The following is a 230,686-nucleotide window of genomic DNA, read 5'->3' as shown; positions in this document are numbered from 1 at the left end:
AACCCCGATTTCAGTTATTCGGGACAATATAGGGTCAAATAGAGCTGCCACAAAATTTAATGCGAAATTTTACAAGAATGGCGGCGCACCGTTTGGCGTTGTAAAAGCGCCGACCCTTTTAGACCGAAAAAGTAAACAAATTCTTAGGGAAGACTGGGAGCGGGTGAATGCGGGGCAGTCTATTGCAGTTTTAGACGCAGGGCTCGATTATTCACAAGTAACAATGCCTATGAAGGATGCCCAATTTATAGAGTCGATGAAATGGAACCGCCAGCAGATTGCATCGATTTATAAGGTGCCGCCTCATAAAATAGGTGAGCTTGATCGGGCGACATTTTCAAATATTGAGCAACAATCCTTAGATTATGTCAAAACCACTTTACAGCCAATCGTCACAAATATTGAACAAGAATTAAACGATAAGGTTTTGACAGAGAAGCAGCGGGGAGCAGGCTATTACTTTAAATTTAACCTGGAATCAGAGCTTCGCGGGGATAGTAAATCACGTGCTGAATTTTATAAAACGATGCAAAGCGTAGGCGCCTTTAGCGTCAATACTATTCTTCAAAAAGAGGACATGACAGGTATCGGGGAGATCGGCGATGAGCATTATGGAAACTTAAACCTTGTTCCCCTTTCAATTATGAAAGAGTATCAACTTAGCAAGGTCAAACGGTCTTCAAATCGCCTGAAAGGGGGTGATGGCAACGGAACAGAAGAAGAAAAACAAGTATTGGAACATGAAGGTTCTGAATGATTCGACTGCTGAAATCACGCTTTACGGTTCTATTACTGGCGAAGGATGGTTTAGCGAGAGCTCGTCCAAGGCCTTTCAGGCTGAGTTGAAAAGTTTAGGTGACGTGAGCTCTATTGATTTGTACATTAATTCGCCCGGTGGGGATGTTTTCGAGGGGCAGGCTATTCATTCGATGCTTCAGCGTCACAAGGCAAAAATCAATGTCTATGTGGATGCACTGGCTGGAAGTATTGCTTCTGTCATTGCAATGGCGGGGGACATCATCACGATGCCAAGTAACGCCATGATGATGATTCACAACCCATACATGGGGATGGTCGGGAATGCAGCGGAATTCCGGAAGGCTGCCGATGATCTGGACAAAATTACTGAAAGTATCGTTTCCACATATCTTGCGAAAGCAGGAGACAAACTGGACGACGGGACTTTACGCCAGCTTCTGGATGAGGAAACCTGGCTCACCGCCGATGAAGCTTTAAATTATGGCTTGATCGATATGGTTTCAGAATCAAAGGATGTAGCAGCCTGCATTGATCATCAGGTACTGGCACATTTTAAACATGTTCCGGGCAAAATTGTTGCTCAATCCGCTGCTGGAAGTCCGGCTGAAGAAACTAAGCCGGATGAAGTATTAAAACAAAAGATCACTATGAAACTTGAACTCTTAAATCTTTAAGGGTTCTTTTTTTATGCCATTTTTAAGGAGGACAAGCATTTGAAAAAGCTATCGAAACAAAAAAGCCTATTGAAGCAGAAAAAACCTTTGAAACTCGATATTCAATTTTTCGCCGGTGGCGGAATGTCTAAAAAAGAACGGGAGTTGCGCCAAGCCTTGGCGGAAAAACGTACAGACATTGAAGCATTGACCGATGAGGGCAAACTTGATGAAGCCAAAAAACTACTTGCAGAGGCTCAACAAATTAAAGATCAAATTCAAACATATGAGGATTTACGAAACATGCAGGTTTCATATGCACAAGAAGAGCCGCAGCATGATCCAGAGGCAAAGAACCCGCAACAGCCAACGGATGATATCGCCAAAACAGATGCGAAAAATCATGTTCAGCTTTTTGCATCTGCCCTTAGAACAGGCAAAGTACCACAGCCTCTTGCCGCGATGAAAGAAGGTGTGGATGAGGACGGCGGGCTTATTGTACCGCAGGATATCTCCACGAAAATAAATGAAAAACGACGTCAATTTGATACGTTGGCAAATCTAGTCGATGTCATTCCGGTATCAACAAACAAAGGGTCAAGGGTTCTTGAAAAACTAGCGGATATCACCCCGTTAGTAAATCTTGAGGAATTAGCAGATATTGAAGAATTAGAGAACCCTAAATTTGAAAACATAAAGTATAGCATTAAAGACTATGCAGGGATTTTGGTCCTCTCAAATGATTTACTTGCGGATACTCAAGAGGCGCTTTTGGAGTATCTCTCCAATTGGCTCGCTAAAAAATCGGCTGTAACCCGCAATACATTGATTCTTGAACAATTGGGTTCACTTGCGAAAACGACAATATCGAAACAGGACGACATTAAAGACATTCTCAATGTCAAACTTGATCCGGCTATTAATGCCACGACTAAGGTTGTCACGAACCAATCGGGATTTAACGTGTTAGATAAACTGAAAGACGCTTTCGGCCGTTACTTGCTTCAGCCGAACCCTACTGATCCAACTAAAAAATTATTGTTCGGTAAGCCGGTATCCGTCATTTCTGATAAGTATTTGCCAAACGGCGGTACAAAAACGACTCCAAAATATCCATTAATCATTGGAGATCTTAAAGAAGCTGTCAAACTCTTTGATCGTCAGCAATATTCCATTTTAACGACAAATGTCGGTGGTAAAGCATTCTATCGTAACTCTACAGATATGCGAATCATTGAACGTGAGGACGTCGTTCTTTGGGATACTGATGCGGTGGTCTATGCAGAATTTTCATCTATTAAAGATGCCGTTCCTGACAATGAAACTCCAAGTACCAATAACACAGAAGATAAATCAGTTGACGTTGGAAAATAAAAAAATTGAAAAGGATGATGAGATATGGCAGATCAATTTTTAAACCAAAGTAACGGAGTCTATACTTCTGCAGAGGACGACGGTACAGGAAAGCCGGTAACACCGGTTTATTTGAAAGGAAACAGCGAGGATAATCCTTTGTACATTAAGGGAATGCAGGGGGAACCTGGGCCGCAGGGACCTCAAGGGCCAAAAGGGGACAAAGGAGATACCGGCCCGCAAGGTCCACAGGGAGAGCCAGGACCCCAAGGTCCGAAAGGTGATAAAGGTGATCCGGCTGACATTGGGGAGAAAAGTATCCTACATGAAATGCTTGCGGACAAGTCTGTTAGAAGCAACAACCTCGGAACCGGCAGCGTCATGTTGGACAACTTAAACAGCGAAGTAAAGGCTGTTTTAGATGGTTTACAAAAGCAAATTGATGAATTAAAGGTGGCGGAACATCTAGCTAACGAAGGATAGGTGATGCCCTATGACTGAAATGGAACAAAAAGAGCTTGAAGAGGCGAAAAAATTCCTCCGGGTCGATGGTGATCTGGAGGATGATTTAATTCTTGGGTTTATCGCTTCTGCAAAAGAATACATTACAGCTGCAACCGGGTTGGAGTTTCCTAATAATTCAGCGCGGGCTGATATGTGTGTAAAGGCTTTTGTTACGCATTGGTATGAAAACCGGGAAGTGGCCGGCACGACTTCAAATCTTGATGGAGTTCTGACAACGTTGATCAATCAATTAAAATATACGGTTCCGGAGACTGATTCCAATGCTGAATGACATGAGGTACCGGATAAAGTTTCAAAAGAAAAAAGAAGGCGGCCGTCTTCCTGTGGAAGGTGACTATGAAACGGTCGTTGAATGCTGGGCAAAAGCCGAAGGGCTAAAAGGTCGGGAATATTACGCGGCGGCCGCGGTGCAGAAGGAGAAGACAATAAAATTTACGATCCGACACCGCGAGGATATCGACGAACATATGCGGATTCTTTTTCAGAATCAATTGTATGAAATTGAATCTATCATACCGAACTATTCCCGGAAAAATTTCACCATGATTAGGGCAAAGGCGGTGGAATAATGAAGATCGAAATGGAAATGCAGGGCTTTAAAGAATTAGATTCATATTTAAGCTCTCTTGCAAGGGAAAATGAATCGATAAATAAAGCCACTGTAAAAGCTGGTGGCGCGATTCTTGCGAAGGAAATTAAAAAGAATGCTCCCCGTTCTAATATTGGGGGGAGCCATCCCCACATTGATGAAGATATTATCGTTGGTAATCGTACGAGAAAGGATCCCGATGGTGAGATATATGCAGTGGTTGGTCCTACAAAAGATACGAAGTTCCGTGTCCACTTGCCTGAATTCGGAACCATTCATCAGCCGGCTAACCCGTCTATTCAGCGGAGTATGCTAAGTGCCAATGAGAGGATGCTTCAGGCGATGGCAAGCGTTATAAAAAGAGGGTACAAGCTATGAATGTAGCGGAAAGAGCTTTGCAATTAAAAAATAAAGTATTTGAAGCGCTGGAAACTGATCCGGCGCTTTTATTATTGGCTGATCCTGCAAACATTTTTGAACTTGCGGTGCCGATTGGCATCAAAAGCAAACCAGCTTATATCGTCGTACAGGAATTGGACTACAGAACTACCAAGTGGGCTGATGGAAAGCCGATCAAGGACAGCGCTGTCTATCAAATTGATGTATACAACGATTCATCCTGCGATCAGATTTTGGCTGCCGTTATAGGGGTCATGAATCGAATGGATTTTCAAACAGGAATTTTAATCAATGACTTTTTAAAAGATGAGGGTCTTATTCGGAAGGGACGCCGATTTGAGGCCAATATTTTAATATAATTGGAGGTTTTAGAATGCCTGAATACAGTTCAGTTACCGGATTGGAAGGCGTTAAATTTGCGCCTTTAAAAAAGGAAAATGGCTTTTATGTGGCTACAAAAATTATTGATTACCCTTACGCAATTAACGCGAAGGTCAATACGGAAACATCAACAGAAAAGCAGTATGCAGACAACAAACTGGTGGATATGGCTGTCACGACTGGTTCCACAAAATTGGAGCTTGAAATGCGGGATCTGCCAATGGAAATTTTGGAGGAATTGTTTGGGATAGAAGAAACAGACGGGATCTATATGTTCAAAAAGAATGTTATCGCGCCATGGGTTGCTATGTCTTTCTATGGGCCAAAAGCCAACGGCAAGAATCGCCATGTAGGCTTAGTGAAAGGGCGTTTTTCTCTTCCGGATGATGAATGGAAAACAAAAGAAGAAAAGACTGATTTTCAGACGGTCAAACTTTCTGCTGAATTTATGGAGCGCGAACAAGACAACGCCTATAAAGTATTGGCTGATGAGGACGCACCGAATTTCAATTTGGACAAGTTTTATGAAAAAGTGTTTGGCAATGCTTATAAAAATCCGGACTCAGGCCCTGATAATAAATCCAGCGTAGACATTGGAAAGACAGTATAAAGGGAAGCTCTATGCTTCTTTTTAAATCTAACAAAATAAAGGAGGAGTCAACATGGCTCAAAAACATATTTCTATTAAATTATGGTTTGAAGAAGAAGGAAAATATAAAACGTTTATTGCTCCCCGTACAAACACAAAGACGTTGTTTGAAGCCTTAAAGTTAGATGAGACAGCTTCTAAAGCAAAAAATCTTAAAGAAGTACTCAAAAGCCTTGAGGATCGTATGAAATTCATTGTACGGGTATTTCACAATCAATTTACTTTAGAGGATTTTCAAGAAGGATTACAGTCCTTTGAAGTTTCCGATGAAGTAAGGCGAATTATGGGAGAAATCATGGGCTATGAAGAACCAGATGAGGAAGAAGATTTTTTGCCAGCAGCGGAAACGGAGGACTTACAGTTGAAAACGGAATAGAACAGCTCAATGATATATATGCGACCCTTTTAAAACAGGGATGGACCATGACTGAAATTGACGAGATGGATATTTACCATTACTTAGAAGTCCTGGCTCATGAAAATAAACCAAAAGTTGTTCCAATTGATCAAGTATTTTTCTAAGACTGGCTTTATCGCCGGTCTTTTTTCGTTGAGTTTATGCCAGGGAAGCGGGGTGGATACATATGGCGCAACCTATCGGAAATATGATTGTTAAAGTAGGCCTTGATGATACTGGCTTTAATCGTGGAATCGAAGGTTTAAAGCGGCAAATGCGTTTAGCGAATTCGGAAATGAAAGCATCTGGTGCAGTTTATAAAGCTGCGGGCAATCAGTCTAAGTTTCTTCAATCGCAAATAGAAGGACTCAATAATAAATACCGCATACAAGGCCGTTTAGTTGATGAGCATCGGGCAAAATACAATAAGCTGGTCAGAGAAAAAGGGCTGGATAATCGAGAAACACAGATACAAGGCCGTCGGCTGAATGATGCAATTGCCGTTCATCAAAGCCTTGGGAATGAACTGCAACGAGTAACAAAACAATTTGAAAATACCACAAACAGCACCCGGCGAGCAGCGGGTGTTTTTTCTGTGTTTAAGCGCAATTCAGGAGAAGTATCTAAAGAGTTAAACGCAGTATATCAATCAGCCTCAACCGCTGGAAAGGCTCTTTCTGCTCTCGGTGCAGCGGGATCGTTTGGAATTGGAATGACTGTTAAAGCTGCCGCTGATTTTGAAAAAGCGATGAGTCGTGTCGGTGCTTTAGCAAATGCGACAAACGACCAGATGGCTGATCTTACAAAAACAGCTCGTCATTTAGGGGCGACAACTCAATATACTGATGGCCAAGTTGCAGAAGGTATGCAGTATCTTGCGATGGCCGGATATAAAACAAATCAAATTATTGGGGCTATGCCTGGTCTTCTTGCGACTGCTGCAGCCGGTCAAACAGACCTTGGAGTTACGGCCGATATCGTTTCTGACATTTTGACTGAATTTCATATCAAGGCTGAAGATACAAACCGTGTTGCGGATGCCATGGCGTATACTTTCACCAACTCAAACGCCACCCTGCAAGAGATCGGCCAAACGATGAAATATGCGGCTCCGGCAGCAAAAACGGCAGGACTCAGCATGGAAGAATTAGCAGCAGCGACAGGCATTATGGCAAATAGCGGGATCAAGGCTGATATGGCAGGAACAGCTTTGCGAGCTACACTGACCCGTTTATCATCTCCACCAAAACAAGCCGGAAATGCGATCGATGAATTAGGTTTGAAGGTAACCGATTCGACAGGGAAACTGCGACCACTTGCGGATATTATCGGCCAGATCAATGAGAAAACAAAAGATTATACCGAAACTGAAAAAATTCGAATTGCAAAACAGTTGGCTGGGCAGCATGCTCTTTCTGGATTTATTACTTTAATGCACGCGGGAAAAGATAAGATTCAAGAATTCACAAAGGAAATCGAAGGAAGCGGCGGCACAGCTGAAAGAGTAGCCAAAAAGCAAATGGACAACCTGGCTGGCTCTATTGAGTATCTGAAATCTGCTACAAACAATGCTGTTATCACTTTTGGAAATCAGTTCTTGCCTGTTATCCGGGCTACAGCTGACGGACTAACAAAGCTTGTAACCTGGTTTGATTCATTGCCCCCTTCTGTGGCGAGTACCATTGCGATTACTGGCGGTGCAGTCACTGTATTTTCCCTCTTAGGCGGCGCGTTCTTACTGTTGCTTGGCTCTTTGCCAAAAGTAGCAGCAGGCTGGAATATGCTTCGGACCGCGGGCGGCTATTTAACGCGGAATGTAAATCAAGCATCGGGCAGCCTTGGCGTTTATTCTACGGAAGCCATTGCAGCGGGCGCAGCTTCCAGGACAGCGGCTGCAGGAATGACAACAACATCTGCGGCAGCGGCAGCAGCATCCACACGAATGGGGCGTTTTCATCAGTCAGCCAATCTGGCAACAACCAGAGTCGGGAGGCTTGAACAATCATCCAGCAGAAGTGCTAAAGCCATGCGAGGCCTAGGCGGTGCTTCACGTGTTGCCGGCGTTGGCCTTGGATTGTTTGGCGGGCCAGTTGGTTCAATTGCCGGGCTAATACTTTCATTTGCTCCTGAGCTCTTAAAATTCGGTGGGAATATTTTAAAGGTTGGAGCCAATGCAATTAAAGGCGCTGGCGGCTTTATGAAATTAGCAAAAAGCGGTTTTGGCCTATTCAACATTCTCAAAAAAGGAGCAGGAGTTGTCGGCCTTTTACGTGGCGGATTGAGCTTGTTAGGCGGTCCAGTTGGTCTTGCTATTACAGGTGTAACCCTTCTTACGGAAGCAGGTATGAACTATTATGACAACCTGAAGAAAAGGGTTCTTCCATCGACTATTGACTTTGGTAAAGGGGTTTCGAAGGCTACTGCAAAAGCTGTGAATGCTTATGAAGATATGAATACAAAAGTCACGGCTAAGCTTGAATATCTCCGTATAACCAATGCAAAAATCACCAAGAAAATAGCGGACGATGTCGCAACACAGTTTACAACGATGGGAGAGACTTTGAAAAAAGGATTCCAAACAAGCGCTGATTCAGCCACCAAGGTATTAAAGGAATTTTATGCTTCCAATGATAAAACCTCAGATAAGGAAGCAGCTAAGATTCTAAATAAAATTGAAGTTGGAAACCAAAAAAAACAAAAGAAAATACAAGGATACGTAGATCGTATTAGTAAGATTTATCGAAACGCCGCAAAAGAACATCGTAAGCTTACGGATAAAGAATATGAAGAAGTTACAAACATTCAAGGGAAAATGCTTGCCGAAATGGAGACGGCTCTTACTCGAAGCAAGGACGAGCAAATTAAAATTTCAAGGAAGCTGAAGGAAGAATCCTCTAACTTATCTGCTAAACAGGCTGCTGCTGTTGTGAAAAATAGTAATAAAGCAAAAGAAAAAACAATAAAAGCAGCCGAAAAGCAGCGCGATTCCGTTATTGCTGCTGCTGATGATCAGTATTATGTAAAAGGCACAATTTCAAAGAAAGAACACGATGACACTGTTGAAAAAGCAAGAAGCCAAGCCAAAAAAACAATTAAGGAAGCAGAAAAGACGCATAAAGGTGTAGTCAAGGAGGCAAAGCTTCAAGCTTATGGACATATTGGTCAGGTTGATTGGGAGACAGGTGAAATTCTTGAGGAATGGAATATTCATCTAAATGATTTAGCTGGGGTAATGAATAAGATCACTGGCTATATTAATAACGTTTTTGAATTTCTTCATATTCCTATTAAGATTCCGGAATGGAAGCCAAAGGGTTATCAAGATACTTCTAAAATGCAAATTGCGCCTGGTGCAAATTATGCGAAAGGTACAGATTTTCACCCTGGAGGAAAAGCGCTTGTCGGTGAAGAAGGATGGGAGTTAGCCCATACACCAGGCATCGGAACGTATGTAGTCGGTATGGGCGGCCCGCAAATCTGGGATCTCCCGCGTGGAACATCTGTACTTCCTCATGATGAGTCAAAAAAACTTGCTGCTTCGGGGATTCCTGGATATGCAGGCGGAGTCGGGAACTTTTTTAAAAAAGCTGCTGAAAGCTCTAAGAAAATGGTCAAAGGAGCTATTTCTTTCGGAAAAAGTGTTGTGGATAAAGTCGGGGATGTTAGTTCAAGTGCTATGGATTTTATAATTAACGGACCAAAAAAATTAATTAAAAAACTATTTAGTGGTCTGATCCCCTACAAAACAGGAAAAGGTATCGATATGTTAGGAACCGGTATACTTAAGACATTAAAAGATGGGACAGCTAAATTCCTGAAAGGAGTCATGCCAGAGTCGTCCACTTTTAAAGGAACTGGTGGAACGAAAGCCGTAAACAAGTGGGTTACAGAGGCTGTTGGTATAGCAGGGGTGCCACTTTCATGGATTCCAGGGCTTGTGACCATCGCCATGAAGGAAAGCGGCGGAAATCCGAACGCCATCAACTTATGGGATTCTAACGCCAAAGCCGGACATCCAAGTCAGGGCTTGATGCAAACGATTCCGTCCACTTTCAATGCCTATAAGTTTCCGGGTCATAATAACATCTTAAATCCTGTAGACAACATTCTTGCAGCCATTAACTATATCAAGGCACGCTATGGAGATATATCAAATCATCCGGGTTTGAAATCAATGGCCCGGGGTGGCGGCTATGTTGGTTATGCAAAAGGAGGTATCTCACCTGGTCGTGGCGGCGCTAAATGGGCCATTTTAAATGAACGGGGGTATGATGAAACAACAATCACGGAAGACCCTTCATACAGGGAGCGTAATATTGGGCTATGGGCTCGGATTGGTAGCAAACTTGGCGTACTTCCGGATTTACAGGATGGGATGATTTCAAAAGCACTTCTCCTGCTTCAAAAAGTTTCGGAAAAGCCCAAACAGCAGCTACCACCGCCTAATGATTTTTCTGTAGACATCAGCCGTGTTGTAAAGAATCAAGAAAAACAAATCAGTATGATGGCAAAGCAAATTGATTTTCTAAATAAAAATGTACAGCTTTTGCAGGAGATTTTATTAAAGGACAGCAACACATATCTTGATGGCAGAAAAATTGACCAATCAGCCGGGGATCGGTTTACTCGAACTTCATTTATAAACGGGGTGAGATAGTGAAATTATTCCTTGATTACGATAATGGCCTTGGGGAGCAGAGCTTAAAAAGCCTGCTTCCTTTTTTTGAACCTTTAAGCTTCACACCTGAAGCACCGGGGATTGAACGCGAGACAGTTAGCATCCCGAGAATAAACGGAGTTGTCCTTCCACAGCATCCAAGGGATGTCACATATAAAGAAAGAAAAATAACCGTTGAATTTTATTTAAATTCAATCATCGCTGAAAACTTTTATCAATTTAGACGGGAGCTTTACGCGCTTTTAGTTAAGCCGTTTCCCTATTATATCTCGACCGATTTATTGCCGAATCTCCGTTTTCGGGTAACTTGTGATGGAAATTTTAGTATCCCAAAAGAAAAGGAGAAAAACTTTGTAACGTTCACAGTTGAATTTAACAACATCACGGGACTGGAAGAATCGAAATTCACTTCTCTGACAAAGCAAAATTTTGACGTTGAGCATTGGAGCCCAGGCATGAACATTCAAATGCGTGACGATCTGGAATACAGGTTCAAAAATCGAAAGAGGTTTCAGGTTTATAACACTGGTGATGCCTATATCAATCCTTTGGAACATGACTACAATGTGACCTTATGGGCGGCCGGAAAAAATGTGACGATCATCAACCATACAAATGGTGAAAAGCTGAAAATTGAACAGGAATTAAAAAAATCACAGCATGTTTCTTTTATTAAGCAATACACAGTGATCAATAAAACACCTATCAAAACATCCGGCAGACTCCCGGGACTCGATATAGGAATGAATAAGTTTGAAATCTTGAATACCAATGATTTTGAAATCATATTTGATACCCGTTTCTACTACGCGTAAGGAGCATGCAATATGGCAAACACAGATTTTATAAAGGAAATTGCACCAGACGCCCAAAGAGTCTATAAAAAGTATGATATTCTCGCGTCTCTCATTATTGCTCAAGCCTGTTTAGAGAGCGGATGGGGTACAAGCGAGCTGGCGCAGAAAGGGAAAAACTTATTCGGCATCAAGGGGACTTATAACGGTCAATATGTTCTTATGTGGACGACTGAATATGATAAGAGCGGAAATGCAACCAAAGTACAAGCTCGCTTTCGAAAATATCCATCTTGGTATGAATCGATTCAGGATTTAGCCAAGTTGTATGTGAACGGAACGAGCTGGGATCCGAATCACTATAAAGCTGTAGTCGGCGAAAAAGATTACAAGAAGGCGAGTGCTGCACTTGTAAAATCTGGTTATGCGACTGACCCCAATTATGCGACAAAGTTGAATAATCTCATTCAAACCTACAAGCTAACACAATATGACACTGTGGGTGGGGTGCCAGAAGGACCTGACGAACCGGAAACACCGATACCTGATCCAGAAATACCAAGCAAGGAATATGACGGGAAAGACATTACACTCAATCAGAATCTGCCGTCAGATACCGATTTCCCACAGCTTCATGTGTCAACAAAAGACGGAAAAAAGGTTGTGGAAATAACGGGTGTGTCAGTTGATCTGACAGACGATACGACAGGTAAGAAGAGTTTTACCTTTACGATCACAAAAACGCAGGAGAACGGCACAGAATTTGATTTATTGGTGGACGATAACATACTTTATCTGGATGAGAAAAAATTTAAACATCAAAAATATTACATTACGGGTGTCGAACTTCATCAAGAGAAAAATGTTATTAGTAAAACCGTTACAGCAAGCCACATATTCACTGTGCTGCTTATTAACAACAGGATTCATGAAACTGTATCAAAGAAATTAAGATTGAGAGATGCGCTTGATTTTGCGCTGAAGAATACAGACTTCAAATATATTTTTAAGACGCCTGAGAGTGAATTTGAATCAGCAGATCAAGAAAATTTCGGTGATAAAAACTCGACAGAGCTAATGGATGAAATCATTGAGGATTATGGGATTGAAATAGACGTGGATAATTACAAAATTTATATCTACAAAAAGATGGGGAAACGGATTAATTTCACCCTAGATTCGCGCTATAATATGCCCGGCATTTCAATTACAACAAACTCGCAAAACAGTACAACACGTGCCTGGGGATACGGGGCCTTAAAAAAGGGGAGCAGTACTGATGACAAAAACCCTCAGTACGAGTTTGAGCCTATTTTATACATTCATCCAGACGAAAAGAAATTCTTGATTGAAGGGAAGCCACGCTGGGCTGAACCGATCAGGGATGAGCGCTATAAAAAAGCCAGCAGTATGATTTCTGCATTAAAAAGGCATGTGAATCCATATCCGGAAATGACGGTAGAAGCTGATTTCCAAAAAATCTATGAGCCGAAGCTTTTAGAGATCGAGCAAGATTTCTGGAAAGGCGACACCATCCATGTCTTGGCTGATACGGCGGATGGTATCACATTTGAAGATAATGTGAGACTTGTGTCCATCCAGTACAACCCTCTGAACCCATACAGCAGTCCGAAATTGACGTTTGCGAACTTCCGCAAAGATATCCAAAGCATAAATGTGGATCAAGCGAAAAGGCTTAGAGATCAAAAACGATATATTGACCAGCTTTTCAAAACGCTCAGGTAGGCGTTTTTTATTTTGCCAAAAAAGGAGTGAAAGAGATGCAGCGGCTGATAAAAGACTATGATCAAACCCGGAATTCCCGTTATCAAGCACAACTAAGAGCAGATATGCAAAGCATAGAAAACAGCTTGAATGAGCAAGAAAGACAGATTCAATCGCATCAAACATCAAAAAAAGCTCATACGTCTGATCAGATTGCTCACAGCAGCGGGCTTACAGTATCCCAAGAAATCGAAACTGCCAAAGCAAGGGCCAGAAATTTAGTGCTCAATGCCGATGGGACGAACATAAAAGAAGTTGTTGACGCGCGTGTTGATCGTAAGGGAACAATTTACCCGACTTTATGGGACCGTCTGGCTGCAGATGGGCAGTATATTGAAACGAGATTTAACTTTAAAAATGCGCTTAACTATGGTGCGGACCCGACCGGAAAAAGCCCATCTGCCTGGGCCATACAAAAGGCGCTGGATGAAATTCATCGAGAGGGTGGAGGCCAGCTTGTTATACCAGAAGGCATTTATTTAATTGAGAAGAGAATTTATATCTATGGGAACACCCGATTTACAATGTCTCCAAGCTGTGTATTACTTAGAGGTTGGGCGGGCGGATTTTTTGCCAATGGAACGCCGAATGATAAATTCACAGGCTATTCCGGAAGAGGCAACATCATTATTGAAGGCGGTATTTTAGACGGTAACTATGCCAATATAGACAAATACCCGACTACTGCGATGGACTCAATCATTTTAGGCCATGCAAATAATATTTGGATTGACCGCGTAACTTTCAAAGACACGATTACCGCCCATGCCATTGATGCCAATGGGATCAACAATCTCCAGATCACAAGGAGCAATTTTTTTGGATTCATAGACTTGAGCGGAAAACGCCCTTTCTCAGAAGCCATACAGCTTGGGGAATTTGTTGAAATGGGCGTCAATCAATTCGGAGCGTTTGACGGCACCCCTAATCAAAACGTTTATATCGCCCATAATCATTTTGGTAAATCTGAGTTGTTGGGCGGCTGGGGTTCTGCAATAGGAAATCACTATGCTGTTTATGATATTTTCCAAAAAAACATCACAATCTTTGACAATACGATTGAAGACTGTGGATTTGCAGGGGTAAGAACGTTTAAATGGGGCGAAGTTAAGATTTTAAACAATCGATTTAAGCGCAATAATGAATGTATTCGAATTTCCCAAGCAGCTGGAGGAATTGAAAGTTCTAAAAATGCTGCAGGAGTCCAAATGAATCGCCCCCAAAATGCACAAAACGTCTTGATTCAGGGAAATGATTTTTATGATTACAAGTCATACGGAATCTTATCGTTTGGGCAAATATATAACAACGAAGTCGCCTGGAGCGATGGCATTCGTATTTTTGGGAACTACTTTAAATTAAAAGCAAAAGAGATTGGTGAATATGACTATGAGCAAGCCATCAAATTAGTCTTTGCAAGAAATGCTTTCATCTCTGATAACCGGATTTTTGGGGGAAGAAGAGGGATGTGGATAGAAGGCTGTTACAACACCTTTATTGATCGAAATTATGTTTCCTGTGTTGATACAGAAGCAATCTACGTCGAAAAAAGCAGAGATAAAACTTCTACCGTGCCGAAATCATATCACTTTTCTATTGATCGAAACGAAATTAACACCACTGGCCGCAACGGTATTTTCATTCAAAACTGCGATCACTTTGATGTGAGAGATAATAATGTGATGAATACCAATAAAGAGCAAAGCAGTACGAGAGGGCGCGGCGGCATTTATGTGGAAAATGGATACGACGGACGGATTGAAAATAGCCGGATACGAGGCGTCGAGAAGGCGTTTGCCATTTTAGTAAAAGACGCTGCAACAGAGGTGAATGTCACCAACACAAAAGGAACTGGCCGCGTCATCGTTCAGGGAGATTCCAATTTTAACGGGTATTACGGGACAACAAAAGATGACTATATTAGAAAAATCAATACAAAAAGCAGCAGCTAATTGAAAGGGGAGGTGAACCAATGATTTATAAAAATACGGCTGTGCACTTTGATGTCAATGCACAAGTGAAGCGAAGTGTATCAGCAAATATTCAATTTAGTACGCAAGATATCGGGACCGCAAAATTGTCGTTTAATCTGACAAAGGACGGTGTACCTTTGCCGATAAGTAAGGCAACCCATGCCAAGTTATTCATGAGGTTTACTGACGGCAGCCAGGTCTACGTCAATACAGAAGTCGAAGACGCGCTGAAGGGCGCTATTTTTTATGTCTTAACGCCGGAACAAGTTAAGCATTATGGCACGGTGCAGGCTGAGCTTTACGTCAATTACGACAACGGCCAAAAGATGAGTGTGCATAAATTTTCGTTTGTGATCGATAGGGCGCTTGTTGATCAAAGCATTGCGCCGATTGTTGAATACTATATCGAAGATTTCGAGACGCTTAAAGCCGTTATTCAGGAAATGGCGGCGGATGCCGAACAGCTTCTTGCCAAATTGGAGAAGAAGTTCGAGACGCTCAATAATATCGAAACGAAGGACGGTGCCCAGCAGAAAGCGGATGCCGCACAGAAGAATGCGAAAGCCTACACCGACGAACACGCGGCTAAAACTGATAATCCGCATAAGGTAACGAAGTCTCAGGTTGGATTGGCAAACGTCGATAACGTCAAGCAGGCGGCAAAAACGGATTTTGATGCACATACTGCGGATAATGTGCGCCATATTACCGCTGATGAGCGGACTAAGTGGAATAAGGGGCAACTGTATAAATTGACACAAGATAATGGTGTGCGAATCCTTATTCCTGATGGTACTGATTTATTAACTTTACCGCCTGGTTTTTATTACGGTATCAATAATAGACTGCTTAATAACCCCGATCCTAATGATGCTGGATGGTTCAATTATGACATTATGGATGGAAACTCTGGAAGAAAAACAATTATAGCCACAGCAAGTTACAACAATAAGATGTGGTTCGCGACCATCCATACAAATGGTGACTTTAGGGGTTGGAAAAGATTTATTACGGATGCCGACACAGTAGTTGCCTGGCAAACCCCGACTCTGCTAAATGGGTGGCGGCAATATGACACAGAGCAAAAGGTTCGATTCAGCAAAAACGCTCTCGGAGAAGTAGAAATCATAGGGGCTATAAAAGGAGGAACCGTTGGTTTTGACGTTTCGGCGTTTCAGCTTCCGGAGGGATTCCGGCCATTGCAGCCGTCACATTTCATAGGCGTAGCTTCGAGCGCAGGGATGGGGTCTGCGCCACAATTTCACAGAACCTTGGTAGATACAGACGGAAAGGTTTGCGTTCAATATTGTTCAAACACGGTTAATCCTAATGAGTTTATCACTTTTGGGTTTAAATTTAAGGCGGCTTAGGAGGGATGACAGTGAAATGGCTTTATAAATATGATGAGAAATTCAATTACATGCCGGGAGAAGAAATCCAAGTTGAGGACAACGCGGAGCTGCCGGAGTTTTATTGTGAAATAAAGCCGCCTGACGGTATGTACTTAGCAAAATTTGATCCTGCGAAAGGGGAATGGTTTGAATCGGCCACCAAAGAATATATTGAAAGCTTGCAGCCTCCGGAGCCGGACCCAGACCCTACCGAGCTGTTGAAAAAACAAAGTGCATTACTCTCATTACAAATTGCACGCCTTCAGTCCGAGGTTGAAGCGTTAAAAGGGGGCGGGGCATCATGAAGTATCCCACTCTTGCCGATATAAAACAATTCTATGATTGGGGGTGTTACACAGATGAAGAAATGCGGGAGTACGTAAAAATTAAGTGGATCACCCCGGCCGAATATGAAGACATAACAGGCCGGAGCTATGATAAGCCTGACACTAGTGTGGATTTAGGAATGCCAAGCGCCCAATAAGGGTGTTTTTATTTTGCCTCGAGGGAGGTGAAAACGATGTGAGAACAGGAGGATTTCAGGACATGCATCAAACAAATGAATGGGACGTCTTCAAGCAGGAGATTACCGAATTGAAGGCCGATCACAAAACGCTTGAACAGCGTGTCATCACACTGGAAAGGGCGTCTGATCGACACGATCAACAGATTATGTCCATCAATGACAAGCTCAACAAGATTGAAGAGAACACAACATGGATTAAGCGCAGCATTACGGGCGCCATCATCACAGCGGTTTGTACACTGGTGATCTCCGGGATTGCGGCGCTTTTCATTAATTTTATTCAAAAATAAGGAGGAAGACACAATATGACAACATTCGACAAAGGCACGGTCGTCCGGACGGTGCTTCTTTTTATTGCATTGGTAAACCAGACATTGATCATGTTCGGAAAAGCAGCTTTGCCTATCAGCGAGGACCAGGTGAATACGTTGGCCGACGCTTTGTATTTGGCCGGTTCCACGGCATTCACCATCATTACGTCTGTGGTCGCTTGGTTCAAAAATAACTATGTCACTGGCAAAGGAAAGCAGCAAAAAGAAGTTCTAAAACAAAAAGGGTTAACGAAATGAGGTTGCCGGCTGGCAGCCTTTTAATAATTTAAAGGAGGATTTTAATAATGGGAATCAAAGGAATCGACGTATCACACTGGCAAGGTAATATCAATTGGAAGAAAGTTGCGGGGGACGGTATTAAATTCGCTTTTATCAAAGCAACAGAAGGGACAACATTACAGGACAATAAATTTGTAACGAATATTTCAGGTGCTAACGCTGTGGGGATTAAAACGGGAGCCTACCACTTTGCAAGATTCGGTTCCAAGTCAGAAGCATTGGCAGAGGCCAGGTTCTTTTTGTCAGTTGCAAATAAGGTCCATCTCACGTATCCGCTTGTGCTTGATCTTGAAGTTAATCAGCGGAATGTCAGTAAATCAGTTTTGACAGATGCAGCAGTGGCCTTTTTACGGGAAGTTGAAAAAGCTGGTTACTTCGCCATGATATACAGCGGTAAGTCTTTCCTTGAGAATTGCCTTGACGAATCCAAGCTGAAGCCATTTGCATTATGGGTTGCTCGTTATAACAACACACTTGGCCGTCATGCAGATATCTGGCAGTATTCTGATTGTGGAAGGGTCGCCGGTATTTCTGGGAATGTTGATATGAATATTTGTTATCGTGACGGGTTACGGGCTCAGGTAGCCGTGACAACTGAAAAAGCTGCTACTGTAAAACCTGTTTCAAACAAAAAGCCAGTTAAAACGGAGACAGTTTACACAGTCAAAAAAGGGGACACGCTTTCGGAAATCGCACAGAAAAACAACACGACCGTTAAAGCTCTCCAAAATTTGAATAACATTAAAGATGCGAATAAGATTTACGTTGGCCAGAAATTAAAGATTAGCGGCAGTCCTTCAACAGCATCGAATAAAAAGCAATATTACACCATTAAATCCGGTGACACTTTGTCTGGGATCTCGAAAAGGTTTAATACATCCATTAAGACGCTGCAAGCTTGGAATGGTATCAAGAATGCCAACAAGATTTACGCTGGTCAGAAAATTCGTGTTAGATAACGAAATGGGATTACAACATAAAACTAAAGCAGGCATTCGGCCTGCTTTTTTGATTAATTTTATTTCTGAAAAGATCTGTTTTCTGTATCAACTTATTGGAGTTATGCCAAGCATACTATTTCAATTGCCATGACCGTATTCTTCTTCTGAAGCTAATGCATCTCCTTTAGTAACATGAACAGTACCAAATGGATGGTTAGGAGGAGCATATATGGAGTATAGTTTTAGCGGGATTCTACCTGTATTGGTTAGATTGTGCCATGTTCCAGCGGGTATTATGATTGCAGAATCATCATAGACATTTCTTTTGAAATTTAAATGGTCTTTATTCTTGCCCATTTGAACGATTCCCTGACCTTGTTCAACACGTAAGAATTGATCAACGTTAGGGTGCATTTCCAAACCAATATCTTCTCCAACATTGAGACTCATTAAGGTGACTTGCAAATGAGTTCCTGTCCATAAAGCGGTACGGTACGTATTATTTTGCTTCGTAGCTTCATTGATATTAACCACAAACGCTTCTGGTCCATAATCCTTTAACAAAATGCTGTTACTACCTTTGGATGAGCGAACAGAACTTAATTTGTTTGCATGCTCTACTTCACTAGGAACAGTCCGGTGAACTGACTGTCTTCTACAGTTGTACATTGGCACATTAACATAATAAGGATAAGAATATTGATATGGATACATATGAGGAACATAATACATTTTTTTCTCAATCCCTTCAAAGCTTTATATGAATTAATCCTATGCATTATGCTCAGGGAATGTACTTAGATACCAATTTTTGTTCAAAGTCAATGGTGTTTGCCTATGCACTTTTAAAATTGATATGTTCTTTTTGCAAGATCAATTCATAAAGTTTAATTTCTCTCAAGACCTCTTCGGAAAGCCTCTAAATGATTTAGTGATGCGTTGCGTAATTGAGTAAAAACTGTTCTTGCATCTGCTGGAAGATCAAAAGTTAGAAACTTGTTATACATGGCGATATTATCAATTTCTCCTTGTACCCCAGAAGCATATGCATCCTTAAGGGTTACTGATGTAGTGACATATAATTGAGAGGTGTCTTTAGGTATCTGTACTTGGTATCGTTCAAAAAGAGAAAGTAATGCATTGATATGCCGTAATTCGGCTTCTTTAATTTGGACAAAGGTTCGAATATCCCCGAAGTTTCTTAGAATTTCATTGTATCTTGCTTGAGCTAAGTACTCATCCTGAATGGCAAAGGTAAGCATTTGAGGTAAGGTGAGCCTACCGGAATTTAACGCTCCTTTTGCCCCATAATTAACTTGACGTGTTTGTTGTGTAGACGATGTATTTAAAAAAAATAAGAACCATACAGCATGATTTTGTTCATCAGCTGCTGCACGCTGAAAAACCTTTTTAATTGACTGATTTTGTATTCGGTCTGCTAAATCTAAATAAAAATCGACTGTCTCCTGCTCATCTTTAAAAGCAGACTCTAGACTTGTTCTATACTTTTTAGGGCATTCTTCTATGATTATGGGGATTGGCTTTTTGCCTGTCAGGTTAGTGAAAATTCTGCTAAACTCTTCAAAATGTCGTTGCTCATCTTGTCTAATTTCAAGTATTTGTTTTCTTATATCTTCTGTGGGGGCATTTTCGGCTATTTGCTTATAGCAGAGAATGGCGCTATGCTCTCCGTTAATTGCCTTGTGAATGTCATTAATTAGTTTTCTGTCGGGAGGCATACGAAAATCATCACTATTCCTTATATAAGGATTATAAACAGGATAAGGGTACACCAATTTCACCGTCCTATTTGCGGTATTTAGTAATGTAGCATATGCCTAATACAACAATGAGTGCATGTATATGTGTCTAACCATTATTTCAGTATATATAAGATCTCTTTTGTCTATAATGTTTTTAGACGATACAATAAGTTGGTGAAATCTATGAGTGAACATATTGAAGTAATCCTTCGATCGATTCTTGCCTTTGGTATTTTATTGGTAGGATCAAGATTGTTGGGAAAACAAACAATTTCACAAATGAATATCTTTGATTTTATTGCATCAATTACATTAGGCGCTATTACTGCAAATCTGGCTTTTAATACCTCTCTTAAAATTCATCACATGGTACTGGCTTTTTTTATATTTGTTTTTGTGATCTTAGCCACTGCGTATATATCCCTTTGGAGTCAAAAAGGCCGCAAATTTTTTGCCGGTGATCCAACTGTTGTGATTCAAAATGGAAAAGTTCTTGAACACAACATGCGAAAAATGCGTTATACAATTGATTATTTGAATCAACAACTTAGAGAAAAGAATGTATTCAAAATCGAAGAAGTACTCTATGCCATTGTTGAAACAAATGGGACCTTAACAGTATTAAAAAAACCACAATTCCGAAATGTGACAAAAAAGGATTTGTGGGTTGCCACTACGCCAGAAGGAAAACTCCCGATTGAATTAATCATGGATGGGAAAATGAAGAATGAAAACTTGAAAGATAATCAACTCACTCAGGCATGGTTACAATCTGAGATGAAAAAGCGTGGTCTATCCACAGATGAAGTTTTTTATGCAGTATTATCACCTGATGGAAATATCTATATAGATACATATGAAGATCATATACATTCTTCTTTTGATAAAGAATAAATGATTTCAGCATTCTGTAAATACATTTTGAATGTATTAGTGACTACATGTTTTAGTGGAAAACTGTTGGCGGATTGTTGTCTAACCCTGCCAACAATCATCATTTTCATTCAGAAGTCATCAGATGTACCATTCAATAGCGCTTTTTTGACCACATATTTAAGCGTGATCACCAAAATCCCCACAAATTTTTCAAAACACGTTAAAAAAGTATGAAAATAAGAAGAGATGACGTTAATAAAAAATCTTATGTGGTTTAAAAATTGAAAGGAAACGAATGTCCACGAAATGCTATTTTAAACGGGTGATGTAGGCAAGAATCATTAATCATGGTTTGTGAATCGTGAGACATTCTTTGTCTCGGGCTTTTTTCTTCTTATCTCTAGGCTTATGCTTTGCTGAAAATCTTATGGCCGTTTCATTTCTATTCCAACAACATCTTCAAATTTAATGGAATTAATGTCTCCTTTTGAATCCACAACATGGAACAGCTAGCGAAGTTGATTTATGTAATGGATATGGCCCTCTATTTGAACGATCTCCCCGGTTTCGGGTCCGTTAAGCATTGGCAGCGGCTTAAATACAGAAAACTGAACTGGATGATTAAACTCCATTGCTTCACTTATGATCATTTCCATATCTTCGATCTGAGAAAGGTCAAGAACCGGTCTTTTCACTTTGTTTTGTCTGCTTTCTAATTCGCGAAGAAGGCCGACATGCTCCGGCAGCATCATGGCCGTCCATTTGATTGATCCCCGATCTTTCAAGTTGTCATCTTTCATGGTGTTCATCTCCTTGAGATGATTATAAGGGAACATTTGTTCTGTTCTCAACAAGAAAAATAACCCATCCAAAGTAAAGCCCTCTTTAAAAAGAAGGCTTTTTATTTTGGTGGGCGAATTTCAATCAAAATAGAATTTTTATTAAGCTGGATTTTAAGTGTAAGTTTACAAATTTTATTGGAGGTTGTGTAATTTGGATTAGCCTCCTTGAGAGCAGCCTCTAAAGTCTCTTCTTCAAAATTTAAAGTATCCAGTAATCTATACACTGCGAGAGTCCCCGTACTTGACCAATTCATAACTTTGTCTTTATCAACAGTGGTGTATACGCGAAGGTCAATACCTGCAAGCTCTTTATCTTTATTATGTATGCTTGATAAGATATAACCTTTATGCTTTTCATCATTATCAGCTTCTTTGGCTAAAATGTGAACATAGCTCCCACCATCAATCTTGAAAAAGTCCTCATCTTTTTGAAGGTGGGAAGGGATTTTTTCCTTACCGTCATAGATACCATTATCAATGTGTTTATTATATTCATCAATAAATTCATTTAGAGTAAAACCAAAATCACTCTTTGCTTCGGTGGTTTCTGTCTTCTCTTCAGCTGCAGCTGTCTGGTCGTCAGTTTTATTTTGTGGTGCACTGCTGCATCCTGCTAACACCAAAAATAAAACCAGTAATATCTTTTTCATTATGATCCCCCTCTTGTTTAAAACGAACATTTACATTTTAAAACAAATGAGGGGGATTTTCTACATAGTTTTACTTGAACAGCTTGCCCAATATTTTGCCGGCTGTTTTTCCTGCAGCTCGGCGGGCCATTCGTTTCCCTAGCGTTCCATTTTTCGCCGCGTTAACATCTCCTAAAATTTTAGCTGACTTATACAGTGCTGATCTGATTTTGTTGATACTCATTTTCCCTCGTCCTTTTTTCTTTTTATTAAAAGTGGATGACCTCATGGTCTGTTAGGTCATCCTCTTATCACTACTTTTTCGTGGCAAGAAAATGGCAAGATCGCATTATAATTTTATACTTATCCAAGGAAAACTGATAAACATAAAACCCTTGATACAAAGCCTTTTCGCTTATTACTAAACCGATGTAAAACTTATCTATCCGACTCCCACCGTCTCCACCATACATATGATGGTGGTTTTTTTGTTTTTTGGGGAGTTTTTGTTGTTTGTGCAAGAGCGGGGAATCGCTTAATGAACATATGAATGATACTGCGGAATATGTCGGGTCATCGGTCCTCATATCATGAGAAAAACGTTTGGTTACTGGCATAATAATTCAAGGACGTTCCCATATTGCAAGCTCTTGCAGCGGAATAGAAAAAGCCTTCTTCAAGCGGCAAAAAATCATCCTGCACGCTGCGGTCTGGCATCTATAAGGTAAAAAGCCCACTGATGAAAGGGACGGCCGTCCGGCAGATTCAGGAGGCTTTAGCTGCCCTCTATTTCTATCCAGACAAAGGGGCGAAGAATAACGGCATAGGTGGCTATTACGGGCCGAAAACGGCGAACGCGGTCAAACGGTTCCAGCTTATGCACAGGCTTTCTGCCGACGGTATTTACGGACCGAAAACGAAAGCAAAACTCGAATCCTTACTGAAGTAATAAAAAAAGGCCTCTAAAAAGGGGCCTTCTTATCTCCATCTCCAATTTATTTCATTATCATTTTCGTAAATCCCTGGAAGGGATATACCTACCTTTTTTTGCTTTTCATCAATAATAAACCAATTTTCATCATCTAACCATTCTTCACTATACTGTTCAATGGCAAAAGGGTCATCCTCGTTTACTACAGCCTTAAAGAAATCTTTGAACTTTTCCATGTTTTCATTAGGAATGATTGTTCCATACATCCAGACACCTTCAACAGTAGCGCCTTTTATTTCACCCAAGCATTCATTTTTATAATATAGAAGCATATCTATCACTCCTTCGGATGTAGTTTGATAAATTGTTTTGGAACCTCACCTTTTACAAAGTATTCAGTGTCCCTTTGAGTCCATTTTAAAGCTTTGTTTTTCCAGTGTTCAGACTGGCGAGTATCATTTTTGATTAACCTTTCGATTTGTTTAGGAGATAAAATTACAATATCCTTCACTTCACCAGACCTGATGGCTTTACGGAGAGCAGATATGTCGAGTTCTATTGTATTTTTACCGTAGCCCTTTGCAACCTTTTGATTTATTGTAAAACTTGTATATGGGCTGTTGGATTTCCCGCCTTTTCTATATCCTCCAAGGACGTGCTCTGTTACAGTAACCTGACGACCTTGGTACATACCAGTTTTGTTGGCAGGTACAAGATTACCACCGGTTTCTTTTAAATGCTTGTTGAAAAATCCAAAACGTACCGGTTCACGATATCCGCGCTTCGTTCGCCGTCGATGTCGCCCGTCATGCCGAGCTGCTTCAAAAGTTTTGAATAAAGCTGCAAGTCCGCCAACACGCCAATACTCACAAATCCGGCTGCCGCCGCAAGCTTTCCCGGCATTTTTTGCTGAAACAGCATGACAAAAGACAGGAGTGTCAACACTTCGAAAGTTCTCATGAGTTTCTCCCTTATGTAAGATATTGGTCTTATACATAAACGAATGTGTGGTTTGATTGGTTGCAAAAATTCCTTGGCTGCATTTAGTGTAAATAAAAAAACCGCTGGAATACCCAGCGGCTGCAGCTTATGACTTTGTGGGTCGAAATAAGCTAGTTCTCCTTTATCTGTTTTATGTGAGCAACAATTCGGTCTCTCTCCGTTTCTTCCAACGTGTAAATCCGCGGGGAGAGGGGGACATCAAATCCGGCGTGAGAGTGATAAAAGTCAAAGAGCAGCGTCCCGGCCGGCTGTTTTTGCTGATCGGAGATGACAACCCAAAACACACGTGAGCGGCAGTTGTCAGCTCCCCATTTTTCCATGGACTGTCTAAAGTTCAAGCCCTTTCCGATAAAAAAATCGCCTTTTCCCGCATTTTGAATCGTTGTAAAGCCGGACTGTTCGAGACTTTCAAATACAGGAGGCAGCAGGTGGTCCAGGTAGACCCCGTAAGTCGCGTCTTCCAATTCGGGAAACACCTTTAAAAGAGCTTCGCGATGATCGTCAAGCGTTTGTTTCCAATTTGCGGCGATATAGCCTTGCAACTGTTCGCCAATTTCTTTGATCGACATGCCGGGTCTGAAAAGAACCTTATTCATGAACAAAACCTCCTTTTAATCACTGCAAATCCAGTATATAACATTGTTGCAAATCATTGAGTCCTGCAATGAAAAAATTCGGTTTAAAATGGATCGTCAATATAAGAGCGAACCGGACCTCTGCCGCGGATAAAGGATTTTATCAATTGTAAAAAACGAAACGGCAATCATGATTTCCGCCGAGGTTGTCAGCAGAACGTCGTCCAGCAATTCGTCCGCGGTATAAATGGCGGCCCATAAACATCCGATCGTGATCATTTCAGCGGCAAAAACCGTGATCCGCCGATTGATGCCCAGCAGTTTCATACTGTGGATGAGCACCTTTTCAGCCGGTTCCAGGACAAAGGTCAGTCCGGTATAACAAAGCGTAAACAGCAGCAATGATCCGACTGTTTGGTAAAACGCGCCCGACAGATGAAACAGTATCGAAATGCCGAGAAAGTGGGCGAAAAAAACGAATATAACCGATATGCAGCAAATAATGAAATGTTTCATGACACAACTCCTTTAAAATATGTACACAAGCGCCAAAGGCCTGCAGGATATGTCTCCTGCAAGCCTGGCTGGTTATTTCTTATCAAATTTGACGACAGGATGCTTTTCTTTAGAGAGCATTTTTGTAAATTCGCTGCCGACGTCAAGGTGCTGGCGGACAAGCTCTTCCGGAACAAGCGCGAGCCATTGGTTTAACGAAACGTCAGCATAGTGGTCGTCTTTGAAAATTTCGAGGAACCGAAGCGGCTCATCTCCTGTATTTTGGACGTAGTGTCCCATTGCGAACGGCACATAGCCGACATCTCCGGCCTGGTAATTAAATGTTCTGGCATGCCCGTCGGCAGCGAAAACCGTCATTTTCGCTTGTCCGGAAATGTAATACTGCCATTCGTCTGTATTCGGATGCCAGTGCAGCTCCCGGATGCCTCCAGGTTCGACTTCCACTAACGCAGAAGCGATCGTTTTCGATGCTTTGAAGTTCGTGGAATCGGCAATCCATACTTTCCCTCCGCTGGATACAATCGGTTCCTGTTCAAGCAAATTGTAGCTGAAAGATAGAGGTACCGTTCCGTTCGGGCTTTCAACTTTGTCTTTCTCAAGACAGCCAGGGATCGCTTCTTGGAAAATATACTTTTCTTCAACTGGAAGAGAGGCGACGACGTCTTTTGAAATGCCGAAGTTTGCGGCAATCACCTCATCAGGCGTATGGGCCAGCCAATCTGTCACCTGGAAGGTGCTGTTTTCAGAGAAGGAGCCGTCATCGAAGACAAGCAGGAATTCGCATCCGTCTTCAAGTGCTTGAATTGAATGCGGCAGACCTGACGGGAAGTACCAGAGATCTCCTTCTTTCACATCTTCAATAAAGTTTCTGCCGTCTTGGTCAACAGACGTAATCCGTGCTTTTCCGTACAGCATATACGCCCATTCGGCTTCCTTATGCCAGTGCAGCTCCCTGATGGCCCCAGGTTTCAGCCTCATGTTGACAGAAGCAAGCTTGTCTGAAATCGGCAGCTCGCGAACTGTGACTTCCCGTGCATATCCGCCTTTTTCAAGACGGTTGTGGACATCGGAAAATGAAAATTTCATGTTTGGCACCGTTCCGTGGTCGGTTTCAGGCGGTACGAGCATGTCCGGGTTTTGGCGGTCGCGCTCAACGTTGTGCGGAATTTTCGTTTCCGCTCCTTTTTCTCCTCTGATCGGCTGTGGAATTTGTTTGTTTTTTTCCATGTGATATCCCCTCTTTCTAAAAATGTAAAGGAGAGCTGAAAGGCCTTTCGTTTTCCCCTTCTGTCATGTTAAGTGAAAAAAGTGAGGCCGATGTCAATCATCGGTTTCATTTTTTTCTTTGATCAGCTCGATCAGTTCATCGATTTTCTTTTCAAAACGAGTGAGCAAGTAAATTGCCAATACAGCTGGAAAGCCGACATTGCCGATTTGTTTCGCTGCTTCCTCAATGAATGCGCTGTCCATTCTTACCACCTCCTATGTTAAGAAGTGACGAAAGTTTGAAAAATGTAAGCAAAGAACTATTTTCTCTGAATGGGAACTTATGTTTGCATGTTAATAGAAGAGATGTGTTTACTTTTTTTTCATTTCTTTCATCTAAATAAATAGGAGGCGGTTTTTATGATTGATCAAACGTTACTGCGTGCGAAAATCAAGGAGATCACAAGGCATCCGCTTGTGAAGCATTTTTTGAGCAACCCAAGGTATGAGCGGCTTTTCAACCACGTGTTGGAACATCCGGATTCTGAAGAGGCAGAGTGTCTCGATCGTGAATTTAAGCGATTTTACAAAAACATCCGCATGATTAAATACATCAACTCGATGATCCGGATTTTCTCCGTCGACTTTGATAAAAGAGTCCGGAAAAACCGAGAGCGTTTTCCATTGATGATCGACGAAAGTCCGAATCTGCCCGAGCCGCCCCGAGGGGATCTGTTAGACGATGTCTTGGAACAGGAAGAGGAATTAAGCGAACACCTGCAAGACCCGATGCTTTATGAAGCGTTTTTGCAATTGACGGACAAGCAGAAAAAAGTGCTTGCACAAATTTATATTCATGGGGTATCCATGCAGGAAATTGCTGACTCTTTGGGAGAATCAAGGCAAAATATTTCAAAAATTCATAAAAGGGCACTCGAAAAGATAAGAGAGCTGCTGAATTCTAAAGCAGAGGGGAATGATAACAGTGAGTCTGCACGATGAAAAAGAGATTGAGAAATTGCTGGAAAATTTCACACCGATGATCAAAAGCAAATTAAACAACACATCCTATCAAGAGAGGGAGGATCTTGAACAGGAGCTGAAGATGAAGATTTGCGAAAAAGCGGAGATGCTTTTATGCCAAGAGGTGCCTGGTTTTTGGGAGTTTATAACAGAATTACTGAAAGTCCTTTAATCTAAGCTGTTTTGCTTGCGTAAAGCCGCCGGAAGTGTTAAAATTTCTAACATTTGATTAATGGAATGTTCAAGCTGCTTCATTGAAATCATGGTGATGGTTTGTTTTAATATGAATGATGGTTTGATTATGTAAATGGACGGATATTCCATTTTCATCTTATAAAAACATGCATCAGATAGGTGGTAAAGTATCATGAAGAATCAATACCGAGTATTGTTGTATTATAAATATGTTCATATCGATAACCCTGAGCAATTTGCCGAAGATCACCTCAAGTTCTGCAAAGATTTGGGGCTGAAGGGGCGCATCCTTGTGGCGGGTGAAGGAATAAACGGAACCGTGTCAGGAACCATAGAGCAGACAGACCGCTATATGAGTGAAATGAAAAGCGATCCCCGCTTTGAAGATATGGTATTTAAAATCGATGAATCAGAAGGGCACGCTTTCAAAAAAATGCATGTCCGCCATCGCGATGAGCTGGTGACGCTCCGCCTGGAAGATGATATCGATCCGAACGAATTAACAGGAAAATACCTGGAGCCAAAAGAATTTTATGAGGCGATGCAGCAGGAAGATACGATTGTCGTCGACGCACGGAACGACTATGAGTACGATTTGGGGCACTTCCGCGGCGCGATCAGACCGGACATTAAAGCGTTCCGCGAATTACCTGAGTGGATCCGCGATAACAAAGAAAAGCTCGAAGGCAAGAAAATATTGACTTACTGCACGGGCGGAATCCGCTGCGAAAAATTTTCAGGATGGCTGAAAAAAGAAGGATTTGAAGACGTGTCCCAGCTTCACGGCGGTATTGTAACGTACGGAAAAGACCCTGAAGTTCAAGGTGAACTGTGGGACGGGAAATGCTATGTTTTCGATGAAAGAATCAGCGTTCCGGTCAATCAGAAAGAGCACGTCATTGTCGGAAAAGATTATTTCACCGGCGAGCCTTGCGAGCGCTATGTCAACTGCGCAAACCCGGAATGCAACAAGCAGATCATCTGCTCTGAAGAAAATGAGCACCGCTATTTGCGGGGCTGCACGCACGAGTGCCGGGTTCATCCGCGCAACCTGTATGTCAAAGAGCACGGCCTTTCAGAAGAAGAGGTGCAAGAGAGACTCGAAAAGCTGAAAGAAGAGGAACATGCAGCGCAGTCATAAAAGCTGTAAACAAAAGTAACATATAAAAATCGAAGTTGCATTTGCTCCTGCAAGGGAGTCGGCTTTCGGATTGAATGGAGGAACGCCTTGACCTGAAAAATCGGGGCGTTCCTTTTTTATTCTGAAATGAAAGCAGAGTGAAAATATAGCAGGTGATCATGATGCCGAACAAAAGCCTTATCGGACATCAGATTAAAAAGCATCTGCACTTTATGCGAAAGCTCCGGCTTTTCCAGAATATTTGCCTGAAAACGTCCCATACTAAGCAATATCAATACAAAAAGGCAGGTAGCAAAAGAAATGACAAAAACCCTTTACATTACCGCTCACCCGCATGACGAAAGGGCATCCTACAGCATGGCGGCAGGAAAAGCGTTTATCGAATCTTACAAAGAAGCTCATCCGGATGACGAAGTCATACACCTTGATCTTTATCGGGAAAACATTCCGCAGATTGATGCGGATGTTTTCAGCGGCTGGGGAAAATTGCAGTCGGGGTCGGGCTTTGAACAGCTTTCTGAACACGAAAAAGCTAAAGTCGGCCGTTTGAATGAGCTGAGCGAGCAATTTATCGCGGGAGACAAATACGTGTTTGTCACGCCGCTTTGGAATTTCTCTTTTCCGCCGGTGATGAAAGCGTACTTCGATGCGGTCGCTGTAGCGGGAAAGACGTTTAAATATACCGAACAGGGACCGATCGGGCTGTTAACCGATAAAAAAGCGCTGCACATCCAGGCGAGAGGCGGCTACTATTCAGAAGGGCAGGCTGCGGAACTTGAGATGGGGCACCGCTATATCAGCATCATGATGCAGTTTTTCGGGGTTCCGGAATTTGAAGGCTTATTTATAGAAGGGCATAATGCTGAGCCTGATAAAGCTGAAGAAATAAAACAAAATGCGATTGTCCGAGCCAAAGAATTGGGCAGGACTTTTTGAAAAAACCGCGGATCATATCCGCGGTTTTGTTTTATTTGTTTAAGAACACCGTTTGATTCGTTTCGCTGCTTTTTTGCGCAGCTTCGATGATTCGGATGACGTCGCGTCCTTCTTCCGCCGTGACAGGCAAGCTGCCGCCTTCTAGAATACTTGAAGCAAGCTGCTTGTAATAAGTTAAGTATGAACCCGGGAGCGTTTCCACGGTTTCCTTCCTGATCTCGTCGCCTTCGACTGTGGCCAGTTCCCCGTAATATTCGGGTTGATCGGCTCCCCACTCATCGCCTGCAGGTTTATGACCCGCTCTGAGTGCATCCTCCTGGCCGTCGATTCCGTATTTAATAAAGCTTCCTTTTGAGCCGTGGATTTGGTAGCGGGGGCCGTTGGCCGGAACAATCGAGCCCGAGTGGAGAATCACTTGGCGCTGATCATAGTGAAGGATGACATGGAAGTAATCGTCTGTTTCCGCATTGGCTCTCTGAGCGGTCACTTGAGCGGTGACGCCGTTCGGCATGCCGAATAAATGAAGCGCCTGATCGATCAAGTGTGAACCTAAATCGTACAGTGCACCTGACCCCGGTCCTTTCTGTTCTCTCCAGCGCTGTCTGACATTCGGCCGGAACCGGTCGTAGGAGGCGTGGAATGTGTTGACCTCTCCAAGGCGCCCCTCTTTGATGAGCTGTTTGATCGTCAAAAAGTCGTTATCCCATCTTCGGTTGTGATACACGCTGAGAAGCACGCCTTTTTCTTTCGCGGCATTAATGAGCTCTTCCGCTTCTTCCGCTGTTGCTGTCATCGGCTTTTCAAGAACGACATGCTTTCCGGCGCGGATGCACTCTTTCGCCATTTCGTAATGAAGGCCGCTCGGCGTGGTCACGATGACGAGATCAATGTCCGGATCTTTTGTGATGTCTTCGATCGTACTGACCGCTTCTGCTTCGGGGAGGTCCTGTTTGACTTGTTCTTTCCTTGAAGTCATAACCTTTCGAATCTCATAATCTTCTAACACTGATAATAAAGGCGCATGAAACACCGAACCGGACAAACCGTATCCTAATATCCCTGTGCGAACCTTGTCCACCATTTCATTCTCCTCTCCCATGTTTGTTTTTAATATGTAATCAACACCCCTTTATTTTACCCTGTTTGCCTACAGGAACAAACCTAAAGGCCTTTTTAAATTAGGGAACGGAAGATTTTGTCACAACTTTGTTCATTTTGAAGAGGCGTCCGGTTATCGTTAGAAGCAAAAGTTGATAGAGGGATTTTGAAAATGGAGCATGATTGGAGCGCTTTTATAAACCGGGATCTGACGGTCGATCCGCCATCGGCTGAAGGAAGCTTGAAAAAACTTTCGTTTGCGGTAAAGGATGTGTTTGCTGTAGAGGGCCATGCTAATGCGGCGGGAAACCCTGATTGGCTGAGGACGCACGAACCTGCCGAAAAAAACGCGGAAGCCGTTGACTTGCTGCTGCGGGAAGGTGCAAGGCTTAAGGGTGCTGCGCACACAGATGAGCTGATGTACAGCCTCGACGGAGAAAATGTCCATTATGGTACACCCGTCAATCCTTGTGCCATGGACAAAATTCCGGGAGGGTCTTCAAGCGGATCGGCTGTGGCGGCAGCCTCTGGGATGACCGATTTCGCTCTCGGGACAGACACCGGGGGATCTGTCAGAATCCCTTCTTCATACTGCGGAATTTTCGGGTTTCGGCCGACGCACGGCGAGGTGTCGGTTGATGGTGTCATACCGCTGGCAAAGAGTTTTGACACCGTCGGATGGATGTCAAAAGATATTGGAGTCCTTCATGCGGCGGGCCGCGTCCTGCTTAGCGGGCAGGAGGAGGCAGGGGCATGTTTCAACCGGGTTTATTTTGAAAAAGAGGCGTGGAGCCTGCTTGAAGAAAGCGACCGGACACAAGTATACGCTTATGCATTAGGCCTGATTGACGGCGAATTCGACTGGTGCGTTGCCGCTGACGGCGGCCTCGCGGAATGGGCGGAGACGTTCAGGGTGCTGCAGGGACTGGAGATTTGGGAGGAGCACGGAGCTTGGATCGAGCGCACAAATCCGGTGTTCGGCCCTGGAATCGCAGAAAGGTTTGAATGGGCGTCAAGCCTTGTGATAAGCGATCATGTGCAAGCGTTTATGAAAAGAGAGGCGGCGAGAAAAAGACTGTCGGAATGGCTCGGAGAAGACGGCTTGCTCGTTATTCCGACTGCCCCCGGCCCGCCGCCGCTCCGTGGTCTGCCGGAAAACGAATTAAATGAGAGAAGGGCGCGCACGATGAAACTGACGTGTATTGCCGGGCTCGGCGGGCTTCCGCAGATCACCGTCCCGTTGCCGGCAAAAAACGGCGAGCCTTTGGGGCTTTCATTTATCGCCGGCTGCAAACAGGATCTGAAGCTTCTGGCTTGGACTGAAAAGCACGTGCTATCTCCTCAAGTATGAGGGCAAGCATATGCTGCGGATCTTTCTGCATCATATGCTTTTTTTTGCTTGCTTTAATTATTGTTAACTGGTAAACTATTTAATAGTTAACCGGTTAATGATTGTGAAAAGGAATGATGACAGTGGAAAACAAGACGTATGAGCAGGCATTTCAAGCCGTTCAGGATTTTATTCTCAAAAGAGAAAAGCGGGCTCAGCATGAACAGCAGGCGTTCGCAGAGGAAGCCTTTCAAGAAGAAGAAAGCATGCGTAAGCATTGGACCCTGACCCAGCTTCACATTATCTCGCTTATCAGCGAAAGCGAAGCAGACGTCAACAACGCTTTCCTGGCAGCAAAACTCCAAATTTCAAAAGCGGCAGTGACAAAAGCGGTCAATGTGCTCACAAAGCACGGAATGATCGAATCGCACAAAAAACCGAACAACAACAAAGAATTGTATTACACATTAACCGATGAGGGGAAAAAACTGGCCGACATTCATGACAGGATGCATGAAATTGCAAAACAGCGCTACATCGAGCTGTTTGATCGGTTTTCCGAATCCGAGCTGCAAACCGTCATCCGCTTTTTAAACGAATGGTCAAAACACATTTAATCAAGAGGAGCAGCGAATGAATAAAAGTGAAGCCCAACAGTTTTTAAGCAACATGTATCAGGACATCGTGTCGGAAATGAATACTGAAAAAATTGCCGATTATTTCAGCGAGGATTATGTTCAAGTCACGGACGGCAGTCACATTGACCTTGTGCAGTTTAAAGATCACATACGGACGCTGAAAAACGTTGCACGCACCATAACGGTGTCGCCCTTTCATGAATTTTTGTTTGACGAGCGCCTCGAAAGCGCAGCAGTCAGATATACGGTCAAGGTTGTCAAAAAGAATGGAGACCGGGGGAGAATTGATATCATCGCGATTTTTAAAATGAACGGTTTTAAAATCGTTCAATGTCACGAGCTTTCACACGCGAGCGAAGGTACGAAGGGTATTGAAGAGCTGGCGAAGATCAGTGAGGCAGCAATTGAAAAAGCCTCCTCCCGGGAGGAGAAGGCTTTTTCACAAGATTAATGTTTGGCATCAAACCGGATGTTGAGCGAGACGGGTCCGCGTGTGTAAAGCCCTGTCTCGCGGTAAATGAAGTCTTCCTCCAGCCGGATATTTTTCAGCTGATCAAGGACGATATTTGCGACAAGCTCGATTTCGGTCTTCGCAAACCCCGCTCCTACACAGTTGTGGACGCCTGAACCGAATGCGAGATGCCTGGCTGCGCCGCTGAATGCGCTTTTGACTTCCAGGTCGCTGCGGTGAATGTTGAACTTGTCGGGATCCTCGAACGCTTCAGGATCGCGATTTGCCGCGCCTATCATGCAAAATACAGTCGTCCCTTCTTTTAGCTCGACTCCGCCAATCTCCGCGTCTTGTGAAAGCTGGCGCGGGATGAGCTGCACCGGCGGCTTGTAGCGCAGCGTCTCTGCGATTGCCTGAGGGAGAAGCGTGCGGTCTTCCAGCACATCATTCATCTGATCGGGATGATGAAGCAAATGATAAATCATTAATGCGAGCGTCTTGTCCGCCGGTTCTGTGGCGGCAAGCAATATATTGAGAATCAGCGCGCGTATGTCCCGGTCAGACATCGCCACTCCCTCGTATTCGGAAGTGCAAAGGATGGATATTAAATCATGTCCGGGATTTTTGCGCCTTTCCTCGATAATCGGATTCAAATACTCAGCGAGCTGTTCACTGCATTTGAGGGAATGCTCCCGGTCCTCAGGCGCCTGATTCAAACTGGTAATGAAATCGGCGACGCCGCTGTGCCAGTTTCTCACCGTTTGGTGGTCGTTCTTGTCCAAACCTAAAATGTCCATCGTCACGCAAACGGCGAATGTTTTGCCGAAATCATTGACAAGGTCGATCCGCCCTTTCTCCACGTGCGGGGCCAAAAGCCTTTGTGCATTTTCTTTGATGAGCGGTGTGAGGTGATCAAGGGATTCCCCGATAAAGCGGCGCAGAACGATTCTCCTTTTTGCCGTGTGCTCTTTGCCTTTCATTTGGGCGAGCACAGGTCCGCGCATGACGGGCTCGGCCCGTTTGGCAAGCGATTTCGTTGTAAAGACGTCCTGATTCTGGAGCACGCGGCGCACATCCTGGTAGCGGCTGATAAAATAGCTGTCCAGCGATTCTTCATAATGGACGGGATCAGATTCCCGAAGGTATGAGAAATACTGATACGGATTTTCGTGATATTGTTCTGACAACACGCTGAATGTTTTTAGCGATTGATTCATACTCGTTCCTCCTGCATGCTTTTAGATTCCACCCTTTCGTCCGCTTCGGAAACCATGAGATATCCTTGATTCGGCCGCATTTTGACGGCAAATTCATTACGGGAGATCTGTTCGCCGAGCTTCCATGGCCGGTGATAAGCAAGAAGCGTCTCTTCGACGCCTAAAATATCAGGGGCGGCGATGAAAAACGGAAGTTCAGCGATGACGTATTCAACAGCCAGCTCCAGCATGTCTGCGCTGACTTCCACGACATCCATCCGAGTGCCCCGGGCCCGTCCGAGGATAGCCGCATACGACATCTCCAGGCAGGCATTGCGAAAATGCGTCTGGTCGAAAAAGGCAGCTTCGACTTCCATCCGCAAATTCCGGTATGCGGTCTGGTTCGCGAAATCGGAAAAGGTATGGATGTCCTCGGGATTTCCGCCATGCGCTTCCAACGCCTTTTCAGCGAATCTCCGGTTCCGCGAGACTTCTTTCCTGACTTTCCGTTCGGCCTTCCCATGTGGGGTGCCGAGCGCTTCGAGAAGGTTGGCAGCTTCCTTTCCCGCCAAAAGCACGGATACACTCTGAAACTCACGGACGGCCCAGGCGATAAGCCGATGAATATAATCTTCGGAAAATCGGCTGTTAAACGGGCTGATGCCGACGAGAACATGGCGTCTGCGTTTTAATATTTCATTGCAGTTTTGGGTAAGAGTTTCGGTTTTGAATAGCTGGTGTTTGCTCTCCATTATAAGCTCTGTCATTGATTTCCTCCTTAACGGACATAGAGTGACTTCATTTGCAATCAATGATGGATACGTGCGGCTTATCGAGCTGGGAATAGGCTGGTCTCACTTCGTGATGAATCGAGAAGAATACAGCGATGATGCGGGTCATGATGAAGGGGTGTGGCATTTGTTCAATTGTTAAAGCAGGGCAAGGGTTTGTACTCAAAATCAGGCAAGTTACAGCATAAAAGTTTACTAGTAAACAATAGTCATTTTATCCCTATCTTTTCCAACTGTCAACACAATTCAAATTCAAAATATGAAAATATTCGTAACTTTTTTTGTGAATCTGAGGAATTGTAATCAGAATGAAAAGGATAAAAACCTTTATTTAAGGCGTTTTTTGAGTCAAGGAACTCGATAAGTAAAAAATATGTAAAAAACTTCAAATCTCAATAAGAAATGTTCGTTGACAATTGATAAAGGGGTCATCTACAATTAATATTGTTAACCAGTAAACGATATTAGATAAATTGTTAACGAATAAACAAAAACAAGGCAGGCGGTTTGAAATGAGACCAATGAAATCAAATGCTTCTTTCATTATGTATTTTGTGTGTATCAGCGCTTTTTTCGCATCGTTGAATCAAAATATTTATTCACCTATCATTCCTTTAATCAGAGACTCGTTTCACGTTTCTGTTTCGATGGTAAACCTGTCCGTCTCGCTGTTCATCTTCATTACAGCTGCGATGCAGATCATTGTCGGCTCGATTGTTGATTTTAAAGGAGCGAGATTTGTAATGATGGCGAGCATGATCGTAACGGTCATCGCCACAATCGGCTGCGCAGCCTCCCGGGACTTTGGCCTGTTTCTTTTTTTCAGGGTGCTGCAGGCTTTGGGGACTGCTGCGCTTCCATTAATTGCGGCAACCACAATCGGATCTCTGTTTAAGGGAACGAAGCGGGGCAGTGCGATGGGAACTTATCAAATGCTGCTTTCCCTTGCACCGGCAGCGGCGCCTATTCTCGGCGGTTTTATCGGGGAGCGCTATAATTATCCGGGTATTTTTTGGTTTTTGACAGTATTGTCTGTTCTTTTGCTTTTCGGCAATTTGTTTTGCTTTCCGCGCAGCCATTCGGAGAAAAAGACCAATCTCAGCGCGGGCAGCCTGCTGTCGCATTATAAGGACATATTCAAAAACAGGGCGGGCAATGCCGTTTTAATATTAAGCTACCTTATTTTCTTTATTTATTTTTCAATGATCGTGTATTTGCCGATTTTGCTGACCGATCACTATCACCTTGATCTGCAGATCGTCGGCTTGCTGTATTTGCCGATAGCGGTCAGCACGATTGCCGGCAGCGTGCTGTTTAAGTGGATACAAAAGAGATTATCGCTCAGACGCCTGTTTTTGATCGGCAATCTGACCGCCGCAGGGAGCGTCGTCTGTTTTGCCTTTTCCCATTTGTTTTCGCTTTTCGCCATGTCGGCGGCTCTGGTTCTTTTCGGCGTTACGATGGGGCTGATTCCGCCGCTCTTCTCTACGATGATGGCGAATGAATTTGAGGAGAACCGCGGCAGTGCGATGGGCATGTTTAATTTTATCAGGTATACGGGAATGGCCTGCGGTCCTGTTATATCAGGCATGTTATTGGGGATGTCATCTTCAGTTTTCGTTTTCGGCTGTTTCGGTATCGTTTATGCCGCAGCCGCCCTTTTGATGACCGCGGTCATGCGGAAAGCAGCTCACACAAAGACGCTGCAAGAACCAAACAAAAAAGCTGCCAGGTCTTAAGCCGGGCAGCTTTTTGATTAGAGGTCCGTTCCCCACATGTCTTCTTTCACTTGTCTTTTCTCAGACATATAGGCGAACATCGTAAGCGTCAGCCCGCACATGGTCATAAGCGCACCGCCTGTGGCAAGGTATGTGTAGGACTCTGATGCATTAAGAATGAGTCCGCCGATCCAAGCCCCGAGCGCGTTGGCCAAGTTAAATGCAGCGATGCTGACGGAGGTGGCGATCGTTGTTCCGTGTTCAGACGCAGCCACGACCTTTGTTTGCAAAAGGGGCACCGTTCCGAACGCGCCGGCTCCGAATAAAAACGTCACGATGATGGCGCCGGCAGGATGTCCGCTGACAAAAGGAAAGGCCGCAAGGATCGCCATGAGCGCGATCATCACCCCGATCATGGAGCGGGTTAACAGGTGAAACGGCACCTTTCCGGCGTAGAAATTGCCGACGACCCCGCCAAACCCGTAGGCGAAAAGGGCGGCTGTAATGCCGAGACTGCCCAAACCGGCAGAATGCCGCAGCATCGGTTCAATAAACGTGTAGGCGATGAATACGCCCGAATAGCCAAAGATCGTGATAGCAAAAGAAAAAAGGACTTGTTTATTTTTAAACACATCCCATTCATGGATCAATTTAGGGACAACTTTCGGTTTTCTGTGCGGCACCGTCAGCCAAATGCCGGCGAGGCCGATCAATCCGAGGCATGCGATCATCAGAAAAACGATCCGCCAGTTGAAAAGATCGCCTAAATAAGAACCAAACGGGACGCCGAGCATCAGGGCGATGGTCAAGCCGCCGTTCATTGAAGCGGCAGCGGCGGCCCGTTTTTCGGGCGGTGCCATTTCGCTGACGAACACCATTGTCGTTGCAAAAAATGCACCATGAATGGATGCGGATAGGATTCTTGAGACCAACAAAACGGTGAAGTTCGGCGCCAGGAAACTGAGCGCATTCGACAGTACAAACACACTCATCAAGCCGATCAATACCGGTTTGCGCGGCATTTTTACCGAAAATATGGTGACGATCGGCCCCGTCAGACAGACGCTTCCCGCATATGCCGTTACCAATAGGCCGGTAGACGAAATCGGAACAGAGAGATCCTTTGAAATGGAAGTCAATATACCCATAACGACGTACTCTGTAAAGCCGATGGAAAATGTACAAATCATAAAAATTGCGATGATCAGTTTGACTGGAGCGTGCAGTGTTTTTTTCATCCTGACCCCTCCTTTTAAAAAACATGAGTTTATATATTAAAAGATCAAAAGACGAATTTCAACCGTTTTTTGCGCATCAATATGTTCCCCCAAACGGTATGTCAGCGGCACAAAAAGCGCCGGCAACAAGATGCCAGCGCTTTCTTAAAACCTGACATTTTATTTTAAAATCAAAGATTAAACATTCCTACATTCTTAACCCCGACGGCCGCCTGCTGTTGGCGTTTTTTATTTATCGACTGATTGAAGAGATTCTGTCCTAAAATGGTTTCGGAAAAAAGCGCTTACAAAGAAAATCAAAATATGTTACTCTTAAAACAAACATATTCAAAAATAAACAAACAAAAACGGAGTGATACGCATGGTGAAATATTTATGGTCAGAGTCTGAGGCTGCATCGCTGCGTCCGGGTCTTGCCGAGCTCGTCTACCGTTCCAATCTGATCGGCGCTGACCGTTCGGTCTGCAACTGGGGCGGGGGAAACACATCGATGAAAACGACAGAAAAGGATTTCAGAGGCAGGGACATCGAGGTGATGTGGGTGAAAGGCAGCGGCTCGGACTTGGCGACGATGTCAGCGGGCCAATTTACCGGACTGAGGCTGGATGATATTCGTCCGCTGATGGAACGGAGCAGCATGACCGATGAAGAAATGACGGCATATTTGTCCCATTGCATGATGGACGGAAAGCATCCGCGGCCGTCGATCGAAACGCTTCTTCATGCTTTTTTGCCGTTTCCGCATGTCGATCACACCCACCCCGATGCAATCATCAGCATCTGCTGCTGCGATAATGGAAAAGAGATCGCAGAGGAGATATACGGCAGCCGATTTGTATGGGTGCCTTATGTCAGACCGGGCTTTGCTTTATCGAAGATGATAGCAGAAGGTGTGAAAAACAACCCGAATGCAGAGCTTGTTTTAATGGAGAAGCACGGGCTCGTCACTTGGGGGGAAACGTCGAAAGAAAGCTATGATCAGACGATTGCCGTGATTCGCGAAGCGGAAGCATATATTAAAAGCCGTTCGGAAGATCATCAGCCGTTTGGCGGACAGATGGTCGAGCCGCTTGCACCGGAGGAGCGGAAACGGATTTTAGCCGATATCTTGCCGGTCATCCGCGGCGCTGTCAGCGGGGAAAAACGCATGCTCGTCACCTGGTGCGATGCTGACGATGTGCTCGAATTCGCGAACAGCAGGCGCGCACCGTCGCTTTCACAGGTCGGCGCCGCTTGTCCGGATCACCTCGTTCATACAAAGCGGGTGCCTGCCTATATTCCGTGGAATCCCGCTGAACAGGACACAGAAGCGCTGGTCGACCGGATCAAAACCGAGATTGCTGGATTTAAAGAGTCGTATGCCGCCTATTTTCAACGAAACCGGCACGAAGGAGACGAGATGTTTGAACCGGCGCCTCGCGTGATGCTGATCCCGGGAATCGGCATGGTGACAGCAGGGAAAAGCCTGGCGATGGCGAAGGTCAGCCGAGATTTATACCGCCGGGCGATTGCCGTCATGAAGGGAACGGAAGTCCTTGGAAACTTTGTATCTCTCAATGAGGAAGAATCCTACAATGTTGAATATTGGCCGCTTGAGCTTTATAAATTAACGCTTGCTCCGCCGGAAGCCGAATTTTCGCGCAAGATCGCATTTGTGACGGGGGGAGCGGGCGGAATCGGCAGCGAGGCCTGCCGCCGCCTTGCTCTAGAAGGCGCGCATGTTGTGGTCGCTGACATTAATATTGAAGGCGCAGAAAAAACAGCGGCCGAGATTAATGATCAATACGGTGCAGAACGAGCTTACGCCGTCCGCATGGATGTGACGAAAGAAGAGGAGGTTCAGACGGCCTTCGAGGAAATCGCCCTCAAATACGGCGGGATTGACATCCTTGTCAACAATGCGGGCCTTGCGACATCAAGCCCGCTTGATGAAACGACGCTCGAAGAATGGAACCTGAATATGAATGTACTCGGAACAGGATATTTCCTCGTGGCCAGAGAAGCTTTTAAGCAAATGAAAAAACAAGGTTCAGGCGGCAGCATGGTGTTTGTCGGTTCGAAAAATTCCGTTTATGCAGGCAAAAACGCATCAGCATACAGCTCTGCAAAAGCGCTTGAGGTTCATTTGGCGAGATGCATCGCGGCTGAAGGCGGACCGTACGGAATCCGTGCGAATTCAGTTCTTCCGGATGCGGTGCTTCAAGGGTCGGCCATCTGGGACTCCAAATGGCGCGAAGAAAGAGCCGCCGCCTACGGGATTGAACCCGACCGGCTTGAAGAGCATTACCGCAAACGTACGGCTCTTTCCGTCAACATTTATCCCGCCGACATTGCCGAGGCGATCGCTTATTTCGCTTCAGAAAAAACGGCAAAAACGACGGGATGCATGCTGACGGTTGACGGGGGAGTGCCAGCCGCATTTTCAAGGTAATTGATAAGGAGCGGCTTCGGCCGCCCTTTCAGAATACAAAGGGGGAAAAGGGAGATGAAGGGCGAGACCCATTGGATCATACCGGACGGTTTTATTCCTCCGGAAAGTTCCGGAAGCTTGACGAGCCATGAAGCCATTTGTGTTTTAAATTGCCATGAAGAAAACGCAAACCTTGCGATCACCGTATACTTCGAAGACCGTCCGCCGCTCGAAGGCATTTCCGAGACGGTTCATGGCAAGAGAACGAAGCATATCCGCACAAGTTCTTTGCACCGATCAGGAGAACGCATTCCTGAAAATGTTCCTTATGCGATCGAGATCGCAAGCGATGTACCTGTGATCGTCCAGTACAGCCGGCTGGACACGACCCAGCCGGAACTTGCGTTAATGTCAACCATGGCATATCCGTTAAAAACAAGGGGGATGGGCGTACATGATGAATGACCGGGCCTACGCTTTATTTGAAGAACAGCAGAAAGACAGGGGAATCAGCCTTTCTGAAGCAAAGGAAAAATTGAAAGCGCTTAAAATCGAGACGCCTTCATGGGGATACGGGGACTCGGGCACGCGCTTCAAAGTGTTTCAGCAAGAGGGTGTGCCAAGAGATCCGTTTGAAAAAATGGAAGATGCATCAGTCGTTCACAAATTAACCGGAATTTGTCCTTCCGTCGCCATCCATATTCCTTGGGATCGAGTTGATGATTACGGAAAGCTGAAAGCGCACGCCGAGCAGCTTGGCCTTGCTATCGGCGCCGTGAATCCGAACTTGTTCCAGGACGATGACTACAAATTCGGCAGCGTCACAAACGTGAAAGCGGCCATTCGCCAAAAAGCGACTGAGCAATTGCTCGAATGCGTCGATATTGCAAAACAAACAGGCTCCAAGGAAATCAGCCTCTGGCTTGCCGACGGAACCAACTATCCCGGTCAGGGCGACATCAGAAAACGGAAAAACTGGATGTATGAGTGTCTGGCTGAAGTTTACGAAGCTCTTGACGATGATATGCGGCTCTTGATTGAATACAAATTTTTTGAGCCGGCTTTTTATCATACCGATCTGGCGGATTGGGGCATGGCTTACAATTTGGCGCAAAAGCTCGGCCCGAAGGCTGAGGTGCTCGTCGACACCGGCCACCATGCCCAGGGGACGAACATCGAGCACATTGTCGCTTATTTGCTTGACGAAAAACGTCTCGGAGGCTTTCATTTCAACAGCCGCAAATACGCTGATGACGATTTGATCGCGGGCGCTCACAACCCGTACGAACTGTTTCTCATTTTTTCTCAAATTTTGGACGCCTGCCGTGATTCTGACCCGAACGTCCGGAAGACGGCCGAACATATTTCGTATATGCTTGATCAATGCCATAATCTTGAACCGAAAATACCCGCTGTGCTGCGCTCGGTCATGAATGTGCAGACTCAATTTGCAAAAGCGCTTTTGATCAACTTCGATGAAGTGAAGAAAGCGCAGGAAGATCATGACGTGCTTGCCGCAGAGGCTGCGATCCGCGAGGCATTTGAAATCGACGTCAAGCCGCTCCTCTGCGCCGTGCGGGAGGAAATGAACGTTCCGCCTGATCCGCTCAAGGCTTATGCGGAAAGCGGATATGCGGAAAAAATCCTGGCACGCGGGAAAGGCGGTGCAAGCTGGTGACGATTCTCGCCTTTGATCTTGGTGCGTCGAGCGGCAGAGCTTATGCAGGTCATGTGGACGGCGGTCTGATCAAAGCGGAGGAAATTCACCGTTTTCCAAATCAGCCCGTTCAGGCGGGAAAACACCTTTATTGGGACATTCTCAGGCTTTATCATGAAATTAAACAGGGCATTTTAAAGGCGAAAAACGGCTGTGGACGAATCAGCTGCATCGGAATCGATTCATGGGCGGTTGACGTCGGTTTTCTCGATCGGAACGGAGAGCTGATGGGGAACCCTTATCATTACCGCGATCCTTACACGGACGGAATAATGACGGAGGTGTTGAATGAAATCGGAAAAGAAGAGCTGTTTTCCAGAACCGGTATTCAGCTTTTGCCGTTCAACACCATCTTTCAGCTCCGGGCGCTGAAAAAAGCGAATTCTCCGCTGTTGGATTACGCGGACACACTATTAATGATTCCTGATTTGCTGCGCTATTTTTTAACGGGCGAGAAAAAAAGCGAATTTACAAATGCGACGACAACCCAGCTGTTCAACCCGAAAACGTCTGACTGGGATTGGGAGCTCATCAGCCTTCTGGGGATCCCGGCCAAGATTTTTCCAAAAGATATAGCAAAGCCCGGAAGCGAAGCGGGGAGGCTGTCGCAATCAGTGTGCGGCGAATTGTCTGTGCCCGCCGTACCGGTGATTGCCGTCGGCGAACATGACACGGCTTCTGCAGTTGTCGGCATCCCCGCTGAAACGGATGACTTTGCATATTTGATTTGCGGCACCTGGTCGCTGATCGGAACCGAACTTGACGCTCCGCTGATGACAAAACAGGCGCTCGATTGGAATTTTACAAATGAGGGTGGTGCCGGCGGCACATTCCGTTTTTTAAAAAACATTATGGGATTGTGGCTGTTCCAGCGCTGTCAGGCGGATTGGGAAAAAGATGGGATCAGCTATTCGAGCGCCGAGCTTGTCAAACTTGCCGGACAGTCAGAAGCATTCAGGTCGGCGGTTGACCCGGATGACCCGGTGTTTCTCAATCCCGTCCATATGCCTGAGGCGATCAGAGAGTACTGCCGTGCAGCAGGGCAGCACGTGCCGGAAACGCCCGGACAGATCATCCGCTGCGTGCTGGAAAGCCTTGCGTTTAAATACCGGTTCACCTTTGAACGGATTGAAACCTTGACAGGAAAAGAATATGACGGACTTCACATGGCGGGCGGAGGGATTCGAAATGAACTGCTCTGCCAATACACGGCGAATGTACTGTCCAGAAATGTATGGGCTGGACCGTCAGAGGCAAGCGCCATCGGCAACATTGCCGTACAGGCCGTCGCGCTCGACATGTTTTGGGATATTCAGAGCGCCCGGAAAGCGATCAAGGCTTCCTTTCCTCAAAAAACGTATGTACCGGAAGATACAGAAGCGTGGGAGCGGGCATACCGCCGCTATACAAGTCAGATTCTCGGCGCCGCTTCCCGCTGAAAACCTTTCCTGTATCGGAGCCGATGCGCTATCATGAATGTAACAGTGACTTTTACCAAAAAAGGAAGGAAGTAAACGGATGCTTGTAGCTGAAAGACACCAAAAAATCGTCGAGCTTGTCAATCTGCGCTCGAGCGTACGCGTCACAGAACTGAGCGAGCTTTTTTCCGTCACGGAAGAAACGATCAGGCGCGATTTGGAAAAGCTTGAGAAGGAAAATAAGCTGAAAAGAAGCCATGGCGGCGCAGTCAGCGTGCAGACTGAAGAAAGAGAGGTGCATTTTCGCGAGCGCGAAATTACAAACGTAAACGAAAAAAAGATGATTGCATTTGAAGCCGTCAAGCATGTGAAAAGCGGGGAACGGATTATTCTTGATGCAAGCACGACGGCATGGTACATGGCAAAAGCGCTTGAAAACATCCCGCTGACCGTCATTACGAATTCAGTCAGAGTCGCGATTGAACTCAGCAAAAAAGAAAAGGTGACGGTCATTTCAACCGGCGGGATGCTGCTGCCGCAATCGATGTCATATGTCGGCCCTTTGGCTGAGCGCTCCCTTGACATGTATCACGTCAACAAAACATTTCTGTCTTGCAAAGGCGTCGACCCTGCGAGCGGCTTGAGCGATTCAAACGAAATGCAGGCGCTGTTGAAAAAACGAATGATCGAAATTGCGGACGAAACGATTTTGATGGCGGACAGCAGCAAATTCGGAACCCGTGCTTTCTCGCAAATCGACCGCCTTCATGACCGATACAGGGTCATCACAGATTCAGGAATTGACAAAGCAAATCTTGCCCGCTTGAAAGACATAACAGAGAACATCACGATCGTCGGCTGAAACAAAACTTCTCAAGCACTTGATTTTAAAAACAGGCGCAAATGGGATAAAATAGAAGAGTAAAAAAGGAAAGGAGATGTTTTTGATGGCGAAAAAGATTTTAATCGTAACGGGCGATGCAGTTGAAGCGCTGGAAGTGTATTACCCTTATTACCGCTGTCTTGAAGAGGGCTATGAAACGACGATTGCCGCACCGAAAAAGAAAAAGATTCATACGGTTGTTCATGACTTCCTGGATTGGGATACATACACCGAAAAGCCGGGCTATTTAATTGACGCGCATGCTTCATTTGATGAGATTGACCCGTCCGAATACGACGGCATCATCATTCCTGGCGGACGCGCACCGGAATTTATCCGGATGTACGATTCCCTGCTGAAAATCGTTGCTCATTTCTTTGAGGAAAATAAACCGGTCGGCGCGATTTGTCATGCGAGCCTGATTTTCACAAGCCTGAGAGAACATCTGAAAGGCCGGGAGCTGACGGCTTACATCGCCTGCAAACCGGAAGTCGAAGCCGCGGGCGCGACTTATGTCGAGGAGAAGCTTCATGTGGACGCCAACCTGGTCTCAGGTCATGACTGGTCCAATCTGCCGGAGTTTATGAGAGAATTTTTTAAAGCGTTAAACAAATAATATGCAGGGATGACCCCGCAGCAGTTCGGGGTTGTCTCTTTTTTTAGACATGTTCCGCTTCGCATTTTATAATGGTACCAATGGGGATCTTGGACAAAATATAAAGGAAAGAGAGGTGTTCCGATGGCAGATCATCATGAACACGCGTTAAATCCCAAAAGCTCTAAAGGAAAAGAACAAATCACAAACCGCTTAAAGCGGATTGAAGGACAGGTCAGAGGCATTCAAAAGATGATTGAAAATGACCGCTACTGCGTCGATATTCTCGTTCAAATCTCAGCTGTGCAAGCCGCGATGCAAAAGGTTGCTTTCAGCCTGCTTGAGGATCATACCCACCATTGCGTCGCAAACGCGATTAAAAGCGGTGAGGGAGAAGAAGCCATCGAGGAACTGCTTGATGTGTTTAAACGGTTTTCAAAATCATGAACGAAAAAAGAGAAAATCGTTTTCTTGAAATACCCTACAGGGGTATGGTAATATAAAACCGATCAATATCATCAAACCACAGGAGGTTTTCAATATGGAACAAAAAACACTGAAAGTCGAAGGCATGTCTTGCAACCACTGTGTTCAGGCAGTAGAAGGAAACGTCGGAAAGCTTGGCGGAGTGGAGTCTGTCAAAGTGAATTTAAACGAGGGCAAAGTCGAAGTATCGTTTGATTCAGGCAAAGTCTCGCTGAAGGAGATCATCGATACGATCGAAGACCAGGGGTATGATGTTGCAGGCTGATGTATACCTACAAGGGGTATATAAGGAGTGAAGGATATGGACGGACAAAAAGAAGCCACCCTCCAAATCTCTGGCATGACCTGCGCCGCCTGTGCGGCGCGGATCGAGAAAGGGTTGAAAAGGCTTGACGGCGTTCAGGACGCAAATGTGAACTTGGCGCTGGAAAAATCAAAAATCGTTTATGATCCGGGGCAAATCGAAGTCGGACAGCTGGCTGAGAAAGTCGAATCGCTCGGCTATCAAGTTCCTGCGGAAAAAGCCGAATTTGCGGTTTCCGGCATGACGTGTGCGGCTTGCGCCAACCGGGTTGAAAAGCGCCTCAACAAGCTGTCTGGCGTCAAAAGCGCCGCCGTCAACTTTGCCATTGAGACTGCGACAGTCGACTATCATGCTGGCGCGGTTTCGCCGGAGGAGATGATCGAAGCCGTTGAAAAGCTCGGCTACAAGCTCGAGCTGAAAAAAGACCGAACTGCGGACGGTCGGGCGGAACAAAGAGAAAAAGATATTCAGCGTCAAACCGGCAAATTTATTTTTTCAGCCATTTTGTCTTTTCCGCTGCTCTGGGCAATGGTCAGCCATTTCAAATTCACGTCATTTATATGGCTGCCGGGGATGTTCATGGATCCCTGGGTTCAGTTCGCGTTGGCCACACCGGTTCAGTTTATCGTCGGGAAGCAGTTTTACACTGGGGCTTATAAAGCGCTGCGGAACAAAAGTGCCAACATGGATGTGCTGGTCGCTCTCGGCACGTCTGCCGCCTATTTCTACAGCTTGTATTTAAGCATTGAAAGCCTCGGTACAAACCGGCATCCGGACGGCCTTTACTATGAAACAAGCGCCATCCTCTTAACTTTGATCATTTTAGGAAAGCTGTTTGAAGCGAAAGCGAAAGGGCGTTCATCCGAAGCGATCAAAAAGCTGATGGGGCTGCAGGCAAAGACAGCGACCGTCGTCAGGAACGGCGAAGAGATGACCGTGCCGATTGAAAACGTTTTGGCAGGCGACATCATGTATGTGAAGCCCGGTGAAAAAGTACCGGCAGACGGGGAGATTGTCGAAGGTCGTTCAGCGCTGGATGAATCGATGATCACCGGTGAAAGCATCCCTGTTGACAAAACGGTTGGAGATCCGGTTATCGGCGCTACAATCAATAAAAATGGATTTTTAAAAGTCAGAGCAGAAAAAGTAGGCAAAGATACTGCGCTGGCGCAGATTATAAAAGTTGTGGAAGAGGCGCAAGGTTCAAAGGCGCCGATTCAACGGCTCGCAGACCGGATTTCCGGGGTTTTTGTGCCGATTGTCGTGGCGATCGCGGCCATCACATTTTTCATCTGGTATTTGGCGGTCAGCCCCGGCGAATTCGGCACGGCGCTGGAGAAGCTGATTGCGGTGCTTGTGATCGCATGTCCGTGTGCGCTCGGCTTGGCAACGCCGACATCGATCATGGCCGGATCTGGCCGCGCGGCTGAATTCGGAATCTTATTCAAAGGCGGCGAACATTTGGAGACGGCTCACCGCTTGGAGACGATCGTGCTTGACAAGACGGGGACGGTCACAAATGGGAAGCCTCAGCTGACAGATGTGCGCCCTGAACCATGGATCGATGAAACATCGTTTCTCAAGCTTATCGGTGCTGCAGAAAAAAGCTCTGAACACCCGCTTGCTGAAGCCATTGTCGAAGGCATCAAAGAGAAAGGGATAGAACCCGCCTCAGCAGACAGCTTTGAAGCGATACCCGGCTATGGTATCGAAGCCGCAGTCAATGAAAAGCGGATTTTGATCGGTACAAGACGTCTGATGGAAAACCGTGATATTGACATTCAAGATGCGAACGGCGAAATGGAAGAGCTCGAAACACAAGGAAAGACGGCGATGCTTGCCGCCGTCGACGGTCGGTTTGCCGGGCTGATCGCCGTCGCCGATACGATTAAAGACACGTCGAAGGCAGCGGTGAAAAGGCTGCATGATATGGGGCTGGAAGTCGTCATGATCACCGGGGACAATCGGCGGACGGCAGAAGCGATTGCTGCTGAAGCCGGCATTCACCACGTCATCGCCGAAGTTCTGCCGGAAGGAAAAGCGGATGAGGTGAAGAAAATCCAGGCAAAAGGCAAAAAAGTCGCGATGGTCGGCGACGGCATCAACGATGCGCCGGCATTGGCGGCGGCCGATACAGGTATGGCGATCGGAACAGGGACTGACGTCGCCATGGAAGCCGCCGACGTCACCTTGATCCGCGGCGATTTAAACAGCATCGCCGATGCGATCCTCATGAGCAGATTGACCATCAAAAACATTAAACAAAATCTTTTCTGGGCGTTTGCCTACAACAGCATCGGCATTCCGTTCGCGGCTGTCGGGCTTTTGGCTCCGTGGATCGCAGGTGCCGCGATGGCGTTCAGTTCGGTCTCAGTCGTTCTGAATGCACTCAGGCTGCAAAAGGTGAAGCTTGATTGGAGGAATCCGTCTTGAAGGATAAGACAGTGCTCGTTTGGACGGTTTCAGCGGTTGTTTATGTAGGAATTGTCATGCTTGTATACAGCATATTGGCCGGTCGGGAACCGATACCCGATGAAAAGCCCCATGACGGTCATGCTTTAGAAGAGCATGTCAAATGAATTGCTGAGAAAGCCGGATGTTAAAGAACATCCGGCTTTTTGTATTAGTATCTGTCATTGCTCATGCACATCAAAATCTTTTCTTGGACGATTTTTTTCATGGCTTCTTTGGCGGGGGCCATATATTTTCTTGGATCGCTTGCATCGGCGTGTTCATGCAAATATCGGCGCAGTTTATCTGAAAAAGGAATTTTTAATTCAGTCGCGATATTTACTTTTGCACAGCCTAGCTTGATGCACTTTCTAACATCTTGCTCTGAAATTCCTGAGGCGCCGTGCAGGACGAGCGGGACTGAAACCCGTTTTTGAATCGCGGCCAGCCTCTCAAAATCGATATTGGGCTCTTTTGAGTAAAGACCGTGGGCTGTACCGATTGCCACCGCCAGCGAATCGATTCCGGTTTTCTCGACGAACTCTTTTGCTGCATCCGGATCGGTATAATAAGCGTCGGCTTCATCCACGATCAAATCGTCTTCCTGTCCGCCGAGCCTTCCAAGCTCGGCTTCTACAGTGGCATCTTTTTGCCGGGCATATTGAACGACACTCGCCGTAATTGCGGTATTCTCGGCAAATGGATGGTGCGAAGCATCAATCATGACAGATTTCGTCCCCAATGATAAAGACTCGCGAATATCATCAATTTCTTCATGATGATCTAGATGGAGGGCGACCGGGATCGAGCAGCGCGCCGCGGCCGTTTCTGCAATGGCTTGAATATAGTCGCGCCCTGCATAGCTGAAGGTTCCTGGAGTAGCCGCAAGAATCACGGGGGACCTTAAGGCTTCAGCCGCTTCTGTCACGGCCTGCACGGTTTCAAGGTTATGAATGTTAAAGGCCGGCACCGCATAGCCGTTTGCCTGTGCGTCCAGCAGCATTTTTTTCGTATTTGTCAGCATATCGATTCCTTCTTTCTGATCAAAGTTAAGATAAATAGCTTGAGAAGGTGCTCAGAATGTCGTCAGGACTCGAGGCTTCAAGCAGCTGCTGCCTCGCATCTTCGTGAACAAGCATGCGAGACACCGATGATAATAGATTGAGATGTGTGCTGCCTGCCTCGGCATCGGGTATCAATAATGCAATGATGAACGTGACAGGCGTCTGATCAAGCGCGTTCCATTCGATTCCTGCCTTGTTTTGAATGATGATGACAGTTGCTTCTGTGATGTCCTTCAGTTTTGCATGGGGAATGGCGAAGCCGTCGATAAAGCCGGTCGTGCTTTCAGCCTCTCTTTGCGCCAATCCGTCAATGACCGCTTGTTTTGTTTTGGCTGCTCCTGATTCATATGCGATCTGAGCCAGCCGGTCAAAAGCTTCCGCTTGGGAAGATAGCGTTTCTTGTAGATAGATGTGCTCTTTTTTGATTAAAGCTGCTGTTTTCATGTTTGATCAGCCTTTCTCTTTTTCATATGTCCGTTTTTGGTAAAAGCCGTATAAGAAGGCACCGATAAGCGATCCGATGATAATCGACAGCACCCATTGAAAGGCTCCTGTTACAACGGGAAGTACAAGGAATCCGCCGTGCGGGGCAGGTACTTGAACTGCGAATGAATATGTTAATATTGCCGAAACCGAAGAGCCGATCATCAAAATCGGAATGACAGGGATTGGTTTCTTTGCGGCGAACGGGATAGCGCCTTCAGTAATATGAGTGGCGCCGAGAATAAAATTGACAAGTCCTGCATTTCGGTCCTGCTGGCTGAAATATTTGCGGAAAAGCAATGTGGCAAACGCAATAACGAGCGGCGGTGTGATGCACGCGGCGGAGACGCCTGCCATGAAATATTGGTTCCCTTCAGCGAGAAGAGCAGTACCGGTGACATAAGCGGCTTTATTGACCGGGCCGCCCATGTCAAATGCGCTCATACAGCCGATGATCAAGCCGAGAATGATTGGGTTCGCCCCTTGAAAGTCGGCTAAAAAGCCCTTCATCCCCTCATTAATGGCCGTCATCGGTTCGACGAGGAAAAACATGACCGCACCGATCAGAAAAATGCCGATAACCGGATAAAGAAAAATTGCTTTTAGTCCTTCAAGTGACTGAGGCATTTTTTTAAGTGCATGCGAGAGGCCGTAAATGATCAGTCCCGCCAAAAAACCGGATACGATGCCGCCCAGAAAACCCGCTCCGCCCGTGCTGGCGATCATGCCGCCGATAAAACCGACAATCAGGCCGGGGCGTTTTGCCATTGAATCGGCGATATAGGCGGATAAAATCGGAACCATCAGCTGGAATCCGAATGCGCCCGTTTTATTCAGCAATTCGGCAAAAGCGTTGTAGCTTGGATGTTCAGGATCCGCTGAATGGATGCCGAATAAAAAGGAAAGTGCAATCAAAACCCCTCCGCCGACGACAAATGGGAGCATGTGGGAAACCCCGTTCATCAAATGTTTATATATTTTACGGCCGATGGAAGCGGATTCGCCTGTTTTTGGTTCATCCTCTGTTTTTGCCGCAGTTTGTCCGCGGTAAATCGGCGCTTCGCCGTTCATCAGCGTCCGAATTAAAGATTCCGCATCCCGGATGCCCCGCGCAACCGGGACGTCAAGGACACGTTTGCCTGCAAAACGCTCTGCGCCTACATCTTTGTCTGCCGCGACAATGACCCCGTCGGCTTGTTTAATGTCCTCTGGCGATAGTTCGTTTTGAACGCCGATTTGCCCGTGTGTTTCGACTTTGATTTCCACACCCAGTTTGGCGGCAGCCTGTTTTAAGGCCTCTTCAGCCATAAATGTATGGGCAATCCCTGTTGGACAGCCGGTTGCCGCGATGATTTTGAACTTTTTCATAAGAAAACCCCCTTTATAAATGAGTGATTTGAATTTGTGAAGCTGTTTGATCGAGTTTGGACACATCACCGAGTCCTTTCGAGAATGCCGTCAAGGAACCGGCGGCAGAGGCGTGCCTGAGTGCTTCAGGAACGGAACAGCCGAGCTCCTGTTTTCCGACGAATACGGCAAGCATGGCATCGCCGGCACATGCTGTATTGACAACTTTGCCTTTAGCGGCGGTCGCTTTTAATGTTCTTTGGCGGTCCAAATAAAGGGCTCCGTCTTTGCCGCGGGAGATGAGAACCCTTTCAGCGCCGCGGTCGAGAAGTTCCTTTCCGTAATGGATGATTTCTTCTTCGGACAGCGCTTTCTTCCGGCTGAAAAATGCGGCAAGCTCCTGTTCATTCGGCTTAATCAGGTAAGGATGGTATGAAAGACAATCTAATAGGACGGGAGAACTGATATCCAAGATCAATTTCAGTTTGTTTTCGGCGGCAATCTCGGAAAGCGAAAGGTACATGTCATCAGGGACTCCTCTCGGAAGACTGCCTGAAATAAATAAGAAACGGCCCGGCGGGATTTGACGGATTTTGTTGATCAGCTCCTGTTTTCGGGCTTCAGATATGAGCGGTCCTTTGTTTACAATCTTGAATTCCCGGGTTGAATTGATAAAAATATTGATCCGTGAGATGCCTTCCACTTCGACAAAGTCTGTGACGATTTTTTCATTCAGCAGTTCATTTTCAATAAAACGCCCGGTGAATCCGCCTGTAAAGCCAAGCGCGGTATTGTCAAGACCAAGGCGCTTGAGCATAAATGAAATATTGACGCCTTTTCCGTTTGGCTGATAATCTTCATCTTTAGTACGGTTGACAACATCGGGAAGCAGCTCGTCGGTTTCAACGAATAAGTCGACTGCGGTGTTCATCGTGCATGTATAGATCATGCTGTATCCCCCCTTTATCTGTGGCTTCACAGACATTATGTCACAGATGAAAGGGGGGATGTTTACAGGTTGTGTAAAGGTTTTCAGCTATGAGCGGTGCGGATGACATATGAGTCCAGCATGATGCGGGAGAGGACTTGCAGAGGGAGGCGAGAGCGGACTTCATAATCGGGAAAAAATGATTGTTCCCCTTTAAACCCGACCAGTACGATCTCTGATAATTTCGCAAGACGCGAATCGATCCTTGTCGTTAATGTAATGGTGGAAATGGCTTGCAATTTGAAGTTTTGAGCGGCTTCAACAAGCTCTTCTGTCTCGCCGTTCAAGGAAACAAAAAGGCCGAGGTCTTTTTTGGCCAGTGTTTTTGACTTTCCTCTGATAATATTCGGGTCGCTGTGCATCTCGCAGTTTTTGCCGAGCAGCTGAAGCTTGATCGTCATCTCGGTTCCAATCATTTCAGACAATCCTCTTGCGAAGATGTAAACTTTTTCGGCATTGCTGATTTTTTGAATGGCATCTTCGATCAACCCGATATCAAGCATCTTAATCGTATCCAGAACTTCTCTTTCATTCTTTAGCACGGCCTGTTTAATTTGGCTGTCGATATCATCCATCAGCGGAGCGTGTCCGAGGTGGTGTTTTTCTTTTAATGCATACTTAAAAGAAGTGTAGCCGTCATATCCGAGTTTTTTCATTAACCTGACAATCGTGGCTGTTGAAACATTTGCATCCTCGCTTAATTTTACAATCGATAAAGTGGCGATGACGTCTAAGTGCTGATAAATGTACTCGAGCAAATGCCGTTCTGAATCGCTGAGAGATTGATATGTGTCAGAAGTCATTTGAAACACGCTGTCTTTCATGATAAAACCCCCTTTTATAGTCATATTGTATCAGTTTAGAAAGGGGGAAGGAGAAAAAATAAACATTTCCTACATAAGAATATCCGGCTCGAGGGCCGGATGTTTCAAGTTAAGAAGCCATTTTTCTGCACGCTTCCGCGCATGCAAAGCAGCTTTCAGCGCAAAATTGGCAGTGGTCATGCTTGTGCTGGCTGCATTCATTGCCGCAAGCTTCGCAAACCTTTGCGCAAAGCTGGCAAATATCTTCGGCATACGGGCTGTTGCGCGTCATGGCTTGAATTGCGTAACCGCACATCTCCGCGCATTCCCGGTCAAGACGGATGCATTCGGCCATCATCCCAGCCTCTTCTTCCATCAGACATTTGTCAAAGCAGTGGTTGCAGGCTTCAAGACATTCTCGGCAGGCTTTGATGCATTCCTCATATCCAGATTTCACGAAACACACTCCTTTTTCCTCGTTTTCCCTTCGTTGTACCCTGCTTTAAAATCGGAAAAACATAAGAAAAAAACTGCTGTACATCCTGTACAGCAGTTCATTGGTTATTCGGCGAGGCCTTGATGGATCCGGTCAAGGTTTTCTTTCATCATCTTATAATAGGAATCTCCCGCTTCACCGGGCTTTCCGATCGAATCGGTGAAGACTTTTGCTTTAATCGGCACGCCCGTTTCGGCTGAAAGGCTTTCCATGCTCCGCGGGTCAACGCTTGTCTCCACGAATAAGGCCGGGACGTCCTTTTTCTTCACTGTGTCGACGATTTTTTTCATCTGACCGGGAGTTCCTTCATTTTCGGTGTTGATTTCCCAAATATACTGCGCGTCGACGCCGTAGGCCGAAGCGAAATATTTAAAAGCCCCTTCGCTTGTCACAAGGACGCGGCGCTCTTTCGGTATATCTTTAAAGCGGTTCACCGCTTCATCATGAAGCTTTTGCAGCTTGCCGATATAGGCTTCCGCGTTTTTCTCGTAGTCTTCTTTATGGTCGGGATCGTTTTTGATCAGCGCGTCTCTTGCGTTCTTTGCATATTGAATCCCGTTTTCAATGTCGAGCCATGCATGGGGATCTTCTTCCGTTTCTTTTCCCTTAGCGGTGAGATGCTTTGGCTTGACCCCTTTGCTCAGCTTGTAGACAGGGGCGTCATCACCGTCTTTTTCAGCTGTTTCCAGCAGCTTGTTAAACCAGCCGTTCCCTGTCTCCAAATTCAATCCGTTGTAAAAGACGACATCGGCGTCCGTCGTTTTTTGCACGTCTTTAGGAAGCGGATCGTATTCATGCGGGTCTGTTCCGACAGGTACAATGCTGTATAAATCGATGTGATCCCCTCCGACTTGTTTGACGATGTCATAAAGAATGGAGTAGGTGGTGACGACCTTCAGCTTTCCGTTTTCTTCGCTGCTGCTTTTCGAGGAGCAGCCGGCGGCGAGAATCAGAATCAATGCCGCCGCAATTGCTAATGTTTGCTTCCATTTCATGTTTTGTTTTCCCCCTTTATTTTGCGGTTATTGTTGAAGCGCTGCCCGTTTTCTTCTTGATTTCACAGCTCTCCAAAGCACGCCTTGTTTCGGTGAAAACGTAAAGGAAAGTCCGAACAAAATCGTAGCCACGAGCACGATTGCCGCTCCTGAGGAGAGGTTGTACGTATAGCTTAATCCAAGGCCGATGACCGCTGACAAAGCGCCGAGGAAAGCGGACAAATAGATCATCACCCACAGCCGGTCCGTCAATAGATAAGCGGTTGCGGCAGGCGTGATCAGCATCGCGACGACGAGGATGATGCCGACGGTCTGAAGCGATGCGACCGTGACCATTGTTAAAAGCGTCATTAAAAAGTAGTGGATCAGCCGGTTCGGCAAGCCGTAGACAGCCGCCATCGTCGGGTCGAAAGAGGTGATGAGCAGCTCTTTGTAAAATAAAAAGACAGCGGTAAGAATAATGACTCCGATGACGAGCGTGATCCACATGTCTGATGAACGAACGGCCAGCACATTTCCGAATAAGATATGGTACAGATCGCTTGAGCTTTTGACAAGCGTGATCAATATGATTCCGACGGCGAAAAAGGCCGTAAATACGATGCCGATGGCCGAATCGTTTTTAATCCGGCTGTTTTGGCTGACATAGCCGATTCCGAGAGCCGTCAGGATGCCCGTAAAGACGGCGCCGAAGAAAAAATTGACGCCGAGCATATAAGAGATGGCGACGCCGGGAAGAACCGCGTGTGAAATCGCATCTCCCATCAGCGCCATTCCCCTGAGAATGATAAAGCAGCCGATGACGCCGCAAATGATGCCCACCATAATCGAGGTGAACAGCGATTTTTGCAGAAACGAATATTCCATCAAACCATGGATAAACTCCATCAGATCGCACCTCTTTTCGATTGCAGGAACGGAAGCTGAGATTCGTAGGCTTTCATCATCACGTCGGGATTGAGGATGTCGGAGACAGGGCCTTTTTGAATCAGCTCTTTGTTCAGCAAAATTAATTCATTGAAGTAGCTGTCCGCTTTGCTCAAATCGTGATGGACGACAAGAACGGTCTTTCCTTCATCACGAAGTTCTTTTAAGATGCTGACGATCATTTCTTCACTTGTCACATCAATACCGACGAACGGTTCGTCAAGACAGAACAGCTCTGCTTTTTGGGCGAGCGCCCTGGCGAGAAAAACGCGCTGCTGCTGTCCGCCTGACAGTTCGCCGATCTGACGCTTGGCATATGCAGCCATCCCGACTTTCTCAAGACAGTGATACGCCCAGTCTTTATCGCGTTTTTTCGGACGTCTGAAAAGGCCGAGTTCAGGATACGTGCCGAGGATGACGGTGTCGAGGACATTGATCGGGAACGTCCAATCCATATCATTTCGCTGCGGAACATAGGCGATTTGCTTGCGTACATCTTTGAGCGGTTTTCCCAGCAGACGGACGTCGCCTTTATCTTTTGGAATCAATTGGAGCATGGATTTTAACAGCGTTGATTTTCCTGCGCCGTTCGGTCCGATAATGCCCGCCATCATTCCTTGATCGAGTGAGAAATTAATATTGCGGAGCGCTTCTGCGCCGTGATAAGAAACATATAAATCTTTTACGGTAATTGCGGGTTTCATAGCGTTCATTAACCCCTTTCTATGTCTATATGAAAGTTAACCTGCATACAATATTTTTGTTTCGGCAATTTTTTATTGCCTAAAGACATTTTTTTTACCTAATGCAACTTTTGATTGAATTCTAATATATCATTCCTAAATTGTAAAGCGCTAAAATTGCTGAAAAACGGTAAAAGCCATGCAGATCAAGCTGCATGGCTTTAAAAAATTTCTTGTTTGCCGGTTTATCTTTCAAATTGAAACGAATCGATTGCAACTTTCCCTTTGAAGACAAAAAAGACGCGGTGGGTGCCTGTCGATTTTCGGACGGAAGCTTTTACCGTTTTCCAGTTTTGCAATCCGGATGTGTCAGGCACTTTTAACGAACCGATTTGCTTTCCTTTTTGAGGATGGTCGAGGAAGATGCCGATTTCGCCGGCGCCGCTGCTTGCAACCTTTGCTTCTATCCTTTTTTCGCCTTTGAAGCGGACATCATGGTAGGCGATCCACGCGTTTGTTGTACTGCTTTTTACCGCATCGCCGCCGTATTTGGATTCTTCGGTGATGAGCACGCCTTTGTAGTCGTCGTAGTCTTCAGCGTTTGTCTTTCGGCGCAAGTTCCGTTCCCGAATTGTTTCGCCTTGGACGAAGATCCGCTTTGTCTTGCGGATGTCCGCCGCCGAGCTGCCGACGGATATTCTGTAAGGGCCTCTTTCAACGGCAAATGTTTCTCTCGTCACATCCCAAAAGGCAAGGTCTGTCTGTTTCAGCTTGAATGTCACGGTTTTCGTTTCTTTCGGTGCCAGTTCAACCCGCTGAAAATCTTTCAGGTCCAGGTTCGGCTGTTTAACCCGTGTTTTAAACAGGGGAGAGGTATAGAGCTGAACGACTTCATCTCCTTTTCTTCCGCCTGTATTGGTGACGTTGACGCGAATCGTGACAGATCCGTCTTTTTTGATGCTGTCAGAGGAAAGGCTTAAATCGCTGTAGCGAAACGCTGTATAGGATAACCCGTGGCCGAACGGAAACAGCGGCTTGCCTACGAAATATTTATAGGTTCTTTTCCCTTTGATGATATCGTAATTCATCATATCCGGCAGTTCTTTGACTGAGGTGTGCCAAGTTTGCGTCAGCCGTCCGCCCGGATTTACATCTCCATAGAGAATGTCCGCCAATGCGCTTCCCGCCTCCTGGCCTCCGTGAGCGGAATATATGATCGCAGGAATGTGCGCTTTTGCCCAGTTGAGAGCAAACGGATAGCTGCTCGTTACGACAAGCACCGTATTGGTATTGGCTTTAGAAACAGCTTTCAGCAGATTTTCCTGGGCCGGAGGGAGTGTAATATCTTTCCGGTCTTCGGTTTCCCGGCCGTTGATGTAAGGATTGTTGCCGACAAACACGATGGCTTTGTCCGCGGATTTTGCCAGCTGAACCGCTTCATCCGTACCGCTCTTGATGATCGTCTTTGAAAACTTTTCCGCTGCTGTTGCCGGCTTTTCGGCGGCGGCTGTTAATGTGCCGTCTTTACCGGCAGTGAGATATTTGCCGTTTGCCGTATTTTTGATGGCAAATGTCCCGTCAGACTGCTGTTCGAACTGAAATGTTTCTTTAACGGTCCGGCCGTTCGGCTGTTTCTGATCAGCGATCAGCCGGCCGTCATCCTGAAGCGAGACATAGAGGCCGTTCGCTTGGGCGCGGAGGGTGAAGATGCTTTCTCCCCAATCCGCCGCATCGAATGCCGTGCTTTTCTCAAGCTTATCAGCCGCTGCTGTGAGCGGTTGTTTGCCGTCCCGGCCTGCAGTTACAAACTTTCCGGTCGGCGCGGATTTGAAGCCGCTTTGTTCCAGACCTTCAGCAAAGGAGACGCGGTCTTTGCCGATTTTGTCCGCGATTTCGTCAAGCGGGGTTTTCCGATACGGCATCGTTCCGCTGTACCAATCTTCGTAAAGCGCATTTCCGAACGGGCCGATGACTGCAATGCTTTCATTCTTCCGGGCATTGAAAGGAAGCAGATCCTGGTCGTTTTTCAGTAAAACAATGGCTTTTTCAGCCGCTTTTTTCGCCAGCAGCTGATGCTTTGGACTGTTGATGACGTCATCTGTCAGGCGGCTGTACGGATTGAGTTCGTCCGGATCAAATTCGCCCGTGCGAAAACGGATGCTGAACGTATTGGCCAAGGCTTGATCGAGGTCTTTTTCAGAAATAAGGCCTTGCTTTAAGGCACCGGTTAAGGCGTTTCTCGTCAGCTCGGGATTTTCCCCCTGATCCGTAAAGTTGTCAATGCCGGCTTTTACGGCGTGGGCATGGGCTTTTTCGTGGCTGTCATAATACTTGTGGTCATTGACGATTCCGGAAGGATCAAAGGCATCGCTGACGATGAAGAAATCGTCTCCGGCCCATCTACGTTTGACTGTACTGTCGAGCAGCGGGCTCAAAATGGCCGGTTTATCGTTGACAGAATTGTAGGCCGGCATCAGTCCATACGCAGCTTTTTTGGAAATTGCTGTTTCGAAGGGCTTCAAATAATACTCGTGCATGTTCCTGGGATCGATGCTTGAGGAGCTGAATCCCCGGTCTGTTTCGTTGTTATAGGCAAGAAAATGCTTTAAGGTTGGAACTGTTTTCAAATAGAAGGGATGATCGCCCCTTAACCCGGAGGCATAGGCGGTTGCTATTTCCCCGGTTAAAAAGGGGTCTTCGGAATAGCCTTCTTCATTTCTTCCCCACCTTGGATCACGCAGCAGATCGACGACCGGCGCCCAGACGTTGACTCCGTTTGCCGCGGGATCAAGGTGGTGGAAGCCGCGGACTTCATCACCGACCGCCGAGCCGATTTGTTTGATTAAATAGCGGTCCCATGTGTGCGCGAGCCCGAAAGCCTGCGGGAAAACGGTTGCTTCCCCGAGCCAGGCGACGCCGTGAAGCGCTTCTGTGCCCGTTTTAAAAGCGGGAATGCCCAGCCGGGGAACGGCGGGCTGATATTGATGCATCAGTGACACTTTTTCCTCAAGGGTCAGCCGTGAAAGCAAGTCGCTGACTCTTTTTTGTACAGGGAGACTGGGATCTTGAAAGGGATACTCATATTCATCAGCCTGGCTTTTAGCGGCTGCGGGCTGCGGCGGATCGAAACCGGCGGCGGAAAGGATCGTGCACATTGCGCCCAATATGATGATGCGGACCGTTTTCAGCATCCTGATCACTCCTTTTTAGAAATAAATGAAGACATCCCGTTCTTTTTCTTTTGGCTGAACCGCTGTTCCCTCCTGAAGCGCTTCCGCAGCTCCGTTAATAACAGAGGTGACAGAAAGACCGCGGAGGAGCAGCTTCCAGTTCTTTTGGACGCCCGTTGTTTTCACGGCAATCGTATTTTGATGCCGTGAAGCTCTGAGTGTCATTGCTTCGCCCTTTTCATTGTAAATCGTCTGTTCGGCTGTACAGCCGTCTTTTAAATGATAGAGGCAGAACGTCACATCGTCGAGATAATCATAATCAGGTCGCCCGGATTCCTGCCCCAGCGGCAGCAGTGTGTTTTCCCTGACGAACAGGGGAAGCCCCATATAGCCGTACCGTTCTTCTTTCCATTCTCCGCCTTCCGTCTCTTTTCCCGTCAAAAGGTGTGTCCACGTGCCTTTTGGCAAATAATAACGGACAGCGCCGTCTTCCTGAAAAACGGGAGCGACGAGCAGCCTTCCGCCGAGCATGTACTGTCTGTCAAGCCAGTGGCAGGTGTTGTCTCCGGGAAATTCGAGGAGCATCGCCCGCATCATCGGAATGCCTTCAGCGTGCGCTTCATGTGCAGCGGCGTACAAATAAGGCATCAGCCTGTGCTTCAGTTTGACAAAATACCGCATGACATCGGCCGCTTCTTCGTCAAACAGCCACGGAACGCGGTATGACTCGCTCCCGTGCAGGCGGCTGTGCGTCGACAAGAGGCCGAATGCGGTCCAGCGCTTATACAAATCGGCTGTTGCCGTGCTTTCAAATCCGCCGATATCATGGCTCCAGAAGCCGAAGCCTGAAAGAGAAAGCGACAGGCCGCCGCGCAGGCTTTCAGCCATTGAATCATAGCTGGCAAAACAATCCCCGCCCCAGTGTACGGGAAATTGCTGGCCGCCGGCCGTCGCAGACCTTGCAAACACGACCGCTTCCCGTTCGCCGCGCTTTTGCCTCAACAAGTCAAATACGGTCTTGTTGTATAAATAAGAATAATAATTGTGCATTCTTTCGGGATCTGATCCGTCAAAGTAAACAGCGTCACTCGGAATCCGTTCTCCGAAATCGGTCTTAAAGCAGTCGACCCCCATGTCGAGCAGGCTTTCAAGCTTTGAACAATACCAGTCACGCGCTTTTTCATTTGTGAAGTCGACGATGGCCATTCCGGCCTGCCACCGGTCCCACTGCCATACATCCCCCCGGCTGTTTTTCAAGAAGTAGCCGTTTTCCTTTCCTTCCTGAAAAAGCTTTGATTTTTGCGCGATGTAAGGGTTGATCCAGACGCATATTTTCAGGCCCTTTTCTTTCAGGCGGCTGAGCATGGCTTCAGGCTGCTTAAAATATCGTTCATCCCATTCGAAATTGCACCATTCAAATTCTTTCATCCAGAAGCAGTCAAAATGAAACACGCTGAGCGGGATGCCGCGTTCGGTCATCCCGTCGATGAAGCGGGTCACGGTCTCCTCGGAATAGTCGGTTGTGAACGATGTTGACAACCAGAGGCCGAAAGACCAGGCCGGGGGAAGCGCCGGTTTTCCCGTTAACGCGGCATAGCGTTTCAAAACATCCTTTGGTTCGGCGCCGCTGATGACAAAATAGTCGAGCGATTCTCCTTCGACCGAAAACTGCGCTTTGGATACGACTTCAGAACCGATTTCATACGAGACGAGCTCGGGATGATTGACAAAAACACCGTACCCTTTGTTTGACAAATAGAACGGCACATTTTTATATGCCTGCTCTGTGCTTGTTCCGCCGTCCTGATTCCAGATGTCGACGGTTTGGCCGTTTTTCACGAATGCCGTAAAACGCTCGCCAAGGCCGTAGAGCAATTCGCCGACGCCGATGTTGAGCTGTTCCCTCATAAAGGTGCGCCCGTCATCGCTTGTGATATAGGCGAGGCTGTTCGATTCGCTTGCGGTCAGGCTCTGTCCATCACGTGAAAATTGGTAGCCCCAACCGTTTTTGCTCACTTCGACGCACAGGCTGCCGCTTTGGAAGGTCAACGCATCATCGTGTTCGGTGATGACCGGTTCAACATCTGCCGTATGCAGTTGAAAGTCGGGTTTCCGAGGCGTTTCCCCTTGAAAATGGAACACTTGCACACGGATCATGTCTTCAAGGGGACTCGAAAATCTGACGGTGAGCATGCGGGTGTCGAGCGTGTCCCCGCGCTTTTGAACCGCTTTGACAGGCCCGTACACGGTCAATGATTGCTGATCAATCATTCGGTCGTAGGCTTCTTTCGGCGTGTTGATGTGATATCCTTCGCGCGTCAGCCAGTAGCCGTCTGAAAATTTCATGATCGAAAACACCCTTTCTTTTTACTTGATAGATCCATTGATAAGTCCTTTAACAAGCTGCTTTTGAAGCAGCATAAAAATGATGATGACAGGCAGAACCGATAAAACGGCAAATGCCATCAGATCATTCCACTGGATTCCGTATTGGCTGATCACATTGTAAATGCCGGCCGTCAGCGGCCACAGCTCCTGATTTCGGTTGAATGTCATGCTGTAAATCAAATCTCCCCATGTGAAAAAGAAAGAAACCGCTCCGCTGACGGCAATCCCGGGTACGCTGATAGGCAAAATGATGCGGATGAACGCGGTAAAACGGCTGCAGCCGTCGATTTTGGCCGCATCCTCAAGGTCCTTGGGAATCCCAAGAAAAAAGGTTCTGAGCATTAAAACAGAAAAAGGAACGCCGAGCGTTGCCCCCGTCAAAATCGGTCCGATATACGTATTTAATATGTTCAGTTGATTAAAGGCGATAAACAGCGGAGTCAAAACAACGGTGGCAGGCAGCATTTGCGTGATGAGAAACAGTAAAATGAACATTTTTTTGCCCTTGATCCGAAAGCGCGCCAAGCCGTAGGCGGAAGGAACGGCCAATATGAGAACGATGACGGCAGCCGCCCCGGAAATCAGGAGGCTGTTCAAAAAGTATCCGGCGACGCCAGAAGTGAACACAGCTTCAAAGCCGGCCGTGCGGAATGTCTCGGGCCACAATAAAGGCGGTGTTTTAAACAATTCGGCATCGCTTTTGAAAGCCGTAGCAATCATCCAGTAAACGGGGAATAAAAAGCCGGCTGTAACGAGGACGCCAATAATGTTAAAGAGCCATTCCTTTTGGTTCGTTTTCACGACATCACCTCATCTTTTTTGATCAGCCGCAAATAGACGAGACTGACCAAAAGAAGAATAAGAAACAGGACATTGGCGCTTGCCGCGCCCATGCTGAATTGAAATTCGTCAAAGGAGTAGCGGTAGCTGACGGTTGACAGGACTTCAGTTGCGTCCACGGGACCGCCTCCAGTCATCACAAACACAAGATCGAACACTTTGAACGTATAAATGAAGCCGAGCATCATGACGACAGTGATCACCGGCCGCAATAAAGGCAGTGTCAGATGGATGAATTTCTGAAAAGCATTGGCGCCGTCAAGGCTTGCGCTTTCATAGACGTCTTCCGGAAGGGAGCTGAGTCCAGCGGATATGAGCAGCATATTAAAAGGAATGCCGACCCAGATGTTGGCGATGATAACGGACCAGATGGCCATATTCGGGTCTGACAGCCAGGGGATCGGGGTGTCGATCATTCCCCATGATAGGAGCAGCTGATTGAACACTCCTTCGTTTGAAGCCATCATAAACTTGAATAAAAGCGCCGTAACCGTCAGCGGGATGAGCCAGCTCACCATCATCAATCCCCTGAGAAACGGGGCAAGCCTGAACTTCATGCTGAAAAACAAAGCGAGCAAAAAGCCGATTGCAAACTGAAATACAACGCTTCCGGCCGTGTAAAGCAGCGTGTTTTTTAAAGATGCCCAAAATACTTTATCCTGGGCAAGCCGCTGATAATTTTCGATTCCGATAAAGCTGATATCGTGTGAGGCTATATTTGCAAGCGATACGTTTTGAAAGCTGAGAATCATGTTGTAGATGAGAGGATAACCGATAAGAGCAAGCATAAAAAGAACTGCCGGAAACAAATAAAAGTACCCTTCCCATTTACGGACAATGGCTCTGATCATGACAAAACTCCTTCGTGCGCTTAAAGCTAGTTTAAGGCGCTGATTTTTTGCGCGGCCTCATCCAGCGCTTCTTTCGGCGTTTTGCTTTCGCTCAATGCTTCCTGCAGGGCAGTCTGCAAAGCTTCCGAAATCTTCGGCCAGTCTTTCGAAGGGCCGCGGGCTGATGCGATCTCTATGATTGGAATGAAGGCTTTTAAATTATCATCTGTTTTCCAATGGCTCGATGATTCGAGCAAATCTTTGCGCGGCGGAAACACGCCTGTTTCTGCTGTCAGCGTTTCGAGCCGCTCCGGATCGATCAGCCAACTGATAAAATCCCAGGCGCCGGCGGTGTTTTTTCCTTTAACGACGGCAATATTTTCGCCGCCGAGGGCAGAAGCGAATGTTTGATCTTTCGGGATATAGGTAATCCCGTAATTTAAGTCTTCGGCTTCTTCCAGCCGTTCAATATTCCAGGAGCCGTTGATCATCATGGCGAGCTGACCTGCTGCAAACTGTCTGGCCAGATCATCCTGGGTGGCGTTTAACACTTCCTTGCTCATTGCGCCTTTCTTGATCAGATCTGTTAAAAACTGAAGAGAAGAGGCTGCTTCTTTTGAATTCAGCTGTTTTAGATCTGCTCCGGAAGACAAAAGAAACGGATAAAATTGAAAAGCGCTTTCCTCTGATTTTACGGCTGACAGGGCAAATCCTTTCGTTTGGCCTTTGCTCGTTTTTTCCGCCGCTTTTTTCAGATCGCTCCACGTTTCAGGCGGTTTGGAGATCCCTGCATTCTTCAAGAGGTCTTTGTTGTAAAACAAGGCAAGCGCATTGCTTGCGAAAGGGATGCCGTAGTACTTCTCTTCATATCCGGCTGATGATAGAGGCCCCTCATAAAACTGGTCAGCCTGCCCCCATTGTTCGATTTTCTCCGTCAAATCTTCGAGCACGCCCATAGCGGCGAATGAAGCATTGTCGACATTGTCAAGGAATACGGCGTCAGGCATGGCATTGCCGGCTGTACCGACAGACAGCTGCTTTTTCACTTCATTAAAAGGAATGTACTCCGTTACGACCTTGTACCGGTCCTGGGACCGATTGTACTGTTCGACAAGCTCATGATAAAGATCCTGCTGCTTGCCGGTAAAGTAATCCCAGACTTTTATTTCTTCCGTATGCTTTGTGCCGGTGCTGCTTTTGCAGCCTGCGGAAAAAGCAAGAAGAAAGGCGAGGCAGACGATCATCAGACACGATTTTTTCAAAAGCGCTCACTCCTTATGAAAAAAGCTTGTTAGTTTAATAGCTAAACTAAGTATATTTGGGCATTGCTTCCAATATGCCAGCAGAGTTTTCGCAGACGCGGATCAGGGTAAACACGGAAACAGCCGGTGCGTATGATAACAAAGATCGATTGACACATTTTTCGGATGAAGCATATAATAAGGGTAGATAATATATGCGTATATGCTCATATATAAAATAAAGCCCGGCGCTGAAAAAGAAAGGTGAGAGAGATGGAAAAGGTGAAACAGGAGTACACGCTAAACGGCCTTGACTGCAGCAATTGCGCACAAAAAATTGAGCATGAGATAGCCGGTATGAAGGGGATTGAAGCGTGTTCGGTCAATTTTGCAACAAGCACGCTGACTGTCCAAGTCGACCAAAACAGCGGCGAAGACATTTCTTTAATAATAAAGAAAAAAGTAACCGAGATCGAACCGCACGTCAACGCGACGCTGAAGGAAGGGACAAAACAGGCCCCACCAGAAAGCGACGGACGGTTTAAAAAAACGGTTGCAAGGCTTGCTGCAGGAACCGTTCTCGGTGCGGCGGGCTTTCTGCTTCCCGGCGGCACCGCAGCCGAGTGGCTTCTTTTTTTCCTAGCTTACCTCATCATCGGCGGCGATGTCGTATTAAGGGCCGTCAAAAACATCTTTCGCGGCCGGGTTTTTGATGAGCACTTTTTAATGACGATCGCCACTCTGGGGGCATTTATTATTCAGCAGTATCCCGAGGGTGTGGCGGTTATGCTGTTCTATCAAATAGGCGAGCTGTTCCAGGGAGCCGCGGTCACCCGCTCCCGGAAGTCGATCAGCGATTTGATGGACATCCGTCCCGACTATGCCAATCTTCAAACCGAAGGCGGAACGGTCAAAGTGTCTCCCGATGAGGTCAAAGCCGGCGATATCATCATCGTCAAGCCGGGAGAGAAAGTGCCGCTTGACGGCAAAGTGCGGGCAGGCAAATCGCTTGTCGATACGTCCGCATTAACCGGAGAATCCGTTCCGAGAGAAGCCGCTCCCGGAACAGAGGTGCTGAGCGGATTTGTCAACAAAAACGGCGTGCTTGAAGTGGAAGTGGACAAAGAATACAGTGAATCAACCGTTTCAAAGATTCTTGACCTCGTTCAGAATGCCAGCAGCAGAAAAGCGAAAACAGAGAATTTTATCACCAAATTCGCCAAGTATTACACGCCTTTCGTTGTGATAATCGCGCTTCTTCTCGCTTTTGTCCCGCCGCTGATTATTTCAGGCGCCCTGCTGTCAGATTGGGTGTACCGCGCCCTTGTCTTTTTGGTCATTTCTTGTCCGTGCGCGCTCGTCGTTTCCATTCCGCTCGGCTTTTTCGGCGGCATCGGAGCGGCGTCAAAAGCAGGTATACTCGTGAAAGGCGGCAATTATTTAGAAGCGCTGAATGATGTCAAATACGCCGTTTTTGACAAAACAGGCACTTTAACAAAAGGGGAATTTGCCGTTGTCAAGCTGTCGCCTGCAAGCCATGTCAAAGAAGATGAACTGCTTGAATATGCGGCGCTTGCCGAACATTTCTCCGGCCATCCGATCGCCGAGTCGATCCGTGAAGCATACGGGAAGGAAGTACAAGCGGACCGCATCAAAGATTACAGCGAGACGGCCGGCTTCGGCGTCAGAGCGGTTGTAGACGGAGCCGTCATTTTAGCCGGGAATGCCAAGCTTATGAAGAAAGCCGGCATACAGTATCAAAAGGAAAGTGAAATCGGAACTGTTGTTTATGTAGCCGCCGGCGATACGTTTATCGGCTCGATTGTCATCGCTGACGAAATCAAAGAGGATGCCAAGCGTGCGATCTCCGCTTTGAAAAAAGCGGGTATTAAAAAAACGGTGATGCTGACGGGCGACGCGAAAGACACCGGTGAGGCGGTCGGCGAACAGCTGTCCATTGATGAAGTGCATGCGGAGCTACTTCCGCAGCACAAGGTGGACCGTATTGAAACATTAGATAAGCAAAAACTTCCAAAAGAAAAGCTGCTTTTTGCAGGAGACGGCATCAACGATACGCCGGTCTTGGCGAGAGCGGATATCGGGGTTGCCATGGGAGGCCTCGGTTCTGATGCGGCAGTCGAAGCGGCTGATATTGTGATCATGACGGATCAGCCTTCAAAAATTGCGGAAGCCATCAGCATTGCCAAGCGGACGAGGACGATTGTCTGGCAGAATATTATTTTTGCACTCGGCGTTAAAGGAGTTTTTCTCATCCTGGGTGCTTTTGGCATCGCGACGATGTGGGAAGCCGTCTTTTCAGACGTCGGTGTTACCCTTCTGGCTGTTTTAAATGCGATGAGGGTATTAAAAGTGAAAGAAATGTAACTTTTTTACCACCTAATGAACTGGAAATTCCTTTTTTAGCATCTTCACGAATGCGGCTTGTCTTGTTAAAATGAAAGAGGTTATCAAACTGGCATACTAAAAAATAAGAATAATGAGGTGTCTAAGTGAAGAAGAAACAGCAGTCACCGATGAAATTTGCAGTGATTATGACAGTCGTGGTCGTTTTTCTGATCGGCGCACTTGTCGTAATCAACAATCAAACCCAAAATGCTTCGCAAACCTTTGATGACAAGCCTTCAACTGAAGGACAGCCGCTTCTAGGCAACAAAGATGCGGCTGTAACGATCACGGAATTCGGAGATTACAAATGTCCCAGCTGCAAACAGTGGACTGAGACCGTCTTTCCGGATTTGAAAAAGGATTACATCGATAAAGATCAAGTTAATTTTTCATATATTAACTTCGTCAATGAACAGCACGGCAGAGGCTCTGAATTGAGCGCCCTCGCTTCCGAGCAGGTATGGAAGGAAGATCCGGATTCATTCTGGAAGTTCCATGAGGCGTTGTACAAGGCGCAGCCTGACAATGACACGATGGAAAACGAGTGGGCGACGCCGGCAAAATTGGCGGACATCACGGAAGCCAATACGAAAATCAAACGCGATAAGCTTGTCAGCAGCTTAAATGACAAAACGTTCGCTGAGCAATTAAAAACGGACAATTCGCTCATCAACAAATACGGTGTAGACTCGACGCCGACGATCTTTGTCAACGGCGTAAAAATCGACAAACCGTTTGATTATGACAAAATCAAAGAAACGATCGAGAAAGAGCTGAAAGGCCAGTCTGATGAAAAATAAACTGCTTTTTCTGTACGGCGCCTGGATCGTCTCATTAACGGCGACGCTAGGCAGCTTGTACTTCAGCGAAATCCGCAAATTTATTCCTTGCGAACTGTGCTGGTATCAGCGGATTATGATGTATCCGCTCGTGCTGATTCTCGGAATTGCGACATTTCAGGGCGATGCCCGCGTGAAAAAATACGTGCTGCCGATGGCGGTGATCGGCGCAGGCATTTCCCTGATGCACTACATGGAACAAAAAATTCCCGGATTCAACGGCATTAAACCGTGTGTCACAGGAGTGCCTTGCTCAGGGCAGTATATCAATTGGTTCGGTTTCATCACGATTCCGTTTCTCGCCCTTATTGCATTTATTTTGATTATCATTTTTATGTGCTTTCTCAAGGGGAAAGACGAGTAAAAAGAGCATTGTCTGACAATGCTCTTTTTTTATTTCTTATACATGTTCAATAGAAAGGATGTTATAATATTTGGAAATTATCAAATAGATGTGAAGGATGATGAGGATGGAGTGTAAGATTCGCAAAATGAAAAAGAAAGACATCCCTCAAGTACAGCAGATTGCCAAAACAAGCTGGAATCATACGTATGAAGGGATCATTCCTTTCGATATTCAAGAGAAGTTCTTGCAGAAAGCGTACAATGACGAAAGAATGCAGCAGCGTTTGGAACACTCGTTAATGCTCGTTTCGGAAGCGGACGGAAAAATCGTCGGCTTTGCCAACTACTCCTTTGTCAGAGAAGGAGGGGTAGCCTATCTCGCAGCCGTTTATTTAGCTCCGGAATACCAGGGAAAAGGCATCGGAACCGCATTATTGGAAGAGGGGATGAACCATTTAAAGGGAGTGAAAAAGATCTTTGTAGAGGTTGAAAAAGAAAACCGCACCGGAAAAAACTTTTACAAGGCGAAGGGTTTTGAGGATGTCGCCGAATATGATGAAGATTTCGAAGGGCATATCCTCAAAACAGTCAGAATGGCCTTGCACGTATAATCCCGCTTTCACTTCGTAACTTGGACATAGTAGTACAACAAAACCGCCATAATGAAGGCGATGGCTATAGTAAGCAGTTTATGTTTTGTCTTTTTCAGCATGCCGTGCCGCTCCTTTCCGAATGTTTTGCTTTTTCAATCACGGCTGTGATGAACCGATTCTTTTCCTTTTGTATAGGAGTCCGGTAATATGGAAAACGCCGCGCCAAGTTTTTTTCAATGTTTCATAGGCTTGCCGCTCGACTGAATGCTTTCTTAAATAATTTCGGAATCTCAGCTGATTTTTCCATTCTTCGCTTTGAAAAATGTATACGTGCAGATGGCGTGTGCCCGCCCTCCGCTTTCCCTTTCGAAAAAAACGCCTGGCTGGGAAGGCTTCGTGAAATACGTGCTCATAGCCGAGCTCCTGAAGCGGTTCGATCCAACTGAAGCTTCGCTGAGACTGCTCACGCCGGCCATCAAATCGAGTACCGGTTTTGCTGCAAGGCCGGGAACAGAGGTACTGCCGATTTGTTCGATAGCGAGAACTTTTTTTCCGAGGACATCTGCGAGCTGTTGTTTTTCAGCTTCAAATTCGTGCGCCCACTCGGCTTTCGCTTTTTCGATGATGACCTCCTGTCCCATGTTTCCACCCCTTTAAAAACATCTTTCTATATTATAAGATATTTTGATTCAGAGAGGGTTGATTTAAAGGTTGGAGAAGTTATAAAATCAAAAAGATTGAAGTTTAGTATGGAGGACATCTTAGATGGCTTGGGAAGTGTTGAGCATCATCGGAACCGTCGCTTTTGCGATCAGCGGAGCGATCGTTGCAATGGAAGAAGAGTATGATATTTTAGGAGTTTATATATTGGGGATTGTGACAGCGTTCGGCGGAGGGGCGATCAGAAACCTGCTCATCGGAGTTCCAGTGTCCGCCTTGTGGGAGCAGGGGAGTCTGTTTCTAATCGCTCTTGTCTCGATCACGATCGTTTTTTTGTTTCCGAAGCTCCTGTTAAAGCACTGGAGCATCTGGGGCAGCTTTTCAGACGCGATCGGTCTTGCCGCATTTGCGATACAAGGAGCCCTTTATGCCGTTCACATGAACCATCCGGTCAGCGCAGTGATCGTTGCGGCGGTCTTAACAGGAAGCGGCGGCGGAATGATCCGGGACCTTCTGGCCGGAAGAAAGCCGCTTGTGCTGAAAACGGAGATTTACGCCGTTTGGGCCGCTTTGGGCGGATTCATTATCGGCATGGGCTGGGCGGAGAAGCCGCTCACGTTGTATATCCTGTTTGCTTTGCTGGTCGCGTGCCGTGTATGTTCGTACATGTTCAACTGGAAGCTGCCGAACCGTTCGCTGCGGTCCCACAGCTGAATAGAAAAAAGCCGATTTTTCGTTGATTGAAAAATCGGCTTTTTATATTGATTTGACCAAAGGTTATATGATAAGATGAAGTGTATTTTAACATAAAATTTCAATAATTATAATTTTATCCATTTTTATTTTATCATGAATCTTTTTCGATGTCAAATCTTTTTAGGGAGTGGTCAGCGTGCAGGAAAACGGTCAGGAATGGCTGGAAGAGGAAAAACGAATCCGGCTTGTTTTAAAGGAATTGGATCAAAAGCTTCATTCTCTAAAGGGAAAAACCGGCGGATTGAAGGAGGATATCATCGATTTACGGAAACATTTTTGGAGCGATGTCACCGTAAACATAGCCGATGAAAATGAAGCGGTTGAAACATTTTTTAGCATTAAACAGCAGGCTGAGGTTTTGGCTGAGAGGGAAAGGAGCCATAAGCAGTTTTACAGCCAGCTGAAAAACCTGTTAAAAGTGAAAGAATCGCCTTATTTCGGCCGCGTAGATTTTTTGGAGGACGGCGAAGAAAACGCTGAGTCCGTCTACATCGGACTCGCCTCTTTAATGTATGAAAAAGAAGAGCGGTTTTTGATCTATGATTGGAGAGCGCCGATTTCCAGTCTGTTCTATAACTATGGACCCGGCGCGGCTCAATACGAAGTTCCGGACGAGACGGTCAGGGGAACGATTGAGCTGAAAAGGCAATTTCTCTTCAAAAACGGACAGCTGAAAGCGATGTTTAATACGGATATGGCGATTGGGGATGAAGTCCTTCAGGAAGTGCTGGGGCAGCAGGCCGATATCCAGATGAAAAGCATCGTCGCGACGATTCAAAAAGAACAGAATCAGATCATTCGGAACGAAAAGAGCCGCTTTTTAATTGTTCGGGGAGCGGCTGGCAGCGGAAAAACGTCGGCGGCATTGCAGCGGGCCGCATATTTGCTGTACCGCGGCCGCGGGCAGATCGAGTCGAGCCAGATGCTGCTATTCTCTCCAAACCTGCTTTTTAACAGCTATGTCGCCAATGTTCTGCCTGAGCTCGGAGAGGAAAACATCCAGCAGACGACGTTCCAGGAATTTGTAGCGCGCCGCCTTGGAAAGCAGGTACCATGCGAGACTCCGTTCGATCAGCTTGAATATTGTTTAACCGCTTCAGACGGTGAGGAGCAGCGCATCCGGATGAAATCGATTGAATTGAAATCCAGTCTGGCTTTCAAAGGCATCATCGATGATTACGTCAAATATTTGGCAAAAGGGCACCTGGTGTTTAAACATATCACCTTTCGCGGAAAAAGGATCATCACAAGCGGTCAGATGCGGAAATTTTTCGCGGCCCTTGATCATTCAGACACGCTGTCCAACCGGATTGAACAAACGGGAAAATGGCTGTTGCAGCTCCTGAATAAATATGAACGCCAGGAAAGAAAAAAAGACTGGGTCATCGAAGAAAGCGAGCTGCTGGATAAAGAGGAATACTTAAAGGCTTATAAACGTCTTCAGGAGGAACAGCGCTTTACGGAGAATACGTTTGACGATTATGAAAGGGAGCGAAACCTCCTTGCCTCCATCGTTGCCGAAAGGGAGTTCAAGCCGCTCAAGCAAGTGGTAAAAGCGTTCGGCTTTATTGATTTTAAAGGAACATACCTTCAGCTTTTTTCCGGACGCTATACCCCGCAAACGCGCCCTGATGACTGGCAGAGCATTTGCACATTCACTCAGAAAAGCTTTCGTTTTGAGAAGCTGCTTTATGAAGATGCCGTCCCTTTTTTATATATGAAAAACAAGCTGAAAGGCGGGGGGAAAAACACGGCAATCCGCCATTTATTCATTGATGAAGCCCAGGATTACACGCCTTTTCAACTTGCTTTTTTGGAGAGCTTGTTTCCCGCGTGCAGCATCACGATGCTGGGAGACTTAAACCAGGCGATTCTTGCCCATGCCTATCACGATAAGACGCTTCTGTCGGGAGGCGTGTTTGAAGGCGAAAAAACGGAGATCATCACCTTGAAGCGCAGCTACAGGTCGACGAAAGAAATTGTTGAATTGACAAAGCGCATCATCGAAGGGGGCGAAGAGATCGAAGCTTTTAATAGGAACGGCAAAAAACCGACTTTGACAATATCAGCCGATCCTCATGCACACCATAAAGAGATGGCTTCCCTTATGACCGCCCTTCAAAAAGAAGGACTTGAGACGATTGCAGTCATCTGTAAAACAGTCCGGGAATGCAGGGATGCGTTCCAGCATCTTCAGCAGCATGCAGAGCTTAAACTGATCGATAAAGAAACGAGAACGTTTCAAAAAGGCGTGGTCGTCATTCCCGTCTATTTGGCGAAAGGGATCGAATTTGATGCCGTCATCATTTATGACGCTTCTGAAAAGCAATACAAAAAGGAAAGAGAGCGGACTTTATTTTATACGGCGTGCACGAGGGCGATGCATGAGCTGCACCTCTTTTCCATTGGAAAAGAAACGCATTTTTTAAACGGCGTCCCAAATGATATGTACACGAGAAGAGAGTGACGCCGTCACTCTCTTCTTCCATCATATATATCAGTTCTGACGTCCAGCACATTGTTGTTGATGGACACATGGTATTTGTCCTGCCATTCGATTTTGGCATGTTCTTCTTCGTATCCCCAATAGATATTCTTTCGTTCACCGGTGGCAACCGTTGTCAATTCCCCTCTGACGGAAGGGGAGTTCGTTCCCCCGCCTTTGTTCACTCTATACAAATTCAGGTTGTATGCTTGATTCGGCGAACCGGAAGACTGAAACCAATTTCCTTTCGGCAGATGATTCATCGAATAAAAATGCGTATACACGATATATCCGATGGTAATCCCGGACCCTAGCAAAACAGCCAAAATGGCAAACAAAACTTTTCGGTGCGGCAGCTTCCTATGCTCTTCTAATTCACCTTCGATATAAAGCTCCATTTTGTCTCATTCCTTGATGAAAATTGTTTTTTATAGTTTAAGGAAAAAATCGCATTCTGTCCATTTTAAAGCCGGGGGCTTAGCCTACGATTGCCGCGATCTCATCCATCACAAATCCGATTTCCTCCTTTGTATTGTAAAAATGCGGGGCTATTCTTATGACGTTGTTTCGCTTTGAGACGATGATATGCTTTTCACGCAAGAGGGATTCAACACGGGCGGCTTCTTCGGCATACACCGAGATCAGGCTTGTTCTGTTATGTACGGTGTTGGGTCCTGTGATCTTCAGGCCTTTTTCCGCACCGTATTGCAAAGAGAATGCCGCAAGCTGCCGCAGATAGGGCTTGATCCTGTCGGACTCCGCTTCAAGCAGCAGCTTCAATGCCGCGTCTGCCGCATATATGCTGATAAATGACGGTGTCCCCGACTCGAAGCGTTTCGCACCTTCCGCAAAGCCTGAATCTAAGGCAAATGGCGCGCTCCTTCCGAACCAGCCGGCCGTTTTTGGCTCAAATTGTTCGCAAAGTTCGCGTTTCATATATAAAAAAGCTGTTCCGGGAATGCCGAGCATGTATTTGCGCGTCCCCGCCGCAAGGATGTCGATATCCATGTCTTTGACATGAATCGGAATGTGGCCGGCAGTCTGATAGGCGTCGACGAATAAAAGCGACCCTTTCTGATGAACAATCTCGGCAATCTGCTTTATGTCTTGCTTAAACCCGTTCCGATAGCCGGCATGGGGCACACACGTCAAGAGCGTCTGATCGGTAACGTCTTTTTCGTATTGTTCCAAGTCAATCATCCCATCTTCGCTTTGAATGATGATGAGGTGATCTTTGAAGCGGTCTTGCGCAAGCCAAATTTGGCCGACAGCAGGAAAATCGATATCCGTGAAGGCGATCTGCCTTCGACGGGGTGGCTGCGGCATTGCGGCGGCCACAGCGGCCACTGCGTCAGATACTGACGGCAAAACGGCTATCTCTTCTTTTTCAGCACCGATCAGCCGGGCGAATTTTTCCTTGGTCTCATCCATCTTGTCGAGATGTGCTTTCCAGTCTGCACCGGCTGTTAAAAGGCCGTTCTGATACTCATCGACCGCTTTGGCAACAGGCAGAGCCAATGCGCTTCCGGAACATGCGGCAAGATGAACATGATCAGACAATTTCGGGAATAAAGAACGGAAATTGTCGAATGGATGCTTCATGATATCCCTCCTTATTAAAGCTTCGAGCGGGGCTTGAAAAAATCCTCTTTTTCACGGTTACGATCAAGCGGTCAGAAGCCTATTTAAGCGAAAAAGCGAACGCGGCAGTTGTTTAAAAAACTGCCACATTTTCGGGAAGCTTTCTTCCGTCAGCATCAAAAGCTCCCATGCTCTGGTGAACCATTGTTCAGTGCGATTGCTTTCTTTCATCGTCTGATTTATGATTCAATTAGAGCAATTCAAACAGATGAAAAGGAGCCGAGAGGATGAAACATTACGGTGCAATAGAAGCAGGAGGCACAAAGTTTGTTTGTGCAGTCGGAACAGAAAAGGGAGAAATCATAGACAGGCTGACGATCCCGACGGAGACGCCTGAAGAGACCATTGGAAAGCTGACCGATTTCTTCAGCAAGTATCAGCTCACATCAATGGGAGTGGGCTCTTTTGGACCTATATCCGTTGCAAAAAATAAAGAGGATTACGGATACATAACCAATACCCCGAAATTAGCCTGGAAGGGGTACCCGTTTATTCCCGAATTGGAAAAAAGGCTTGGCATTCCGGTTTCGTTTACGACTGATGTAAACGCTGCCGCGCTTGGAGAGCTGACGAAAGGAGAGGCGCAAGGCCTGGAGAGCTGCTTGTATATCACAGTCGGCACAGGAATCGGAGCAGGAGCGATTGTCGGCGGCCGGCTCGTACAGAGCACGCTCCATCCTGAAATGGGTCACCTACTCATTAGACGGCATCCGCAGGATACGTTTGAAGGAATCTGTCCGTATCACAAGGACTGCCTTGAAGGGATGGCATCGGGCCCGGCGCTTGAAAAGCGATGGGGGAAAAAGGGCAAGGATTTGGCTGAAAACGAGGAAGTTTGGGAGCTTGAAGCCGACTATTTAGCACAGGCCCTCATGCAATATATCTTGATTCTGTGCCCTGAAAAAATCATCATGGGCGGCGGTGTCATGAAGCAGCAGCAGCTGTTCCCGCTGATTCGCAAAAAGCTGGCCGAATATTTGAACGGATATGTCGACCTGCCTGATCTTGAAGAATACATCGTGCCGCCGGGCCTTGGCGACGATCAGGGAATCACCGGAGCGCTTGCTTTGGCTCATTCCATCGGTTGAGCAAGTTGTTTTGTAAAATCCACCCAGTGTGAGATAATAAAAGCGGTGCGTTTAAAAGCATCTGAAAAAAAGAAAGGTGGTCGTTCAAAATGGTAAGCAGTTTAAAGGACACTGTGACATTACATAACGGTGTGAAAATGCCATGGTTTGGACTTGGAGTTTTCAAAGTGGAAGAAGGCAGCCAAGTCGTTGAATCTGTAAAAGCAGCCATTAAAAACGGATACCGGAGCATTGACACAGCCGCTATCTATCAAAATGAAGAAGGCGTCGGCAAAGGGATTAAGGAATCAGGCGTTCCCCGCGAAGAGCTTTTCATCACGTCAAAGGTTTGGAACAGTGACCAGGGATATGAAAAAACATTGGCGGCTTTTGATGAAAGCCTTCGAAAACTCGGCCTTGACTACCTTGATTTATATTTGATTCATTGGCCAGGAAAAGACAAATATAAAGATACGTGGCGCGCACTTGAAAAGCTGTACAAAGACGGCAGAGTGAAAGCGATCGGAGTCAGCAATTTCAATGTCCACCATTTGGAAAGCTTATTGGAAGATGCGGAAATTAAACCGATGGTCAATCAGGTTGAATTCCATCCGCGCCTCACTCAGACTGAGCTTAGGGACTACTGCAAGAAGCAAGGCATTCAGGTGGAAGCATGGTCTCCGCTCATGCAGGGAAAACTCCTCGATGATCAGGTGCTGACTGACATCGCTAAAAAATACAACAAATCCGTTGCTCAAGTCATCCTGCGCTGGGATTTGCAAAATGAAGTCGTCACCATTCCGAAGTCCATCAAAGAACACCGCATTATTGAAAATGCCGACATTTTTGATTTTGAATTATCGGCGGAAGATGTCGAAAAAATCAACGCTCTTAATAAAGATGAGCGCGTCGGTCCGGATCCGGACACAATGGTTAACGGATTCGAATAATCATAAAAAAATCCCGGGTTTTTATAAACCCGGGATTTTTCATTTCTCATGAATGGCCAAGCGGCCTTTCGCTTGTTTTCTTTTGCTGCCGTCGAGCCGTCCGCGGCGGTGCTGCTTAATAAAGAATGAGAGAACCAATCCGATTCCCGACAATGCAGCAGCGGTCATAAATGCCAGATTGACGCCGTGAATCATCGCTGTATCCGAAGACGGACCGGCAGGGTCAAGAAGCGCACGCTGTGTCATGATGGTGATGAGAACAGCCGTCCCGATCGATCCTGACATCTGTCTCATTGTATTGTTCATGGCCGTTCCGTGAGGAATCAAATGGCGCGGGAGCTGGTTCAAGCCGGCTGTCGTAACAGGCATGAGCACCATCCCCATGCCGACCATCCGAATCGCATAGACGATAGACAAATATGCAAAAGGCGTCGTCTTTGTCAGATGGGTCAAGAGCAATGTGGTCACGAAGATCGCCGTCAAACCGGTGATGCTCAAAATCCGCGCGCCGATTTTGTCAAAAATTCTTCCGGTAATCGGAGACATCAGCCCCATCACAACAGCTCCCGGAAACAGCATCATTCCCGACTCCATCGCCGTGAAATGGCGCATATCCTGCATATACATCGGCACGATCGTCGCAGCTCCGATCATCGACATAAAGACAACCATCCCGATAATCGTCGCCAAGGTAAACATCGGATATTTAAATACCCTGAACTCCAAAATCGGCTCTTCCAAATGGAGCTGCCTCCAAATGAACCAAAACAGCGCAACGCTGCCGACCGCGAAGCCGGCCAGCACGTCCGCACCCGTCCAGCCGGCAACACCGGCGCTGCTGAAGCCGTACAAAATGCCGCCGAAGCCAAGCGAAGACAGTATGATTGAAGTAACATCCATCTTAGGCGATGTCTGTTCGGTGACATTTTTTAAAATAAAGTGCGCGGCAATCATGTCGATCACGGCGAACGGAAGCAGCAGGTAAAACAATACTTCCCAAGGATAGCGATCGACGATCCAGCCTGACAGGGTCGGTCCGACAGCGGGAGCAAAGGCAATCACAAGCCCGACCATTCCCATTGCTGATCCGCGTTTTTCCTTTGGGAAAATCAATAAAAGCACCGTCTGCATCAATGGCATCATAATGCCGGCGCCAGCCGCCTGCACGACGCGCCCCGCAATCAGCGCCGGAAAGCTGAATGACAAGGCGCAGATCAGCGTGCCGGCCGTAAATAAAGACATTGCCGCCATGAACAGCTTTCTCGTTGTGAATTTTTCAATTAAAAAAGCCGTAACTGGAATCATGATCCCATTCACGAGCATAAAAACGGTCGTCAGCCATTGGGCAAGCCCCGGCGTAATGTTTAAGTCCCTCATAATCGGAGGCAGAGCCGTCGTCAAAAGCGTCTGATTCAAAATGGCGATAAATGTCCCCATAATCAAGACGGCAACAATCGGCAATTGATTTGTCTTGTGCTGTGTTTCACTCATATTAAAACCTTCTTATTTATCATTTTTTATAACACTTTATGAAATAATCGGCACTCGAAATAACTTCTCTTTTCATTTAGGGTAACGAAGGAACTGCAAAACCGCAAGTTCATTTTTAACATTCGGTATATAATACCCAGCTGTCCCTCAATTTAAACAGCCCCTTTAAGCCGGCGAGAATGCCGGTTTAAAGGGGACGGATTATTTTTTGTAAAATCTCAGCAAATCACCGTTAATAATCTTATCGGAAAGGGAAAGTTCTTCATTCGCCTTCTCGATGAGAGGGCCGCATTTGTCCTCTCCATCGTTGATCATGTCCCCGGTTTTTTTGCTGTAGCACGTATTTTTCGTGTAGATATAATCATCTGTAATAAAGCTGCCGTTTCTCAACACAGCGAAAGGCATTCTTTCTTTCGAAAACAGGTCATTGCCGAATTGAATCATGCCTTTTGCATCAATTCCGAGCAAATGGAGCAATGTCGGTTTGACATCAATTTGGCCGCCTGTTTCGGATATCGTTTTCGGGTCTTGATCCGTTACCCCCGGAATGTGGATAATCAGCGGCACCCGCTGCAGCTGAACGGTATCGTAAGGGGTGATTTCGTCTTTGCCCAAAAATTGAGCCAGCGCATCGTTGTGCGCTTCTGATATGCCGTAGTGATCTCCCATGAACACGATCACAGAATTGTCGTAAAGGCCGTTTTTCTTCAGTTTTGCGATGAAATGCTTCAATGCTTCGTCTTCATAGCGTACAGTCGTGACATACCGGTTTAAAATGTCACTCTCTGAATCGTACTCATCGATCAGCTTATCCTCGTCATCAATTTGAAATGGAAAATGATTCGTCAATGTGATCAGGTTGCTGTAAAAGGGCTGCGGCAAGTCTTTCATCAAGTCGGCCGATTGCGTTAAAAACTCCTTATCCTTCAGCCCCCAGCCCGTTGAATTTTCAGGTGTCACATGAAAATGGGAGACGTCATAAAAGCTGTCGATGCCGAGGGCTTTGTACATGACGTCCCTGTTCCAGAATTTTTTATGGTTGGCGTGGAAAACCGATGTTCTGTAATTGTGGTTCGCCAGTGTTTTATACATCGAATTGTACGCATTCTCGCTCTTCGTAAAAAACACCGAACCGCTCAGAGACGGATAGAGCGAATTAGCGACAATGAATTCCGAATCGGACGTTTTCCCCTGTTCGGTCTGCTGATAAAAATGGTCGAAATAATAGCTTTTTTGAATGAACTTGTTCATGAACGGCGTGATTTCCTGGCCGTTCACCTTTTCATTGATGACAAATGTCTGGGTGGATTCAAGCGTTACAAAGATGACGTTTCGTCCTTTGGCAATTCCGAACATATCTTGGTTCGGTTTGCTGTAGTCGGCATTTGTGTAGTTTTCGATCGTTGCCAGGCTGTTTTCATCAGCGACCGCTTTTTGTGTCAAATTAAAGGTCTGTGAAATGCCGTCCAACAGATGAAACTGATACAAGCCGATATTTTTTACAAGCACTTCCCTGTCGTAAGAGTAGCTTAAAAACTTCGGCTGATCCAGCTCCGACAGGGCGAGATTAAACAGCACCGTTCCGGCGGCTGCCGCATAGTAGATCTTAACGGCTTTAGCGGAAAGCTTTTTGCCGGTTCTTTCGCGCGTTTTTGCCAGCCAGACCATGAGAGCCAGGTCCAGGAAAAGCGCGATGAAAACCGGATTGAACAGCTCCTGAAAACTGCTTCCAAGCCCCCCGAGGTTTTTTGCCTGGAACAGGACGGGAATGGTGATGAAATCGATGTAGAAACCATAAAAAATGCTGTTTGCAATCAAGATGCCCGTCAGGACGACATTAGCCCCGATTAAATAGATGCGCTGCGATTTTTCGCGAAAAAAGAGGCTGATGCCGAGTACAGGGATGAGAAAGCTAAGCGGGTTGATAAACAGGATCAGTTCCTGAAGTGCGTTGTCGATTTGTAAATTAAAGCCCAGCTTGTAGATGAAGTACGTCTTCATCCATATGAAAAATATGGATAGGCATAAAAACCACTGCTTTTTAAAAAATTGTTCTTTCATATAAATAGCTCCTCACATATAATCCCCGCAGGTAAAGAACACCAAGATAAAATGACTAAAAAAAGCATCATATAGCAATCGGTCAAACCGTCCCTTTCGTCAGGCGATCAAGTTCGCAATAAAATAGCACGAAACAACGGTGAGCACAGCAAGAACGACTTGTTCCGCCTTCCCGCCGGTTTTAATGTAAAGGGGCAGACGAACCTTAATGGCGGACGGAAAGAAAAGTTTGATGCCGTTTACAGTCCCGGCATCGAGGAGCAGATGGCTTGCCATTCCGGCCATCAATCCGACAAGTATGCTCTGATCTGCAAAATATAAATGTGCCGCGAATGCCGTGATGAGCAAAAAGAGCAGGCTGTGTGTAAACGTCCTGTGCCCGAAGACAGAACTGACCACTGCTGATAAAATCGGAAGCCTTCTGCCTATCTTGCTTTTTGTATGGCATATATCCGGAATCAATGCTCCGATAACGCCCGAGGCTGTCATGAACACCGGATCATATCCGTAAAAATAAGCAGCAGCCGTACAAGAAGCGACCCCTCCCATGATGTGTGTTTTTCCTGTCATATCGCTTCTCCTTTAAGACCTATAACAATTTCCTAATGAAAACTATATCAAGAGTTCTGACGGCCTTCAAGACAGATGGTAACAACTTGTCAGCTGAAAAAAACAATTTCCTAAACAATCGGCGCGTTTACATCTAAAATATGGCGTTTTCAGATAAAAAACACATTCCAAGGTTCTGCATAATTTAAATTTGATAAGCCAAATTAAAATTGTACCACATTTTTAAAGAGGTGATTCATTTGGGTATTTTCTTCAATAAAGATAGAGGAAATAAGGAAAAGGACCAAAACGCCGTTCGGGGGGCGCTTGAAGACGCAGGACAAGCGCTGAAAGGAGACCCTCTGCAAGAGGCGGTCAACAAAAAGAAAAATAACCGATAAATGACAGATGGAGAGAGCCCGTCTTCCATTCTTCAGAAGGCTGCCAAAAAAGGCGGCCTTTTGGCGCGGCTGTCCGTTTTTTCCATCACTTCCCTTTGACAGATCAAAATTTCTCTGGTAACCTCTTTTCAGAATATGTGATAAATCCTCACTCTTAACTCTTAGTGAGGTAGAGGTTGCGCGGATGATGAGTCGCATGTGTGAGGCTGATGGGGCCGATGATCATATGCAAAAGGCATCAGCGCCGAAGCATAAGGAAGCCATTCATTCTTTATGCTGGGTCTGCATTGAATAAGTGCAGGACTGCCGCGGGTATTCCCGCGGAGGGCTATCCGGAGATCAAGAGTGTATGTTTAACCAAAGCATGGACTTTTGTTCATGCTTTTTTTATTTTGAATGATCTCACGGTCTGGTCCGGCATATTTTTTATAAAATGCTCGGAGGTTATATCTTATGGAACAGACAAAAAAATGGGGCTTCTGGCTTCTTACGGCTTTTGTTGTCGGCAATATGGTCGGCTCAGGGATTTTTATGCTCCCCAGCACACTCGCCCAGACGGCTAGCCCGCTCGGCGTAACGGCGGCATGGCTGGTGACGGGTGCGGGGGTGCTGATGATCGCCCTTGTATTCGGCCATTTATCCATTCGCCGCCCGGATCTCAAAGCAGGTCCGCAAAGCTATGCAAGAGCTTTATTCTCAGACCCTAAAAAAGGGAATGCGGCAGGTTTTACAATGGTATGGGGGTATTGGGTGGCTAGCTGGATCAGCAACGTGGCCATCATTACAAGCCTTGCAGGCTATTTGACGACTTTCTTGCCGATCTTAACCGACGGACGCGAGCTGGTTGAATTCGGCGGACACCCCGTTACACTTGGCCAGCTCTTGACATTCATCGTGTGTACGATTTTGTTATGGGGGACGCATTTTATCCTAGTCTCCAGCATAAATGGAGCGGGCAAGCTGAACTTTTTGGCGACTTTTTCCAAAGTGCTTGGGTTTGTCCTGTTTATTGTTGCAGGTTTGTTCGTTTTTCAAACGGCATTATTCGAATCATTTTATTTTCCAATCGAATCAGAAGGCAAAAGCATAGGGCTGGGCGGACAGGTTCACAATGCGGCGATTTCAACGCTGTGGGCGTTTGTCGGCATCGAGTCTGCGGTAATCTTATCAGGGCGCGCATCATCCCAGCGTGATGTCAAACGCGCGACCATTACCGGCCTGTTAATTGCGCTCGGCATTTATATGATCATCACTTTAATTACGATGGGCGTCATCCCGCACGATCAGCTCCAGGCATCAGATAAACCGTTCGTTGATGTGCTGCACGTGATTATCGGCAGCTTCGGCAGCGTGATTATGGCGGTCTTGGCAATCGTTTCTTTGTTCGGATCGATGCTCGGCTGGATTTTAATCGGCGCAGAGGTTCCGTATCAGGCGGCAAAAGCCGGTGATTTTCCTGCTTTCTTTGCGAAAACGAATAAAAAGGGAAGTCCGGTCAATTCATTGATCGTCACAAACGTGATGTCGCAGATCTTTATTTTCTCAACGATTTCGGGAACGATCAGCGAAGCCTTTACGTTTTTAACAACGTCGGCGACGCTCGCTTACCTTGTCCCTTATCTCATAGCGGCTCTTTTCAGCTTGAAGCTCATCCTCAAAGGGGAGACATACGGCGAGCTGAAAGGTTCAAGAACAGGAGACGGCATCATTGCCTTGGCCGCTCTTGCGTACTCTTTATGGGTCATCGTTTCAGGCACGTCTGACTTGACCACCTTTATCTTGGGAATCGGGCTGTTTTTCGTCGGTCTTGCGATCTACCCGTTCGTCTACAAAAAGTTCAAAAATAATCAAGTGTGATAAAGCTCTTTGCCAGCCGGGTCTTTTAGCGGAAGATCGGCTGGCTTTTTGATTCCTGCCGAAAATTTTGATTAAAATTTTTGCTTAGGCCTGTTATACTAAACATGAAAATGATAATCGTTATCGGTTAAAAAGATCGAAAGGAATGGCATCGAGTGAGCTCTTACAAAAACATACATCATATCAACGGCGCGGATGGCACTGATGAAGAACAGAGACCGATCAGCCGTCCGCTCGGAGCTGTATTTGTCCTGGCCGGCGGAATCATGCTGCTGCTTTTTGGCGCCGCATTATCGATTGCGCTCGGTGCGGCTGATATAAAGCTTGGAACGGTTTGGGACGCCATTTTTCATTTTGACGCGAAAAATACGGCCCATCAAATTATTCAGGAACTCAGACTGCCAAGGACGGTAAGTGCGGCTCTTGTGGGCGCCTGCCTGGCGGTTTCCGGAGCCGTGATGCAGGGGATGACGCGAAATCCTCTTGCGTCGCCGGAAATTATGAGCGTCACGCACGGGTCAGCTTTCGCAATTGCTGTTGCGTTTGCTTTTTTTCCAGGAACCTCATCGATCGGGCTGATGATCTGGTCATTTGCCGGTGCCGCTCTTGGAGCGGGGCTTGTTTTTGGAATCGGAATGTTTTCAAAAGGCGGTCTTACGCCTGTAAAGCTGGCTTTGGCCGGTACGGCTGTCGGCACGTTCCTGAGCGCTCTTTCTACGAGCATCGCGATCCACTTTGATGTGGCGCGCGACGTCAGTTTTTGGTATGCCGGAGGTGTCGCCGGCACGAAATGGCTCAGCATTCAGTTGTTGATTCCGGCGGCAGCGCTCGGTTTGGCGGTCGTTTTTGTCATCGCCCGTTCCATCACGGTTCTAAGCCTGGGTGAGGAGCTGGCGAAAGGGCTCGGTCAATATACGAAGACGGTAAAAGCGATCGGCATCGTGTCCGTTGTTCTGCTGACGGGTGCCACTGTATCCGTTGCCGGTGCGATCGGTTTTATCGGATTGATCATTCCGCATATTACCCGCTTTCTGGTCGGGGTTGATTACCGCTGGATCATTCCATGCTCAGCTGTGCTTGGCGCTGTTCTTCTGATCTATGCGGATATTGCGGCAAGGCTGGTCAACCCGCCGTTTGAAACACCTGTCGGAGCAGTAACTGCGCTTGTCGGCGTACCATTCTTTCTCTATCTGGCCCGCAGGGAAAGGAGTGGACTGTAATGCTCAAGAAAAACAACAGACGGGCGGGTGCGGTGATGCTCGTCATGGCCGTGCTGACGGCCGCCGTGTTTTTATTAAGCATGAACATGGGAGAAATCCGCATCGACCCGCTTGCTACATTGAGAACACTGTTCGGCTTTGGAACGCCGCAGGATGAACTTGTATTATTTGAATTCCGTCTGCCGCGCATGATCCTCGCCATGCTGATCGGTGCAGGGGTTGCTGTCTCCGGAGCCGTCTGGCAGGGGATATCCCGGAATGACCTGGCCGATCCGGGGATATTGGGCATCAATACGGGAGCGGGTTTTGCCGTTGTGCTGTTCATCTTCTATTTTCAGGGAGACGTTGGCAACCTGCAAAAAGGATTCGTTTTTTCCCTGCCGATATTCGCATTTTTGGGAGCCTGCTTTGCAGTCGTTTCCATCTATTTGCTGGCGTGGAAAAAAGGCTTGAATCCCATTCGCCTCGTTTTGGTCGGCATCGGAGTGAATGCGGCGTTTTCGGCGGCCATCTTAATGCTGCAGCTTAAAATGGACCCAAATGACTTTATGCAGGCGGCTGTTTGGCTGTCAGGGAATATATGGAGTTCGAACTGGAGCTTTGTCTCGGCCGTGCTGCCCTGGATTGTCGTGCTGATTCCTTTTATCCTCTATAAAGCGCGCTATTTAAACGTGCTGAATCTCTGTGATCAGCTCGCAACAGGGCTCGGAACGGCAGTTGAAAAAGAGCGGCGCACACTGCTTCTGTCGGCAGCCGCGCTGAGCGGCGCGTGTGTAGCGGCTGGAGGAAACATTACGTTTCTCGGTCTCGTGGCTCCGCATATTGCCAGAAGACTTGTCGGGCCGAAGCATCAGCTTTTAATCCCGGCTTCCGCGTTGACCGGAGCATTGCTCTTTTTGCTGGCGGACTTAATTGGAAGAATGATACTGGCGCCTTCGGAAATTCCCGTAGGGCTTGTCATTGCCGCTTTAGGCGCACCGTATTTTATCTATTTGCTTATGAAAACAAATTAAAGAAGGGAAGGGTGCAACGTGTCTCTTTCAACAAACAACCTGGGGATCGGCTACGGCGAACAGATGATTGTCGAAAACTTAAACCTCCACATACCAAAAGGAAAAGTGACGACCATGATCGGTCCGAACGGGTGCGGCAAATCAACCATATTAAAAACGATGGCGCGCATACAGCGTTCGCGAACGGGCGCCGTTTATTTAAACGGCAAAGCGATCCACCAAATGTCGACGAAGGATGTAGCCAAACAGATGGCGATTCTTCCGCAGACGCCTGAGGCGCCAGGCGGTTTGACCGTATATGAGCTCGTTTCTTACGGCCGTTTTCCTCATCAAAAGGGAATGGGCAGGCTTTCGGCCGATGACCGCCGCATGGTTGAATGGTCTCTCCAAGTGACAGGAATGCTGCCTTTTTATGACCGGCCGATCGAAGCCCTTTCTGGAGGACAGCGCCAGCGCGTCTGGATTGCGATGGCCCTTGCCCAAGAAACGGAGCTCTTGCTCCTTGACGAACCGACAACCTATTTGGACTTGGCGCACCAGCTTGAAATTCTGCAACTGCTGGAAAAGCTCAATCAAGAAGAAGGCCGAACGATTTTGATGGTCATTCACGACCTCAACCATGCCGCCCGCTTCGCTCATCATATGGTGGCGCTGAACCGGGGTGCGATTGTCAAAGAGGGCGCCCCTCATGAAGTCATGACATCAGAAGTATTAAAAAAGGTGTTTCAGATTGATGCTGAAATTATATTAGACCCGCGCACAGGAAAACCGGTGTGCCTGACTTACGATCTATTGAAAAAAGAAGAGGATCAGAGGCTGGCAACCGGATGACAAAATCCCAATAACAAAAGACCTTTTTGGGATTTTGTCAACAATCTGGACAGACATCGGACAGATGTCTGTTTTTTTTATTCCATGATTTCGTAAAGTAAAAAATCATTTCTAAAAAAGTTTATTTTTACTTTAAAATCAGAAAATGTGTGCCGATATAGATATAATAGATGGTAAGATGAGGATATAAAATACATGATATAGACAGAAAGGAAAGAAGGATTTTGGAAAATGCGACAATTTTGATTGTGGACGACGAAGACGCCATTGTTCAAATGGTCAAGCGCGTCCTCACGAAGGAAGGATTTTCAGAAGTTCTGACCGCAAGCAGCGCAGAAGAAGCGCTCGACATCGTGAAAAAGGACACCGTGCACTTAATACTTCTCGATGTCATGATGCCGGGACAGACAGGATTTGATGTATCTCCTGAAATCAGGCGGCACACCAACGCTCCGATCTTCTTCTTGACGGCGAAAACATCCGATCTCGATAAACTGTCGGGTTTTGCCTACGGGGCTGATGATTATATTACAAAACCTTTTAATCCTCTGGAATTAATCGCCAGGATTAAAGCCCATTTAAAAAGAACGTATATACATAAAGAAGTTGCAGCTGCTTCAGTATCTTCAGCCTACGAATATGAACGCTTTATATTTCATCCCGACTTTGCGGAGCTGATCGTGGACGGCGAAACGGTCAGCTGCTCGGCGCAGCTGCTCCAGCTCCTGCAATATTTTTGCGATCATCCGAACAGGGTGCTTTCCAAGGATCAAATTTATGAAAAAGTGTGGGGCGTTCCATCTTATGGAGACAGCAACACCGTCATGGTACATATCAGAAAGCTGAGGGAGAAAATCGAAAAAGACCCGAGCAGCCCCGAATATATCGTCACGATTCGCGGCCTTGGATATAAGTTCGTTCCCAATCCTGCACGAAAAGAGAGCGAAGGATGAAGCTCAGAGGAAAGCTCGTTCTCCACTTTGTCAGTCAGATTTTTTTGATTCTCGGTCTTGTTCTCGCGACCTTGCTGTTATCCTTCATTTTTTTCGCTCTCCGATTAAGCGAGAGCGAAGCGGATACAGGCTTGGCAAAAGCCACTTCAGACACGTTTGAAAGCTGGGTCAGCGTGGATGACAATAACAATTGGCAGATCGAAGATATCTTGAAATCGGCTATCGACAAACAGGGAGGCTGGCTTCAAATATTAGACGGCAAGGAGAAAACCGTTTATTCCTACCGTCTTCCTGCGGAAATTCAGAGGCAGTACCACAGGGAAGACCTGGTATCCGTTTTTGATAAAAAAAGAATTAAAAAATATCAAGTCAACTTCTGGTCTGCCAATTTCAATGGTGAAGACTACGTGATTTTATTCGGATGGGAGTCGAAAAGCGATACGATCCTGTCCTATTTGGAAAAAGAAGAGAAGGATATGGCAGACCTTTCTTCCTATAAAAAAAGCACGCTTGATTTCATTAAGAAAAACAAAGGGTCCGTCTATTTGTTCAGCGAAAAAGGGAAAATGCTGGACTCGATCTACCAGGACATAGATTACAGCCAGGGAATCAATGAGCTGGAGCTTTTAAAATACGGATCAAAGCCATGGAACTACGAGCACGAGTTTTCATACAGGCGATTAAGCGCGACAGAATGGCTGATCGCCGCTACGCCGAACCCGATTTTTAATCCGGATCATGAGTTCAACAGGACGATGATCGGGCTCGCTTTAAAAATCGTTCTCATCGTGATCGGCGTTCTGATCTTATTGATGTCTTCTATGACCATTTGGTATTCTTTCAGATTCGGCATGCCGATCATCCATACGATTAAATGGATCGTCAACCTTTCAAAAGGGCGATTTGAAGAACCGAGAAACCGGAAAGGCCGCCCGCGAAGCCGGAACAAAAAAGGGAAGCGAAAACAGCCGTACCGGCTGTTCACAGAAGTGTTTGAATCGATGGAGCAGCTGACGGAAACGCTGAAAAAAGACGAGCAAAACCGCAAGAAAATCCAAACGACCCGGGAGGAATGGATCGCAGGGCTCTCCCATGACTTAAAAACGCCGCTCAGCACGATTTACGGCTACAGCATGATGCTGGAGTCTCCAAACTATGAGTGGTCAAAAGAGGAAATCCGCGAAATCGGCCAGGCGATGAAAGAAAAGTCGGACTACATGTCACAGCTAATCGAAGACTTGAACTTGACGTACAGGCTGAAAAACGACGCTTTGCCGATTAAACGCCAGACAGTGAGGCTCGTGCCGTTTTTAAAGAGCTTCGTTGAGGAGTTTAAGCGCCATTCATTTTCAGAAGGGTACAACGTGTCTTTTGAATACAAGCAAGTAGATACCGAGTTTGCGATAGACAGGGGCTGGTTCCGAAGAGTCTTGGAAAACCTCCTCGCCAACGCCGTCAAGCATAACAAAAAAGGCACTGACATCAAGGTGATCCTTGAAGAATCCAAGCAATATATTATTCTTAAAATTCAAGACAACGGAAGAGGCATGGACTCTGAAACCGTCTCAAATTTATTCAACCGCTACTACAGGGGAACGCATACAAAAGATGCGACAGAAGGAAGCGGTCTCGGCCTTGCTATTTCTTTGGAACTTGTCCACCTGCACGACGGCTGCATCGCAGTTGACAGCCGGACAGGCCGAGGGACGGAAATTACGATGGAATTTAAGAAAAACCCTAAAGCCGCCAAATAAGCGGTATGAAAAAGAAGAAGCCAAAGGTTATTGCCTTTAGGCTTCTTTTATGTTGAGAAAATAATGGAAAAGAAGGCGCGGTTAGTATAAAATAAGATTAAATGTTAACGTTCACATTATGCTGCAGATGGTTTTGTTAACGTTAACATTTATAAATAAAGAAAGGTGGAGATTCTGTGAAGCCGTTTTTGAATGACGATTTTCTTTTAACGAATGAAACGTCGAAAGTGTTGTACCATCAGTATGCAAAAGGAATGCCGATCATCGACTACCACTGCCACTTGAGCCCGAAGGAGATTTACGAAAACAAAACGTTTAAAAACCTGACCGAAGTATGGCTCTACGGTGATCACTACAAGTGGAGAGCAATGAGGGCCAATGGAATATCCGAAGAGTTTATTACAGGAGATGCGTCAGACGAGGAGAAATTCAGCGCCTGGGCAAGAACGGTTCCGATGACGATTGGAAACCCGCTCTATCATTGGACCCATTTGGAGCTGAGGAGGTTTTTCGGCATCGATGACCGGCTTGATGAAAAGAGCGCGCCGCATATTTGGGAGCGGGTTAACGAACAGCTGGCCGGAGGAGGGTTCGGCGCCAGAGACTTGATTGAAAAATCAAACGTTGAAACGGTTGTCACGACAGATGACCCCACAGACAGTCTTGAATATCATGTAAAGCTGAAAGATGAAGACTTTAATGTAAGCGTTTTACCTGGATTTAGGCCAGACAAGGCGATGGAAATCAATCAAGAGGGTTTTGCCGCCTGGGTGAGAAAGCTTGAAACAGCTAGCGGTATGAAGATAGCGAATTATGACGATTTTTTGAAAGCGCTTAAAAACAGAATTGACTTTTTCCATGAAGCAGGCGGACGGATATCGGATCATGCCATCAATCAAATGATGTACACGGAAACAGATGAGAGCGAAGTGCGCCCGATTTTTGCAAAGGTGATGAACGGGGAAAGCGCCTCGCCTGAGGAAGAGTGCAAATTCAAATCCTTGACCTTGCACTTTTTGGGAACATGCTATGCGGAGAAGGGCTGGGCGATGCAGCTCCACATTAACGCCCTCCGCAACAACAGCAGCAAAATGTACCGGAAGCTCGGGCCTGATACGGGATATGATGCGATTAATGATCAGGATATCGCAAAGCCTTTGTGCAGCTTTCTCGATTCTCTTGATCGAAAAGATGCGCTGCCAAAAACGATCTTGTATTCTTTAAACCCGCGGGACAATGTCGTGATTTCAAGCCTTTGCGGAAGCTTCCAGGACGGCCGGATACCGGGGAAAATCCAGCACGGTACCGCCTGGTGGTTCAACGATACGAAAGACGGCATGCTCGAACAAATGAAATCGCTTGCCAACATCGGTCTATTGAGCCGTTTTATCGGTATGCTGACTGATTCGCGCAGCTTTCTTTCCTACACAAGACACGAATATTTCAGGCGCCTGCTCTGCGATGTTATCGGCACATGGGTTGAGAACGGCGAAGCGCCGGATGATATCGAACTGCTGGGCCGGATCGTAAAAGGGATCTGCTACGAAAATGCAAAACACTATTTCCAGTTTGAAGTGAAAGATCGTTTGAAAGCTTAGATTCACAAATTGGCTAGCAGAGGAGCTGCTTTTTCATGGAAATATCGACGAACAAACAAACCGAAACAGTCGCCGTCACTCAAGAGAAATTAAGTTTAAAAGAAAAGGTTTCTTACGGTTTTGGAGATTTTGGGAACGGATTTATGTTTGACCTTTGACAGCTCTATCTTCTGAAGTTTTTTACGGATGTTGCCGGCATTCCGGCGGCGGCAGCCGGAGGCATTTTTCTTGTGAGCAAACTTTTCGCCGCTTTTGTCGATCCGATTGTGGGAACATCGATCGACTACAGGAAGAATATCGGCCCGAAAGGCAAATTCAGGCCGTATCTGCTATACGGAAGCTTTGTGCTTGCGATTTTGACGATATTGACCTTCATCTCGCCGAATCTGTCACCGACGGGCAAACTCATCTACGCTTATGCCTCATACATGCTTTGGGGTCTCGGCTATTCCTTTGTCAACATCCCTTACGGCTCGCTCGGGGCTGCCATGACGCAAAACTCGGTGGAACGGACTTCGCTTGCTTCCTTTCGCCAAGCCGGCTCGCTGGGCGCCCTGTTTGTGACGAGCATTGTTGTCATCCCGATGATTGTCAGGTTTGACAACCCTGCGGTTGCCTATCCGGTCGTCATGGGGCTGATGTCTTTTCTGGGTGTGTTGTTTTTCTACATTTGCTACAGGAACTGTCAGGAACGGATCGTCGTAAAAGATGAGAAGTACAAACAGGAAAAAGTGACATTCAAAGCGATTTCAAAGACGTTTTTTACGAACAAGCCGCTCCTTACGCTAATATTCATGACAATTTTTACGATTTCAGCCTATAACCTTAAATCCGCGATGCTGATTTATTTCGCGCAGTATAACCTCGGGAACGCCGAACTGATGGCCTACATGAATTTCATCATCATCGGCTCATCCTTTATCGGCGTCATCATGCTGCCGAAGCTCGTGAAGCTTTTTGGGAAAAAGCATACCGCCATTTTGGGGCTCGCGGTTTCTGTCTGTGCCGATCTGATCAATTTTTTCGCACCGGGCAATGTCTTTGTTTTTACGATTCTCGCAAGCATCGCCTTCATCGGCATCAGCATTCCGAACGGAATCACCTGGGCATTCGTATCAGATGCGATCGATTACGGCGAGTGGAGAACAGGGGAACGGAAAGAAGGAACGGTATACTCGCTGTTTAATTTTTCGAGAAAGCTGGCTCAGTCGCTCTCCGGCTTCCTGTCAGGGATCGGTCTCAGCATCATCGGCTATGTGCCGAATGCGGCCCAAAAAGCGGGGACGCTGCTCGGCATTAAAGCGATTCTCCTTTTGTATCCGGCAGCAGCGCTGACGGCGGCCATTCTCGTTCTCGGCTACCTGTACCGTTTGACGGATCAGAAGCACGCCGAAATGGTCGCGGAAATCAAAGCGAGAACATAGCGGAATTTCACTTTCTAAAAAGCGCTTTTGATATGGTAAACTGATGGTAACAACAGCAAGAAAAGGCGGGTAAAAAACAATGTCAGTAACGATTAAAGATATCGCCAGGCTGGCGAATGTATCGCACACCACAGTATCCAGAGCGCTGAACAACAGTCCGCTGATAAAAGAGAACACGAAAAAGAAAATACTCGACATCGCAGCCGAAATGAATTATAAACCGAATTTTAATGCGAAAAGCCTTGTCACGCAAAAGTCTTTTACGATCGGCCTGTTTTTAACAAGCCTGACAGACGGGACGTCTTCAAGTTTCTTTGCAGACATCCTGCGCGGCGTCAACAAGGTGATCGATGAAAACTATAATATGGTTGTCAGGGGAATCGACGATTATCATGATTTGTCATCCATTCACCGCAACCGCTATGACGGCATGATTTTAATCAGCCAAAGCGAACAGGATCAGGCTTTTATTGAGCATGTCCTCAAACAGAATATTCCGGTCGTCGTGCTGAACAGAAAAATCGAAGGGCACTCCGTTGTCAATATACTGGCGAATGAACACGAGGGCGCTTTCCTCGCTGCTTCATACTTGATCAAAAACGGCCACAAACAGATCGCCATGGTGCAGGGGAAAGAAGGCTTTAAATCGTCTCAAGAAAGGAAAGGAGGCTTTCTTCGCGCGCTTCGCGACTCAAACCTTGATATGCCCGGCGAATACCTCGTTCAAGGCGATTATACGATGCAAAGCGGCTTTCGCGCGGCTGAAACGCTGCTAAAGCTGAAGAATCCTCCGACAGCCCTGTTTTGCGCCAATGATGATATGGCGATCGGCGCGATGAACGCCCTCTATGCAAACGGGAAACGCTGTCCTGACAATATGTCGATTATCGGCTTTGACGATAGCGGATTTTCGGCGTATACGACACCGTCATTGACGACGGTAAAAAAACCGACTGAAAAAATCAGCATGCTTGGTGCGGAAAGCCTGCTGTCATTGATCGAAAACCCGCAGGCAGAAGGCGGGCAGACGCTCATCAGCACGGAGCTGATCATTCGCAATTCAGTTAAGCATCTATAGCATCATTTTTTTGATGCGCTGTAAAATGTGAACGTGTGCAGAAATGAGGAGGGGATTGAAATGGAGAGGCTGTCCAAACGGATAAGGTCTAAGCCGAGCCGCCCCGAACGGATTTTGCAAATCGGGGAAGGTAACTTTATGAGGGGGTTTATTGACTGGCAGATTCATAGATTGAATGAAGAAACCGATTTTAACGGCAGTGCCGTCGTCGTGCCTCCGCGCCGCGGTTCAGTAACGGCCTTTCAAGAACAGGATGGGCTTTACACGCTTTATCTTGAAGGTTTCCGGGAAGGACGGGAGGTTCGCGATTCTGCTGTCATTACATCAATCAGCAGAGTCGTCAGCAGCTATGAGCATTATGATGAATTTATGGAGCTGGCCGATCTGCCGGATTTGCGGTTTGTATTTTCAAATACGACAGAGGCCGGCATCATTTATATCGAGGAAGACCGTCTGTCCGACCGTCCGCAGAAAAGCTATCCAGGGAAGCTGACTGCACTTTTATACAGACGATACATGACTTTTCAGGGAAGCAGGGAAAAAGGTCTGGTGATCCTCCCGTGTGAGCTGCTTGAGGATAACGGGAAAATACTGAAAGACATTGTGCTGCGCTATACAAACGCGTGGGCGCTTGAACAAGGGTTCATCGATTGGCTTGAAGAGGCAAACGTGTTCTGCAATACGCTTGTGGACAGGATCGTACCGGGATTCCCGAAAGAAAATGCACACCGGCTTGAAGAGGCGGCCGGCTATCACGATTCCTTGATGGTGAAGGCGGAGCCGTATCATTTGTTCGTGATTGAAGGGCCGAAATGGCTTCGAGACGAGCTTCCGCTTCATGAGGCCGGTCTGAATGTCGAGTTTGTCCAGGATGTGACGCCGTACAGGATAAGAAAAGTGAGAATTTTAAACGGCGCCCATACCGCGATGACGCCGGTCGCTTATTTGGCAGGCCTTGAGACGGTTCGCGAAGCGGCTGAAGACGAGCTTATCGGCTCATTTGTGAAAGAGCTGATCCAGCGGGAGGTGCTCGAGACGATCGATATGCCCGATAGCGAGCTTGACAACTACGTGGAAGAGATTCTCGACCGCTTTAAAAACCCGTTTATCCGTCACAAGCTGATCGATATTTCCTTAAATTCCTTTGCAAAATTCAAAGTCAGAAATTTGCCCGTCTTAATGGAATATGCGGAACGAACAGGCAAACTTCCGGCTCGAACCGTATTTGCTTTAAGCGCCTTAATTTATTTTTACCGAGGCCAACGGGATGGGGATGATGGGGCCATTCCGCTGTCTGACGACGATGAGGTGCTGGCTTTCCTCAAACGGCTCTGGACGGAAGAGACAGACGTTTCGAACATCGCATTCCATGTTCTTGGGTTTGAAAAAGTGTGGGGGCAAAATCTGAACGACATGCCCGGATTGACGGACAAGACGGCTGAATATTTAAGGGACATGAAACAAACGGGAATGAGGAAGGCGCTGGAAAAAATGATGAAAAGCCAAATGGCTGAGCTGGGGGACATGTAATGAAAGACTGCTTGATGATCAATCCTCAAGATAATGTCGGCATTGCGTTAAGAGAATTGCAGACCGGTGAAACGGTCACTGTCGGAGAACGAACCATCGTGATCAAGGAACCGATTTTGAAAGGCCATAAGTTTGCTTTAAAAGACATCGCTGAAAATGAAAACGTCATCAAATACGGCTTTCCGATCGGGCACGCCACTGAAATGATTCAGACGGGAGAGTGGGTGCACACGAAAAATGTGAAAACGAATTTGGGCGGTGTCGAAGAATACAGCTACAAGCCGAAGTTTACGGAAAACCGCTATCAAAAAGAACCGCTTACATTTAAAGGCTTTAAACGAAAAGACGGAAAAACCGGGATCAGAAACGAGCTATGGATCGTCCCGACTGTCGGCTGTGTAAATGGCATTGCAGAGCTGATCATCAAAGAATTTAAGGCTGAGGTCGGCTCCATCGCCCCTTTTGAAAGCGTTCACGTATTAAAGCATCAGTACGGCTGTTCACAGCTTGGCGACGATCATATCAACACGAGAACGATTTTGGCGAATGCCGTCAACCACCCGAATGCAGGCGGTGTCCTTGTGCTGGGGCTCGGCTGTGAAAACAACAGCATTCACGAATTCCGCGAAGCGCTCGGCGATTACGATCACAGCCGGGTCAAGTTTCTGCTTTCCCAAGAGGTATCAAACGAAGTCACGGAAGGCGTCAAACTGTTAAAGGAAATTTATAAGCATGCAAAAGGTGACCACCGCGAAGATGTTCCGCTTTCTGAACTGAAAATCGGTTTGAAGTGCGGCGGATCTGATGGATTTTCCGGCATTACCGCGAACCCGCTGCTCGGCCGGCTCTCCGATTTTCTGATCGCCCAAGGGGGAACGGCGGTGTTGACAGAAGTGCCTGAAATGTTTGGGGCAGAAACGCTATTGATGGAGCGGGCTGAAAATGAGGAAGTGTTTCATAAAATTGTCCGCTTAATCAACGATTTTAAACAGTACTTTATCGATCACAGGCAGCCCGTCTATGAAAACCCGTCTCCGGGAAACAAAGCGGGCGGCATTACGACATTGGAAGATAAATCGCTCGGCTGTACGCAAAAAGCCGGCACTTCAAAGGTGGCGGATGTCCTTGAATACGGGGACGTTTTGAAAAAGAAAGGGCTGAACCTGCTGAGTGCTCCGGGAAATGACCTTGTTGCTTCATCCGCACTGGCCGCTGCAGGGTGTCAAATCGTTTTATTTACGACAGGACGGGGAACTCCTTTTGGCACCTTTGTGCCGACGATGAAAATTTCGACAAATACGGCGATTTATGAGGCAAAGCGCCATTGGATCGATTTTAATGCGGGAAAGGTGCTCGAAGACCGATCAGAAGATGACGTTTTGAAGGAGCTGACAGCGTATTTGATCGAAGTCGCAAGCGGCAGGCAGCTGAACAATGAGATAAACGATTTCAGGGAGCTTGCGATATATAAAACAGGCGTCACATTATAAAGGGGGCGGTAACGTGAGTCTGCAGAAAATAAAAGAAGAGATTGTAAAGAAGCTGAAGGTTCCGGTATTTCCGAATCGCTCATTTGATGTCACATCGTTTGGGGCTGACGAAAACGGAAAAAACGATTCGACCGAAGCGATACAGAAGGCGATTGATCAAGCCCACCAAGCCGGCGGCGGAAGAGTAACGGTTCCTGAAGGCGTGTTTCTTTCCGGTGCGCTCAGATTGAAAAGCAATGTGGATCTTCATATTGCAAAGGGAGCGGTGATCAAATTCAGTCAGAACCCTGAAGATTATCTCCCTGTTGTGCTGACGAGGTTTGAAGGAGTCGAGCTCTATAATTATTCACCGCTCATCTACGCTTACGAAGCCGATAATATTGCGATAACCGGAAAGGGCACGCTTGACGGTCAAGGAGATGACGAGCATTGGTGGCCGTGGAAAAGAGGAACGAACGGCCAGCCTTCACAGGAAAAAGATCGGAACGCTTTGTTTGAAATGGCTGAGCGCGGTATCCCGGTCACTGAGCGGCAGTTTGGAAAAGGGCATTATTTGCGGCCGAATTTCATTCAGCCGTATCGCTGCAAACATATATTGATTCAAGGCGTCACTGTGCTGAATTCGCCGATGTGGCAAGTTCATCCCGTGCTTTGCGAGAATGTGACAGTGGACGGCATCAAAGTCATCGGACACGGCCCCAATACCGACGGAGTCAACCCGGAATCGTGTAAAAACGTGGTGATCAAGGGCTGCCATTTTGATAATGGAGACGACTGCATCGCCGTCAAATCGGGAAGAAATGCGGACGGCCGAAGGATCAACATTCCGTCGGAAAACATCGTCATTGAACATAACGAAATGAAAGACGGGCATGGAGGGGTCACGATCGGAAGCGAAATTTCCGGCGGCGTGAAGAACGTCATCGCAGAGGGCAATCTTATGGACAGCCCGAACTTGGACAGAGCCCTCCGCATTAAAACGAATTCGGTGCGTGGCGGCGTTCTTGAAAACATCTACTTTCACAAAAATACGGTCAAAAGCTTGAAGCGCGAAGTGATCGCCATCGATATGGAATATGAAGAAGGAGATGCCGGAGATTTCAAACCTGTCGTCCGCACGGTTGATGTTAAGCAGCTGAAAAGCATGGGCGGACAATACGGGATCAGGGTGCTGGCATACGACCACTCTCCGGTCACCGGGCTGAAAGTGGCTGATTCCGAGATCGACGGCGTCGATGTTCCGATGGAACTGAAACATGTGAAAGACCCCGTTTTTTCGAATCTGTATATTAACGGAAAACGCTATGACTCACACAAAGCCTAAACATAAATCCTCTGCAGACATGCAGAGGATTTTTCTTTTAACGCGGCGGCGCATCAGCGGTTTCGCTTTTGACCGAGGAAATCAGCAGTTTCATAAACACCCGGCTTGCAGCGCACATATGCTTGTTTTTACGGTAAACGATGCTGATCTCCGTCGTCAAATCCGGCTTTTGTATCGGAATCGTCTGAATGGATTTATTTCCAATAGCATCAAGATAGCCTTTCGGCAAAATGGTGGCGCCGATGCCTTTACCGACCATGTTCATGATCGATTCCATCGTTGTCATTTCGATGACCGGCCGGGGCTCGAATCCAAGCGTGCGGCACTTTTCGTTGATCAGCTGCCGCAAAAAATACGTCTCAGGCAGCAAAATGGATGGAATCTCCCTTAACACGTAAAGCGTGACAAACTGCCGCTTTGCAACCGGATTGTCAACAGGCGCCGCGAGGGCGAGATGCTGGGTAAGGAATGGGACGGCTTCTAAGTCACGATGTTCCACCCGCTGGGCTACAATGCCCAAGTCGAGCTCATTTTGCAGCAGCCGGTCGTAAATATCCCCGGTTCTCAGCCCTAAAACAGACAATTCAATATTGGGGTAGCTGCGGTGAAATTCGACCACGGTCCGGGGAAGCAAATAATTAACCACGGTCAAAAGCGCCCCGATTTTAAGCGTTCCCCGTTTTAAACCTTGAAGCTCGCTGATCGCGTCTCGCGCCTGTGACAGTTCATGAAAGATATTGTAACAGTGCTGGAGCAGAATATTTCCCGCTTCCGTCATCACGGTGCGTTTGCCTGAACGGTTAAACAAAGGCATTCCGATTTCGTGTTCAAGCAAACGGATTTGCTGGCTCAGCGAGGGCTGAGCGATATTCAGTTTTTCGGCGGCGCGGGTAAAATGAAGCTCCCGGCACAATGCCATAAAGTATTCCAATTGCTTTAGCTCCAATGCTCTTTCCTCCTCTCCATCTGAAAAACAGCCGAATTCCAATGATAGGTTTAACCTATTGTTTTTATAATAACGATTGAATAGTTTTATGGTAAGAGGTCGATTATACTTAAATCTCAAAAGGGGTTTGCAGGACATTTGAATGTAAGAGGTGATATGAATGGAATATGCCGATATCCTTTCGATCAATGTAGGGAAGCCAGAGGAAATTCAGTTTCAAAATAAAGCTGTGTCTACCGGAATATACAAGAAGCCGGCAAGCGGCCCCATCTTCCTGTCATCTACTAATTTCACGGGGGACGGACAGGGGGATCTCATTCATCACGGCGGCGCGGAAAAAGCAGTGTGCGTCTATCCGTATGAACATTATCTCTTTTGGGAAAAGGAACTGCAAAGAAAGCTGGAATACGGAGCATTTGGCGAAAATTTAACGATCAAGGGTCTGCTGGAGGATGACGTTCATATCGGCGACATCTTTCAGCTGGGTGCAGCTGTTGTACAGGTGAGCCAGCCGAGGCAGCCCTGCTATAAACTAACCGTAAGGTACGGTATGCCGGACATGATACTGAAGGTACAAGATACCGGATTTACGGGTTTTTACTTTCGCGTGCTGAAAGAAGGGTTCGTCTGTAAGGAGCATGGTCTGAAACGAATCTCACGCCACCCTAAAGGCATTACGATTTCATACGCAAATCGCATCAAGCATCATGAAAAGAACGATATTGAGGGCATCAAAAAACTTCTCGAGGTGGAGGAACTGTCGGCAAATTGGCGTGCATCATGTTTAAAACGGCTGAACGGCTTTGAGCCGGATGACCGCGAAAGGCTGACGGGAGGTCTGAAGCAGGGTTCTTAACCAAAAGGAAAAAATCCTCTGCCGACCGGCAGAGGATTTCGGTTAAATCGAGCGGATGATTCCGCCCTCCACTCTTTGAGCTGAACCGTTGATAGCCGCAGCTTTTTCGGAAGCGAGGTAGACGATCGTACTCGCCACTTCTTCCGGTTTTGCATAGCGCTGAATCAAAGAAGTCGGCTCATTCACTTTGAAATAATCTTTGACAAAGGTGTCTAAATCGGTTTTCTCCTGAGCGGCGGCACCTTCCATATAATTGGCGACGCCTTCCGTCCAGGTAGGTCCCGGAAGAACAGAGTTGACGGTCACATTTGTCCCTTTTGTCATTTCGGCCAAACCTCTTGACAAACTGATCAAAGCGGTTTTTGTCATGGAATAAGGGATCATCTGCGGAAGCGGTTTAATGCCGGCCTCGCTTGCCAAATTGAGAACCCTTCCCTTATTCCGCTTCAGCATGGCCGGCAAAAACGCGCGGCAAAGCCTAACGGCGCTTAAAACATTTACTTCAAAATATTTGAGCCACTCTTCGTCTGTCACGTCTGTAAAATCCTTCACTTCAAAGAAGCCCATATTATTGACGAGGACATCAAGCTCCCCGATTTCAGCGGTTTTTTCGACCAGTGCCCTGCTTTCTTCAGGATCGGATAAATCAGCGGCAATTCCGTGAACATTTCCGTGCCGGGAAAGCTCATCAACGACCGACTGGACCTTTTCTTCTGTCCGTCCGTTTACGATGACCTCGGCGCCTTCCGCCAAAAAGGCTTCCGCCGTTGCTTTTCCAATACCAGCAGTAGAACCCGTTACGAGCACGAGTTTGTTTTTCAGCTTTAAATCCATATGCCATCAATCCTTGTTTCAGAGTTAAGATGAAAGAAAACATCTAATAAACAGTATATCGCAGCTGGATACCGCGGTCGAAAATCGTGCTTGGCGCTTTATTGTTCCCTGCCTTTTAAAACTTTATGAATATCTTCCATCGGACGGAGCCAATTCCTTTTCATCACTTCAGCCGCCAATTTCGGATCGTTTTTTTCAAAAGCGGCGATGATTTTCCAATGCTCGACGGCGGACTGCATTTTCGGAGCAGCAGGCCGATTGAAAAACACATACTTCATCCGTCTGACATGAAGCTGCAGAACGGCAGAAAACTGAAGAACATACGGGTTTTTAGCCGCTTCTGTAATCAAATGGTGGAACTGTTCGTCCAGTTCAGCTGCATCGTGGTTCCTTTCCTCTTTAAACGCGGTTTCGTATTGAGCAGCGAGTTTTTTGAGCTCGGCGATCTCTTCTTCCGTTAAAAGCGGCGCAGCCAGTTCTGCCGCCAAAGCCTGGAGATGTGCGAGCGGAGGATAGACGGCCAGCGCATCATCGGGATGAATGAGCGTGATCTTTGTTTCTTTTCCCGGCTTCATTTCCACAAACCCTTGGGATTCAAGGAGCTGAAGCGCTTCTCTGACCGGTGTGCGGCTGACGCCGAGCGCTTCGGCCAGATCGACATCCGTGACTTTTTCGCCGGGTTCAAGGGTTCCGTCTACAATCCAGCGCTGCAATTGGTGAAACGCTTTTTCCTTTGCTGAAAGTCTGACCTGAGGCGTATAGTTTTTCGGTATCGGCATAAAATCACCCTTTCTCTATATGCAATATATCGTAATTGTTTTAGCAAAAACAACGTTTTTCAGCTGAAAATCTCCTTTTCAGAATCTCATATACAGACCTGTGTCGATTATAGTATAATAATTCCGAAATTAGGATACGAATGAGTCAGAAAGGCGCTGCTGATCGGCAGCTTAAGAGGGGAAGCCGGCGAGAGCTCCGCTTAGTAGTTCGGACAGGCCGGGAGCGATGAACCAATAGCCGGAATAACCGCCTGGATGATGACCGCGTAATCTGCGAGGACAGATGCGTATAAGTGATGTGCACTTATTTGTACGTTCTTGGTTTGCTGCATCTTTACTGAGTAGAGATGTTTTTATTTTATCCCGAGGAGGAAGCAGGATGAAGAAGTTTGGGCTTTTATTGCTGTCGCTGCTGTTGGCTGCCGGCGTCCTTAGCGGCTGCGGCCAAGCGCAAAAACCGGCAGACGAGCAAAAACAGGAGAAGGCGGCTGAAGCGTTTCCGGTCACCATAAAAGATGCCTCAGGACAAGAGGTCAAAATTGAAAAAGAACCGAAGAAAATCGTCTCTCTGATGCCGAGCAATACCGAAATTACATACGCCCTCGGCCTGGGGAAAAAAGTCGTCGGCGTGACGGATTTTGATACATATCCAAAAGAAGTGAAAAACGTTGAAAAAATCGGGGGCATGGAATTTAATACGGAAAAAATCATTTCGTTAAACCCCGACTTGGTCCTGGCCCACGCTTCCAGCATGCAGAGTGCCGAAGAAGGGCTGAAGCAGCTGAAAGATGCAGGAATTACGGTGGTGACTGTAAATGATGCGGCCTCTTTTGAAGAGACGTACCGGTCGATCGAAATGATCGGAAAGGCTGCAGGCGCAGAGGATCAAGCAGCGAGCCTGGTCAAGAGCATGAAATCTGACCTGGCTGGCATAAAAGAAAAAGCGGCAGCCATATCTAAAGCAGATCAAAAGAAAGTATTTGTCGAAGTGTCTCCGGCTCCGGACATTTATACGACCGGAAAAGGCACCTTTATGAATGAAATGCTTGAAGCGATCCATGCGGAAAATGCTGCTTCCGCGCAGAAAGGCTGGGCCAAGATAACGGAAGAAGCGATCGTCAAGCTGAATCCCGATGCGATCGTGACGACAAACGGCGAATCCGCTGTCAGCGAAATTAAAAAACGGAGCGGCTGGAGCGGTGTCAAAGCCGTCAAAAATAATGAAGTATACGACGTGGACCCTGACCTCGTGACCCGTCCGGGGCCGCGATTGATCAAAGGGGTCGAAGAGCTTGCTGAACATATTTACCCTGACGTTTTTAAGAAATAACCGTTTTGCGGCATATGCCTTCAGCCTGCTGTTTTTGTCGGCATCCGTTCTTATGGGAATCTCTATCGGATCTTTGGAGATTCCCATTCCTTCTATTATGAAGGTTTTTTTGGAAGAATGGTTTGGCATTCAAGGGTTAAATCCCGATCCGACAGAGGCGAACATCATCATGAAAATCAGGCTCCCGAGGGTGGTTTTGGCCGCTCTTGTCGGCGCGGGTCTGGCTGCCGCGGGAGCCGGGTTTCAGGGGCTCTTGAAAAACCCGCTCGCGGATCCATATACGCTTGGCATTTCGTCTGGCGCGGCCGTCGGTGCCGTGGTCACGCTGTTTTTTGGGATTCAGCTGCCGGTGATCGGAAGTTTTACACTGCCGTTTTTAAGCGTTGCTGCGGCTGTTATCGTGATTTTTTTGGTTTTGTTTTTTGCGCGGCTCGTACACCCTTTGTTGACCCTGTCCGCTTTGATTTTAACAGGGATCATCTTCAGTTCGTTTTTGGGTGCGCTTATTTCTCTCATGATCGCTTTGACCGGCGATGATTTAAAACCGATCGTCCACTGGCTGCTCGGGAGCGTATCGATGAGGGGCTGGGGCTATGTCGCGTTGTTTCTGCCCTTTTTTGCTGCGGGCGCTGCCGCGCTTTTGATCAGCGGGAGGGAACTGAATGTGATGACTTATGGCGAGGAAAAAGCGAGGCTGCTCGGCGTGAATGTGAAGCGGAGTAAATATATCGTTCTGTTGGCGGGAGCTATTTTAACCGGCAGTGCGGTTGCTGTGTCTGGAACCATTGGTTTTGTCGGCCTCGTCATTCCGCATTTTATCCGGCTTCTGTCGATTACGGATCACCGTCATCTTCTGCCGCTCTCGATGCTGAACGGCGCTTCGTTCCTCGTGCTGTCAGATCTTTTGTCGAGAACCATTATCGAGCCGTCCGAGCTGCCGATCGGCATTATTACCGCATTGATAGGGGCACCTGTTTTCGGCTTTATATTAATTCGGCGCTACCGGGGAGGGCGAGTTCATGATTGATGTCATCCGGGTGTCCGGCGGATATGGAAAAACGGATGTCTTACAGGATATCAGTTTTGCTGTAAAGCCGGGTGAATTTTTAGGAATTCTTGGTCCGAACGGCAGCGGAAAAACCACTTTGCTGAAAATGTTGTCGGGAACAATTGCCCCCCGAAGCGGCGAGGTGCTGCTTGAATGCCGTTCAGTCGGGGAGTACAAAACGAAGGAGCTCGCTCGCAAAATGGCGGTCCTTCCTCAAAAAACGGAGCAGGCCTTTTCCTTTACGGTGGAGGAAACGGTACAGTTTGGCCGCTACGCGTATCAAGCAGGCCTTTTTCGGCAGCTGACGGCGGAAGACCATGATATCGTGAAGAGGGTGATGAAGCAGACAGACACGCTTCGCTTCGCCCAAAAATCCATCCATGAGCTGAGCGGCGGAGAGCAGCAGCGGGTGTATTTAGCGCAGGCACTTGCCCAGGAACCCGAATATTTGCTGCTTGATGAACCGACGAGTTTTCTCGATTTGTCATTTCAAAAGAGTCTGCTTGATTTAATGAAACAAGAAACGGCTGCATCCAAACTCGCAGTGGTCGGGGTGTTTCATGATGTGAATATTGCGAGTTTATACTGTGACCGTCTGCTGCTATTAAAAGATGGAAAAGCAGAAGTTCTTGACCGCCCGGAAGCAGCTCTTTCTGCTGGGCGCATCGGACGAGTGTATGATACGGACATCACTGGACTGGACCATCCCCAGCGTTCAAATCCGCAGTTTACAATTATGGCGAAAAACATCCCGCGGAAAACCGAGCCCCTCTTTTTAAAAGAGCGAATTGAACAATATTTGCCGCACGGCATCGCATTTTTGGCAGACCGCCCGCTGCGGCTTCTGTCCTCAGAAAGGGGCTTTGCTTGGAGACGAAAACTTATTTTCGACAGCGGAAATAACTCTGGATGGCCGCATGGCTCGTCAGCTTTTGAACAGGAAACGCTGTTTATCCAACATGATGCTGAATTGGCTGACTGCCATATTGTGTCGGAAAGCGGTGATCTTTGCATCGTCGGTATGAAAGACACGATGGGGCGTTTGATCATGTGGGTGTTAGTTGACGGCTGTTTGCAGGATGGTCAATTTGTGAAGGCGATAAGCGCTGCGGCATTTGCCGCAGCCCAGCATCATGTTCCGTGTAGTGATGTCCTTGTAGCGGCCACTCAATCCGGCCGGTCAGCGGATCAAACCGCTTTTTTGACACAAATTCAAAATAAAACAGCCGCTTGTGTGAAAGCTTTAAAAGATTAAATTGACCTGTCTTTTGACAGGTTTTTTTCTTGTTTTAAAACGCATCAGCTGAAGGTGAGATTTTACTCTTTTGTTCCGAACCTAAAAAATGTTGCTTAATTAATCAAAACACCTTTATAATGAAATTTGAGAAAGCGTTTTACTATTTGATTGTTTAAAAATGCAACAGAAGGGAGCGAAGTCACTTGAAAGTAGAGGGAATTATCCCTGCCATACTGACACCGCTTACAAAAGAACAGGCCTTTCATCCGGGCGCAGCCGAAAAGCTGGTGAATCGTCTAATTGATTCAGGCGTCCATGGCATTTTTGCTTTAGGGACAAATGGCGAATTTCATTTATTCTCGCAAGAGGAAAAGCTTCAAATTGCCGAAACAGTTGTAAAAGCGGTTAATAAACGAGTGCCTGTTTTCATCGGAGCAGGTGAAAACAGTACTGAGGCGACCATTTCTTTATCCAATCAAATGGCGGATCTTGGAGCGGATGTTCTTTCGATTATTACGCCATACTTTGTTGCACCTTCGCAGGAGGAATTGTATCAGCATTTCCGCACGATTTCCGAAAATGTCGCGCTTCCTGTCCTGCTCTACAACATTCCGTCGAGAACAGGCGTATCATTGGAGCCCGAAACAGTTGAAAGGCTGGCGGCATTGACGAACATCATCGGCATTAAGGACAGCAGCGGCAGCTTCGCCAATATTAAGGCGTATCTTGAGCGTACAAAAGAACAGTCCTTTTCCGTTCTGGCAGGAACTGATTCGCTGATCTTAGACACATTGAAGGCGGGAGGGACAGGAGCTGTGGCTGCCACAGCCAATGTGTTTCCGCACACCGTTGTTTCAATCTATGAATCTTTTAAACAAGGAAACATTGAAGAGAGCGAGCACTATCAACAGCAGCTGCAGCCGCTCCGTGATACGTTTTCACTCGGTTCACTGCCGGCGCCGCTAAAAAAAGCAGCGGAGCTTGCCGGCATCGACGTCGGACCGCCTAAACGTCCGATTGCAGAACTGTCGGGAGAGCCGCTGCTAAAAGTGAAAAAGATGCTGGAAGGCTACGGAATTGAAGCAAAACTGGCAAAGGAGCAGTAAGATTATGAAAACGCTTTATCATTTTCAAACGGCCGCCCGAATTGAGGCTGGTCCACATTCACTCAATTTGCTCGGCGATTACTTAGATCAAATTGGATTGAATCAGATTCGTTCGGTGTTTATTTTAACTCAGCCGTCGATCGTCTCTCTCGGCTATGCAGACCAAATTAAAGAAGGGCTTGCAAAGAAAGGCATCTCAAGTGAAGTCAACACGGATATACAGCCTGAGCCGACGGAGCAAAATATCGAACAGGTTTTTCAGCTTTTTTCTGAAGGAGGCCATGACGCGATTTTGGGAATTGGCGGAGGCAGTGTGCTTGATGCGGCTAAAATCCTCTCTGTTCTGAAAACAAATGAAAAACCGATTTCTGCTTTGATTGGCACGAATCTCGTTGAAAAGCCCGGCTTTCCGCTTGTGCTGATTCCGACAACATCCGGAACAGGGTCAGAAGTGACGCCGAATGCGATTGTAACGTTCACTGAGAAAGAATTAAAGATTGGTATAGTCAGTCCCTATCTGCTGCCGTCGCTTGTGATTTTAGATCCAGTTTTGACGACCGGACTTCCAAAGGCAATCACAGCTGCAACCGGAATGGATGCATTTACACACGCACTCGAATCCTATATTTCCAACAAAGCAAATCCATTCAGCGACATGTTTGCGCTTGAATCTATGAGACTGATTTCCTCCAGCATTCAGCAGGCCTACCATCATGGAGATAACCTGGAGGCGAGAGAAAAAATGCTCATTGGCGCCATGTATGGCGGAATGGCCTTGACAAGCGCAGGAACAGCGGCGGTTCATGCGATGGCTTACCCTCTAGGGGGAAAATACAAGATTTCGCACGGTGTGGCCAATTCAATGCTGCTTCCGCATGTAACGGCCTTCAACGCGGATCATGTAACTGACCGCCTTTCGGACGTGGCCGGCGTAATTGGAATCGAGCCAAAAGGTTCGAAGTCCAGCCAAGCAGAGCGGGTTATACGAAAAATTGAAGAGTGGACCGCCGATTTAAATATTCCGCAAAATTTAAAGACATTCGGGGTATCAAAAGAGGATGTGCCATCGCTTGCTGAGGCGGCTGCCGACGTCAAAAGGCTCATGGATAACAATCCAAAGCCGATGTCTGTTGCGGAGATTGAAGCTGTCTATTTGAAATTGCTGGATATGTAGGCTGCCCGGATCTGTACATGTTTTTCACCATGAGCCTGTAAGAGGCTCACAAACAAAGGGGGAGTTTGGGTGGATGTCTTAAGCGGTTCGATCATAACGTTTATTTTGGCAGTGATTGACTATGTACGTGTTCCGGAAACGTGGGCCGCTGCCGGTCAAGAATAAAGCCGTTTGAACGAGCGCGCGCGGCACTTGATGAAATGAATGGTATCCCTATATTGCATCATTTATGATTTAAGTTGGAGGGGCTGTCCCAATCGTTTGAACGGACTCTCTCGTAATGCGAAACGGGTGTAACGACAATTCAATTGGCGCATGACACGCTCATTCGCGAAGGCATTCCGCAGCCTAAAATCGCCGTGTGCATGAACCCTCACGCCGGTGAGATGGACATGGAGAAGAGGAAGAGAAAATTGTCCTTGCCGTTGAACGCGCACAAAGTGAAGGTATACAGGCATTCGGTCCGCTGCCCGCTGACACGCTTTTCTTCAGAGCAGTGAGAGGCGACTTTGATATAGTGGTGGCTATGTATCATGACCAAGGACACGGCCCGATTAAGGTGCTTGGCCTTGAAGCCGGTGTGAACATTGCAGTCGGCCTGCCGATTATCCGTACGAGTGTTGACCACGGAACAGCCTTTGATATTGCGGGAACCGGCAAAGCCGATCCTGCGAGTATAGAAGAAGCGGTGAGACAGGCGATCATGCTGTCCGGTACGCGTGAGCGGCATGCATAAAAAAAGAAGAGCCTTCCGATTAAGGAGGCTCTTCTTTTTAGTTCATATAGGTGCCGCCGTTAATATTAATGGTTTCGCCTGTCATAAAGTCAGATTTGTCAGAGGCAAGAAAGGCGACAACGTTTGCGACATGCTCTGGTGAGCCGAGCATTTTCAGCGGAATCCGTTCGACGACTGCTGCGCGGTACTCCTCGCTCCACTGCTTGCTCATATCCGTTTCAATCGGTCCCGGGCAGACGCCGTTGACATGAATGCGGTGTTCAGCAAGCTCCTTTGCCAAATGCATCGTTAAATAGTTGATGCCTGCTTTCGATGCACCGTAAGCAGGAGAGGCATTGTGATGCGGTGTTTTGCTCGTCGTAGAGCTCATGTTCACGATTTTTCCGCCGCCCTGCGTGATCATTTCCGGGATGACAGCCTGACACATGAGAAAGGTGCCGGTTAAATTCAAATCTATCACTCTTTTCCATTCTTCAAGCGACGTATCAACGGTCGTTTTGCGCAAATTAACGCCGGCATTGTTGACCAAAATATCGATCCGCCCAAACCGCTGTTTTGCCTCAGCGATGAGAAGCGAGGCTGTTTCTGGCAAACTTGCATCACCGGCAACATAAGAAGCGCACTTTCTCTCAGTATTCAATTGTGTACACAGGGACTTGAGCAATTCTTCGTTTGTCCCATTGATAACGACATTTGCCCCTTTATCCGCAAGCAACTCCGCAATGGCTCTGCCGATGCCGCGGCTTGCACCTGTGATAATGGCCGTTTGCTGATTAAATTCCATCCTCATCCCACCTGTCTTTGAATAAAACCGTTTACAATTCTATTATAAAAGCGAGTGTTTCTTTATTCAACGATACTTTGTTTCAATGATTGTTCCGGAAATTTGTGTTTCATAATGAAACGATCTATGCAGCCGTTATAAACAGGGTATACTATAGAGACAAGTGGTAAAGAGAGGAGTATGAAATGAAACTCTATACAAAAACAGGCGATCGGGGAAAAACGAGTTTAATTGGCGGAAGGGCCGATAAAGATCATCTTAGAGTGGAAGCGTACGGCACACTGGATGAAGCAAACAGTTTCATCGGGCTGGCTCAGTCTTATTTAAAAGCAGAAGAGGCGCTCTTTCATGATATTTTGTCAGAGTTGACCGCCATCCAGCATGAGCTGTTCGACTGCGGCAGTGATTTGGCGCATGTCAATGTTCAGGAAGAAGGCAAGCTCAAGGCTGAATCAATCACCATGCTTGAAGAACGAATTGATGCCTATGTCGAGGAAGCGCCGCAGCTGACCAAGTTTATTCTTCCGGGCGGAACAGAAGCGGCATCATTTTTGCATGCGGCGAGAACGGTCATCAGAAGAGCTGAACGAAAGATTGTCGCTTTGGCCAAAGAAGAAGACATTCCGCCGCTTGCGCTGCCATACGTCAACCGGCTGTCCGATTATTTATTTGCGGCGGCGCGCATTGTCAATCACCGTCTCGGGGAAGTGGATGTCGAATATGAACGAAGCGCTGATGTATTCCGGACAAAGAAAAAATCATGAATGAGCCATCCGCCAATCGTTATCTAACAGAAACGGGCCGATTGATCAAATCAAGCCGTTTTCCGGCAGGGGAAAACGGCTTTTTGTCGTAAACTTTAAGTAAGCGTTTTCAAAGAGAGGGAGTGTTCAAGTGGTTAATCGGGAGGCAGCTGCTATACGGCTGACGGTTTCGAAGGATGGAGACGGCGAATTTCAAACCGTTCAAGAGGCGATCGATGCTTTGCCTGAGTACAGTCGGGAACAGAAAGTGATATTCATTAAAAAAGGAGTTTACAAAGAAGTCGTTCATATTCCGGCTACAAAGCCGTTTGTGAAGCTGATCGGCGAAAATCGTTACGAGACTGTGATTACGTATGACAACTATGCCGGAAAAGAAAAGGAAGGAGGAGGGAAATACGGCACGACCGGAAGTTCAAGCGTGTTTATTTATGCGGATCATGTTGAAGCCGAAAATTTGACGTTTGAAAACTCGTTCGACCGCACGAAAGTCGACACGACCGATACGCAAGCGGTGGCGGTTTATGCGAAAGGAAACAGGATGACGTTCAAATATGTCAGGTTTATAGGCAGACAAGATACACTGTTTGTCAATGACGGTACACAATATTTTTATCAATGCTATATAGAAGGCGATGTCGATTTCATTTTCGGAGGAGCAAGAGCTGTGTTTGAAGAGTGCCAGATCCATAGCGCTGACCGCGGGTCCGCTACAAACAACGGTTATGTGACAGCTGCGAGCACGCATATCGCAAAGCCGTTCGGTTTATTGATAACAAACTGCAGAGTGACAAGCGATGCCGCAGATGGAACGGTATACCTCGGGCGCCCATGGCATCCGGGAGGAGACCCCGACGCCATCGCCAGTGTGCTATATCACCGCTGCGATTTAGGCGCACACATCAAGCCTGAAGGATGGACGGATATGTCGGGCTTTTCTGCGGCCGATGCCAGATTGTACGAATACGGGAATACGGGTCCGGGTGCGATTTCGCATGAGGCCCGAAGGCAGCTTGCCGATCATGAGGCTGAGAAATGGACAATTGAAAACGTATTGGACGGCTGGAATCCTAAAGTTGAATCATAGCAAGGCAACCTGCAGAAAGACCGCTCTCTCGCTGAGATGAGCGGTCTTTTTATGCGAGCGGGTCCGATGTGCCATACGACCCTGGTCGTACGGCAAAATCAATCTGTGACTCGTTTTGTCGAAGCCTGAAATTGACTATAGTAAAGACATGAACGAGAAAGGAGGAGCAAATATGAATATAAATGGGAAGTCCATCATCGGCTTTTTTCTAATCCTTTTTGGCGTCTCCCTGTTCTTCGGCGGAGGCCATTTCGGCGGATTGGTTACAGGTGCTATTGGAGCATTGCTTCTATTCTATTCCGTGAAAAAATGGAAGGAAGGACGCCAGTTTGCCGCGGTACTGGCCGCGATCTTCGGCATCATGTTTTTGGGAGGGTCATTGCCGTTTCTGATCGGCATCGCGGTTGCTGCAGCGATGGTTTATTTCGGATGGAAAATGATGAAGCAAGATGACAAACAGGATGACATCCTTTATTCAGAGAAAACGGAGCCTTCCGCAGCTTCATATGACACAGGCTTTGATGCAGAGTGGGAAGACTTTTTGAAAAAGAATAAATAATATTTTAGGAGGACGAGATCATGGCTTTAAAAAGAATCAGAGACATGTTTGTCGCATCAGTAAATGAAGGATTGGATAAACTGGAGAACCCACGGGTGATGCTGAATCAATACGTACGCGACATGGAAAGCGATATCGCCAAGGCGAAGCATTCCATCGTCAAGCAGCAGACAATTGAACATAGTTTTAAAGGAAAAGTGGAAGAAGCCGAAAAGCTTGCTGTCAAGCGAAGAAACCAGGCTCAGCTCGCTTTTGATGCGGGTGAAGAAGAACTTGCTAAAAAGGCGCTCTCAGAAATGAAGTATTTTGAAGAAAAAGCTGCTGAATACAAGGACGCTCACCAGCACGCGAAAAAGCAGCTTGCTGAATTAAAGGAACAGCTGGAGACACTTGAGGTTAAACTGCGCGATATCAAAGACCGAAAGCATGCGCTGATCGCCAGGGCAAACGCGGTGAAAGCGAAAGAACATATGAATGCATCATTTAATAAAATCGACAGCGAAAGCGCCTACCGGGAATTTATGAGAATGGAAAACCGGATTGAAGAGATGGAAACAAGGGTGAACAGCTATGCTGAATTATCAGCTTCATCAAGCAGCCCATTCGGCCGCCTTGAATATGCAAAAGAAGTGGAAGAAGAGCTGGAAAAAATGAGGGCTAAAAAGACAGGCTTGGAAAAGCAGACACCTGCGGGAAATGCATAAACGAATAGGGGCTCTCACAGCCCCTTATGCAATTTTTGATTTCTTTCAAAGACCATTTTCCTTATAATAAGGAGCATACACTTACTAGCCGAAAGGGTTTTCTAAATGAAAAAAACGGTTGGAAAACTGCTGATCATCGCCGGCATTCTCATCCTTGCAGGCATGATGTTTAATGGGCGTGAAGGCTTTTCTTTCTTCGGCTTCGATGAAGAGTCAGCCCGCACATATCATGCACAGGCGGAAGACATCGATAAAATTGACATTGATGCAAAGAGTATAACAGTCAACATTCAAGCTGAAAACCGCGATGATATAAAAGCCGAGATTTCAGGAAAAAACGTCCGGCTTGATTCGTCCGAACAGGGGCGTACTCTTCAGCTTTCCGCTCATTCGAAAGGCTTTTGGCCGTTTTTCTGGAAGAAAAATGAGCTGATTGTCAAGATCCCTTCTGAATATAAAGATGATCTGTCGATTTCTTCTGGAAGCGGAAATGTCAAACTGTCCGGCGGCGGTCTGCATTTGCGAAATGTAGCCTTAAAGTCGGGAAGCGGCAGCCTCAAGGCCGATGACCTTCAGGCGGAAGACCTTTCTGTAAAAGGGACGTCAGGATCGGTCAGGCTGGAAAACGTTCAAACGGCAGCTGCTGATATCCGCTCCACATCCGGTAATACAAAACTTGAAAATGTCACCGGCAAACTCAGCATCAAACAGACTTCGGGCAATTTGCGCGCTTCCTTTACAGAGATCAACGATTCTCTGAGCATCAAACAGACATCCGGAAACACCAAGCTCAGCCTGCCCGATGATGCCGACATCAGTCTTGAAGCCGAGTCGACAAGCGGAAACATCAGTCATTCCTATTCATTTGACCAAGTCGCCAATGAGAAGCGGACGCTGACTGGAAAAAAAGGAAATGGAAAAAATAAAATCGACATCTCAATTACGAGCGGGAATGTCTCAATTGAGTAATCGACAAGAAGAAAGGGGGCTCGAGTCAGCATGCGTCTTACAAAAAACCAGCTGATCGGACTGATCATCGTACTCTTCGGAATCAGCATATTTTTGCAAAACAGCGGGCTTGGAGACGCGTTATTCTGGCCGCTCGCTTTTCTTTTTGCCGGGTATTTTCTCCACAAATATTCCCGCCGCTGGCTCGGGTCTGTCATGTATATTTTTGCAGGCTTTCTGCTGCTGAAAGACATCTTCAGCATTACATTCAGCCTGTTCGGCTTTTTCTTTGCCGCTTTCTTAATTTATGCGGGGTACCGGCTGGTGACAAATCAGCCGGTATTTGACCGCCATAAGCCGAAAGACAGGGGAAAGGAAAAGGCGGATTTCAAGCCGCTTCAGGAGAAGAACAGCCCTGGCCAGCGCAGCTTCTTTTTCGGTGATGTAAAATTGATGAAAACACCTTTTGACTTAAATGACTTGAATATCTCCGGGTTTATCGGTGACGTGAAAATCGATTTGTCAAAGGCGATTATTTCAGAGGGCGAAAACACCATCGTCATTACGGGGTTGATCGGAGATGTCGATATTTACATTCCGTCCGATCTTGAGGTGTCCATCAGCTCTTCTGCATTCGTTGGAGACATTGACGTCATCGGCGGCCGAAAAAGCGGCATCGGCAATCAAATCTATTCCGAGACAGAGAATTACGAGCAGTCGGCACGACGGGTCAAAATTTCGATTTCGCTGTTTATCGGCGATGTGGATGTGCGGTTCATATGAGAACGAACAGACTTGCAAACATTCAATGGCGCGCCGTCCGCTTATCCCTTGGTGTCAGCTTTACGATTTTTCTTGCTGTATTGGGCTTTATGCTGTTTTATTACCAGCTGGATCCGAGGGTGCTCATCGTTTCCAGGTGGTTCGGGATTCCGTTTATCGCGCTTCTCGCATTGATCAGCACAGCTGTCGGGTTCGGCTCAGGCTATATGTTCGGCAATCAGCTGAAAAAACGGCTTGAAAAGCTGATCGAGTCTATTCTAAAGTACGAAAACGGCAACTTTGCCTACCGGATTCCATCGCTTGGAGACGATGAGATCGGGCTGGCCGCCGACCAGCTCAATGAGATGGCCGAACGGATCGAAAGACAGGTTGCCTCTTTGCAAAAGCTGTCCAATGAGAGAGCGGAATGGCAGGATCAAATGAAAAAATCGGTGATCTCCGAAGAGCGGCAGCGTCTCGCGCGCGAATTGCATGATGCGGTGAGCCAGCAGCTGTTTGCGATTTCCATGATGACTTCAGCTGTTTTGGAGGGAATCGATGCTGCGGCTGATGAAAAGCTCGCTCAAAGGCTGAAAATGGTCGAAAAAATGGCGGCCGATGCCCAGAATGAAATGAGGGCGCTCCTTTTGCATTTGCGACCTGTTACGCTTGAAGGGAAAGGTCTACAAGAAGGGCTTGCAGACCTTTTGAAAGAATTTAAAGCGAAACAGTCGATCGACATCGATTGGGAGATTGAGGATGCGGGCAAACTTCCGAAAGGTGTGGAAGACCACCTGTTCAGGATCGTTCAAGAAGCGCTCTCAAACGTGTTCCGGCATTCAAAAGCGACAAAAGTCACCGTCAGACTGCTGCTCAGGAACAAACAGCTCCAGTTGAAAGTCATTGACAATGGCGAAGGATTTAAGATGGATGCCGTCAAAACATCTTCGTACGGGCTGAACTCGATCAAGGAAAGAGCCAGCGAAGTCGGCGGAGTGGCAGAAATCATTTCATTTACGGGAAAAGGAACACAGGTTGATGTAAAGGTTCCGATTTTTGAACAACAAAAAGGAGAGGCTTAAAAGGTGATTCGAGTATTGTTAATTGATGATCATGAAATGGTGAGAATGGGGCTGGCCGCTTTCCTGGAATCCCAGCCTGATATTGAAGTGATTGGGGAGGCATCAGACGGAAAGCGCGGCGTTGAATTGGCGCTTGAAACCAAACCCGACGTGATTTTGATGGATCTTGTGATGGAAGGGATGGACGGAATTGAGGCCACGAAACAAATATGCCGGCAGCTTGCCGATCCGAAAATCATCGTTCTGACGAGCTTCGTTGATGATGACAAGGTCTATCCGGTCATCGAAGCCGGAGCGCTCAGCTATTTGCTGAAAACGTCGAAAGCGAGTGAAATCGCCGATGCGATCAGGGCTGCGAGCGTCGGAGAACCAAAGCTTGAAGCCAAAGTCGCAGGAAAAGTGTTGTCCAAGCTGAGACATTCAGCCGGCGAACAGCCCCTTCATCAATCGCTGACGGCAAGAGAATTGGAAATCCTCAAACTTGTAGCAGAGGGCAAGACAAACAAAGGTATTGCCGAAGAATTATATATCACCATTAAAACAGTTAAAACGCATGTGACGAACATCCTTTCCAAGCTTGAAGTCGACGACCGGACACAAGCCGCAATCTACGCCCACCGAAACAAACTTGTCGACTGATCAAACAAAAAACAGCTTTCTCAAGAAAGCCGTTTTTCAGCCGTTCCAATATTTTCGATCCTCGGCTGCAGGAAGAGTGAATGAATCTGTTTCAACCGTGCGGGCGGTAAGTTGGGCGGCCTCGTTTTCTTCGCGTGCATGTTCGCCCGCTGTACCGTTTTGGCAAATGATGTCGAGCCGCTCGGCCACTATGGCATTGTGTTTCTCCTGCAAGTCGATCAACTTGCCGATGCCTAGCAAAATGAATCCGCCGATGAAGCAAAAAAACGGAGTGGTGAGGTATGTGCCGATCGTGAAGAAAAGCATCGACTGCGAATCCTCCATAAACGGATCATAGGCGACATCACTGATAATGAATCCGGACAGAATGACTGCCGCTGCAATCAAAAAAATGCCTGTCATGTGCAATATCCGCTTCAAGCTCATCACCCTTTCAAACACATTCTATCAGAAAAACGGGGCGCTATCTGCTTTTTGTCGCACCTTTTGTTCCAAAGTCCTGAATCGTCGCTTTAATATGATAGTCGATATAGGCTTCGCTGAAGTGTTTGTCCCAATTGAATCTGTCTTTTTCCCACTCCTTCGGAAAATTGATCCGCGCATTGTCGGAAAAATCGGTGACGTCCGTTTTGATATCGTGCTGCAGGACATGGATCAGCTGCTCAACCCGCTTTTTGATGTCTTTTTGAACCGATTTCTCTATGTTTTTTATATATTGGTCATTAAAAGAATCCTCTCCAAGATACCAGTCCTCTGACAGCCTTCCTTTAATATTGGCATTTACGACGAATTTGTACTTTCCGTTCTGCCTCATCGCCCGCACGCGGTGGGTCATCGAAAACACTTCATACGAGAACAAATGTCCATCATGCCTTGAGTCGATCACTCCGCCGATGACATTGCCAGTTAATAAATTCAGCGCTTCGATCTGAGACGGCGAAAGGTTTGCATGGTATTTGTTGTTTTTGATCACGGCGCCGCCTTCAAGCTGAAGCTGTCCTTTTTCGATCACAACCTTCGGCATGATATAAGATAAATCAGACTGCATTTTAATCGAAATATCGTTCAATGTGACGGGCTTGAGCAGCTTGATCGTCGAAGCTCTGTTTTCAGAGATGCTGTGGATCACGTCGGACGCAGGGTCACTTGCACCATCAACCTTCAGTATGCTGTCGGCAGCTCCGGGCGTCATATAGACCTCGCTGCTCCTTCTGATGCTGTTGTCCCTAATAAATTGATTGATCAATGCTTCCAGAGAAATATCGGATACAAGCTCCTCTGAGAAAATCAGGACTTGCAGATGCTGCGAGAATACCGGGAAATTTTTCAAAGCGGTGGAACGGATGGTTTGATGGACCGTGTTTCCGGAGGTGGACACCACTTTAGACGGATCCTGAGCGCTGCCGTCTTGTCCGATCTTTTTAGGAACAAGAAACTGATACGTCAATTTCACGTTTTTATCGTCCTCGCCTTTATCGAGGGCAAGGCCGATGGCGATGCTAAGCTTTTCGATCTGCCTGCTGTCCCAGCAGCCTGTTAAAAGGAGAAGCAGAGAAAGGGCTGCTAACATTCCCTTTTTTTTCATGAAGAAGTAAACCTCCTTTTGATGGACACGAGCAAAAAGATCATAAGCGGAAGTGCACAGAAGACAACGATAAAGATATATCCAAGGTAGTCGCTGAAGGCGCTGACCTGGTTGGCGTCCCGCGGGACAAGGGATGCTAGATAGATGACAACGCCGATGAAGAGGACGTTTTTTTTCACAGGCCATCCGAATACGTTTTCAAGTCCTGAAGCGGCAAAGTACGTATAGACGACAAACGTTGTGAAAAACTGGATCGTCCAAATGACGAGCAAAAACGATTCGAACCTTTCGATGAAAATCCCTCTTATCTCAAAAGACTGAAACAACGAGATCGTCGGCCATGTCAACGTCATGACCTCAGTCGCGGTCAGCGCCCCGACAACGACCGCAAAGGTGAGGATATATAAGAAGAGCGGTATCCCAAATCCAATCGCCGATGCCTTAAAAAGCTTTTCTTTGTTTTTGACGTATTTCGGCAGAAACATCATCAGCTCCACCCCTAAAAATGAAATGGAAACGACCGTCAAAGCTCTGCTGACCGGCTCCAAACCAAGGCCGAGAACCGGCCGCAAATGGTTCAGCTGAAACATATTCAGGCTCAGTCCGCAGACGATCAGAAGAATGACAATGGTAACGGACAGGAAGAACGGGAATATCTTTGACATATCGCTGATACCCCCGACAACCAAATAAATTGCACAGACGATAAAAGCGAAAATCGTCACGCTCATCGGCGTGAACTGAAGAAGGAAAAACTTTGCCATTTCAGCCATCGCCCTGGCTTCAAAGCTGGCCACGCCCATGAAGTATAAAACGATTAACAGGTTGAGAATATTCCCGATTATAAAGCCGCAGCCTTCTCTTGTGTAATCAAAAAAAGACAGGACGTTGTGTTTTTTAACGATTTTTGCATTGATGTAGATAATGAGAAAAAAGACAAGCCCCTCAAAGATTAATACGATCCATCCGTCCGGCGACAGCGTTTTTTGCGTCAGCGCCCTGGGCAGCGTCAGCAGGCCTGCGCCGAGCATTGTGCTGGTTATGATCGAAGCGGCTTCATACGTGCTAATCCGATCGTGCTGATTTTTTGGATCCATTTTTACGGTTCACCTCCCGAGCTTTTGTTGGCAGACGAATAATGGCTTCATCCGTATGTTTTAAGCTGAAAAAATGGTTCGGGTTAAAATACGGGATGCCGAAGCTTCTTTGCCTAGCCAAATGGGTGAAGATGGCGAGCATGCACAATATGATCCCGTAAAGCCCGAACACGGCTGCAGCCACCATGGAAATAAAACGAAGCACGCGAAACGACAGGCCCATGCCGTACTGCGGCACAGTAAATGAAGCAAGGGCGATAATGCTGACGATGATCACCATCACAGAGCTGACGATATTTGCTTCGACCGCCGCCTGGCCGATGACGACGCCTCCCACGAGGCCGATCGTCTGGCCTAGCGGATTGGGAAGCCGCAGTCCCGCTTCCCGTAAGAGCTCGACCGTCACTTCCATAATCAGCGCTTCAAGGAGCGGCGGAAACGGCACATTTTCGCGCGTGCTCGCAATCGTAACAGCGAGAGCCGTCGGCAGCATGCCTTGATGAAAAGATACAAGCGAAATATAAAACGCCGATAGGAACAGGGTGATGAAAATCGAACTGAACCGAAGAAATCTGATCAAGGTCGTGGCGATCCATCTTTCGTAAAAATCGTCCGGGGACTGCATCACCATTCCGAAAGAAGCCGGCACGATCAGGGCAAATGGCGAGTAATCAACAAAAATTGCGATCCGTCCATTAAACAGCGCTGAAGAAACCTTGTCAGGTCTTTCGGTATTCTGGATCTGCGGAAACGGCGAGTACTTATTATCTTCGATTAATTCTTCAAGAACGCCGGTATCTTGAATATCATCCAGCTGAACTTTTTTCAGGCGCTTTTTAAGATCTTTGATGATCGAATCGTCCGCTTTGCCCTGGATATAGAGAATGGTCGCGTCTTTAAACTTGCTCTTGCCGAGCGGGATTTTTTCCACGGTCAGTTCTTTATCCGGGACACGCTGCCTGACTAGAGCCACATTTGTATCGACATCCTCGATAAAACCGACTTTCGGGCCTCTGACGACGTTTTCTGTATTCACTTCTCCAAGGCTTCTTTTCTTTTTCTCAGCTGTCGGCAGTGCAAATACAGTATTCAAACCGTTGATCAACAGCAGACATTTTCCTTTGAAGATTGCGTTAATCGCGTCCTTTTTTGCTGTAACGGGTTCCGCATTCAGCTTGTTTAAGCGGAGCCGGACATCCTCCAATGAATAGGAGCTGTCATCGGAGACAAGCAATTTCGCAGCCTTCTGGATTTTCTTGTCATCATTCAAATCTTTAAAGTACAAAAAGTAAAAAATGATTCCGTTTTTCAGCATTTTTTTATTTTGAATCAGATCATCGTTATGCTCGAGATGGGGAAGGAGCATTGCGAGATTTTCATGGATGTGTTCCTTGAATTCCGATTGAGTCATGATCGTCACCTGCCCTGGTGTTTCTGGAGTTGTATAGGTTATCTTTTCCTGTTAAAAAAACAATATACTGTGTTACAGTAGTGTTTGGCGAAATTTTCATTGAACAGAGACGGAGTGAGAAAGTTGGCGCAAATCAGGCTTACGGGGAAACCGGAGGAGATTGAACGCATTATTCAATCTTTTTCTAAGCATTATGAGGTTTCATATGTATCGAAAGAATACGGTAAAACAAATCCGAAATATAAATATGCAAAAGATACCCGGGTTTATATTGAGCTAAAATTAAAATAAAGATAAAATTTAAATGGAAGGGTTTTATCGATTTTTATCGAAATATAGAATATTGCAGAATTAGAGAAGGAAGGGATAAGAAAGTGGACTACAGAATTGAAAAAGATACGATGGGTGAAGTCAAGGTTCCCGCGGATAAGTTTTGGGGAGCCCAAACCCAAAGAAGCAAGGAGAACTTTAAAATCGGTTCCGAGAAAATGCCGCAGGAAATTGTGTATGCGTTTGCAATCTTGAAAAGAAGCGCTGCGATTGCCAATGAAAAGCTTGGAAATCTTGAGGCGGAAAAAAAGGAAGCGATTGTTTCCGTATGCGATGATATTTTAGAAGGAAAGTATGACAGCCATTTTCCGCTGGTCGTCTGGCAGACCGGCAGCGGAACACAGAGCAACATGAATATGAATGAAGTTGTGGCAAACAGGGGAACGGCTTATTTGCAGGAAAAAGGATCAAGCCTGAAAATCCACCCGAATGATGATGTCAACCGCAGCCAAAGCTCTAACGACACATTCCCGACAGCTATGCACGTGGCAGCTGTCCTCGCGATTCACGATAAACTGATTCCGGCGATTGACCGGTTGAGAAGCACGCTGCATGAAAAAGCTGAAGCTTTCAAAGACATTGTCAAAATCGGCCGCACTCATTTGCAGGATGCGACACCGCTGACATTGGGACAGGAAATCAGCGGCTGGGTATACATGCTGGACCGCTCTAAAGAGATGATTCTTGAAGCTGCTGAAAAAATCCGCGATCTTGCCATCGGCGGAACTGCCGTCGGAACAGGCATTAATGCCCACCCTGAATTCGGCAGCACCGTTGCCGAAGAGATCAGCGCTCTGACCGGGCAGACATTCAAAAGCTCGCCTAATAAGTTTCATGCGCTGACAAGCCATGATGAACTGACACACGTGCATGGGGCGCTTAAAGCGCTTGCGGCAGATCTCATGAAAATCGCCAATGATGTCAGATGGCTTGCGAGCGGACCTCGCTGCGGAATCGGCGAGCTGCTTATCCCGGAAAATGAGCCGGGAAGCTCGATCATGCCTGGAAAAGTAAACCCTACGCAAAGCGAAGCGCTGACAATGGTCGCATCCCAGATCATGGGGAATGACGCAACGATCGGCTTTGCCGCGAGCCAGGGGAACTTTGAACTGAACGTCTTTAAACCTGTGATTATTTACAACTTCCTCCAATCCGTTCAGCTTCTTGCCGACGGCATGAATTCATTCCATGACAAGTGTGCTGTAGGAATCGAACCTAATCGGGAAACAATTGAGAAGAACCTGACCAACTCTCTCATGCTGGTTACGGCTCTAAACCCGCATATCGGATACGAAAATGCTGCGAAAATCGCGAAGCTGGCTCATAAAGAGGGGCTGACGCTGAAAGAAGCGGCTCTCAAGCTGAACCTTTTGACAGAGGAGCAGTTCGACGAAGTTGTTAAACCTGAAGAAATGGTGAAACCGAAAGCATAATCAACAAACCGGCTGCATGCATTGCAGCCGGTTTTGTTTTGCGGATCATCCGTGCGGATGGTGCATGTCTTTTTTGAGCAATTCGGCGAGTTTGTCCGTTTCTTTTCGAATCGCGGGATATTCCTTCAAGTTGGCTATCATGCCTTTGATAATGGCGTTTTTGCGTTTTTCTTTTCTCAGCTCTTTCTCCAGAATATCCAGGCTTTCGGCAAGGTCTGCAGGAGGAGCGCCGTTGTACTGCTTGTTCGCTTTGACGCGCATTTCATTGAGCAGGGCGTCCTTCAGCGGATCAAATGTGTAAAATGGGCCGAACCACTCGTCTGCTTTTTCGAATGGGATCAGCGGCTGGTCATTGCGCTTGATCATCCCCTTCGCCAAATCGTCGAGGCGGTTCAGCATGTGGTCGGCGAGAGACTGCAGGTCGAACGAATGGTGCAGCAAAATCATCAGCTCAAGGTAGACATCGCTCATTCCGTTGATCATAAAGCACAGTTCGGCGCTGTACGGTTCAATGTCTTTGCCGTAAATGTTCTGGATGTTTTCGATGTGCAGCCTGAGCGTGGTTCTCCGCATTTTTTTCGCAAACGCCTCAATTTCTTCATTGATCGGCATCGACCGCTCATTAAACTGCATCGTGATAAACTCTTTATGCTCCAAAATGTTTTCGAAAAAAACGACGAGCTGCATCCGGTACACATCGCGCGGATTGTCATGCTCCGTTTTGATTTTCTGGATTCGGGTAAAGATTCTTTCATAGTAGTAGTGAAGGACTGAAAGGAGGAGCGCTTCTTTTGATTTAAAATAAATGTAGAAAGCGCCTTTTGACATTTGGCACTCTTTTGCAATCTCTTGAACTGAAGTAGAACTGTATCCTTTTTTAGCGAAAAGTTTGATGGCTGTTTCAATAATGACTTTCTCTTTTTGTTTCATAGCTTTCACCTTCCTGAAAGATCGAACCCAAAAGCGGCTTTCGGCGGACCGGGGTGACTGGCGGGTCACTTTTTTTGCTCCGTTATATTTTTAACTAGATTGTAACTTGTTTTTTTGTTTGATATTATTTATATTATAAAGTAAGGTGACCGAGTGGTCAAAATTTGCGGAGAAAGGGTGAAGGTTGATGAAAGAAATCGATGACATGATCAGGCGCCTGCGCAGCAGGGGAATTAAGGTGGACAAAGTTAAATATCCAAAGCACGTCCTGTGCGAAAAGAAATGGATGAAAAAGCCAAAAAACACAGTGAAGCCGAGCTACCGGGATTTCAACGGCTATTCGTTTATATGAAAAAAGACTGCAGCGTCTACAGTCTAATTTCTCGGAACGGATATTGAGTAGCACACACCGGTTTGATCATTCCGAATGGTCATGTCAGCATGGTGGAGCGTTAAGATTCGTTTAACGATGCTGAGTCCAATGCCGAATTCGCCTTTCTTCCCTTTATTAAAAGGCTCATACAGGCTGGAAAGCATCTCTTCTTCAATGTGCGGTCCGTCATTTTTAATGGTGATCAACGTATGTTCTTTCGTCGACCTGACGCTGATGTCAATGAATGTCTCCGCATAGCGGATCTGGTTTTCAAGAACGTTTTCCAACAGCTTGCTCCATTGTTCTTGATCGCCCGTCAACATTGTTTCCTCTTCAAGATCAATCTTCCAGTTCAATTCTTTTTTGGACCATCTCAAGCGTTCAACAACTTCTTTAATGACCTCTTGTATATCAAAAGTTCCGTACTGTCTTTCTTGTCTCAGCAAATAATCAAGCTTTGTCAGATAAAGAAGATCCTTGATTTTCTTTTCAAGTTTTTCAGCTTCGCCTTCAATGACTTCAATCGTGTTTTCCAAATCTCCTTTAGGGTAGATGCCGTCTTTGATCGACTGGGTATACCCGCGGATGACCATGACCGGCGTTTTCAGGTCGTGGGAGATGTTTTGCAGGAGCGTGCGTTCTGTCTCATCTTTCTGGATGAGCTTTTGCCGCATGTCTTCAATGGTGTGCCCCAGCTTGCCGATTTCGTCTTCCCTGTCGACAATCACGGGATCATCCCAATCCTGTTTAGAGATTTGTTTGACGTGCTTTTCAAGCGTGACGAGCGGTCTTGATAAATATTTCGCCAGCCAAATAGAAGGAATCCAGCTCAGCAAAATGACGACGATCAAAATAAACAGCAGCTGCTTAAACAGCGTATGAGACAAATCGTCCCTGTATGAATCAAGCGCATAGGATAACAACAGAAACGTCTGGTCCTGGGTCTGGATTTTTTTGAGCACAAAGAAAACGTGCTCTCCGTTGACATTCTCCGAATACCTTTTCGATGACTCGTCCTGCCTTTTCCCGAGCTTCTGCACCTTCTCGATAAATGAATCGGGGAGAATCTGCGGGCTCTGATAGACGGTTCCTTTCTCAGGCAGCAGGACGTGCTGAACGTGGCGGTTTGTGCTTCGCGAGCCGCTGCTTCCGCCGAAGCCTCTTTCCGGTGAATCGGAAAATCCGTATTCCGTCAGAACATGCTGCTCATTTTCAATGTTTGTATAAATTTCATCAGTGAAAAAGTTCTGCAGTGTCGTCGAGAATAGAAACGTCAGCAAAATCGAGACCGTTAACAGGATGCCGCAAATGACACTCCAAATTTGAAAGGCGAGCGACCTGTTCTTCATGATTTCAACATCCTGTAGCCAAACCCGTAGATGGTTTCCACTTTCAGTTCGGGCATTTTCTTGCGCAGCCTTCTGACAAGATCGTCGACGACGCGGTCGGTTCCGAAGTAATCGACTCCCCAGACGCTGGTGAGAATATCCTCCCTTGAAAAGGCGCGGCCCTGGTTGTTTATAAATAGAAGCAGAAGATCAAATTCCTTTGACGTCAAATTGATCATGCTGCCATTTTCATAGACTTCTCTCAAGTCTTCATAGACTTCATAGCAGGAAACCGGCGTTCCTTTTTTCTTCTCAGGCGGTTCTTCTTTATAAATCAGCTTGAGCAGCTTTTGCACGCGGATGATCAGCTCCCTGGGGAGAAACGGCTTAGATATATAGTCGCTGCTGCCCAGTTCAAGCCCCAGCACTCTGTCAATGTCGGCATCGCGCGCAGAAATAAAAATGACGGGGACTTCCGGATCTTGATTTTTTATTTCTTTTATTAGCGTATACCCGTCGATATCTGGTAACATGATATCGAGAATCCATAAATGAGGTGACTGGCCTATTTTTTGCCTGGCGCTTTCACCGTTTAGAAAAGAAGTGACGTGCCAGCCTTCACTCTCTAAGTATTTTGTCAGCAATTCATTTAAATTCTCTTCATCTTCAACTAGATAAATGGAGTATGACAAGGGCGGTTCACATCCTTTCTACGTCATTATACTAGTTTTAACATAAGTCTGGTCAATTTTCATAATTTCACATATTCTTTTCATTTTTATCCCACAATGTTTTCGTAACATATTCATCAGGGAAGAAAGGGAATGAAAACAGAGTGAACGATGGCCGGGTCTCTTTTTTTGTGGATGTTAAAGCTTTAATGCCATTTGCGATAGTTGAAGACAAGAAAAATAAAGGAAGTGTACGCTTATGGATTTTAGACGCGATGACGAACAAAAACATGCAAATGAAGAGCAGTTTCACGAAGAAGCGCAGACGCCGCAAACGGCAGGTTCTGAGGAGCAGCAGTCAGAACAGCCGGCAAAGGAGCCCGAGCTGATTTTAAAGAAGGATACAGACGATCAGTCAGATCTTACGAATAAAGAAACCGCTGCAGCCCTGGAAGATGCCAGGGAAACGAGAGCGGCAAAAGAAAAGCGGCGCAAGGCTTCGTGGCTGAGCCCGATTTTGGGCGGGATCATCGGAGGCGGCTTGGTGCTTGGAATCTCCCCGTATCTGCCGGGCGATCATCCGAGCGAAACTGCCGGAACCGGACAGACAGAGCCAAAGCAGTCGCAGAATTTCACCACAAAACCTGTCACGAACGCAGATAACGTACCTGATATGGTGGAAGATTTGGAGCCTGCGATCGTCGGAGTTTCAAATATTCAAACGAGCTTCGGCTTCTCTGAAGACGACGTGGAGGAGAGCGGCACGGGATCAGGCGTCATCTTTAAGAAAGACGGCGGCAAGGCCTACATTATCACAAACAACCATGTCGTTGAAGGCGCCTCGAAGGTGACCATCTCCTTATACAACGGAAAGACCGCGGATGCCAAGATTATCGGCAGCGACGCTTTGACTGATCTGGCTGTTTTAGAGATCAGCAGCAAAGGCGTTGATAAGGTTGCAAGTTTCGGAGACTCCGCAAAACTGCGCGCCGGCGAAAAAGTAATTGCGATCGGGAACCCTCTCGGCCTTCAATTTTCAAGAACGGTTACAGAAGGCATCATCAGCGGTGTCAACCGGACGATTGAAGTCTCAACATCTGAAGGGAATTGGGATATGAACGTCCTTCAGACAGATGCGGCGATCAACCCTGGAAACAGCGGCGGGCCTCTGATTAACAGCAGCGGGCAGGTCATCGGCATCAACAGCCTGAAGATTAGCCAAAGCGGTGTTGAATCGCTTGGCTTCGCGATTCCGAGCAACGATGTTCAGCCGATCGTTGACGAGCTTTTGGAAAAAGGGAAAGTGGAACGGCCTTTCCTCGGCGTGCAAATGATCGATATGCAGCAGGTGCCTGAACAGTACCAGCAAAATACGCTCGGCCTATTCGGAGACCAGCTTAATAAAGGCGTGTACATCGATAAAGTATCGCCGAAATCGCCTGCGGCAGACGCGGGTATGAAAGCCGGCGACGTCATCACCAAAATGAACGGCAAAAACGTCGAAACCACCTCAGACCTCAGAAAAATTCTTTATACAGAAGCAAAAGCAGGAGATACTGTCACATTTGAGGTGCTGAGAAACGGAAAGCAAACAACAATGAAAGCAAAACTTGCGAAAAGCAAATCATAAATAAAAGCCATGGCAAACGCCATGGCTTTTTCATATTACTTGTCCAAAAATGAAGAAAGCATCCAAATCTGCTTATCAATTTCCTCTGTCAGGGCGATATAAAGGTCAGCGGTAGAATGATCTGATTTATCTTCCGCAAGTTCGATGGTATGCTGAATTTCATCGCGGATTTGACGGTAATCGCTTACCAGTGCGGAAACCATTTCTTCGGCCGTTTTTTCGGCTCCGTTTTCCTCAATTGTGCCGTGGTCAATGTATTCTTTCATTGTGGCGAGCGGCTGTCCGCCGATGGCCAGCAAGCGTTCCGCGATCACATCTGCTGTTTCTGACGCATGGTTGTATAGCTCTTCAAATTTTTCATGTAGGGTAAAGAACTGCGGCCCTTTTACGTACCAGTGAAAACGGTGAAGCTTCGTGTAAAGGATGAACCAGTTTGACAAATTCGTATTCATTGAGTTTTCAAGTACAGGATTTTGCTGTTTTAATTGTTGAGAGATCATATGATATTTCCTCCTCGTGTTTTTCATTTGTTAATTATATTATAACAAATACAAAATTAAAATCAATACTAAATTATAATTATTTTAAATTACCTCATTTAAGCAATTTTTTTATGACCGCACGTTCCCAAATCCGCCATGGCAGGATTTGGTGGAGAAGGATCGAGAGACGGACGCCCCTGCCGATCGGATAGCGCAGCCTGTTCAGCCGCTTTTTTGCAGCGAGTCGGCAGATCAATTCAGCCACATCATCCGGGTTTCCGTAATGTTTGCGGCTCGCTGCAATGTAGGCGGAGATCCGCTCGAAATATGTTTTGTACTGTGATTCGGCATCAGGTGCAGTGACTTGGGCGGCAAACGATGTCTCCCAAATCGCCGTCTGGTACGATCCCGGCTGGACGACGGCCACATTGATGCCGAATGGACGGAGTTCGAGGCGGAGGCTTTCTGAAAAGCCTTCAACTGCATGCTTTGATGAAGCATATGCCGAGAAAGCGGGGAAAGCGATCCGCCCGCTGATGCTGCTCAGATTGATGATTTTGGCGCCGCTGTGTTTCTTCATATAAGGAAGGACCGCTTTTGTGACTGCCACCAGGCCGAAAACATTGGTGTCATACTGTTTTCTGTAGTCGCCAAGAGAAAGCTCTTCAGCGAATCCGCCGTATGCCGTTCCTGCATTATTGATGAGAACGTCTATCTGTCCGTACTGCTTCAGCTCTTCGGAAAATGAGGAAATCGATTGTTCGTTTGTGACATCAAGTTCAGCGACGGCAATCGATGACTCGATCGACAGCTCCGCTATACGGTTCCGCAGAGCTTCCGCTTTTTCTGGATGGCGCGCCGTTGCGATTACGAAATGAGTGCTTGCGAGTTTTAAAGCGGTCAATAAACCAAATCCGCTCGTCGCGCCCGTTACAATTGCGATTTTATTGTTCAATGAGTTTCCTCCATTCAAAATTTTGGCTTGTTGACAAGAAAAGGCTTGTCAGCGACAGTTCATCATTGGTAAAATTTAAAAAGTGCTAAAAGACCTATTTTTATAAAAATTGCAAAAGAGAAAGAAGGCAGGGTGACACGATGAATGTTAAACGATCCCTCCTGTTCATTATTGTACTATGTCTGACGCTGTTTTTTCATAGCTCGGCTCAAGCAGGAGAAAAAAACAAACCGGAAATCAAAAGCGTTTCCGCTATATTGATCGATGGGAAATCGGGCCAGGTCCTCTATGAAAAAAACAGCCGCAAAAAAATGTATCCAGCCAGCATAACCAAAATTGCCACGGCGATTTATGCAATAGAAAACGGAAATTTGGAAGATCGTGTGAAAGTCAGCAAAAATGCCGCTCAAACGGAAGGATCAAGCGTATATCTGGAAGAGGGGGAGTCGGTTCCATTAAAACGGCTGCTCCAAGGGCTGCTGATGAATTCGGGAAATGACGCCGGTACGGCGATCGCCGAACATCTCAGCGGAAGCGTGAAACAGTTTGCGGATGATTTGAACGCGTTTATTGCCGAACATGCCGGAGTGCATGACACTCATTTTATGAATCCTCACGGGCTGTTTGACAAAAATCATTATACGACGTCTGCCGACATGGCGAGAATTACTGAGTACGCAATGAAAAACAAAACGTTCCGAGCGCTTTTTTCGGAAAAGCAAACGGATTGGCACGGACAGACATGGGACACGACGCTTAAAAACCATCATCGAATGCTGACGGGTGAGATTCCTTACAAAGGTATAACCGGCGGCAAAACAGGATTTGTGGATGAATCAAAGCATACCCTTGTCACGACGGCAACGCGGGGCAGCCTTGATTTAATTGCGGTCGTCATGAAGGCAGATAGCAAGAAAATGATGTACAGCGATACAAAAGCTCTTCTGGATGAGGGATTTCACAATTTCGAAACACAAGAACTCAAAAAGGGAGAAGCGTTTACGGACCAGAACGGGACGAGCCATGAACTGAAGGACCCTTTATACGTTACGAAAAAGAAAGGCGAAGTTCTGAGTGAAAATGTAGACACGGACGGAATCCTTAACATTAAAGGGGAGGATGGCAGGCTGCTTCAAGCCCTGCAAATCGCAGAACCATTCAGCGCGGAAATGACAAACGGTACAGATGCTATTCAGGGTCAACCGCAAAGTAAAGGCGGATTGTTTTTATTTGTGTTCGGCCTAATCGGTTTATTGACGGCCAGCTATGCGGTCAAGCGGATGAGGCAGCTGTAATATGATAAGGGAAGAGGCGAGCCGGCTCACAAGCCGGCCGTTTTTTTATTTGCCCTGAAAAGGCAAATTTATCTTATAATGGAAACAAGCCAATGAAAGGGGACGGGAACAATGACATTTCATCAACTTAAGGATACGTGGGATCTCGAGGTTTTCTTTAAAGGCGGGAGCGGCTCCGCCGAATTCCGCCAATATTTAAATGAGATTAAAACACTGCTTTCAACTTTTAAACGTTCGGCCGAGGCTCTTACCGTCTCAAAAAGCGGCCTTGATGAATTGAAAGAAACGCTGGCGCTTTTTGAAACAATTGATGTTAAAATCCGCGAAGCAGACGCTTTTGTCGGATGTCTCCAAGCCCAGGACACCGCGGATTTAAAGGCGAATGCCCTTAATTTTGAGGTCACCCGGCTCGCTGCCGATGCGCAGAAGGCGCTGGTCGTGCTTGACAGCAAATTTGCCGTTGTCCCAAATGTAGAATGGGAAGCGATCCTTCAAGATGAAAGCATTTCCGATATCGCTTATATTTTGAATGAGAGAAGAGAGCGGGTAACGGAAAAGCTTAGTTCCGAACAGGAAACATTGATTCAAGGCTTGTCTGTTGACGGATATCATGCCTGGGGCGATATGTACGACAGCATCGTCGACCAAATTCAAATTCCGTATGAAGAAGATGGCGAGACGAAAATTCTGTCTGTCGGACAGGCGCAGAACCTGACATCTAAACCTGACAGAAAGATCCGCCGCTCCGTATCGGAAAATTTGGACCACGGCTGGGAACAGCACGCTGATTTGCTCAGCAGCACGCTGAATCACCTCGCCGGTTTCAGACTGAACGTCTATGAGGCGAGAGGCTGGGACAATGTATTGAAAGAACCGCTGGACATCAACCGCATGAAGCAGGAAACCCTTGATGTCATGTGGCAGGTCATTATTGATCATAAAAAGCCGTTTGCAGACTATCTTTCCCGGAAGGCGTCTTTGCTCGGACTGGATAAACTGAGCTGGTATGACGTCGAAGCGCCGATCGGTTCAGCAGCAAAGGAATATTCGTATCAAGAGGCAGCCGCTTTTATTACCGGGCAGTTTAAAACGTTTGGAAAAAAGCTCTCCTCCTTTGCTGAAAAGGCGCTCAGAGACAGATGGGTTGAAGCTGAAGACAGGGGAGGAAAACGTCCGGGCGGCTTTTGCGCCAATTTTCCTGACAGCGGGGAATCAAGAATATTTATGACATTTGCAGGAAGCCAGTCAAACGTTTCCACCTTGGCGCATGAGCTTGGCCATGCCTTTCATCAGGAATCCATGCTGGACGTCAGGCCGCTGAACAGGGCGTATGCGATGAATGTGGCGGAAACGGCGTCCACCTTTGCAGAAATGATCGTGGCCGATGCGGCGTTAAAACAAGCCGGTTCAGACGAAGAAAAAATCGTCCTTCTGGAAGATAAGGTTCAGCGGAGCGTCGCCTTTTTTATGAACATTCACGCAAGGTTCCTATTTGAAACCCGCTTCTACGATGAACGAAAAAACGGCGTCGTATCCGCCGGAAGGCTGAACGAACTGATGGAAGAAGCTCAGAAAGAAGCGTTTTGCGGTGCGCTTGGCGAGTATCATCCGTATTTTTGGGCATCAAAGCTTCATTTTTATATTACGTCTGTTCCGTTTTACAATTTTCCTTATACGTTCGGCTACTTGTTTTCGCTTGGCATTTACGCGCAAGCGCTGAAAGAGGGTGCGGCATTTGAAGAAAAATATATTGCTCTCTTAAAAGATACAGCCTCCATGTCTGTTGAGGAACTGGCCATGAAGCATCTCGGCGCCGATCTGACGAAGCGGGATTTCTGGGAAGCGGCCATTCAGCCGGCTGTCCGAGATGCAGAAGCATTTTTAGCGATGACATAAATGCTTCCGCTTAGATTGAATGAGTTTCCGCAAAGTGGACATAGCTAAGGATAATGTGCATAGAGGAGATGAACGGGATGAATCAATTTCGGATGGCCGTTATCGCTCTCGTCCTGATCCTGATGACCGGCTGCGGCTCCATAGCGGAAGAACATGCGGAAGGCAAGGAGGCCGTTCCCGATAACGCCCCTGTTTCAGATGTGAAAAGCGTGCCTTACGCTGCATTTGCATTGGAAGTGAACTATGGCCATGGAAAGCACAATACGTTTGAAGCCGTATACGACAAACAGGAGCGGGAAGAAGCATCGATTAAAGACTATCTGAACGGAGCGGACCGCGAAGGGGAGGAAGCTTTAAACGAAATGAAAATGGTTTTAAGCGAGCTTTCGATCGCCAAATCCGATTCAGAGCAGGACGTGATCAGCAATGTGCTCGAGGCCTTCAATCTTGACGAACAATATGACCGGTTTCAGCTGCGGGTGAAATGGCCTGATGGCACGTCCAGAATCTATAACGGAAAATAAACAAAAGAGCATTTCCAAACTGGAAATGCTCTTTTTTGCTTAAGATTTTAAAAAGTATTTTTCGATGTCATCAAGGAACAGATACGCTGCTTTTACGCCGCCGGCCGTCGTCCAGATCGCATCGTCGACTTCATGGGCGTTTCCGGTTTTTACAGCGTTCAATTTTTTCCACAGCGGATCGCTTGTCCAATCGTTTTGCCATGTTTCAGCTTCTTTTTTGCTTTCGGCAGGTTTATATGTGAAATAGAACAGGACATCTCCGTCCATATCAGGGATCGATTCTTTATTTTCCGTCATAAAAACAAATTTGTCGTCTTGTTTCTCAAACAGTTTTTCCTGTTTTTCCGGATACTTGAATCCGAGCTGATCCAGGATAATTCCCGGGAAAGAATCTTTATAGTAAATCCTTGATTGGCCGGCCATAAATCTGATTACCGACACCCGTTTCTTTTTCTGGTCGCCGAGCTTGTCGCTTAATTCGCTGACTTTTTTATCGAAATCTTCTAAAATTTCTTTGCCCTTTTTCTCTTTATTCACCGCTTTCGCGTAGAGAGAGAAGTTGTCTTTCCATTCTCCGCGCAGCGTCTCAGAGAAGACAGTCGGAGCAATTTGTTTAAGCTTGTCGTAGATTTTTTCATGCCTCATTTTATTTCCGATGATTAAATCAGGCTTCAGCTCGGCAATCGCTTCGATATTCGGTTCGCCTTCTAGCCCGACTTGCTTAACGCCTTTCATATCGGCTTGAATATGCTGATACCAAGGATCGCCTGTCCAGGATTTGACTGCACCCACAGGTTTGATTCCGAGTTCCAAAAGCGCTTCGGTTCCTTCATTTGTCAGGACGACGACTCTTTTCGGGTCTGCAGGCACTCGGTCTTCCGTACCCATTGCATGTTTAACGGTGATCGTATCTTTATTCTCTCCGCCCTTTGCAGAGTCATCTTTGCCTCCGCCGCAGGCTGCAAGAATTGAAATCGCTAACAAAGCGATAAATCCAACAATTGACCATCTCTTCATGTGTGTCCTCCTTAGGTATGTAAGTCATTCATCCTGATCATAATTTTTGATCAGAATTTTGTCAATTGTTAATTGAAAATGATTTTCAAGATCAGTGTTATCTGATACAATAACCAGTAGATGTTTCAGTCAAACTAGGAGAATTTTAATTTATGCTCTTAAGAACGAATAAATATAGAACAATCGCACTACTGTCGTTTATTTTGGTGCTGGCTGCCGCCGTTTGCGCCAGTATCGTATACGGTTATACGAATACGTCATGGTCGATGGCCTACAAGGCTTTTACGGACTTCAGCGGCTCTAATGAACATCTGGTCATCAAAAACGTGCGTTTGCCGCGCGCGCTGATCGCTGCAACTGTCGGCGCTTCCCTCGGGGTAGCCGGCGCTTTAATGCAGGCGATGACAAAAAATCCGCTTGCTTCTCCGGGAATTTTCGGTGTGAATGCGGGCGCCGGCTTCTTTGTTGTTGGAGCGCTGTTTTTCTTTCATGTCAGTTCGCTTCAGGCGATTGCATGGATCTCATTTTTCGGCGCAGCCTTTGCCGCGCTTGTCGTCTATTTTGTCGGCTCTCTCGGAAGGGAAGGTCTGACGCCGGTCAAGCTGACGCTTGCAGGGGCGGCGATGTCAGCGCTGTTCTCATCACTGACGCAAGGAATGCTTTCCGTTAATGAAGCAGCTCTTGAGCAGGCGCTGTTTTGGCTTGCGGGCTCTGTCCAGGGGCGCGACCTCAGCCTCTTGGTCTCCGTTCTTCCATATATCGTGCCCGCATTCATCATCAGCTTTTTGCTAGGATCCAAAATCAATGTCTTAACAATGGGGGAGGAAGTGGCAAAAAGCCTCGGCCAAAAAACGTGGCTGATTAAAGCGCTGATGGCGGTTTCGATTGTCCTGCTAGCCGGGGGATCTGTCGCCGTGGCCGGGCCGATCGGCTTTATCGGCATTGTCATCCCGCATTTTGCTAAATTTATCGTCGGGCACGACCATCGCTGGGTTCTTCCGTACTGCGCCGTGCTTGGAGCCATCCTGCTCGTTACCGCAGACATTGGCGCAAGGTACCTGATCATGCCTGAAGAAGTACCTGTCGGCGTCATGACAGCCATCATTGGGACACCCATTTTTGTCTATATCGCGAGAAGGGGGTTCCAAAAATGAAAAATTACCGCACGCTGAGAATCGGAAAAGGCGGCATTTCACTGTTGATCGGCAAAAAAGCGCTGTTTTCGTTCATGATCCTATTGGTGTTGACGGCTTGTGCCGTCGTCCTCAGCGCCGGCATCGGCGAACGTTTTATTTCGCCGGGAGCCGTCGCGAAAACGTTTTTGGGCATGGGTGATCCGGGCGATGACCTGATTATCATGTCCTTCAGGATGCCGCGGATTTTGGTCGCTCTGTTTGCCGGAATCTGTCTGGCGGCTGCCGGATCGATCCTCCAGGGTCTGATCCGCAATCCGCTCGCTTCGCCGGATATCATCGGTGTGACCGGCGGGGCTTCAGTCGCCGTTGTCTTGTTTTTAATGCTGTTTTCCAATAAAAATAATGCGCTTACGGTCAGCATCAGCTGGCTCCCGGTTGCCGCATTTGTCGGCGCTGCCCTCGCCGGAATGCTCGTTTATTTTCTTTCATATAAAAACGGCTCTTCGACTTTCAGGCTCGTTTTGATCGGAATCGGATTTTCGATGCTTGCCCAGTCGCTGACGACATTGTTTATGATAAAAGGACCGATATACAGAATGTCCCAGGCGAACGTCTGGATTACCGGATCAGTATATGGCTCCAACTGGCAGGATGTGAACGTTTTATTGCCGGCTGCGCTTGTCCTTTTGCTGATATCGGCAGCCGCCGCCAGAAACGTCAATATCCAGACGCTCGGCGAAGAACTGGCGACAGGAGCGGGCAGCTCGGTTCAGCGAAACCGCTTTTTGCTCCTGCTTCTGAGCACTGCTTTTGCCGGAATCGCCGTTGCTTTTGCCGGAACTGTCGGTTTTGTCGGTTTGATGGCCCCGCATATCGCAAGAAGGCTTGTCGGATCGTCATTCGGCGCCCTCTTGCCGGTTGCCGCGCTGATCGGAGGATTGCTCGTGCTGATTGCCGACATCATCGGCCGCACGCTTTTTTCTCCCGTTGAAGTGCCTGCCGGTGTGTTTACCGCCGCGATCGGCGCCCCTTACTTTATCTACTTGCTGTATAAAAGCAGAAACCAATAAAAGGAGAGATTTCATTTATGAGTGCCATTTCAACAGAAACGTTAAGCTTAGGTTATGGAGAAACAATCATTATTGATGAGTTAAACTTAACGATCCCAAAAGGTGAAATCACCGTATTTATCGGCAGCAACGGCTGCGGTAAGTCGACTCTCCTTCGGTCTCTCGCACGTTTGATGAAGCCAAAGGGCGGTTCGGTGCTCCTCGAAGGCAGCTCCATCGCCAAGCTTCCGACGAAAGAAGTGGCAAAGGAGCTGGCCATTCTTCCTCAAGGCCCTTCGGCTCCGGAAGGCTTGACCGTTCTCCAGCTCGTTAGGCAGGGGCGGTATCCTTACCAAAACTGGCTGAAGCAATGGTCAGCAGAAGATGAAGAGGCCGTGCAAAGGGCTTTGAAAGCGACAAGAATGGAAGAACTGGCTGAGCGTACAGTCGATTCCTTGTCAGGAGGCCAGCGGCAGCGCGCTTGGATCGCGATGACGCTCGCCCAGGAAACGGATATCATTTTACTGGATGAACCGACGACATACTTGGATATGACGCATCAAATCGAAATTCTGGACCTATTGTTTGAATTAAATGAACACGAAAAGCGCACGATCGTGATGGTGCTGCACGATTTGAACCTCGCCTGCCGCTACGCCCACCACCTCGTCGCGATTAAAGATAAAAAGATATATGCCGAAGGCCGGCCTGAATCCATTATCAACTGCAAGCTTGTACAGGACGTTTTTGAAATGGACTGCGAAGTGACGAAAGATCCGCTTTTCGGCACGCCGCACTGCATTCCGTACGGAAAAGGAAGATGCATCGTCCAGCAGGTGGTTCAGTCCCATGCTTAATTTAACAAAAGAGGAGCTTGAGTCATTGCTTCGTTTCCGCCTTGGAACGAAGCAGACCGGCTCCTTATTCTCTGTTAAAGGAAACATGCTCCTTGATGAGGATTTTTTAGGCCGTTATGCAGAAGCTATAAAAGACAGGCTGAACGCTCCGAATCAAAAAGTTGCGGCTTCAATGCTCGTTAAGCGCGGCGGCATGCTTGCTGCGCTGCATTTCTATCTGTTTACGGTTTGCGGAAAACGGCTCCCAGCCGACCCGGCTTCCGTATCGTGGGAGATAGAAGCGGATGATCAAGGATGGACGCCGTCGTTTTATTTTCACAAAGGTGCTGAGCTTATCGAAGGGGACCGCACCGAAGAACTGAAAAAATTGACCGAAGATATCTTCAGGCGCCATTTGGGCGGCATGATCGAGGCCTGTCGACAGACATTCTCGATTTCAAAGCACATTCTTTGGGAAAATATTGCGGTTTATCTGTATTGGATGTACGACATGCTTCAGGAAGATCCGAAGCTCAAGGCACGGGCGGCGCGAGATTTCCGTTTTCTTCTTTACGAAGCAGAGCCAGGCCTTTTTGATGAAGGTGAGGACGAAAACCCTCTCAAAAGGTTTTATCCCGGACAGCATGCGGAGGATCGGACACGCACGACTTGCTGTCTGTATTATGCAACAGACGAAAACGGCGTCAAATGCAGAACATGCCCGAGAAATAAACATAAAGAAAGGGTGTCGTGAGTGGAAAAACTCAGGGAGCAGCTGGACGGACTGGTCGAGAAATATACGGAACTGCTTTTGGGCGAAACGGACGAAGAACTGAAAGAACAGGTGAAGATGTGGATCATCTACAGCCATATCGCCAAAAGCATGCCGCCCCTCGCCAAGCATTGGAACGGAGCTTATCCGGATGCGAAGCAGGGGATAAAAGAAGTAATCCGCCAGATTAAAGAACGTAATGAAGCGCACCGGGCGGCTAATCAGAAAAAATAAGCAGAGAGATTCCTCTGCTTATTTTTTGTTTATTGATTTTGCTGATAAGGCGACTGGTCTTGCAGTGTAGAATGGAACTGCTGATAGGACTGCTGGATTTTTTGGGCATCTTCTGCCTCCACCTTGTACCATCCGTTTTGAAACATTACCTGGTACAATCTGCGCTGAGCGTTTTGCGCCTCGTTAAACAGCGGCTGTACGGCCTGGTAAAGCGATTCATGGCTTAGTTCATTAAGCGCCGTCGAGTATGCTGACGTCATATATTTTTCGGTTGTCAGCAGTTCGTTGACAAAATCCCTGTCGTTCATCGCGCTCGTCTTTGGGACAGGGGTTTCCTGATTGCCGATTTTCTGTTGGTTTTGCTGATTCATCATTGACCTCCTATTGCATGTATGCTGACGGGTTTTGCGTTTGATTTTGACGAAGCTGCTCCAATATCATATTGTAATGGTGATGGTGCATTTGGCCGACCCTGTCGAGTTCTGTTTTAAGAGACTGATCCTGGCATTGATCCGCCATAAAATGCGCTTTTTTCATCGCGAGCAGGTTCCAGTTCAGCATATCCTGCAAATACAGATGGTCCTTCGTTGAAATGACCGGCGGCGGTGTTGTCATTCCTTGCTGCTGCATGCGTCTGCCTCCTTTTAGCGTTTATTTTTAGATTTCCTAACACAGCGGAAATTTATACCGGATGCTTAAAGGGGCTTAGTGATCTTCAGGAACATCCATATTATGCTTTTTATATTGCTGGTTTTGGCTTGTCCGTTTACCGCCCGCATCCGTCTTTTTATAATCCGGACCTGCATTGCCTTTTATGCTTGCGGCGCTGACTGCGGCAGAAGATGGATTTTTTCTTTCACGTACCAAGGCCTTCACCTCCTCTCTATTGGTTTGTCCCAAAAGCGGGGAAACATGTAAACACGGCAAGATCATACCCGATGAAAAAAATTCAGAAATTTTGCACCAAGTTATTGAACTCGCTTCCAAAATCTTTTAAGATGAAAGAAGACAGGAGAGTTTATTTTTTTGGAGTAAAAATGAATGAGTATTCATTCAAAGGTGGGGGAGGATCTTTCATGGTCAAGCATATTCGAAAAGCCGCCGTTATCGGTTCCGGTGTTATGGGTTCCGGCATCGCGGCTCACTTAGCCAATATCGGGATTCCTGTATTACTGCTCGATATGGTGCCGCATGAATTAACAGATGAGGAAAGGAAAAAAGGCCGCACCCTTGAAGACCCGGATGTGCGCAATCGGCTGGCACGGACAGCCGTACAAAAGCTGCTAAAGCAAAAACCGGCTCCGCTGACTTCAAAGAAGAATATCAGCCGTATCAGCACAGGGAACATGGAAGACGATTTTGAAAAGATTAAAGATGCCGACTGGATTATTGAAGTTGTTGTCGAAAACCTGGAGATCAAAAAGCAAGTGTTTTCAAAGGTCGATCAATACAGAAAACAAGGAAGCATCGTCAGCAGCAACACATCAGGCATCTCCGTCAGGCAGATGGCTGAGGGAAGGTCCGCTGATTTTAAAAAGCACTTTTTAGGAACGCACTTCTTCAATCCGGCCCGCTATTTAAAGCTCCTTGAGGTGATTCCGATTGACGAAACGGAGCCCGAAGTGCTGTCCTTTATGAAGAAATTCGGCGAAGACGTTCTTGGCAAAGGGGTTGTTGAAGCGAAAGACACGCCAAACTTTATCGCCAACCGCATCGGAACCTACGGCTTGCTTGTGACGGTTCAGGAAATGCTGAAAGGCGGCTACACGATAGGCGAAGTCGATTCGATTACAGGTCCGCTGATCGGACGCCCGAAAAGCGCGACCTTCAGAACGCTCGATGTCGTCGGCCTTGATACATTTTCACACGTTGCCAAAAATGTCTATAACCAAGTCACGGGCGAAGAAAAAAACGTTTTCCGGCTCCCTGAATTTATTGAACAAATGCTCGAAAAAGGCTGGATCGGGAGCAAAGCGAAACAAGGTTTTTACAAAAAAGAAGGAAAAGACATCCTTGAGCTCGATCCGATGACGATGACCTACAGCGCGCGTCAAACATTAAAAACATCGGGACTGGAAGCGGCCAAGCAAATGAAAGGCGCAGGAGCGAGATTGAAAGCGCTTGTTTATTCCGATGACAGGGCGGGAAGCCTCCTTTGGAAGATTACAGCTCCGACGCTTGTATATTCGGCGGAGCTGACAGGGGAAATCGCCGACAGCATAACGGCGGTTGATCAGGCGATGAAATGGGGATTCGGCTGGTCGGAAGGGCCGTTTGAAATGTGGGACAGCATCGGTGTGAAAAGCTCGGTGCAAAAGCTTGAAGCAGAGGGCTGGAAGGTCGCGGACTGGGTGAAGGAAATGCTCGCAAAAGGACATGAAACCTTCTACCTTAAGGAAAACGGAAAGACGTTCTACTACTGTTTTGAAAGCGGCGAATACAGGGCGCTTCAAGAAAACAAGAAAACGATCCATTTGTCGTCACTCAAAGAAACAAAAGGCGTCATCAAGAAAAACAGCGGGGCAAGTTTGGTCGATTTAGGCGATGATGTCGCACTGCTCGAATTTCACTCGAAAAGCAACGCAATCGGCCTGGACATCATTCAAATGCTGAAATTTGCTCTCGAGGAAGTAGACGCCAACTATAAAGGGCTTGTGATCGGCAACCAGGGCAAAAATTTCTGCGTCGGAGCCAATCTCGCGATGATGCTGATGGAAGCTCAAGACGACAACTATATGGAAATTGACATGATCATCCGTCAGTTCCAAGAGACGATGATGAAAGTGAAATACAGTTCCAAGCCGGTCGTCGCTGCTCCGTTCGGCATGACGCTTGGCGGGGGGACTGAGCTATGCCTGCCTGCTGCCCGTGTTCAAGCCTCAAGCGAATCATACATGGGCCTCGTTGAAACAGGCGTCGGTCTGATTCCGGGCGGCGGAGGCAATAAAGAGCTTTATTTAAATTACTTGAAAGGGCTGCCTGAAGGCGTTAAACCGGATATCCAGGAGGCCGCCATCAAGACGTTTGAGACAATTGCCCTTGCAAAAACGTCGACTTCGGCTCAAGAAGCGAAAGAACTGAACATCTTAACCGCAGAGGATCAAATCAGCATCAATCAGGATCACTTGTTATACGATGCCAAAAAACTCGTCCTGACACTTTCCGAAAGCGGCTACCGTCCGCCGGTGAAAGAGAAAGTTCCGGTGACGGGCGAAACCGGCTATGCGGCGCTCCTGCTCGGTGCTGAATCGTTAAAACTTTCCGGCGCCATCTCTGAACACGACATGAAGATTGCGAAAAAACTGGCGTTTGTCATCGCGGGCGGCCGAGTTCCATTCGGCGCCGAAGTAACGGAAGAATACTTGCTCAATTTGGAAAGAGAAGCGTTTCTGAGCCTTGTGAGCGAACCGAAATCGCAGGCGAGAATGCAGCATATGCTTGTGAAAGGCAAACCTTTGCGTAATTAGGAGGGAAAATAATGAAAGAGGCAGTTATTGTATCGGGGGCGAGAACCCCGATCGGAAAAGCAAAAAAAGGCTCATTGAGGACTGTCCGTCCCGATGATTTAGGCGCATATGCGGTGAGAGAGACGCTGAAAAGAGCGGGCGGTTATGAAGGGAATATCGATGATTTGATCATCGGCTGCGCTACGCCGGAAGCCGAACAAGGCTTGAATATGGCGCGCAATATCGGCGCGCTTGCCGGTCTGCCGCACACAGTTCCGGCCGTTACGATCAACAGATATTGTTCATCAGGACTTCAATCAATCGCTTACGGGGCCGAAAAAATCATGCTTGGAGCTGCTGACACGATCATTGCAGGCGGCGCCGAATCGATGAGCATCGTGCCGATGATGGGTCATATCGTCAGACCGAACGCGGCTCTGGCGGAAACGGCTCCTGAATATTATATGGGAATGGGCCATACGGCTGAACAGGTTGCCGTCAAATACGGCGTTTCCAGGGAGGACCAAGATGCATTTGCCGTCAACAGCCATCAAAAAGCAGCCAAGGCGATCGCGGAAGGAAAGTTCGAAGATGAAATCGTCCCGGTGGACGTCACCGTCAGAGAAGTGGATGAACATCATAACCTGAAGGAGCGGACGTTTACTTTCTCTGCCGATGAAGGTGTACGCCCGGGGACAACCAAAGACGTTCTGTCAACGTTGAAACCGGCGTTTTCGGCAAACGGCTCGGTTACGGCAGGGAATTCCTCGCAGACGAGCGACGGGGCTGCCGCAGTGATGATCATGGACAGAGAAAAAGCGGACGCACTCGGGTTAAAGCCCCTCGCAAAATTTCGTTCGTTCGCAGTCGGCGGCGTTCCGCCGGAAGTGATGGGCATCGGCCCTGTGGAAGCAGTCCCAAGGGCGCTGAAGATGGCGGGACTTGAGCTGTCGGATATCGGTTTATTCGAATTAAATGAGGCGTTTGCATCGCAAGCGATCCAGGTCATCAGGTCGCTTGGCATTGATGAAGAAAAAGTCAATGTCAACGGCGGAGCGATTGCGCTCGGACATCCGCTCGGCTGCACGGGTACAAAGCTGACGCTGACATTGATCCACGAAATGCGCCGGAGAAGCGAGCAATTCGGCATTGTGACGATGTGTATCGGCGGAGGCATGGGAGCAGCAGGGGTATTCGAATTAGTTTAATCACAAGGGGGATGGAACAATGGAACAAACAAAAGATCATATGAAAAAAGGCGGCGCCTTTCTGATCGAAGAGGTAACGGCTGATCAGATGTTCACACCGGAAGATTTCACAGATGAACATAAAATGATCGCCAAAACGACTGAGGATTATATTCTCGGAGATGTGCTACCGTACATCGACGAAATTGAAGAGCACAATTTCGATCATTCTGTCAGGCTTCTGAAAAAAGCCGGCGAACTCGGGCTTCTCGGAGCTGACGTTCCTGAGGAGTATGGCGGACTCGGACTTGATAAAATCAGCTCGGCGTTAATCACCGAAAAATTTTCAAGAGCGGGGAGCTTTTCGTTATCGTACGGGGCGCACGTAGGGATCGGCACGCTTCCGATCGTATTTTTCGGAACCGAGGAGCAAAAGAAAAAGTATCTGCCGTCCCTTGCAACGGGGGAAAAGTTTGCAGCCTATGCTTTAACAGAGCCGGGCTCCGGGTCTGATGCATTAGGGGCAAAAACAACGGCCGTTTTGAATGAGGCGGGAACCCACTATATATTAAACGGCGAAAAGCAATGGATTACAAACTCAGCCTTTGCTGATATTTTCATCGTCTATGCGAAAATAGACGGCGAACATTTCTCGGCCTTCATTGTGGAAAAAGACTACTCAGGCGTCTCCACAGGGCCTGAAGAGAAAAAAATGGGCATCAAAGGCTCTTCGACCCGCACGCTCATCTTAGACCAGGTTCAAGTTCCAAAAGAAAACCTATTAGGTGAACCGGGAAAAGGGCATGTCATCGCCTTCAATATTTTAAATATCGGACGCTATAAGCTCGCTGTCGGGACAATCGGCGCTTCGAAACGGGTCATCGAGCTGTCCGCTTCATACGCCAATCAGCGCCAGCAGTTTAAGACACCGATTTCAAAGTTCAGCTTAATTGGGGAAAAAATCGCCAACATGTCAGTCAAACTTTATGCGATGGAAAGCTCTGTTTATCGTACGGTCGGGCTGTTTGAAGACAAAATGGGCACCTTGAGCGAAGAAGAGCAAAAAGACGGGCGCCAGGTTGCGAAATCGATCGCAGAATATGCAATCGAATGCTCCCTTAACAAAGTATTCGGATCTGAAACGCTTGATTATATCGTTGATGAAGGCGTTCAAATCCACGGCGGTTACGGATTCATGCAGGAATACGAAGTGGAGCGGGCTTACCGCGATTCACGGATTAACCGGATTTTTGAAGGCACAAACGAAATCAACCGGCTCATCGTCCCGGGCACCTACATGAAAAAAGCGATGAAAGGCGAGCTTCCTCTGTTTGAGAAAGCAAAGGCTCTTCAGGAAGAACTGATGATGCTCATGCCTGAAGAACCAGGTGACGGCGTTCTCGAACAGGAAAAGTATCTGCTGAGAAACGCCAAAAAGACCGCGCTCATGATCGCGGGACTCGCCGCGCAAAAATACGGAAAAGCGCTCGACCAGGAGCAGGAAATCCTCGTCAACATCGCCGACATTGTCAGCCAGATCTACGCAATGGAAGCAGCTATTTTACGTACTGAAAAAGCCATCCGGGCAACCGGCGAAGACAAAAACGCACAGAAAATTCTTTATACGCAAATTTTTGCGCAGGAAGCCTTTCAGGAAATTGAAAGCCATGCCAAAGAATCGCTCATTGCGATGGAATCAGGCGATTCGCTGCGCATGATGCTGTCCGCGCTGCGCAAATTGACGCGCTTTACGCCTGTCAACGTGATTGAGAAAAAGCGCCAGGCAGCCAAGGGAGTCTTTGAAGCTGAGAAATATATCGTTTAAACGAGAAGCCCTGCTTTAATGCAGGGCTTTCTGAGCTGTTAATAGAACCCGAGCACTGTTTTAGGTTTTTCATTCGATCTATGTTAAAATTACCTCGATTAAATGAGAGGGGTGTATGTATGGCTTTGGATTTTTACTGGTATCCGAAATGCGGGACATGCCGCAAAGCGAAAAAATGGCTCGAAGACCACGGAAAAGAAATCAATGGGATACATATCGCAGAACAGCCGCCGAGCAAGGAAAAACTGAAAGAGCTCTACGAGAAAAGCGGGCTTGAATTGAAGAAGTTTTTCAACACGAGCGGCCAAAAATACCGCGAACTCGGCCTGAAAGACAAGCTGCAAAGCATGTCTGAAGATGAGCAGCTGGAACTGCTTGCATCAGACGGTATGCTGATCAAACGCCCAATTACGACAGACGGCAGTAAAGTAACGGTCGGTTTTAAAGAAGATCAGTTTAAGACATACTGGTTATAACACATCAAAATATGATATCTTCAATGTAGGATCGATTAAAACACTTTATGGAGGGGTTAGCATGAGCACACCGAAAGAGTTGCGTTATTCAGAAGAACACGAATGGGTGAAAACCGAAGGAGATAAAGTCAGAATCGGCATTACAGACTTTGCACAATCTGAGCTTGGAGACATCGTATTTGTCGAGCTTCCTGAAGTGGGAGACGAAATCAAAGCGGACGAGCCTTTTGGCAGCGTTGAATCCGTAAAGACCGTTTCTGAGCTGTATGCCCCGATCAACGGAAAAGTGGTCGAAGTGAACGAAGATCTGGAAGACAGCCCTGAATTCGTCAACGAGTCTCCGTATGAAAAGGCTTGGATGATTGTCGTCGAGCCGTCAGACGCTTCTGAAATCGAAAACCTGATGACAGCCGGGCAATATGAGGACATGATAAAAGAAGACTAAACAGGATAGACATTCGTCGTTTGGATACTCTATATCAGGAGGGGGTGTCCAAATTGACGCTGAAAAAAGAACGTATTGATATTACAGAACATGTGGAAAGCCGATTAAAAAACGGCGGAACGCAGCTGTATCATGAAAATGAGCTGATCGGCCGAATGACCGGCAAGGATCAATACGAGTTGAAATCTGGATATTCATTCCAAGATGAAAAGTTTTACAAAATGGCGGATACCGTAAGCGGACCGGATGCTAAATATGTAGACTGTGATGACCACCAAGGCTGGTGTTAATCAAGTCAGGCGGTGAATATTCACTGCCTTTTTTTACAAGTAAATCTTTAAAGGTGATCCATATGCCGGAAAATGAAAAAGTCATGATCGTCGAAGGGAAATCAGATAAGCAAAAAGTGAAGCATGTCATCGAAGAGCCCGTGGACATCATATGCACAAACGGAACGATCAGCCAGGCAAAACTCGATGAATTCGCTGAGACGCTGTTCGATAAAGACGTTTATATCCTGGTGGATGCCGATGAATCAGGCGAAAAGCTCCGCCGGCAGCTGAAGAGGGAGCTTCCCCAAGCTTCGCATCTATACATTGATAGAGTATACAAAGAAGTCGCTTCCGCCCCGAGTCAGCATGTTGCAGAAGTATTATTTCGTTCAAACATCCGGGTACATACAAAATATCTATTATAAAACGTATTGAGGTGCGGTTCAACAGATGCAAGAACTTCAAGAAAAAGAGCTAAAACGGCTAGAGCATGAAACTTGTCTTCTATATGTATACACGCCGTTCTGCGGAACGTGTCAGCTGGCCGGAAGAATGCTGGAGGTCGTTGATGAAATGATGAAGGACATTCCTTTTTATAAAAACAATCTCAATTACTCCCCGTCATTTGCCAAACAGCAGGAAATTGAAAGCGTCCCGTGTTTTATCCTTTACAAAAAAGGGCGAGTCGTCAAAAAAGAATACGCTTTTCACTCCGTTTCCTACTTATATGATACGATTAAACAAAATCTTGTGGATTAAGGGCGGTTTTGACATATTTCTCGGGAAATAACCAGCAAAAACTTGTCGAGCAATTCCTAAAGGAACTCCTGCAGCAGACAGAGAATCTGTAAGTATGACCAATTTACAGGAGGTTATACAGTTGGAGAAAATGGGATTGATAGAAAGAGAGGGCAAGGCTCTTTTTTTAAAACCTCTATTATCTACAACGGCTTTGCTGATTACGTTTCAAGGAGAGAAAGAAGCTTTTACGTTAGCAATCAACGAAAAAGGGGAAATGGAAAAATATTCTCCTGTAGAAAAAGCTCATTTGACCTTTTTTGGAGAGCAAAGCGAGATTATTGACCTTCTTCATGGCGACATTTCATTGCAGCATCTCGTACAGCGCGGCACTGTTAAAGTAAAAGGCTCTTTTAGAGCTTTATTGAAGCTTGAAGCGATTTTATGGCTGACGGACGGCTTCTTTAAAAACAGCGATCTTTATTCATAGACTTTTTAAAAATTCAAAAAATCGGCACATTCCGTGTATTAGTCAGACAGGGACGGGCGTTTACGCTCGTCTCTTTTCGCCGTAGGACGATTGTCTTACGAAAAATAGTTGACAACTATTTTTTCGCATGATATCCTACTTTAAGAATTCCGATCATAATAATCAAAAAATAAATATATGTTTCTCTTATCCAGAGAGGTGGAGGGAAGTGCCCTATGAAACCCGGCAACCATCAACACGTGTTGAAATGGTGCCAATTCACGCGAAGCGTTATGCTTTGAAAGATGAGAGAAAGGCCCAGACTTTTCCAAAGCCTTTCTGCTCATGTGTGCAGAAAGGCTTTTTTCGTTGATTGATCAGGAATTTAGACAACTATGAGAATTGAGCAAGAAAGCAGGTGATGGCTTTTGATAAATCTTCAAAATGTTTCAAAGATTTATCGGTCAAAGCATGGAGATGTCAATGCTGTCCAAGATGTCACCCTTACGATTAAAAAAGGTGAAATCTTCGGAATTATTGGATATAGCGGAGCCGGAAAAAGCTCCTTGATCCGTCTCTTGAACGGACTTGAACAGCCGACTTCAGGCACGGTTGAAGTAGCCGGCAGAAAAATCAGCGAGATCAAAGGGAAGAAGCTGAGGAAAGCAAGGCAGGAAATCAGCATGATTTTCCAGCATTTCAACCTGTTATGGTCGAGAACGGTGCGCGACAATATTGCGTTTCCGCTGGAGATCGCCGGTGTCAGCAAAGCAAAACGTCTGGAAAGAGTCGCTGAACTGATTAAGCTTGTCGGTCTTGAAGGCAAGGAAAACGCCTACCCTTCACAGCTGAGCGGAGGCCAAAAGCAGCGCGTCGGCATCGCACGGGCGCTCGCAAACAATCCGAAAGTTCTGTTATGCGATGAAGCGACATCAGCGCTTGATCCGCAGACGACTGATTCGATTCTGGGTCTTCTGTCCGATATCAATGAAAGGCTCGGACTGACCATTGTCCTGATCACTCATGAAATGCATGTCATCAGGAAAATCTGCCACAGAGTGGCCGTCATGGAAAACGGAAAGGTCGTAGAAGAAGGCGATGTACTGAACGTCTTCATCAAGCCGAAGGAAGAAATGACAAAGCGCTTTGTTCAGCAGGTAACAGAACCGGTGGAAACAAAGGAAACGCTGAAGCATTTCCTCGAAGAAACGACATCCGGGCGGACGATCAAGCTCACTTTCGTCGGCGAAGCGGCCGAATCGCCGCTGATCACGCAGATCATTCGGAAGTTCGATGTTGAAGTCAACATCCTTCAAGGCAAAATCTCGCAGACTCAGGACGGTGCATACGGTTCATTGTTCATACATGTCGACGGACGTGAAAACGAGGTCAATGACGTGGTCGATTTCATCAAGAGCCGCCAGGTAGAAGCAGAGGTGATCACGAATGTTTGAAAAACTGTTTCCAAACGTAGATATGGAGCAGCTGTGGGAAGCAACGTATGAAACGATATATATGACAGGAATTTCCCTATTGTTTGCTTTTATCATCGGAGTGATTCTCGGCATGCTGCTCTATTTGACTTCAAAAGGCAACATTTGGCAGAACCGAGTCGTTAACGGTGTAATCTCGGCAATCGTCAATGTGTTCAGGTCTATTCCTTTTATCATATTGATTATTTTGCTGCTCGGTTTCACAAAGTTTTTAATGAATACGATTCTGGGGCCGAATGCCGCTCTTCCGGCTTTGATTATCGCATCCGCTCCGTTCTATGCCCGCCTGGTTGAAATTGCTTTGCGCGAGGTCGACAAAGGCGTGATTGAAGCAGCGAAATCGATGGGGGCAAAAACATCGACGATCATATTTAAAGTGCTCCTGCCCGAATCGATGCCGGCGCTGATCTCAGGCATTACGGTTACAGCCATTGCACTGATCGGTTCGACAGCGATGGCCGGAGCAATCGGTTCAGGCGGACTCGGGAACCTTGCCTATGTAAACGGCTTTCAGATGAACAATCCCGATATTATACTGATCGCCACTATTTTCATCTTAGCTATTGTGTTCATCATCCAATTTATCGGGGATTTTATAACAAATAAATTAGACAAACGTTAGGGAGGACACCAACATGAAAAAAGGTTTATTAACAGCTTTATTCATCATTTTTGCAGGCGTTTTGGCCGCTTGCGGATCTTCCAGCAGCGAAGGAGATAAAGACAGCAAAGTCATTACAGTCGGAGCGACGCCGACGCCTCACGCCGAAATCCTTGAAGAAGCAAAACCGCTTTTGAAAGAAAAAGGCTATGAGCTTAAAATCAAAAATTTCACGGACTACAAACTGATCAACAAAGCGCTCGCTACAAAAGATCTTGATGCGAACTACTTCCAGCACGTCCCTTACCTTGAACAGGAAATGAAAGAAAACAAAGATTACGATCTAGTCAACGTCGGTGCGGTACACCTTGAGCCATTCGGCATTTACTCTAAAAAGTATAAATCTTTAAAAGACCTTCCTGACGGTGCAAAAATTATTATGAGCAACAATGCCGCTGAACAGGGCCGCATGCTTGCAATGCTTGAAAATGCGGGACTGATCAAGCTGAAATCAGGCATTGAAAAAGTAGATGCGACAGTAAAAGATATTACAGAAAACAAGAAAAACCTGAAAATCAAAAATGATGTGGCGCCTGAAATGACGGCAAAAGCATACGAAGCTAATGAAGCAGACGCAGTGTTCATCAATGTGAACTATGCGATCCAAAACAAGCTGAATCCGAAAACTGATTCAATCGAACTTGAGTCTCCAAAAGACAATCCTTACGCTAACATCATCGCCGTCCGCAAAGGCGACGAAGATTCTGACAAAGTAAAAGCTCTGATGGAAGTATTGCGCTCTGACGACATCAAAAAGTTCATCGACAAAAAATATAAAGGCTCTGTCATTTCTGTATCTGAGTAAATGAAAGAACACCCCGGTTTCGGAGAAAACCGGGGTTTTTTCGCGTATTTTTTGAAAAGAGGCTCATAATAAAAAAGACTACCTACTGAAAATGGAGGAACAAAACGTGAATCAGCATGAATCAGAAGGCATTATCGAATCCGCACTGCACGAATATAAGGCGGGGATCGGCATCTTTTCCGAAAAAATGCCCGGAATTGCCGCCAAATACAACGAATTTACCGAAGAGTGCTTTAAAAAAGGCGTGCTCAGCGAAAAGGATAAGCAGCTGATCGCACTGGGCATCAGTGTCAATACGCAGGATGAATATTGCATTATTTATCACATCAAGGGCTGCCTGGATTGCGGAGCATCGGAGGAAGAAATTCTTGAGGCAGTCGGTGTAACTGCTGCATTTGGCGGAGGCGCAGCCATGAGCCAAGCCGTCACGCTCGTTTTGCAGGCGATGGAAGAATTCCAGCAGATGAAGCATTGATTTTTCGACCGTGAAAGCATATTGAAAGCACACACATCTTTGCAGAGTTTGTATATAACTGGTACTATGTAAGAAAATCTCTGAAAGGATGATTCATTATTTGTTCAAGCCAAGATCAGCTTGACCTTGAATTCACGGCCGAAATGGAAAAAGCGATGCACAAGTCGCATGGAATGGGGTACGAGGAGTACAGCAGAAGCCATGTGAATCGGCTTGAAGTTGAGAAAAGACGAGAAAAGCAGTATCAAAAAAGCAAGCAGATCGTATCAGACTTGCCCATAATCGGATAAAACGCGAGGGGGACGGATGCCGATCCGTCCTTCTCCATGTTCTTAGAAGCCGCTTGACCTTAATTAAAGGAAAAGGTAAAATTTAAATATGAATACATGATCATATATCAATTTAAGAGGGGGATTTAAAATGGCTCATTCTCACGGACATACAGGACACAGCCACCATGGCAGCCGATCAGCAAATCAAAAAGCGCTGTTCATCAGCTTCGGTTTAATTTTTACTTTTATGATGATTGAAGTGATAGGCGGAATATTGACGAACAGCCTCGCTTTGCTGTCAGATGCGGGACATATGCTCAGCGACGCTGCGGCGCTTGGCTTCAGCCTCTTGGCGTTTAAAATTGGGGAAAAGGCCGCAAGCGCGAGCAAAACATTCGGCTACAGGCGCTTTGAGATTTTGGCTGCGTTTATCAATGGCATCACCCTGCTTTTGATTTCACTTTATATTTTTTGGGAAGCATACAATCGCTTTTTCAGCCCGCCGGAAGTCGCGGGAAGGGGTATGCTTGCGATTGCGACGGTTGGTCTGTTCGTCAACATTGCTGCGGCCTGGGTAATAATGAAAGGCGACACAAGCGGGAATTTAAATATGCGGAGCGCTTTTTTGCACATCATCGGCGATATGCTGGGCTCTTTCGGGGCGATCATCGCGGGCCTCCTTATGCTTTTCTTCAATTGGAACATCGCCGATCCAATCGCCAGCGCCGTCGTCGCTGCTTTGGTTCTCGTCAGCGGCTGGCGGGTGACGAAAGACTCGGTGCATATATTAATGGAAGGAAAACCGAAAGACATTGATGCGGAGGCGCTTAAAAACGGCCTGCTTTCCATCCCGTCGGTCAGGGAGGTTCACGACCTCCACATTTGGTCGATCTCATCCGATATGCCGTCATTAAGCTGCCATATCGTAGCGGATGAAAACAGTGACAGGGATAGAATTTTAAAACAAGTATCAAAATATCTAAGGAAAGAATGCAACGTGGAGCATGTGACGGTTCAAATAGAAGGGGAGCGCTGTTCCCCTCATGAATCGTGCAGCCTGGGAGCAAACCATCCCCGCTCTTAATGACGGATGTACCGATTGTTTTCGACAGCTTGGTAATAAATTCCGCTTTTCTGCCCCGGGAAGTTTTCTTGTCCCAATCTCTTTAAGAACAAATCGTTTTTTGTTAAACTTGAGAACATGTACACGAAAAGATAGGAAGACTATTGTTGTATTCAATTTTCATTTGTTATAAAATTAGAATGAGAATAAATTGAGAATGATGATTATCTATAATTGGAGGTATATTTCATGGCTGCTTCGACATTAACAATCAAAGATCTTCACGTTGAGATTGAAGGGAAAGAGATTTTAAAAGGTGTAAACCTTGAAATAAAAGGCGGGGAATTCCACGCTGTAATGGGACCGAACGGAACGGGTAAATCAACTTTATCCGCGGCGATCATGGGACACCCTAAATACGAAGTGACGAAAGGAAGCATCACGCTGGACGGCAAGGACGTTCTGGAAATGGAAGTGGACGAGCGCGCTCAAGCCGGTCTGTTTTTGGCTATGCAGTATCCGAGTGAAATCAGCGGTGTTACAAATGCCGATTTTCTCCGTTCAGCGATCAACGCGCGCAGAGAAGAAGGCGACGAGATTTCTTTAATGAAATTCATCCGCAAAATGGACGAAAACATGGAATTTCTTGAAATGGACCCTGATATGGCGCAGCGCTACCTGAACGAAGGTTTTTCAGGCGGTGAGAAAAAGCGCAACGAGATCCTTCAGCTGATGATGATCGAACCGAAAATCGCGATTCTTGACGAAATCGATTCAGGTTTGGATATCGACGCCCTTAAAGTCGTTTCAAAAGGAATCAACAAAATGCGCGGCGAGAACTTTGGCTGCCTGATCATCACGCACTATCAGCGCCTCTTGAACTACATTACGCCTGACCATGTGCACGTCATGATGCAGGGCCGCGTCGTGAAATCCGGCGGACCTGAACTTGCACAGCGCCTTGAGGCTGAAGGATATGACTGGATTAAGCATGAGCTTGGAATCGAAGACGAAACTGTCGGTCAAGAAGCGTAAGCGTTAGGGGGATAAACATGACATTGGAAACAAAACTATCTGTAGATCGGGAATATGTCAAAAGCTTCTCTGAGAAGCACCAGGAACCGGCATGGCTGCAAGATCTACGCTTAGAAGCGCTTGAAAAAGCAGAAGATCTGCCGCTGCCGAAACCTGATAAAACAAAAATTACAAATTGGAATTTTACACGGTTTGATAAGCATACTGTAGAAAATAAACCGCTTGATTCTTTGGATGATCTTTCAGATGAGGTCAAATCGCTGATCGATCTTGGAAATGAAGACAAAACGCTTTATGTCCAGAGAGACCAGACGCCGGCTTACCTTTCTCTTTCAAAAGAGCTGCAGGATAAAGGCGTCATCTTTACAGATATTCATACTGCGTTCCGCGAACACGGCGAGCTTGTCAAAAAGTACTTTATGAAAGACGGCGTAAAAGCCGATGAGCATAAATTAACTGCATTGCATGCAGCCCTCCTGAACGGCGGAGCCTTCCTTTACGTACCGAAAAACGTCGAGCTGGAAGCTCCGGTGCAGGCTGTTTATGTCCATGAAAGCAACGATACAACGCTTTTCAACCATGTACTTGTCGTTGCAGATGACAACAGTGCCGTCACATATGTAGAAAACTACATCAGCACGGTGAATCCTAAGGAAGCGGTCTTTAACATCGTGTCAGAAGTGATCACAGGCGCGAATGCCCGCGTGCAATACGGAGCCGTCGACAACCTTTCCGCAGGGGTAACGGCTTATGTCAGCCGCCGCGGAACTGCACTCGGACGCGACAGCAAAATTGAATGGGCGCTCGGTTTGATGAATGACGGAGACACCATTTCTGAAAACACGACGAATCTGCATGGAGACGGCACATTCGGCGATACGAAAACGGTTGTCGTCGGCAGAGGAGAACAGACTCAAAACTTTACAACGCAAATCATTCACCACGGAAAGCATTCAGAAGGCTATATTTTAAAACACGGCGTTATGAAAGATTCCGCGTCTTCGATCTTCAACGGTATCGGAAAGATCGAGCACGGCGCGTCAAAATCAAATGCAGAGCAGGAGTCACGCGTTCTTATGCTGAGTGAAAAAGCGCGCGGCGACGCAAACCCGATCCTATTAATCGATGAAGACGATGTAACGGCAGGACACGCTGCATCTGTCGGCCGCGTCGATCCGGTTCAGCTCTACTATTTGATGAGCCGCGGAATTCCTAAAGAAGAAGCAGAGCGCCTCGTCATTTACGGCTTCCTCGCACCGGTTGTCAATGAACTTCCGATTGAAGGCGTGAAGAAGCAGCTGGTCTCTGTGATTGAAAGGAAAGTAAAATAATGAATGCTAAAGATATTCGCGAACAGTTTCCGATTCTCAGCCAACAGGTCAACGGACACGATCTCGTTTATTTGGACAGCGCGGCCACCTCGCAAAAGCCGCGCGTCGTCATTGAGACGCTTGATGAGTATTACAACTCTTACAATTCCAATGTCCATCGCGGCGTCCATACATTAGGAACAAAAGCAACGGATGGATATGAAGGAGCACGTGAGAAGGTCAGGAAGTTTATAAACGCGAAATCGATGCAGGAAATTATTTTCACAAGGGGTACGACAACGGCCCTGAACACGGTTGCGCTCAGCTATGCCCGCGCAAACCTTAAGCCCGGTGATGAAATCGTCATTACACCGATGGAGCACCATGCGAATATTATTCCGTGGCAGCAGGCTGTCAAAGCAACCGGCGCCACGCTGAAGTACATTCCGCTTCAGGAAGACGGCACCATTTCCTTGGACGATGTCAGGGAAACGGTGACGGAAAATACAAAAATCGTCTCTGCAGCGCATGTTTCAAACGTTCTCGGTACGATCAACCCGATTAAGGAAATGGCCAAAATCGCCCACGAACACGGCGCGGTCATGGTCGTAGACGGTGCGCAAAGCACGCCGCACATGAAAATTGACGTCCAGGATTTGGACTGCGATTTCTATACGTTTTCAGCCCACAAAATGTGTGGTCCGACCGGAATCGGGGTATTGTATGGAAAAAAAGCATTGCTTGAAAACATGGAACCTGCAGAATTCGGCGGAGAAATGATCGATTTTGTCGGTCTTTACGAATCGACTTGGAAGGAGCTGCCTTGGAAATTCGAAGCCGGCACACCGATCATTGCCGGCGCGATCGGATTGGGAGCGGCGATTGACTTCCTTGAAGACATCGGACTTGATGAAATATTAGCGCATGAACACCGTTTGGCGGCATACGCGCTGGAGCGCTTTAAAGAGCTTGAAGGCGCTGTTGTCTATGGTCCGGCCGAACGTGCAGGACTCGTGACGTTCAACCTTGAAGACGTTCATCCGCACGATGTGGCAACCGTGCTGGATGCAGAAGGGGTCGCCGTCAGAGCCGGCCATCACTGCGCGCAGCCTTTAATGAAATGGCTGAACGTCTCCGCCACTGCAAGAGCGAGCTTTTATCTGTATAATACGGAAGAAGACATCGACAAACTGATTGAAGCTCTTCAGAAGACAAAGGAGTATTTCACAAATGTCTTTTAATGTGAACTTGGATACACTGTATCGCCAGGTGATTATGGATCACTATAAAAACCCGAGAAATAAAGGGGTTTTGAATGACAGCATCGTCGTTGACATGAACAACCCGACATGCGGTGACCGGATCAGGCTGACGATGAAGATAACGGACGGTAAAGTAGAAGATGCAAAATTTGAAGGCGAAGGATGCTCAATCTCAATGGCTTCTGCGTCTATGATGACACAGGCGATCAAAGGGAAAGACGTGGAGACCGCCCTTCAAATGTCACGGATCTTTTCAGATATGATGCAGGGCAAAGACTACGACGATTCGATTGATTTAGGAGATATTGAAGCTCTGCAAGGCGTTTCAAAATTTCCGGCCCGAATTAAATGCGCAACATTGTCATGGAAAGCCCTCGAAAAAGGCGTTTCCAAAGAAAACAGCGATAACGAATAAAGATTGGAGTGAAAATGGATGGCTAAGAAAATGCCGGATATCGGCGAATATAAATACGGTTTTGCCGACAAAGACGTTTCCATTTTCCGTTCAGAGCGGGGATTGACAAAAGAAATCGTTGAAGAAATTTCACGCATGAAAGAAGAGCCACAGTGGATGCTCGACTTTCGCTTGAAATCTCTTGAACACTTCTACAATATGCCAATGCCGCAATGGGGCGGAGATTTAAACTCATTAAACTTTGATGAAATCACATACTATGTAAAGCCTTCTGAGCGTTCAGAAAGATCATGGGACGAAGTGCCTGAGGAAATCAAACAGACATTTGACAAGCTCGGAATCCCAGAAGCTGAGCAAAAATATTTGGCCGGTGTATCCGCGCAATATGAGTCAGAAGTCGTTTACCATAACATGAAAGAAGACCTTGAGTCTCAAGGGATCGTCTTCAAAGACACAGACAGCGCCCTCAAAGAAAATGAAGACATTTTCCGCGAGCATTGGGCAAAAGTCATCCCGCCGACTGACAACAAGTTTGCGGCCTTGAACTCAGCGGTATGGTCAGGCGGATCATTCATCTACGTGCCAAAAGGCGTAAAAGTGGATACTCCGCTGCAAGCATACTTCCGCATCAACTCAGAAAACATGGGACAGTTCGAACGGACGCTGATCATCGTAGACGAAGGCGCTCACGTCCACTATGTAGAGGGATGTACAGCACCTGTTTATACGACGAACTCCCTTCACAGCGCGGTTGTTGAGATCATCGTTAAAAAAGGCGGCTACTGCCGTTATACAACGATTCAAAACTGGGCGAACAACGTCTTCAACCTTGTGACAAAGCGTGCGGTTTGTGAAGAAAACGCGACGATGGAATGGATCGACGGAAACATCGGCTCCAAGCTGACAATGAAATATCCTGCCGTTATCCTGAAAGGCGAAGGCGCGCGCGGCATGACGCTTTCTATCGCCCTGGCAGGAAAAGGACAGCATCAGGATGCCGGTGCGAAAATGATTCACCTTGCACCGAATACGTCATCCACAATCGTTTCAAAATCAATCTCAAAACAAGGCGGAAAAGTCACATACCGCGGAATCGTACACTTCGGACGCAAAGCCGAAGGCGCCCGCTCAAACATCGAGTGCGACACGCTTATCATGGACAACAAATCAACTTCTGATACAATCCCATACAATGAAATTTTGAACGACAACATTTCATTGGAGCACGAAGCGAAAGTATCAAAAGTATCTGAAGAGCAGCTCTTCTACTTGATGAGCCGCGGTATTTCTGAAGAAGAAGCAACAGAAATGATCGTCATGGGCTTCATCGAGCCGTTCACGAAAGAACTGCCGATGGAATACGCAGTCGAAATGAACCGTCTTATCAAGTTCGAGATGGAAGGGTCTATTGGTTAACCCTTGATACTAAAGGGGGTGATCAGACTTCGATTTGATTGCACCCGAATAAACTTTATGTTTGTGTACCGCAGATATAATCTATTGCCTATCGATTTTCTAAAAGGCGTAGAAATGTATCTGCGGTTTTTTCTTTAGCTTTTTATTTCATAAAAGAGGTTTGAATTTTGCTTCCTAACGATTAGTTATGCCAAATTACATATCAACAGGAAAATATAATCCTTCATCTGTTCTGCCTTCCTTCCTATACTTCTAAAATTCACCCAAACACGGAAAACGAATCATATTGATTAGGCCAAAAAACCTCTAACTTATAAAGATTTCTGAGAATGTTGTTGTGAAAAATTATTACTTTTATGTAAAATGATGACTATGAATAAAAAGGGAATTGCTATTTTGGGTTTTTAGAAAAATTATAATCTTGCGAGAAAGGAAGAGGATATGTGAGCGTGATACCATATGATTTGGTTGCGACGAAAATGAATTTTTGGTATACAGCCTTAAAAAACAATTGGACAGGCAAGGCTGAGGATACTAAGAAAGAAGTTGAACGAGAATTAGAACAAATGGAACAAAATCAGGATGTGATTGTCTATTACAACTTACTGCTCTTCCGGCATAATCTTCAACTTGATTATATGTATTCTAAACCCGGTGTAAATTTAAATAGTCGTTTTGATGAGTTCAAAAAGATTCGCGATCAGAATAATCTGGAAGGAATGTTGGATTATTATTATCATTTTTTCGCTGGAATGTATCATTTCAGACAAAAAGAATTAATCCTTGCGCTGAATTTTTATAGGGATGCCGAGAAAAAACTCGATTCTTTTGATTGTGATGAACTGGAAAAGGCTGAATTTTATTTCAAGGCATCTGAAGTGTATTACCATATGAAACAAACCATCTTTTCGATGAATTATGCAAGTCGTGCGTATAACTTATTCAAAAAGTATGATACTTACGGTGAGCGTCGAGTACAAAGTCAGTTTATTATTGCAGGTAACTGGCTAGATCATATGTATCCCGAAAAAGCTCTACATAATTTAAATAAAGAGCTTAAAGAGTCAGAGACACAAGGAATTCTTCATCTTATGGGTTCATCACATTTAAATATCGGAATATGCTACAATAAATTGGAAGATGTCGATAAAGCAACCTACAATTTTCAAAGAGCTCTGAACCTTTATAAAGAGGAGAAGCATAGTTTTTTGCCAAAAACATTATTCAACCTCGCACATGTCAGGGCAAAGCAAGGGAAGTTGTCAATAACTGATGACCTATACTATGAAGGCAAAGAGTTGGCTGAAAAGAACAAGAATTTAGATATTCTTGCAAAGTTTGATTTAATAAAAGGGCTTTATCTTTCATTTGATCTGGATATGGTTCGCGAATCGTTCAAGTTTTTCGAAAGTAAAGGCAAGTATGCAGACATGGAGGAATACGGTCTTATAGCGGCTGAACTATTAGAGAAAAAAGAAAAAATTCGAGATGCAGTGGAATTCTACCGGATAACAGTTAATGCGAGAAGACAAATTCAAAGGAGTGCTTTTCTACATGTAAACTAAATCGTTCTAGGGGTAGTTAAAGCAGCAGGATTTCTTACTATAAAAAAGAATTTCCCCCAGCATTATTAAAACCTCAAATTTTGATTACTTGATTATTATTTTAAGTAATCGCAGAAAGAAAGGTCGGTCTATGGCAAGCTATTTAAAATCCAGAATCGTATCTTATCTGTTTATTCTTTTGGAAGTGGGGACCGGATTCGCAATTTGCGAGGTGTCAATGGAAAATCCGAATTACTCCTCAGCTTGCGCGGTCTTTATCATAGGTTTTACGATTGGGGAATGCTTCATGATTAGAAAATGGTAAATTTTGATCATGACGGGATACTCTTTACCCTCTTCTATAAAAGTGGGACAGACAGTTGAAAAGCCGGTAAATTCATAGCCTTGTATTTCAACAGTAACTTCTTCTATATGCGGGTTTCATTTTTTCATCTTTGCTTAATACATTAAATCACCTCCTTTATACAGTATTTGTCCATTAAAGAAGAACAGGATCTTCTTGTCAAATATCTTTATTAGATCATATTGTCATGTATAATGAAGGGTATAGCATGTGACATTCATACTGTATAAGAAAGGATATGACCAGTGAAAATGTTGAAAAAGGCTGTGTTGATAGCCGCTGTTTTCTTGCTGGCCGCATTTGCCGGGAGTACAGAAGCCTTTGCTATGCCTTCCAAAGGCGCGGTGAAATTCAGGACGGATGCCAATACATATACGAAATCAGCCACTTCGATCGTTGTCACTGGAAAAAGCCCTGTTACGGGAACGATGATTGCCGTCAGGCTGATCAATAAAAAAGGGACTGTCCTGATCTATCGAGATGTTCATTTAACGCGCGGAAAGCCTCATTTTCGGGTGAGCTTTCCGACGAAAAAGCTGAAACCGGGCAAGTATGACGTCTGGGTGGATGCCGTCAAAGGAAAGAAGTGGCACGGGGAATTGAAGCGCTACATTGTCATCAAGCATTGATCTCTTTTATGATGGACGGAGGGCTGTGTAATGACTGTCGTGGGTTTTTGCGTATTATTATGTTCTGCATTTATCCATGCATCGTGGAACTATCTTTCTAAAAAAGCCGATGGAGGCGTTCCGTTTATCTGGCTGTTCACAGCGATTGCAGCCGTCATCTACACGCCGTTGGCCATAGGTGTCGTCATATATGAAAAGCCTGAGATCGGCATCTGGCAGCTTGTCATCATCATGGCGAGCATCCTTGCTCACTTGGGCTTTTTTCTTGTTCTTCAAAAAGGATACAAAAAGGGCGATCTCTCCCTTGTCTATCCGATCGCGAGGGGGACAGGCCCGCTGCTCACCTGCATGCTGGCGGTCGCCTTTTTTGGCGAGACGTTGACGCTGCCCGCTATTATAGGGATTCTATTGATTGTGATCAGCATTCTTTTTTTTACAGGGGGAGTGAAGCGGTTAAAAGAATCAGGCTCGTTCACACCGGTTCTTTACGGGCTGGCGGTCGGCGGCATTATTGCCGCATATACTCTCCTTGATAAAGCAGCGGTCAGCCGGTTTCTCATTCCGCCATTGCTGCTGGATTATTGCAATACGCTCGGCCGCCTGGTCATATTGACTCCTTATGCCGCGAAAAGCTGGAGTGAAGTCCGGTTTGAGTGGAAGCATCACCGGATGGAAGCTGTCGGGGTCGGGGTTTTTAATTCTTTGGCTTATATTTTGGCGCTGAGTGTCATGGTATTTGCCCCGGTCAGCTATGTGGCGCCTGTTCGGGAAATCAGCATTTTAATCGGAACCGTGATGGGGGCGGTTCTTTTGTCCGAAGGTTTCGGACGACTGAGGATCATCGCGGCTGCCTTAATGGTGCTTGGCGTGATATCGGTAGCCGCTGGTTAGGTTGTGCTCCATCGGTGTGATCCGTTATATTTGTAGAATAAACAGAAATGAAAAAGGTGTTAGTCATGAAATCTTTTATTGTAGTCGGAGCGGGCATCCTCGGCGCTTCAGCCGCTTATCATATTGCAAAAAAGGGCGCGGATGTGACATTGATTGACCGCGGAGAGCGGGGAAGGGCTACAGATGCCGCGGCTGGAATCGTCTGCCCCTGGCTTTCGCAGCGCAGGAACCAGGCATGGTACAAGCTTGCAAAAGGCGGTGCGGCGTACTATGCCGATTTAATCAAGCAGCTTGAAGCTGACGGAGAATCGGATACGGGGTATAAACGGACAGGCGCTATCAGCTTGCATACAGACGAGCGAAAGCTGGAGAAAATGGAAGAACGGGCGCATCTAAGGCGCAAGGATGCGCCCGAAATCGGCGAGATCACCCGGTTATCCCATGAGGAAACGAAGCGTTTATTTCCGCCTTTGGCAGAGGGGTACAGCTCGGTTCATATCAGCGGAGCCGCGCGCGTGAATGGAAAATTGCTGCGCCGCTCACTTGTGAATGCCGCAAAAAAATACGGAGCTTCTGTTGTTTCAGGAAACGCTTCATTGCTCTATGAAGGAAACCGGGTAACAGGGATCTCCACAGGGGGCAAGAAAATATACGCTGATCAGGTGCTTGTCACAGCGGGAGCTTGGGCGGACGAGCTCTTGAAGCCGCTCGGCGTTCGTTTTTCAGTCAGCTACCAAAAAGCGCAGATCGTCCACCTTTGTCTTCCTGATGCCGATACCGGCAGCTGGCCTGTTGTGATGCCTCCGAATGACCAATACATACTGGCATTTGAAGACGGCCGGATCGTTGCCGGCGCTACTCACGAAAATGAAGCGGAACTGGACGATCTTCGGGTAACGGCCGGCGGCCTTCACGAAATTTTCTCAAAGGCGCTCGCCGTTGCGCCGGGGTTGGAATTGAGCGAGCTGCTTGAGGCGCGCGTAGGCTTCAGGCCGTTTACACCGGGCTTTCTCCCCGTGATCGGCTCATTGCCGAACATTTGCGGGCTCCTCGTTGCCAACGGTCTCGGCGCTTCAGGGCTTACGTCAGGTCCGTACCTTGGCGCTGAATTGGCAAGGCTCGCTTTGGGAGAAGAGCCTGAGCTTGATATCGCTTTATATGATCCGGCCGGCGCGCTTGAAAGTTGAATCAACGTGCAGAAAAAAGTTCACTCTAGCTTCGAGTGAACTTTTTTCTTGTTTACAGTTTTAAAATAGAATATTGTTCAATATAAATTCATGGAGTAAAATTTTGGGTGAATGAGCTGGCTTTATTTGAAGTGCATGCCGGTTTTTTGAATCGGCTGCCTCTGATTCCAAACAAATTTGGAAAATGAAGGAGGACCGCCATGATCCAGTTTGACTTTGAGTATTACAGCCCCCAATCTGCGCAGGAAGCGGTAAAGCTCTTTCAAAGCCTGGAGCGGGAGGGGAAAAAGCCGGCGTATTGTTCCGGCGGAACAGAACAGTTGATGCTCGGACGGATGAATGTGATCCATACAAATGCCGTCATCGATATTAAAGATATACCTGAGTGCAGGACTTTGCAATTTGAACGGCATCACCTTGCTTTAGGCTCGGCGCTAACACTGACGGAGATCACGGAAAACGGCGGCTTTCCGCTGTTGAGCAAAGCGGCGAGAGAGGTGGCCGACCATACGGCGCGCAATAAGATTACGCTTGGCGGCAATATTTGCGGGCAGATCTTTTACCGCGAAGCGGTGCTGCCTTTTTTATTAACCGACAGCAAAGTGGTGACAGTTGGAGACAAGGGGAAAAAGCGCTATCTGATTCACGACGTATTTGATCAGCAGCTGAAGCTGAGCAAGGGAGAAATCCTCATTTCGCTTTTGATTGAAGAACGCTATCTTCATCAGCCTTTTGCAAGCATAAAAGTGAGGCAGCGATGGGATACGGGATATCCTTTGGCAACGATTTCGGCTCTCGAAATAGACGGACGCGTCCGCTGTGCATTCAGCGGTGTCTGCTCTTATCCGTTTCGCTCCGCTGAAGTGGAATCTGCGTTGAATGACGAGGCACTCCCTGTTGGTCAAAGGGTGGAAGAGGCGATCAACCGCCTGCCCGGTCCTGTATTGGACGATGCGCAAGGTTCCGCAGAGTACCGCACGTTTGTCATCAAACATACTCTGTTTGACATTCTCGGCATGCTGAAAAAGGAAACCTTATGACAAAGCGCTAAAAGGATGGAAGTAACCCTTGAGATGAACGGAGAAAAAAGGCCGGCTTCCATCAAGCCGGCCGACACGCTTTTAGATGTGCGTGGAGGAAGGCTCGGATTGAGCTCGGCTGTTTGAACGGAGACTGCGGGATCTGGGCTGTCAGTGTAGATAATCGGCCCATGAAGCCGTGCCTCGCGGCTGCTGCACAGCAGATTTCTTTCGTTTTATGGATAAAAAATCGGTGCTGAACAAAAAAACAGAGGTTTGAAAAAAGAGCGCTGAGCAGGCGCTTTTTTTGTTCAATTCAAAACGCCCGAGCCCCAAATATCCTCCGCCCATTCAGGGTGATCAATGAACGGATTGCGGTTATGCTGGTATTGCTGATAGATGATATCGTTCCGCTTTCTTTCGAGGGCATCGACAGGGTCTTCATGATGCCATTTCAATAAAACCGACATTTTTCCGTGGTACGGTTTAGACCCGTTGTTCGTTGTATTGTTCATTTCAAGATCCGGATGACCGTCGTCCCCTTCATAGCGGACCGCCATATAGAAAATCATTCTGGCGACATCGCCTTTGATGCTTTTGTCAGGTTCCCAGGAATCGCCGTCATAGTAGTTTCCGGGAGCTCCGGGATAGGGGCTGCCGCCTTCGTCAAAATCAAGGTTTCCGCGGGCGGCGTTAACTTGCACATCGCTGGGCCTGAGGTGATGCAAATCTGTCCCGGGTCCTTTGCTTGTCCCGAAATCACCGTGCGATTTTGCCCATACGTGCTCGCGGTTCCAATCGCCCGTTTGCCCCCCGTTCGCCTGTTTAGAGCGCGACTCTCTGGAATATAACAGTATCACGTTGTTTCGATTGGCCGGATCTTCATCCGTTGCTTTCAGCGCTTCCCATACCTCGCTGTAAGACAGCTCTCGATGATCGTCGATTGTGTCGTGAAGCGCTCGTTTTAAAGCTTCACCTGTTTTGCCCTGCGCCTGTTCGTAGTAATCTGCCGGAGCCGAGGATTGTACGGGTAAGGAAAACAGCTGGAAGGCCTCTGCGTTTTGGGCGGGCGCGCACATCGCCGACAACATCAAAATAAACGGAATGACACACTTTCGGTTCATCTATCGATCCCCTCCTTTTCATTTCTTTCATTATCCAATCTTTTCATGAAAAGGAAATATCATTTTGATTACGGTTTTCTTACGGTCTTGTAAATGAAGCTTTCCACCTTTCAAGAGCTTCCAGACCGGCTTTTTCTTTCAGCTGTTTTTCCGCCGCTTGGACACCTTCTTCAATGGCCGCGCAGTATCCGAACAAATAATAGCGCAATGCGGCATTCATGATGACTTGTTTTCTTTCGTATTCCGTATCGGCCGATTCATCTCCGGCGAGAACGGCTGTTATTTTTTCCGCCTGCTCTTCAGCAGACAGCGGTTTGTTGAGCTTTGCTTCCTCTGCGTAAAGTCCGTATTCTTCAGGTTTTAATATAAAAGAATCGATCTCGCCGTTTTTTATTGTAAACACAAAGCTGCCTCTGTGGACCGGCACATCTTCCGAGCCCTCCGCCCCTGGACAATGAACACTTCTTTGTACGTCAAGCGCTGAAATACGGGATGCATTTTCTGTATGGCCGTCCGGTGAAATGCGCCCATCATAAGCTTGTCGGCATCAGAGAAGTTGACCAGTTTTTCTGCTGTATTCAACACGGTGCGGACGCCGATTTCCTCGCGGATTTTCCTCATGCGAACAAACGGTTTGCAAAATGTTTCGGCGGCGGCGAATCCGATTAAAGCCTTTTCGAGTGAGCGTGCCGTTTGCGCTGGGGCAGTCTCAGAGGGGATTCCGAGTTTGTCCAGGACATCTTTTACGCTCGTTCCATATTTGGGCGGCAATGCATCGCTGCCGTGGAGAAACGCAGGAACGCCGTTTCCTGCGAGAAGGAGGGAGACGGGAATGGTTGCTAAAAAAGAATGTCTTCCTGTATAAGGTCCTGCAAAATCGATGACCGCCTCTTTTACAGCTCTGGAAAGGCTCAATGATTCCGAGCTGTTCCGCAATGCTTCGGTAAACGCGAACAATTCTTCAGGGGACTCCGTTTTGATCCTCTCCGCTATTAACAACGCGGCTGTCTGAGCGGGGCTTGCATTTCCCGTAACAATCGCTTCAGCAGCCTGTCTGGCCTCTTCATAAGTTAAATCCCGGGCGCCCCTTTTTCCTCTGGCCACTTCTTTAATCCACTGCTGCAATGTCAACTCTCTCCTTTACATGCTGATCTTTCTTATGACTTTACATGAAAATGCAGAAAAGGAACAGTCGAGATGATCAGCTTAATGATTGATAGAAAATGTGACGATTTTCTGGATTGCTCGTGTTGATTTATGTATTTTAACTGAAAACACGCTGAAATTTAGAGGATTTTTCAATGCTATCAGCGCTGCGATCATTTAATATGTTAAAAAATTTAACATGGAAGAAGGGGAGATTAAAAAATGGGAATGCCGGCTTACAAAACAGAAGAGGTGAAAAAGAACGAAAAACGCAAAAAGGAATTTCCGCATATTTATGTCATTCTGGCTGTCATGATTGGTCTTATGGCGCTTGCGACATATGTCATTCCGGCAGGCGAATATGAACGGGTGGAAAGTCCGGACGGCAGGGAAATGATTGATCCAGCGTCCTACAAACGGGTCGAACAGACGCCGGTTGATATTCTTGGCTTGCTTACGGCGGTTCCGAAAGGGATGACAGAAGCGGCTCCGATTATTGTGTTTACGTTTGTGATTGGCGGAGCTTTTGCCGTTCTGAGGAAAGCATCTGTCATTGAGCTCGGCGTCCGTCTGTTGGCCGATCAGTTCAGGAACAAGCCTGTTTTCGTTACGCCTGTCTTAATATTCGTTTTCTCCGGCATTTCCTGTTTTATCGGGACGCCTGAGCTTTCGATCGTTTATGTCCCTGTCATTCTTCCTTTGCTGCTGTCCCTCGGATATGACCGGATGACAGCAGCAGCAATCGCATTGTGCGGGACGATCGCCGGCTTTACGAGCGCTTTGACAAACCCATTTACCGTGGGAACCTCACAAATGATTTCCGGTCTCCCGCTTTATTCCGGGATGGGGTACAGGGCGGTCATCTTTGTTGTCGTTACGGCGATTGCCGCTGTTTATGTGCTCAAATATGCGGAAAAGATCAGAGCGCATCCTGAAAAAAGCCTGACGGGCAAGGAAGCAGTCGAACCCGTGCCGGCTTTTAAAGCAGGCGGACGGGTGAAATGGGCCGGGATCGCGGCGCTTGGGTTGTTTGCCGGCTTGATTGGGTGTGTAATTTATTTCAGGTGGGATATGCTGACAATGGCGGGCTATTTCCTGGCGCTCGGCATCATTCCTGCTTACATCGCCGGCATGAATTCGAGAGACATTGCCGAGTCCTTTAATGAGGGTTTTAAAGAAGTGCTCGTCGGTGCGATGATTTGCGGCATTGCAAGAGCTGCAGCAGTCGTTATGGCCGACGGGCAGATCATGGATACGATTGTTTACGGCTTGTCTCATGCTGTCTCACAGCTTCCTTCGTATTTAACGGTTACGGCGATGCTCTTTACACAGATGCTGTTTAACTTTTTTGTTCCAAGCGGAAGCGGACAGGCTTTAATAATGATGCCGATTATGGCGCCTTTGGCTGATATCGTCGGAATTACGCGGCAGACGGCGATTCTGGCCTTCCAATTCGGAGACGGTTTTTCAAACATCGTCTTTCCGACATCGGGATATTTTATGGCGACGCTTGCGATCAGCCGGATTGCCTGGAACAAATGGCTGCGATTCATCCTTCCGCTGTTTTGCCTCTGGATGGGAGCGGCCGTGCTTTTCCTGATGTTTGCTAACGCTGTCGGCTGGTCGTAAATGGATAAAAAGGCGGGGGAATCTCCGCTTTTTTATTTACCCATCATTCCTTGAGAAGAAAAAATATGCAAAAATATGAAAAAACTAGACTTTAAACCTATCTGTGGATATACTAATTTAGTAATTGTTCGAATTTAAGATTGTCCGGTATTTTCGGGCTGAAGGAAGGTATCCGCAGATGAAAAAGATGGCCAGATTGTATATGCTCATGCTTAACGTGTTTATCGTGATGCTTGGTATAGGCTTGATTATTCCACTCATGCCTACGTTTATAGAAGAATTCGGCGCGTCAGGCAGCACGCTCGGATTGCTGATCGCGGCTTCGGGGATTACCCAGCTGCTGTTTTCGCCCGTTGCCGGGGAAATGACTGATAAATACGGAAGGCGGAAAATGATCATTTTAGGAATCGGTGCGTTTGCGGTTTCCCAGCTGCTTTTCGCCTTGGCGAGCCAGATGTGGCTGCTGTTTGTTTCCCGCCTTCTCGGCGGAGCGGGAGCTGCGTTTTTGGTGCCGGCCATGTTTGCCTACATCGCTGACATCACATCGGAAAAGGATCGAAGCAAAGGGATGGGGCTGATCAGCGCCGCGATGTCTCTCGGCTTTGTCATCGGTCCGGGAGCAGGCGGATATTTGGCGGCGTTCGGGCTCACCTTCCCGTTTTACGTGTCAGCCGGATTAGCCGGCTTGGCGACGGTTTTATCGCTTCTTGTCCTCCCGGAAACGCTCAGTCAAGAAAAGATGCTTGAAAAGCGCCGCTCCGTTCAAAAGCGCGAACCGCTCGCTAAGCAAATGGCGCGCGCGCTGCGGTCGCCGTATGCATTTCTGTTTATCCTCGTGTTCATCTTGAACTTCGGGATCATGAATTTCGAGGCGGTATTCAGCCTTTATGTCGATCATAAGCACGGCTTTACACCGGGAGACATTGCCTTTGTCATAACAGCGGCAAGTCTGATCGGCGTGTTCGTCCAGGCGGTGGCTCTCGGGATGCTGACGAACCGCTTCGGCGAAAAAAAGCTGATGAACATGACGCTGATCGGTTCTGCCGGAGCGCTTGCCGTCTGCTCGATTGCCGGTTCGTACTGGCTGGTTTTCGGGGCAACAATTGTTTTCTTCATGCTGACGTCCATTCTTCGACCGGCGATTAATACGCTGATTTCAAAAATGGCCGGAGATGAACAGGGATTTGCCGCAGGCATGAACAATGCGTTTATGAGCCTTGCCAACATTGTCGGACCGACAGTGGCCGGTCTGTTATTCGATGTGAACGTAGAAATTCCATATATTTTTGGTGTGGTCGTTCTCGTGCTCAGCTTTTTGGCGGCAGTCAGCTGGGGGCGGAAGCAGCAGGCGCGCACAATTCCTGAAAAAGTATAAGGGAGCCGGCACATATGCCGGCTTTTTTATGGTGAAATGCTCAAATCATCAAATATGCCGGCGCGGCTTTACATCCTCCGATTGCCGCGGGGAAGGGATTTCTCACAACCCAAGCAGCATTTGAATTCTGAGCGCGAGTCTCAAGCGCAAGGTCGTGTCCGCATCTTTCAGGCTTTTCCCGAGCAGTTCCTCGCATTTTTCAAGCCTGTAGATGACGGTGTTTCTGTGGATGTACAGGCGCTTGGCCGTTTCAGAAATCTGACAGTGCGTTTCCAGATAGACGGACAATGTTTGCAGGAGCCCTGGGTCATCCTTCGGCAGGCTGGCAAGCTGATGCAGCGCATGCGTGTAAAATGTCTTCAAATCATCAGCCGGAATCATGCGCAAAAGCTCTGACACGTCTTTCATATGGTACGTCTGGATGAACTCGGTGCTGCCTGACAAATGGCCGGAGTGGAGCGCATCGACGGCTTCTTTGCAAATGTGCGGAACGTCTCTCAGCTGATGGCTGAGGTTGCTGATTCCAAAAGAAATCGTCCGCTGAAAATGCTCAGATGCATGGCGCTGAAACGCCTTTAAAAATCCGCCCACGGCTGCATTCATTTCAGCCCAGCTGTCCGTCGCCTCGGCCAGCAGGAAGCATATGTTTCCTTTTGTGAAAAGGTGCGGAGGAAACGGGAAGTCAACCAGCTCTTCTTCCAGGCGTTCGAACACGGAATCTGATTCAAGCTGATTTTCCGTGAAGCTGAGCGATTTTTCGCGGCGGTCCAATTTGCCGGCGATGCACACATATTTTTGATCCCACTTGAGCTGAAATTCTTTTGCTCGGTTTTTAATTTCTTCAGCAGAGGAAAAGGCGCCGTCCAAAAAATTTCTGAAAAACTCGTTCCGCGCTCTTCGCAAATATTGTTTGAGCGCATTTTCCTTCAGCAGCTCAAAGGCGATGACATTGGCGGCTTGTTCGAGGGTTAACAGCAAGCCTTTGTCTGAAGGGGAAATCATCCCGCAGACAACGAGGAAGCCGCATTTTTTTTCATGAGTATAGATCGGAAATACCGAATAGGTTTGTTTGTCGGGAATCGTTGAAAAACAGGTGAGCCCCGTTCTGTTTCCTTTTTGAAATATTCCTTCATAATCCGACAGCGTCCCGGCGGCATCTGCTTTTGAGGAGGCAATCGGCTTGAGGTGCTGATTGAATAGAAGAACGGGAAGCTTTAAAACAGCAGAGACGTTATGCAAGAGCGATTGAATGCTTTTTCCGCTCATAATATGGCTTGTGAACTTTTTTTGAGCGGCGATGGCCTGTTCGAGTTCTGCCGTCCGTTTGTCTAGAATATGGCTCAGTGTATGATTGACAATATCACCGAGGCGGACATCTTCATTTAGCTCGATGATCGGAAATGTCCGCTCGTCGGCAAGCTTGATCACCTCGTCGGGTATTTCCTGCAAAAAGCGGGTTTTGATACCGAGTCCGGCGCAGCCCCGCCTGATCATCCTTTCAATCAATTCCTTCAATAAAAAAGGCCGGTCTTTTAAATGGTATGCGGTCGTGACGAGGAGTTCGCCATGATGCAGATAATCGGCAATATCTGGCGCATCCATCATATTGATGTGTTCAATGTTCCGGGTTACGCCCGCCTTTCCAGCGGCAAGCGTTGCGCCTTTAAATACAGGGAGTTTCATCATGTCATAGATATTCATTGATCTGTACAGGCCTCCTTTGTCATTTTAGTCATTTTCAACAAAAAATGAGCGGATTTGTGACATTTATGCCGATGTTTATTTTTCATGTTACCAGTAAAATTGTATTTATATAGAGAGTTGTAAAGAAATATAACAAGAAAATAGAAAGGAAGTTTCTTTACATGACCATTGGTATTCATAAGACCGGAGAAAGTACAGCCCGCAATATCGAAGACATGATCAATTGGCTGGCATCATTCGGTGAAAGCGGAGAAGGAGGGGTGACAAGGCTTCTCTATTCAAAGCCGTGGCTCAGCGCCCAGCAGTCGTTGAAGGAAAAGATGGAGGACTGGGGAATAGAGCCGTACTTCGATGATGCCGGAAATCTGTTTGGGAGAATAGAAGGTACAGAGAACCGTACGAAAGCGATCTTGACCGGTTCACACATTGATACGGTCATCAACGGAGGGAAATTCGACGGAGCGTACGGGATTTTAGCGAGCCTTTTGTCTGCCAAACACCTTCTGGACACGTACGGCAGGCCGAAAACGTCAATCGAAGTCGTGTCTCTGTGCGAGGAAGAGGGAAGCCGTTTCCCTTTGACTTTTTGGGGATCGGGGAATTTAACGGGCTTGTTTGACTGTCAAAAGACGCCGGCTGTGCACGATCGGGACGGAGTATCGATTGAGCAGGCGATGAAAGATTGCGGTTTCGGAAAACGGCGGTACAGGCGCCCGTTCAGGCGTGATGTGAAGTGCTTTATCGAGCTTCATATTGAACAGGGGAGCATTCTTGAGGAGAGCGGCCGTCAAATCGGCATTGTCACGGACATCGTCGGACAAAGACGGTTTACGGTTATGGTCAAGGGAGAAAGCAACCATGCCGGGACGACGCCGATGAACGCCAGAAAAGATGCGGTGGCCGTCTCGGCATTGTGCATTTCCTATTTGACGAACAAGGCTAAAGCTGCTTATCCGCTTTTAACAGCAACGGTCGGGAGGATTGAAGCAAAGCCGAATGTGCCGAATGTCATATCAGGAGAAGCTGTTTTTTCTCTTGATCTCCGCCATCATCATGATGCGGTGTTGGACCGGTATTGCGACGATATTTTTGCTTATTTCACAGAGCTGGCCGGCGAATGGAACGTTCAGATCACAGTTGAACAGACGACGGATGCGAAGCCTGTGAGGATGGACCGGGATTTGATTCAACTCTCAAAACAGTCGGCCGAGGATCTTGACGTATCCTATCAGGAGATGGTCAGCGGGGCGGGGCACGATGCCCAGGTTTTCGGCCCGCATTGCCCGACGTCACTGCTGTTCGTTCCGAGCCGGAAGGGCATCAGCCATTCGCCGGAAGAATGGACAAAACCGGCTGATCTTGCAGCCGGCGTTGAGCTCTTGACTCATGTATTATACAGGCTGGCATATGAATGAAAGGAGAAAAAGATCATGACAATTGGCGAAATGAATATTCCGAAACGGACAATTATGACTCCCGGTCCTGTCGAGGTTCATCCGAGAGTGCTGAGGGCGCTTTCCTCACCTGTACTGGGACAGTTCGATCCTGCATTTACAGACATGATGAACGACGTCATGGCGCTGCTTCGGCAGATTTTCCGAACGACAAATAAATGGGCATTCCCGATAGACGGGACATCGCGGGCCGGGCTTGAAGCCGTCCTTGCCAGTCTCATCAAACCGGGGGACAGGGTGCTCATTCCCATTTTCGGACGGTTCGGCTATCTGCTTGCCGAGATTTGCGAACGGTACCAGGCTGATGTTTATACAATGGAATGCCCGTGGGGAGACGTTTTTGAACCGAAAGAGGTCATCTCCGAAATCAAACGGACGAAACCGGAGATTGTTGCGGTTGTGCACGGCGAGACATCGACGGGATGCATTCAGCCGCTCGAAGAAATCGGCCGGGCCTGCCGGGAGCTTGATGTGCTTTGTGTAGTCGATGCGGTGGCTACAATCGGCGGCACGGATGTCAATACGGATGAATGGTGTCTTGACGCGGTCGTCGGCGGTACGCAAAAGTGTTTATCCGTTCCTTCAGGTATGGCGCCGATCACATTTAACAGCCGGGTTGAAAAGCGCATCAATGAAAGGAAAAAGGTAGAACGGGGCATTGCCACAAGAGAAGATATCGTGCTTGAAACGGGACGCTTGCCGATTTCCAGCAATTATTTTGACCTCGGCATGCTGATGGATTATTGGAGCCCGAGGCGCCTTAATCATCATACAGAAGCGACTTCGATGCTGTACGGCTTGCGCGAAGGAGCGCGGGTCGTTCTTGAGGAAGGGTCCCGCGAGCGATTCTCAAGACACCGGCTCCATGAAACAGCACTAATCAAGGGCATCAAAGCGATGGGACTCGAATTGTTTACGGAAGGCCGGAAAAAGCTGCCGACCGTCACTTGTGTGAAAGTTCCTGATCGGGTTGACGCAGATCTTGTCAGGAAGATGATGCTTGACGACTTCGGCGTCGAAATCGCCAGCTCTTTCGGGCCGCTGGCCGGAAAGATATGGAGAATCGGAACGATGGGATACAGCTGCCGGAAAGAAAATGTTCTTTTTACATTGGCTGCTCTCGAAGCTGTTCTCATTCGCACAGGTGCTTCAGTATCGCCGGGAAATGCGCTTCAGGCGGCACTGGATTTCTATCATGAGTAGGCTTCTGAGATAGAGGAAGGCTCGTGTTTGACGGCTCCGGCACGCGCGGGGCAACAGGTGGAACATGGCTGAACGAAAGAGATACAAAAAGCGGTTCACTAGTGCAGAAAAACAGCCTGCGATCAGGCTGTTTTTTTTGTGATGACCAGCAAAATAATTTGTGAAATCAATTTGTAATTTGAAAAATTTTGCAGAGGTTTATGCTATATTAGACTTGTGAATAAATAAAGGAGGTATCAAGGTAGAAGAGGCGGAAATAATGACAACGCCTCCAATCGCTAGCAAAAGAAGAAGTTGCAAAACAGTCAAATATCTCCATTCAGAGAAGATAAACTTACACTGATCCACCTCATGAGCCTACTTCCCCAGAAAATAAAGATCACCTCTCTCGTTAACGCTTTCAGGACCGGCTCCTAAAATATGAATAAACGGTGTCCCGGAAAGCTGAAATACATAAAAATAGAAACTCAATGCTGTGCTTAGGAAAAATTATTTTAAGGAGAGAATAATGAAGAAAAAACGGTTCGGAATCTTGTTCTTAGTTCTTTTCTTGTTACTGTTTAATACAGCTTCACAAGCGGCTGATCCAAATCAAAAAACAACTGAAGAAGTACTTCTGAACGCCTTTGATAAGTTTGGTTTAGTTAGTTCTGTGATTGGAAAAACAGACCAGTTATATCAATCGGCCCAGATGATACTCGCAGCGAAGAAAAACTCCGAGAATACTTAGATGAGAACTTACCTCCAGATGCAAAAGAGAAATACGAAATTGAAATTATTAAAAGAAATGTCGAAGAAATGAAGAAGGAAATCCGTGAGAATTTAAAACAAGAGCATTAAATCCAGAAAAGCAGGCTGAGAGGCCTGCTTTTCTGTGGTTGTGTGAGTTCCTTCTGGTGCAATGCGATAGATCTGTTCCTATTCCAACGATCTTAAATAACCCGCCAATACAGTATCGATCCTTTCAGCCGTCAGCCTTTCAGGGGCCATGATCAAATGAAGCGCCAGCCCGTCGACAAGGGCGTATAGATGCTCGGTTTCCTTAAGAACATCGATCCCGGTCTTTTTTTCGGTTTTTACCAGTATTTCAACAGCCGATTTGCAGGCTGAATAAATGCCTTCATTCATCTCCTTTCTCAACGGTTTGAGCTCCGGATCGCTGAGCGATTTGGCTGTAAATGCATACCATGCCTCCATTTCCAGTTTTCGCTCTTCATCAAGAGGCATAAGCTGAAAAAGAAGCTGTTTGACGTTTTCAGCCGGTGTACCGTTAAATGTCATGTTTTCGATACGCGTTTTGACCCGGTTTGCCACAAGCCTCATTGAATAAATGAAAAGCTCAGACTGATGGGGAAAATAATGGCGCATCGACCCGGCCGAAAGTCCGGCTTCCTTAGCGACATTTCTGACGGTGCATTGTTCAAGTCCATCTCTGTGAATCACATTCCACACCGCTTCGGCAATTTTTTCTTTTTGTTTTTCGTGATCAACTATTTTTGGCATACACACATTATAACACGGGTGTATTATTTAATACATCTGTGTTATAATTTTTTAGTACGAATGTGTTAAAAAAAGAGAGGCGGATAAAAGGTGATTGGTTTATTGATTTTAGCTTGTGAAATCGGCTTTTGGATTTTTATTCTGCTTGGACTTATTTTTCGCTATATGGCAGGCTGGAAAAAGGCTGGTTTGATCATGTTTGCATGCACACCGGTTTTGGATTTACTGCTTTTGGCTGCAACGTCGCTTGATCTGCACAATGGGGCGCAAGCGGATGTTTTGCACGGCATCGCCGCCGTTTATATCGGCGTCAGCATCGCGTTCGGGAGCCGCATGATCAAATGGGCGGATGAAAGGTTTGCCTATCGCTTTGCCGGAGGTCCGAAGCCTGACAAAGGCCCGCAGTACGGCAGGGAACACGCCAAAAAAGAGCGTGAAGGCTGGTTTCGCCATTTCATCGCATGGCTGATCGGAGCGGCTCTGCTGGCCGGGATGCACCTGTTCATCGGCGACCCGGAAAGAACGGAACCATTAATCCGCATCGCTTCTTTATGGTCGATCATCCTTGTCATCGATTTTTTGTACAGTTTCAGCTTTACCCTTTTTCCGAGGAAAGCCCGTTAAAAGAAGCCGGATGTCCGGCTTCTTTTTCATGTTCAAGTATCCCGCCGCTGAAAAAGGAAATGCTACAAGCAGACCTGGATCAAGATTTTCGAAAAAAACCTGTGATAAACTAAAAGAAGAGGTGAACTGCATTGATTTATATTGGATTAACAGGATGGGGGGATCATGACAGCCTGTATCCGCCCAAGACAAGCAGTCAAAACAAGCTGATCCACTATTCATCGCATTTTCCGATCGTCGAGCTTGATGCGAGCTTTTACGCGATACAGCCCGAGCGGAACAATGAAAAGTGGGTAAAGGAGACGCCGGAAACCTTTCAGTTTATCGTTAAGGCATATCAGGGAATGACAGGGCATCAGCGCGGGGAAATCCCCTTTGAAACGAAAGACGACATGTTTGCTGCTTTTAAGCTCTCATTAACGCCATACATAAAAGCGGGTAAGCTGGCGATGGTCCTCTTTCAGTTTCCGCCATGGTTTGATTGCAAGAAAGAAAACGTCAATTACTTAAGATGGGTAAAAGAGAAAATGGGAGATATCCCGTGTGCGCTTGAATTCAGGCATCGGTCATGGTTTATGCCCCAGTTTTACGACAAAACGCTCGCTTTTATGGAGGAGCAGCAATGGATTCACAGCATTTGCGATGAACCCCAGGCGGGCGAAGGCAGCATCCCGACTGTTCTTCACGCGACTGACAGCCGGAAAACGCTCGTCCGTTTTCACGGCCGCAACAAGGAAGGCTGGTTAAGGCCATCTTCCGGTCAAAATTGGCGTGAGGTCAGATATTTGTATTTATATAATGAACAAGAATTAAAAGACTGGAAAAGAAACCTTGAGCTGCTTGAACAGCAGTCGAAAAACGTTTACGTGCTGTTTAATAACAATTCGGGCGGTGATGCGGCTCAAAACGGTAAGCAAATGATGGAGCTGCTCAACATTGAATACAAAGGGCTTACGCCAAGGCAGCTCGATTTATTCAGCTAGAAAAGAGGACTTATTTTATGGAATATCTTATCTTGATCATACTCGGGTTTATCGCGGGAACCATCGGCAGTCTTGTCGGGCTCGGCGGAGGGATCGTCATCGTTCCCTCGCTCCTTTTTCTGGCGGGGCTGCCGACGCTGTTTGACCATGTGACACCGCAGATGGCGGTCGGCACATCGCTGGTCGTCATCATATTCACAGGGCTTTCTTCAACGATTGCGTATATGAAGTATAAAACCGTTGACTATAAAAGCGGCCTTATTTTTTTCATCGGCTCGGGGCCGGGCAGCATCGTCGGTGCCCATGTATCGACATATTTTAGCTCAGACTCGTTTTCTCTATGGTTCGGGATTTTTATGATCCTCATTTCCCTTTCCTTAATGATAAAGAAAAGGGTGAAACCTGCCGAGAAAAAGCATACGGGCGTTATCAGAACGTTCACAGGTGATGAAGGACAGGAATATACGTATTCATACCATCCTTTAGCCGGAATCGCGATCGCCTTTTTTGTGGGCTTTCTCGGCGGGCTTTTCGGCATCGGAGGCGGCTCGCTGATGGTGCCGGCGATGATTCTTCTGTTTTTATTTCCGACAAGGGTCGCCGTTGCGACATCGATGTTTATCATTTTCCTTTCATCTGTCGCGGGCTCTGCCGGCCATGTCATCTCGGGACATGTCAACTGGCTTTATGCGCTTGCATTGATCCCGGGCGCCTGGTTTGGCGGACAGCTCGGCGCCTACATTAACAAAAAGATGCAGACAAAGACGATCGTATTGATCATGCGGTTCGTATTGATTCTCATCGGAATCAGATTAATCTATCAAGGCGTGTTTAGTTAAACGTTAGGGAGAGATTTGCATGACGGAAAAGCTCCATATCTACCATACGAACGATTTGCACAGCCATTTTGAAAACTGGCCGAAAATCGTCGATTACATTCAGACACAAAGACAGAAACATGAAGAGCAGGGGGAAGAAGTGCTTTTGTTCGACCTCGGCGATCATGTCGACAGATTCCATCCGATATCTGAGGCTACCTTCGGAAAAGCGAATGTGGAGCTGTTGAACCGTCTGCAGTATGATGCTGCAACGATCGGGAACAATGAAGGAATTACACTGCCGCATCAGGAGTTGGATACACTTTATGACAACGCTCAGTTTCCTGTCGTTGTCTCCAATTTGTTTGACGGAGAAGGGAAGAGGCCCGGCTGGGCAGCGCCGTATTTGCTCAAAAAGGTGAAGAGCGGCGCAACTCTTGCCATTCTCGGTGTGACAGTCCCGTACTATCCGATCTATCGCCAGCTTGGCTGGACGGTTACAGACGCATTTGAAAGCATCGGAGAGATGCTAAGTGAAATCAAAGAAAAAGCCGACACTGTCATCCTTCTTTCACACCTTGGCATTTTGGACGATCAGCGCGTCGCGGAGGCTTTTCCCGAAATCGACCTGATCCTCGGCTCCCACACCCATCACCTGCTTGAAGAAGGGATGATGAAAGACGGCGTTATGCTGGCCTGCGCGGAAAAGTACGGGAACTATGTCGGTCATGTTGAACTGACATATAACGGAGCGCTTGAGAACATCACAGCAACCGTCATGAAGACGGCAGATTGGAATGAAGAATCAGAGGAGACGATTCGTTTTCTGAAGGAAAAAGAGAGAGAAGCCGGACATCTCCTTGAAGAGGAAATTGCGACATTGGACAACACCCTTGAAACCGCCTGGTTCCGCAGAAGCGCCCTTCCGCAAATGCTGGCAGATGCCTTAAAGGAATGGTGTGAGGCGGAAATCGGGATGGTCAACTCAGGCATTGTGCTGGAGTCTCTTTCACAAGGTCCGGTGACGAAAGCCGATGTTCACCGCATCTGTCCGCATCCGATTAATCCGGTCAAACTGAAGCTGACGGGACGAGAGCTGAAAGAGGTCATCCTCCATGCATCATCAGAACAAACCGAGAAGCTGCGCATTAAAGGGCTCGGTTTTCGCGGCGAAGTGATGGGGAAGATGCTGTATGCCGGCCTTGACCCGGAAAAGCTCTCCGTCAACGGAGCGGACATTGAAGATGATGCGTTCTACACGCTCGCCACGATTGATATGTTTACACTCGGAACGCTGTTTCCTGTTATCCGCGATGCGGAAGATATTGACTACTTTATGCCTGAATTCCTGCGCGATCTGCTCGCCTGGAAGCTGAAAAAAGCAAACCGGTCCTAAACAGATCTCTAAGATTCGGGGCAAACCGGAACATGTCTCTCGCTTTATCATACATTAATGGTAAAGGAGGGATAGCGATGGTAAATTTAACTCCGATCATGATAGAAGATCAGCCGTTTACGGCTGTAACGGTCAAACTGCCGAAAACGAACTTTATGGCGGTAACCAATGACCATGGATATATTATGTGCGGAGCGCTTGATGTCGCCCTGCTGAATGATAAATTAAAAGAACGGAAAATCGTCGCCGCCAGAGCCGTCGGCGTGCGGACGATCGATCAGCTTCTCGAAGCCCCGCTCGAATCTGTAACCGATGCGGCCGGAGAGCTCGGCATTCATCCCGGAATGAGCGGAAAAGAAGCCCTTTTAAAAATGGTGAAATAAAGTTGTCTGATTGAATCGTATATCCCCTCTTACAAGCATACACTTGTGATGTAAGGGGGGATTTTGCTTGCGAAGACTTCGCGGCCCTCTGTCAAAAAGAGGACCTTTGCCTTTGCGATATGTCATGCTGCTTTCGTTTATATTTTTTATTTTTTCAACGGCCGTCAGCCTGTTGATTATCAACTCATCCATCAAACCGACCCTTCTGAACATCGCTGAAATGGAAACGAACCGGATTGCGACCCACGTCATCCAGGAAGCCGTCGAGGATTATATGAGCCAAGATGAAAATGTGAAAAATCTAGTAGAAATGAAGACGAATGAAAATGGAAAAGTAACAACAATTGATTTCAACTCTCATGGTCTTCGTGGTATGCATTCGAAAATTACGAAACAACTTCACGAAAAGCTGAAGGAAACAGAAACAGAAGAATTTAATTCTTCTGCGAAAACTCCCGAAGGTAAGAATGATGGTGTAATCTATAATATTCCTCTGGGTCAGGCAACGGGAAACTCGCTTCTTGGAAACCTGGGGCCGAAAATACCTGTACGGTTTAATGTTGTGGGGGATGTCTTTACAGATTTTAAGCAAAGTGTCGAGCCATATGGTATTAATAATGCATTAATAAATGTCGGTGTGCTTGTCGAAGTCAAGGTCCGTGTCGTCATACCGTTTGCGACAAAAACGGCGGTTGTCAAAAATACGATTCCGGCAACGATTCAAGCTGTGCACGGAGAAGTACCCGACTTCTACAGCGGCAACGGCAGCCAAACGGCGCCATCGATTCAGATCCCTTCAAAGGATGAAAAAACAGAGCAAAAAAAGGAACAAAAAGAGTAATGATTTCCAGGCATTCTGCAAACATCAGGCAGAATGCTTTTTTTCGCGCGGCCTAGAAATGACATGCGTCTATTTTCTTAAAAAAATACTTTGACTTAGGCAAAAAGACTGTATATACTATTCAATAATAATTATTAGAAAATTCACTGTTTTCAGATGTTTCAAAAAGGTAAAGGAGGAAGCTTATGGATAATCGTCCGCAATGGGGAACAAGAGCGGGTTTTATTTTAGCAGCCGTCGGTTCTGCGATCGGTTTGGGGAATATTTGGAGATTCCCGGCAGTAGCTTATGAAAACGGGGGAGGCGCGTTCTTTCTGCCATATTTGTTCGCGCTCTTGACAGCAGGAATTCCTCTTCTCATCATGGAATTTACAATCGGTCATAAATACAGAGGCTCAGCCCCGCTGTCCTATGCCAGGATGGGGAAAGGGAAGGAATGGATCGGCTGGTGGCAGGTCGCCATCTCATTTGTCATCTCGACGTATTATGCCGTTATCGTGGCATGGGCCATTTCTTACACTGTCTTTTCATTCAATTTAGGTTGGGGTAAAAATACAGAAAATTTCCTAATGAATAAATATTTAAACAGAATTGATATCGGGGGAGGAGCCATCGGCCAATTCGGCGGCTTCGTGCCGGGCGTCCTGATTCCGCTCGCGATTGTATGGATTGTTTCATTGGGGATTTTATTTGCCGGAGTCAAAAAAGGAATCGAAATCGCGAACCGCATTTTCATTCCGCTGCTTGTGGTCTTATTTTTTATCATTGTCATTTATTCGATAACACTTGATGGGGCTGCACAAGGACTGAATGCCTTTTTCACGCCTGATTGGAGCCAGATTACAAACGGAAAAGTGTGGGTGGCGGCCTACGGCCAAATTTTCTTCAGTCTGTCGATTGCGTTTGCCATCATGATTACGTATTCCAGCTATTTGCCGAAAAAATCCGATATTACAAACAATGCGTTTATCACCGGCTTTGGGAACTCGTCATTTGAACTGCTGGCCGGAATCGGGGTATTCAGTGCGCTGGGCTTTATGGCTGCGCAGCAAGGCGTTCCAGTCAAAGAAGTCGTCTCTTCGGGAATCGGTTTGGCGTTCGTCGTCTTCCCGCAAATCATCAATGAGTTTCCGGCGTTTAATGCGTTTTTCGGATTTTTATTCTTTGGCTCGCTCGTTTTGGCAGGTCTGACATCTCTCATTTCTATCTCTGAAACATATGTTGCCGCGATTCAGGATAAATTCAACGTTCCGCGGCGGAAAGCCGTCCTGTTCGGCGGAGGGGCTGCTGCATTGTGTTCGCTCGTATTTGCGACGAAAGGCGGACTGTTCTTCCTCGATGCGGCCGATTACTTTATCAACAATTTCGGAGTGGCGCTTGCCGGATTGATCGAAGTCGTTGCGATTGCATGGTTTGCGAAAGAGCTGAAAGCTCTGCAGGCTCACGCCAATTCGGTTTCCGACATTCAGCTCGGCGCTTGGTGGAGAATCTGCCTGAGCGTCGTCACCCCGATTGTTCTGGGGTATATGATGTTTGATAATATCAAGACGAATATCACAACAGCCTATGGCGACCTGCCGGTTGAATTCCTCCTGAAATGGGGATGGTGCGTCGCTTTTGGAGCGATCGCAGCCGGATTTATCCTTTCGCTTTCAAAATGGAAGAATGGGCTGGCATATACGCCATTTCAACATGACAAGGAGGTTTCCTCATGAACGGCGCATCTATAGCAATGATGGTGATCGGCATCGTCATTATTTGGGGAGGATTGGCCGCAAGCATTATCAATGCGGTTGTGAAAAGCAAGAAAAGCCAGGCCGGCTAACCTCTTAAAGTGCAAGACATCCCTATTCTTTTGAAATAGGGATGTCTTTTATTTTTTCTTTCGAAGTTCCTTCCGTTCCCATGCCTTTAAATGAGGATAAGGGTCAAAAGACCACTCTGTTCTTCCATTGTCTTTATACATGCCGTAGTGAAGGTGGGGCGGGAATTTTCCCGATGTTCCCGGCGGCCCGTATCCCGTCGCTCCAACTGAGCCGATCACCTGGCCGGGCTCGACGATTTCTCCCACTTTCAAGCCTTTTGTGAAACCGTTCAAATGAGCGAAATAATGGTACGTATTGTTGATGTCTCTGATTCCGATCCGCCATCCGCCGAAACGGTTCCAGCCTTTCATTTCCACAATGCCGTAGCATGTCGACCGGACGGGGAGGCCGTAATGGGCGAACAAATCCGTCCCTTCGTGAATGCGTCTGCCCCCGAATCCGCGGGCATCTCCCCATGTGCTTCTATAGCTGTAATCTGATCTTACGGGAAGGGGAAAGGCGTGCTTGCCCAAATCAATGTGGCCGTATTTTTGAAAAAGCCTGATAAAGCCTGATATGATGCCGACCGTCTGATCCCTTTCGTAAAACTCCCACAGACCGATGCGGATATTTTCAATGTCCCTTCCGTATGTCAACAAGTATTGTCCAAACGTATAAAGGACGTCTTCATCCTGATCCGGTTCTGCGAGTCCGTCTCCGTTTCCGTCCATTCCAATTCCGTCAAAAACCTTGATGCTGAGCGGCGATGTATCTTTAGGATTGGGGTTTTCAGGTCCGCTCCACACGCTTTGCGGAATATATATCCCGGTGTGCCCTTTTTGCTTCGGCAAGTCTTTGCGGTTTTTGCGGATATTGATTTCGTATTGGTCGACTGCCGCGAAAACATACCAAGGAATATGGGTTGCGGCTTCTGTCTTATGATAAAGGGCCATTCTCTTTTGCAGATCGGGCTCTTTTTTCTCCTTTGCAAGAGCGCACGGCTGCAAGATGAGCAAAAGGAGGATGAGAACGGATAATACAGCTTTCACAGTGTCCTTAGCTCCTTTCAGTTTGAATACGGTTAGTTTGTGACATCTGCAGAAATCAATAATAAGAAAATGTTAGAAATTCCATCTTGTCTAATCAAGCTCTTGTTCACAAATCTGTACTATGTTAAAGTGACTAAAGATGAAGATTTAGCATTTTTTATTTAAGCGGTTCCAAAGCAGAGGGACTCATCCGGCGCTATGTCACAAATTTCGTATTGAACATGACTACTATCCACAATGGAGATGATGGAATTGGCAAAGAAAGACGAGCACATAAGAAAGCCCGAATGGCTTAAAATCAAGCTGAACACGAATGAAAACTATACGGGCTTAAAAAAATTAATGCGGGAAAACAACCTCCATACGGTCTGCGAAGAGGCAAAATGCCCGAACATCCACGAATGCTGGGCCGTCAGACGTACCGCGACCTTTATGATTCTCGGATCTGTCTGTACGAGAGCCTGCCGCTTCTGTGCGGTGAAGACGGGGCTGCCGACAGAGCTTGACTTGAATGAGCCGGAAAGAGTCGCAGATTCTGTGAGCATCATGAACCTGAAACACGCGGTCATTACAGCCGTTGCCCGTGACGATTTAAAAGACGGAGGAGCGGGGGTATTCGCCGAAACCGTACGCGCCGTCCGGAGAAAAAGCCCATTTACAACAATCGAAGTTCTGCCGTCCGATATGGGCGGAGACTATAATAATTTGAAAACGCTGATGGATACGCGTCCGGACATTTTAAACCATAATATTGAAACGGTCCGCCGCCTGACGCCGAGAGTCCGTGCGAGAGCTACATATGAAAGATCATTGGAATTTTTGCGCCGCGCCAAAGAGATGCAGCCGGACATCCCGACGAAATCCAGCATCATGATCGGTCTTGGCGAAACAAAAGAAGAAATCATCGAAACAATGGACGACCTTCTTGCGAACAACGTCGACATCATGGCAATCGGCCAGTATCTGCAGCCGTCCAAAAAACACATTAAAGTACAGAAATATTACCATCCTGACGAGTTTGCCGAACTGAAAGAAATCGCCATGGAAAAGGGCTTCAGCCACTGTGAAGCAGGACCGCTCGTCCGTTCTTCATACCATGCCGATGAACAGGTGAATGAAGCGTCTAAAAAACGCCAGGCGCAGGCATAACATTGGATGAAAAAACGCCAGCCATATGCGCTGGCGTTTTTCTTATTTTCAGGTCAAGATTCGGTCGCCTTTCCTTTTCCGTCAAGGTCGTTTCCGTTTTCATCTGTACCTGTCGTGGTTTTGCCTTGCGGCGATTTTTGCATTTCCTTAATTGTATCGGCCATCAGCTGATCGACGTTTCTTGAATTGGCTCCAAGCCGGCTGAAATTAGCGACGGATTGCATCATGTCCGGATCATCGGAAATATAGATATGGTAATATCTCGGAACGACGGATGCCGCCGTCTTTTTGACTTGATCAGCCGTCTGTTTGCGCTGCCCGGAGTCCGTTTTGTACACGACTAGCGCCTCTTCGTCTGTCACAAGCGCCGACGCATCTTGAATATTGGGAAGCTGAACCGTTAAACTAGATATAATATGCGCCATTTCTTCCCGGTCGATTTGGGGCGCCTGCATTTCTTCCTTGTTTGCGACTGGTGTTGCCTGATGGCGCGCATATCCGAATCTGCCTTTTCGGTTGTCATTTCTGAACTTTTCCTGATATTGAGGGTTCTTGTCTGCAACGTGAACGGTATTTCCGTCTTCGTCATATATATTGTGTTCGGTATCGTTTAAGGCCGTCTGGCAGCCTGCTAAAGGCAGCGCCACCAGCCCTGCTAAAAGAATTTTTTTATTCATCTGCTTTTCCTCCTCATTTATAGCTTTTCCAAAGGGGAGGATTTATTCTTAGCAATTGATGGCGGCCCGGGTTTGAATTATCATATAAAAGAGGTGAAAAGAATGATTGTCGTTCAGAACGCTGCATTTGAAGTCGTCAAAGATGTGAAAAACGGTTTTAACGAAGAAGCGTTTAAAGCCAGATACTCCGACATTTTAAATAAATACGACTACATCGTCGGGGATTGGGGATACAGCCAGCTGAGGCTGAAAGGCTTTTTTGACGATCAAAATCAAAAGGCCACATTTGATACGAAGATCAGCACGCTTGATGAATATATTTACGAGTACTGCAATTTCGGATGTGCCTACTTTGTTTTAAAACGTCTGCGAAAATAAGCGATCATAAAAGGGGATGCACTGATGATGTATTTTGTCGATCGACACAAAATCGAAAACACGCTCAACTTCCTGGAAGAGGAGCTGCGGCTTTATCAAATGCAGGAAGAATGGACTTCCGACGTCGAAAAAAAAGCGCTTGAACGAATCGGCCACACGCTGATCGAATGTATATTGGATATAGGGAACGATATGATTGACGGCTTTATTATGAGAGATCCGGGAAGCTATGACGACATTATGGATATACTGACCGATGAAAAGGTTGTCAGCCAAGCGGAAGGCGACAGTTTGAAACATTTGATCGCCTATCGGAAGACATTGGTCCAAGACTACCTGAACGTCAACCATGAAGAATTGGAAGAGCTGCTCAGCAGGCATGCGGAAACGCTCGAGAAATTTCCGGCGCGGATCCGCGATTATTTAAACCATGAACTCGGTCCGGTATCCGCATTCAAACCGCACTAAACGAACTGGAGTGTACAACATGAAAACATACAAAGGATACTTAATTGATCTTGATGGAACAATGTACAAAGGGACGGAAAAAATCGAAGAAGCATGCGAATTCGTGAGGAAGCTGAAAGACCGGAACATCCCGTATCTGTTCGTCACGAACAACTCGTCGCGCACGCCGAAGCAAGTGGCGGACAAGCTTGTTTCATTTGATATTCCGGCCGAAGAGAGCCAGGTATTCACAACCAGCATGGCGACCGCCAATTTTATCGCCGAACAAAAACGAGATGCTTCCGTATATGTGATCGGCGAAGAAGGGATCCGTCAGGCCATTGAGGAAAAAGGGCTGGCATTCGGCGGGGAAGACGCCGACTTTGTCGTCGTCGGCATCGACCGCGGCATTACATACGAAAAGCTAGCCGTCGGTTGTCTTGCCATCCGCAACGGCGCTACATTCATCTCGACTAACGGCGATATCGCCATTCCTACAGAAAGAGGACTCTTGCCAGGCAATGGTTCTCTCACGTCAGTATTAACTGTTTCTACGCAGACAGAGCCTATTTTTATCGGCAAGCCGGAGCCGATCATCATGGAGCAGGCGATGAAGGTGCTCGGCACAGACATCAGTGAAACGCTGATGGTCGGTGACAATTATGATACGGATATTATGGCGGGAATGAATTCCGGGATGGACACGCTTCTCGTTCATACGGGCGTGACCAAAAAAGAACACCTTGAAGCCTATCAGGAAAAGCCGACATATGTCATTGATTCACTGACAGAATGGCTGGATCGCGTCTAACGCAAAAAACACTTGTCTTTTAAAGACAAGTGTTTTTTTAATGGCTTATTCCGCATCTTTTGCTCGATGCGCCAGTCTGCTGGATGCGGCTGCCGCAATCGCTCCGACGATATCATCCAAGAACGTGTGGCATTCGCCTGTTGATTTATCGTTTAAACGTGCGAGCACTCCCGGTTTGATTTTATCAATATATCCATAATTTGTATAACCAATCGATCCATACAAGTTCACAATGGAGAAGGATAAGATTTCATCGACGCCGTACAGGCTTTCATCTGTCTCGATTAAGGTTTGGAGCGGTTCCATGAGCTTTCTTTGCTCGCCCAGCATATCCAATTGAATCCCTGTGATCACGGCGTTTTGAACTTCACGTTTTTTCATGACCCGGTTGACATTCTCTTCACATTCTTCTTTTGTTAAGTTTGGATGATATTTCTTCTGCAATACGTAGACAAGATCGGCAATTTCCGAAATCTTGACGCCCCGTTTCTCAAGCCATTCTTTTGCTGCTGTTTCGATCTGATGCATGCTGTTGTTTTCCGGCATCATTTTCACCCAATCTTTTTTTACTTAGTGTATACAAACAACTTTAAAAATGTAACGATTTTAGAACTCTTTTTCCAGATCGATTCATAATAGAATCCCTTCATGATTACGATGTGTAGAAGGAGAAAAATTTTGCAGGAAGTGATGTCCGTGAAGGAGCTGATCAAAGAAAAATTCGGAATCTACATTCGCGATCTTACATCGTACTTGTCTTATCAGGCTTTTCATACCCCGAATTCGATGTTTTTGATCGTCCCTGTTTCCCACTTGAGTCAGGATGAGCTGGCGGAATTGTTTAGTATGAGTCAGTATTTGCAAGAACAGCGCGACCCATACGTTTCATCTTTTATATTGACAAAGGACGGGGAGATGACGTTTGAGGAGAATGGCGTCTCATATGTGCTTCTTCAAGCTGCTCCCCGCATGACAAACAGGTCCGTTTCATTTGGTGCGGAGCTCGCCGAATTTCATCACAAGGGAAGGGGATACCCTTACGAGGTAAAAGAAACCTCGCGGATCGGGCAGTGGAAAGAACTTTGGGGGAAACGGCTCGACCAGCTGGAACAATTCTGGATTCAAAAAACGCAGGCAAGGCAGCTGCAGCCCTTTGAAAAACAATTTATCGAATCGTTTCCTTATTATCTCGGTTTAACCGAAAATGCGATTCAATATTTGGCAGATACCGAATTGGATGATCAGCCGCAGGCCGCTGACTCGGGAACGATTTGCCAGCAGCGGCTCACCTGCGAGGCTTTAAGGCGCGAGCCGCTTATTAAAATCCCGATGGAATGGGTGTTTGATCATGCGGCCAGGGATCTTGCGGAATATGCCAGAAGCTTGTTTCACGAAAGGAAAAACTTCAATGAAATCATGTTGTTTCTTCAGCAATACGAACAAGCCGCGCCGCTATCCTCATTTTCTAAGCGGCTGATGTACAGCAGGCTGCTGTTTCCGCTCCACTATTTTGAGACGGTTGAAGGGTACTATATTTCTCCTGAATCAGAGCACCATTATTTTGAAAGCAGACTCGACTATTTATTGTCTCATGCGCCGGCATATGAGCAATTCCTGAACGGCTTTCAAGAAATGGCGGGCATGAGATCCGCAGGATTGATAAGCATGCCGCCTGTCAATTGGCTGAAAAGGACACCATAGCTTCGCGGTGTTCTTTTCTTCTGTTAACATTTTCGGATTTTTTCGATATGCTTAGAGTGGAAGCTACTCTTAGAAAGGAACGAGGCAGCATGGACAAACCGTTTGTATATGTGACGAGAAAATTACCTGAAGAACAGCTTTCTGCGTTAAAAGAAGAAGCCCATATTGAAATGTGGGAAAAGGAAGAAGAACCGTGTCCGCGCGCCATTCTGAAAGAAAAAGCAAAAAAGGCGCACGGACTGTTGACGATGCTTTCCGACACGATTGATGAGGAGCTTTTAAAAGGCGCGCCGCATTTAAAAGTCGTGGCCAACTTGGCGGTAGGCTATGACAACATCGATGTGGAGGCTGCGCAAAAGCATCGCGTCATCTGCTGCAACACGCCTGGCGTGCTGACAGAGTCAACGGCAGATTTGACGTTTGCTCTGCTGATGGCATCCGCCCGCAGAATCGTCGAAGCGAGCGACTGGATTAGACAAGGGAAGTGGACGGGCTGGGGTCCTCTGCTTTTGGCCGGTGCGGATGTCCATCATAAAACGATCGGCATCGTCGGGATGGGGAGCATCGGACAAGCCGTCGCCCGGCGTGCGAAAGGCTTCGGCATGAAAATTTTATATCATAACCGCACCCGCAATCCAGATGCAGAAGCAGAACTGGGCGCATCCTATCTGCCCTTCGATGAACTGCTTGAACAGGCGGATTTTGTTGTCTGCCTGACACCTCTGACTCATGAAACGAAGCATCTGTTTAACCGCAGCGCTTTTAAAAAGATGAAGCGCTCCGCTATTTTTATCAATGTCTCAAGAGGACAGGTTGTCAATGAAGACGATTTATATGAAGCGCTGGTCGAAAAAGATATTGCCGGCGCAGGACTCGACGTCTTTGCGGAAGAACCTGTGCAAAAGGATCACCCGCTCGTCAGCCTGCCGCAAGTCACCGCGCTGCCTCACATCGGCAGCGCCGCCGTCGAAACGAGAGAAGCCATGATGAGGCTTTGTGCGGAAAATATTGCGCTTGTCCTGAGAGGAAAGCAGGCAAAGACCGAGATTTGACGTTTCTTCCGGCTGCCCTGAGCGGCTCGGAAGATTTTCTTACAAAAATATTTCTGAATATATAGAATCTTATTATATCAACGACTAAAGCGTTTTCACGTTTTGTTTTCAGCAAATGTCATCTTGTCAAAAAAAGAATCCCCCATTATAATGTTTGTAACTTAAATGTCTGCGTTGTGTTTACAAATGTCCTTTCAGAGAGGACGGACAAGAGAGAGAAAGGTGGAATTTCATTGAAGGCGATACGAGTGGGGCTGCTAGGATTAGGAACAGTCGGGAGCGGTGTGGTGAAGATTATTCAGGATCACCAGGATAAGCTGACACACCAAGTCGGATGCCCTGTTACGATTCAAAAAGTTCTTGTAAAAGATAAAGATAAGAAGAGGGATGTCGAGCTTTCCAAAGACGTTCTGACGACTGAAGCCTATGATGTCATTCAAGATCCAGAAGTAGATGTCATTATCGAGGTCATCGGGGGGATCGAGGAGACGAGACGCTATTTGCTTGACGCGCTTCAGGCGAAGAAACACGTCGTGACAGCGAATAAAGATTTGATCGCCCTCTATGGATCGGAACTGACGGCTGCCGCGAAAGAAAACGGCTGCGACCTTTATTTTGAAGCGAGCGTCGCCGGCGGAATTCCGATTTTGCGAAGCCTTGAAGACGGGCTGGCTTCAGACCGGATTACGAAGATGATGGGCATCGTCAATGGAACGACCAACTTTATTTTAACGAAGATGAACAAAGAAAACGCGCCTTATGACGAGGTGCTGAAAGAAGCGCAGGAGCTCGGCTTCGCAGAAGCAGACCCGACAGCTGATGTTGAAGGTCTTGATGCCGCGAGAAAGATGGCGATTTTGGCCAGGCTCGGTTTCTCAATGAATGTCGACCTTGACGATGTCAAAGTGAAAGGCATTTCCCAAGTGTCTGATGAAGACATCAATTTCAGCAAACGGCTCGGCTATACGATGAAGCTGATCGGCATCGCTCAGCGCGACGGACAAAAAGTCGAAGTGAGCGTCCAGCCGACATTGCTGCCGGAGCATCATCCGCTGTCTTCCGTCCATAATGAATTCAATGCGGTTTACGTATACGGCGAAGCCGTAGGGGAAACGATGTTTTACGGACCTGGCGCCGGAAGCATGCCGACTGCAACCGCCGTCGTGTCAGATTTGGTCTCCGTCATGAAAAACATGCGTCTTGGCGTGAACGGCAGCAGCTTTGTCGATCCGCAGTTTGAAAAGAAGATAAAGGCGCCGTCTGAAATCTTTGCCCAGCAGTTTTTAAGAATTCATGTCAAAGACCAGGTTGGTTCGTTTTCGAAAATCACATCGATTTTTTCAGAAAGAGGCGTCAGCTTTGAAAAGATCCTTCAGCTTCCGATTAAAGGCCATGACGACCTGGCTGAGATTGTCATTGTGACACATCATACGTCAGAAGAGGATTTTACGGATATCCTGCAAAAGCTGAACGATCTTGAGGTTGTTCATCAGGTGAAAAGCACTTATCGAGTAGAAGGGAACGGTTGGAGCTAATGTGGAAAGGACTCATCCATCAATATAAAGAATATTTGCCAGTAACGGACAAAACACCGGAATTGACGCTGAACGAGGGAAATACCCCGCTTATTTATCTGCAAAACCTTTCGAAAAAGCTCGGAATCGAGCTTTATGTCAAGACGGAGGGTGTCAACCCTACAGGCTCCTTTAAAGACCGCGGGATGGTCATGGCGGTCGCCAAGGCGAAAGAAGAAGGCAATGACACGATCATGTGCGCTTCGACCGGCAATACGTCGGCTGCTGCGGCGGCTTATGCGGCCCGCGCCAACATGAAGTGCATCGTCATTATTCCAGACGGCAAAATCGCCTTCGGAAAATTGGCCCAAGCCGTCATGTACGGCGCAGAAATCATTGCGATCGACGGAAACTTCGACGATGCCCTGAAAATGGTGCGCAGCATTTGCGAGAAAGAGCCGATTGCGCTGGTCAACTCTGTGAATCCATACCGGATTGAAGGACAGAAAACCGCTTCCTTTGAAATTTGTGAACAGCTGGGCGAAGCGCCTGATATCCTAGCGATTCCTGTCGGAAATGCCGGTAATATAACGGCTTACTGGAAAGGCTTTAAAGAGTATCATGAGAAAAACGGCACAGGCCTGCCGGTCATGAAGGGTTTTCAGGCGGAAGGCGCGGCCCCGATTGTCAAAAACAAAGTAATTGAAAAGCCGGAAACCGTTGCGACAGCGATCAGAATCGGAAATCCGGCTAGCTGGGATAAAGCGGTCAACGCTGCAAAAGAATCGAACGGTAAAATCGATGCAGTGTCAGACGAGGAGATTCTCCACGCTTATCAGCTCCTGGCAAGAGAAGAAGGCGTATTTGCAGAACCGGGATCATGCGCATCCATTGCGGGCGTGCTGAAACAGCTGCAAACGAAAGAGATTCAGCCGGGTGCGAAAGTGGTTGCCGTCTTAACCGGAAACGGCCTGAAAGATCCGAACACAGCCGTTGATGTGTCGCAGATCAAACCTGTCACACTGCCGACAGACGAAGAAGCTATTCTCGAACACTTAAAAGGAGCCGCTCGTGTATGACTGAGGCTGACATGCTGTTTTCCGTTACGGTTCCCGGAAGCACGGCCAATCTTGGCCCGGGCTTTGATTCAGTCGGCATGGCGCTGTCCCGCTATTTAAGACTGTCTGTTTTTCCTCATGATGAGTGGCGTTTTGAAGCTGAAACAGAAGTCGTAGCGGGAATACCTGAAGGAACGGACAATTTAATTTACCAGGTGGCCAAACGGACCGCCGCACACTTCGGAAAAGAACTTCCGCCAAGCCTTGTCAAAGTGTGGAGCGATATTCCGCTTGCGCGCGGTCTCGGCAGCAGCGCAGCCGCAATTGCCGCTGCGGTTGAGCTGGCGAACGAACTTGCCGATTTGAAGCTTTCAGACCGCGAGAAACTTCATTTTGCGAGCCTTGAAGAAGGCCATCCTGACAATGCCGGAGCATCGCTTTTCGGCGGGCTTGTCATCGGACTTCATGAGGAAGATGAAACAGAGATGGTTTCTATGAAAGACATCGATTTGGATGTCGTCGTCGTCATTCCTTTTTATGAAGTGCTGACAAAAGATGCGCGGGATGTTCTTCCCGAAAGCCTCTCTTATCCGAAAGCCGTGGAAGCAAGCGCGGTCAGCAATATGCTCGTCGCCGGACTGATGGCGAAAGATTGGAAGCTTGTCGGCCGCATGATGCAAAAAGACCTCTTTCACCAGCCATACCGAAGGGCGCTCGTCCCTGAGCTTTCGAAAGTGGAGCATGAAGCAGGCCAAAACGGCGCGTTCGGGACGGCTTTAAGCGGAGCCGGCCCGACGATCCTTTCCTTTATTGAAAAAGGAAAAGGAGAGGCGCTGAGAAACCAGCTTGCGTCCAAGTTTCCGCACTGTGAGGTCGACTGCCTTTATGTCCCGGATACAGGCATTATCGTTGAAAGAAAATCAGTAAACAGTGTTTAACGAAAAAAGAGCTTTTTCGGCTCTTTTTTTGTTTGCCTTCAAAACAAGGATTTTTATTTAGGAAGTCGAAGTAGTATGGCAAACAGACATGAGGAGGAGAAACGACATGAAGCAGCTGATAACCGAAAAAGACCTCATCAAGCTTGTATCCATTACCGATCCCCAGTATTCGCCCGATGGTGCAAAAATCGCCTACGTCCAAACAAAAGTAAACGAAAAACAGGACTCATATGATTCGCATATCATGATCTACGACCGCGAAAAACAAGCTTCGGTGCAATGGACGTTTGGGAAAGGCAGAAACCAGCATCCCCGCTGGTCGCCGGACGGCAAATACCTTGCATTTACGTCCAATCGCGAGGAAACCGCACAAATTTACGTGATAAGCGCCGCCGGGGGAGAAGCGAGAAAAGTGACCGATATTCCCTATGATGTATCACAGCCTGAATGGTCGCCGGACGGCAAGTCATTGCTTTGTTCAGTGAAGCTGACAAAAGAGGAAAGCGTCGACGATGAGAAGAAAACCGAGATTGAAGACCACGAACCGCTGGAAGTCGATTCTTTGTCATATAAAGCAGACGGCCAAGGGTTTAAAAGGGGAAAGTATACGCAGCTTGTCCTCGTTCAAGTGGAAACCGGGGAAATGAAACAGCTGACCGATCTTGAACGCGACCATTTCAGCCATGCATTTTCACCGTGCGGAGATCAGATTGCATTTTGCGCCAATCAAACGGATATGCGTGTGAACGATGTCTACTTGATGAACCTTTCGACAGGTGATTTGAAGCGCCTCACAGGTCAAAACGGCATTTTTTCTTCACTATCGTTTTCTCCTGACGGCAAACACCTTGCATTTATCGGAAACGAGAAAGAATATCAAAACGCCACGCTCGATAAAGCATGGCTGTATGATATTGAAACAGGAAAACTAACGTGTCTGACGGAAATGCTTGACGTCCATCTCAGCGATGCGGTGGCAGGAGACAGCCTTGTCGGAGGCGTTCTTCCGAAACCGGCCTGGACCAAAGACGGAAACGGCTTTTATGTCATCGGATCTGACCAGGGTTCTACAGGCATTTACTACATATCAATCGAAGGTCTTGCTTATCCGGTCCGGTTGGAAAAAGAGCATGTGAACGGATTCAGCCTGCATCCGGACGAAAGTGGCTTTGCGGCATCCATAGCCCTGCCCGTCCGGCCGAGCGAACTTTACCATCTCCAATTGGGTGAAGAAAAAGCGGAGCGACTAACAGATGCCAACCAAGCGTTTACGGAAGAACATATCATATCGGAACCGGAGGAGCTTCAATTTCAGGCAGCGGACGGTCTGACAATTCACGGATGGCTGATAAAGCCCGCCCAATATGAAAAAGGAAACACGTATCCGCTCATTCTGGAAGTGCACGGCGGACCTCACGCCATGTATGCGAATGCTTATTTTCATGAATTTCAAGTGCTGGCCGCAAAGGGAAGCGCCGTCGTATATGTTAACCCGCGGGGAAGCCACGGCTACGGACAGGATTTTGTCAACCGGGTGAGGGGCGACTACGGCGGTGGAGATTTTAAGGATGTAATGGCGGCTGTTGACCACGTGCTTGAACATTATGATTTCGTCGATCAAGAAAGGCTCGGCATCACCGGAGGAAGCTACGGGGGCTTTATGACAAACTGGGCTGTCGGCCACACGAAGCGCTTCAAGGCCGCAGTGACACAGAGGTCCATTTCCAACTGGATCAGTTTTTACGGGGTAAGCGACATCGGCTATTTTTTCACAGACTGGCAGCTCGGTGCAGACCTTTTTGAAGATCCAGGCAAACTGTGGGAGCATTCGCCGCTCAAATACGCGGACAAGGTGGAGACCCCTCTTCTCATTCTGCATGGCGAACGGGACGACAGGTGCCCGATTGAACAGGCGGAACAGCTGTTTACGGCGCTGAAAAAAATGGGGAAAGAAGTAAAACTCGTCAGATTTCCGAACGCGTCACACGATTTATCAAGAAGCGGGCATCCGAAGCAGCGGATCAGGCGGCTTGAGTATATTGCAGGCTGGTTTGAAGCTTATCTATAAAAAAGAAAAGGCTGCCGTACACTACGGCAGCCTCAGCGTGTCGACAAACCCTCGCATTCGTTGTCAGGGCTGCGCGTCGGTGCTCACGAATTCCAACATTCGCTCCGCTCCGATGCTCGACCTTCCTAGACTGCAAGGGTTTTCAATCACGCTGAGAGGATGACAAAATCCTAAACTGAAAACCGTTTTAGGATTTTGTCAACAATTTAGGCTGCCGTTACGGCAGCCTTCTCAAATTAAAATACTTGCTCTACTTCAATGACGCCCGGAACTTCTTCTAAAAGGGCGCGCTCAATTCCAGCTTTAAGGGTGATGGTGGAACTTGGGCAGCTTCCGCATGCGCCGAGCAGGCGAAGCTTGACGATGCCGTCTTCAACATCGACGAGTTCACAGTCACCGCCGTCACGGAGTAAAAACGGACGAAGTTTGTCCAGCACTTCCTGTACTTGTTCTTTCATTTCGACCTCTGTCGTCATTCGTATCGCTCCTTTCAAATCATACAACCATTATATTCAGTCGAACAATAAAAAGCTATTGTTTGGTTTCAATCGTTTTCCCACATATTATATCATATTTGCCGGCAAAGACAAAAAACGATTTTCATTTCAATATGGAGCAGATGGACAAAATAGAATAAAATAAAGATAAAGAGAAAGGAGCTGCCGCTGATGAAAAAACAAGCCGAGCTTTTTGTTTACGGTGCCGACGTTCTTTGTCCAAGCTGTGTGAACCTTCCGTCATCAAAAGAAACGTATGAGTGGCTAGAAGCCGCCCTGAAAAGAAAATATCCCGACCAGCCTTTCTCAATCACGTACATTGATATCCATCAGCCGCCGGAAAACGACCCTGAAAAACAGGAAATCTCCGAAAAAATCCTGAACGACGAATATTTTTATCCGCTCGTCATGGTCGGTGATCAAGTGGTCGGCGAAGGAAATCCGAAGCTGAAAGACGTGTATAAAGAAATGGAAAAGCAAGGATATAAGCCTGCATGATAAACAGCAAGGGACAGACATGCCCCTTGCTGTTTTATTTTTTATGATTGCACCTTTCTTAAACCGGACAGACTAACTATCAGCCAGATCAATTAGGAGGGACAGCAAGCATGTCAAGCATTGAAGGACAAATCATGTCAGGCGATTTTGATGACGAAATGAATGTTTTTTCATTAAAGAAAATCAAGCAGTTTCAAACGCAGACCAGTCTGAAAGAAAACCAGCTCAAGGCTTTACAGCACTATTTAAGGCAGCATGAGCACGATGAGGACGGACAGATCATCACCCTCTACGACCAAATGCTTGTACCTTTGTCGCAAGATGATATAAAAGCGCTGCTGGATGACTTAACAAAAGTCCAGTCATTATATCATTAACTTTCCCTTTTATACCCGCTTTCCTGCCCTGATGTCATCCGTCATTCCGAGATAAGGGGCTTTTGAAATCAGATCTTCATTATCGATTCCGGCATTTTCAATAAATGTGATATCGGCGAATTCCGGTACGACATATTTTGGATACGTCTCATATTTTTCGCGCGATTCCTCCATTAAGTCGATATGGTCATTTTGATAGCAGACTGTAATATCAGGGCGTTCATGAACCCATTTAGGGAAGAAGATGATGCCGTGCATCCGCTTTTCATTCGGCATGAAGTTCAAGGAAACGTCAGTCCCTGTCGGTTCTGTCCAGGATACTTTATAGACGCCTTCAGTCAGCTTGACGATATCGGCTTTTTGATCGCGAACCCAGCGTCCCCCAACCATTCCGCTGTGAATGCGGTAATCGATGGTATGGTCATTTTTAATGTAGATTTCATATTCCCATCCGTTTTCATACGTATAGATCATATGGCTTCCTACAAACTCTTTTACATCTTGATTCATATGAACCGCTCCTTTATTTGTTTATGTAAATCTAAACATGTTGATATTTACATATATAATTATAAAATGCCGTCAAAAACGATGTCAAACGAAAATACTTCCTGAGAGATTTGCACAAATAAAGAAGATTGTTACGATTAATGTCAGAATTTTGAGTTATCTTAGGAAATTATGCCAATATTTAGAAAAGTGATTGTCAAAAAATAAGCGATTCTGTAAAATGAAAAACAACCCATAAAAAGGAAATGACATGGGAAGAAAGGAAGGATAAACGATTGAAGACAAAAATTGCGTATGAGGAAGTTGCGGGAATGCTTAATCAATGGTATGTCATGATCAAGCGTCACGAAGTATCACAAGCGGTCTCGATTAAATGCGACATTGAGCACCAGCTGCCGAATATGGAAGAAAATCAAGATCTGCTTCTTTATTTTAATCTTTTAGACTATCGGCACAAGCTGCTGACAGAAGAGTTTGCCGCTTCCAACAAACTGTTCGAGGATATTCAGGAGCAAAAAGCCGATATGCAAAGCACAGATGACATGATTGAATATTATTATTTCTTTTTCGCTGGCATGTACGAATTTCATAAGAAGGATTATACAAATGCAATCAATTATTATAAATTAGCCGAGGAAAAGCTCAGGACAATCCCCGATCAAATCGAAATCGCCGAATTCCATTACAAACTGGCTATCGCCTACTATCAAATCAAACAAAATTTCCTTTCCTTAAACCATGCGAAAACAGCTCTAAAAACCTTCAAAGCACATGATGATTACATTCAAAAAGCGATCAGCAACGATATGCTGATCGGGGCAAATAAACTCGATTTATTTCGTTTTGATGAAGCCGAACAGCATTACAAGCAAGCCCTTAAAGACGCGGCACTGATCAAACATCATGTCCTCCTCGGCATGGCTCACCACAACTTAGGGTTGAGCTATGTCAATCGCAACCTCCTCACATTGGCTGAACATCATTTCAAAGAAGCGCTGCTTATCAAAGAGCATGAAGAATCGGTTTACGGCATCCATTCCATGTTTGAACTGACACATGTGCTGTACAAATCAAATGTTGTCAAAGAAGCACGCAAATTGTATGAAAAAGGATTTTTCCGTGCGGAAAAAGCAGGAGAAAGGGAATATTTGTCGAAATTTAAACTTATTCATGCTCTGTATGATGAACAGGATCCACTTGCGGTTGAACATGCTTTAGAATATCTTAAAACGATCAATCTCTGGACGGATGTAGCGGAATTAACATTTGATATCGCACTTTACTATAAAGAAAATGGAGATGCAGACAAAGCTGCCGAATATTTTGAAGAATCTCATCATGCAAGAGACCAAATTCTTAAAAGAACGGAGGAGTTAAAGTGAAAAAGATGATTGCCGTTGCGTTGACTGCCGTCTTTGCAAGCCTTGTCGTTTTAAGTTTTTCGTCTCAGCCGAAGGGAGATGCCGAGTTTGCCGGCCGAGCCATTTTTCTTGACGATAAGCCGGCTCAGCTGATGGCGGGCAGAGCGATCTTTCTCGACAGCCTTGACGGAAATTCGCCAGCCGCCTGACAAAACACCGCATAACCCTGCTTGTCACCGGACAAGCTCTCTTCGAAAAGCGCCGCCAGCGGCGCTTTTTTTATGAAAGCAAATATAACCGGCGTCCCTGCAAATCGCTTGCGAAGATTAAAAATATGAAACACATGACAGGAATGGCGCTCACCGGCTTTTGGTCGAATCCTATTGAAAAATCTGCCCGATTTATAGTGCTTGTCATTCTATAAATCCTTATAATGGTCTTAACGCCAATGTGAGGCATGCCAATAGACAGATTGCAGGGGAAATTCAATACTGAACAGCGCAATTTAGCATGTAATCATTTTTAGGAGGGAGCAGCATGGAAGTCTTTGAAGAATATTTAGCGGGAATTGATCATCCGGAACATCGTGCCCGGATGGAAGAAGTATTGGGTTGGGTAGCGGAGACATTTCCAAATTTAACGCCGAAAATCGCTTGGAATCAGCCGATGTTTACTGATCACGGCACATTTATTATCGGCTTTAGCGTCGCGAAAAATCATTTGGCTGTCGCCCCTGAAAGCGCTGGGATCGATCGTTTTTCTGAGGAAATTGTGCAGGCCGGCTATGATCATACGAAGCAGCTTGTCCGTTTCCGCTGGGATCGTCCGGTGGATTTTTCATTGCTTGAGAAAATGATCGAGTTTAATATTGCGGATAAGGCGGACTGCTCGACTTTTTGGCGGAAATAAAAAAGCGCAAAAATAAGGGGCATCCTCTCATGAAGGCGAGAGAGCGCCCCGAAAGAAAAACGCTGTTTATCTAAAACTCCAAGGTTTCGCGCATGTACGCGGCAAACCTACCCATTATGATGCTTATACATCCAAAGCAAGCCGGATTTCAGCAGGCGAGGCACTCTGCCGATCAACGGCCGTTCAGCAACTAAACCGAAACCGGCTTTTTTGCCGAGCGACCCGAGGACGCCTTTCAGCTTGAATTTCGGCATTGTTTCAGGAAGAGGTTCGCCTTTCCAGCGCAGTTCAAGCACTTGGACGATTTGTTCCGCCTGGGCTTCGGCCAGCTGTGCGCTCGGCGCGTGAGGCAGGCTTGCACAGTCGCCGACAACATAAACGTGTTCGTCTCCCGGCAGGTTATGGTGCGGCGTCAGGACGACGCGCCCTTGCGGATCTTTTTCCACATCGAGATCCCGAACGATTTGATTCGGCTGTATCCCCGCTGTCCAGACGATGGCGTCGGCTTGGATCGGGTCGTCATGATTGTAGACGATGCCTTCTTCCACCTTTGTAATATTGGCGCAGTTGATAATCTTGACGCCGTGCTCTTCAAACCAGCTTTGCACATATTTGCTCAAACGCTTCGGGAAGCTCGACAAAATTAATTCTCCCCGGTCAAAAAGGATGATGTTCAAATCTTTTCGGCTTTCCCTCAGCTCGCTCGCAAGCTCAACGCCGCTCAGTCCTGCCCCGACGATCGCAACGGTGGCTTCCGCATTTAAGTTGTTGAGCGCCTGGTACGTGCTGCGTGATTGATCGATTGTCTGAATGCTGTAGGTATGTTCAGGCGCCCCGGGAACGTTGTGATATTTATCTTCACAGCCGAGTCCGATGACGGCGTCATCATAGGATACCGGCTCCCTGTCATGAAACAAAACCTTTTTTCCTTCCAAATCAACAGACGAAATCGTCCCGTATTCAATCTTTAACTTCGGGTGATCCGGGAAGGACACTCTGATATGATGATCGGAAATCGTCCCCGCAGCCAGTGCGTAATACTCCGTTTTTAAACAATGGTAAGGGTTTCTGTCGATTAAAGTGATCATCACATCATCTGGCAGCTGATTAGGCAGCAAACGATGAATGATGCGCATATTCCCGTATCCGCCGCCGAGCAAGACTAAATTTCTCATTGGTAATTCCCCTTTTCCCCTCAGATTAAGAAACTCACCTTTTACACTGCAAAAATAAAAAACTATGTAAATACCCTCTAGAATTATATCTAATTTGATGTAAAATCACAATATTTCTCGGGAAAATAACCTACACTAACGCCTAGAATCGATAATTAGTAAAACTCTTTAAAGTATTAATATGTTACAAAAGCTTTATTCTCCAGCCTTAAACTTTGACTAATGAAACGCATTTAGGGTACGATAAAAAGGCGATGTGAGGTGAAATAAAGTGTTTCCAATCGTTGAGTTTTGCGTCAGCAATCTTGCCCAAGGTTCTCAGGAGGCAAAGGAAATATTGGAGAAAGATCCGAATTTGGATGTCGTTGAATACGGCTGCCTGAGTTACTGCGGACAATGCATGCAGACGATGTATGCTCTTGTAAACGGAGAAATGGTGACAGCGAATAATCCGGCTGAATTGGTCGAAAATATATACAAGTTCATTGATGAAAATGAACTCATTTAAAAACGGGGTCATCTTGGTGATCTCGTTTTTTCATGCAAAGCCTTTAATTGAAAGGGTTTACATAAAAAGAGAAAAAATTCGTGAAAATTTTTGTGGACAGGCCAATCATTAATTGATATCTTAATAAAAGTTTAAATAATAATAAGAGGTGTGGTCATGAACATTTTATGGGGACTTCTTGGTATTCTGGCGATTTTCGCGATTGCTTTCCTGCTTTCCGAGCATAAGAGCAAAATTAACATAAGAACGATTTTAATCGGTTTGGCGATCCAGCTCCTGTTCGGATTCATCGTTCTCAAATGGGAAACGGGGAGGGAAGCGTTTCTTTGGTTTACAAAAGCCGTTCAGCATCTCGTCAATTATGCGAATGAAGGCATCAGCTTTCTCTTCGGGCCTCTCTTACAAGTAGGCGACAGTGCTGCCTTTGCTTTAAGCGTTCTTCCTGTTATCATCTTCTTTTCATCTCTGATTGCAGTTCTTTACCATTTAAGAATCATGCAAGTGATCATCCGCTTCATCGGCGGCGGATTGGCAAAACTGCTCGGAACAAGCAAAACGGAATCTCTTTCTGCAGCTGCCAATATCTTTGTCGGGCAAACTGAGGCGCCGCTTGTAATTAAGCCGTTTATCGCAAACTTAACAAAGTCAGAGCTGTTTGCCGTTATGACAGGCGGACTCGCTTCAGTGGCCGGTTCTGTTTTGTTCGGTTACGCCCTTCTCGGGGTTCCTCTCGAATATTTGCTTGCAGCGAGCTTTATGGCCGCACCTGCGGGCTTGATTATGGCAAAAATGCTCATTCCCGAAACGGAAAAACCGAAAATTGAAGAAAAAGATATTCAAATGGCTGAAGACGAAGACGCAGCAAATGTCATCGATGCCGCGGCAAAAGGGGCATCAACGGGTCTCTCTCTTGCGTTGAATGTCGGCGCGATGCTGCTTGCTTTTGTTGCTTTGATTGCCGTTTTAAACGGAATTCTTGGAGGAGTCGGCGGATGGTTCGGCTTTAAAGACCTTTCACTCGAATATATTCTCGGCTATGTATTTGCCCCGCTCGCCTTTGTCATCGGCGTGCCATGGGATGAAGCGGTCCAGGCCGGAAGCTTTATCGGTCAAAAGCTCGTTCTGAACGAATTTGTCGCTTATTCCAATTTTGCTCCGATGTTTGATCAGCTTTCCGTCAAAACAGCTTCGATTATCAGCTTTGCGCTGTGCGGTTTCGCAAACTTGTCTTCTGTGGCGATTTTGCTTGGAGGACTTGGAGGAATGGCGCCGAACCGCCGTTCCGATATCGCCCGTCTCGGCTTGAAAGCCGTTGCGGCCGGAACATTGGCCAACCTTTTAAGCGCGGCGATCGCCGGAATGTTTATCGGATAACATGATAAAAGCTCCCTGCAAATGAATGCAGGGAGCTTTTATGTATGAAAAACGGGGGATAGCCATATTGTATCCATCCCTTTCAGCTTTTATACTAGAAGAAAGAAAAAAATGTGGAGGCGGCTATGAATTCTTTTCGTTTTACTAAAATGCACGGCTTAGGAAACAGCTATATATACGTCAATCAGTTTGAAGAACATCTCCCTGAGGAGCTGTTGTCGGATTTGGCCGTCAAAGTGTCTTCCGTTTACACCGGAATCGGTTCAGACGGAATGATTCTGATCTGTCCTTCAGATCGAGCGCCGGTTAAAATGCGGATTTTCAACAGCGACGGATCTGAAGGCAAAAACTGCGGAAACGGTTTGCGCTGCGTTGCAAAATACGCGTATGAACATAAACTGGTAGAGGAAACGTCCTTTTTAATTGAAACCCTTTCAGGCTTGGTAAAGGCTCAGGTTGAGGTGGATGAAGGAAAAGTTGTATCGGCTACGGTCGATATGGGCGAACCGCGACTTCTCAAATCAGATATGCCGATGCGGGGTGAACAGGGTTCAGAGACGATCAATGAAAAGATGATATTCGGCGGCCGTGAAATGAAGGGTACCGCTGTATCCATGGGCAATCCCCACATCGTCTTTTATTTAGACGATATTGAAAAAGCCCCGCTGACGACGATGGGACCGCTCATTGAAAAAGATGAAAGGTTTCCGGAAGGGGTTAATGTAGAATTTGTTGAAGTTGAAAACGAAAATGAACTCCATTTCCGCGTTTGGGAAAGGGGATCAGGAATTACCCAGGCTTGCGGAACAGGCGCCTGCGCAGCCACAGTGAGTTCGGTGCTCAACGGCTATTCCAAACGGGACACGGACATTACCGTCCATCTCGCCGGCGGCGATTTGATCATTAATTGGAAAAACGACGGACGCGTCATGATGACGGGACCCGCTGAAACGGTATGTGAAGGCGAGTTTTTTATATCATAAGTCGGTCTGTTTGAGAAATCGGACGTGCGACTTTATAATAAAGGTACACATGAGCTTTTAGGAGGTGTAATCTCATGAGCGAAAAAACGGTCACGGTTACGGAAGCGGCTGCTCTTCATATCAAGGATATGATGAAAGAGCATGAAGAGGAGAACGCATTTTTGAGAATCGGAGTAAAAGGCGGCGGATGCAGCGGCCTGTCATACGGCATGGGTTTTGAACATGAAAAAAACGAAGACGACAATGAATTCGTCCAGCATGGAATCACAGTGCTTGTAGACCAAGAAAGTCTGGATATCATGAACGGTACGGTCATTGATTTTAAACAATCGATGATGGGCGGAGGCTTCACCATCGATAATCCAAACGCCATCGCTTCATGCGGCTGCGGATCATCATTCAGAACCGCAGCGAATGCGGGGAAGCCTGAAGAGTGCTGACATAAGGTCAACGATATGCAATGAAAAAAACGCCTTTCATCTCGATGCTTCATCGTGATGAAAAGGCGTTTTATTATGGTCTGGGGGAAAAAGAAATGAAACTCGTATCAACGCACGCCTTGTCAAAAGCGGACGTTACCGCGTTTTTTCATACACATTGGGGAAGTCCGGAAATGGTCAATTCACACGGAACATTCCGCTGCGATGAATTGGAAGGATTCGCTGTAACAGATGAAAAAAGCGACATTAAAGGCTTGATTACGTACTTCATCGCTGGAAACGAATGTGAAGTCGTCTCTTTGGACAGTGTTGTCGAAAACAAAGGGATCGGCTCACTCCTTTTACAAGAAGTGGAGCGTGTTTCAAAGCGAAAACAGTGTAAATCGATTAAACTGATCACGACGAACGATAATATGCGGGCGCTTATGTTTTATCAAAAGAGGGGCTATACTTTGGCCGAGTTGTATGTAAACGCAGTTGACAAAGCAAGAAAAGTAAAGCCGGAAATTCCCTTTGTCGCTGATAACGGCATTCCGATTCGGGATGAGATTCTATTGGTGAAAGATTTAGCATAGTTTTTCTGCTTCTTCGCGAAGAGGAGCAATGCAGCCACCCCGCTCAAAGTGTTGAGCAAGGTTTTTGCAATGGGCTTCCGGAACACAACCGTGTTTATTTCTGGTTAAAGATGCGATTCAGATTGCTCGTGTTGTTGGTGATAGAGGTGATATAGCGGCTTCCGCTTATCATTTCCTTGTTGCACAGAGGGCATAAAGGGCGGTCGCTGCTCGTGAAATTTTTTCTCATCCATCCGTTGCAGTCCTCAGCCGTACATTCCCACGTACTGATATCTTCCTTTGGCAGAGGCTCTTGATTGCGATTGTTGTAGTAAGACATATCGTCACTTCCTAACAAGGGTTTTTTGGAGTTCATTTAAGAATATTTTGTGAATCTTAAGACATTCTATTCGTCAATTTGTTATTCTATACTGGACAGGTTTATTTAGTGTCCAAGCCCAGTAAAGAAAAGGGGTTCAACCATGGAAAAAATCAACTGCAGAAGCTGCGGCGGGCTTACGCCGTACGATTCAAAAGTCTGCGAGGCATGCGGATGCGAAAAACCGCTTCCAAAATCACAGAAAATTACGGACCGGATTGTCTTGACTGCGGCGGGAGTCGTCGGCATCTTAACAATTGTGCTGATATTGGGAACGGTCTTCTCATATTTGAATATCATATAATGAAAAGGAGCCGGTGTCAGGCTCCTTTTCATTTTTATTTGTTTTCAAACATGCTTGTAGAGTGCAGCGGCTGCACACGCGCTTTAGGATCCATATAAGCTTTTGCATTGTTGACAGCGGTCGGCGCTTCACCAAATCCGCTCGCAATCAGCTTGACTTTCCCTTCATATGTGCAGATATCGCCGGCTGCATAGAATCCCTCGATGTTCGTTTCCATTGTGGACTTGACGACGATCGAATTTTTCTCGATTTCAAGCCCCCAGTTTTTGATTGGTCCGAGAGATGAAACAAAACCGAAGTTGACGATCACATCGTCGACATCGATGATTTCTTTTCTCTCGCCTTTCACTTCCTCGATGACGATCTGTTCGATTCGCTCGCTGCCGATCAGCTCGGTCGGAACAAACGGTGTCAATACATTGACTTTAGAATTGCGCAAGTTTTCGACGCTGTGCTCGTGTGCGCGGAATTTATCGCGGCGATGAATAATTGACACCTCTTTTGCGATCGGTTCCAGCATGAGCGCCCAGTCGACGGCGGAGTCGCCGCCGCCCAATACCGCAACGCGCTTGCCCGCAAATTGATTCAGATCATCTATAAAGTAATGAAGGTTTGCATTCTCGAATTGTGCCGCAGATTCAAGCTCGAGCTTTCTCGGCTGGAATGCTCCGTTTCCGGCTGTAATAATCACCGTTTTAGAATAGTGGATTTCTTTGTTGGTGACGAGTTTGAAAATACCGTCTGCTTGTTTTTCAACGCTTTCGACGGCTTGTTCCAAACAAACGGTCTGATCGAATTTCGCCATTTGCTCTTTTAAATTGTCGACCAGCTCCTGAGCGCGGATTTTAGGGAACCCGGCTACATCGTATATGTATTTTTCGGGATACAAAGCGGACAGCTGACCGCCGAGCTGCGGCAGGCTTTCAATAATTTTGACGCTCGCTTGCCGCATTCCGCCGTAAAATGCGGTAAACAAGCCGACAGGGCCGCCCCCGATAATTGTGATGTCATATACTTTTGTGTCTTCACGCATGAAAATAATGCCCCCTAAATGAAAATTGTTCTTAATTATATCATATCACATAAAATAAATACGAGCGCGTTTGTTTTTTTAGGCGCGGAAAATAATACCGTCAGAGCATATTTAACCTTGAAAAAGCAATTGCAAGCGGCTATGATGTAGTTGTGAACAAATTGTTAACGATTCGTGAATATTTTTCGTCGCACAGCCGAAAAACATTCCGTTGTTCGGCAAACTAAAGTGAAGGGTTTCACAAACTTTTTTTCATAAAAAGCCGGAAGCCGGCAGAAGATAACCCAAAGGCTATTTTTAATCCGGCTTAGCAGTAAAATACAGAAAAGGTGGATGTGATTCCGTTGAATAAGCCAAAAGTAGTAGTATTAGGTGCAGGTTATGGTGGATTAATGACCGTTACGAGACTTGTTAAAAAAATCGGCATCAATGAAGCGGATATTACGCTTGTCAACAAGCACAATTACCATTATGAGACGACCTGGATGCACGAGGCGAGCGCAGGTACGCTTCATCATGACAGATGCCGCTATCAGATTAAAGACGTCATCAATACATCCCGTGTCAATTTCGTTCAGGATACGGTAAAGAAAATTGATAAAGAAGGAAAGAAAGTCGTCCTTGAAACAGGAGAGCTTAGTTACGACTATCTTGTCGTGGCGCTCGGCTCCGTCCCTGAAACTTTCGGAATTTCGGGATTGAAAGAGCATGCTTTCTCTATTTCAAACATCAATTCGTCCCGCCAGCTTCGCGAGCACATTGAATATCAGTTCGCGACGTATAACACAGAAGCCGAGAAGCGCCCGGAACGCCTGACGATCGTTGTCGGGGGAGCTGGTTTTACAGGCATTGAATTTTTAGGTGAAATGGCCAACCGCATTCCTGAGCTGTGCCGCGAATACGATATCGACCGCCAGCAGGTTCGTTTAATTTGCGTGGAAGCCGCGCCGTCTGTTCTCCCGGGCTTTGAACCGGAGCTTGTCGATTATGCGGTCAACTACCTCGAAGGAAAAGGCGTTGAATTCAAAATCGGCACGGCCGTGAAAGAATGCACGCCTGACGGAATCATCGTCGGAAAAGACGATCAGACCGAAGAAATCAAAGCAGGCACTGTCGTATGGGCCGCAGGCGTCCGCGGCAACCCGATCATTGAGGAATCCGGCTTTGAAAACATGCGCGGCCGTGTGAAGGTTAAACCTGACCTGCGCGTTGAAGGCCATGATGATATATTTGTTATCGGAGACTGCTCTTTAATCATAAATGAAGAAACCGAAAGGCCTTATCCGCCGACTGCGCAGATTTCCATGCAGCAAGGCGAAACGTGCGCAAACAATCTGGCCGCACTGATTCACGGCAAAGAAACGGAAACGTTCTCATTTGATAACAAAGGCTCTGTCGCTTCTCTCGGCGAACACGATGCAATCGGCGTCGCATTCGGCAGAAAGATGACGGGAACGACGGCGTCCATGATGAAAAAAATCATCGACAACCGCTCGCTTTTCATGATCGGCGGGCCGGGACTTGTTCTGAAAAAAGGCAAGTTTAAATTTTTCTGATCAGACTTTCACAGAAGGTGATGACGGCGGCGTTCAGGCAGGATGCCTGGGCGGTTAGCCGCCGATCCTTCCTCTATTCATGAGCACCGACTTAGCAGGTCTGACAACGAGGGTTTGTCGACACGCTGAAGCCTGCAGCTTCCTCTGCAGGCTTTTTATTTCAGGCTAAAAACTTCAAAAACGAAAGAAAAAGAAAGAAAGCTTCGCTTTTAAGCGCTTACATCAAATGATCTGTTATATTTTCTGACTTTATTATTGACAACGTTCATGATATATTATCAGAAAATTAAGAAAAAGGTGTGTATCCGATGAAGACAACGTCAACCCATCGACTTGAATCTACCTGTACATTCTGTTCAGGAAAAGGCTATTTTCAGCTTCTGCTCGGCGGTTCGGAAACGTGCAGCAACTGCAAGGGAACAGGAAAAGACCGTTGATCACAGCTTTCCAATGATTGACTCAAGTTCCTTCCCCAATGTACACTAAAAGAGGTGAATTGGGGGTGGAGGCTTTGATTAGTTTACCAGTTGTCATCATTTCAGTTGTCTTATTTTTCGTCCTGTTTTTCGGCATCGGTTTTCTGCTGAATATGCTGCTCAGAATGTCATGGATCATGGCTGTCATTTATCCAATTGTATGCCTTTTCATTGTGAATAAAGAAAAGCTGATTCGCTATGTAGAGGCGCCGGGAGAGGCATTTTCCGGCCTTTTTGACAGAGTGGCTTCTTTGGCTGCTGCCGATATCATCATTTTAGCCAGCGGAATGGCCGGAGCCCTGTTGTCGGGCGTTACGATCAAAGCGCTGCGAAAAAGGGGATATCAAATGTTTTAAGCCTTCTTCTTCAAAGGAGAGGGTTTTTTTGCGGTTAATTTTTTCATTTTTCTCAAAACTTTTCCGCCATCTGAATATTTCTTTTTCCACTTGGAAACAACTAGATGGTGAGAGGAGTGGAAGAATTGAGAAAAGTGATGACTATGTTCCGGCGTTTCTTGATGACAGTTTTGTTTGTCCTTGCTTTTATGACGACCTTCTTTGCCGTTTCAGGCGTGGAGGCACAGGATATATCCAGCTGGGCAAAAGAACGCGATCTGTCCTTGAAACAGCTGATGCTCACCTTTAAATCACTTCCCGAAGAAAAAGCGGAAAAGACGTCTCTGTCTGCCGCAGAACAAATTAAAAACAAACCGAAATCGCTTGAAGACGCGTTTGACTGGAGCAAGTATCCGAAGCAAAAAGTCACCGCGACCGGATATACAGCAGGGGCTGAATCAACGGGAAAACAACCTCATCATCCCGATTACGGGATTACATATTCGGGAGTCAAAGTAAAAAGAGATTTATATTCAACCGTTGCAGCCGACCCGTCGGTCTTTCCGATCGGCACCATATTGTTCATCCCGGACTACGGCTATGGGGTTGTTGCGGATACCGGATCAGCCATTAAGGGAAACCGGCTCGATTTGTACTATGAGACGGTTGAGGATGTTTATAAAGAATGGGGCAAAAAAACACTTGATGTTTATGTCATTAAAAAAGGAAACGGCACCATTACCGAAGAGGATCTCCTGAAGCTGAATGAAAATAAATCGATGCAAGTATTCAGACAAAAATATAAAATGGCGAAAGAATAAGAAAAAACGTTTAAGACCTGGCGTCTTAAACGTTTTTTTGCTTTACATCAATAAATAATCGAGAAGCAGCGTCAGTGCAATGCCGGTCAGGCCGCCGAAAAACACTTCAATCGGCTGATGGCCGAGCAGTTCCTTCAGCTTTTTCTGTTTTTCTTCCTGATGGCTTTTAGGGAAATCCTTCGCTTCGTTGACAAAGCGGTTAAAATCGCGGACAAGCCGGTTGATCACTGTTGCTTGTTCTCCGGCATGTCTTCTCACTCCGGTTGCATCAAACATCGTAATAACGGCAAATATTGCGGAAACGGCGAACAAAGAAGAATCCATCCCGTGATCAAGAGCTACACCGGTCGAGAGCGCCGTGACGGCCGCTGAGTGTGAACTCGGCATTCCGCCCGTGCTTGTGACAAGCCGCCAATCCCATTTTTTTGAGACGACAAAGTAAATGGGAACCTTGATAAACTGAGCGAAAAAGATCGCGGCAAAGCTCGCCAGCAAAGGAAAGTTTGTGAGGATTTCCATTTTGCAGAACATCCTTTCTATAAAGAAAATAGAGATGAATTCAGAAAAGCACGCAGTTATTTGCTAAAATATATGATATGAAACCCCATCGGGAAAAAATGTTTTTCCTATTATAACATTGTTGTTTTAATTTTACTCACTTTGCTGATAAGGAGCTGTGAACGCATGTTTTATGCCTTTAAAGATTTCGAAAAAAAAGAAACGCTTTTAATCGGACTGTTTAAAAAAAGCCGGCTGTACGGTAAGGCTGAAGAAATCGACCGCCTTTTGAACGGCCAGCTTTCTCAGCTGCTGAAAGACGGGGATGTATCTTCCAAAAAAGCGAAAGTGTCTAAAATATTTACCCCTTCGCTTCAGGGAGTCAAACGCATTTATATCGTCGGATTGGGCCGTGAAGCGGAATTTACCTTCGAGGATGCGAAGCAGTGCTTTGCCGAAGCTGTTCAGCTGATTCACAAAGATCGAAAGCAGGAGTTAACCGTCATGCTCGACAGCTTCGTATCCGAAGAAGTCCCAGCTGCTGACGCCGCACATGCATTGGCTGAATCGTGCATGCTGTCATGCTATGAAGTGCAGGATTACAAGCACAGATCAAATGTGCCTGATCAATGTCTGCAAAGCGTCTATGTTTTGACAGACCATGACCTGAAGGAGATTCAGGCGAGTCTGCATGTCGGACAGGTGTACGGAAATGCGACGAATTCGGCGAGAACCCTCGTGAACATGCCGGGGAACATGCTGACAGCGGCGGATCTCGCGTCATATGCCGCTGAATTGGCGGCGAAATACGAATTTGAATGTGAAATTCTTGAAAAGGCTGAAATGGAAGAGCTCGGGATGGGCGGTCTCCTCGCGGTCAACCAAGGATCAGAAGAGCCGCCGAAAATGATCGTCTTGAAATATCAAGGAAAAGAAACATGGGATGACGTCATCGGTTTAGTCGGCAAAGGGATTACGTTTGATACCGGAGGCTATTCGATTAAGACAAAGAGCGGGATTGTCGGCATGAAGTCCGATATGGGCGGAGCCGCCAGCGTTTTGGGAGCGATGGAAGCGATCGGCGAATTGAGGCCGGAACAAAACGTGCTTGCCGTGATTCCGTCGACTGATAACATGATTTCGGGAAGCGCAATGAAGCCGGACGACGTCATCGTTTCCTTGAGCGGCAAGACGATTGAGATCTTGAATACGGACGCCGAAGGAAGGCTGGCGCTCGCTGACGGACTGACATATGCGAAGCACCACGGAGCTTCCGTGCTGATCGATGTCGCGACACTGACCGGAGGCGTCGTCGTAGCTCTGGGAACGGAAACGACGGGAGCGATGACAAATCATGATCCGCTTTATCAGCAGGTGAGACAGGCGGCTGAAGAAGCGGGAGAAGCGATTTGGCAGCTTCCGATTACTGAAAAAGACAAAAAAAGAGTAAAAAACAGCCAAATGGCCGATCTTAACAATTCACCGGGCAGGGAAGGCCATGCGATTATGGCCGGAACGTTCCTCGGCGAATTCGCCGAGCAGACGCCATGGGTTCACCTTGACATCGCCGGAACGGCAACGACAGCTCAAAACTCATGCTTTGGACCGAAAGGCGGAACGGGCGTGATGGTGAGAACGCTTGTCACGTTTGTCGAGCGGTTTTCGGGAAATTTGTAGTCTTTCATCCCCTTTGCTAGAAGGGGATTTTTTTATGGAAAAAACGCAGATGTCTCATTGACGCATTCATAAAACATGTGGTAATATACGTTCATTACTTTAATTATCTACTACATTAGCAAACTAAAGTGTTTGTTCGGAGGTTTCAAATATGAATGCAGTTGTGATTGCTGTTATTGTGATGCTTATATTAAGCCTGCTGCGGGTCAATGTCGTTCTAGCCCTGATTGTGGGCGCTCTTGCCGGCGGTCTGACGGGCGGTCTCGGTCTCGGCCAGACGGTCAGCGTATTTACGGAAGGACTCGGAGGCAACGCAACCGTCGCAGTCAGCTACGCGCTCCTTGGCGCTTTTGCAGTCGCTTTGACGAAAACGGGTCTTCCGGATGCCATGGTTGAAGCTGCTGTCAAGCTGATCGGCAAAGAAGGCGATACAAGGCGCAAAACCCTTTCAAAAGCGCTGATCGTCTTCGTGATTTTAATTATTTCTTGTATGTCTCAAAATGTCGTTCCGGTTCATATCGCATTTATTCCTGTTTTAATTCCGCCGTTATTGAAAATTTTGAATGAGCTGCAAGTGGACCGCCGCCTGATTGCGTGTGCGATGACATTCGGATTGACAGCTCCGTATATTTTGCTTCCCGTCGGCTTCGGCCAGATTTTCCAGGGGATTTTGAAAGACAATATGAAAGATGCAGGCCTTTCTGTCACATTGGCTGATATTCCAATCGCCATGATCATTCCGATTGTCGGGATGATTGCCGGTTTGGCCGTTGCTGCTTTTGTGTACCGCAAACCCCGCACATATGAAATGAAGGAAATCGCCGGTCAAAAGTCGGCGTCCTATACGAAGAAAAGCCTTTCGATTGCCGTTTTGGCCATCGCTGTATCATTAAGCGTACAGCTCTATTTGTCTCAGAGCTTAGACGTCGACGGAATGATCTTGGGCGCGCTCAGCGGTTTGGCGGTCTTGTTTTTAAGCGGAGCGATGAAGCGCGGCGAAGCGGACGAATTGATCACTAACGGCATGAACATGATGGCGTTTATCGGATTTGTGATGCTGGCCGCGGCCGGTTTTGCCAATGTGCTTGAAAAAACGGGCGATGTCAAAGCGATTGTTGAAGCGTCAACAGGTTTCATCAGCAATAATCAGGTGCTCGGCGCATTGCTGATGCTGGTTGTCGGCTTATTGATCACAATGGGGATCGGTTCCTCATTTGCGACGATTCCGATTATCGCAACGATATTTGTTCCGCTTTGCATGCAGCTTGGCTTCAGCCCGATGGCGACAATCGCCATTATCGGGACGGCCGCAGCTCTCGGAGACGCCGGTTCACCTGCGAGCGACAGCACGCTTGGACCGACATCCGGCTTAAATGCAGACGGACAGCACCACCACATTTGGGACACCTGTGTTCCGACATTCATCTTCTATAATATTCCGCTGATTTTGTTCGGCTGGATCGCGGCGATTGTTCTTTAAAAAAATTCCCCTCAAAACGAGGGGAATTTTTTTCTACGTTTGTTAAAATAAAATGAGAACCGCACCACGGGCTCTCTTTATTAAAAAGTCGGATTTCTTCTGAAGCCTGCGCCTTTTTGAACCGCCCGGAAAACCTTTGAGGCGAGCGCGGCGAGCAGAACGGAGAATGCCAAGTCTTTCACGAAGAACCAGGCCATCATTTTCCAAACGGCTGAATATGACATCGGTGTATTGAGCCAAGTGGAAAAAGCGAGATACGTATAGTTGACGCCGATCAGATAAATGATCAGCGTACCGATCAATGAGGCTGCGAAAAAGTGGCCTGTTTTCGGTTCGGATAGTTTGTCCGTGATCCAGCCCGCGGCATATGCGGCAGGAATATAGGATAGAATAAAGCCTGCGCTTCCTTTAAAAAGAACGGAAATACCGCCTGAAAAAGAAGCGAATACCGGAGCGCCAATAAAGCCGACTAACGCATAGACAATCATGGACAGCGCACCTAATTTACGGCCGAGCAAAAGTCCGGCAAGCAAACAGAAGAAAGGCTGCATCGTAAGCGGAATACCGCCGATTTGCAGAAACGGGGCAAACGAAGTGATATTAGCGCCGATCCCCATCAGAGCGGCAAACATTCCGACAAGCGCCATATCGCCGGCGCGAAGTTTTTTATTATTCATGATCTTTGTTCCTCCTCAGTGATTCACACAACTTTATCGTAAGAGATCACAAAATAGTTTGTCAACCACTTTTTTATTCGAGTTAACAAAGGGGGTTCTTTCGTGTTTTTTGGGAAAACAAAACCGCACAAGTCCGACAGGGTGCCTCCAAACCAAAATGTCACAACATCTTTTCCTGTTCTTCATGCAGGACATGTTCCGGAATACGAAGACCTGTCAAAATGGAATTTGCAAATTTACGGACTTGTCGAACAGCCGCTCCTGCTGACGTTGGATGATCTTCATGAGATGCCGCAAAGCGAAGTGTCCAATGACATTCATTGTGTAACAGGCTGGTCCAAGCTCGATAATGTTTGGGAAGGGATCAAGACAAAGGAGATCGCTGAAAGAGTAAAGCCGCTTCCGGAAGCCAGATTTGTCATCTTGCATGCAGAGGAAGGCTGGACGACGAATGTTCCGCTCGAAGACTTTTTGAAGGATTCGTCTCTTTTGGCTCATTCCCATAACGGCGCCCCGCTCACGCCGGAGCACGGCTTTCCGCTCAGAGCGGTGATGCCGCATTTGTATTTTTGGAAAAGCGCCAAATGGCTGAGGGGCATTCAGTTTACAAAGGAAAACCATCCGGGCTTTTGGGAGAAAAACGGCTACCATCTTAGGGGAAATCCGTGGAAAGAAGAAAGATACAGCTTTGATTAGCGGGGAGGATGAATATGTTTTTCGTACAGCTGTTCATATTTTTAATGCTGAGCGCCTGTTTTTGGCTTTTCATTGCATCATTCAAGAAAAAGGCTTTTGCTGTTTTATTATTGCTGACGGCTGCGGCAGTTCTGGCACTGTTTGCCGCAGTCGGCGATGCCTCTGACCGGGCGCTGTGGAGAATCGTCCTGTTTGGGGCGGTTCCTGTTTCTGCAATTGCGGCAAAATTGATTCAGGATCGCCGGAAAACGGAATCATAAAAAAAAGACAGAGCTTCGGGCATATTTTCCGAGGCTCTGTTTTTTTGATGCTATGCGCCGGCGGCTGACGACGAATTTTCGATCGCAAGCTCTGCGGGAACGTAGCCATAGTTTAAGTCCCTGGCTACGGCTTCATAAGTAATATGGCCGTTTGCTGTGTTGACGCCGGCTTTTAGCGCAGGGTTTTCAAGAATCGCTTTTTCCGCGCCTTTGTTCGCGATTTCAAGCGCATACGGAACTGTTACATTCGTCAGCGCAACTGTAGATGTCCGCGGAACGGCGCCAGGCATGTTGGCAACAGCGTAATGGACGACTCCGTGTTTGACATAGGTCGGATTGTCGTGGGTTGTGATGTGATCCACCGTCTCGACGATGCCGCCTTGATCGATTGCGACGTCAACAATCACAGAGCCCGGTTTCATCTGTTTGACCATCTCTTCCGTCACTAAAGTCGGCGCTTTGGCACCCGGGATCAGAACCGCGCAGATGAGGAGGTCGGCTTCCGCTACGGCATCGGCGATGTTGACCGGATTGGACATCAATGTTTTAATTTGATTGCCGAATTGATCATCAAGCTGGCGCAGGCGATCCGCGCTTAAATCGATCATCGTCACGTCGGCTCCGAGGCCCGCCGCGATTTTTGCCGCATTTGTGCCGACAACGCCTCCGCCGATGATCGTCACTTTCCCGCGCGCGACTCCGGGTACACCGGCCAATAATATGCCTTTTCCGCCTTTCGGCTTTTCGAGGAACTGCGCGCCGATTTGGGCGGCCATCCGCCCGGCTACCTCAGACATCGGCGTCAGCAAAGGAAGGGAACGGCCATTGCTGACGGTTTCATAGGCGATGGCTGTCACGCCTTTCTGCTTTAATGCTTCAGCCAAGGAAGGCTCTGCGGCTAGATGCAGGTAGGTGAACAAGATGAGACCTTCTCTAAAATACGGATATTCTTCAGGGAGCGGCTCTTTGACTTTCATCACCATTTCAGCCGCTTCCCAGACGGCTTCCGCTTGTTCTGAGATCTCGGCTCCCACTGAGACGTAATCCTCATTTTCAAACCCGCTTCCAGTCCCCGCGTCTTTTTCCACGATGACGCGGTGTCCTGCCGCGATCAATTGAGAAGCCGCACCGGGAGTCAAAGCAACACGGTTTTCATTGTTTTTGATTTCTTTCGGTACGCCGATAATCATCCGATCATTCCTCCTTTTTCTGTAAAAATGCTGTTGCTTTAGTTTATACTGACTTTTTAGAATTTTCTTTGTTTGAATCGAAAAATAAAAAAACATGCATTTGTGGAATTTCACAAATGCATGTTGCGAAGCTTGATTTCAAGATAAATCGTAAATTTTTCATTGATGTTTTTTAAATCGATTTCGGCGATTTTGCTGATGCGTTTCAGCCTGTAATTCAGCGTGTTGACGTGAATGTTCAGCTTTTTTGCGGCGGTGTTGACGTTGCTGTCGCATTCGATGAATTGTTCAAGCGTCTCGACAAGATTGGAGTGGTGCTCTTTATCATATGCTTCAAGCTGCATTAAAGAATAGTTTGGATAGCTTGCATGTTTCCGTTTTTCGCTGAGCACGTCGAGATACTGGTAGATGCCGAGCTCTGAAAAGCTGACGAGGTGCCTTGTCTCATCGGGAAAACGCTCCTTGACCTTCAGCGCCGAGAGCGCTTCCTGATAAGACTGGTGTACAAGGGTGATCAAGCTGTACATTCCGCCGATCGCGATCGTGCAGTTATTCAGTTTATAGCGCTCTTCAAGTTGCTTTTGTATATTCGCGGCAAATTGCTTTAAATCATTGAACGGCTGCCCTTTTTGCCCCGTTTTTGGCGAAGCGAGGACAATCAGCTCATTATAGTCGATTGTAGCCAGAAGGATTTGCAGCTGCTGCGTCGTTTCCAGCAAGTAATGGAGCTGCTTTTCGGTTTTTTCTTCGATTTCGTCTTTCAGCCGGATGATGATGACCGAATAAGTTGAAGGAACTCCGATGCCAAGCTGGTGAAAGCCGTCGGAGATTTCCTGATCTTCCGAAATGTGCCCGGTCAATAGCTTCCAGAAAAATTCCTGGCTGCGCTGTTCATTTTTTCTTTTTCGGACCTGATAAGGCAGCAGCTTGTTCTTTACGGAATCCGCGGCCAGCTTCAAAAGGTGAAGCTCGTCTTCCGACAGCGTTTTTTGGCTTTCCAGCGCCCAGATAAAACCGATAACCTCGCTGTTTTTCCAGATTGAAATCGCCACGCGGCTCGACAGGCCGACTTCATCGATTTGTTCGACCCTGATCGGTTCGTCGGTTTTCATCAAGGCGGGAATCGTTCCATCCTTCCAAAGCTTGTTGATGACTTTTTCCGGAACGCGCCTTCCGATGATTGTTGACGTTCTCGCCGGGTCCGTGTAGTCGCTGTGGGTGCTGTAAGCAAGGAGGCGGTGGTTGATGTCTTCTATCGTAATCGGACAGTCCAGCACCTCGCTGATATGATCTGCCACATCTTCTAAACGGTCATATTGATATTTAAAAGGATTGTTTCGATTGTTCATAAAAAACCCCTACTTTTTATGTTTGCATGAAAAAATTTTGACATATACCCATCTTACTTTTATTATGAATATAGTTGTTTGTTAAAATCAACAAAAAAGTCGCTGGTGATTTATTATTTTTCATAAACACGGCGATGTATTAAACCAAATTTAATTATTCTGAAATAAGAGGAGTAGGAACATTGGCGATTCTAGAGAAAATCAACGGCTTTTTATGGGGAGTCCCGGGCATCGTTATGCTTGCGGGAACCGGTTTATTTCTGACGTTCATCCTGCGGGGGCTTCAATTTAAAAGATTGATATATGCATTCAAACTTGCATTCGGGAAAGAAAAAGAATCAGCCGGAGCAGACGGTGATGTCAGCAATTTCAAGGCGCTGATGACAACGCTTGCCGGAACGATCGGAAATGGAAATATTGCCGGTGTAGCCACGGCGATTACGGTTGGAGGTCCGGGGGCTTTGTTTTGGATGTGGCTCGTCGGTCTTTTAGGGATGGCTACAAAATACAGCGAAGCATTGCTCGCCACGAAATACCGCGTCAAAAATGAGCGGGGCGAATATTCGGGCGGGCCGATGTACTATGTCGAAAAAGGGCTCGGGAAGAAGTGGAAGCCGCTTGCCGTTTTATTTGCATTGTCAGGTGTGCTTGCCTCTTTTGGAATCGGGGATTCCGTCCAGTCCAACACGATTTCGGAAGTCGTTACACAGAGCTTCGGGATTCCCGGCTGGATCATCGGCCTTGTGCTCGCGGTATTGACGGCTGCGATCATCTTCGGCGGTTTTCAGCGTGTCAGCACGGTTGCGAGCATTTTTGTGCCGGTCATGGCGATACTTTATATCGGCGGATCACTGATCATTATTTTCCTTCATTATGATCAAATCATTCCGGCGTTCCAGCTGATTTTTTATCACGCCTTCAACCCGGTGTCAGCCGCGGGGGGCTTTACTGGCATGGTCGTCTCTGAGGCGATCAGAAACGGAATGTCGAAAGGAATCTTTTCAAATGAAGCTGGTCTTGGTACCGCTGCTTTAATCGCAGGAAACGCGAAATCCGATCACCCCGTCAAGGCCGCTTTGGTTGCGATGACGGGAACTTTCATCGTTACATTGATCGTTTGTACGATGACGGGGCTTGTCCTCATTATCACGGGATTCTGGGATCCTTCAGGCGGTCTGCTTTCTGGTGTTGCCCACGATGCATCGCTTGATGCCGGCGCGCTGACAAACGCCGCGTTTGCTTCTTCGCTGGGAGCCGCGGGCAAATACATCGTCACGTTTTCGGTGATTTTCTTTGGCTACTCAACCATTGTCGGTTGGTATGTATATGGAGAAAAATGTCTGGAATATTTAGTTGGTTTAAAATGGGTGCCGCTTTACCGTGTCGTTTATGTCATTGCTGCATATTACGGTGCAGTCGCAAGCCTGAATACTGTATGGGCTTTTGCCGACGCGGCAAACGCATTAATGATGATCCCGAACTTGATCGCCCTTGTGCTCTTATGGAAAGTCATTCGCGCGGAAACTGACGATTTCTTTTTGCACCACTATAATAAGGAAAAACAAAAGTCAGCCGGCTTGAAAGCGGGCTGATCAAGACAAGCCTGCCTCTAAGAGAGGCGGGCTTTTTTGCGCATAGGCAATCCTTCCTTTATCCTATGGAAACGCTTTAGTCTCAGATAGTCACATTGAACCATGCCTTTTGATGCGAATGTTCCGAAAGAAGAAAATTGAGATATTTTTACTAGATTTCTATAATTTTTGCTGGGTGGAAATAGAGGAATGATAAACCTTTAGACTCATTTTGTAAAATAACAACAGATTTGTTTGACTGTGCCTCAATCTTGTTTTTATAATAAAAGCGTTCAAAAAAATAAGTTATTTAGCCCATATCTAGGGCGAATAGCGCAGGAGGTATAAGGAATATGTCAGGAATCATTCGTGTTACGCCGGCTGAACTGCGGCAAATGGCTGACAGATATCAAAAAGAAAGCGGAGATGTGACTGAGCAGGTCAATCAGCGTCTTGATCAAATGATCAACCAGCTTCAAGATATGTGGGAAGGTGAATCAAGCCGTGCGTTCTCAGAGCAATACCAAGAGCTAAGACCTTCTTTTATTAAAATGGCTGAACTTCTAAGCGACGTTTCTAAACAGCTTCATCAGACTGCTAACACTCTTGAAAGCACTGACCAAGACATCGCTAGCCAAATCCGCGGCTAATTTACAGATTAGAAGAATGAGAGAAGCGCCTAATTCAAAAGAAGATGACGGCGCTTTTTCTATTGAGAGGTGATGAACTGGTGTATGTTGACATTACCATCGATTTAAAACATTACGACGGCAGCGTCTTTGACCTCAGACTGTCGGATTACCATTCTGTTAAAAAGGTAGTCGACATTGCGTGGCAAGCCAAAAGCATACCGGTGCCTCCCCGGGAAGGCTACTGGGTAAGGGTGACAAATAAAGATGCCGTTTTTTCAGGCGAATATACATTATCGCAATGCGGAATTACGACAGGTGACCGTCTGGAAATATTATGAAAGGATCTGGATGAATGGCAGAGAAAAAGAAAACGTATCTCGAAGACCAATTAGAGGCCGTCATGACGAAAGAAGACGGTACATATATCTTTCGTTTTCAAAGAGAGAAGATCAATCTTGTGAACGGCTTGGAAGCAAACGTCATTAAAGAAGTCGATCCTTCCTTTAATAAAGAAGCCGTCATGACCGATGATGAAGTCCAAATTATGATTCAGCCTCCTTCCGAATATAAAGAATTTCGTTATATAAAAGGGAAAAATAAAAAAAGCAAGTGGCTATTCGCGTACCAGCTCGTGAAAGCCGTTGAAGAACATTCAATTAAAAGGCTGCACCTGATCGCTGCGCCTGAAAACATTGTTTTTGACAAAGGATTGACGCCTAAATTTTTACATTATGGAGTGAAAGAAAGCATTCCGCCATATGAACACGACGAAGAAAGACTTTTCAATGAAGTGAAAGCCGCCGCGGCGCTTGCTGTCGACGGGCAATTTTCTTTTGAAGAGTATTTAAAATACAGCGAAACCATCAAATTTTCAGATCAGGTAAAAGACATCATCACAAGCGGGACATACGGCGATTTGAAAGCCGTCATTCAAAAGAGGATCGATGAACTGGATGCCGAAGAAAAAATGCTTGTCCATCTTCCGAAGAAGAAATGGAAGATTCAAAGGTACATAGGGTTAGGACTAATTTTATGCTTAATACCGGCTGTTTTATTTTCCTTCTATTCATTATTCTTCGCGCAGCCGAAACAGCAGGCGTTTATCGAAAGCAACCGCTACTTCTTAAATAAACAGTACAGCAAAGTCATCAGTACGCTTGATAAATATGATGCCGATGAGATGCCTGATTCTGTTCAGTATCAGCTGGCTTATTCGTATATCATCGTTGACAATGTACTGAAGGAAGCCGATTTACAGGAAGATGCCATGAAGAGCCTGACGCTTCAAGTCGATCCGAATAATTTCCTTTACTGGATTCAGATCGGACGCGGCGCCAATAAAGAAGCGCTTGAGACGGCCCGTAAGCTGGAAAACAATGCACAGATCATGTTGGCACTTATGAAATACACAGATGACATTAAAGCCGATGATAAATTGTCCAGTGATGAGCGGCAGAAACAGCTGGATCCGCTCGAAAAAGAACTTGAAGAATTGAAGCGGACAGCGGATGAACAGAAAGCCAAAACTGAAGAAAACCAGCAGGCAAACACCGAGCAAAACCAGGCGGACGTAGAGGCCGCAAAGGCTGAAACGGAGAAGGCCGAGAAGGAACAGGCGAAAAAAGAAAATAAAGAAAAGGAAGACAAAAAGAAAAAAGATGACAAATAAAAGCGAAAACACCTGTTGTTGGCAGGAGGCGGAGAAATGAGTCTGTTATGGATTTTTTATCATAAAAACTATCAAAAAATAAAACTGGATGATCAGAACAGCCGCACGCTCACCATCGGGCCGGATTTGAAACATTCTGTCACGATTAAGCATTTTTCATTTGAAAAAGGCCCGGTGACACTGGAAAAGCAGAAGGACTCAGACGCTTTGAACGTGCAGCTGGGAGGGGAGACGGTCTCTTCTTTAAAGCTTGGCGGAAAGGCGTCCGTCCAAAGCGGCGCTGAACAGCTGACGCTCTTTTTAGCCGAAGAAGCCGACAGCGTTCCTGCCTACTATTTGGGAGAGAGACAGGAAATCGTCATTTCTTCCCTCGATCAAGAAGCGGATGTTTATTTCAATGAAACGGATTCATTCTTTGGAGAAAAAGGTACGTTCTCTTTCATCCGCCTCGACGGGCAATGGAATGTCCTGCCGAATGACGCGAAAATTTATTTGAACGGAGAAGAAGTGTCCGCCCCTGTCTCCGTGCAAAATGGAGACGAAATCGCATTTGGACTGAATATTCTTCGCATCGTTGAAGACGACCTCTTGGAAATCGAGGGATTCGGGAAGTTTGATACGTCTTTGGAGAACATTCTTAAGCCGAGCTCCGAGACAAAAAATAAATATCCGCAATACCGCAGGCCGCCGAGAATGATTTACGACCTGCCGGATGAAAAAGTATCCTTCAGCTTCCCGGCACAGGAAAGCGACGGAGACAACAGAGGCCTATGGCTGATGATTCTGCCTCCGCTCGTCATGCTGATCGTCATGGGGATCGTGGCGCTCATTCAGCCGCGGGGGATCTTTATCATCGTTTCCCTTGCGATGTTTATGATGACGCTGATTACGTCAACCGTGCAGTACTTCCGCGACAAAAATCAGCGTAAAAAAAGAGAAGAAAAAAGAGAGCGGGTCTATACCCTTTACCTTGAAAACAAAAAGAAAGAGCTGCATGAACTTGCAGAAAGACAAAAGTTCGTACTTGATTTCCATTTTCCTACATTTGAGAGAATGAAATATTTAACAAAGGAGATCAGCGGACGAATTTGGGAAAAATCGATTGAAAGCGCCGATTTTCTGCAAATCCGCCTTGGAACGGGAAATGTTGCATCTTCGTACCAAATCAATTTGAACGGCGGAGATTTGGCCAACCGCGATACAGACCATCTCCTTGAACAAACGCAAAAAATGGAAGAGGTCTACAGAGAGCTGAAAAATGCGCCGATCACTGTGAATCTTGCCGAAGGCCCGATGGGCGTCGTCGGAAAATTGTCCGTCGTCAAAAATGAAATTCATCAGCTTGTCGGCCAGCTCGCATTTTTCCACAGCTATCATGACTTGCGCTTTGTCTTTATTTTTGACGAAGCCGAGTATCAAGAATGGGAATGGATGAAGTGGCTCCCGCATTTTCAGATGCCTCATATTTATGCGAAAGGGTTTATTTACAACGAACAGACGAGAGATCAGCTCCTTTCAAGCATATATGAGATTTTGAGAGAACGGGATTTAGATGAAAACAAAAAGAAGACTTTGTTTAAGCCGCACTTTGTGTTTATCATCACAAATCAGCAGCTCATCGCAGAACACGTCATTTTAGAATATTTGGAAGGCAAGCAGAAACACCTCGGAGTGTCGACAATCGTGGCGGCAGAGACAAAAGAAAGCCTGTCCGAAAACATTCATACCCTTGTTCGTTATATTACTGAACAGGAAGGCGACATTCTGATCAAGCAAAAGAAAGCCGTCCAGATCCCGTTTCAGCTGGATCACCACAACAGGGAAGACAACGAACAGTTTTCCCGGACGCTGAGAACGCTTGACCACCAGACGGGCATGACGAATTCGATTCCTGATACCGTATCGTTTCTCGAACTGTTCCAAGTGAAGGAAGTCGATGACATCGGCATCGAACAAAAATGGATGACAAGCGAATCGGCCAAATCTTTGGCCGTGCCGATCGGCTATAAAGGAAAAGACGACATTGTTTATTTAAACCTTCACGAAAAGGCGCACGGCCCCCACGGGCTGCTTGCCGGAACGACCGGTTCGGGTAAAAGTGAATTTTTGCAGACTTATATTTTGTCTTTGGCAGTTCACTTTCACCCGCATGAAGTCGCATTTTTGCTAATCGACTACAAAGGGGGCGGAATGGCGCAGCCGTTCCGGAACATTCCGCATTTGCTCGGAACGATTACTAACATTGAAGGCAGCAAGAACTTCAGCAACCGGGCGCTTGCGTCCATTAAGAGCGAGCTGAAGAAAAGGCAGCGGCTCTTTGATCAGTACAAAGTGAACCATATCAACGACTATACAAAGCTTTACAAACAGAAAAAAGCGAAAACGGCGATGCCGCACCTTTTCTTAATTTCAGACGAATTTGCCGAGCTGAAAAGCGAAGAACCGGAATTTATCCGCGAGCTTGTCAGTGCGGCAAGGATCGGGCGAAGCCTCGGGGTGCACTTAATCTTGGCGACGCAAAAACCGGGCGGCATCATCGATGACCAGATTTGGAGCAACTCCAGATTCAAGGTCGCCTTGAAGGTGCAGGATGCGAATGACAGTAAAGAGATCCTCAAAAACGGGGATGCGGCTACCATCACGGTAACGGGCCGCGGCTATTTGCAAGTCGGCAACAACGAGGTGTATGAACTGTTCCAGTCTGCATGGAGCGGAGCCCCTTACATGGAGGACGGCTACGGCACAGAGGATGAAGTGGCGATCGTCACAGATACCGGATTAATTCCTTTATCAGATGTTGATGCTGATCGCGCTGCGAAAAAAGAGGCTGTGACGGAAATTTCGGCAGTCGTCGAACAAATTGAACGGATTCAAGCGGAGATGGGAATCGAGAAGCTCCCGAGCCCTTGGCTGCCGCCGCTTGAAGAACGCATACCGAAAACGCGCTATCCGTCGGAGGAAGCCGATGCCTTTAACTTTGCCTATATCGATGAACCTGAAAAGCAAAGCCAGGAGCCGATCAGCTACCGCATGATGGAAGACGGCAATATCGGCATCGTCGGCTCGTCAGGCTACGGAAAATCCCTGACAGCCACGACGTTCATGATGAGCTTTGCCGAACAGTATACGCCGGAAGAATTGCATTACTACATTTTCGACTTTGGCAACGGAACGCTGCTTCCGCTTGCAAGGCTTCCGCACACCGCGGATTATTTCCTGATGGACCAAACGAGAAAAATCGAGAAATTTATGGTCCGGATCAAGGCGGAAATCGAGCACAGGAAAAATCTCTTCCGTGCAAAAGAAATCAGCCATATCAAGATGTACAATGCGCTGAATGAGGAAAAGCTGCCGTTTATTTTCATAACGGTCGACAACTTTGACATCATTAAAGACGAAATGCATGAACTCGAAAGCGAATTTATCCAGTTTTCACGAGACGGCCAGTCGCTTGGAATTTATTTAATCCTGACCGCGACAAGGGTCAATGCAATCAGACAGTCGCTCTTGAACAACCTGAAAACGAGGGTTGTCCACTATCTGATGGATCAGTCTGAAGCATATTCGATTATCGGAAGGCCGGAATTCAGCCTTGAACCGATCCCTGGACGCGTTATTATCAATAAAGAAAACCAATACTTCGCACAAATGTTTATGCCTGTGGAAGCGGACAACGATATCGAGCTGTTTGAAGGGATCAAAGCCGACATTCAGGCGATCGCAGAACGCTCGGAAGGCATGAGAAAGCCGGCGCCTGTGCCGATGCTGCCGCTCGAGCTTTCCGTCACACAGTTTGTGAGAGATTATCCGCTTCAGCCTGAAAGAGGCCTTATTCCAATGGGACTCGATGAAGAAACTGTCGAACCCGTATACTTTAATCTTGAGAAAAATAAGCACTGCCTCATTATGGGTCAGACGCAGCGCGGAAAAACAAACGTCATCAAGATCATGCTCGAGCACCTGCTTGACCATGACACGAAAAAAATCGCCGTGTTTGATTCGATAGACAGAGGGCTTTCTCAATATGCGACAGAGGATCAAATCAGCTATCTAGAAACAAAAGACGACATTCTGCTCTGGCTCGCTGAGACGGAAGAAATTTGCCGGACAAGGGAAGCGATGTATTTGGAAGCCGTTAAACAAGGAGAAATCGCCAACCTTGATTTCTCACCGATGGTCTTTATTGTCGACGGAATTTCACGGTTCCAGCAGACGATCGACGCATCGATTCAGGACAAAATGGCGATGTTCATGAAATCTTACGCCCATTTAGGTTTCCACTTTATACCTGCCGGAAATCACAGCGAGTTCACAAAAGGCTATGATTCGCTGACAAGCGAAGTCAAGCAGGTCAGACACGCGATGCTATTGATGAAAAAATCCGAGCAGAACTTGATTCAGCTCCCATATGAACGCCAGGAGCCGGAAATTCTGCCGGGCTTTGGCTATATCGTTGAAAACGGCAAAGAGAGGAAAATTCAAATTCCTTTATGTGCTGTAGAAAGGAAGAAAGCGAAATGACGGAACAACAAAAAAGCACGCTGAAAATTATCAGCGCCATCGTCACGATCATCTTGCTGCCCGTCCTGTTTTTTCATTTCATCGGTGAGAACCCGACGAAAAAGGTATCGAACGCGACAAGGGAAATCGCCGTTGTCAATGAGGATACCGGCGTTTTGAAAGATGACGGAACCGTTGATCAAGATGCGCTGCTGGGAAACGAAATCTCGGCTTCCCTGGTTGACCGTCCGGATTATAAATGGACGGTCGTCAACCGGAGCGCAGCAGAAAGCGGACTTGCGGAGAAGCAATACGATGCGATTGTCTACATTCCGTCGGACTTTTCGCAAAACATTTTAAGCTACAACCATGAGCGTCCGCAAAAAGCGGAGCTGGAATTCAAAATTCAGGACCAGCTCGACGCCGTCAACAAGGAAAAAGTCCAGCGCGAGCTTCAGGACGCGCAAAAAACGGTGAGCAAGAAAATGTCTTCCCTGTACTGGCGCTTTGTCAAACAGGGAGTCAAAAAGGTCAGAAAAGAGTTTGACAGCATCGTAAACAAAGAGTCGGAGTTCCAAAACGCGATGTACAATTTTTACAAGCCGAGCTCCAACAATTTAGCTGGCGAAGTAGAAAGACAAAAAGAGATGATCGACAGACTGAAAGAATCGATCAATGAAACAGAAGGCACATCAAAAGAACGCAACGCAAGCGTCGAAGAATCCAAAAAACAATTGGACAGCTTCGTCGACAACGTCAATCAATACAAACAATATCAAGAGAAGCAGTCGGAGCTGCTGATGGCTGCACAAGCGGACAGCGAAGGCCAGATTCAAGACGGACTTACGGTGATTAAGGAAAAGCAGTCCAGCGCAACAAGCCGTTTCAATGAACAAATGAGCGGCATGGCCGCTTCGTTCAACGGCTTGCAAAATCAATTCAGCCTGACTGCGAACTCTTTTCAAAACCTGCAAACGATGCGGGAAAATCAGGTGCCTTTACAGGCGATTGGGATTGAAAGTATTCAGAAACAGTTGATCGATGATTATCAGGATCAAACGAAACTAGAGAGACTCAGAGGGCTTCAACCTGATTTAATTTCAATGCGGTCAGAACTGGCTAAAGGCTCAGAAGATGATTCAAATGATAACCCAGGTAATGAAGATAAAGAAGATCAGGATAAAGGTGATGAAGAAGAACCAAAAGATCTAAAAATTGATCTTCAAGAACAGCAAGATGAATTGAAGAGCATTGCGGCTGATCTTAAAGAATTATCGGACGGGCTAAAGGATTCCTCAGGGAATGATGGCGACAATTCAGGAGATAAAGAACCATCTGCCGGAGACCCGAATCAAGGACAAGAACCTTCCCCTGGAACCGGGGAAAACGGTCAGCAAGGCGACGCGGCAACTCCTTCAGATGAGATAAATGATCAAGGGACGGGTGAAGATGATCAACAGCTGAAACCTGGAAACGAACAACCGGAAGATGAGAATGCTAAGTTAAAAGAACAATTGAACGAAGCCGCAGCAAGGCTTGAAAAATTGGAAGAAGATCTTCGTGCTAAACAGGACACTCATAACGAAGAGCTGGAAAAACAGATTGAAAACTTAAATAAGAAAATTAGTAGTCTGAAAGAAAACATTAAGGATTTAAAGCATGAAATCAAAGATTTGAAAGTGGATATTGAGAATCTCAATAAAAATTTTGATGTAATCTATGATAGTATTAAAAAAATTGAAAATGGCATATTAGAGTATCTTCCGAAAGATAGTGATCGAAGAGAAACGTTAAGCAAGGCTTTTGAGTCAACGATTCGTACGAGAGATGTAGACCAGTTACTTAAATACTATAAGTTACTTTCAAACTATGAAACAACGCTATACGGATCAGTAGATTATACAATTAAGAACAATGTCATCTCCGCGAAAAAAGACAGCGTGAATACCGTCCTTAAAATCGGTGAAACCGAAGCGGAAAAATGGAGCAATTTAAAAAACAACATGCTGTCTACAAATGAAGATATTGAAAATTATACAAAAGACATGACCGATTTCGTCAAAAGCTACGGCGATTTCATTAATGAGAAGCAGACTGACGTGCTGAATGAGCTCAGCACGATTTCAGACAGAGCAAATGCCGTATCTGAACAGCTGCGCAATCCGGAAGGCGCCGGAACAGCAGTCATGGAGGGAGATGCGACAGATGGAACGATGGTCATCAGCATGCAGGATACGCTTGGAAATGACATTTTGCAGCTGTCCAACATGCTCGGTTCCTTGTCGGAAACGCAATCAGGCGTCATCGAGTACACGAGCAATATTCAGGAAAGTGTAAACGATGTTCAGAAAAAAGCGGATACCCTGAATTCAAACTGGGGTCAAAATGTCGCGACGACAAAGCTTATCCGCGGAGACGTATACGGCATTCTCGGAAATGCGTTCGGAGGAAACGACGGATACGTATACGATCATCTGGCAAGTCCGGTGAAAATCAGCGGGGATGTTCCAGAGTCAAAAGCGCAAAACGTACCGCCGGTCGTCATTCTCGTGATTGTGATGCTTTCCAGCTTGCTGATCGGATATTTCAGCCACCATTATCAAAATGCTCCGCTATTAGTCAGGGGCGCGCTGTTCGGCATTTTGAATATCATTGTCGGACTGATGATCAGCCTGTTCGGTTTGAACATTTACTCACTCGCAGACGATCAGGCCGTCATGTGGTCGGTCTTTACGATCTTGCTGCTTGTCGCAAGTTCAGCCATTATCCGGACGGCGTTTATGCTGGGATCGATCGCAGGCGGAATCGCGACAGCCGCCATGGTGCTGTTCTATGTAGCGCCGCTGCTTGACCTGGCGATGCCGAACTTCAGCTTTAACAATCCGGTATCAACCGTATATATGTCGATTCAGTACGGAACTGGAAGCCAGTTTGCACTCGGAATCGGAGCATTAATTTTAATCACGATCATCGCAATTGCTGTTCCTTTTATTGTCGATTTTGCAAAATCAAGAACAGAAGAAAGCGAGACTGACCATGATGCGTAATGCGAAATGGGGAAAGAAGGGGATCATGGCAGTCATGCTCTCCTTCTTTCTTTTCACTCCGATCGCGAAGGCGGAGGAAACCGATAAAGTCGATGTAAAGCCAAACGAGTACGAAAAGCAGGATATTAAAATCGAGACGGACTACCTTCAGGAAGAAGAGGCGGAATACAAAGAGGAAATATCAATTCCAGAAGAACTGAAGGAATTCTCATTTACAGATTCGAAAAAAGAAGATGCTATCGAAAAGCTGAAAAGCCTGTCCGGAAGCTTCACGAATGAAAGCAATTCCGTGGCTTCAAAGCTAAAGCAGCTTGACCTGTCATTCTCGGCAAATCCGTCCTTATCGGGAAGGGAAGATGACTCTGCGGAAAACCGGCAATCCATCTTCCTGCCCATTCTATACGGTCTGCTGATCCTTCTTTGCATCGCCGGTCTGTTCTTTTTGATTCCGAAAGTCAGCGGGCAGCAGAAAAAATAAGAGCGCTCAGCAATGAAAAGTCCGAGGTTCTGTAAGGTGCTGTCGGTGCGGCTGTCTTTTGGTTGGCTGTTCTTAGCGCAGAAAACCGCAGCACTTGAGAAGCGGGCTGATGAATCAGTACAATAATGGATAAGGAGGGACGCCGTATGCATTTATCCATTGTTACCGGAGCGTCAAAAGGGCTTGGCGCCGCGATGGCCGAAGGGCTTTTGCAAAAAGGCCATATTGTTCATGCTGTTTCAAGGACCAAGTCTGATATCAGTCATGACAGGCTGATCCAGCATGAGGCCGATCTGGCGCAGCTCGCCGAAACAGAAAAGTGGTTTCGGCAATTCTCAGATTCTGTCCAAGCCCATGATTTTGCTTCGATCACCTTGATCAATAATGCGGGAATGGTGACGCCGATCAAGCGCGCCGGCGAAGCTGAACCGGAAGAACTGAGGCTGCATTATGACTTGAATTTGTTAGCGCCGGTGATGCTCAGCCAGCTGTTTACCAAATGGCTCAAGCCATATAAAGGCAAAAAATCGATTGTCAATATATCATCAGGCGCGGCCAAAAACCCTTATAAAGGATGGAGCGCCTACTGCAGCTCAAAAGCGGGGCTCGATATGTTCACGAAAACATTCGGCTTTGAACAGGAAGATGAGTCTGATCCGGTGAAGATGATTTCTTTCTCCCCCGGGATCATGGATACCGGCATGCAAGAGGTTATCCGTTCATCATCGAAAAAAGATTTTCATGAAATTGAACGATTCAAAACCTATCAAACAGAAGGAAAGCTGAGAAGCACCTCTTATGTGGCCGGCATTCTGCTCGACCTGCTTGAGACCGACTTTGAAAACGGCAGAGTGTATGATATTAAAGAGTTTTTGTAAAAAATAAAAAAACAAGCACATCGAATCGATTGTGCTTGTTTTTTATTTATCAATTTTGAATATGATGTGCCAGATCAATTGAGATTTGCATGAAAATATGTTAGGATTCTAAAAATATATAAAGGAGGGGTTTACATGAGAAACGTAACTTTAATGGATGTATTCACCCATCCAATCGCACAAAAATATTTAACTCGTTCCGGTGTAGCTCATGCTGTAGCCTGCGCCTATCACGCATACCGCCTGGCGGTGCGAGCTGGAGTAGATCCCGATATCGCGACAAAAGCGGCATTGCTGCACGATATCGGCCATTATGAATGGTACACCGACGGAGAATGGGATTATGAAAAATACAAGCAAAACGACATTCACGCAATAAAGGGAGCCGAGCGCGCCCACAAGCTTCTCATCCGCCTCGGCGAAGATCGGAAAGCGGCCAAAGAGATTGCTTTGGCGATTCTGCTTCATACGGATTCCTATTTGCCAGAAGGGGACCTTGATAAAAACAAGCTGCAGCAAATCGTCAAAAAAGCGGATGAGCTGGACGAAGAGCCGGGCGGAAACCACCATTACCGCAAAATCGATCATAAGCTGGCGCTTGAAAAAATCCGGAAGCTTGACCGCATGGTCGATGAATCCTTATCTCCCATGAAAAGAACGGTTTAATCGGACAAAGGGCTGTTTTCAAACTTTTCCCCTTTGTCATTTACATAAATAGAGCGGATGATCGTCCTGTTAAACGGCGAGTTGTCTGCCGTTTTTCCTGAAAGGTCTATCGTCACCGAGTACATGCCGGCTTTTTTGAATGACAGGCTGTTTTGCAGCGCATTGATAGAAGCAGGTTTCAGCGACTTTTTCTCGGCTTGTTTTCCGTTTTCGTAGCGGATCGAGCGGACGGACGCCTTAACATTCGCAAGGTTTGACGATTCTCTGGTGACTGCGTTTTTGATTTGCTGGTTTAGAGGAGAATCGAAAGTCACAATGAACAAAAACGCCTCTTTTTGTTTGACGGATGATGCGATCTTCCAAGTGCCTGCCGCGGGATTTTTGATGGCAGCGGAATGGACGAACCCCCCTTCAAAAACATCCGCCGTCTTTGCGATTGAAAAATCTTTGAACGGCTTGCCGCGTGGATCTGTCAATTTGATATTTCCCGAGGAATGATTGCTCAGCCAGTGAACGGTTATCTCCTTGACGCCTTTTTCAACGGCAAACTCCTCTTCTCTCAATCCATGATTTTCCCCCCCTCTGATGAAAGGGTACGATAAGTTTTCTTTGGTGGCCGCAGTTTCATTTGCATTTGCCTGAATCGTCAGTAAAGGCATGAATACAGGAAACGTGAGGTTTCCTTTAATAATTGAGAAGTGATCCCACTTCCCTGTATCCAGGTTTGTGGCGTAAGGGAGTCTCGCATTTTTTTCAGTGACGGCTCCGTCATTTTCGCCAAACATGTTTAAATAGACGCCCCCGAAAAATAAAGCGCTGCCGAACCCGCCGATTTTATTGCCTGCCAGGGTAAAATATTTGGTTTTCAATCGATTGGGATGATTGTCGGTCTGGTCGCGGAACGATTTCATAAACCCTGTCTGGAGTGAATAAACGGCGTCATTTTTCTGGCCTAAAATATCGGCTAGCCATCCTGCCCAGTTGCTGTAGGCAAGGTCTGCCAGCTGTGAGCCGTGATGGGGGGTTCCGAGTGTAATCACCCGCTCGACATAATGGTATGCGTTGTGATGAATAAGAGCCGACTGACTGTCAATTCCGCCTTTGCTGTAGGAAACGAGAATCACCTTGCGGCCGAAATACTGGTAGATTTCGCGCAGTTTGGCGGCCAGCATCGCTCCGTTGTCCTGCATGTCTTTATCGGGGTGGAGATCGATAAAAGCCGCGTCATACCCGTTTTTCCAGGCCTGTTCCGCCATGTCGTTTTCGTCAAACCAAGCGCTTGAAGAGCCGTTTAATCCATGGACGAATACAATCGGCGGTTTTGCGGGATCGGGATGTTCTACAGGGTCTCCCGCGAACCAGTAGCCCGGATTGCCGCCTCCTCCTTTAAATCCTCCCGCTTTCGATACATGCGGATACACGAGCAGCAAAACAAGCATGAGCAGCACCAGTTTTTTCATCGTTGTTCACCTCATGGTTTATTTGTAAGCGTTTTCATCTTATTTTCTGAAGGTGAACTTTATACCGATATACTGAAAAAAATTTAGAAAATATTCATAAAAGAGAGGAATATACACTGATAGGCCGGATATCCGGCCTTCAATGTTCAGGCTTTTCCAGGCTTTAAATGTTTGCGGAAGAACGATTTGACGATGTCCAGGGTATGAGCCTGGGTAAAACCGTTATGTCCGGCCCCGTTTATTTTATACATAAGGGCATCATGGCCTTCTTTTATTAAGGCTTCAAACAATTGGACGCTTTGTTGATAAGGGACGACATCGTCCTGATCCCCGTGCATAATCAGAATGGGAGGCGCTTCCCTGTGAACATAGCTTATCGGACTCGCTTGTTTCGCCTGTACTCTGTTTTCTTGAACAGCTCCGCCGATCAGCTTGGATTCCGGTGAATTGGGTGAATCATGATCGAAGATGGACGGATACTTGCTCATGGACAGAAGGTCGACCGGACCGAACCAGTCCGCAACCGCATCGACTTTGCTCGATACATGACGGTATTCGTCCGGGCCTTCAAATTCTTCAATTCCTTCGGTCAATCCAAGCAAAAGAGCCAAATGGCCGCCTGAAGAATCCCCCCAGACTCCGACTCTATCAGGATCGATGTTATAGCGGGCGGCATTTGCTTTTAAAAAGCGGACTGCTGTTTTCACATCATGAAGCTGAGCCGGAAACACCGCCTCTCCGCTGCCTCTGTATTGAACGCTTGCCACGACATATCCTTGCTCGACAAATGGAACCAGTTGGGGGATAAAGGCGGATGTATCCTGTTTTGTCCAGCCCCATCCGCACCCTTGCAAATAAATGATCAGCGGGTATGTTTCCTGATTGCCTTTCCTGTTAAATAACGCATCCATTGGATTGCGGTACACCAGCAAATGTAATGTCAAAGAAGTGTCTTCCACTTTTGTGTACTCAATATTCGGTATGAGCTGAATGTAAGAGTTGGTGTTTTGCTCCCAGTTGATTTCTTTTATATGATTCGTCATGTTAAGTCCTCCCTTAATGTGATGGAAATCCGAATTTGCCTGTGTTGATCACATGGAACCACCTCCTTTTATTCCGTTGTAATGAACAATATTACAACGAGGTGAAAAAAACACAGTGCCAGATGCTTGTTGTAAGTATAGTTATTACAACGAGTTGAAAAAATCATGCCTCACTGAGAAGCATTCTTTTTTTGGATGATCAGATCAGTCAATTCCTTTATAGACATTTCTTTGAGTATATTCTCCATGGCTGTTTGCGCTTTTAATAAAACAAGCTCAAGAACCTGGTGGATATTCGCGCCAACCCAGCAATCAGGATTGGGGTTTTCGTGAGTGTGAAACAGTTCGCCTTCACCGACAACTTCGACAGCTTTATAGACATCATACAAAGAAATGGCGCCGGCATCCCGTAATAAGTGCGCTCCGCCTGTGCCGCGCTTTACTTCAATCAAGCCCGCTTTTTTCAGCAATCTGCTGATTTGGCGGATGATGACCGGATTGGTATTGACGCTGTCTGCGATTTGCTCTGATGTCAAATGGTCGCTTCGGACGTGCATCAAGGATAACATATGTACGGCTATCGTAAATCTGCTGCTGATCTTCATCAAACCACCCTCCTGTTGTAATCATGATAATTACAACAGGAGGAGCTGTCAATCTTTTTTATTCAAAAGGCGCTGAAATATGAAACCCTGTCAAAGCTTTTTCGTATGAATGGAAGGAAAACAGTTGACAGACGTTAGTGTGAATAGTAGTTTTTAGATTAATGAAAAAAGCCGGGAGGAAACAAAGCTTGTTAAAATCAAAAACCCATTTTTGGACGCTGCAAATTTTATTGGTTCTTCTTATCATTTATGTGTCGACAAAAGTGTCTTTTCTTTTCGAACCGATCATCGTATTTGCATCGACTCTATTTACTCCGATTTTAATTGCGGGAATCTTGTATTTTATATTCAATCCGATCGTGCGGCTTCTTGAGAAAAAGCTGCCGAGAACGCTGTCCATTCTGCTGATCTATTTGGTGTTTGTGGCATTCATCGGGTTTGTATTGTCAGCAGTCGGTCCTGTATTTACAAAGCAGGTTACCGATCTGTTCAACAACATCCCCTCCTATGTGAAACAGATCCAGATTTTCATTAAGCAAATGTCGAATTCGCAGTGGTTCACTTGGATAATGAATCAGGACTTCGTATCGGTTGCCAAAATCGAAAGCTCAATCGGCGAATATTTGACGAGCCTGCCTGAAAATATTACAGGGAGCCTGACTTCTGTATTCGGCGTTGTGACCAACATTGCGCTCACGGCTGTTACCGTGCCGTTCATCCTGTTTTATATGCTGAAGGACGGCCACCGTTTCCCGAATTTGGCTGTCAAGATCCTGCCTGACAAGTATAAAAATGAAGGGCTGAAGATTTTTAAGGATTTGTACGAGACGCTGGCGGCTTACATTCAAGGACAGCTCATTGTTTGTCTGTTCGTCGGAACGGCGTGCTTCATCGGTTTTTGGATCGCCGGTGTGAAATACGCGCTGATTCTCGGGTTGATCATTGCCGTGACGAATATTATTCCATATGTCGGACCGTTTCTTGGAGCGGCGCCGGCCGTC

At 46.7% G+C, this 230,686-nt stretch carries 230 protein-coding genes, 7 pseudogenes and 2 riboswitches (2 of these 239 cut by a window edge); of the genes and pseudogenes, 165 read left to right on the top strand and 72 right to left on the bottom strand.

What is annotated here, in order from left to right; all coding sequences use genetic code 11:
- From MKY62_RS17920 to MKY62_RS17825, 20 genes are all read left to right on the top strand, one after another.
- A protein-coding gene (locus tag MKY62_RS17920; protein WP_016886546.1) for a phage portal protein crosses the window boundary here: on the top strand, positions 1-757 show its 3' portion. The gene continues 554 nt to the left of window position 1, outside the view; only the last 757 of its 1,311 coding nucleotides appear in the window; its start codon lies beyond the left edge, outside the window; its stop codon occupies positions 755-757.
- Positions 702-1,433 (top strand): head maturation protease, ClpP-related, encoded by a 732-nt coding sequence (locus MKY62_RS17915; protein ID WP_016886547.1) that lies wholly within the window; start codon positions 702-704, stop codon positions 1,431-1,433. Before MKY62_RS17920 ends, MKY62_RS17915 begins: the two co-directional genes overlap by 56 nt.
- A gap of 69 nt (positions 1,434-1,502) precedes the next feature.
- Positions 1,503-2,786 (top strand): phage major capsid protein, encoded by a 1,284-nt coding sequence (locus tag MKY62_RS17910; protein WP_025805204.1) that lies wholly within the window; start codon positions 1,503-1,505, stop codon positions 2,784-2,786.
- A gap of 24 nt (positions 2,787-2,810) precedes the next feature.
- Entirely contained in the window at positions 2,811-3,248 is a 438-nt protein-coding gene (locus MKY62_RS17905; protein ID WP_029326520.1) for a collagen-like protein, read from the top strand.
- Between the two features lie 10 nt (positions 3,249-3,258).
- Positions 3,259-3,561: a head-tail connector protein gene (locus tag MKY62_RS17900; RefSeq protein WP_016886549.1), complete on the top strand. Its 303-nt coding sequence runs from the start codon at positions 3,259-3,261 to the stop codon at positions 3,559-3,561.
- Positions 3,551-3,859: a phage head closure protein gene (locus MKY62_RS17895; protein ID WP_016886550.1), complete on the top strand. Its 309-nt coding sequence runs from the start codon at positions 3,551-3,553 to the stop codon at positions 3,857-3,859. Before MKY62_RS17900 ends, MKY62_RS17895 begins: the two co-directional genes overlap by 11 nt.
- A complete protein-coding gene (locus MKY62_RS17890) occupies positions 3,859-4,257 on the top strand; it encodes an HK97-gp10 family putative phage morphogenesis protein (protein WP_016886551.1) in 399 nt (132 codons plus the stop codon). The genes MKY62_RS17895 and MKY62_RS17890 overlap by 1 nt, the downstream gene beginning before the upstream one ends.
- The gene (locus tag MKY62_RS17885; RefSeq protein WP_003185344.1) at positions 4,254-4,637 is read left to right on the top strand and encodes a hypothetical protein; all 384 of its coding nucleotides are present in this window, start codon (positions 4,254-4,256) and stop codon (positions 4,635-4,637) included. Before MKY62_RS17890 ends, MKY62_RS17885 begins: the two co-directional genes overlap by 4 nt.
- Positions 4,638-4,651: 14 nt before the next feature.
- Positions 4,652-5,269 (top strand): major tail protein, encoded by a 618-nt coding sequence (locus MKY62_RS17880; RefSeq protein WP_016886552.1) that lies wholly within the window; start codon positions 4,652-4,654, stop codon positions 5,267-5,269.
- A gap of 52 nt (positions 5,270-5,321) precedes the next feature.
- Positions 5,322-5,684, top strand: coding sequence for a hypothetical protein (locus MKY62_RS17875; protein ID WP_003185339.1), 363 nt, complete (start codon positions 5,322-5,324; stop codon positions 5,682-5,684).
- A gap of 208 nt (positions 5,685-5,892) precedes the next feature.
- On the top strand, positions 5,893-10,362 hold the full coding sequence (locus MKY62_RS17870; protein ID WP_016886553.1) for a phage tail tape measure protein: 4,470 nt from the start codon (positions 5,893-5,895) through the stop codon (positions 10,360-10,362).
- The gene (locus MKY62_RS17865) at positions 10,362-11,198 is read left to right on the top strand and encodes a phage tail family protein (protein WP_016886554.1); all 837 of its coding nucleotides are present in this window, start codon (positions 10,362-10,364) and stop codon (positions 11,196-11,198) included. The genes MKY62_RS17870 and MKY62_RS17865 overlap by 1 nt, the downstream gene beginning before the upstream one ends.
- Positions 11,199-11,210: 12 nt before the next feature.
- Positions 11,211-12,923, top strand: coding sequence for a phage tail protein (locus tag MKY62_RS17860; protein WP_016886555.1), 1,713 nt, complete (start codon positions 11,211-11,213; stop codon positions 12,921-12,923).
- A 35-nt stretch (positions 12,924-12,958) separates the two neighbouring features.
- Positions 12,959-14,914 (top strand): right-handed parallel beta-helix repeat-containing protein, encoded by a 1,956-nt coding sequence (locus MKY62_RS17855; protein WP_016886556.1) that lies wholly within the window; start codon positions 12,959-12,961, stop codon positions 14,912-14,914.
- A 20-nt stretch (positions 14,915-14,934) separates the two neighbouring features.
- On the top strand, positions 14,935-16,305 hold the full coding sequence (locus tag MKY62_RS17850; protein WP_016886557.1) for a phage baseplate upper protein: 1,371 nt from the start codon (positions 14,935-14,937) through the stop codon (positions 16,303-16,305).
- A gap of 11 nt (positions 16,306-16,316) precedes the next feature.
- On the top strand, positions 16,317-16,631 hold the full coding sequence (locus MKY62_RS17845; protein WP_016886558.1) for a hypothetical protein: 315 nt from the start codon (positions 16,317-16,319) through the stop codon (positions 16,629-16,631).
- Positions 16,628-16,810, top strand: coding sequence for an XkdX family protein (locus tag MKY62_RS17840; RefSeq protein WP_011198303.1), 183 nt, complete (start codon positions 16,628-16,630; stop codon positions 16,808-16,810). The genes MKY62_RS17845 and MKY62_RS17840 overlap by 4 nt, the downstream gene beginning before the upstream one ends.
- Before the next feature lie 62 nt (positions 16,811-16,872).
- Positions 16,873-17,142, top strand: coding sequence for a hemolysin XhlA family protein (locus MKY62_RS17835; RefSeq protein ID WP_009329192.1), 270 nt, complete (start codon positions 16,873-16,875; stop codon positions 17,140-17,142).
- Positions 17,143-17,157: 15 nt separating this feature from the next.
- A complete protein-coding gene (locus tag MKY62_RS17830; protein ID WP_011197884.1) occupies positions 17,158-17,421 on the top strand; it encodes a phage holin in 264 nt (87 codons plus the stop codon).
- A gap of 47 nt (positions 17,422-17,468) precedes the next feature.
- Positions 17,469-18,422 (top strand): glycoside hydrolase family 25 protein, encoded by a 954-nt coding sequence (locus MKY62_RS17825; RefSeq protein WP_003185317.1) that lies wholly within the window; start codon positions 17,469-17,471, stop codon positions 18,420-18,422.
- A gap of 120 nt (positions 18,423-18,542) precedes the next feature.
- On the opposite strand, the gene MKY62_RS17820 is transcribed toward MKY62_RS17825, so the two are convergent.
- Together MKY62_RS17820 and MKY62_RS17815 are read right to left on the bottom strand one after the other, a co-directional pair.
- A complete protein-coding gene (locus MKY62_RS17820; protein WP_003185315.1) occupies positions 18,543-19,136 on the bottom strand; it encodes a cupin domain-containing protein in 594 nt (197 codons plus the stop codon).
- Positions 19,137-19,291: 155 nt separating this feature from the next.
- Entirely contained in the window at positions 19,292-20,143 is an 852-nt protein-coding gene (locus tag MKY62_RS17815; RefSeq protein ID WP_035334177.1) for a ferritin family protein, read from the bottom strand.
- 207 nt (positions 20,144-20,350) lie between these two features.
- Between MKY62_RS17815 and MKY62_RS17810 the strand changes: the two genes are divergently transcribed.
- A complete protein-coding gene (locus MKY62_RS17810; protein ID WP_003185310.1) occupies positions 20,351-21,061 on the top strand; it encodes a DUF421 domain-containing protein in 711 nt (236 codons plus the stop codon).
- A 407-nt stretch (positions 21,062-21,468) separates the two neighbouring features.
- On the opposite strand, the pseudogene MKY62_RS17805 reads toward MKY62_RS17810, so the two are convergent.
- From MKY62_RS17805 to MKY62_RS17795, 3 genes and pseudogenes are all read right to left on the bottom strand, one after another.
- A pseudogene (locus MKY62_RS17805) lies at positions 21,469-21,843 on the bottom strand (YolD-like family protein).
- Between the two features lie 101 nt (positions 21,844-21,944).
- Entirely contained in the window at positions 21,945-22,535 is a 591-nt protein-coding gene (locus tag MKY62_RS17800; protein WP_003185308.1) for a hypothetical protein, read from the bottom strand.
- A 70-nt stretch (positions 22,536-22,605) separates the two neighbouring features.
- Positions 22,606-22,758 carry a hypothetical protein gene (locus tag MKY62_RS17795; RefSeq protein ID WP_011198291.1) on the bottom strand — a complete coding sequence of 51 codons (153 nt, stop codon included), beginning with the start codon at positions 22,756-22,758 and terminating at the stop codon, positions 22,606-22,608.
- A 399-nt stretch (positions 22,759-23,157) separates the two neighbouring features.
- Between MKY62_RS17795 and MKY62_RS17790 the strand changes: the two are divergent.
- Positions 23,158-23,463 (top strand): annotated as a pseudogene (locus MKY62_RS17790) (peptidoglycan-binding domain-containing protein); the annotation flags it as partial.
- Positions 23,464-23,492: 29 nt separating this feature from the next.
- Here MKY62_RS17790 and MKY62_RS17785 read toward each other — a convergent pair.
- The 7 genes and pseudogenes from MKY62_RS17785 to MKY62_RS17755 all read right to left on the bottom strand — a co-directional run bounded on the left by MKY62_RS17785 (position 23,493) and on the right by MKY62_RS17755 (position 27,008).
- The gene (locus MKY62_RS17785; RefSeq protein WP_003185302.1) at positions 23,493-23,777 is read right to left on the bottom strand and encodes a hypothetical protein; all 285 of its coding nucleotides are present in this window, start codon (positions 23,775-23,777) and stop codon (positions 23,493-23,495) included.
- Between the two features lie 5 nt (positions 23,778-23,782).
- Positions 23,783-24,184 (bottom strand): annotated as a pseudogene (locus tag MKY62_RS17780) (hypothetical protein); the annotation flags it as partial.
- Positions 24,178-24,405, bottom strand: coding sequence for a hypothetical protein (locus tag MKY62_RS17775; RefSeq protein ID WP_003185298.1), 228 nt, complete (start codon positions 24,403-24,405; stop codon positions 24,178-24,180). The gene MKY62_RS17775 and the pseudogene MKY62_RS17780, both read right to left, overlap by 7 nt.
- Positions 24,406-24,557: 152 nt before the next feature.
- Positions 24,558-25,043 carry a DUF6022 family protein gene (locus tag MKY62_RS17770; protein ID WP_003185296.1) on the bottom strand — a complete coding sequence of 162 codons (486 nt, stop codon included), beginning with the start codon at positions 25,041-25,043 and terminating at the stop codon, positions 24,558-24,560.
- Positions 25,044-25,139: 96 nt separating this feature from the next.
- On the bottom strand, positions 25,140-25,538 hold the full coding sequence (locus MKY62_RS17765) for a YrvL family regulatory protein (RefSeq protein WP_003185294.1): 399 nt from the start codon (positions 25,536-25,538) through the stop codon (positions 25,140-25,142).
- 72 nt (positions 25,539-25,610) lie between these two features.
- The gene (locus MKY62_RS17760; RefSeq protein ID WP_003185292.1) at positions 25,611-26,765 is read right to left on the bottom strand and encodes an oxalate decarboxylase family bicupin; all 1,155 of its coding nucleotides are present in this window, start codon (positions 26,763-26,765) and stop codon (positions 25,611-25,613) included.
- Positions 26,766-26,858: 93 nt separating this feature from the next.
- A complete protein-coding gene (locus MKY62_RS17755; RefSeq protein WP_003185290.1) occupies positions 26,859-27,008 on the bottom strand; it encodes a YvrJ family protein in 150 nt (49 codons plus the stop codon).
- Positions 27,009-27,164: 156 nt separating this feature from the next.
- On the opposite strand from MKY62_RS17755, the gene MKY62_RS17750 reads away from it, so the two are divergent.
- The 4 genes from MKY62_RS17750 (at position 27,165) to MKY62_RS17735 (ending at position 30,039) form a co-directional block, all read left to right on the top strand.
- A complete protein-coding gene (locus MKY62_RS17750; RefSeq protein WP_003185288.1) occupies positions 27,165-27,746 on the top strand; it encodes a sigma-70 family RNA polymerase sigma factor in 582 nt (193 codons plus the stop codon).
- Positions 27,730-27,939: a sigma-O factor regulator RsoA gene (gene rsoA / locus MKY62_RS17745; RefSeq protein WP_003185286.1), complete on the top strand. Its 210-nt coding sequence runs from the start codon at positions 27,730-27,732 to the stop codon at positions 27,937-27,939. Before MKY62_RS17750 ends, rsoA begins: the two co-directional genes overlap by 17 nt.
- A gap of 195 nt (positions 27,940-28,134) precedes the next feature.
- Positions 28,135-29,103 carry a rhodanese-related sulfurtransferase gene (locus MKY62_RS17740; protein WP_003185283.1) on the top strand — a complete coding sequence of 323 codons (969 nt, stop codon included), beginning with the start codon at positions 28,135-28,137 and terminating at the stop codon, positions 29,101-29,103.
- A 300-nt stretch (positions 29,104-29,403) separates the two neighbouring features.
- Positions 29,404-30,039, top strand: a complete 636-nt coding sequence (locus tag MKY62_RS17735) for an FMN-dependent NADH-azoreductase (protein WP_003185281.1) — start codon at positions 29,404-29,406, stop codon at positions 30,037-30,039.
- 31 nt (positions 30,040-30,070) lie between these two features.
- Here MKY62_RS17735 and MKY62_RS17730 read toward each other — a convergent pair whose 3' ends face one another.
- The gene (locus tag MKY62_RS17730; protein ID WP_003185279.1) at positions 30,071-31,120 is read right to left on the bottom strand and encodes an oxidoreductase; all 1,050 of its coding nucleotides are present in this window, start codon (positions 31,118-31,120) and stop codon (positions 30,071-30,073) included.
- A gap of 189 nt (positions 31,121-31,309) precedes the next feature.
- Here MKY62_RS17730 and MKY62_RS17725 point away from each other — a divergent pair, with 189 nt between their 5' ends.
- The 3 genes from MKY62_RS17725 (at position 31,310) to MKY62_RS17715 (ending at position 33,556) form a co-directional block, all read left to right on the top strand.
- The gene (locus MKY62_RS17725) at positions 31,310-32,488 is read left to right on the top strand and encodes an amidase (RefSeq protein WP_003185277.1); all 1,179 of its coding nucleotides are present in this window, start codon (positions 31,310-31,312) and stop codon (positions 32,486-32,488) included.
- 122 nt (positions 32,489-32,610) lie between these two features.
- Positions 32,611-33,084: a MarR family transcriptional regulator gene (locus MKY62_RS17720; RefSeq protein WP_003185275.1), complete on the top strand. Its 474-nt coding sequence runs from the start codon at positions 32,611-32,613 to the stop codon at positions 33,082-33,084.
- A 16-nt stretch (positions 33,085-33,100) separates the two neighbouring features.
- A complete protein-coding gene (locus MKY62_RS17715; RefSeq protein WP_003185273.1) occupies positions 33,101-33,556 on the top strand; it encodes a nuclear transport factor 2 family protein in 456 nt (151 codons plus the stop codon).
- On the opposite strand, the gene MKY62_RS17710 is transcribed toward MKY62_RS17715, so the two are convergent.
- Positions 33,553-34,773, bottom strand: a complete 1,221-nt coding sequence (locus MKY62_RS17710) for a cytochrome P450, cyclodipeptide synthase-associated (RefSeq protein ID WP_003185271.1) — start codon at positions 34,771-34,773, stop codon at positions 33,553-33,555. The two genes, MKY62_RS17715 and MKY62_RS17710, sit on opposite strands and share 4 nt — an antisense overlap.
- The gene (locus MKY62_RS17705; protein WP_003185269.1) at positions 34,770-35,519 is read right to left on the bottom strand and encodes a tRNA-dependent cyclodipeptide synthase; all 750 of its coding nucleotides are present in this window, start codon (positions 35,517-35,519) and stop codon (positions 34,770-34,772) included. Before MKY62_RS17705 ends, MKY62_RS17710 begins: the two co-directional genes overlap by 4 nt.
- A 536-nt stretch (positions 35,520-36,055) precedes the next feature.
- On the opposite strand from MKY62_RS17705, the gene MKY62_RS17700 reads away from it, so the two are divergent.
- Entirely contained in the window at positions 36,056-37,282 is a 1,227-nt protein-coding gene (locus MKY62_RS17700) for an MFS transporter (RefSeq protein ID WP_003185267.1), read from the top strand.
- Between the two features lie 17 nt (positions 37,283-37,299).
- On the opposite strand, the gene MKY62_RS17695 is transcribed toward MKY62_RS17700, so the two are convergent.
- Positions 37,300-38,499, bottom strand: a complete 1,200-nt coding sequence (locus tag MKY62_RS17695) for an MFS transporter (protein WP_003185266.1) — start codon at positions 38,497-38,499, stop codon at positions 37,300-37,302.
- A 361-nt stretch (positions 38,500-38,860) separates the two neighbouring features.
- On the opposite strand from MKY62_RS17695, the gene MKY62_RS17690 reads away from it, so the two are divergent.
- From MKY62_RS17690 to MKY62_RS17645, 10 genes are all read left to right on the top strand, one after another.
- Positions 38,861-40,930, top strand: coding sequence for a bifunctional rhamnulose-1-phosphate aldolase/short-chain dehydrogenase (locus tag MKY62_RS17690; protein WP_003185264.1), 2,070 nt, complete (start codon positions 38,861-38,863; stop codon positions 40,928-40,930).
- A 54-nt stretch (positions 40,931-40,984) separates the two neighbouring features.
- Complete coding sequence (locus tag MKY62_RS17685; RefSeq protein WP_003185262.1) at positions 40,985-41,374, top strand: sensory rhodopsin transducer; 390 nt, start codon at positions 40,985-40,987, stop codon at positions 41,372-41,374.
- Positions 41,367-42,587 carry an L-rhamnose isomerase gene (gene rhaI / locus MKY62_RS17680; RefSeq protein ID WP_025806052.1) on the top strand — a complete coding sequence of 407 codons (1,221 nt, stop codon included), beginning with the start codon at positions 41,367-41,369 and terminating at the stop codon, positions 42,585-42,587. Before MKY62_RS17685 ends, rhaI begins: the two co-directional genes overlap by 8 nt.
- On the top strand, positions 42,584-44,065 hold the full coding sequence (locus tag MKY62_RS17675; protein ID WP_003185259.1) for a rhamnulokinase family protein: 1,482 nt from the start codon (positions 42,584-42,586) through the stop codon (positions 44,063-44,065). The genes rhaI and MKY62_RS17675 overlap by 4 nt, the downstream gene beginning before the upstream one ends.
- 79 nt (positions 44,066-44,144) lie before the next feature.
- A complete protein-coding gene (locus MKY62_RS17670) occupies positions 44,145-44,906 on the top strand; it encodes a DeoR/GlpR family DNA-binding transcription regulator (protein WP_003185257.1) in 762 nt (253 codons plus the stop codon).
- Positions 44,907-44,991: 85 nt separating this feature from the next.
- Complete coding sequence (locus tag MKY62_RS17665; RefSeq protein WP_003185255.1) at positions 44,992-45,543, top strand: DJ-1/PfpI family protein; 552 nt, start codon at positions 44,992-44,994, stop codon at positions 45,541-45,543.
- 123 nt (positions 45,544-45,666) lie between these two features.
- Positions 45,667-45,969 carry a copper-sensing transcriptional repressor CsoR gene (gene csoR / locus MKY62_RS17660; RefSeq protein WP_003185252.1) on the top strand — a complete coding sequence of 101 codons (303 nt, stop codon included), beginning with the start codon at positions 45,667-45,669 and terminating at the stop codon, positions 45,967-45,969.
- 94 nt (positions 45,970-46,063) lie between these two features.
- Positions 46,064-46,273, top strand: a complete 210-nt coding sequence (gene copZ / locus MKY62_RS17655) for a copper chaperone CopZ (protein WP_003185250.1) — start codon at positions 46,064-46,066, stop codon at positions 46,271-46,273.
- 36 nt (positions 46,274-46,309) lie between these two features.
- A complete protein-coding gene (locus tag MKY62_RS17650; RefSeq protein WP_003185248.1) occupies positions 46,310-48,745 on the top strand; it encodes a heavy metal translocating P-type ATPase in 2,436 nt (811 codons plus the stop codon).
- Positions 48,742-48,891 (top strand): hypothetical protein, encoded by a 150-nt coding sequence (locus tag MKY62_RS17645; RefSeq protein WP_003185246.1) that lies wholly within the window; start codon positions 48,742-48,744, stop codon positions 48,889-48,891. The genes MKY62_RS17650 and MKY62_RS17645 overlap by 4 nt, the downstream gene beginning before the upstream one ends.
- A 44-nt stretch (positions 48,892-48,935) precedes the next feature.
- Here the strand turns inward: MKY62_RS17645 and MKY62_RS17640 are convergent, their stop codons facing one another.
- The 14 genes from MKY62_RS17640 to MKY62_RS17575 all read right to left on the bottom strand — a co-directional run bounded on the left by MKY62_RS17640 (position 48,936) and on the right by MKY62_RS17575 (position 65,039).
- Positions 48,936-49,787 carry a tagatose bisphosphate family class II aldolase gene (locus tag MKY62_RS17640; protein ID WP_003185244.1) on the bottom strand — a complete coding sequence of 284 codons (852 nt, stop codon included), beginning with the start codon at positions 49,785-49,787 and terminating at the stop codon, positions 48,936-48,938.
- A 25-nt stretch (positions 49,788-49,812) separates the two neighbouring features.
- Complete coding sequence (locus tag MKY62_RS17635; RefSeq protein ID WP_003185242.1) at positions 49,813-50,271, bottom strand: PTS sugar transporter subunit IIA; 459 nt, start codon at positions 50,269-50,271, stop codon at positions 49,813-49,815.
- A gap of 6 nt (positions 50,272-50,277) precedes the next feature.
- Positions 50,278-51,678, bottom strand: a complete 1,401-nt coding sequence (locus tag MKY62_RS17630; RefSeq protein ID WP_003185239.1) for a fructose-specific PTS transporter subunit EIIC — start codon at positions 51,676-51,678, stop codon at positions 50,278-50,280.
- A 13-nt stretch (positions 51,679-51,691) separates the two neighbouring features.
- Complete coding sequence (pfkB, locus tag MKY62_RS17625) at positions 51,692-52,606, bottom strand: 1-phosphofructokinase (RefSeq protein ID WP_003185235.1); 915 nt, start codon at positions 52,604-52,606, stop codon at positions 51,692-51,694.
- 83 nt (positions 52,607-52,689) lie between these two features.
- On the bottom strand, positions 52,690-53,469 hold the full coding sequence (locus MKY62_RS17620; RefSeq protein WP_003185233.1) for a MurR/RpiR family transcriptional regulator: 780 nt from the start codon (positions 53,467-53,469) through the stop codon (positions 52,690-52,692).
- Between the two features lie 109 nt (positions 53,470-53,578).
- Positions 53,579-53,905, bottom strand: coding sequence for a four-helix bundle copper-binding protein (locus tag MKY62_RS17615; RefSeq protein WP_003185231.1), 327 nt, complete (start codon positions 53,903-53,905; stop codon positions 53,579-53,581).
- Positions 53,906-54,009: 104 nt separating this feature from the next.
- Positions 54,010-54,939, bottom strand: coding sequence for a metal ABC transporter substrate-binding protein (locus MKY62_RS17610; protein WP_003185228.1), 930 nt, complete (start codon positions 54,937-54,939; stop codon positions 54,010-54,012).
- Between the two features lie 27 nt (positions 54,940-54,966).
- Entirely contained in the window at positions 54,967-55,827 is an 861-nt protein-coding gene (locus MKY62_RS17605) for a metal ABC transporter permease (RefSeq protein WP_003185227.1), read from the bottom strand.
- Complete coding sequence (locus MKY62_RS17600; RefSeq protein ID WP_003185226.1) at positions 55,827-56,570, bottom strand: metal ABC transporter ATP-binding protein; 744 nt, start codon at positions 56,568-56,570, stop codon at positions 55,827-55,829. Before MKY62_RS17600 ends, MKY62_RS17605 begins: the two co-directional genes overlap by 1 nt.
- Positions 56,571-56,794: 224 nt before the next feature.
- Positions 56,795-59,740, bottom strand: a complete 2,946-nt coding sequence (locus MKY62_RS17595) for a glycoside hydrolase family 3 protein (RefSeq protein WP_003185224.1) — start codon at positions 59,738-59,740, stop codon at positions 56,795-56,797.
- Positions 59,741-59,755: 15 nt separating this feature from the next.
- A complete protein-coding gene (yicI, locus tag MKY62_RS17590) occupies positions 59,756-62,065 on the bottom strand; it encodes an alpha-xylosidase (RefSeq protein WP_003185222.1) in 2,310 nt (769 codons plus the stop codon).
- Positions 62,066-62,086: 21 nt separating this feature from the next.
- Positions 62,087-62,908 carry a carbohydrate ABC transporter permease gene (locus tag MKY62_RS17585; protein ID WP_003185219.1) on the bottom strand — a complete coding sequence of 274 codons (822 nt, stop codon included), beginning with the start codon at positions 62,906-62,908 and terminating at the stop codon, positions 62,087-62,089.
- Positions 62,905-63,798: a sugar ABC transporter permease gene (locus tag MKY62_RS17580; protein WP_003185218.1), complete on the bottom strand. Its 894-nt coding sequence runs from the start codon at positions 63,796-63,798 to the stop codon at positions 62,905-62,907. Before MKY62_RS17580 ends, MKY62_RS17585 begins: the two co-directional genes overlap by 4 nt.
- Positions 63,799-63,824: 26 nt before the next feature.
- Positions 63,825-65,039: an ABC transporter substrate-binding protein gene (locus MKY62_RS17575; protein WP_009329583.1), complete on the bottom strand. Its 1,215-nt coding sequence runs from the start codon at positions 65,037-65,039 to the stop codon at positions 63,825-63,827.
- A gap of 252 nt (positions 65,040-65,291) precedes the next feature.
- Between MKY62_RS17575 and MKY62_RS17570 the strand changes: the two genes are divergently transcribed.
- From MKY62_RS17570 to MKY62_RS17555, 4 genes are all read left to right on the top strand, one after another.
- Positions 65,292-67,403 (top strand): heavy metal translocating P-type ATPase, encoded by a 2,112-nt coding sequence (locus tag MKY62_RS17570; protein WP_003185215.1) that lies wholly within the window; start codon positions 65,292-65,294, stop codon positions 67,401-67,403.
- 125 nt (positions 67,404-67,528) lie between these two features.
- Positions 67,529-68,224 (top strand): DsbA family protein, encoded by a 696-nt coding sequence (locus MKY62_RS17565; RefSeq protein WP_003185213.1) that lies wholly within the window; start codon positions 67,529-67,531, stop codon positions 68,222-68,224.
- Complete coding sequence (locus MKY62_RS17560; protein WP_003185211.1) at positions 68,214-68,627, top strand: disulfide oxidoreductase; 414 nt, start codon at positions 68,214-68,216, stop codon at positions 68,625-68,627. The genes MKY62_RS17565 and MKY62_RS17560 overlap by 11 nt, the downstream gene beginning before the upstream one ends.
- Positions 68,628-68,733: 106 nt before the next feature.
- Positions 68,734-69,219, top strand: coding sequence for a GNAT family N-acetyltransferase (locus tag MKY62_RS17555; RefSeq protein WP_009329580.1), 486 nt, complete (start codon positions 68,734-68,736; stop codon positions 69,217-69,219).
- Between the two features lie 138 nt (positions 69,220-69,357).
- Here the strand turns inward: MKY62_RS17555 and MKY62_RS17550 are convergent.
- Positions 69,358-69,842: pseudogene (locus MKY62_RS17550) on the bottom strand (GrpB family protein).
- A 124-nt stretch (positions 69,843-69,966) separates the two neighbouring features.
- Here MKY62_RS17550 and MKY62_RS17545 point away from each other — a divergent pair.
- Both MKY62_RS17545 and helD read left to right on the top strand, forming a co-directional pair.
- Positions 69,967-70,575, top strand: a complete 609-nt coding sequence (locus MKY62_RS17545) for a trimeric intracellular cation channel family protein (RefSeq protein ID WP_003185205.1) — start codon at positions 69,967-69,969, stop codon at positions 70,573-70,575.
- 178 nt (positions 70,576-70,753) lie between these two features.
- The gene (helD, locus tag MKY62_RS17540; RefSeq protein ID WP_003185203.1) at positions 70,754-73,084 is read left to right on the top strand and encodes an RNA polymerase recycling motor HelD; all 2,331 of its coding nucleotides are present in this window, start codon (positions 70,754-70,756) and stop codon (positions 73,082-73,084) included.
- A gap of 5 nt (positions 73,085-73,089) precedes the next feature.
- Here helD and MKY62_RS17535 read toward each other — a convergent pair whose 3' ends face one another.
- The gene (locus tag MKY62_RS17535; RefSeq protein ID WP_003185200.1) at positions 73,090-73,500 is read right to left on the bottom strand and encodes a DUF5412 domain-containing protein; all 411 of its coding nucleotides are present in this window, start codon (positions 73,498-73,500) and stop codon (positions 73,090-73,092) included.
- Between the two features lie 79 nt (positions 73,501-73,579).
- The gene (locus MKY62_RS17530; RefSeq protein ID WP_016886365.1) at positions 73,580-74,704 is read right to left on the bottom strand and encodes an aminotransferase class V-fold PLP-dependent enzyme; all 1,125 of its coding nucleotides are present in this window, start codon (positions 74,702-74,704) and stop codon (positions 73,580-73,582) included.
- Positions 74,705-74,970: 266 nt separating this feature from the next.
- On the opposite strand from MKY62_RS17530, the gene MKY62_RS17525 reads away from it, so the two are divergent.
- Both MKY62_RS17525 and MKY62_RS17520 read left to right on the top strand, forming a co-directional pair.
- A complete protein-coding gene (locus MKY62_RS17525) occupies positions 74,971-75,831 on the top strand; it encodes an ROK family protein (protein ID WP_003185197.1) in 861 nt (286 codons plus the stop codon).
- A gap of 89 nt (positions 75,832-75,920) precedes the next feature.
- Positions 75,921-76,760: an aldo/keto reductase gene (locus MKY62_RS17520; RefSeq protein WP_003185195.1), complete on the top strand. Its 840-nt coding sequence runs from the start codon at positions 75,921-75,923 to the stop codon at positions 76,758-76,760.
- Positions 76,761-76,799: 39 nt separating this feature from the next.
- Here the strand turns inward: MKY62_RS17520 and MKY62_RS17515 are convergent, their stop codons facing one another.
- From MKY62_RS17515 to MKY62_RS17505, 3 genes are all read right to left on the bottom strand, one after another.
- Positions 76,800-78,251, bottom strand: a complete 1,452-nt coding sequence (locus MKY62_RS17515; protein ID WP_003185189.1) for a DHA2 family efflux MFS transporter permease subunit — start codon at positions 78,249-78,251, stop codon at positions 76,800-76,802.
- A 201-nt stretch (positions 78,252-78,452) separates the two neighbouring features.
- Positions 78,453-80,312, bottom strand: coding sequence for an LTA synthase family protein (locus MKY62_RS17510; protein WP_009329576.1), 1,860 nt, complete (start codon positions 80,310-80,312; stop codon positions 78,453-78,455).
- A 99-nt stretch (positions 80,313-80,411) separates the two neighbouring features.
- A complete protein-coding gene (locus MKY62_RS17505; RefSeq protein ID WP_009329575.1) occupies positions 80,412-80,882 on the bottom strand; it encodes a metal-dependent hydrolase in 471 nt (156 codons plus the stop codon).
- Between the two features lie 239 nt (positions 80,883-81,121).
- Here MKY62_RS17505 and sspJ point away from each other — a divergent pair, with 239 nt between their 5' ends.
- The 14 genes from sspJ (at position 81,122) to MKY62_RS17435 (ending at position 97,334) form a co-directional block, all read left to right on the top strand.
- Positions 81,122-81,262, top strand: a complete 141-nt coding sequence (gene sspJ, locus MKY62_RS17500) for a small acid-soluble spore protein SspJ (RefSeq protein ID WP_003185183.1) — start codon at positions 81,122-81,124, stop codon at positions 81,260-81,262.
- 162 nt (positions 81,263-81,424) lie between these two features.
- Positions 81,425-81,601, top strand: a riboswitch (Lysine riboswitch).
- Positions 81,602-81,715: 114 nt separating this feature from the next.
- On the top strand, positions 81,716-83,119 hold the full coding sequence (locus tag MKY62_RS17495; RefSeq protein ID WP_003185182.1) for an amino acid permease: 1,404 nt from the start codon (positions 81,716-81,718) through the stop codon (positions 83,117-83,119).
- A 155-nt stretch (positions 83,120-83,274) separates the two neighbouring features.
- Positions 83,275-84,339: an iron ABC transporter permease gene (locus MKY62_RS17490; protein ID WP_009329573.1), complete on the top strand. Its 1,065-nt coding sequence runs from the start codon at positions 83,275-83,277 to the stop codon at positions 84,337-84,339.
- Complete coding sequence (locus MKY62_RS17485; protein WP_009329572.1) at positions 84,339-85,352, top strand: iron ABC transporter permease; 1,014 nt, start codon at positions 84,339-84,341, stop codon at positions 85,350-85,352. Before MKY62_RS17490 ends, MKY62_RS17485 begins: the two co-directional genes overlap by 1 nt.
- Positions 85,353-85,415: 63 nt before the next feature.
- Positions 85,416-86,183, top strand: a complete 768-nt coding sequence (locus MKY62_RS17480; RefSeq protein ID WP_044051841.1) for an ABC transporter ATP-binding protein — start codon at positions 85,416-85,418, stop codon at positions 86,181-86,183.
- Positions 86,184-86,407: 224 nt separating this feature from the next.
- Positions 86,408-87,136: a response regulator transcription factor gene (locus MKY62_RS17475; protein ID WP_003185174.1), complete on the top strand. Its 729-nt coding sequence runs from the start codon at positions 86,408-86,410 to the stop codon at positions 87,134-87,136.
- The gene (locus MKY62_RS17470; protein WP_003185173.1) at positions 87,133-88,890 is read left to right on the top strand and encodes a HAMP domain-containing sensor histidine kinase; all 1,758 of its coding nucleotides are present in this window, start codon (positions 87,133-87,135) and stop codon (positions 88,888-88,890) included. Before MKY62_RS17475 ends, MKY62_RS17470 begins: the two co-directional genes overlap by 4 nt.
- Before the next feature lie 176 nt (positions 88,891-89,066).
- Positions 89,067-90,488 (top strand): glucuronate isomerase, encoded by a 1,422-nt coding sequence (uxaC, locus tag MKY62_RS17465; RefSeq protein WP_009329570.1) that lies wholly within the window; start codon positions 89,067-89,069, stop codon positions 90,486-90,488.
- A gap of 35 nt (positions 90,489-90,523) precedes the next feature.
- Complete coding sequence (locus MKY62_RS17460; protein ID WP_339613818.1) at positions 90,524-90,646, top strand: hypothetical protein; 123 nt, start codon at positions 90,524-90,526, stop codon at positions 90,644-90,646.
- A 12-nt stretch (positions 90,647-90,658) separates the two neighbouring features.
- Positions 90,659-91,912: a glycoside-pentoside-hexuronide (GPH):cation symporter gene (locus MKY62_RS17455; protein WP_339614157.1), complete on the top strand. Its 1,254-nt coding sequence runs from the start codon at positions 90,659-90,661 to the stop codon at positions 91,910-91,912.
- 79 nt (positions 91,913-91,991) lie between these two features.
- A complete protein-coding gene (locus MKY62_RS17450) occupies positions 91,992-92,990 on the top strand; it encodes a LacI family DNA-binding transcriptional regulator (RefSeq protein WP_003185168.1) in 999 nt (332 codons plus the stop codon).
- Positions 92,991-93,050: 60 nt separating this feature from the next.
- Positions 93,051-94,520 (top strand): tagaturonate reductase, encoded by a 1,470-nt coding sequence (locus MKY62_RS17445; protein WP_003185166.1) that lies wholly within the window; start codon positions 93,051-93,053, stop codon positions 94,518-94,520.
- Entirely contained in the window at positions 94,520-96,010 is a 1,491-nt protein-coding gene (locus tag MKY62_RS17440; protein ID WP_016886367.1) for an altronate dehydratase family protein, read from the top strand. Before MKY62_RS17445 ends, MKY62_RS17440 begins: the two co-directional genes overlap by 1 nt.
- A gap of 13 nt (positions 96,011-96,023) precedes the next feature.
- Positions 96,024-97,334 carry a glycoside hydrolase family 28 protein gene (locus tag MKY62_RS17435; protein WP_003185161.1) on the top strand — a complete coding sequence of 437 codons (1,311 nt, stop codon included), beginning with the start codon at positions 96,024-96,026 and terminating at the stop codon, positions 97,332-97,334.
- A 37-nt stretch (positions 97,335-97,371) separates the two neighbouring features.
- Here the strand turns inward: MKY62_RS17435 and MKY62_RS17430 are convergent, their stop codons facing one another.
- A complete protein-coding gene (locus MKY62_RS17430; RefSeq protein ID WP_016886368.1) occupies positions 97,372-98,280 on the bottom strand; it encodes a LysR substrate-binding domain-containing protein in 909 nt (302 codons plus the stop codon).
- 160 nt (positions 98,281-98,440) lie between these two features.
- On the opposite strand from MKY62_RS17430, the gene MKY62_RS17425 reads away from it, so the two are divergent.
- Positions 98,441-99,136, top strand: a complete 696-nt coding sequence (locus tag MKY62_RS17425) for an MOSC domain-containing protein (RefSeq protein WP_009329569.1) — start codon at positions 98,441-98,443, stop codon at positions 99,134-99,136.
- A 42-nt stretch (positions 99,137-99,178) separates the two neighbouring features.
- Here the strand turns inward: MKY62_RS17425 and MKY62_RS17420 are convergent, their stop codons facing one another.
- Positions 99,179-99,970, bottom strand: coding sequence for an SDR family oxidoreductase (locus tag MKY62_RS17420; protein WP_003185154.1), 792 nt, complete (start codon positions 99,968-99,970; stop codon positions 99,179-99,181).
- A gap of 98 nt (positions 99,971-100,068) precedes the next feature.
- Positions 100,069-100,749 (bottom strand): GntR family transcriptional regulator, encoded by a 681-nt coding sequence (locus MKY62_RS17415; protein ID WP_016886369.1) that lies wholly within the window; start codon positions 100,747-100,749, stop codon positions 100,069-100,071.
- Positions 100,750-101,128: 379 nt separating this feature from the next.
- On the opposite strand from MKY62_RS17415, the gene MKY62_RS17410 reads away from it, so the two are divergent.
- From MKY62_RS17410 to MKY62_RS17385, 6 genes and pseudogenes are all read left to right on the top strand, one after another.
- Complete coding sequence (locus MKY62_RS17410; RefSeq protein ID WP_003185150.1) at positions 101,129-102,079, top strand: ABC transporter substrate-binding protein; 951 nt, start codon at positions 101,129-101,131, stop codon at positions 102,077-102,079.
- Positions 102,042-103,106, top strand: coding sequence for an iron ABC transporter permease (locus MKY62_RS17405; RefSeq protein ID WP_003185148.1), 1,065 nt, complete (start codon positions 102,042-102,044; stop codon positions 103,104-103,106). Before MKY62_RS17410 ends, MKY62_RS17405 begins: the two co-directional genes overlap by 38 nt.
- Positions 103,099-104,382 (top strand): ABC transporter ATP-binding protein, encoded by a 1,284-nt coding sequence (locus MKY62_RS17400; RefSeq protein ID WP_003185146.1) that lies wholly within the window; start codon positions 103,099-103,101, stop codon positions 104,380-104,382. Before MKY62_RS17405 ends, MKY62_RS17400 begins: the two co-directional genes overlap by 8 nt.
- 185 nt (positions 104,383-104,567) lie before the next feature.
- Positions 104,568-105,470 carry a 4-hydroxy-tetrahydrodipicolinate synthase gene (dapA, locus tag MKY62_RS17395; protein WP_003185144.1) on the top strand — a complete coding sequence of 301 codons (903 nt, stop codon included), beginning with the start codon at positions 104,568-104,570 and terminating at the stop codon, positions 105,468-105,470.
- A 4-nt stretch (positions 105,471-105,474) separates the two neighbouring features.
- Positions 105,475-106,644 carry an iron-containing alcohol dehydrogenase gene (locus tag MKY62_RS17390; RefSeq protein ID WP_016886370.1) on the top strand — a complete coding sequence of 390 codons (1,170 nt, stop codon included), beginning with the start codon at positions 105,475-105,477 and terminating at the stop codon, positions 106,642-106,644.
- A gap of 296 nt (positions 106,645-106,940) precedes the next feature.
- Positions 106,941-107,380, top strand: a pseudogene (locus MKY62_RS17385) (4-hydroxythreonine-4-phosphate dehydrogenase PdxA); the annotation flags it as partial.
- A gap of 37 nt (positions 107,381-107,417) precedes the next feature.
- Here MKY62_RS17385 and MKY62_RS17380 read toward each other — a convergent pair.
- On the bottom strand, positions 107,418-108,164 hold the full coding sequence (locus MKY62_RS17380) for an SDR family NAD(P)-dependent oxidoreductase (RefSeq protein WP_003185138.1): 747 nt from the start codon (positions 108,162-108,164) through the stop codon (positions 107,418-107,420).
- A 185-nt stretch (positions 108,165-108,349) separates the two neighbouring features.
- On the opposite strand from MKY62_RS17380, the gene MKY62_RS17375 reads away from it, so the two are divergent.
- The 8 genes from MKY62_RS17375 to MKY62_RS17340 all read left to right on the top strand — a co-directional run bounded on the left by MKY62_RS17375 (position 108,350) and on the right by MKY62_RS17340 (position 114,706).
- On the top strand, positions 108,350-108,928 hold the full coding sequence (locus MKY62_RS17375) for a cob(I)yrinic acid a,c-diamide adenosyltransferase (RefSeq protein WP_003185135.1): 579 nt from the start codon (positions 108,350-108,352) through the stop codon (positions 108,926-108,928).
- Between the two features lie 130 nt (positions 108,929-109,058).
- Positions 109,059-110,012 (top strand): pectinesterase family protein, encoded by a 954-nt coding sequence (locus MKY62_RS17370; RefSeq protein ID WP_003185134.1) that lies wholly within the window; start codon positions 109,059-109,061, stop codon positions 110,010-110,012.
- A gap of 172 nt (positions 110,013-110,184) precedes the next feature.
- Positions 110,185-110,571, top strand: a complete 387-nt coding sequence (locus tag MKY62_RS17365) for a protein liaI (RefSeq protein ID WP_003185133.1) — start codon at positions 110,185-110,187, stop codon at positions 110,569-110,571.
- 20 nt (positions 110,572-110,591) lie between these two features.
- Positions 110,592-111,275 carry a PspA/IM30 family protein gene (locus tag MKY62_RS17360; protein WP_003185132.1) on the top strand — a complete coding sequence of 228 codons (684 nt, stop codon included), beginning with the start codon at positions 110,592-110,594 and terminating at the stop codon, positions 111,273-111,275.
- 105 nt (positions 111,276-111,380) lie between these two features.
- Complete coding sequence (locus MKY62_RS17355; protein WP_003185131.1) at positions 111,381-112,244, top strand: DUF4097 domain-containing protein; 864 nt, start codon at positions 111,381-111,383, stop codon at positions 112,242-112,244.
- A gap of 30 nt (positions 112,245-112,274) precedes the next feature.
- Positions 112,275-113,006 (top strand): cell wall-active antibiotics response protein LiaF, encoded by a 732-nt coding sequence (gene liaF / locus MKY62_RS17350; RefSeq protein ID WP_003185130.1) that lies wholly within the window; start codon positions 112,275-112,277, stop codon positions 113,004-113,006.
- Complete coding sequence (liaS, locus tag MKY62_RS17345; RefSeq protein ID WP_003185128.1) at positions 113,003-114,067, top strand: two-component system sensor histidine kinase LiaS; 1,065 nt, start codon at positions 113,003-113,005, stop codon at positions 114,065-114,067. Before liaF ends, liaS begins: the two co-directional genes overlap by 4 nt.
- 3 nt (positions 114,068-114,070) lie before the next feature.
- Positions 114,071-114,706 (top strand): response regulator transcription factor, encoded by a 636-nt coding sequence (locus tag MKY62_RS17340; protein ID WP_003185124.1) that lies wholly within the window; start codon positions 114,071-114,073, stop codon positions 114,704-114,706.
- A gap of 36 nt (positions 114,707-114,742) precedes the next feature.
- Here the strand turns inward: MKY62_RS17340 and MKY62_RS17335 are convergent, their stop codons facing one another.
- The 4 genes from MKY62_RS17335 to MKY62_RS17320 are packed head-to-tail and all read right to left on the bottom strand — an operon-like array spanning position 114,743 to position 118,799.
- Entirely contained in the window at positions 114,743-115,132 is a 390-nt protein-coding gene (locus tag MKY62_RS17335) for a hypothetical protein (protein ID WP_223254851.1), read from the bottom strand.
- A gap of 37 nt (positions 115,133-115,169) precedes the next feature.
- Positions 115,170-116,291 carry a Ger(x)C family spore germination protein gene (locus tag MKY62_RS17330; protein WP_003185120.1) on the bottom strand — a complete coding sequence of 374 codons (1,122 nt, stop codon included), beginning with the start codon at positions 116,289-116,291 and terminating at the stop codon, positions 115,170-115,172.
- Complete coding sequence (locus MKY62_RS17325; RefSeq protein WP_003185118.1) at positions 116,288-117,388, bottom strand: endospore germination permease; 1,101 nt, start codon at positions 117,386-117,388, stop codon at positions 116,288-116,290. The genes MKY62_RS17330 and MKY62_RS17325 overlap by 4 nt, the downstream gene beginning before the upstream one ends.
- The gene (locus MKY62_RS17320; protein ID WP_003185116.1) at positions 117,357-118,799 is read right to left on the bottom strand and encodes a spore germination protein; all 1,443 of its coding nucleotides are present in this window, start codon (positions 118,797-118,799) and stop codon (positions 117,357-117,359) included. Before MKY62_RS17320 ends, MKY62_RS17325 begins: the two co-directional genes overlap by 32 nt.
- Before the next feature lie 123 nt (positions 118,800-118,922).
- Here MKY62_RS17320 and MKY62_RS17315 point away from each other — a divergent pair, with 123 nt between their 5' ends.
- On the top strand, positions 118,923-119,090 hold the full coding sequence (locus tag MKY62_RS17315; protein WP_003185114.1) for a YvzF family protein: 168 nt from the start codon (positions 118,923-118,925) through the stop codon (positions 119,088-119,090).
- An 83-nt stretch (positions 119,091-119,173) separates the two neighbouring features.
- Positions 119,174-120,562 carry a class II fumarate hydratase gene (fumC, locus tag MKY62_RS17310; RefSeq protein ID WP_003185111.1) on the top strand — a complete coding sequence of 463 codons (1,389 nt, stop codon included), beginning with the start codon at positions 119,174-119,176 and terminating at the stop codon, positions 120,560-120,562.
- A gap of 45 nt (positions 120,563-120,607) precedes the next feature.
- Here the strand turns inward: fumC and MKY62_RS17305 are convergent, their stop codons facing one another.
- Entirely contained in the window at positions 120,608-121,492 is an 885-nt protein-coding gene (locus MKY62_RS17305; RefSeq protein WP_009329559.1) for a TetR/AcrR family transcriptional regulator, read from the bottom strand.
- A 187-nt stretch (positions 121,493-121,679) separates the two neighbouring features.
- On the opposite strand from MKY62_RS17305, the gene spxO reads away from it, so the two are divergent.
- On the top strand, positions 121,680-121,844 hold the full coding sequence (spxO, locus tag MKY62_RS17300) for an anti-adapter protein SpxO (RefSeq protein ID WP_009329558.1): 165 nt from the start codon (positions 121,680-121,682) through the stop codon (positions 121,842-121,844).
- A gap of 23 nt (positions 121,845-121,867) precedes the next feature.
- On the opposite strand, the gene MKY62_RS17295 is transcribed toward spxO, so the two are convergent.
- Together MKY62_RS17295 and MKY62_RS17290 are read right to left on the bottom strand one after the other, a co-directional pair.
- The gene (locus MKY62_RS17295) at positions 121,868-123,214 is read right to left on the bottom strand and encodes a HAMP domain-containing sensor histidine kinase (protein WP_003185106.1); all 1,347 of its coding nucleotides are present in this window, start codon (positions 123,212-123,214) and stop codon (positions 121,868-121,870) included.
- A complete protein-coding gene (locus MKY62_RS17290) occupies positions 123,211-123,885 on the bottom strand; it encodes a response regulator transcription factor (protein ID WP_003185104.1) in 675 nt (224 codons plus the stop codon). Before MKY62_RS17290 ends, MKY62_RS17295 begins: the two co-directional genes overlap by 4 nt.
- A 238-nt stretch (positions 123,886-124,123) precedes the next feature.
- Here MKY62_RS17290 and MKY62_RS17285 point away from each other — a divergent pair, with 238 nt between their 5' ends.
- Positions 124,124-125,494 (top strand): S1C family serine protease, encoded by a 1,371-nt coding sequence (locus tag MKY62_RS17285; protein ID WP_003185101.1) that lies wholly within the window; start codon positions 124,124-124,126, stop codon positions 125,492-125,494.
- A 35-nt stretch (positions 125,495-125,529) separates the two neighbouring features.
- On the opposite strand, the gene MKY62_RS17280 is transcribed toward MKY62_RS17285, so the two are convergent.
- On the bottom strand, positions 125,530-125,994 hold the full coding sequence (locus MKY62_RS17280) for a DNA starvation/stationary phase protection protein (protein ID WP_003185100.1): 465 nt from the start codon (positions 125,992-125,994) through the stop codon (positions 125,530-125,532).
- A 94-nt stretch (positions 125,995-126,088) separates the two neighbouring features.
- Positions 126,089-126,931, bottom strand: coding sequence for an oxidoreductase (locus tag MKY62_RS17275; RefSeq protein ID WP_003185098.1), 843 nt, complete (start codon positions 126,929-126,931; stop codon positions 126,089-126,091).
- A 140-nt stretch (positions 126,932-127,071) separates the two neighbouring features.
- Here MKY62_RS17275 and MKY62_RS17270 point away from each other — a divergent pair, with 140 nt between their 5' ends.
- From MKY62_RS17270 to MKY62_RS17260, 3 genes are all read left to right on the top strand, one after another.
- Positions 127,072-128,226, top strand: coding sequence for a D-alanyl-D-alanine carboxypeptidase family protein (locus MKY62_RS17270; protein WP_003185094.1), 1,155 nt, complete (start codon positions 127,072-127,074; stop codon positions 128,224-128,226).
- Positions 128,227-128,337: 111 nt separating this feature from the next.
- On the top strand, positions 128,338-130,122 hold the full coding sequence (locus tag MKY62_RS17265) for a M3 family oligoendopeptidase (protein WP_003185092.1): 1,785 nt from the start codon (positions 128,338-128,340) through the stop codon (positions 130,120-130,122).
- A 77-nt stretch (positions 130,123-130,199) separates the two neighbouring features.
- Positions 130,200-130,646: a YusW family protein gene (locus MKY62_RS17260; RefSeq protein ID WP_003185090.1), complete on the top strand. Its 447-nt coding sequence runs from the start codon at positions 130,200-130,202 to the stop codon at positions 130,644-130,646.
- Between the two features lie 39 nt (positions 130,647-130,685).
- Here MKY62_RS17260 and MKY62_RS17255 read toward each other — a convergent pair whose 3' ends face one another.
- The gene (locus MKY62_RS17255) at positions 130,686-131,663 is read right to left on the bottom strand and encodes an iron-siderophore ABC transporter substrate-binding protein (protein WP_003185089.1); all 978 of its coding nucleotides are present in this window, start codon (positions 131,661-131,663) and stop codon (positions 130,686-130,688) included.
- A 152-nt stretch (positions 131,664-131,815) separates the two neighbouring features.
- Here MKY62_RS17255 and MKY62_RS17250 point away from each other — a divergent pair, with 152 nt between their 5' ends.
- From MKY62_RS17250 to MKY62_RS17230, 5 genes are read left to right on the top strand one after another with little or no spacing between them, the layout of a single operon-like run.
- Positions 131,816-132,817 carry an iron ABC transporter permease gene (locus MKY62_RS17250; protein WP_003185088.1) on the top strand — a complete coding sequence of 334 codons (1,002 nt, stop codon included), beginning with the start codon at positions 131,816-131,818 and terminating at the stop codon, positions 132,815-132,817.
- On the top strand, positions 132,814-133,869 hold the full coding sequence (locus MKY62_RS17245; protein ID WP_003185086.1) for an iron ABC transporter permease: 1,056 nt from the start codon (positions 132,814-132,816) through the stop codon (positions 133,867-133,869). Before MKY62_RS17250 ends, MKY62_RS17245 begins: the two co-directional genes overlap by 4 nt.
- Positions 133,870-133,886: 17 nt before the next feature.
- Positions 133,887-134,705, top strand: a complete 819-nt coding sequence (locus MKY62_RS17240) for an ABC transporter ATP-binding protein (protein ID WP_003185084.1) — start codon at positions 133,887-133,889, stop codon at positions 134,703-134,705.
- A complete protein-coding gene (locus MKY62_RS17235) occupies positions 134,698-135,438 on the top strand; it encodes an IucA/IucC family C-terminal-domain containing protein (RefSeq protein ID WP_003185082.1) in 741 nt (246 codons plus the stop codon). Before MKY62_RS17240 ends, MKY62_RS17235 begins: the two co-directional genes overlap by 8 nt.
- Positions 135,439-135,690, top strand: coding sequence for a YusU family protein (locus MKY62_RS17230; RefSeq protein WP_003185080.1), 252 nt, complete (start codon positions 135,439-135,441; stop codon positions 135,688-135,690). It begins immediately after the preceding gene.
- A gap of 29 nt (positions 135,691-135,719) precedes the next feature.
- On the opposite strand, the gene MKY62_RS17225 is transcribed toward MKY62_RS17230, so the two are convergent.
- From MKY62_RS17225 to MKY62_RS17215, 3 genes are all read right to left on the bottom strand, one after another.
- Positions 135,720-136,061 carry a spore coat protein gene (locus tag MKY62_RS17225; protein WP_003185077.1) on the bottom strand — a complete coding sequence of 114 codons (342 nt, stop codon included), beginning with the start codon at positions 136,059-136,061 and terminating at the stop codon, positions 135,720-135,722.
- Positions 136,062-136,071: 10 nt separating this feature from the next.
- Positions 136,072-136,320: a hypothetical protein gene (locus MKY62_RS17220; protein ID WP_003185076.1), complete on the bottom strand. Its 249-nt coding sequence runs from the start codon at positions 136,318-136,320 to the stop codon at positions 136,072-136,074.
- A gap of 75 nt (positions 136,321-136,395) precedes the next feature.
- The gene (locus tag MKY62_RS17215; protein ID WP_003185074.1) at positions 136,396-136,557 is read right to left on the bottom strand and encodes a YuzL family protein; all 162 of its coding nucleotides are present in this window, start codon (positions 136,555-136,557) and stop codon (positions 136,396-136,398) included.
- 209 nt (positions 136,558-136,766) lie between these two features.
- On the opposite strand from MKY62_RS17215, the gene MKY62_RS17210 reads away from it, so the two are divergent.
- The 24 genes from MKY62_RS17210 to MKY62_RS17095 all read left to right on the top strand — a co-directional run bounded on the left by MKY62_RS17210 (position 136,767) and on the right by MKY62_RS17095 (position 160,410).
- Positions 136,767-139,157: a 3-hydroxyacyl-CoA dehydrogenase/enoyl-CoA hydratase family protein gene (locus MKY62_RS17210; protein WP_003185072.1), complete on the top strand. Its 2,391-nt coding sequence runs from the start codon at positions 136,767-136,769 to the stop codon at positions 139,155-139,157.
- Positions 139,158-139,168: 11 nt separating this feature from the next.
- Positions 139,169-140,344 carry an acetyl-CoA C-acetyltransferase gene (locus MKY62_RS17205; RefSeq protein WP_003185071.1) on the top strand — a complete coding sequence of 392 codons (1,176 nt, stop codon included), beginning with the start codon at positions 139,169-139,171 and terminating at the stop codon, positions 140,342-140,344.
- Between the two features lie 19 nt (positions 140,345-140,363).
- On the top strand, positions 140,364-142,148 hold the full coding sequence (locus tag MKY62_RS17200; protein ID WP_003185070.1) for an acyl-CoA dehydrogenase family protein: 1,785 nt from the start codon (positions 140,364-140,366) through the stop codon (positions 142,146-142,148).
- 119 nt (positions 142,149-142,267) lie between these two features.
- Entirely contained in the window at positions 142,268-142,624 is a 357-nt protein-coding gene (locus MKY62_RS17195; protein ID WP_003185068.1) for an arsenate reductase family protein, read from the top strand.
- 61 nt (positions 142,625-142,685) lie between these two features.
- Complete coding sequence (gene gcvH / locus MKY62_RS17190) at positions 142,686-143,069, top strand: glycine cleavage system protein GcvH (protein WP_003185066.1); 384 nt, start codon at positions 142,686-142,688, stop codon at positions 143,067-143,069.
- A 53-nt stretch (positions 143,070-143,122) separates the two neighbouring features.
- A complete protein-coding gene (locus tag MKY62_RS17185; protein WP_003185065.1) occupies positions 143,123-143,359 on the top strand; it encodes a YusG family protein in 237 nt (78 codons plus the stop codon).
- Between the two features lie 62 nt (positions 143,360-143,421).
- Positions 143,422-143,766, top strand: a complete 345-nt coding sequence (locus MKY62_RS17180; RefSeq protein ID WP_003185062.1) for a toprim domain-containing protein — start codon at positions 143,422-143,424, stop codon at positions 143,764-143,766.
- Between the two features lie 25 nt (positions 143,767-143,791).
- The gene (locus MKY62_RS17175) at positions 143,792-144,100 is read left to right on the top strand and encodes a thioredoxin family protein (protein WP_003185060.1); all 309 of its coding nucleotides are present in this window, start codon (positions 143,792-143,794) and stop codon (positions 144,098-144,100) included.
- Between the two features lie 121 nt (positions 144,101-144,221).
- The gene (locus tag MKY62_RS17170) at positions 144,222-144,569 is read left to right on the top strand and encodes an SCP2 sterol-binding domain-containing protein (RefSeq protein ID WP_003185057.1); all 348 of its coding nucleotides are present in this window, start codon (positions 144,222-144,224) and stop codon (positions 144,567-144,569) included.
- A 183-nt stretch (positions 144,570-144,752) separates the two neighbouring features.
- Positions 144,753-144,860: riboswitch (SAM riboswitch) on the top strand.
- A gap of 116 nt (positions 144,861-144,976) precedes the next feature.
- On the top strand, positions 144,977-146,002 hold the full coding sequence (metN, locus tag MKY62_RS17165) for a methionine ABC transporter ATP-binding protein MetN (protein ID WP_003185055.1): 1,026 nt from the start codon (positions 144,977-144,979) through the stop codon (positions 146,000-146,002).
- Complete coding sequence (locus MKY62_RS17160; protein ID WP_003185053.1) at positions 145,995-146,663, top strand: methionine ABC transporter permease; 669 nt, start codon at positions 145,995-145,997, stop codon at positions 146,661-146,663. The genes metN and MKY62_RS17160 overlap by 8 nt, the downstream gene beginning before the upstream one ends.
- 13 nt (positions 146,664-146,676) lie before the next feature.
- Positions 146,677-147,507, top strand: coding sequence for a methionine ABC transporter substrate-binding lipoprotein MetQ (metQ, locus tag MKY62_RS17155; protein WP_003185051.1), 831 nt, complete (start codon positions 146,677-146,679; stop codon positions 147,505-147,507).
- 91 nt (positions 147,508-147,598) lie between these two features.
- A complete protein-coding gene (locus tag MKY62_RS17150; protein WP_016886133.1) occupies positions 147,599-147,982 on the top strand; it encodes a carboxymuconolactone decarboxylase family protein in 384 nt (127 codons plus the stop codon).
- Between the two features lie 420 nt (positions 147,983-148,402).
- Positions 148,403-149,338 (top strand): cation diffusion facilitator family transporter, encoded by a 936-nt coding sequence (locus tag MKY62_RS17145; RefSeq protein ID WP_003185046.1) that lies wholly within the window; start codon positions 148,403-148,405, stop codon positions 149,336-149,338.
- Positions 149,339-149,566: 228 nt separating this feature from the next.
- Complete coding sequence (gene sufC, locus MKY62_RS17140; protein ID WP_003185044.1) at positions 149,567-150,352, top strand: Fe-S cluster assembly ATPase SufC; 786 nt, start codon at positions 149,567-149,569, stop codon at positions 150,350-150,352.
- A 17-nt stretch (positions 150,353-150,369) separates the two neighbouring features.
- A complete protein-coding gene (gene sufD, locus MKY62_RS17135; RefSeq protein ID WP_003185043.1) occupies positions 150,370-151,683 on the top strand; it encodes a Fe-S cluster assembly protein SufD in 1,314 nt (437 codons plus the stop codon).
- Positions 151,683-152,903 carry a cysteine desulfurase SufS gene (gene sufS, locus MKY62_RS17130; RefSeq protein ID WP_003185041.1) on the top strand — a complete coding sequence of 407 codons (1,221 nt, stop codon included), beginning with the start codon at positions 151,683-151,685 and terminating at the stop codon, positions 152,901-152,903. The genes sufD and sufS overlap by 1 nt, the downstream gene beginning before the upstream one ends.
- On the top strand, positions 152,893-153,339 hold the full coding sequence (sufU, locus tag MKY62_RS17125; RefSeq protein ID WP_003185039.1) for a Fe-S cluster assembly sulfur transfer protein SufU: 447 nt from the start codon (positions 152,893-152,895) through the stop codon (positions 153,337-153,339). The genes sufS and sufU overlap by 11 nt, the downstream gene beginning before the upstream one ends.
- Positions 153,340-153,357: 18 nt before the next feature.
- Positions 153,358-154,755: a Fe-S cluster assembly protein SufB gene (gene sufB / locus MKY62_RS17120; RefSeq protein ID WP_003185037.1), complete on the top strand. Its 1,398-nt coding sequence runs from the start codon at positions 153,358-153,360 to the stop codon at positions 154,753-154,755.
- A 443-nt stretch (positions 154,756-155,198) separates the two neighbouring features.
- The gene (locus MKY62_RS17115; protein WP_339613805.1) at positions 155,199-156,320 is read left to right on the top strand and encodes a tetratricopeptide repeat protein; all 1,122 of its coding nucleotides are present in this window, start codon (positions 155,199-155,201) and stop codon (positions 156,318-156,320) included.
- A gap of 588 nt (positions 156,321-156,908) precedes the next feature.
- A complete protein-coding gene (locus tag MKY62_RS17110) occupies positions 156,909-157,292 on the top strand; it encodes a hypothetical protein (RefSeq protein WP_003185033.1) in 384 nt (127 codons plus the stop codon).
- A 30-nt stretch (positions 157,293-157,322) separates the two neighbouring features.
- Positions 157,323-158,183, top strand: a complete 861-nt coding sequence (locus MKY62_RS17105; protein WP_003185031.1) for a DMT family transporter — start codon at positions 157,323-157,325, stop codon at positions 158,181-158,183.
- 65 nt (positions 158,184-158,248) lie between these two features.
- On the top strand, positions 158,249-159,370 hold the full coding sequence (locus MKY62_RS17100) for an FAD-binding oxidoreductase (protein ID WP_003185028.1): 1,122 nt from the start codon (positions 158,249-158,251) through the stop codon (positions 159,368-159,370).
- Positions 159,371-159,570: 200 nt separating this feature from the next.
- Positions 159,571-160,410 carry an FAD binding domain-containing protein gene (locus tag MKY62_RS17095; RefSeq protein ID WP_003185025.1) on the top strand — a complete coding sequence of 280 codons (840 nt, stop codon included), beginning with the start codon at positions 159,571-159,573 and terminating at the stop codon, positions 160,408-160,410.
- Between the two features lie 290 nt (positions 160,411-160,700).
- On the opposite strand, the gene MKY62_RS17090 is transcribed toward MKY62_RS17095, so the two are convergent.
- Together MKY62_RS17090 and MKY62_RS17085 are read right to left on the bottom strand one after the other, a co-directional pair.
- A complete protein-coding gene (locus MKY62_RS17090; RefSeq protein ID WP_009329544.1) occupies positions 160,701-161,513 on the bottom strand; it encodes an endonuclease in 813 nt (270 codons plus the stop codon).
- Positions 161,514-161,592: 79 nt separating this feature from the next.
- Positions 161,593-162,617 (bottom strand): annotated as a pseudogene (locus tag MKY62_RS17085) (anthranilate phosphoribosyltransferase).
- A gap of 264 nt (positions 162,618-162,881) precedes the next feature.
- Between MKY62_RS17085 and MKY62_RS17080 the strand changes: the two are divergent.
- Entirely contained in the window at positions 162,882-164,288 is a 1,407-nt protein-coding gene (locus MKY62_RS17080) for a TIGR00366 family protein (protein WP_003185015.1), read from the top strand.
- A 178-nt stretch (positions 164,289-164,466) separates the two neighbouring features.
- The gene (locus tag MKY62_RS17075) at positions 164,467-165,663 is read left to right on the top strand and encodes a tetracycline resistance MFS efflux pump (RefSeq protein WP_003185013.1); all 1,197 of its coding nucleotides are present in this window, start codon (positions 164,467-164,469) and stop codon (positions 165,661-165,663) included.
- Positions 165,664-165,765: 102 nt separating this feature from the next.
- On the opposite strand, the gene MKY62_RS17070 is transcribed toward MKY62_RS17075, so the two are convergent.
- Positions 165,766-167,364, bottom strand: coding sequence for a PucR family transcriptional regulator (locus MKY62_RS17070; RefSeq protein WP_003185012.1), 1,599 nt, complete (start codon positions 167,362-167,364; stop codon positions 165,766-165,768).
- A gap of 164 nt (positions 167,365-167,528) precedes the next feature.
- On the opposite strand from MKY62_RS17070, the gene allC reads away from it, so the two are divergent.
- The 3 genes from allC to MKY62_RS17055 all read left to right on the top strand — a co-directional run bounded on the left by allC (position 167,529) and on the right by MKY62_RS17055 (position 170,754).
- Positions 167,529-168,782 (top strand): allantoate deiminase, encoded by a 1,254-nt coding sequence (gene allC / locus MKY62_RS17065; RefSeq protein WP_003185008.1) that lies wholly within the window; start codon positions 167,529-167,531, stop codon positions 168,780-168,782.
- Between the two features lie 15 nt (positions 168,783-168,797).
- Complete coding sequence (locus MKY62_RS17060) at positions 168,798-170,024, top strand: alanine--glyoxylate aminotransferase family protein (RefSeq protein WP_003185006.1); 1,227 nt, start codon at positions 168,798-168,800, stop codon at positions 170,022-170,024.
- A 508-nt stretch (positions 170,025-170,532) separates the two neighbouring features.
- Positions 170,533-170,754 (top strand): hypothetical protein, encoded by a 222-nt coding sequence (locus tag MKY62_RS17055; protein WP_003185004.1) that lies wholly within the window; start codon positions 170,533-170,535, stop codon positions 170,752-170,754.
- A gap of 188 nt (positions 170,755-170,942) precedes the next feature.
- Here MKY62_RS17055 and MKY62_RS17050 read toward each other — a convergent pair whose 3' ends face one another.
- Positions 170,943-171,527: a TetR/AcrR family transcriptional regulator gene (locus tag MKY62_RS17050; RefSeq protein ID WP_011198268.1), complete on the bottom strand. Its 585-nt coding sequence runs from the start codon at positions 171,525-171,527 to the stop codon at positions 170,943-170,945.
- 90 nt (positions 171,528-171,617) lie between these two features.
- On the opposite strand from MKY62_RS17050, the gene MKY62_RS17045 reads away from it, so the two are divergent.
- The 8 genes from MKY62_RS17045 to MKY62_RS17010 all read left to right on the top strand — a co-directional run bounded on the left by MKY62_RS17045 (position 171,618) and on the right by MKY62_RS17010 (position 178,397).
- On the top strand, positions 171,618-172,151 hold the full coding sequence (locus MKY62_RS17045) for a hypothetical protein (protein ID WP_003185000.1): 534 nt from the start codon (positions 171,618-171,620) through the stop codon (positions 172,149-172,151).
- A gap of 131 nt (positions 172,152-172,282) precedes the next feature.
- The gene (locus tag MKY62_RS17040) at positions 172,283-173,134 is read left to right on the top strand and encodes a DUF72 domain-containing protein (protein ID WP_003184999.1); all 852 of its coding nucleotides are present in this window, start codon (positions 172,283-172,285) and stop codon (positions 173,132-173,134) included.
- A gap of 17 nt (positions 173,135-173,151) precedes the next feature.
- Positions 173,152-173,973, top strand: a complete 822-nt coding sequence (locus MKY62_RS17035) for a sulfite exporter TauE/SafE family protein (RefSeq protein WP_003184996.1) — start codon at positions 173,152-173,154, stop codon at positions 173,971-173,973.
- 19 nt (positions 173,974-173,992) lie between these two features.
- Positions 173,993-175,348: a bifunctional UDP-sugar hydrolase/5'-nucleotidase gene (locus MKY62_RS17030; RefSeq protein ID WP_009329540.1), complete on the top strand. Its 1,356-nt coding sequence runs from the start codon at positions 173,993-173,995 to the stop codon at positions 175,346-175,348.
- A 77-nt stretch (positions 175,349-175,425) separates the two neighbouring features.
- Complete coding sequence (locus MKY62_RS17025) at positions 175,426-175,731, top strand: DUF1805 domain-containing protein (RefSeq protein WP_003184991.1); 306 nt, start codon at positions 175,426-175,428, stop codon at positions 175,729-175,731.
- A gap of 67 nt (positions 175,732-175,798) precedes the next feature.
- Positions 175,799-176,572, top strand: a complete 774-nt coding sequence (gene yunB, locus MKY62_RS17020) for a sporulation protein YunB (protein ID WP_003184989.1) — start codon at positions 175,799-175,801, stop codon at positions 176,570-176,572.
- Positions 176,573-176,757: 185 nt separating this feature from the next.
- Positions 176,758-178,287: a sodium-dependent transporter gene (locus MKY62_RS17015; protein WP_003184988.1), complete on the top strand. Its 1,530-nt coding sequence runs from the start codon at positions 176,758-176,760 to the stop codon at positions 178,285-178,287.
- Positions 178,284-178,397 carry a methionine/alanine import family NSS transporter small subunit gene (locus MKY62_RS17010; protein WP_003184985.1) on the top strand — a complete coding sequence of 38 codons (114 nt, stop codon included), beginning with the start codon at positions 178,284-178,286 and terminating at the stop codon, positions 178,395-178,397. The genes MKY62_RS17015 and MKY62_RS17010 overlap by 4 nt, the downstream gene beginning before the upstream one ends.
- 48 nt (positions 178,398-178,445) lie before the next feature.
- Here the strand turns inward: MKY62_RS17010 and MKY62_RS17005 are convergent, their stop codons facing one another.
- On the bottom strand, positions 178,446-179,426 hold the full coding sequence (locus MKY62_RS17005; RefSeq protein ID WP_003184983.1) for a M23 family metallopeptidase: 981 nt from the start codon (positions 179,424-179,426) through the stop codon (positions 178,446-178,448).
- Between the two features lie 252 nt (positions 179,427-179,678).
- Here MKY62_RS17005 and lipA point away from each other — a divergent pair, with 252 nt between their 5' ends.
- Positions 179,679-180,575 carry a lipoyl synthase gene (lipA, locus tag MKY62_RS17000; protein ID WP_025806015.1) on the top strand — a complete coding sequence of 299 codons (897 nt, stop codon included), beginning with the start codon at positions 179,679-179,681 and terminating at the stop codon, positions 180,573-180,575.
- 53 nt (positions 180,576-180,628) lie between these two features.
- Here the strand turns inward: lipA and MKY62_RS16995 are convergent, their stop codons facing one another.
- Positions 180,629-181,252 carry a YhcN/YlaJ family sporulation lipoprotein gene (locus MKY62_RS16995; protein ID WP_003184979.1) on the bottom strand — a complete coding sequence of 208 codons (624 nt, stop codon included), beginning with the start codon at positions 181,250-181,252 and terminating at the stop codon, positions 180,629-180,631.
- A gap of 102 nt (positions 181,253-181,354) precedes the next feature.
- Here MKY62_RS16995 and MKY62_RS16990 point away from each other — a divergent pair, with 102 nt between their 5' ends.
- The 3 genes from MKY62_RS16990 to MKY62_RS16980 are packed head-to-tail and all read left to right on the top strand — an operon-like array spanning position 181,355 to position 182,888.
- Complete coding sequence (locus MKY62_RS16990; RefSeq protein ID WP_003184977.1) at positions 181,355-181,630, top strand: YutD family protein; 276 nt, start codon at positions 181,355-181,357, stop codon at positions 181,628-181,630.
- A gap of 27 nt (positions 181,631-181,657) precedes the next feature.
- Positions 181,658-182,098 carry a DUF86 domain-containing protein gene (locus MKY62_RS16985; protein ID WP_025806013.1) on the top strand — a complete coding sequence of 147 codons (441 nt, stop codon included), beginning with the start codon at positions 181,658-181,660 and terminating at the stop codon, positions 182,096-182,098.
- A gap of 19 nt (positions 182,099-182,117) precedes the next feature.
- Positions 182,118-182,888, top strand: coding sequence for a TIGR01457 family HAD-type hydrolase (locus MKY62_RS16980; protein ID WP_003184973.1), 771 nt, complete (start codon positions 182,118-182,120; stop codon positions 182,886-182,888).
- A 45-nt stretch (positions 182,889-182,933) separates the two neighbouring features.
- On the opposite strand, the gene MKY62_RS16975 is transcribed toward MKY62_RS16980, so the two are convergent.
- The gene (locus tag MKY62_RS16975) at positions 182,934-183,434 is read right to left on the bottom strand and encodes a phosphatidylglycerophosphatase A (protein ID WP_003184971.1); all 501 of its coding nucleotides are present in this window, start codon (positions 183,432-183,434) and stop codon (positions 182,934-182,936) included.
- A 144-nt stretch (positions 183,435-183,578) separates the two neighbouring features.
- Here MKY62_RS16975 and yutH point away from each other — a divergent pair, with 144 nt between their 5' ends.
- The 6 genes from yutH to MKY62_RS16945 all read left to right on the top strand — a co-directional run bounded on the left by yutH (position 183,579) and on the right by MKY62_RS16945 (position 191,219).
- On the top strand, positions 183,579-184,589 hold the full coding sequence (gene yutH / locus MKY62_RS16970) for a spore coat putative kinase YutH (RefSeq protein ID WP_025806011.1): 1,011 nt from the start codon (positions 183,579-183,581) through the stop codon (positions 184,587-184,589).
- A gap of 89 nt (positions 184,590-184,678) precedes the next feature.
- Positions 184,679-185,641 carry a D-glycerate dehydrogenase gene (locus MKY62_RS16965; RefSeq protein ID WP_003184968.1) on the top strand — a complete coding sequence of 321 codons (963 nt, stop codon included), beginning with the start codon at positions 184,679-184,681 and terminating at the stop codon, positions 185,639-185,641.
- A gap of 233 nt (positions 185,642-185,874) precedes the next feature.
- The gene (locus MKY62_RS16960; RefSeq protein WP_003184966.1) at positions 185,875-187,176 is read left to right on the top strand and encodes a homoserine dehydrogenase; all 1,302 of its coding nucleotides are present in this window, start codon (positions 185,875-185,877) and stop codon (positions 187,174-187,176) included.
- Positions 187,176-188,234, top strand: a complete 1,059-nt coding sequence (thrC, locus tag MKY62_RS16955) for a threonine synthase (protein WP_003184964.1) — start codon at positions 187,176-187,178, stop codon at positions 188,232-188,234. Before MKY62_RS16960 ends, thrC begins: the two co-directional genes overlap by 1 nt.
- Complete coding sequence (gene thrB, locus MKY62_RS16950; RefSeq protein ID WP_003184962.1) at positions 188,231-189,151, top strand: homoserine kinase; 921 nt, start codon at positions 188,231-188,233, stop codon at positions 189,149-189,151. Before thrC ends, thrB begins: the two co-directional genes overlap by 4 nt.
- 106 nt (positions 189,152-189,257) lie before the next feature.
- Positions 189,258-191,219, top strand: coding sequence for a S9 family peptidase (locus tag MKY62_RS16945; protein ID WP_003184960.1), 1,962 nt, complete (start codon positions 189,258-189,260; stop codon positions 191,217-191,219).
- Positions 191,220-191,455: 236 nt separating this feature from the next.
- Here MKY62_RS16945 and MKY62_RS16940 read toward each other — a convergent pair.
- Positions 191,456-191,754 (bottom strand): annotated as a pseudogene (locus MKY62_RS16940) (NifU family protein).
- A gap of 133 nt (positions 191,755-191,887) precedes the next feature.
- Here MKY62_RS16940 and MKY62_RS16935 point away from each other — a divergent pair.
- Positions 191,888-192,214 carry a YuzD family protein gene (locus MKY62_RS16935; protein WP_003184955.1) on the top strand — a complete coding sequence of 109 codons (327 nt, stop codon included), beginning with the start codon at positions 191,888-191,890 and terminating at the stop codon, positions 192,212-192,214.
- A gap of 110 nt (positions 192,215-192,324) precedes the next feature.
- Positions 192,325-192,591 (top strand): hypothetical protein, encoded by a 267-nt coding sequence (locus MKY62_RS16930; protein WP_003184953.1) that lies wholly within the window; start codon positions 192,325-192,327, stop codon positions 192,589-192,591.
- 9 nt (positions 192,592-192,600) lie between these two features.
- Here the strand turns inward: MKY62_RS16930 and MKY62_RS16925 are convergent, their stop codons facing one another.
- A complete protein-coding gene (locus tag MKY62_RS16925) occupies positions 192,601-193,101 on the bottom strand; it encodes a phenolic acid decarboxylase (protein WP_003184951.1) in 501 nt (166 codons plus the stop codon).
- 275 nt (positions 193,102-193,376) lie between these two features.
- On the opposite strand from MKY62_RS16925, the gene MKY62_RS16920 reads away from it, so the two are divergent.
- From MKY62_RS16920 to MKY62_RS16910, 3 genes are all read left to right on the top strand, one after another.
- Positions 193,377-194,483, top strand: coding sequence for a Rap family tetratricopeptide repeat protein (locus tag MKY62_RS16920; protein WP_003184949.1), 1,107 nt, complete (start codon positions 193,377-193,379; stop codon positions 194,481-194,483).
- A gap of 5 nt (positions 194,484-194,488) precedes the next feature.
- A complete protein-coding gene (locus tag MKY62_RS16915) occupies positions 194,489-194,671 on the top strand; it encodes a hypothetical protein (protein ID WP_202604387.1) in 183 nt (60 codons plus the stop codon).
- A gap of 328 nt (positions 194,672-194,999) precedes the next feature.
- Complete coding sequence (locus tag MKY62_RS16910) at positions 195,000-195,371, top strand: iron chaperone (protein WP_009329525.1); 372 nt, start codon at positions 195,000-195,002, stop codon at positions 195,369-195,371.
- A gap of 107 nt (positions 195,372-195,478) precedes the next feature.
- Here MKY62_RS16910 and MKY62_RS16905 read toward each other — a convergent pair whose 3' ends face one another.
- Complete coding sequence (locus MKY62_RS16905) at positions 195,479-196,546, bottom strand: NAD(P)/FAD-dependent oxidoreductase (RefSeq protein ID WP_003184943.1); 1,068 nt, start codon at positions 196,544-196,546, stop codon at positions 195,479-195,481.
- A 271-nt stretch (positions 196,547-196,817) separates the two neighbouring features.
- Between MKY62_RS16905 and MKY62_RS16900 the strand changes: the two genes are divergently transcribed.
- From MKY62_RS16900 to MKY62_RS16880, 5 genes are all read left to right on the top strand, one after another.
- Entirely contained in the window at positions 196,818-197,054 is a 237-nt protein-coding gene (locus tag MKY62_RS16900) for a YuzB family protein (RefSeq protein ID WP_003184941.1), read from the top strand.
- 156 nt (positions 197,055-197,210) lie between these two features.
- Complete coding sequence (locus MKY62_RS16895; RefSeq protein ID WP_003184940.1) at positions 197,211-198,428, top strand: NupC/NupG family nucleoside CNT transporter; 1,218 nt, start codon at positions 197,211-197,213, stop codon at positions 198,426-198,428.
- A 125-nt stretch (positions 198,429-198,553) separates the two neighbouring features.
- The gene (gene dapF / locus MKY62_RS16890; protein ID WP_016886124.1) at positions 198,554-199,411 is read left to right on the top strand and encodes a diaminopimelate epimerase; all 858 of its coding nucleotides are present in this window, start codon (positions 198,554-198,556) and stop codon (positions 199,409-199,411) included.
- A gap of 74 nt (positions 199,412-199,485) precedes the next feature.
- The gene (locus MKY62_RS16885) at positions 199,486-199,851 is read left to right on the top strand and encodes an iron-sulfur cluster assembly accessory protein (protein ID WP_003184936.1); all 366 of its coding nucleotides are present in this window, start codon (positions 199,486-199,488) and stop codon (positions 199,849-199,851) included.
- A 95-nt stretch (positions 199,852-199,946) separates the two neighbouring features.
- Complete coding sequence (locus tag MKY62_RS16880) at positions 199,947-200,426, top strand: GNAT family N-acetyltransferase (RefSeq protein ID WP_011198262.1); 480 nt, start codon at positions 199,947-199,949, stop codon at positions 200,424-200,426.
- Positions 200,427-200,520: 94 nt separating this feature from the next.
- Here MKY62_RS16880 and MKY62_RS16875 read toward each other — a convergent pair whose 3' ends face one another.
- Complete coding sequence (locus tag MKY62_RS16875; RefSeq protein WP_003184932.1) at positions 200,521-200,745, bottom strand: cold-shock protein; 225 nt, start codon at positions 200,743-200,745, stop codon at positions 200,521-200,523.
- 142 nt (positions 200,746-200,887) lie between these two features.
- On the opposite strand from MKY62_RS16875, the gene MKY62_RS16870 reads away from it, so the two are divergent.
- Entirely contained in the window at positions 200,888-201,088 is a 201-nt protein-coding gene (locus tag MKY62_RS16870) for a hypothetical protein (RefSeq protein WP_003184930.1), read from the top strand.
- 34 nt (positions 201,089-201,122) lie between these two features.
- On the opposite strand, the gene yumC is transcribed toward MKY62_RS16870, so the two are convergent.
- Positions 201,123-202,121 carry a ferredoxin--NADP reductase 2 gene (yumC, locus tag MKY62_RS16865; RefSeq protein WP_003184928.1) on the bottom strand — a complete coding sequence of 333 codons (999 nt, stop codon included), beginning with the start codon at positions 202,119-202,121 and terminating at the stop codon, positions 201,123-201,125.
- Positions 202,122-202,459: 338 nt separating this feature from the next.
- On the opposite strand from yumC, the gene MKY62_RS16860 reads away from it, so the two are divergent.
- The 4 genes from MKY62_RS16860 (at position 202,460) to MKY62_RS16845 (ending at position 205,309) form a co-directional block, all read left to right on the top strand.
- On the top strand, positions 202,460-203,677 hold the full coding sequence (locus tag MKY62_RS16860) for an NAD(P)/FAD-dependent oxidoreductase (protein WP_161621001.1): 1,218 nt from the start codon (positions 202,460-202,462) through the stop codon (positions 203,675-203,677).
- A gap of 308 nt (positions 203,678-203,985) precedes the next feature.
- Entirely contained in the window at positions 203,986-204,114 is a 129-nt protein-coding gene (locus MKY62_RS16855; RefSeq protein ID WP_003184925.1) for a YuiA family protein, read from the top strand.
- Positions 204,115-204,188: 74 nt separating this feature from the next.
- Positions 204,189-204,509, top strand: a complete 321-nt coding sequence (locus MKY62_RS16850; RefSeq protein ID WP_011198260.1) for a YuiB family protein — start codon at positions 204,189-204,191, stop codon at positions 204,507-204,509.
- Between the two features lie 134 nt (positions 204,510-204,643).
- Positions 204,644-205,309: a 3D domain-containing protein gene (locus MKY62_RS16845; protein WP_025804898.1), complete on the top strand. Its 666-nt coding sequence runs from the start codon at positions 204,644-204,646 to the stop codon at positions 205,307-205,309.
- A gap of 42 nt (positions 205,310-205,351) precedes the next feature.
- Here MKY62_RS16845 and MKY62_RS16840 read toward each other — a convergent pair whose 3' ends face one another.
- The gene (locus tag MKY62_RS16840) at positions 205,352-205,828 is read right to left on the bottom strand and encodes a divergent PAP2 family protein (RefSeq protein WP_003184918.1); all 477 of its coding nucleotides are present in this window, start codon (positions 205,826-205,828) and stop codon (positions 205,352-205,354) included.
- A 165-nt stretch (positions 205,829-205,993) separates the two neighbouring features.
- Between MKY62_RS16840 and MKY62_RS16835 the strand changes: the two genes are divergently transcribed.
- Both MKY62_RS16835 and MKY62_RS16830 read left to right on the top strand, forming a co-directional pair.
- Positions 205,994-207,484 (top strand): leucyl aminopeptidase, encoded by a 1,491-nt coding sequence (locus tag MKY62_RS16835; RefSeq protein WP_003184916.1) that lies wholly within the window; start codon positions 205,994-205,996, stop codon positions 207,482-207,484.
- Between the two features lie 151 nt (positions 207,485-207,635).
- Entirely contained in the window at positions 207,636-208,964 is a 1,329-nt protein-coding gene (locus tag MKY62_RS16830; RefSeq protein ID WP_003184914.1) for a Na+/H+ antiporter family protein, read from the top strand.
- 80 nt (positions 208,965-209,044) lie between these two features.
- Here the strand turns inward: MKY62_RS16830 and MKY62_RS16825 are convergent, their stop codons facing one another.
- Positions 209,045-209,641 (bottom strand): biotin transporter BioY, encoded by a 597-nt coding sequence (locus MKY62_RS16825; RefSeq protein ID WP_003184912.1) that lies wholly within the window; start codon positions 209,639-209,641, stop codon positions 209,045-209,047.
- Between the two features lie 102 nt (positions 209,642-209,743).
- Between MKY62_RS16825 and MKY62_RS16820 the strand changes: the two genes are divergently transcribed.
- Together MKY62_RS16820 and MKY62_RS16815 are read left to right on the top strand one after the other, a co-directional pair.
- Entirely contained in the window at positions 209,744-210,337 is a 594-nt protein-coding gene (locus MKY62_RS16820; RefSeq protein ID WP_003184910.1) for a sulfite oxidase-like oxidoreductase, read from the top strand.
- A gap of 14 nt (positions 210,338-210,351) precedes the next feature.
- Positions 210,352-210,597, top strand: a complete 246-nt coding sequence (locus MKY62_RS16815; RefSeq protein ID WP_003184908.1) for a hypothetical protein — start codon at positions 210,352-210,354, stop codon at positions 210,595-210,597.
- Positions 210,598-210,647: 50 nt separating this feature from the next.
- Here the strand turns inward: MKY62_RS16815 and ald are convergent, their stop codons facing one another.
- Together ald and MKY62_RS16805 are read right to left on the bottom strand one after the other, a co-directional pair.
- Positions 210,648-211,787 carry an alanine dehydrogenase gene (ald, locus tag MKY62_RS16810; RefSeq protein ID WP_003184907.1) on the bottom strand — a complete coding sequence of 380 codons (1,140 nt, stop codon included), beginning with the start codon at positions 211,785-211,787 and terminating at the stop codon, positions 210,648-210,650.
- Between the two features lie 110 nt (positions 211,788-211,897).
- Positions 211,898-213,136, bottom strand: coding sequence for a PucR family transcriptional regulator (locus tag MKY62_RS16805; RefSeq protein WP_003184905.1), 1,239 nt, complete (start codon positions 213,134-213,136; stop codon positions 211,898-211,900).
- A gap of 182 nt (positions 213,137-213,318) precedes the next feature.
- On the opposite strand from MKY62_RS16805, the gene MKY62_RS16800 reads away from it, so the two are divergent.
- The 9 genes from MKY62_RS16800 (at position 213,319) to MKY62_RS16760 (ending at position 226,577) form a co-directional block, all read left to right on the top strand.
- On the top strand, positions 213,319-214,728 hold the full coding sequence (locus MKY62_RS16800) for a sodium:alanine symporter family protein (RefSeq protein ID WP_003184902.1): 1,410 nt from the start codon (positions 213,319-213,321) through the stop codon (positions 214,726-214,728).
- Between the two features lie 332 nt (positions 214,729-215,060).
- Complete coding sequence (locus tag MKY62_RS16795) at positions 215,061-215,357, top strand: WXG100 family type VII secretion target (RefSeq protein WP_003184900.1); 297 nt, start codon at positions 215,061-215,063, stop codon at positions 215,355-215,357.
- Between the two features lie 80 nt (positions 215,358-215,437).
- On the top strand, positions 215,438-215,677 hold the full coding sequence (locus MKY62_RS16790; RefSeq protein ID WP_011198257.1) for an EsaB/YukD family protein: 240 nt from the start codon (positions 215,438-215,440) through the stop codon (positions 215,675-215,677).
- Positions 215,678-215,691: 14 nt separating this feature from the next.
- On the top strand, positions 215,692-217,008 hold the full coding sequence (essB, locus tag MKY62_RS16785; RefSeq protein ID WP_009329517.1) for a type VII secretion protein EssB: 1,317 nt from the start codon (positions 215,692-215,694) through the stop codon (positions 217,006-217,008).
- A 36-nt stretch (positions 217,009-217,044) separates the two neighbouring features.
- Positions 217,045-221,529 carry a type VII secretion protein EssC gene (essC, locus tag MKY62_RS16780; RefSeq protein WP_009329516.1) on the top strand — a complete coding sequence of 1,495 codons (4,485 nt, stop codon included), beginning with the start codon at positions 217,045-217,047 and terminating at the stop codon, positions 221,527-221,529.
- Positions 221,526-224,555, top strand: a complete 3,030-nt coding sequence (esaA, locus tag MKY62_RS16775; protein ID WP_003184892.1) for a type VII secretion protein EsaA — start codon at positions 221,526-221,528, stop codon at positions 224,553-224,555. The genes essC and esaA overlap by 4 nt, the downstream gene beginning before the upstream one ends.
- A gap of 25 nt (positions 224,556-224,580) precedes the next feature.
- Positions 224,581-225,033 carry a type VII secretion protein EssA gene (essA, locus tag MKY62_RS16770; RefSeq protein WP_003184890.1) on the top strand — a complete coding sequence of 151 codons (453 nt, stop codon included), beginning with the start codon at positions 224,581-224,583 and terminating at the stop codon, positions 225,031-225,033.
- A gap of 146 nt (positions 225,034-225,179) precedes the next feature.
- A complete protein-coding gene (locus MKY62_RS16765; RefSeq protein WP_003184888.1) occupies positions 225,180-225,911 on the top strand; it encodes a (S)-benzoin forming benzil reductase in 732 nt (243 codons plus the stop codon).
- Between the two features lie 135 nt (positions 225,912-226,046).
- Positions 226,047-226,577: an HD domain-containing protein gene (locus MKY62_RS16760; protein ID WP_003184886.1), complete on the top strand. Its 531-nt coding sequence runs from the start codon at positions 226,047-226,049 to the stop codon at positions 226,575-226,577.
- Here MKY62_RS16760 and MKY62_RS16755 read toward each other — a convergent pair.
- The 3 genes from MKY62_RS16755 to MKY62_RS16745 all read right to left on the bottom strand — a co-directional run bounded on the left by MKY62_RS16755 (position 226,574) and on the right by MKY62_RS16745 (position 229,685).
- On the bottom strand, positions 226,574-228,037 hold the full coding sequence (locus MKY62_RS16755) for a hypothetical protein (RefSeq protein WP_003184884.1): 1,464 nt from the start codon (positions 228,035-228,037) through the stop codon (positions 226,574-226,576). The two genes, MKY62_RS16760 and MKY62_RS16755, sit on opposite strands and share 4 nt — an antisense overlap.
- A gap of 146 nt (positions 228,038-228,183) precedes the next feature.
- Positions 228,184-229,080, bottom strand: coding sequence for a prolyl oligopeptidase family serine peptidase (locus MKY62_RS16750; protein ID WP_003184882.1), 897 nt, complete (start codon positions 229,078-229,080; stop codon positions 228,184-228,186).
- Positions 229,081-229,250: 170 nt separating this feature from the next.
- A complete protein-coding gene (locus tag MKY62_RS16745; protein ID WP_003184879.1) occupies positions 229,251-229,685 on the bottom strand; it encodes an Rrf2 family transcriptional regulator in 435 nt (144 codons plus the stop codon).
- 188 nt (positions 229,686-229,873) lie between these two features.
- Here MKY62_RS16745 and MKY62_RS16740 point away from each other — a divergent pair, with 188 nt between their 5' ends.
- Positions 229,874-230,686: the 5' portion of an AI-2E family transporter gene (locus MKY62_RS16740; RefSeq protein ID WP_003184877.1), read on the top strand. 297 nt of this gene lie beyond the right edge of the window; the window shows 813 of its 1,110 coding nt (coding positions 1-813); it begins with the start codon at positions 229,874-229,876; the stop codon falls past the right edge of the window.

This window comes from Bacillus sp. FSL R7-0646 (genome assembly GCF_037969865.1).
Lineage (GTDB): Bacteria > Bacillota > Bacilli > Bacillales > Bacillaceae > Bacillus > Bacillus licheniformis.
Note: the sequence above shows the minus strand (reverse complement) of the source record. Positions and strands in the feature narration are given on the sequence as shown.

Excerpts from the sequence above, each read along its gene's own strand:
- MKY62_RS17510 (WP_009329576.1), bottom strand. The coding sequence starts at position 80,312 with ATGAAAGAACAATTTTTTAAAAAGCAGTGGTTTTTATGCCTATCCATA.
- MKY62_RS16935 (WP_003184955.1), top strand. The coding sequence starts at position 191,888 with ATGAAAAAACAAGCCGAGCTTTTTGTTTACGGTGCCGACGTTCTTTGT.
- MKY62_RS17070 (WP_003185012.1), bottom strand. The coding sequence starts at position 167,364 with ATGAATATCTATGACATGATGAAACTCCCTGTATTTAAAGGCGCAACG.
- MKY62_RS16835 (WP_003184916.1), top strand. The coding sequence starts at position 205,994 with ATGTTTTATGCCTTTAAAGATTTCGAAAAAAAAGAAACGCTTTTAATC.
- MKY62_RS17755 (WP_003185290.1), bottom strand. The coding sequence starts at position 27,008 with ATGGACAGCGCATTCATTGAGGAAGCAGCGAAACAAATCGGCAATGTC.
- MKY62_RS17460 (WP_339613818.1), top strand. The coding sequence starts at position 90,524 with ATGGAAATATCGACGAACAAACAAACCGAAACAGTCGCCGTCACTCAA.
- MKY62_RS17250 (WP_003185088.1), top strand. The coding sequence starts at position 131,816 with ATGCTCTTAAGAACGAATAAATATAGAACAATCGCACTACTGTCGTTT.
- sufB (WP_003185037.1), top strand. The coding sequence starts at position 153,358 with ATGGCTAAGAAAATGCCGGATATCGGCGAATATAAATACGGTTTTGCC.
- MKY62_RS17810 (WP_003185310.1), top strand. The coding sequence starts at position 20,351 with ATGAGTGAACATATTGAAGTAATCCTTCGATCGATTCTTGCCTTTGGT.
- MKY62_RS16945 (WP_003184960.1), top strand. The coding sequence starts at position 189,258 with ATGAAGCAGCTGATAACCGAAAAAGACCTCATCAAGCTTGTATCCATT.
- MKY62_RS17485 (WP_009329572.1), top strand. The coding sequence starts at position 84,339 with ATGCTCAAGAAAAACAACAGACGGGCGGGTGCGGTGATGCTCGTCATG.
- MKY62_RS17695 (WP_003185266.1), bottom strand. The coding sequence starts at position 38,499 with ATGAAAAAAACACTGCACGCTCCAGTCAAACTGATCATCGCAATTTTT.
- MKY62_RS17440 (WP_016886367.1), top strand. The coding sequence starts at position 94,520 with ATGAAAGACTGCTTGATGATCAATCCTCAAGATAATGTCGGCATTGCG.
- MKY62_RS16885 (WP_003184936.1), top strand. The coding sequence starts at position 199,486 with ATGAGCGAAAAAACGGTCACGGTTACGGAAGCGGCTGCTCTTCATATC.
- MKY62_RS17530 (WP_016886365.1), bottom strand. The coding sequence starts at position 74,704 with ATGAAGCATCCATTCGACAATTTCCGTTCTTTATTCCCGAAATTGTCT.
- MKY62_RS17445 (WP_003185166.1), top strand. The coding sequence starts at position 93,051 with ATGGAGAGGCTGTCCAAACGGATAAGGTCTAAGCCGAGCCGCCCCGAA.
- MKY62_RS16825 (WP_003184912.1), bottom strand. The coding sequence starts at position 209,641 with ATGAATAATAAAAAACTTCGCGCCGGCGATATGGCGCTTGTCGGAATG.
- MKY62_RS16910 (WP_009329525.1), top strand. The coding sequence starts at position 195,000 with ATGGAAGTCTTTGAAGAATATTTAGCGGGAATTGATCATCCGGAACAT.
- MKY62_RS17770 (WP_003185296.1), bottom strand. The coding sequence starts at position 25,043 with ATGAATAAGGTTCTTTTCAGACCCGGCATGTCGATCAAAGAAATTGGC.
- csoR (WP_003185252.1), top strand. The coding sequence starts at position 45,667 with ATGGCAGATCATCATGAACACGCGTTAAATCCCAAAAGCTCTAAAGGA.
- MKY62_RS16995 (WP_003184979.1), bottom strand. The coding sequence starts at position 181,252 with ATGAATAAAAAAATTCTTTTAGCAGGGCTGGTGGCGCTGCCTTTAGCA.
- MKY62_RS17285 (WP_003185101.1), top strand. The coding sequence starts at position 124,124 with ATGGATTTTAGACGCGATGACGAACAAAAACATGCAAATGAAGAGCAG.
- MKY62_RS17255 (WP_003185089.1), bottom strand. The coding sequence starts at position 131,663 with ATGAAGAGATGGTCAATTGTTGGATTTATCGCTTTGTTAGCGATTTCA.
- MKY62_RS17295 (WP_003185106.1), bottom strand. The coding sequence starts at position 123,214 with ATGAAGAACAGGTCGCTCGCCTTTCAAATTTGGAGTGTCATTTGCGGC.
- MKY62_RS16840 (WP_003184918.1), bottom strand. The coding sequence starts at position 205,828 with ATGGAAATCCTCACAAACTTTCCTTTGCTGGCGAGCTTTGCCGCGATC.
- esaA (WP_003184892.1), top strand. The coding sequence starts at position 221,526 with ATGACGGAACAACAAAAAAGCACGCTGAAAATTATCAGCGCCATCGTC.
- sufU (WP_003185039.1), top strand. The coding sequence starts at position 152,893 with ATGTCTTTTAATGTGAACTTGGATACACTGTATCGCCAGGTGATTATG.
- MKY62_RS17815 (WP_035334177.1), bottom strand. The coding sequence starts at position 20,143 with ATGCCTCCCGACAGAAAACTAATTAATGACATTCACAAGGCAATTAAC.
- yicI (WP_003185222.1), bottom strand. The coding sequence starts at position 62,065 with ATGAAATTTTCAGACGGCTACTGGCTGACGCGCGAAGGATATCACATC.
- MKY62_RS17560 (WP_003185211.1), top strand. The coding sequence starts at position 68,214 with ATGAAAAATAAACTGCTTTTTCTGTACGGCGCCTGGATCGTCTCATTA.
- MKY62_RS17425 (WP_009329569.1), top strand. The coding sequence starts at position 98,441 with ATGGAATATGCCGATATCCTTTCGATCAATGTAGGGAAGCCAGAGGAA.
- MKY62_RS17270 (WP_003185094.1), top strand. The coding sequence starts at position 127,072 with ATGAATGTTAAACGATCCCTCCTGTTCATTATTGTACTATGTCTGACG.
- MKY62_RS17060 (WP_003185006.1), top strand. The coding sequence starts at position 168,798 with ATGACAATTGGCGAAATGAATATTCCGAAACGGACAATTATGACTCCC.
- MKY62_RS17335 (WP_223254851.1), bottom strand. The coding sequence starts at position 115,132 with ATGAGCTTGAAGCGGATATTGCACATGACAGGCATTTTTTTGATTGCA.
- MKY62_RS17685 (WP_003185262.1), top strand. The coding sequence starts at position 40,985 with ATGAAGGGCGAGACCCATTGGATCATACCGGACGGTTTTATTCCTCCG.
- MKY62_RS17150 (WP_016886133.1), top strand. The coding sequence starts at position 147,599 with ATGGAGGAACAAAACGTGAATCAGCATGAATCAGAAGGCATTATCGAA.
- MKY62_RS17180 (WP_003185062.1), top strand. The coding sequence starts at position 143,422 with ATGCCGGAAAATGAAAAAGTCATGATCGTCGAAGGGAAATCAGATAAG.
- MKY62_RS16925 (WP_003184951.1), bottom strand. The coding sequence starts at position 193,101 with ATGAATCAAGATGTAAAAGAGTTTGTAGGAAGCCATATGATCTATACG.
- spxO (WP_009329558.1), top strand. The coding sequence starts at position 121,680 with ATGAAAGAAATCGATGACATGATCAGGCGCCTGCGCAGCAGGGGAATT.
- MKY62_RS17420 (WP_003185154.1), bottom strand. The coding sequence starts at position 99,970 with ATGGATTTAAAGCTGAAAAACAAACTCGTGCTCGTAACGGGTTCTACT.
- MKY62_RS17305 (WP_009329559.1), bottom strand. The coding sequence starts at position 121,492 with ATGAAACAAAAAGAGAAAGTCATTATTGAAACAGCCATCAAACTTTTC.
- MKY62_RS17225 (WP_003185077.1), bottom strand. The coding sequence starts at position 136,061 with ATGAATCAGCAAAACCAACAGAAAATCGGCAATCAGGAAACCCCTGTC.
- MKY62_RS17410 (WP_003185150.1), top strand. The coding sequence starts at position 101,129 with ATGAAGAAGTTTGGGCTTTTATTGCTGTCGCTGCTGTTGGCTGCCGGC.
- MKY62_RS17710 (WP_003185271.1), bottom strand. The coding sequence starts at position 34,773 with ATGAATCAATCGCTAAAAACATTCAGCGTGTTGTCAGAACAATATCAC.
- MKY62_RS16830 (WP_003184914.1), top strand. The coding sequence starts at position 207,636 with ATGAATGCAGTTGTGATTGCTGTTATTGTGATGCTTATATTAAGCCTG.
- MKY62_RS17690 (WP_003185264.1), top strand. The coding sequence starts at position 38,861 with ATGGTGAAATATTTATGGTCAGAGTCTGAGGCTGCATCGCTGCGTCCG.
- liaS (WP_003185128.1), top strand. The coding sequence starts at position 113,003 with ATGAGAACGAACAGACTTGCAAACATTCAATGGCGCGCCGTCCGCTTA.
- liaF (WP_003185130.1), top strand. The coding sequence starts at position 112,275 with ATGCGTCTTACAAAAAACCAGCTGATCGGACTGATCATCGTACTCTTC.
- MKY62_RS17580 (WP_003185218.1), bottom strand. The coding sequence starts at position 63,798 with ATGATCAGAGCCATTGTCCGTAAATGGGAAGGGTACTTTTATTTGTTT.
- MKY62_RS16875 (WP_003184932.1), bottom strand. The coding sequence starts at position 200,745 with ATGTCTTACTACAACAATCGCAATCAAGAGCCTCTGCCAAAGGAAGAT.
- MKY62_RS16815 (WP_003184908.1), top strand. The coding sequence starts at position 210,352 with ATGTTTTTCGTACAGCTGTTCATATTTTTAATGCTGAGCGCCTGTTTT.
- MKY62_RS17470 (WP_003185173.1), top strand. The coding sequence starts at position 87,133 with ATGAAGCTCAGAGGAAAGCTCGTTCTCCACTTTGTCAGTCAGATTTTT.
- metQ (WP_003185051.1), top strand. The coding sequence starts at position 146,677 with ATGAAAAAAGGTTTATTAACAGCTTTATTCATCATTTTTGCAGGCGTT.
- MKY62_RS17260 (WP_003185090.1), top strand. The coding sequence starts at position 130,200 with ATGAATCAATTTCGGATGGCCGTTATCGCTCTCGTCCTGATCCTGATG.
- MKY62_RS17030 (WP_009329540.1), top strand. The coding sequence starts at position 173,993 with ATGACGGAAAAGCTCCATATCTACCATACGAACGATTTGCACAGCCAT.
- MKY62_RS17220 (WP_003185076.1), bottom strand. The coding sequence starts at position 136,320 with ATGCAGCAGCAAGGAATGACAACACCGCCGCCGGTCATTTCAACGAAG.
- MKY62_RS17365 (WP_003185133.1), top strand. The coding sequence starts at position 110,185 with ATGAATATAAATGGGAAGTCCATCATCGGCTTTTTTCTAATCCTTTTT.
- MKY62_RS17640 (WP_003185244.1), bottom strand. The coding sequence starts at position 49,787 with ATGCTGACAAATACGAAAAAAATGCTGCTGGACGCACAGGCAAACGGC.
- MKY62_RS17515 (WP_003185189.1), bottom strand. The coding sequence starts at position 78,251 with ATGAGTGAAACACAGCACAAGACAAATCAATTGCCGATTGTTGCCGTC.
- MKY62_RS17830 (WP_011197884.1), top strand. The coding sequence starts at position 17,158 with ATGACAACATTCGACAAAGGCACGGTCGTCCGGACGGTGCTTCTTTTT.
- MKY62_RS17415 (WP_016886369.1), bottom strand. The coding sequence starts at position 100,749 with ATGCCGATACCGAAAAACTATACGCCTCAGGTCAGACTTTCAGCAAAG.
- MKY62_RS17075 (WP_003185013.1), top strand. The coding sequence starts at position 164,467 with ATGAAAAAGATGGCCAGATTGTATATGCTCATGCTTAACGTGTTTATC.
- MKY62_RS17900 (WP_016886549.1), top strand. The coding sequence starts at position 3,259 with ATGACTGAAATGGAACAAAAAGAGCTTGAAGAGGCGAAAAAATTCCTC.
- MKY62_RS17105 (WP_003185031.1), top strand. The coding sequence starts at position 157,323 with ATGACTGTCGTGGGTTTTTGCGTATTATTATGTTCTGCATTTATCCAT.
- MKY62_RS16975 (WP_003184971.1), bottom strand. The coding sequence starts at position 183,434 with ATGCCGGAAAACAACAGCATGCATCAGATCGAAACAGCAGCAAAAGAA.
- MKY62_RS17915 (WP_016886547.1), top strand. The coding sequence starts at position 702 with ATGGCAACGGAACAGAAGAAGAAAAACAAGTATTGGAACATGAAGGTT.
- MKY62_RS17785 (WP_003185302.1), bottom strand. The coding sequence starts at position 23,777 with ATGCTTCTATATTATAAAAATGAATGCTTGGGTGAAATAAAAGGCGCT.
- MKY62_RS17820 (WP_003185315.1), bottom strand. The coding sequence starts at position 19,136 with ATGTATTATGTTCCTCATATGTATCCATATCAATATTCTTATCCTTAT.
- rhaI (WP_025806052.1), top strand. The coding sequence starts at position 41,367 with ATGAATGACCGGGCCTACGCTTTATTTGAAGAACAGCAGAAAGACAGG.
- MKY62_RS17670 (WP_003185257.1), top strand. The coding sequence starts at position 44,145 with ATGCTTGTAGCTGAAAGACACCAAAAAATCGTCGAGCTTGTCAATCTG.
- MKY62_RS17050 (WP_011198268.1), bottom strand. The coding sequence starts at position 171,527 with ATGCCAAAAATAGTTGATCACGAAAAACAAAAAGAAAAAATTGCCGAA.
- MKY62_RS17595 (WP_003185224.1), bottom strand. The coding sequence starts at position 59,740 with ATGCTGAAAACGGTCCGCATCATCATATTGGGCGCAATGTGCACGATC.
- MKY62_RS17240 (WP_003185084.1), top strand. The coding sequence starts at position 133,887 with ATGAGTGCCATTTCAACAGAAACGTTAAGCTTAGGTTATGGAGAAACA.
- MKY62_RS17210 (WP_003185072.1), top strand. The coding sequence starts at position 136,767 with ATGGTCAAGCATATTCGAAAAGCCGCCGTTATCGGTTCCGGTGTTATG.
- MKY62_RS17850 (WP_016886557.1), top strand. The coding sequence starts at position 14,935 with ATGATTTATAAAAATACGGCTGTGCACTTTGATGTCAATGCACAAGTG.
- MKY62_RS17635 (WP_003185242.1), bottom strand. The coding sequence starts at position 50,271 with ATGAAAACAGCAGCTTTAATCAAAAAAGAGCACATCTATCTACAAGAA.
- MKY62_RS17525 (WP_003185197.1), top strand. The coding sequence starts at position 74,971 with ATGAAACATTACGGTGCAATAGAAGCAGGAGGCACAAAGTTTGTTTGT.
- yumC (WP_003184928.1), bottom strand. The coding sequence starts at position 202,121 with ATGCGTGAAGACACAAAAGTATATGACATCACAATTATCGGGGGCGGC.
- MKY62_RS17700 (WP_003185267.1), top strand. The coding sequence starts at position 36,056 with ATGAGACCAATGAAATCAAATGCTTCTTTCATTATGTATTTTGTGTGT.
- MKY62_RS17095 (WP_003185025.1), top strand. The coding sequence starts at position 159,571 with ATGATCCAGTTTGACTTTGAGTATTACAGCCCCCAATCTGCGCAGGAA.
- MKY62_RS17055 (WP_003185004.1), top strand. The coding sequence starts at position 170,533 with ATGAAGAAAAAACGGTTCGGAATCTTGTTCTTAGTTCTTTTCTTGTTA.
- MKY62_RS17330 (WP_003185120.1), bottom strand. The coding sequence starts at position 116,291 with ATGAAAAAAAAGGGAATGTTAGCAGCCCTTTCTCTGCTTCTCCTTTTA.
- MKY62_RS17715 (WP_003185273.1), top strand. The coding sequence starts at position 33,101 with ATGAATAAAAGTGAAGCCCAACAGTTTTTAAGCAACATGTATCAGGAC.
- sufC (WP_003185044.1), top strand. The coding sequence starts at position 149,567 with ATGGCTGCTTCGACATTAACAATCAAAGATCTTCACGTTGAGATTGAA.
- MKY62_RS17855 (WP_016886556.1), top strand. The coding sequence starts at position 12,959 with ATGCAGCGGCTGATAAAAGACTATGATCAAACCCGGAATTCCCGTTAT.
- MKY62_RS17450 (WP_003185168.1), top strand. The coding sequence starts at position 91,992 with ATGTCAGTAACGATTAAAGATATCGCCAGGCTGGCGAATGTATCGCAC.
- MKY62_RS16895 (WP_003184940.1), top strand. The coding sequence starts at position 197,211 with ATGAACATTTTATGGGGACTTCTTGGTATTCTGGCGATTTTCGCGATT.
- sufD (WP_003185043.1), top strand. The coding sequence starts at position 150,370 with ATGACATTGGAAACAAAACTATCTGTAGATCGGGAATATGTCAAAAGC.
- MKY62_RS17035 (WP_003184996.1), top strand. The coding sequence starts at position 173,152 with ATGGAATATCTTATCTTGATCATACTCGGGTTTATCGCGGGAACCATC.
- MKY62_RS17400 (WP_003185146.1), top strand. The coding sequence starts at position 103,099 with ATGATTGATGTCATCCGGGTGTCCGGCGGATATGGAAAAACGGATGTC.
- MKY62_RS17160 (WP_003185053.1), top strand. The coding sequence starts at position 145,995 with ATGTTTGAAAAACTGTTTCCAAACGTAGATATGGAGCAGCTGTGGGAA.
- MKY62_RS16905 (WP_003184943.1), bottom strand. The coding sequence starts at position 196,546 with ATGAGAAATTTAGTCTTGCTCGGCGGCGGATACGGGAATATGCGCATC.
- MKY62_RS17885 (WP_003185344.1), top strand. The coding sequence starts at position 4,254 with ATGAATGTAGCGGAAAGAGCTTTGCAATTAAAAAATAAAGTATTTGAA.
- MKY62_RS17630 (WP_003185239.1), bottom strand. The coding sequence starts at position 51,678 with ATGAAAAAGTTCAAAATCATCGCGGCAACCGGCTGTCCAACAGGGATT.
- MKY62_RS16915 (WP_202604387.1), top strand. The coding sequence starts at position 194,489 with ATGATTGCCGTTGCGTTGACTGCCGTCTTTGCAAGCCTTGTCGTTTTA.
- MKY62_RS17080 (WP_003185015.1), top strand. The coding sequence starts at position 162,882 with ATGGGAATGCCGGCTTACAAAACAGAAGAGGTGAAAAAGAACGAAAAA.
- MKY62_RS16760 (WP_003184886.1), top strand. The coding sequence starts at position 226,047 with ATGAGAAACGTAACTTTAATGGATGTATTCACCCATCCAATCGCACAA.
- MKY62_RS17610 (WP_003185228.1), bottom strand. The coding sequence starts at position 54,939 with ATGAAATGGAAGCAAACATTAGCAATTGCGGCGGCATTGATTCTGATT.
- MKY62_RS17840 (WP_011198303.1), top strand. The coding sequence starts at position 16,628 with ATGAAGTATCCCACTCTTGCCGATATAAAACAATTCTATGATTGGGGG.
- MKY62_RS16805 (WP_003184905.1), bottom strand. The coding sequence starts at position 213,136 with ATGAACAATCGAAACAATCCTTTTAAATATCAATATGACCGTTTAGAA.
- MKY62_RS16930 (WP_003184953.1), top strand. The coding sequence starts at position 192,325 with ATGTCAAGCATTGAAGGACAAATCATGTCAGGCGATTTTGATGACGAA.
- MKY62_RS17090 (WP_009329544.1), bottom strand. The coding sequence starts at position 161,513 with ATGAACCGAAAGTGTGTCATTCCGTTTATTTTGATGTTGTCGGCGATG.
- MKY62_RS16870 (WP_003184930.1), top strand. The coding sequence starts at position 200,888 with ATGGAAAAAATCAACTGCAGAAGCTGCGGCGGGCTTACGCCGTACGAT.
- MKY62_RS17665 (WP_003185255.1), top strand. The coding sequence starts at position 44,992 with ATGGCGAAAAAGATTTTAATCGTAACGGGCGATGCAGTTGAAGCGCTG.
- MKY62_RS17205 (WP_003185071.1), top strand. The coding sequence starts at position 139,169 with ATGAAAGAGGCAGTTATTGTATCGGGGGCGAGAACCCCGATCGGAAAA.
- MKY62_RS17860 (WP_016886555.1), top strand. The coding sequence starts at position 11,211 with ATGGCAAACACAGATTTTATAAAGGAAATTGCACCAGACGCCCAAAGA.
- MKY62_RS17495 (WP_003185182.1), top strand. The coding sequence starts at position 81,716 with ATGGAACAGACAAAAAAATGGGGCTTCTGGCTTCTTACGGCTTTTGTT.
- MKY62_RS17800 (WP_003185308.1), bottom strand. The coding sequence starts at position 22,535 with ATGAAAAAGATATTACTGGTTTTATTTTTGGTGTTAGCAGGATGCAGC.
- MKY62_RS17545 (WP_003185205.1), top strand. The coding sequence starts at position 69,967 with ATGGCTTGGGAAGTGTTGAGCATCATCGGAACCGTCGCTTTTGCGATC.
- MKY62_RS17325 (WP_003185118.1), bottom strand. The coding sequence starts at position 117,388 with ATGGATCCAAAAAATCAGCACGATCGGATTAGCACGTATGAAGCCGCT.
- sufS (WP_003185041.1), top strand. The coding sequence starts at position 151,683 with ATGAATGCTAAAGATATTCGCGAACAGTTTCCGATTCTCAGCCAACAG.
- MKY62_RS17175 (WP_003185060.1), top strand. The coding sequence starts at position 143,792 with ATGCAAGAACTTCAAGAAAAAGAGCTAAAACGGCTAGAGCATGAAACT.
- thrB (WP_003184962.1), top strand. The coding sequence starts at position 188,231 with ATGACTGAGGCTGACATGCTGTTTTCCGTTACGGTTCCCGGAAGCACG.
- MKY62_RS17600 (WP_003185226.1), bottom strand. The coding sequence starts at position 56,570 with ATGAAACCCGCAATTACCGTAAAAGATTTATATGTTTCTTATCACGGC.
- essB (WP_009329517.1), top strand. The coding sequence starts at position 215,692 with ATGGCAGAGAAAAAGAAAACGTATCTCGAAGACCAATTAGAGGCCGTC.
- MKY62_RS17355 (WP_003185131.1), top strand. The coding sequence starts at position 111,381 with ATGAAAAAAACGGTTGGAAAACTGCTGATCATCGCCGGCATTCTCATC.
- MKY62_RS17375 (WP_003185135.1), top strand. The coding sequence starts at position 108,350 with ATGAAACTCTATACAAAAACAGGCGATCGGGGAAAAACGAGTTTAATT.
- MKY62_RS17195 (WP_003185068.1), top strand. The coding sequence starts at position 142,268 with ATGGCTTTGGATTTTTACTGGTATCCGAAATGCGGGACATGCCGCAAA.
- MKY62_RS17760 (WP_003185292.1), bottom strand. The coding sequence starts at position 26,765 with ATGGAAAAAAACAAACAAATTCCACAGCCGATCAGAGGAGAAAAAGGA.
- essA (WP_003184890.1), top strand. The coding sequence starts at position 224,581 with ATGGCAGTCATGCTCTCCTTCTTTCTTTTCACTCCGATCGCGAAGGCG.
- yutH (WP_025806011.1), top strand. The coding sequence starts at position 183,579 with ATGTCCGTGAAGGAGCTGATCAAAGAAAAATTCGGAATCTACATTCGC.
- MKY62_RS16795 (WP_003184900.1), top strand. The coding sequence starts at position 215,061 with ATGTCAGGAATCATTCGTGTTACGCCGGCTGAACTGCGGCAAATGGCT.
- MKY62_RS17775 (WP_003185298.1), bottom strand. The coding sequence starts at position 24,405 with ATGAGAACTTTCGAAGTGTTGACACTCCTGTCTTTTGTCATGCTGTTT.
- MKY62_RS17520 (WP_003185195.1), top strand. The coding sequence starts at position 75,921 with ATGGTAAGCAGTTTAAAGGACACTGTGACATTACATAACGGTGTGAAA.
- allC (WP_003185008.1), top strand. The coding sequence starts at position 167,529 with ATGACCATTGGTATTCATAAGACCGGAGAAAGTACAGCCCGCAATATC.
- MKY62_RS17875 (WP_003185339.1), top strand. The coding sequence starts at position 5,322 with ATGGCTCAAAAACATATTTCTATTAAATTATGGTTTGAAGAAGAAGGA.
- MKY62_RS17265 (WP_003185092.1), top strand. The coding sequence starts at position 128,338 with ATGACATTTCATCAACTTAAGGATACGTGGGATCTCGAGGTTTTCTTT.
- MKY62_RS17570 (WP_003185215.1), top strand. The coding sequence starts at position 65,292 with ATGGAAAAGGTGAAACAGGAGTACACGCTAAACGGCCTTGACTGCAGC.
- MKY62_RS17200 (WP_003185070.1), top strand. The coding sequence starts at position 140,364 with ATGGAACAAACAAAAGATCATATGAAAAAAGGCGGCGCCTTTCTGATC.
- thrC (WP_003184964.1), top strand. The coding sequence starts at position 187,176 with ATGTGGAAAGGACTCATCCATCAATATAAAGAATATTTGCCAGTAACG.
- MKY62_RS17765 (WP_003185294.1), bottom strand. The coding sequence starts at position 25,538 with ATGAAACATTTCATTATTTGCTGCATATCGGTTATATTCGTTTTTTTC.
- MKY62_RS17145 (WP_003185046.1), top strand. The coding sequence starts at position 148,403 with ATGGCTCATTCTCACGGACATACAGGACACAGCCACCATGGCAGCCGA.
- MKY62_RS17725 (WP_003185277.1), top strand. The coding sequence starts at position 31,310 with ATGGAGCATGATTGGAGCGCTTTTATAAACCGGGATCTGACGGTCGAT.
- MKY62_RS17100 (WP_003185028.1), top strand. The coding sequence starts at position 158,249 with ATGAAATCTTTTATTGTAGTCGGAGCGGGCATCCTCGGCGCTTCAGCC.
- essC (WP_009329516.1), top strand. The coding sequence starts at position 217,045 with ATGAGTCTGTTATGGATTTTTTATCATAAAAACTATCAAAAAATAAAA.
- MKY62_RS17740 (WP_003185283.1), top strand. The coding sequence starts at position 28,135 with ATGAAGAATCAATACCGAGTATTGTTGTATTATAAATATGTTCATATC.
- MKY62_RS17650 (WP_003185248.1), top strand. The coding sequence starts at position 46,310 with ATGGACGGACAAAAAGAAGCCACCCTCCAAATCTCTGGCATGACCTGC.
- MKY62_RS17505 (WP_009329575.1), bottom strand. The coding sequence starts at position 80,882 with ATGACAGGAAAAACACACATCATGGGAGGGGTCGCTTCTTGTACGGCT.
- MKY62_RS17360 (WP_003185132.1), top strand. The coding sequence starts at position 110,592 with ATGGCTTTAAAAAGAATCAGAGACATGTTTGTCGCATCAGTAAATGAA.
- MKY62_RS17825 (WP_003185317.1), top strand. The coding sequence starts at position 17,469 with ATGGGAATCAAAGGAATCGACGTATCACACTGGCAAGGTAATATCAAT.
- MKY62_RS16745 (WP_003184879.1), bottom strand. The coding sequence starts at position 229,685 with ATGAAGATCAGCAGCAGATTTACGATAGCCGTACATATGTTATCCTTG.
- MKY62_RS17730 (WP_003185279.1), bottom strand. The coding sequence starts at position 31,120 with ATGGTGGACAAGGTTCGCACAGGGATATTAGGATACGGTTTGTCCGGT.
- MKY62_RS16755 (WP_003184884.1), bottom strand. The coding sequence starts at position 228,037 with ATGAAAAAACTGGTGCTGCTCATGCTTGTTTTGCTGCTCGTGTATCCG.
- MKY62_RS17320 (WP_003185116.1), bottom strand. The coding sequence starts at position 118,799 with ATGACTCAATCGGAATTCAAGGAACACATCCATGAAAATCTCGCAATG.
- ald (WP_003184907.1), bottom strand. The coding sequence starts at position 211,787 with ATGATTATCGGCGTACCGAAAGAAATCAAAAACAATGAAAACCGTGTT.
- MKY62_RS17750 (WP_003185288.1), top strand. The coding sequence starts at position 27,165 with ATGATTGATCAAACGTTACTGCGTGCGAAAATCAAGGAGATCACAAGG.
- gcvH (WP_003185066.1), top strand. The coding sequence starts at position 142,686 with ATGAGCACACCGAAAGAGTTGCGTTATTCAGAAGAACACGAATGGGTG.
- MKY62_RS17905 (WP_029326520.1), top strand. The coding sequence starts at position 2,811 with ATGGCAGATCAATTTTTAAACCAAAGTAACGGAGTCTATACTTCTGCA.
- MKY62_RS17025 (WP_003184991.1), top strand. The coding sequence starts at position 175,426 with ATGGTAAATTTAACTCCGATCATGATAGAAGATCAGCCGTTTACGGCT.
- pfkB (WP_003185235.1), bottom strand. The coding sequence starts at position 52,606 with ATGATCTATACATGCACGATGAACACCGCAGTCGACTTATTCGTTGAA.
- MKY62_RS16750 (WP_003184882.1), bottom strand. The coding sequence starts at position 229,080 with ATGACGAATCATATAAAAGAAATCAACTGGGAGCAAAACACCAACTCT.
- MKY62_RS17895 (WP_016886550.1), top strand. The coding sequence starts at position 3,551 with ATGCTGAATGACATGAGGTACCGGATAAAGTTTCAAAAGAAAAAAGAA.
- MKY62_RS16880 (WP_011198262.1), top strand. The coding sequence starts at position 199,947 with ATGAAACTCGTATCAACGCACGCCTTGTCAAAAGCGGACGTTACCGCG.
- MKY62_RS17835 (WP_009329192.1), top strand. The coding sequence starts at position 16,873 with ATGCATCAAACAAATGAATGGGACGTCTTCAAGCAGGAGATTACCGAA.
- MKY62_RS17705 (WP_003185269.1), bottom strand. The coding sequence starts at position 35,519 with ATGACAGAGCTTATAATGGAGAGCAAACACCAGCTATTCAAAACCGAA.
- MKY62_RS17235 (WP_003185082.1), top strand. The coding sequence starts at position 134,698 with ATGCTTAATTTAACAAAAGAGGAGCTTGAGTCATTGCTTCGTTTCCGC.
- MKY62_RS17605 (WP_003185227.1), bottom strand. The coding sequence starts at position 55,827 with ATGGAGTTTATCCATGGTTTGATGGAATATTCGTTTCTGCAAAAATCG.
- MKY62_RS16980 (WP_003184973.1), top strand. The coding sequence starts at position 182,118 with ATGAAAACATACAAAGGATACTTAATTGATCTTGATGGAACAATGTAC.
- MKY62_RS17480 (WP_044051841.1), top strand. The coding sequence starts at position 85,416 with ATGATTGTCGAAAACTTAAACCTCCACATACCAAAAGGAAAAGTGACG.
- MKY62_RS17380 (WP_003185138.1), bottom strand. The coding sequence starts at position 108,164 with ATGGAATTTAATCAGCAAACGGCCATTATCACAGGTGCAAGCCGCGGC.
- MKY62_RS16765 (WP_003184888.1), top strand. The coding sequence starts at position 225,180 with ATGCATTTATCCATTGTTACCGGAGCGTCAAAAGGGCTTGGCGCCGCG.
- MKY62_RS17010 (WP_003184985.1), top strand. The coding sequence starts at position 178,284 with ATGAACGGCGCATCTATAGCAATGATGGTGATCGGCATCGTCATTATT.
- MKY62_RS17390 (WP_016886370.1), top strand. The coding sequence starts at position 105,475 with ATGAAAACGCTTTATCATTTTCAAACGGCCGCCCGAATTGAGGCTGGT.
- dapF (WP_016886124.1), top strand. The coding sequence starts at position 198,554 with ATGAATTCTTTTCGTTTTACTAAAATGCACGGCTTAGGAAACAGCTAT.
- MKY62_RS17880 (WP_016886552.1), top strand. The coding sequence starts at position 4,652 with ATGCCTGAATACAGTTCAGTTACCGGATTGGAAGGCGTTAAATTTGCG.
- MKY62_RS16985 (WP_025806013.1), top strand. The coding sequence starts at position 181,658 with ATGTATTTTGTCGATCGACACAAAATCGAAAACACGCTCAACTTCCTG.
- MKY62_RS17015 (WP_003184988.1), top strand. The coding sequence starts at position 176,758 with ATGGATAATCGTCCGCAATGGGGAACAAGAGCGGGTTTTATTTTAGCA.
- MKY62_RS16965 (WP_003184968.1), top strand. The coding sequence starts at position 184,679 with ATGGACAAACCGTTTGTATATGTGACGAGAAAATTACCTGAAGAACAG.
- MKY62_RS17535 (WP_003185200.1), bottom strand. The coding sequence starts at position 73,500 with ATGGAGCTTTATATCGAAGGTGAATTAGAAGAGCATAGGAAGCTGCCG.
- MKY62_RS16990 (WP_003184977.1), top strand. The coding sequence starts at position 181,355 with ATGATTGTCGTTCAGAACGCTGCATTTGAAGTCGTCAAAGATGTGAAA.
- MKY62_RS17870 (WP_016886553.1), top strand. The coding sequence starts at position 5,893 with ATGGCGCAACCTATCGGAAATATGATTGTTAAAGTAGGCCTTGATGAT.
- MKY62_RS17890 (WP_016886551.1), top strand. The coding sequence starts at position 3,859 with ATGAAGATCGAAATGGAAATGCAGGGCTTTAAAGAATTAGATTCATAT.
- MKY62_RS17620 (WP_003185233.1), bottom strand. The coding sequence starts at position 53,469 with ATGAAAGACAGCGTGTTTCAAATGACTTCTGACACATATCAATCTCTC.
- MKY62_RS16855 (WP_003184925.1), top strand. The coding sequence starts at position 203,986 with ATGAAGACAACGTCAACCCATCGACTTGAATCTACCTGTACATTCTGT.
- MKY62_RS17795 (WP_011198291.1), bottom strand. The coding sequence starts at position 22,758 with ATGAGTATCAACAAAATCAGATCAGCACTGTATAAGTCAGCTAAAATT.
- MKY62_RS17735 (WP_003185281.1), top strand. The coding sequence starts at position 29,404 with ATGACAAAAACCCTTTACATTACCGCTCACCCGCATGACGAAAGGGCA.
- MKY62_RS17555 (WP_009329580.1), top strand. The coding sequence starts at position 68,734 with ATGGAGTGTAAGATTCGCAAAATGAAAAAGAAAGACATCCCTCAAGTA.
- copZ (WP_003185250.1), top strand. The coding sequence starts at position 46,064 with ATGGAACAAAAAACACTGAAAGTCGAAGGCATGTCTTGCAACCACTGT.
- MKY62_RS17280 (WP_003185100.1), bottom strand. The coding sequence starts at position 125,994 with ATGATCTCTCAACAATTAAAACAGCAAAATCCTGTACTTGAAAACTCA.
- MKY62_RS17245 (WP_003185086.1), top strand. The coding sequence starts at position 132,814 with ATGAAAAATTACCGCACGCTGAGAATCGGAAAAGGCGGCATTTCACTG.